This is a genomic window from Pseudoalteromonas sp. McH1-42 (assembly GCF_022347845.1).
Classification (GTDB): domain Bacteria; phylum Pseudomonadota; class Gammaproteobacteria; order Enterobacterales; family Alteromonadaceae; genus Pseudoalteromonas; species Pseudoalteromonas rubra_D.
Genome location: NZ_JAKRFU010000001.1, coordinates 57,672 through 288,357, shown reverse-complemented (window position 1 = coordinate 288,357; position 230,686 = coordinate 57,672). Strand labels below are relative to the sequence as shown.

At 46.0% G+C, this 230,686-nt stretch carries 179 protein-coding genes (2 of these 179 only partly in view); 108 read left to right on the top strand and 71 right to left on the bottom strand.

Going from position 1 to position 230,686, the window contains the following annotated elements; genetic code table 11:
• Positions 1 to 1,088 carry the final stretch of an NACHT domain-containing protein gene (locus tag MHN31_RS01115; protein WP_239443211.1) on the top strand. The gene continues 1,441 nt to the left of window position 1, outside the view, so 1,088 of the gene's 2,529 nt are visible here — the last part of the coding sequence; its start codon lies off the left edge, out of view; its stop codon occupies positions 1,086 to 1,088.
• Between the two features lie 10 nt (positions 1,089 to 1,098).
• Here the strand turns inward: MHN31_RS01115 and MHN31_RS01110 are convergent, their stop codons facing one another.
• The gene (locus tag MHN31_RS01110; RefSeq protein WP_239443210.1) at positions 1,099 to 4,266 is read right to left on the bottom strand and encodes a DEAD/DEAH box helicase; all 3,168 of its coding nucleotides are present in this window, start codon (positions 4,264 to 4,266) and stop codon (positions 1,099 to 1,101) included.
• A 274-nt stretch (positions 4,267 to 4,540) separates the two neighbouring features.
• Between MHN31_RS01110 and MHN31_RS01105 the strand changes: the two genes are divergently transcribed.
• The 5 genes from MHN31_RS01105 to MHN31_RS01085 all read left to right on the top strand — a co-directional run bounded on the left by MHN31_RS01105 (position 4,541) and on the right by MHN31_RS01085 (position 9,395).
• The gene (locus MHN31_RS01105; protein ID WP_239443209.1) at positions 4,541 to 4,789 is read left to right on the top strand and encodes a hypothetical protein; all 249 of its coding nucleotides are present in this window, start codon (positions 4,541 to 4,543) and stop codon (positions 4,787 to 4,789) included.
• Positions 4,790 to 5,566: 777 nt separating this feature from the next.
• The gene (locus tag MHN31_RS01100; protein ID WP_239443208.1) at positions 5,567 to 6,799 is read left to right on the top strand and encodes a hypothetical protein; all 1,233 of its coding nucleotides are present in this window, start codon (positions 5,567 to 5,569) and stop codon (positions 6,797 to 6,799) included.
• Positions 6,800 to 6,806: 7 nt separating this feature from the next.
• Positions 6,807 to 7,070: a hypothetical protein gene (locus MHN31_RS01095; protein ID WP_239443207.1), complete on the top strand. Its 264-nt coding sequence runs from the start codon at positions 6,807 to 6,809 to the stop codon at positions 7,068 to 7,070.
• Positions 7,071 to 7,452: 382 nt separating this feature from the next.
• Positions 7,453 to 8,217: a transporter substrate-binding domain-containing protein gene (locus MHN31_RS01090; RefSeq protein ID WP_239443206.1), complete on the top strand. Its 765-nt coding sequence runs from the start codon at positions 7,453 to 7,455 to the stop codon at positions 8,215 to 8,217.
• A 74-nt stretch (positions 8,218 to 8,291) separates the two neighbouring features.
• Positions 8,292 to 9,395, top strand: coding sequence for a DUF4124 domain-containing protein (locus tag MHN31_RS01085; protein ID WP_239443205.1), 1,104 nt, complete (start codon positions 8,292 to 8,294; stop codon positions 9,393 to 9,395).
• A 322-nt stretch (positions 9,396 to 9,717) separates the two neighbouring features.
• Here the strand turns inward: MHN31_RS01085 and MHN31_RS01080 are convergent, their stop codons facing one another.
• Positions 9,718 to 10,146 (bottom strand): hypothetical protein, encoded by a 429-nt coding sequence (locus MHN31_RS01080; RefSeq protein ID WP_010380912.1) that lies wholly within the window; start codon positions 10,144 to 10,146, stop codon positions 9,718 to 9,720.
• 840 nt (positions 10,147 to 10,986) lie between these two features.
• Positions 10,987 to 11,121: a hypothetical protein gene (locus MHN31_RS24135; protein WP_275446704.1), complete on the bottom strand. Its 135-nt coding sequence runs from the start codon at positions 11,119 to 11,121 to the stop codon at positions 10,987 to 10,989.
• A 241-nt stretch (positions 11,122 to 11,362) separates the two neighbouring features.
• On the opposite strand from MHN31_RS24135, the gene MHN31_RS01075 reads away from it, so the two are divergent.
• The 6 genes from MHN31_RS01075 (at position 11,363) to MHN31_RS01050 (ending at position 18,493) form a co-directional block, all read left to right on the top strand.
• Positions 11,363 to 12,004: a TetR/AcrR family transcriptional regulator gene (locus MHN31_RS01075; RefSeq protein WP_239443204.1), complete on the top strand. Its 642-nt coding sequence runs from the start codon at positions 11,363 to 11,365 to the stop codon at positions 12,002 to 12,004.
• On the top strand, positions 11,994 to 13,310 hold the full coding sequence (locus MHN31_RS01070) for a hypothetical protein (protein WP_125557258.1): 1,317 nt from the start codon (positions 11,994 to 11,996) through the stop codon (positions 13,308 to 13,310). The genes MHN31_RS01075 and MHN31_RS01070 overlap by 11 nt, the downstream gene beginning before the upstream one ends.
• On the top strand, positions 13,307 to 16,423 hold the full coding sequence (locus MHN31_RS01065; protein WP_239443203.1) for an efflux RND transporter permease subunit: 3,117 nt from the start codon (positions 13,307 to 13,309) through the stop codon (positions 16,421 to 16,423). Before MHN31_RS01070 ends, MHN31_RS01065 begins: the two co-directional genes overlap by 4 nt.
• A gap of 319 nt (positions 16,424 to 16,742) precedes the next feature.
• Entirely contained in the window at positions 16,743 to 17,132 is a 390-nt protein-coding gene (locus tag MHN31_RS01060) for a VOC family protein (RefSeq protein WP_125557254.1), read from the top strand.
• Positions 17,133 to 17,217: 85 nt separating this feature from the next.
• On the top strand, positions 17,218 to 18,225 hold the full coding sequence (gene ltaE / locus MHN31_RS01055; RefSeq protein ID WP_239443202.1) for a low-specificity L-threonine aldolase: 1,008 nt from the start codon (positions 17,218 to 17,220) through the stop codon (positions 18,223 to 18,225).
• Between the two features lie 94 nt (positions 18,226 to 18,319).
• The gene (locus MHN31_RS01050; RefSeq protein ID WP_157576946.1) at positions 18,320 to 18,493 is read left to right on the top strand and encodes a hypothetical protein; all 174 of its coding nucleotides are present in this window, start codon (positions 18,320 to 18,322) and stop codon (positions 18,491 to 18,493) included.
• Positions 18,494 to 18,572: 79 nt separating this feature from the next.
• On the opposite strand, the gene MHN31_RS01045 is transcribed toward MHN31_RS01050, so the two are convergent.
• Positions 18,573 to 20,195 (bottom strand): esterase-like activity of phytase family protein, encoded by a 1,623-nt coding sequence (locus tag MHN31_RS01045; protein ID WP_239443201.1) that lies wholly within the window; start codon positions 20,193 to 20,195, stop codon positions 18,573 to 18,575.
• 241 nt (positions 20,196 to 20,436) lie between these two features.
• On the opposite strand from MHN31_RS01045, the gene MHN31_RS01040 reads away from it, so the two are divergent.
• The 3 genes from MHN31_RS01040 to MHN31_RS01030 all read left to right on the top strand — a co-directional run bounded on the left by MHN31_RS01040 (position 20,437) and on the right by MHN31_RS01030 (position 24,145).
• Positions 20,437 to 21,129 (top strand): aspartate/glutamate racemase family protein, encoded by a 693-nt coding sequence (locus MHN31_RS01040; RefSeq protein WP_194867115.1) that lies wholly within the window; start codon positions 20,437 to 20,439, stop codon positions 21,127 to 21,129.
• A gap of 96 nt (positions 21,130 to 21,225) precedes the next feature.
• Complete coding sequence (locus MHN31_RS01035; protein WP_239443200.1) at positions 21,226 to 22,134, top strand: phytanoyl-CoA dioxygenase family protein; 909 nt, start codon at positions 21,226 to 21,228, stop codon at positions 22,132 to 22,134.
• 319 nt (positions 22,135 to 22,453) lie between these two features.
• On the top strand, positions 22,454 to 24,145 hold the full coding sequence (locus tag MHN31_RS01030) for a hemolysin D (protein WP_239443199.1): 1,692 nt from the start codon (positions 22,454 to 22,456) through the stop codon (positions 24,143 to 24,145).
• Positions 24,146 to 24,261: 116 nt separating this feature from the next.
• Here MHN31_RS01030 and MHN31_RS01025 read toward each other — a convergent pair whose 3' ends face one another.
• Complete coding sequence (locus tag MHN31_RS01025; RefSeq protein ID WP_239443198.1) at positions 24,262 to 25,221, bottom strand: hypothetical protein; 960 nt, start codon at positions 25,219 to 25,221, stop codon at positions 24,262 to 24,264.
• 844 nt (positions 25,222 to 26,065) lie between these two features.
• Between MHN31_RS01025 and lanKC the strand changes: the two genes are divergently transcribed.
• The 4 genes from lanKC (at position 26,066) to MHN31_RS01005 (ending at position 33,678) form a co-directional block, all read left to right on the top strand.
• Positions 26,066 to 28,789 carry a class III lanthionine synthetase LanKC gene (gene lanKC / locus MHN31_RS01020; protein ID WP_239443197.1) on the top strand — a complete coding sequence of 908 codons (2,724 nt, stop codon included), beginning with the start codon at positions 26,066 to 26,068 and terminating at the stop codon, positions 28,787 to 28,789.
• Positions 28,786 to 29,676 (top strand): hypothetical protein, encoded by an 891-nt coding sequence (locus MHN31_RS01015; protein ID WP_239443196.1) that lies wholly within the window; start codon positions 28,786 to 28,788, stop codon positions 29,674 to 29,676. The genes lanKC and MHN31_RS01015 overlap by 4 nt, the downstream gene beginning before the upstream one ends.
• Complete coding sequence (locus MHN31_RS01010; RefSeq protein WP_239443195.1) at positions 29,673 to 31,505, top strand: alpha/beta fold hydrolase; 1,833 nt, start codon at positions 29,673 to 29,675, stop codon at positions 31,503 to 31,505. The genes MHN31_RS01015 and MHN31_RS01010 overlap by 4 nt, the downstream gene beginning before the upstream one ends.
• A 64-nt stretch (positions 31,506 to 31,569) precedes the next feature.
• Positions 31,570 to 33,678 (top strand): ABC transporter ATP-binding protein/permease, encoded by a 2,109-nt coding sequence (locus MHN31_RS01005; protein ID WP_239443194.1) that lies wholly within the window; start codon positions 31,570 to 31,572, stop codon positions 33,676 to 33,678.
• Between the two features lie 51 nt (positions 33,679 to 33,729).
• Here the strand turns inward: MHN31_RS01005 and MHN31_RS01000 are convergent, their stop codons facing one another.
• Positions 33,730 to 34,104: a DUF6072 family protein gene (locus tag MHN31_RS01000; RefSeq protein ID WP_125557233.1), complete on the bottom strand. Its 375-nt coding sequence runs from the start codon at positions 34,102 to 34,104 to the stop codon at positions 33,730 to 33,732.
• Positions 34,105 to 34,322: 218 nt separating this feature from the next.
• Between MHN31_RS01000 and MHN31_RS00995 the strand changes: the two genes are divergently transcribed.
• Positions 34,323 to 34,694 carry a DUF6559 family protein gene (locus MHN31_RS00995; RefSeq protein WP_125557231.1) on the top strand — a complete coding sequence of 124 codons (372 nt, stop codon included), beginning with the start codon at positions 34,323 to 34,325 and terminating at the stop codon, positions 34,692 to 34,694.
• Positions 34,695 to 34,772: 78 nt separating this feature from the next.
• Here the strand turns inward: MHN31_RS00995 and MHN31_RS00990 are convergent, their stop codons facing one another.
• Positions 34,773 to 34,964, bottom strand: coding sequence for a hypothetical protein (locus MHN31_RS00990; RefSeq protein ID WP_125557229.1), 192 nt, complete (start codon positions 34,962 to 34,964; stop codon positions 34,773 to 34,775).
• Between the two features lie 130 nt (positions 34,965 to 35,094).
• A complete protein-coding gene (locus MHN31_RS00985) occupies positions 35,095 to 37,371 on the bottom strand; it encodes a TonB-dependent receptor (protein WP_194867219.1) in 2,277 nt (758 codons plus the stop codon).
• Between the two features lie 341 nt (positions 37,372 to 37,712).
• Between MHN31_RS00985 and MHN31_RS00980 the strand changes: the two genes are divergently transcribed.
• From MHN31_RS00980 to MHN31_RS00970, 3 genes are all read left to right on the top strand, one after another.
• Positions 37,713 to 38,717 carry a substrate-binding domain-containing protein gene (locus MHN31_RS00980; protein ID WP_125557227.1) on the top strand — a complete coding sequence of 335 codons (1,005 nt, stop codon included), beginning with the start codon at positions 37,713 to 37,715 and terminating at the stop codon, positions 38,715 to 38,717.
• 164 nt (positions 38,718 to 38,881) lie between these two features.
• Entirely contained in the window at positions 38,882 to 40,117 is a 1,236-nt protein-coding gene (locus tag MHN31_RS00975; protein WP_125557225.1) for an MFS transporter, read from the top strand.
• 9 nt (positions 40,118 to 40,126) lie between these two features.
• Complete coding sequence (locus MHN31_RS00970; RefSeq protein ID WP_239443193.1) at positions 40,127 to 41,608, top strand: alpha,alpha-trehalase; 1,482 nt, start codon at positions 40,127 to 40,129, stop codon at positions 41,606 to 41,608.
• Between the two features lie 237 nt (positions 41,609 to 41,845).
• Here the strand turns inward: MHN31_RS00970 and MHN31_RS00965 are convergent, their stop codons facing one another.
• On the bottom strand, positions 41,846 to 42,118 hold the full coding sequence (locus MHN31_RS00965) for a hypothetical protein (protein ID WP_138537958.1): 273 nt from the start codon (positions 42,116 to 42,118) through the stop codon (positions 41,846 to 41,848).
• 141 nt (positions 42,119 to 42,259) lie between these two features.
• On the opposite strand from MHN31_RS00965, the gene MHN31_RS00960 reads away from it, so the two are divergent.
• The 5 genes from MHN31_RS00960 to MHN31_RS00940 all read left to right on the top strand — a co-directional run bounded on the left by MHN31_RS00960 (position 42,260) and on the right by MHN31_RS00940 (position 49,428).
• Complete coding sequence (locus MHN31_RS00960) at positions 42,260 to 43,333, top strand: hypothetical protein (RefSeq protein ID WP_239443192.1); 1,074 nt, start codon at positions 42,260 to 42,262, stop codon at positions 43,331 to 43,333.
• A 180-nt stretch (positions 43,334 to 43,513) separates the two neighbouring features.
• The gene (locus tag MHN31_RS00955; protein ID WP_138537956.1) at positions 43,514 to 44,503 is read left to right on the top strand and encodes a hypothetical protein; all 990 of its coding nucleotides are present in this window, start codon (positions 43,514 to 43,516) and stop codon (positions 44,501 to 44,503) included.
• A gap of 13 nt (positions 44,504 to 44,516) precedes the next feature.
• The gene (locus MHN31_RS00950) at positions 44,517 to 45,293 is read left to right on the top strand and encodes a nuclease-related domain-containing protein (protein WP_125557215.1); all 777 of its coding nucleotides are present in this window, start codon (positions 44,517 to 44,519) and stop codon (positions 45,291 to 45,293) included.
• A 285-nt stretch (positions 45,294 to 45,578) separates the two neighbouring features.
• The gene (locus MHN31_RS00945) at positions 45,579 to 46,469 is read left to right on the top strand and encodes a cation diffusion facilitator family transporter (protein WP_125557213.1); all 891 of its coding nucleotides are present in this window, start codon (positions 45,579 to 45,581) and stop codon (positions 46,467 to 46,469) included.
• Between the two features lie 196 nt (positions 46,470 to 46,665).
• Positions 46,666 to 49,428, top strand: coding sequence for an ATP-binding protein (locus MHN31_RS00940; RefSeq protein WP_239443191.1), 2,763 nt, complete (start codon positions 46,666 to 46,668; stop codon positions 49,426 to 49,428).
• 5 nt (positions 49,429 to 49,433) lie between these two features.
• Here MHN31_RS00940 and MHN31_RS00935 read toward each other — a convergent pair whose 3' ends face one another.
• A complete protein-coding gene (locus MHN31_RS00935) occupies positions 49,434 to 53,930 on the bottom strand; it encodes an EAL domain-containing protein (protein ID WP_239443190.1) in 4,497 nt (1,498 codons plus the stop codon).
• 331 nt (positions 53,931 to 54,261) lie between these two features.
• Between MHN31_RS00935 and MHN31_RS00930 the strand changes: the two genes are divergently transcribed.
• Positions 54,262 to 54,456, top strand: a complete 195-nt coding sequence (locus MHN31_RS00930; RefSeq protein ID WP_010380974.1) for a (2Fe-2S)-binding protein — start codon at positions 54,262 to 54,264, stop codon at positions 54,454 to 54,456.
• 59 nt (positions 54,457 to 54,515) lie between these two features.
• Here MHN31_RS00930 and bfr (MHN31_RS00925) read toward each other — a convergent pair whose 3' ends face one another.
• Both bfr (MHN31_RS00925) and bfr (MHN31_RS00920) read right to left on the bottom strand, forming a co-directional pair.
• Positions 54,516 to 54,980 (bottom strand): bacterioferritin, encoded by a 465-nt coding sequence (gene bfr / locus MHN31_RS00925; protein ID WP_138537953.1) that lies wholly within the window; start codon positions 54,978 to 54,980, stop codon positions 54,516 to 54,518.
• 9 nt (positions 54,981 to 54,989) lie between these two features.
• The gene (gene bfr, locus MHN31_RS00920) at positions 54,990 to 55,460 is read right to left on the bottom strand and encodes a bacterioferritin (RefSeq protein ID WP_239443189.1); all 471 of its coding nucleotides are present in this window, start codon (positions 55,458 to 55,460) and stop codon (positions 54,990 to 54,992) included.
• Between the two features lie 356 nt (positions 55,461 to 55,816).
• On the opposite strand from bfr (MHN31_RS00920), the gene MHN31_RS00915 reads away from it, so the two are divergent.
• The 4 genes from MHN31_RS00915 to MHN31_RS00900 all read left to right on the top strand — a co-directional run bounded on the left by MHN31_RS00915 (position 55,817) and on the right by MHN31_RS00900 (position 59,215).
• A complete protein-coding gene (locus MHN31_RS00915; RefSeq protein ID WP_239443188.1) occupies positions 55,817 to 57,175 on the top strand; it encodes an AlkA N-terminal domain-containing protein in 1,359 nt (452 codons plus the stop codon).
• Between the two features lie 26 nt (positions 57,176 to 57,201).
• Positions 57,202 to 57,666 carry a methylated-DNA--[protein]-cysteine S-methyltransferase gene (locus MHN31_RS00910; protein WP_239443187.1) on the top strand — a complete coding sequence of 155 codons (465 nt, stop codon included), beginning with the start codon at positions 57,202 to 57,204 and terminating at the stop codon, positions 57,664 to 57,666.
• 88 nt (positions 57,667 to 57,754) lie between these two features.
• Entirely contained in the window at positions 57,755 to 58,570 is an 816-nt protein-coding gene (locus tag MHN31_RS00905) for a hypothetical protein (protein ID WP_239443186.1), read from the top strand.
• A 63-nt stretch (positions 58,571 to 58,633) separates the two neighbouring features.
• Positions 58,634 to 59,215: a thymidine kinase gene (locus tag MHN31_RS00900; RefSeq protein WP_010380985.1), complete on the top strand. Its 582-nt coding sequence runs from the start codon at positions 58,634 to 58,636 to the stop codon at positions 59,213 to 59,215.
• Positions 59,216 to 59,227: 12 nt separating this feature from the next.
• Here MHN31_RS00900 and rlmF read toward each other — a convergent pair whose 3' ends face one another.
• Complete coding sequence (gene rlmF, locus MHN31_RS00895; RefSeq protein WP_239443185.1) at positions 59,228 to 60,094, bottom strand: 23S rRNA (adenine(1618)-N(6))-methyltransferase RlmF; 867 nt, start codon at positions 60,092 to 60,094, stop codon at positions 59,228 to 59,230.
• Positions 60,095 to 60,246: 152 nt separating this feature from the next.
• Here rlmF and MHN31_RS00890 point away from each other — a divergent pair, with 152 nt between their 5' ends.
• A complete protein-coding gene (locus MHN31_RS00890; RefSeq protein WP_239443184.1) occupies positions 60,247 to 61,152 on the top strand; it encodes an alpha/beta hydrolase in 906 nt (301 codons plus the stop codon).
• Here MHN31_RS00890 and MHN31_RS00885 read toward each other — a convergent pair whose 3' ends face one another.
• Entirely contained in the window at positions 61,153 to 62,598 is a 1,446-nt protein-coding gene (locus MHN31_RS00885) for a sulfotransferase (RefSeq protein ID WP_239443183.1), read from the bottom strand.
• Positions 62,599 to 62,690: 92 nt separating this feature from the next.
• On the bottom strand, positions 62,691 to 65,351 hold the full coding sequence (locus MHN31_RS00880; RefSeq protein WP_239443182.1) for a TonB-dependent receptor: 2,661 nt from the start codon (positions 65,349 to 65,351) through the stop codon (positions 62,691 to 62,693).
• Between the two features lie 445 nt (positions 65,352 to 65,796).
• Between MHN31_RS00880 and MHN31_RS00875 the strand changes: the two genes are divergently transcribed.
• The 8 genes from MHN31_RS00875 (at position 65,797) to MHN31_RS00840 (ending at position 79,751) form a co-directional block, all read left to right on the top strand.
• Entirely contained in the window at positions 65,797 to 66,177 is a 381-nt protein-coding gene (locus MHN31_RS00875; RefSeq protein WP_138537946.1) for a hypothetical protein, read from the top strand.
• 114 nt (positions 66,178 to 66,291) lie between these two features.
• Positions 66,292 to 67,659 (top strand): leucyl aminopeptidase family protein, encoded by a 1,368-nt coding sequence (locus tag MHN31_RS00870; protein WP_194867135.1) that lies wholly within the window; start codon positions 66,292 to 66,294, stop codon positions 67,657 to 67,659.
• Positions 67,660 to 67,811: 152 nt separating this feature from the next.
• The gene (locus MHN31_RS00865) at positions 67,812 to 68,927 is read left to right on the top strand and encodes a histidine kinase (RefSeq protein ID WP_239443337.1); all 1,116 of its coding nucleotides are present in this window, start codon (positions 67,812 to 67,814) and stop codon (positions 68,925 to 68,927) included.
• A complete protein-coding gene (locus MHN31_RS00860) occupies positions 68,924 to 69,763 on the top strand; it encodes a LytTR family DNA-binding domain-containing protein (protein WP_239443181.1) in 840 nt (279 codons plus the stop codon). The genes MHN31_RS00865 and MHN31_RS00860 overlap by 4 nt, the downstream gene beginning before the upstream one ends.
• 440 nt (positions 69,764 to 70,203) lie before the next feature.
• Complete coding sequence (locus MHN31_RS00855; RefSeq protein WP_239443180.1) at positions 70,204 to 72,864, top strand: glycoside hydrolase family 16 protein; 2,661 nt, start codon at positions 70,204 to 70,206, stop codon at positions 72,862 to 72,864.
• A 62-nt stretch (positions 72,865 to 72,926) separates the two neighbouring features.
• Positions 72,927 to 75,884 (top strand): TonB-dependent receptor, encoded by a 2,958-nt coding sequence (locus MHN31_RS00850; RefSeq protein WP_239443179.1) that lies wholly within the window; start codon positions 72,927 to 72,929, stop codon positions 75,882 to 75,884.
• A 71-nt stretch (positions 75,885 to 75,955) separates the two neighbouring features.
• Positions 75,956 to 77,203 (top strand): sugar MFS transporter, encoded by a 1,248-nt coding sequence (locus MHN31_RS00845; protein ID WP_239443178.1) that lies wholly within the window; start codon positions 75,956 to 75,958, stop codon positions 77,201 to 77,203.
• 49 nt (positions 77,204 to 77,252) lie between these two features.
• A complete protein-coding gene (locus tag MHN31_RS00840; protein ID WP_343224649.1) occupies positions 77,253 to 79,751 on the top strand; it encodes an exo 1,3/1,4-beta-D-glucan glucohydrolase in 2,499 nt (832 codons plus the stop codon).
• Between the two features lie 58 nt (positions 79,752 to 79,809).
• On the opposite strand, the gene MHN31_RS00835 is transcribed toward MHN31_RS00840, so the two are convergent.
• Together MHN31_RS00835 and MHN31_RS00830 are read right to left on the bottom strand one after the other, a co-directional pair.
• The gene (locus MHN31_RS00835) at positions 79,810 to 81,282 is read right to left on the bottom strand and encodes an aminoacyl-histidine dipeptidase (protein WP_239443177.1); all 1,473 of its coding nucleotides are present in this window, start codon (positions 81,280 to 81,282) and stop codon (positions 79,810 to 79,812) included.
• 172 nt (positions 81,283 to 81,454) lie between these two features.
• A complete protein-coding gene (locus tag MHN31_RS00830) occupies positions 81,455 to 82,522 on the bottom strand; it encodes a ketoacyl-ACP synthase III (protein WP_125557175.1) in 1,068 nt (355 codons plus the stop codon).
• Between the two features lie 142 nt (positions 82,523 to 82,664).
• Here MHN31_RS00830 and MHN31_RS00825 point away from each other — a divergent pair, with 142 nt between their 5' ends.
• The 11 genes from MHN31_RS00825 to MHN31_RS00775 all read left to right on the top strand — a co-directional run bounded on the left by MHN31_RS00825 (position 82,665) and on the right by MHN31_RS00775 (position 95,754).
• Entirely contained in the window at positions 82,665 to 83,060 is a 396-nt protein-coding gene (locus MHN31_RS00825) for a DUF4440 domain-containing protein (protein ID WP_125557173.1), read from the top strand.
• Between the two features lie 75 nt (positions 83,061 to 83,135).
• Entirely contained in the window at positions 83,136 to 84,008 is an 873-nt protein-coding gene (locus MHN31_RS00820; protein ID WP_125557171.1) for a mechanosensitive ion channel domain-containing protein, read from the top strand.
• Between the two features lie 58 nt (positions 84,009 to 84,066).
• Entirely contained in the window at positions 84,067 to 85,308 is a 1,242-nt protein-coding gene (locus MHN31_RS00815) for a sensor histidine kinase (protein WP_239443176.1), read from the top strand.
• 3 nt (positions 85,309 to 85,311) lie between these two features.
• Positions 85,312 to 85,833, top strand: a complete 522-nt coding sequence (locus tag MHN31_RS00810) for a response regulator (protein WP_239443175.1) — start codon at positions 85,312 to 85,314, stop codon at positions 85,831 to 85,833.
• Positions 85,834 to 85,909: 76 nt separating this feature from the next.
• On the top strand, positions 85,910 to 86,314 hold the full coding sequence (locus MHN31_RS00805; RefSeq protein ID WP_125557165.1) for a DUF1761 domain-containing protein: 405 nt from the start codon (positions 85,910 to 85,912) through the stop codon (positions 86,312 to 86,314).
• Between the two features lie 215 nt (positions 86,315 to 86,529).
• Complete coding sequence (locus MHN31_RS00800; RefSeq protein WP_125557163.1) at positions 86,530 to 86,790, top strand: hypothetical protein; 261 nt, start codon at positions 86,530 to 86,532, stop codon at positions 86,788 to 86,790.
• Between the two features lie 276 nt (positions 86,791 to 87,066).
• A complete protein-coding gene (locus MHN31_RS00795) occupies positions 87,067 to 89,058 on the top strand; it encodes a TonB-dependent receptor (RefSeq protein ID WP_239443174.1) in 1,992 nt (663 codons plus the stop codon).
• 178 nt (positions 89,059 to 89,236) lie between these two features.
• A complete protein-coding gene (locus MHN31_RS00790; protein ID WP_125557159.1) occupies positions 89,237 to 89,737 on the top strand; it encodes a hypothetical protein in 501 nt (166 codons plus the stop codon).
• Between the two features lie 360 nt (positions 89,738 to 90,097).
• On the top strand, positions 90,098 to 92,287 hold the full coding sequence (locus MHN31_RS00785; RefSeq protein WP_239443173.1) for a pre-peptidase C-terminal domain-containing protein: 2,190 nt from the start codon (positions 90,098 to 90,100) through the stop codon (positions 92,285 to 92,287).
• Positions 92,288 to 92,353: 66 nt separating this feature from the next.
• Entirely contained in the window at positions 92,354 to 94,225 is a 1,872-nt protein-coding gene (locus tag MHN31_RS00780; RefSeq protein WP_239443172.1) for a M28 family metallopeptidase, read from the top strand.
• A 77-nt stretch (positions 94,226 to 94,302) separates the two neighbouring features.
• Positions 94,303 to 95,754, top strand: a complete 1,452-nt coding sequence (locus MHN31_RS00775; protein WP_138537933.1) for a DASS family sodium-coupled anion symporter — start codon at positions 94,303 to 94,305, stop codon at positions 95,752 to 95,754.
• Between the two features lie 104 nt (positions 95,755 to 95,858).
• Here MHN31_RS00775 and MHN31_RS00770 read toward each other — a convergent pair whose 3' ends face one another.
• The 3 genes from MHN31_RS00770 to MHN31_RS00760 all read right to left on the bottom strand — a co-directional run bounded on the left by MHN31_RS00770 (position 95,859) and on the right by MHN31_RS00760 (position 98,935).
• Positions 95,859 to 97,637, bottom strand: a complete 1,779-nt coding sequence (locus MHN31_RS00770; protein WP_239443171.1) for a hypothetical protein — start codon at positions 97,635 to 97,637, stop codon at positions 95,859 to 95,861.
• A gap of 9 nt (positions 97,638 to 97,646) precedes the next feature.
• Complete coding sequence (locus MHN31_RS00765; RefSeq protein ID WP_239443170.1) at positions 97,647 to 97,886, bottom strand: hypothetical protein; 240 nt, start codon at positions 97,884 to 97,886, stop codon at positions 97,647 to 97,649.
• Between the two features lie 317 nt (positions 97,887 to 98,203).
• On the bottom strand, positions 98,204 to 98,935 hold the full coding sequence (locus MHN31_RS00760) for a tetratricopeptide repeat protein (protein WP_125557147.1): 732 nt from the start codon (positions 98,933 to 98,935) through the stop codon (positions 98,204 to 98,206).
• Positions 98,936 to 99,398: 463 nt separating this feature from the next.
• Here MHN31_RS00760 and ppc point away from each other — a divergent pair, with 463 nt between their 5' ends.
• The 3 genes from ppc to cdd all read left to right on the top strand — a co-directional run bounded on the left by ppc (position 99,399) and on the right by cdd (position 103,534).
• Positions 99,399 to 102,032 carry a phosphoenolpyruvate carboxylase gene (gene ppc / locus MHN31_RS00755; RefSeq protein WP_239443169.1) on the top strand — a complete coding sequence of 878 codons (2,634 nt, stop codon included), beginning with the start codon at positions 99,399 to 99,401 and terminating at the stop codon, positions 102,030 to 102,032.
• 182 nt (positions 102,033 to 102,214) lie between these two features.
• The gene (locus tag MHN31_RS00750) at positions 102,215 to 102,583 is read left to right on the top strand and encodes a hypothetical protein (RefSeq protein ID WP_010381034.1); all 369 of its coding nucleotides are present in this window, start codon (positions 102,215 to 102,217) and stop codon (positions 102,581 to 102,583) included.
• An 81-nt stretch (positions 102,584 to 102,664) separates the two neighbouring features.
• Positions 102,665 to 103,534, top strand: coding sequence for a cytidine deaminase (gene cdd / locus MHN31_RS00745; protein ID WP_125557143.1), 870 nt, complete (start codon positions 102,665 to 102,667; stop codon positions 103,532 to 103,534).
• On the opposite strand, the gene udp is transcribed toward cdd, so the two are convergent.
• Entirely contained in the window at positions 103,531 to 104,301 is a 771-nt protein-coding gene (udp, locus tag MHN31_RS00740; RefSeq protein WP_125557141.1) for a uridine phosphorylase, read from the bottom strand. The genes cdd and udp overlap by 4 nt on opposite strands.
• Before the next feature lie 318 nt (positions 104,302 to 104,619).
• On the opposite strand from udp, the gene MHN31_RS00735 reads away from it, so the two are divergent.
• The 3 genes from MHN31_RS00735 (at position 104,620) to MHN31_RS00725 (ending at position 107,649) form a co-directional block, all read left to right on the top strand.
• Complete coding sequence (locus tag MHN31_RS00735; RefSeq protein WP_125557139.1) at positions 104,620 to 105,399, top strand: DUF2189 domain-containing protein; 780 nt, start codon at positions 104,620 to 104,622, stop codon at positions 105,397 to 105,399.
• A 282-nt stretch (positions 105,400 to 105,681) separates the two neighbouring features.
• Positions 105,682 to 106,794 carry an arginase family protein gene (locus tag MHN31_RS00730; RefSeq protein ID WP_239443168.1) on the top strand — a complete coding sequence of 371 codons (1,113 nt, stop codon included), beginning with the start codon at positions 105,682 to 105,684 and terminating at the stop codon, positions 106,792 to 106,794.
• A gap of 156 nt (positions 106,795 to 106,950) precedes the next feature.
• Positions 106,951 to 107,649 (top strand): transporter substrate-binding domain-containing protein, encoded by a 699-nt coding sequence (locus MHN31_RS00725; RefSeq protein WP_125557135.1) that lies wholly within the window; start codon positions 106,951 to 106,953, stop codon positions 107,647 to 107,649.
• On the opposite strand, the gene MHN31_RS00720 is transcribed toward MHN31_RS00725, so the two are convergent.
• Together MHN31_RS00720 and MHN31_RS00715 are read right to left on the bottom strand one after the other, a co-directional pair.
• On the bottom strand, positions 107,646 to 107,894 hold the full coding sequence (locus MHN31_RS00720; RefSeq protein ID WP_125557132.1) for a VF530 family protein: 249 nt from the start codon (positions 107,892 to 107,894) through the stop codon (positions 107,646 to 107,648). The two genes, MHN31_RS00725 and MHN31_RS00720, sit on opposite strands and share 4 nt — an antisense overlap.
• A gap of 27 nt (positions 107,895 to 107,921) precedes the next feature.
• A complete protein-coding gene (locus tag MHN31_RS00715; RefSeq protein WP_010381046.1) occupies positions 107,922 to 108,206 on the bottom strand; it encodes a DUF1496 domain-containing protein in 285 nt (94 codons plus the stop codon).
• Between the two features lie 153 nt (positions 108,207 to 108,359).
• Here MHN31_RS00715 and MHN31_RS00710 point away from each other — a divergent pair, with 153 nt between their 5' ends.
• Positions 108,360 to 108,590 carry a TIGR02647 family protein gene (locus MHN31_RS00710; RefSeq protein WP_010381049.1) on the top strand — a complete coding sequence of 77 codons (231 nt, stop codon included), beginning with the start codon at positions 108,360 to 108,362 and terminating at the stop codon, positions 108,588 to 108,590.
• Positions 108,591 to 108,639: 49 nt separating this feature from the next.
• Here MHN31_RS00710 and maiA read toward each other — a convergent pair whose 3' ends face one another.
• Positions 108,640 to 109,269 carry a maleylacetoacetate isomerase gene (gene maiA, locus MHN31_RS00705; protein ID WP_239443167.1) on the bottom strand — a complete coding sequence of 210 codons (630 nt, stop codon included), beginning with the start codon at positions 109,267 to 109,269 and terminating at the stop codon, positions 108,640 to 108,642.
• A gap of 130 nt (positions 109,270 to 109,399) precedes the next feature.
• Positions 109,400 to 110,695, bottom strand: coding sequence for a homogentisate 1,2-dioxygenase (hmgA, locus tag MHN31_RS00700; protein WP_010381053.1), 1,296 nt, complete (start codon positions 110,693 to 110,695; stop codon positions 109,400 to 109,402).
• Between the two features lie 127 nt (positions 110,696 to 110,822).
• On the opposite strand from hmgA, the gene MHN31_RS00695 reads away from it, so the two are divergent.
• Entirely contained in the window at positions 110,823 to 111,254 is a 432-nt protein-coding gene (locus MHN31_RS00695) for a MarR family transcriptional regulator (protein ID WP_239443166.1), read from the top strand.
• A gap of 236 nt (positions 111,255 to 111,490) precedes the next feature.
• Here the strand turns inward: MHN31_RS00695 and MHN31_RS00690 are convergent, their stop codons facing one another.
• The gene (locus MHN31_RS00690) at positions 111,491 to 114,640 is read right to left on the bottom strand and encodes a TonB-dependent receptor (RefSeq protein WP_239443165.1); all 3,150 of its coding nucleotides are present in this window, start codon (positions 114,638 to 114,640) and stop codon (positions 111,491 to 111,493) included.
• A gap of 47 nt (positions 114,641 to 114,687) precedes the next feature.
• Positions 114,688 to 115,524 (bottom strand): S1/P1 nuclease, encoded by an 837-nt coding sequence (locus MHN31_RS00685; RefSeq protein ID WP_125557124.1) that lies wholly within the window; start codon positions 115,522 to 115,524, stop codon positions 114,688 to 114,690.
• Between the two features lie 395 nt (positions 115,525 to 115,919).
• Between MHN31_RS00685 and MHN31_RS00680 the strand changes: the two genes are divergently transcribed.
• Both MHN31_RS00680 and MHN31_RS00675 read left to right on the top strand, forming a co-directional pair.
• Positions 115,920 to 116,642: a PhnD/SsuA/transferrin family substrate-binding protein gene (locus MHN31_RS00680; RefSeq protein ID WP_228553170.1), complete on the top strand. Its 723-nt coding sequence runs from the start codon at positions 115,920 to 115,922 to the stop codon at positions 116,640 to 116,642.
• Complete coding sequence (locus tag MHN31_RS00675) at positions 116,632 to 117,552, top strand: hypothetical protein (RefSeq protein WP_239443164.1); 921 nt, start codon at positions 116,632 to 116,634, stop codon at positions 117,550 to 117,552. Before MHN31_RS00680 ends, MHN31_RS00675 begins: the two co-directional genes overlap by 11 nt.
• A gap of 44 nt (positions 117,553 to 117,596) precedes the next feature.
• Here MHN31_RS00675 and ushA read toward each other — a convergent pair whose 3' ends face one another.
• Both ushA and MHN31_RS00665 read right to left on the bottom strand, forming a co-directional pair.
• Positions 117,597 to 119,198, bottom strand: a complete 1,602-nt coding sequence (gene ushA / locus MHN31_RS00670; RefSeq protein WP_239443163.1) for a bifunctional UDP-sugar hydrolase/5'-nucleotidase UshA — start codon at positions 119,196 to 119,198, stop codon at positions 117,597 to 117,599.
• Positions 119,199 to 119,269: 71 nt separating this feature from the next.
• Positions 119,270 to 119,455 (bottom strand): hypothetical protein, encoded by a 186-nt coding sequence (locus tag MHN31_RS00665; RefSeq protein ID WP_021032937.1) that lies wholly within the window; start codon positions 119,453 to 119,455, stop codon positions 119,270 to 119,272.
• Positions 119,456 to 119,745: 290 nt separating this feature from the next.
• Between MHN31_RS00665 and MHN31_RS00660 the strand changes: the two genes are divergently transcribed.
• Positions 119,746 to 122,622 carry an insulinase family protein gene (locus MHN31_RS00660; RefSeq protein WP_239443162.1) on the top strand — a complete coding sequence of 959 codons (2,877 nt, stop codon included), beginning with the start codon at positions 119,746 to 119,748 and terminating at the stop codon, positions 122,620 to 122,622.
• Positions 122,623 to 122,676: 54 nt separating this feature from the next.
• Positions 122,677 to 123,195, top strand: coding sequence for a GNAT family N-acetyltransferase (locus MHN31_RS00655; RefSeq protein WP_125557116.1), 519 nt, complete (start codon positions 122,677 to 122,679; stop codon positions 123,193 to 123,195).
• On the opposite strand, the gene MHN31_RS00650 is transcribed toward MHN31_RS00655, so the two are convergent.
• The 4 genes from MHN31_RS00650 to MHN31_RS00635 are packed head-to-tail and all read right to left on the bottom strand — an operon-like array spanning position 123,176 to position 127,500.
• Positions 123,176 to 123,775, bottom strand: a complete 600-nt coding sequence (locus tag MHN31_RS00650) for an ABC-type transport auxiliary lipoprotein family protein (protein WP_239443161.1) — start codon at positions 123,773 to 123,775, stop codon at positions 123,176 to 123,178. The two genes, MHN31_RS00655 and MHN31_RS00650, sit on opposite strands and share 20 nt — an antisense overlap.
• The gene (gene pqiB, locus MHN31_RS00645) at positions 123,775 to 125,433 is read right to left on the bottom strand and encodes an intermembrane transport protein PqiB (protein ID WP_125557112.1); all 1,659 of its coding nucleotides are present in this window, start codon (positions 125,431 to 125,433) and stop codon (positions 123,775 to 123,777) included. Before pqiB ends, MHN31_RS00650 begins: the two co-directional genes overlap by 1 nt.
• On the bottom strand, positions 125,426 to 126,634 hold the full coding sequence (locus MHN31_RS00640) for a paraquat-inducible protein A (protein WP_326386122.1): 1,209 nt from the start codon (positions 126,632 to 126,634) through the stop codon (positions 125,426 to 125,428). Before MHN31_RS00640 ends, pqiB begins: the two co-directional genes overlap by 8 nt.
• A 59-nt stretch (positions 126,635 to 126,693) precedes the next feature.
• The gene (locus tag MHN31_RS00635) at positions 126,694 to 127,500 is read right to left on the bottom strand and encodes a thioesterase family protein (RefSeq protein WP_239443159.1); all 807 of its coding nucleotides are present in this window, start codon (positions 127,498 to 127,500) and stop codon (positions 126,694 to 126,696) included.
• Between the two features lie 196 nt (positions 127,501 to 127,696).
• Between MHN31_RS00635 and dnaK the strand changes: the two genes are divergently transcribed.
• From dnaK to MHN31_RS00605, 6 genes are all read left to right on the top strand, one after another.
• A complete protein-coding gene (gene dnaK / locus MHN31_RS00630; RefSeq protein WP_323744728.1) occupies positions 127,697 to 129,637 on the top strand; it encodes a molecular chaperone DnaK in 1,941 nt (646 codons plus the stop codon).
• Between the two features lie 229 nt (positions 129,638 to 129,866).
• Positions 129,867 to 130,997, top strand: coding sequence for a molecular chaperone DnaJ (dnaJ, locus tag MHN31_RS00625; protein WP_010381085.1), 1,131 nt, complete (start codon positions 129,867 to 129,869; stop codon positions 130,995 to 130,997).
• A gap of 584 nt (positions 130,998 to 131,581) precedes the next feature.
• On the top strand, positions 131,582 to 132,040 hold the full coding sequence (gene ybaK / locus MHN31_RS00620) for a Cys-tRNA(Pro) deacylase (protein ID WP_125557104.1): 459 nt from the start codon (positions 131,582 to 131,584) through the stop codon (positions 132,038 to 132,040).
• Between the two features lie 256 nt (positions 132,041 to 132,296).
• On the top strand, positions 132,297 to 134,549 hold the full coding sequence (locus tag MHN31_RS00615; RefSeq protein ID WP_125557102.1) for an acyl-CoA dehydrogenase: 2,253 nt from the start codon (positions 132,297 to 132,299) through the stop codon (positions 134,547 to 134,549).
• A 152-nt stretch (positions 134,550 to 134,701) separates the two neighbouring features.
• Entirely contained in the window at positions 134,702 to 135,655 is a 954-nt protein-coding gene (locus tag MHN31_RS00610; RefSeq protein ID WP_239443158.1) for an aminoglycoside phosphotransferase family protein, read from the top strand.
• A complete protein-coding gene (locus MHN31_RS00605) occupies positions 135,652 to 136,467 on the top strand; it encodes a DMT family transporter (RefSeq protein ID WP_239443157.1) in 816 nt (271 codons plus the stop codon). The genes MHN31_RS00610 and MHN31_RS00605 overlap by 4 nt, the downstream gene beginning before the upstream one ends.
• 69 nt (positions 136,468 to 136,536) lie before the next feature.
• Here MHN31_RS00605 and MHN31_RS00600 read toward each other — a convergent pair whose 3' ends face one another.
• On the bottom strand, positions 136,537 to 138,180 hold the full coding sequence (locus tag MHN31_RS00600; protein WP_125557096.1) for a S8 family serine peptidase: 1,644 nt from the start codon (positions 138,178 to 138,180) through the stop codon (positions 136,537 to 136,539).
• A gap of 189 nt (positions 138,181 to 138,369) precedes the next feature.
• Positions 138,370 to 139,419: an ABC transporter substrate-binding protein gene (locus MHN31_RS00595; protein ID WP_239443156.1), complete on the bottom strand. Its 1,050-nt coding sequence runs from the start codon at positions 139,417 to 139,419 to the stop codon at positions 138,370 to 138,372.
• An 81-nt stretch (positions 139,420 to 139,500) separates the two neighbouring features.
• Here MHN31_RS00595 and MHN31_RS00590 point away from each other — a divergent pair, with 81 nt between their 5' ends.
• The gene (locus tag MHN31_RS00590; RefSeq protein ID WP_239443155.1) at positions 139,501 to 139,896 is read left to right on the top strand and encodes a cytochrome b562; all 396 of its coding nucleotides are present in this window, start codon (positions 139,501 to 139,503) and stop codon (positions 139,894 to 139,896) included.
• 62 nt (positions 139,897 to 139,958) lie between these two features.
• Here the strand turns inward: MHN31_RS00590 and MHN31_RS00585 are convergent, their stop codons facing one another.
• Positions 139,959 to 141,806, bottom strand: coding sequence for a TonB-dependent receptor (locus MHN31_RS00585; protein ID WP_239443154.1), 1,848 nt, complete (start codon positions 141,804 to 141,806; stop codon positions 139,959 to 139,961).
• 261 nt (positions 141,807 to 142,067) lie between these two features.
• Here MHN31_RS00585 and MHN31_RS00580 point away from each other — a divergent pair, with 261 nt between their 5' ends.
• A complete protein-coding gene (locus MHN31_RS00580; protein WP_125557882.1) occupies positions 142,068 to 145,481 on the top strand; it encodes a rhombosortase-dependent cadherin domain-containing protein in 3,414 nt (1,137 codons plus the stop codon).
• Positions 145,482 to 145,702: 221 nt separating this feature from the next.
• Entirely contained in the window at positions 145,703 to 145,960 is a 258-nt protein-coding gene (locus MHN31_RS00575) for a hypothetical protein (protein ID WP_010381100.1), read from the top strand.
• Positions 145,961 to 146,007: 47 nt separating this feature from the next.
• Here the strand turns inward: MHN31_RS00575 and MHN31_RS00570 are convergent, their stop codons facing one another.
• On the bottom strand, positions 146,008 to 146,661 hold the full coding sequence (locus tag MHN31_RS00570) for a DUF6058 family natural product biosynthesis protein (protein ID WP_138538024.1): 654 nt from the start codon (positions 146,659 to 146,661) through the stop codon (positions 146,008 to 146,010).
• A 154-nt stretch (positions 146,662 to 146,815) separates the two neighbouring features.
• Between MHN31_RS00570 and dapA the strand changes: the two genes are divergently transcribed.
• Together dapA and MHN31_RS00560 are read left to right on the top strand one after the other, a co-directional pair.
• Positions 146,816 to 147,730, top strand: a complete 915-nt coding sequence (gene dapA, locus MHN31_RS00565; RefSeq protein WP_194867164.1) for a 4-hydroxy-tetrahydrodipicolinate synthase — start codon at positions 146,816 to 146,818, stop codon at positions 147,728 to 147,730.
• Positions 147,731 to 147,804: 74 nt separating this feature from the next.
• Complete coding sequence (locus MHN31_RS00560) at positions 147,805 to 149,103, top strand: DEAD/DEAH box helicase (RefSeq protein ID WP_239443153.1); 1,299 nt, start codon at positions 147,805 to 147,807, stop codon at positions 149,101 to 149,103.
• Positions 149,104 to 149,150: 47 nt separating this feature from the next.
• Here MHN31_RS00560 and MHN31_RS00555 read toward each other — a convergent pair whose 3' ends face one another.
• The 3 genes from MHN31_RS00555 to MHN31_RS00545 all read right to left on the bottom strand — a co-directional run bounded on the left by MHN31_RS00555 (position 149,151) and on the right by MHN31_RS00545 (position 151,940).
• Positions 149,151 to 149,786 (bottom strand): glutathione S-transferase family protein, encoded by a 636-nt coding sequence (locus tag MHN31_RS00555; protein ID WP_239443152.1) that lies wholly within the window; start codon positions 149,784 to 149,786, stop codon positions 149,151 to 149,153.
• Positions 149,787 to 149,930: 144 nt separating this feature from the next.
• Entirely contained in the window at positions 149,931 to 151,535 is a 1,605-nt protein-coding gene (locus MHN31_RS00550; RefSeq protein WP_010381107.1) for an AbgT family transporter, read from the bottom strand.
• 132 nt (positions 151,536 to 151,667) lie between these two features.
• A complete protein-coding gene (locus MHN31_RS00545) occupies positions 151,668 to 151,940 on the bottom strand; it encodes a DUF3081 domain-containing protein (protein ID WP_125557084.1) in 273 nt (90 codons plus the stop codon).
• A gap of 145 nt (positions 151,941 to 152,085) precedes the next feature.
• Between MHN31_RS00545 and MHN31_RS00540 the strand changes: the two genes are divergently transcribed.
• Entirely contained in the window at positions 152,086 to 153,027 is a 942-nt protein-coding gene (locus MHN31_RS00540) for a ribonuclease Z (RefSeq protein WP_194867166.1), read from the top strand.
• Here the strand turns inward: MHN31_RS00540 and MHN31_RS00535 are convergent.
• The 5 genes from MHN31_RS00535 to MHN31_RS00515 all read right to left on the bottom strand — a co-directional run bounded on the left by MHN31_RS00535 (position 153,013) and on the right by MHN31_RS00515 (position 158,652).
• Positions 153,013 to 154,311, bottom strand: a complete 1,299-nt coding sequence (locus tag MHN31_RS00535; protein ID WP_125557080.1) for a DUF2252 family protein — start codon at positions 154,309 to 154,311, stop codon at positions 153,013 to 153,015. The two genes, MHN31_RS00540 and MHN31_RS00535, sit on opposite strands and share 15 nt — an antisense overlap.
• Complete coding sequence (locus tag MHN31_RS00530; RefSeq protein WP_239443151.1) at positions 154,311 to 155,144, bottom strand: polyphosphate kinase; 834 nt, start codon at positions 155,142 to 155,144, stop codon at positions 154,311 to 154,313. Before MHN31_RS00530 ends, MHN31_RS00535 begins: the two co-directional genes overlap by 1 nt.
• Positions 155,145 to 155,444: 300 nt before the next feature.
• Positions 155,445 to 156,248: a DUF1338 domain-containing protein gene (locus MHN31_RS00525; RefSeq protein WP_125557078.1), complete on the bottom strand. Its 804-nt coding sequence runs from the start codon at positions 156,246 to 156,248 to the stop codon at positions 155,445 to 155,447.
• Between the two features lie 130 nt (positions 156,249 to 156,378).
• Positions 156,379 to 157,413, bottom strand: a complete 1,035-nt coding sequence (astA, locus tag MHN31_RS00520) for an arginine N-succinyltransferase (RefSeq protein ID WP_239443150.1) — start codon at positions 157,411 to 157,413, stop codon at positions 156,379 to 156,381.
• Positions 157,414 to 157,446: 33 nt separating this feature from the next.
• A complete protein-coding gene (locus tag MHN31_RS00515) occupies positions 157,447 to 158,652 on the bottom strand; it encodes an aspartate aminotransferase family protein (protein ID WP_125557074.1) in 1,206 nt (401 codons plus the stop codon).
• A gap of 178 nt (positions 158,653 to 158,830) precedes the next feature.
• Between MHN31_RS00515 and MHN31_RS00510 the strand changes: the two genes are divergently transcribed.
• Entirely contained in the window at positions 158,831 to 159,259 is a 429-nt protein-coding gene (locus tag MHN31_RS00510; RefSeq protein ID WP_239443149.1) for an Lrp/AsnC family transcriptional regulator, read from the top strand.
• A 15-nt stretch (positions 159,260 to 159,274) separates the two neighbouring features.
• On the opposite strand, the gene MHN31_RS00505 is transcribed toward MHN31_RS00510, so the two are convergent.
• On the bottom strand, positions 159,275 to 161,188 hold the full coding sequence (locus MHN31_RS00505; protein ID WP_125557072.1) for an EAL domain-containing protein: 1,914 nt from the start codon (positions 161,186 to 161,188) through the stop codon (positions 159,275 to 159,277).
• Between the two features lie 465 nt (positions 161,189 to 161,653).
• Here MHN31_RS00505 and MHN31_RS00500 point away from each other — a divergent pair, with 465 nt between their 5' ends.
• The 11 genes from MHN31_RS00500 (at position 161,654) to rluF (ending at position 178,357) form a co-directional block, all read left to right on the top strand.
• Positions 161,654 to 161,956 carry an isoamylase early set domain-containing protein gene (locus MHN31_RS00500; protein ID WP_010381125.1) on the top strand — a complete coding sequence of 101 codons (303 nt, stop codon included), beginning with the start codon at positions 161,654 to 161,656 and terminating at the stop codon, positions 161,954 to 161,956.
• Between the two features lie 4 nt (positions 161,957 to 161,960).
• Complete coding sequence (malQ, locus tag MHN31_RS00495; RefSeq protein WP_239443148.1) at positions 161,961 to 163,943, top strand: 4-alpha-glucanotransferase; 1,983 nt, start codon at positions 161,961 to 161,963, stop codon at positions 163,941 to 163,943.
• A complete protein-coding gene (gene glgB, locus MHN31_RS00490) occupies positions 163,940 to 166,174 on the top strand; it encodes a 1,4-alpha-glucan branching protein GlgB (protein ID WP_239443147.1) in 2,235 nt (744 codons plus the stop codon). Before malQ ends, glgB begins: the two co-directional genes overlap by 4 nt.
• Positions 166,168 to 168,267, top strand: a complete 2,100-nt coding sequence (gene glgX, locus MHN31_RS00485) for a glycogen debranching protein GlgX (protein WP_239443146.1) — start codon at positions 166,168 to 166,170, stop codon at positions 168,265 to 168,267. Before glgB ends, glgX begins: the two co-directional genes overlap by 7 nt.
• The gene (locus MHN31_RS00480; protein WP_239443145.1) at positions 168,260 to 170,743 is read left to right on the top strand and encodes a glycogen/starch/alpha-glucan phosphorylase; all 2,484 of its coding nucleotides are present in this window, start codon (positions 168,260 to 168,262) and stop codon (positions 170,741 to 170,743) included. The genes glgX and MHN31_RS00480 overlap by 8 nt, the downstream gene beginning before the upstream one ends.
• Before the next feature lie 32 nt (positions 170,744 to 170,775).
• Positions 170,776 to 172,074 carry a glucose-1-phosphate adenylyltransferase gene (gene glgC, locus MHN31_RS00475; RefSeq protein ID WP_125557062.1) on the top strand — a complete coding sequence of 433 codons (1,299 nt, stop codon included), beginning with the start codon at positions 170,776 to 170,778 and terminating at the stop codon, positions 172,072 to 172,074.
• A gap of 10 nt (positions 172,075 to 172,084) precedes the next feature.
• Positions 172,085 to 173,626 (top strand): glycogen/starch synthase, encoded by a 1,542-nt coding sequence (locus MHN31_RS00470; RefSeq protein ID WP_239443144.1) that lies wholly within the window; start codon positions 172,085 to 172,087, stop codon positions 173,624 to 173,626.
• Positions 173,627 to 173,783: 157 nt separating this feature from the next.
• Entirely contained in the window at positions 173,784 to 175,001 is a 1,218-nt protein-coding gene (locus MHN31_RS00465; RefSeq protein ID WP_125557057.1) for an HDOD domain-containing protein, read from the top strand.
• Positions 174,931 to 176,100, top strand: a complete 1,170-nt coding sequence (locus MHN31_RS00460; protein WP_239443143.1) for a DUF418 domain-containing protein — start codon at positions 174,931 to 174,933, stop codon at positions 176,098 to 176,100. Before MHN31_RS00465 ends, MHN31_RS00460 begins: the two co-directional genes overlap by 71 nt.
• 20 nt (positions 176,101 to 176,120) lie before the next feature.
• On the top strand, positions 176,121 to 177,227 hold the full coding sequence (locus MHN31_RS00455; protein WP_138537898.1) for an ABC transporter substrate-binding protein: 1,107 nt from the start codon (positions 176,121 to 176,123) through the stop codon (positions 177,225 to 177,227).
• 185 nt (positions 177,228 to 177,412) lie between these two features.
• Entirely contained in the window at positions 177,413 to 178,357 is a 945-nt protein-coding gene (gene rluF, locus MHN31_RS00450; RefSeq protein WP_125557051.1) for a 23S rRNA pseudouridine(2604) synthase RluF, read from the top strand.
• A gap of 32 nt (positions 178,358 to 178,389) precedes the next feature.
• Here the strand turns inward: rluF and MHN31_RS00445 are convergent, their stop codons facing one another.
• Both MHN31_RS00445 and MHN31_RS00440 read right to left on the bottom strand, forming a co-directional pair.
• Positions 178,390 to 181,443 (bottom strand): efflux RND transporter permease subunit, encoded by a 3,054-nt coding sequence (locus MHN31_RS00445; protein ID WP_239443142.1) that lies wholly within the window; start codon positions 181,441 to 181,443, stop codon positions 178,390 to 178,392.
• A 1-nt stretch (position 181,444) separates the two neighbouring features.
• On the bottom strand, positions 181,445 to 182,524 hold the full coding sequence (locus MHN31_RS00440) for an efflux RND transporter periplasmic adaptor subunit (protein WP_239443141.1): 1,080 nt from the start codon (positions 182,522 to 182,524) through the stop codon (positions 181,445 to 181,447).
• Positions 182,525 to 182,620: 96 nt separating this feature from the next.
• Here MHN31_RS00440 and MHN31_RS00435 point away from each other — a divergent pair, with 96 nt between their 5' ends.
• From MHN31_RS00435 to MHN31_RS00415, 5 genes are all read left to right on the top strand, one after another.
• A complete protein-coding gene (locus tag MHN31_RS00435; protein WP_125557045.1) occupies positions 182,621 to 183,517 on the top strand; it encodes a LysR family transcriptional regulator in 897 nt (298 codons plus the stop codon).
• Positions 183,501 to 183,818 (top strand): MGMT family protein, encoded by a 318-nt coding sequence (locus tag MHN31_RS00430; RefSeq protein WP_125557043.1) that lies wholly within the window; start codon positions 183,501 to 183,503, stop codon positions 183,816 to 183,818. Before MHN31_RS00435 ends, MHN31_RS00430 begins: the two co-directional genes overlap by 17 nt.
• 34 nt (positions 183,819 to 183,852) lie before the next feature.
• On the top strand, positions 183,853 to 184,824 hold the full coding sequence (locus MHN31_RS00425; RefSeq protein ID WP_138537894.1) for a DUF523 and DUF1722 domain-containing protein: 972 nt from the start codon (positions 183,853 to 183,855) through the stop codon (positions 184,822 to 184,824).
• The gene (gene phrB, locus MHN31_RS00420) at positions 184,824 to 186,203 is read left to right on the top strand and encodes a deoxyribodipyrimidine photo-lyase (RefSeq protein ID WP_239443140.1); all 1,380 of its coding nucleotides are present in this window, start codon (positions 184,824 to 184,826) and stop codon (positions 186,201 to 186,203) included. The genes MHN31_RS00425 and phrB overlap by 1 nt, the downstream gene beginning before the upstream one ends.
• Positions 186,204 to 186,434: 231 nt before the next feature.
• The gene (locus tag MHN31_RS00415; protein ID WP_010381157.1) at positions 186,435 to 186,710 is read left to right on the top strand and encodes an HU family DNA-binding protein; all 276 of its coding nucleotides are present in this window, start codon (positions 186,435 to 186,437) and stop codon (positions 186,708 to 186,710) included.
• 44 nt (positions 186,711 to 186,754) lie between these two features.
• Here MHN31_RS00415 and ilvN read toward each other — a convergent pair whose 3' ends face one another.
• Both ilvN and MHN31_RS00405 read right to left on the bottom strand, forming a co-directional pair.
• The gene (gene ilvN / locus MHN31_RS00410) at positions 186,755 to 187,252 is read right to left on the bottom strand and encodes an acetolactate synthase small subunit (protein ID WP_239443139.1); all 498 of its coding nucleotides are present in this window, start codon (positions 187,250 to 187,252) and stop codon (positions 186,755 to 186,757) included.
• Positions 187,252 to 188,973, bottom strand: a complete 1,722-nt coding sequence (locus tag MHN31_RS00405) for an acetolactate synthase 3 large subunit (protein WP_239443138.1) — start codon at positions 188,971 to 188,973, stop codon at positions 187,252 to 187,254. The genes ilvN and MHN31_RS00405 overlap by 1 nt, the downstream gene beginning before the upstream one ends.
• A 402-nt stretch (positions 188,974 to 189,375) precedes the next feature.
• Here MHN31_RS00405 and MHN31_RS00400 point away from each other — a divergent pair, with 402 nt between their 5' ends.
• Positions 189,376 to 192,324: an immune inhibitor A domain-containing protein gene (locus MHN31_RS00400; protein WP_239443137.1), complete on the top strand. Its 2,949-nt coding sequence runs from the start codon at positions 189,376 to 189,378 to the stop codon at positions 192,322 to 192,324.
• A 31-nt stretch (positions 192,325 to 192,355) separates the two neighbouring features.
• Here MHN31_RS00400 and MHN31_RS00395 read toward each other — a convergent pair whose 3' ends face one another.
• The 6 genes from MHN31_RS00395 to MHN31_RS00370 all read right to left on the bottom strand — a co-directional run bounded on the left by MHN31_RS00395 (position 192,356) and on the right by MHN31_RS00370 (position 199,430).
• On the bottom strand, positions 192,356 to 193,363 hold the full coding sequence (locus MHN31_RS00395) for an isocitrate dehydrogenase (RefSeq protein WP_125557031.1): 1,008 nt from the start codon (positions 193,361 to 193,363) through the stop codon (positions 192,356 to 192,358).
• 199 nt (positions 193,364 to 193,562) lie between these two features.
• On the bottom strand, positions 193,563 to 195,248 hold the full coding sequence (locus tag MHN31_RS00390; protein WP_239443136.1) for a hypothetical protein: 1,686 nt from the start codon (positions 195,246 to 195,248) through the stop codon (positions 193,563 to 193,565).
• Entirely contained in the window at positions 195,245 to 195,631 is a 387-nt protein-coding gene (locus tag MHN31_RS00385; RefSeq protein ID WP_021032825.1) for a DUF3192 domain-containing protein, read from the bottom strand. Before MHN31_RS00385 ends, MHN31_RS00390 begins: the two co-directional genes overlap by 4 nt.
• A 57-nt stretch (positions 195,632 to 195,688) precedes the next feature.
• On the bottom strand, positions 195,689 to 196,468 hold the full coding sequence (gene xni / locus MHN31_RS00380) for a flap endonuclease Xni (protein WP_138537889.1): 780 nt from the start codon (positions 196,466 to 196,468) through the stop codon (positions 195,689 to 195,691).
• A gap of 71 nt (positions 196,469 to 196,539) precedes the next feature.
• Complete coding sequence (gene ppnN / locus MHN31_RS00375) at positions 196,540 to 197,883, bottom strand: nucleotide 5'-monophosphate nucleosidase PpnN (protein ID WP_239443135.1); 1,344 nt, start codon at positions 197,881 to 197,883, stop codon at positions 196,540 to 196,542.
• 14 nt (positions 197,884 to 197,897) lie between these two features.
• Entirely contained in the window at positions 197,898 to 199,430 is a 1,533-nt protein-coding gene (locus tag MHN31_RS00370; RefSeq protein WP_125557023.1) for a GGDEF domain-containing protein, read from the bottom strand.
• A gap of 182 nt (positions 199,431 to 199,612) precedes the next feature.
• Between MHN31_RS00370 and MHN31_RS00365 the strand changes: the two genes are divergently transcribed.
• A complete protein-coding gene (locus MHN31_RS00365) occupies positions 199,613 to 201,388 on the top strand; it encodes a PDZ domain-containing protein (RefSeq protein ID WP_239443134.1) in 1,776 nt (591 codons plus the stop codon).
• 62 nt (positions 201,389 to 201,450) lie between these two features.
• On the opposite strand, the gene MHN31_RS00360 is transcribed toward MHN31_RS00365, so the two are convergent.
• The 10 genes from MHN31_RS00360 to hisG form a co-directional block, all read right to left on the bottom strand.
• On the bottom strand, positions 201,451 to 202,002 hold the full coding sequence (locus MHN31_RS00360) for a YkvA family protein (protein ID WP_010381172.1): 552 nt from the start codon (positions 202,000 to 202,002) through the stop codon (positions 201,451 to 201,453).
• 212 nt (positions 202,003 to 202,214) lie between these two features.
• A complete protein-coding gene (locus tag MHN31_RS00355; RefSeq protein ID WP_195879879.1) occupies positions 202,215 to 202,769 on the bottom strand; it encodes a hypothetical protein in 555 nt (184 codons plus the stop codon).
• Positions 202,770 to 202,805: 36 nt separating this feature from the next.
• Complete coding sequence (gene hisIE, locus MHN31_RS00350; protein WP_239443133.1) at positions 202,806 to 203,417, bottom strand: bifunctional phosphoribosyl-AMP cyclohydrolase/phosphoribosyl-ATP diphosphatase HisIE; 612 nt, start codon at positions 203,415 to 203,417, stop codon at positions 202,806 to 202,808.
• Complete coding sequence (gene hisF, locus MHN31_RS00345; protein ID WP_239443132.1) at positions 203,414 to 204,187, bottom strand: imidazole glycerol phosphate synthase subunit HisF; 774 nt, start codon at positions 204,185 to 204,187, stop codon at positions 203,414 to 203,416. The genes hisIE and hisF overlap by 4 nt, the downstream gene beginning before the upstream one ends.
• Entirely contained in the window at positions 204,169 to 204,903 is a 735-nt protein-coding gene (gene hisA, locus MHN31_RS00340; RefSeq protein WP_125557012.1) for a 1-(5-phosphoribosyl)-5-[(5-phosphoribosylamino)methylideneamino]imidazole-4-carboxamide isomerase, read from the bottom strand. The genes hisF and hisA overlap by 19 nt, the downstream gene beginning before the upstream one ends.
• Before the next feature lie 10 nt (positions 204,904 to 204,913).
• Positions 204,914 to 205,504 carry an imidazole glycerol phosphate synthase subunit HisH gene (gene hisH, locus MHN31_RS00335; protein WP_125557010.1) on the bottom strand — a complete coding sequence of 197 codons (591 nt, stop codon included), beginning with the start codon at positions 205,502 to 205,504 and terminating at the stop codon, positions 204,914 to 204,916.
• On the bottom strand, positions 205,501 to 206,562 hold the full coding sequence (gene hisB, locus MHN31_RS00330; protein WP_239443131.1) for a bifunctional histidinol-phosphatase/imidazoleglycerol-phosphate dehydratase HisB: 1,062 nt from the start codon (positions 206,560 to 206,562) through the stop codon (positions 205,501 to 205,503). Before hisB ends, hisH begins: the two co-directional genes overlap by 4 nt.
• 2 nt (positions 206,563 to 206,564) lie before the next feature.
• Complete coding sequence (gene hisC, locus MHN31_RS00325; RefSeq protein ID WP_239443130.1) at positions 206,565 to 207,623, bottom strand: histidinol-phosphate transaminase; 1,059 nt, start codon at positions 207,621 to 207,623, stop codon at positions 206,565 to 206,567.
• Complete coding sequence (hisD, locus tag MHN31_RS00320) at positions 207,620 to 208,912, bottom strand: histidinol dehydrogenase (protein WP_239443129.1); 1,293 nt, start codon at positions 208,910 to 208,912, stop codon at positions 207,620 to 207,622. The genes hisC and hisD overlap by 4 nt, the downstream gene beginning before the upstream one ends.
• A gap of 6 nt (positions 208,913 to 208,918) precedes the next feature.
• Positions 208,919 to 209,818, bottom strand: coding sequence for an ATP phosphoribosyltransferase (gene hisG / locus MHN31_RS00315; protein WP_239443128.1), 900 nt, complete (start codon positions 209,816 to 209,818; stop codon positions 208,919 to 208,921).
• Positions 209,819 to 210,166: 348 nt separating this feature from the next.
• On the opposite strand from hisG, the gene MHN31_RS00310 reads away from it, so the two are divergent.
• Entirely contained in the window at positions 210,167 to 210,394 is a 228-nt protein-coding gene (locus tag MHN31_RS00310) for a hypothetical protein (RefSeq protein WP_239443127.1), read from the top strand.
• Positions 210,395 to 210,444: 50 nt separating this feature from the next.
• Here MHN31_RS00310 and MHN31_RS00305 read toward each other — a convergent pair whose 3' ends face one another.
• Positions 210,445 to 210,891, bottom strand: a complete 447-nt coding sequence (locus MHN31_RS00305) for a 2OG-Fe(II) oxygenase (RefSeq protein WP_343224642.1) — start codon at positions 210,889 to 210,891, stop codon at positions 210,445 to 210,447.
• Positions 210,892 to 211,301: 410 nt separating this feature from the next.
• On the opposite strand from MHN31_RS00305, the gene MHN31_RS00300 reads away from it, so the two are divergent.
• From MHN31_RS00300 to MHN31_RS00265, 8 genes are all read left to right on the top strand, one after another.
• On the top strand, positions 211,302 to 211,532 hold the full coding sequence (locus MHN31_RS00300) for a DUF1289 domain-containing protein (protein WP_343224641.1): 231 nt from the start codon (positions 211,302 to 211,304) through the stop codon (positions 211,530 to 211,532).
• A 219-nt stretch (positions 211,533 to 211,751) separates the two neighbouring features.
• On the top strand, positions 211,752 to 212,735 hold the full coding sequence (locus MHN31_RS00295; RefSeq protein ID WP_239443125.1) for a Fic family protein: 984 nt from the start codon (positions 211,752 to 211,754) through the stop codon (positions 212,733 to 212,735).
• Positions 212,725 to 217,005 (top strand): RHS repeat-associated core domain-containing protein, encoded by a 4,281-nt coding sequence (locus MHN31_RS00290; protein ID WP_239443124.1) that lies wholly within the window; start codon positions 212,725 to 212,727, stop codon positions 217,003 to 217,005. Before MHN31_RS00295 ends, MHN31_RS00290 begins: the two co-directional genes overlap by 11 nt.
• A gap of 866 nt (positions 217,006 to 217,871) precedes the next feature.
• Entirely contained in the window at positions 217,872 to 218,297 is a 426-nt protein-coding gene (locus tag MHN31_RS00285) for a hypothetical protein (protein ID WP_239443123.1), read from the top strand.
• 545 nt (positions 218,298 to 218,842) lie between these two features.
• Positions 218,843 to 220,681 carry an ATP-dependent DNA helicase gene (locus MHN31_RS00280; RefSeq protein ID WP_228553190.1) on the top strand — a complete coding sequence of 613 codons (1,839 nt, stop codon included), beginning with the start codon at positions 218,843 to 218,845 and terminating at the stop codon, positions 220,679 to 220,681.
• On the top strand, positions 220,671 to 221,357 hold the full coding sequence (gene tsaB, locus MHN31_RS00275) for a tRNA (adenosine(37)-N6)-threonylcarbamoyltransferase complex dimerization subunit type 1 TsaB (protein WP_138539503.1): 687 nt from the start codon (positions 220,671 to 220,673) through the stop codon (positions 221,355 to 221,357). Before MHN31_RS00280 ends, tsaB begins: the two co-directional genes overlap by 11 nt.
• 47 nt (positions 221,358 to 221,404) lie before the next feature.
• Positions 221,405 to 221,692, top strand: a complete 288-nt coding sequence (locus MHN31_RS00270; RefSeq protein WP_125556984.1) for a hypothetical protein — start codon at positions 221,405 to 221,407, stop codon at positions 221,690 to 221,692.
• A 162-nt stretch (positions 221,693 to 221,854) separates the two neighbouring features.
• Positions 221,855 to 223,900: an EAL domain-containing protein gene (locus MHN31_RS00265; protein ID WP_239443122.1), complete on the top strand. Its 2,046-nt coding sequence runs from the start codon at positions 221,855 to 221,857 to the stop codon at positions 223,898 to 223,900.
• 42 nt (positions 223,901 to 223,942) lie between these two features.
• Here MHN31_RS00265 and MHN31_RS00260 read toward each other — a convergent pair whose 3' ends face one another.
• On the bottom strand, positions 223,943 to 225,244 hold the full coding sequence (locus MHN31_RS00260; protein ID WP_239443121.1) for an alkaline phosphatase: 1,302 nt from the start codon (positions 225,242 to 225,244) through the stop codon (positions 223,943 to 223,945).
• Positions 225,245 to 225,381: 137 nt separating this feature from the next.
• On the opposite strand from MHN31_RS00260, the gene MHN31_RS00255 reads away from it, so the two are divergent.
• The 3 genes from MHN31_RS00255 to rnd all read left to right on the top strand — a co-directional run bounded on the left by MHN31_RS00255 (position 225,382) and on the right by rnd (position 229,212).
• Positions 225,382 to 226,266, top strand: a complete 885-nt coding sequence (locus MHN31_RS00255; protein ID WP_239443120.1) for an alpha/beta hydrolase — start codon at positions 225,382 to 225,384, stop codon at positions 226,264 to 226,266.
• Between the two features lie 122 nt (positions 226,267 to 226,388).
• Positions 226,389 to 228,038, top strand: a complete 1,650-nt coding sequence (fadD, locus tag MHN31_RS00250) for a long-chain-fatty-acid--CoA ligase FadD (protein WP_125556976.1) — start codon at positions 226,389 to 226,391, stop codon at positions 228,036 to 228,038.
• Positions 228,039 to 228,078: 40 nt separating this feature from the next.
• Complete coding sequence (rnd, locus tag MHN31_RS00245) at positions 228,079 to 229,212, top strand: ribonuclease D (protein ID WP_239443119.1); 1,134 nt, start codon at positions 228,079 to 228,081, stop codon at positions 229,210 to 229,212.
• Positions 229,213 to 229,261: 49 nt separating this feature from the next.
• On the opposite strand, the gene minE is transcribed toward rnd, so the two are convergent.
• The 3 genes in view from minE to minC are tightly spaced (at most 5 nt apart) and all read right to left on the bottom strand, a layout consistent with a single transcriptional unit that may run on beyond the window.
• Entirely contained in the window at positions 229,262 to 229,525 is a 264-nt protein-coding gene (gene minE, locus MHN31_RS00240; protein ID WP_010381216.1) for a cell division topological specificity factor MinE, read from the bottom strand.
• 1 nt (position 229,526) lies between these two features.
• On the bottom strand, positions 229,527 to 230,336 hold the full coding sequence (minD, locus tag MHN31_RS00235) for a septum site-determining protein MinD (protein WP_125556972.1): 810 nt from the start codon (positions 230,334 to 230,336) through the stop codon (positions 229,527 to 229,529).
• Between the two features lie 5 nt (positions 230,337 to 230,341).
• Positions 230,342 to 230,686 carry the final stretch of a septum site-determining protein MinC gene (gene minC, locus MHN31_RS00230; protein WP_010381220.1) on the bottom strand. 357 nt of this gene lie beyond the right edge of the window, so only the last 345 of its 702 coding nucleotides appear in the window; the start codon falls outside the window, past its right edge — the gene reads right to left on this strand; the stop codon is at positions 230,342 to 230,344.

Sequence of the window (230,686 nt, the reverse complement as noted above, 5' to 3'; positions counted from 1 at the left end):
GTTCATTCGGGGAAGCGGATAAAGAGCGTTCACTAGCTAAACTAATATCCCGTTACCTTATTTCATTGGGTATTAGGAAAGGAGAGCTAGAATTAGAGGAAGTTTTAAAGAATCAGAAGGTAACTTTAATTCTTGATAGTATAGATGAAGCCTGTGTCACGTTCCCTTGGGTTATTGATTCTTTGATCGTGCTAGGTAAGCATGTCACTAATGGGCAGGTTATTACGTCTTCAAGAAAATCTATAGAAGATGTAAAAGAGCTCGGTTTTATGTCATTAACATTGTGTCCATTTGATGAGAGACAAAAAGAGCTGTTTTTCTCAAAGTGGTTTAATAGCAGTAACATGGCTAAAGAAGTAGTAAGGCACTTAAAGGAAAACCCCAAATTAAGTGAAGTTGTAACTAACCCATTGTCGGCAACAATCCTGGCAACCTTGAAGGAAAATAACATTCCCCTACCTTCAACTGAGTCGTCTTTATACCAAAAACGATTCGATCTATTGAGTGGGTTGTTCGACAGGTTTAAAGGTGTCAATCGTTCGAAATTCAGACCTGAACTTTTAATTGAGTCAGCTCAGTATTTGGCATTTGAGTTTCATATTAATAATCAACGTAAAATGTTAAAAGCAGATGCAGTTGTTACTTTATCTGAAAGTTCAATTAATTTCGGGTGTGATAGCCCAAAAGAGATTGTATTGGAGTTAATATCGCCATGTGAGATACTTCTACCAGAAGATAAGGGGATGTTGAGTTTTGGTCATTTAAGGTTCCAGGAGTACCTGAGTAGCATAGAGCTTGACAAAAGGAAGAGTTTACCTTTACACCGTATGCTTAAAAATAAATGGTGGCATGATGTTATATATTTATACTCACAGACATCTAGAGATATTAGTTGGCTTATAGATGATGCAATTTCAAATAACTATACATATGATGTCAGAGATTTATTTGAGCGAATTATTGAATTAAGAAAAGGTAAAGAAAAGGAAACACTTAATCAGCGAGTGGTTAGTGCTGTAGAGGTAGAAATGGATGAAAGGGGAATTTCCCAGAAATACGATGACTTCGATTATCTTTACGATGAGTGAAAACTCCTACTCACCCCACCGCTAATTTCCCTGCCTCATGCCAGATATCATTCGGCATGGGGTGGTGTAATTTCCAGGTGATATCCATAGGTTGGCTGCCTTGGTGCTGAACGTAGCTCACCTCGCCAAAATTGACAAACCCCATGGTTCTGCCGTTTTCGTCTTTGTTTTGTTCGCGAACAAATAAAAATAATCGTTTTCCTGTTTTTTTATGCTGGATATAACTCAGCCCCTTTCCGCGTTCCGGGCGGGCTGTGTTCTGGCTTTGCCAGTGGAAAAGGGTAGGGCTGATGGCGTAATCATTGTATAAAGTTGTGGGTGAGTAAACTTTTTCGCATTTATTTAGAGTAACAAACAAAATCTCAATATTCAGAGACTTGAATTCTTTCACGCCTTCGCGTGATGATGAGCGTTTTGCAAAGGTGTGCTCTCCCATGGCCGCGAAGATCTGTTCTCGAGTGTATCGGCTATGTAGCTGTAGTGCTTTGTTAGGCAAAGATGCCAGTGGCTGTTCTAAGTGTTCGACACGATTGATTAAAATAGATAATACGTCTTTTAGCTCAGCAGTTAGAACGGGATGATTTAGTGCTCTAAGGCTCGCGGCTACGGATTTCGAGTTTGCCTGATTTTGTGGTGTTTCCCAAAAGTTGTAAAACGTCATCATAGCCAAAGCATCCTTTGTTTTGCTATCAAACTGTTTGACTTGTGATACATCGAACTGGTTGTCGCACAAAGCATGCAGAAAGCTCAGATAGGTAAGTGAGTTACACACCAGTAGTTGCGTATTGATTGCACGGTTATAAGCTTTAATGAGTAATAGTTCACGCTCAACCAGTTGAGGTTGAGTCAGAATGTGCCATCGGCTTATGCCAGATTGTGTGGCCTTATAGGTATCCTCAAGCGTGACACTGGGATTAACCTGTAGAAAATTGGCCAGGGTTAAAGGCAGGTTGGTATCCTGCGCAAAGCGGTTAATTAGGGCTCTTAACCTGTTTAAGTTATTCTCCGCTTTACGAATATTATTGAGAATAACTTCTTTGCTTTGTTTTTGCAGCTCAATGCGACAACCCAGCGGCAAATGTGGAAAACCGTCTTTAATTTCATTGCCGATGGCGGTATTTGTTTTGCCAATCAGGCCCCTGAATTTGGTGGCGAAATCGTATTCTGGCCTGGCATTGCCGACAAAATCGAGCACGGTACAGCACTCTTTTTCATCATTGCTAAGCCGCAGGCCCCGACCTAGTTGTTGTAAGAACAATGTCAGGCTTTCGGTTGGACGTAAGAACAGCAATGTATCAATTTCTGGAATATCGACACCCTCGTTGAAAATGTCTACCACACACAAAATATTGATGTCGCCGCTGCGTAGGGCCGCTTGCATTTTGTGTCTTTCTTGGGTGTTATCGCTGGTTAACACATTTGCGCTGATGCCATTTAAATTGAATTGCTTTGCCATGAAATTGGCATGCGCTTTACTGACACAGAACGCCAGCGCTTTGATGTGATGCACGTTGACGAGAATATCCTGCATACTGGCGATAATTTTTCGCGCTCTTTGGTCGTTATGCGTGTATAGCTGTGTAAGCGCGGCTATATCGTAGCGTCCTTGTTTCCATGGAATAGTCCGTAAGTCAGTCTCATCATCAATAGCAAAGTAATGGAATGGACATAAGTGCCTTTGGTTGATCGCTTCTGGCAATCGTAATTCTGCCGCAATGACCCCATCAAAGTCGTTTAGGATATTTCCGCCATCCTGCCTTTCAGGTGTAGCTGTCAGGCCCAGTAGTATTTGAGGAGTAAAAAGCTCTAAAATATCTCGATAACTACGCGCTGCTATATGGTGTACTTCGTCTATTACCACGTAGTCAAAGTAATCGGCTGTCAGGTATAGGGAGTCAAGCTGGTTGTTGAGTGTTTGCACTGATGCAAAGAGCTGACGATAATGCTCTGGCTTATGGTTACCAACCCAAAGTTCTCCAAATTGGTTGTCCTTTAAAACGGCTCTGAAAGCGCTTCTGGCTTGTTTTAATATTTCTTCTCGATGTGCAACAAATAGCAATTTGGCATCTGGCTTGTCTTTGATAAATTGCTGGAAGTCGAAAGCGGAAATAAGTGTTTTACCTGTACCGGTTGCAGCGACTACCAGGTTTTTAGTGCGATTGTGGAGTGTTCGTTCAGCACTGAGTTTATCAAGTATGGTGCGTTGATGAGGTTTAGGGGCTAAGTCAAAATAATAGTGGCTGACATCTGAGACCTGATCTTTATCGTTTGATAAAGCTGCTTTGAGTTTCTGCTTACAGGTTTCCTGACCGGTGTATAACTCAAATTCATCTGATTCCCAGTAGGTTTCGAACGTACTGAGCGACTTTTTGATTATATGAGGGATTTCCTGACTCGTGATCTTTAAGTTCCACTCAAGCCCGTTTGATAGTGCGGAGTATGAGAGGTTGGAAGAGCCGATATAGCCTGTATGAAACCCGTTGTTACGCATGAATAAATAAGACTTGGCATGGAGCCTTTCATTGCGTGTGTTATAGCTGATTTTGACTTCGGTGTTTGGTAAACCTGCCAAAAAGTCAATGGCGCGTTGATCTGTAGCCCCCATGTATGAGGTGGTAATGACTTTTAGCTTTTTACCACTTTGAGTAAATTCGCGCAGCACCTCTTTGAATATGCGGATCCCTGTCCAACGGATAAATGAAACTAACCAGTATATTGTATCTGAGGACTGTATTTCTCGCTTTAGCTCGCTCTCCAAAGACAAGCCCGCATTAGCACCAGAGAACAACTCGCTTTGAGTAAGCCCGGTTTGAGGAAAGATGGTATCACTATATTGTGCCAGGTCAGCTGCTAAAGGGTTACGTTTATCGAACAAGGCTGTGAGTATTTTACCTTGTGTATTAACTAAGTTCTCTTCGATGCTTTGCGCTTCACTTAGCTGATCTTTAAGCCAAAAAACAAACTTGTTAGCGAGCTGGATCTGCTGTTCCAAACGGTTTTTTTCACCTGCTGGTATGCTGTCGATTGCAAGTTGCATGAGCTTTGACATAAAACGTGATAGCCAAATGGCTGCTTCATCACTTTCTAGTTGACGTTCGCCAACATAAAATCGTTCTCGATCAAGTTGTTGCTCTACTACCTGTGTGATTAGTTGTTCATAGATGCCAAACTGCTGCACGGGCTATCCTTATTGTTTTTATGTGCTTGAAACGTCTTTAGTTTAAATCCTTTGTGAAGATCATTAAAGCATTGAATACAGTTCACCCAAATTTTGGTAACTCCTTATTCACAATAATGAAGCAAAAAATCAATCAGTACATTTTATCATCAGGCTGGGTAATAAATTACTCGTTAATAAAACTCAAAAAGCAAGTAAAAGGATTAAGAAAAGAAAAAGCTGATTATTGCTGTTGCACTTAGCACGTGCGCTTTTTTCTGCGGCCAGATAAGTGGTGTTACATAACGCGGGTGTTTATGCCAACAGCTCAGTAAAGCTGGATGTATGGGCGACTGCTTACAATGCGTATGGTTATTGCCATATCAATGGGTTTGATGATGCGGTTCGTTTTACCACTAAGTGTGGTGAAGACGAGTCGACTTTTGCTCGCTATGCCGGTGGCACAAAGTGGGTTCAAAAAGACAGTGGCTCAAAAAACCGCTGTTATGAGCTAATTGAAACGGTTACTTGCACAGATAATTAAAACAGCCTGTTGGCGGCATCGTCCGCTGACTGGATTTAAGTGATTATTCTAAATTGAGCTTTTGGCTGCGTATGCGGCCTTTTTTTATTCTGCTCTTTACCTTCCCTGTTCTGGGAGGTATGTCTTATAAACCCCTCACTCAGATGTATCGAGTATTGCGACTCGTTTCGAATACAGGTCGCCTGGCTGACATGAATAGTGTGCCTATACGACCAAAATCTAATGCTGTCAGGCTTTTGCTTGTACCTTTAATGTGGTTACATTGTAATCGTCTGTAATTGCTTTTGCTGTGGATGATGTGCGACTGTAGTGCCTGCCAACGGCGTGGTACCCAATTTAATGTACTGACGATAAGCAGATTACAGGTCTGGTTTTGCGAATACGGGATTACTACGCACTTATTTTTGGCTGAATGACAGCGATGTCTTTGTGGTTGTGAGTTACACAAAGCTGAGCGTGTATGCTCACCGCTTATGCGATCTACGCCATAGGTATTTTTGACAAATCGGGTGTTTGTTGATTCCGGTCTCATGTGAACCATCTGGATATTCAGATGGCCTTTATAGCAATGCCAGGCTCCCTGTGTGGCATTGCTTTTTTTATGTCGTACTTTGTCGTGGTTATACAAGGCTAGCCATCTTTAACGCTGTATAAGTGCATACTTAATGAGCGAACAACCGGTTTTTTTGTATAACAGCTGTTATTTAATGGTTAATGCCTTTACCTTCGCGCTGCTGGGCGGTATAACACACTAAACTCATGCAAAAACAATTTTCTATGTCTATTCAGTTGATTAAAAAAGCTGTAAAAGCCTTTTCGGCAAATAGTGAGCTCCAGCCAGATATTCTTTACATTGAAGGATATTTAATGGGGCTGGGTGTTGCGTTGCAGCCCCCTTTGCCAAGTGAATGGCTTGAGCACTTATTTGGTCACTACACGCTTGAGCACGCTGAGCAATTAGAAGCCGTGATGGATTTTCATACCCTGTGCTTTCGCAGAATAGCGCGAGATGAAAATACCTTACCTAAGCAATGCGTAGTATCTAAAACGGATCCCGAGGATAGTCTGGGCAACAGCAAACCCTTGCCACTGTATTGCATGGGCATGTTGCGTGCGCTTACCTGGATAAATACCGAGCATATTAATGCCGAGCAGCGTCAGCAGTTACAGTGGCTGAAAGAAATTCTACGTGGTTTTACCAGCTATGAGCAGGCCCGACGAGAATTTGATGACGACAGCGGGGATTTTACCAAAGTGCTGTTAAAGCAACGCCGTATGATCCCAACGTATGTTGCCAATACCGCTTACGCCATGCGTTTTGCGGATGATATGGTGGAAGTGTTGGGTGAATATGGTATTACCGATGAAGAAATGCTTGAGCAAGCCCACGAAGTGTTTAACGACATGCTGGAAGAAGTTTTAGATCGCGACGACGAGGATGCCATTGCGGAGTTCGACAGTCTGGTTAAGCGGTTTGAAGAGAACATGATCACCCCTGATTATAGAACAGAAAACATGGGGGTTTTCTGGAAAATGCATGAGACACGGCCCTATATGATGCTGCGTGCTAAGCGCGCACATTTGAACCTGTGTTATGGCAATCCTGATAAAGCGGCTGAAGAGCTTCAGGATCTGCTTAAGCTGAATCCCAATGACAACCAGGGTAACAGGTATTTATTACTGAATTGTTTTATTGTTATGCAGGACTGGGCACAGCTAAGAGACTGTTTGGGTCAGTTTAGCGAGTACTCAACATTTACTCAGGCAGCACACGCTCTGATGTTATATGCCACAGAGGGAGATACCTCTCAAAGCCGCGAAGCCAAAAAGGCCCTAAAGGATCGTAACAGCCATTTTCAGATGATAGCGACCGGGCAGAAAAAGACGAAGACTTGTTTTGATACTTATGCACCCGGTAGTGAAGAAGAGGTCGATTATTATCTTGAGGCGGGCGGTAAAAAAGCCTGGCTGAGTGTAGAGGGAAGCTTATTCTGGCTGCGGCAGAAGTAACCGTCTGATGTTCTCTCCATTGATTACAGCGCTGGTCAATGTGTTTAAGCCACAGCCAAAGCGTTGGGCAGAGCAGCCTTTTGAGCATGTGGTGGTCACAGAGTTTTATAGTGCTCCTTGTGTAAAACGACCTTTGGAAACAGGCGATCCCCTACTCACAATGCATGAAGAGGGTATCTTTACCATAGGCCATGTGCAAAAAGCACCGAATCATTGTTTGAATAAGGCACGTAACTACGATTGGCGTGAAGATCCTATTAATCTGTCTTAGTTATTTTTGATTGGCATGGACAAGGTCCTGAGTGCGGGCACTGTCTAATCAAAGAGAACTTCACTGTCCCGTTTATTCGCCAGCTTTCCCTAATTAGCAGCTCACTACCATTCCATCGCTTTTGATAACCATCAGCGTATGACAACCTACTCATATTCAGCTGCTGAGCGGTCTGCAAGTAGTTCCCGTGTCGGAGCTCGGGGTGTGGATGGATCTGGTAATGAGATGACATCGGGAGGCGTTATTTTTGGCGTTAACTTGGTGGTAGAGTCATTCTTAGCCCCTGTACCTGATAATCTTAGTATTTGGCTTGAAGGGGGGATGAGTGAATTTATGCTAGACTCAAATTTGGGTTGAGTTATCGAAAAGGTTCGATTGTTGTATGCGTGAGCGCTGTAAGTCTCTGACTGGTATAGCCATCATTTCATATCTGTTGCTGGTTAGTCATGCTGCATTTTCTACAGAGTTAGTGGTAGGGTTTGGCCTGAGTCGTCCACCCTATGTGGATGAACGCAGTGGCTCAGGTATCAGTGTTGAGCTATTTAAACAGGCAGCAGAGCCTCTGGGCTGGCAATATAAAACGTTATTTGTATCCATTAAGCGGATGCAGCGTTTACTCGAACAGGGTGACATAGATGTTGCAGTTGAAATGTCTCGCGCCCAGCCTGGATTGTATTATTCCGTGCCTTTTATTTCTTACAGTAATTATGCTATTCACAGCCGCGATCCAGGATTCACTCTGACTTCAATGCAGGAGCTTGCCAGGCACAGTATTTGCGCGTGGCAAAATGCGTCAGAACACCTTGAACTCACTGAGATTGTGGCTGGCAAAGAGGATTACCTTGAGTATTCAAAGCAACGGGAGCAAGTGATTGAGTGGTTAAATGGCAAATGTGACGTGATCCTGATTGATGATACTTTACTGCGCTGGCATTTGTCTGAACTCAACCAGTCATCTTCGGTGCACATTAATAATCAGTGGGGGAAAGTGTTGTTACCCTTTGAGAATAATCCGCTCTGGTTTTATGTTGCGTTTACAGACAAACAGCTCAGAGACGAGTTTAATACCAGCCTCAAACAACTGGTTCAGACTGGTCGCTATCAGAAAATCAGAGAACACTGGGCGACCACGAAGAAAAACGAATAACACGGACTTAGCAGTCATAACTGCTACGCTATCAACCTTCTATCTTGATACTTCAGTCGCCAAGGAGGCGGACAATGAGAGACTGGAAATCGAACTTGGCACTTTCAGCGCTCGTTTTACTGGCGCTTTATCTTAATCGGGAAATAGTTGTTGAGCGTTTGGGGCTCGAACGGTTCATTGAACCGGATGCCTTAGAGCAGGAGCAACATAATACGGCCAGAGAGCAAAGCGCGAGCACCGCATCAGAGCAGATCGTTGAGCGGGAGGCGGACCATAACATATGTGGTGCGCCAATACAGTATCGTTGTAACAGCGCGTCGCAGGGTAAAGTGAAAATACAAAGTGCTAATGGCATCTATACCTGGCAGGATGATCGGGGTATTACGCACTTCAGTGACAGGCCTGCGCAACAAGGGGCGAGTGAATACCAGTTTAAATCGAACCATGCACTGGACTATTTTGACCTGGAACTGGATTATGGTGTCCTCGGGCAGGCGTTTCGCAACCGTCTGGAAGCCAGGTTAAACGCCGTCTTTCGTACTTATACGGGGATCATTGGCCTTGAAGCAATGCGCAAGGTGAAGCTGCGTATTGTGATTGCCAATAATCGCCGTGCTTATAAAAAAATGTTGGATGTTCTGGGCTCCAGTGCGGCAGGAAATCAGGGGATTTACAAAACCGCCCATAATATTGCCGTAGTTGAATTTCGTAGTGAGTCACAAGCCATGCGCACAGCCATTCATGAAGCGGTTCATGCAATTAATCAGGCGGTGCTTGGCAATACACCTCGCTGGTTTAACGAAGGCACTGCTGAATATTTTGAATATATCGAAACTTCTATGAATCTTAGCCAGTTAAAACCTAATGGAGCCTGGGTACGTAATGATTATTTGGTGGGAGGCTTGCTGCATCCAAATAGTCTGTTTGAAGCTGCTGGTTCATGGCAAGGTAAAGCGCAGAGCGTGATGTACAGAAGTAGCTGGGCATTTGTTTATTATCTGATGAGTTCTCAGCGCGGTCGCTCTCAGCTCAAACATTATATGCGTCTTGAGCAGGAAGACCCATGTGATCTGCTTGGGTTGACTCAGATCCAGTTTATCTTTGAAACCCGCGAAGGTCAGTTTGCTAACAGTTATGCTCAGGTAACGCAGCAAAAGTTAACTGCACATCGTTTTTAACACTGCAGCTTTAAAGTGCATATGCGAAAAAGGATCGGGTGGCATCGATTAGGTGTTAATCGGGTATTTGAAGCAAGGTGCCGGGGAGGCTGGAGAGGTTCTCAGGAGTCCATTGCAAGGACTGGATGGTTGAAGTGAGTAGGCACGCGGGCTCTGAGATTAGCGAGTGACACTTTTGTCCTCTGTATTGTTCACGCCATTCCAAGTTGGGGCATTGTAGCTGGACCTTCGGGTATCACTTTTTGCTGTTTTATTCTACTTGAGTAAAGCAAACTGCGTTAGGCATTGAAGGTTGTAACTTTGTTACCTGCCAGGCAGAACGTCAGAGCAACTCACTTCTAATTATTCGGGCGATGGAGGTCAGATCGGTCTGGCGTTGCATGGCCTCACTTTTGCTGATCCCTTTAATCGCCTCATAATCATCCAGAAAAAATGCACTATCGTATTTACTGGAACGACTACATTTGACATAAACCAGCACATAACAATATTGAAATATTTGGTCTAATGAACGAAAAAAGTCGATATCACTGGCGCTAATGTTTGGCTTTACCGTTTCGTTAAGGCGATTGAGATAAACATGCTTGATATATACTGAGCGGCCATTGCGAGAGTACTTGGCAATATCATGAACACCCTGATTAAACACGGTTTTAATTGTTACATCGCTCAATGGGACTAAGTTTGAAGTAAACATATCCGTGCCGGATTTATGAGCAGATGTAGCCCACGACTTAAATTGTTCAAACATGTCTTGGCTCCTTCAAGTTTTATTATTCAATAAGTTATCTGTACAAGCTGCAATTTCCTTTGGCCTTACCTTCATTCAGGTAAGTGCATGCACCTGTTGTTTTCATGTTAAATAATAGCTCAGGTTAATATTAATGTGTTCATTATTTTTAACTTATTTAACGGTAAAATTACTACCCATTTGGGTAGGGAAGCGAAGTGCGTAGTTCAGGTTAGCAAATTGTTTATTTTTTCTTGGCGGATTTCTGGTCAGTTGAGCGACGTTGTCAGGGAGTGAATCTAGCGGTTTTGGTCTGAACTTGTTATCCAGACGCTCTGAAAAAGCGGCAACGTTTTTATTGTGCTGGAGTTTTGCAAACAGGCAAAGAAACGGACTTCTTTATGCAAGCTGTTGTATATATTATGAATTTCATTATGGCCTCCGCGCCTTATGGCACTTTATATGTTGGTGTAACTACACACCTTAAACAACGAGTTTGGCAGCACAAAAGTAGGGTTGATCAAGGGTGCTTCACAGCCAGGTATTAGATCTTCAATCTTGTGTATTTTGAAACTTGCGAGTGTATCTCTTCTGCAATTAGACGTGAAAAGTTGCTCAAACGTTGGCGCTGAAGCTAGAAGGTAGACCTGATAGAAAGAACCAACCGGGACTGGCGAGATTTATACTCATCTATCTAGTTGTAATGAGAAGTGTACTTTTTGGGCGTTTATTTTTGCATGAAGCTGATGTAGCCACTTTCTACTTTTTCCTGCTCAGTTTTAGCTGTGTGTTTATAACTCGGGCTCGTTCTAATTTATTGACCTAGCCCTTTTCTCCGTCATCCCGTGCTCGACATGGGATCTACTCACCCACGATATCAATGGTTTGTTTTATACGGTTTGCCTTTAGTTCCGGGATGTTACTTCGGTAGTTGAGTGGTTTTTGAGTAGTTCCCGGATCGCAGGCCGGGGTGACGGCAGGGTTTTGTTGAAACATAAAGCACATGAAATACGTAGGTCGGCGTTGTTTGGTTATAAACACCTCAGTGTTGAAGGGGCTGGAGCAAAAAACGCGTATCTCACTTTGTTTGCTATTCATCAAAGCTGTGTGATTTGGAGAATTGTTTCTGTGGTCAAAATTTATCAGTGCCCTAGAATTGGTTTATTCATCAGGTGTTGAATTAATCGCCTTCTTTATGTTCGATTTCAGGATATGAGCAGGCGCAGACAGGAGCAATATGAAAACCCGAGGTCGTCCCGATAAAAACGATGAAGATGGCAGAGCACGTCTGGTGCTGGCCGCCCGGCGCTGTTTTACCACAGCACCTTATTCGCAGGTAACCACACGTATGCTGGCACAAGAGGCTGGTGTGGATGCGGCGCTGATCCGCTACTACTTTGAGAACAAAGAAGGTCTGTATAAGGCGATGTTTATGGAAGTCACTGGTGAAGTGATTGCCGGTATTGAGCAGGCCATTGACCAGGACAGAGCATTCGATGTGGAAGATGTCTTTCACATCTTTTATGACGTGATTAAACAGTCTCCATCATTTCCAATTTTGATGTTCAAAGAAATCGTGCTGGAGCAGGGCATTTGCCGCGAGTATCTGATAGACACGCTACAAAACAGTCGCAAGCCTTTTTTCTTTAGCATGCTGGCTCAGTTTAAGCAGCAGGGGCTGTTAAAAGAAGAGCTGGACGACAGGTTACTCATTTTAAACCTCATGGGTTTGTTGATTTTTCCCTGGTATATGCGTGAAGGCATGGCCAAAGCCATGGGCATAGAGTTTGACGATGAACAACTGGCAAAAATGGCAACCCATAATGCCAACATGTTTAAGTACGGGTGTTTTAAAGAGCGAGAGAAACATGAAGATTAACTGGCAACAAAGGCGCTGGTTGCTGATATTACCAGCTCTGGGCATTTTGATTTTAATCGCCCTGGCATCGGGCAAAAAATCACCTCAAAAACACAGCAATGGCACAGATGCATTATTGGTTGAGACCGCAGAGGTTAAAAATACCCCAATTGAACCCTATGTGACGGGGTTTGGGCGAGTGCGTCCTAAAGAGCGCTGGCAGGCGCTGTCGGAGGTCAGTGGCCGGGTTATTTATCGACATCCTAAATTGGAGAAGGGCAAGGCGCTTAAAGCCGGCACTGTGTTGCTAAAAATTGACCCGATAGACTATGAGCTTAAGCTGGCACAGGCCCGCTCCGATTTAAATTCAGCCAGGGCCGAATTGTCCCGTACCCAGCTTAATGATGAAAAGCTCGTTTTATCACTGCGTCTGGAAGAGCAGCGCCTGAGCGTGTTACAAAAAGAGCTCAAGCGCAAGCAAGGCCTGCTTAAATCAGGTTCAGTGTCAGTCTCTACGGTTGATGCCGAGCAGGCGAATGTCTGGGCTCAGGAACAAAAAGTGCTTGATGTTCGCAATGCCGTTGATCAGCATCCTGACAACATGGCGGTGGCAGAGGCAAAAGTGAAGCTGGCACAGGCCAGATTGAGTGAGGCAGAGCGAAAACTGGCAAAAACCACCATTATTTTACCTTTTGACGCGCGTATCGCTGAAGAAACGGTGGAAATGCAACAGGTGGTGGCCGAGCGTGAGAGCCTGGTGACAGCACACCGGACTGATCTGATGGAAATTCCCGTCCAGGTTGCACTGAGTGATATGCGTCACTTTGGCCAGTATCTGTCACCTCAGTTAATTGAAGGTGAATTCCCGGATGTACAAACCTGGGACCTGAACGCTGAGGCCAGCTTATATATTGGTAACAAGCAGTTTAGCTGGCAAGGCAAACTCACCAGCGTCGGTGAAAGTATCGACCCGCAGGGAAATACGGTCACTCTTATTGTTGATGTTGCGTTTGACTACAAAGCTTTTGAGCCGGGTAAACGACCGCCTTTGATCAGCGATATGTATGTACAGGTAAAAGTAAAAGGTGCTGCGCGACCTTTATTGTCGGTACCATCTGATGCGCTGCACGGTAGCAGGCTTTATCTGCTGGAAAACGGCAAACTGGTGATCCGCCATGTTGAAGTCGCATTTGAATCCAATGGCCGTACTGTGATCCGAAGCGGTGTCAGCGAAGGTGATGTAGTGGTGCTGAGTGATGTGATCCCGGCGGTCCCTGGCCGTGCACTGCGTACTCAAGCACAGGCGGATCAGGAGCAGGCGTTATGATTGCTTATTTTGCCCGCCACCCGACCGCGGCCAATCTGCTGATGCTGGCCATCATTGTGCTTGGGCTGAGTGCGCTTCCCCAGCTAAAACGAGAAACCTTTCCTGAAATTGCGCCCAGCCAGATTCAGGTCAGTGTGCCGTATCCGGGTGCTAACCCGGAAGAGTCTGAACTTGCTTTATGTGTGTCCCTGGAAGAGGCTATGGATGGGCTGAGCGACATAGAGCAGATCAGCTGTGAAGCGCGCGAAAGCATGGCCAAAATGGTTGTTGAGATACAAGAAGGCGGTGATATCACCCGGCTGATGTCGGATGTAAAAACCGAGGTCGATGCCATAGATACTTTTCCGGACAAGGCCGAAAGCCCGGTGATCAAAGAGCTTGGCCGGACGGAGTCACTCATTACCTTAGCCATCAGTGCGGACCTGCCGGCAGCAGAGCTTAAAGACTACGCTGAGTCGGTAAAGCGCAAACTCCAGAGATTGCCCGATATTTCTCTGGTTGAGATCCACGGCTTTTCAGACCGTCAGCTCAGAGTTGAACTGTCTTTGTCACTACTACGCCAGTATGGGTTGTCGATAAACGATGTGGTTAATCATATTGAAAGACAAAACATTAAACTGCCCGCTGGTAACTTAGAAACCAAAGGCAAAACGCTGCAAATTCGCTTTGATCAGCAAGGGGTGACAGCCAAAGAGCTCGGCGAGTTGGTGATCGCCAGTACTCAGTCAGGTGGGCAGTTAAAGCTTAAAGACCTAGGGCAAGTTATAGAGCGCTTTGAACTGGACGAAGCGAAAGTTGAGTTCAATGGCAAACCCGCCGCGTTGCTTAAAATCAAGAAAACCAAAGCGCAGGATGCACTTGATTTGGTGGAGCAGGTTTATCAGTTTGTTGAACGGGAACGACAGCAAATTCCGGCTGGGATCGAAATGGCACTGACCTCAGATCAGGCCAAAATTGTCTCGGACCGTTTAGCCATGCTCAGTACCAATTCATGGCAGGGCTTTTTACTGGTGTTTGCCGTGATGTGGCTGTTCTTTACCTGGCGCTATTCATTCTGGGTGTCGATGGGGCTGCCTATTTCTTTTCTCGGCGCATTTTGGTTGATGACAGTGCTCGGGGTCAGCATCAACATGATCTCTATGGTTGGTATGTTGATGGCCATCGGAATACTGATGGATGATGCGATCGTAATTGCTGAAAGCATTGCCAGTCATGTAGAACGAGGTGAAGACATTGATGAGGGCGTTATTAAAGGCGTTAAGCAGGTCGCGCCGGGTGTTTTGTCTTCCTTTTTAACTACGGCCTCGGTGTTCGTCGGCTTGGCATTTATTGCGGGTGATATTGGTCAGATCATGAAAGTGTTCCCACAGATGTTACTGGCGGTATTGGTTGTGAGCCTGGTTGAGGCTTTCCTTATTCTGCCTAATCACTTGTTGCATTCTTTACACAACAAGCAGGATGAAACGGCATCAGGATTCAAAATGCGCTTCAATCAACGCTTTGAGCGTTTTCGCACTGAGGTGCTGGTGGAATGGGTTGAGCGTGCCGTAACTTATCGCTATGCCGCGGTCGGTGCGGTGCTGGCTGTGTTTTTTCTGAGCATTTCATTGATGGCGGGTGGGTTTTTGAAGTTTAAGGCATTTCCTGAGTTGGAGGGAGACATTCTTGAAATGCGACTGCTGATGCCCCAGGGCACGCCACTGTATGAAACGGAGCAGCTGGTTACCCGTGCAGTGCATGAACTGAACGAATTAAACCAGGAGTATACACCTGCGCAGCCACACCAGCAGGCGTTGGTCCAAAACGTCATTGTTGAGTACAACAGTAACCAGGATGCCGGTGAAGAGGGAACACATGTTGCTACCGTGCGTGCTGATTTGCTTACGGCCGAAACCCGAAGCACCAGCCTGCTTGAGTTACAGGACCGCTGGCGCGATGCGGTTGGCGAGATCCCCGGCGCGTTGGCACTGGCATTTAAGCAGCCAGCTGTGGGCCCAGCCGGGCGCGCGATAGAAATCCGATTATATGGTGATGATCTTGCTATGTTATCGAGCGCGTCATTTGCTATTCAGCAGGCACTGGCCGAATATGACGGTGTGCAGAACCTGATGGATGACCTGCGTCCGGGCAAAGAAGAGTGGATGGTGCGCCTTTTGCCCGGAGCAATGTCGCTGGGCGTGGACGGCGCAACCATAGCTAATCAGCTGAGAACCGCTTTTTTTGGTCAAAAAGCCGATGAGTTTCAGCGCGGCGATGAAACCATCGAGCTGGATGTACGACTCAGAAAAGAAGATAAATCGTCCTGGTGGCAGTTACAGAATTACCCCATCACCCTCGCTGACGGCAGACAACTGCCATTATCGGCCGTCGCGGAGCTTATTCCGGCGCGAGGCTATGCCCGCATTAATCGGGTAGATGGTCAGCGGTCAGTCACCATTATTGGTGATGTGGATGCTGCGATTGCCAATACCGGAGAGATCATTGCGGCAGTCGACAAAGCTGTGGTTGCCCCTTTACTGATTGAATATCCTTCGTTATCTGTGAGTTACGAAGGCGAAGTGAAAGAGGGTGGCAGCACAGGGTCGTCAATTGGTAAAAAGTTTCTGATGGGGCTGGTAGGGGTTTTTATTATTCTGAGTTTTCAGTTCAGAAGTTATATGGAGCCTGTGATGGTTATGCTGGCGATCCCCCTGGCGCTGATCGGGGCACTCTGGGGACATGTATTGCTGGGATATGACTTTACCATTCCAAGTATGATGGGGTTTGTCTCGCTGGCCGGTATTGTGGTGAATGACTCCATCTTGCTGGTGACTTATATCAAGGAACATCAAAAGCAGGGGCTGGATGCGCATCAGGCTGCGGTGCAGGCGGCGAGGGAACGTTTTCGGGCGGTGTTTATTACCACAGCGACGACCGTTGCGGGTATGTTACCATTGCTGCTTGAAACCAGCTTGCAGGCTCAGATCTTACAGCCTCTGGTGGTGAGTTTGCTGTTTGGTATTGCAGCGTCGTCTTTTCTGGTGTTGTTTATCTTACCGTGTCTGTATGTGATCCTCGAAGACAGAGGTCTGGCGGCACAACATCACCTGACTGAGTCACAGGCTAAGGCTTAGGCTCACCAGACGCCCCTGAAATGATGATTTTGGGGTGCCTGGCAATAGAGTTTCCTCATGTGGCTGATAGACAGAACCTGTCAGCCATCTTTTCATTTCGCATCTTTAATACAGGTACCTCTCTACCTCCGTCATTCAGTGCTAAATTCGGGATCGTTGACAGGGATGAAAATCAGCCCCTATTTCGGCATGGTGCTGATTATGTATTGCCCTCTTTCAAAAGTTTATATCAAAGTATTGACCTAAAGTTATGTTGAGGTTCTATTCTCGGTTTTCTTTCAGCGTGATATCGCGTTGTGACGACCAAAAAGGAGAGAACATGAATTTAAATCAGGTAACGATGAGCGTCCATAATATGCAGCAGGCCGTCGAGTTTTATCTTAAACTGGGCTTTACCCAAATAGTCGATACGCCCCACTATGCTCGTTTTGTTTGCCCCGAAGGAGAGGCGACTTTCTCATTGTCTCTGTGTGAGGACGATATTCTTCACAATACTACGATTTATTTTGAGCACGAAGCGCTTGAGGATTGGATTGCGATGATAGAATCGCGCGGCATCAGTTTATTACAAGCACCAACCGACGAGTCTTACCTATGGCGTGAAGCCATAGTGGCTGATCCGTCCGGTAACAAAATCAAATTATACTGGGCTGGTGAGAATCGACTTAACCCGCCCTGGCGGGTTGAAAAGCGTTATGTGGGTGAGTAACACAAGTCGCCGTGTCTTGCTTGTGTAAAAGCAAAAAATGTTTTTTACTGGCGGTTCAATATCGCCGTAAACAGGAAGAACAACAATGATAGATTTCAGGTCCGATACCGTTACCAAACCGTGTAAATCCATGCTTCAGGCTATGGTTGAGGCAGGAGTAGGCGATGATGTCTACGGGGATGACCCTACGGTTAACTATTTGGAACAGTTTGCGGCGCAGCGTCATGGGTTTGAGGCGGCGGTGTTTGTCAGCTCAGGCACTCAGGCTAATTTACTGGCGATACTGGCGCATTGTGAGCGCGGAGATGAGTATTTATGCGGGCAAAGCGCACATAACTATCGGTATGAAGCTGGTGGCGCGGCAGTGCTGGGCTCGGTTCAGCCGCAGCCTGTGGAGAATGAACCCGACGGCAGCCTGGATTTGCAAAAGATGGCCACTTATATCAAGCCCGATGACTTTCACTTTGCCCGCACCAGGCTGTTGAGCCTGGAAAATACCATTGGCGGCAAGGTGCTAAGTTTGGACTATTTAGCTCAGGCTCGTGCATTTTGCGATCAGCACAGTTTGCAGCTACATCTTGATGGTGCCCGGGTCTATAACGCGGCAGTCGCACTGGAAGTCGATATTCGGGCTATTGCAGCGCATTTTGATTCTATGACAATTTGCTTGTCTAAAGGTTTGGGCGCGCCCATTGGTTCTTTGCTTTTGGGCAGCAAGGCACTGATTAACAAGGCAAGACGGCTGAGAAAAATGCTCGGTGGCGGCATGCGTCAGGCAGGGATTCTGGCGGCTGCTGGCCAGTATGCGCTGGAAAACAACGTCGAGCGCTTGCGTGAAGATCATGACAATGCGCGCTATCTTGCACAGCGTCTTAATGAAGTGAACGGATTTGATGCGTCTGCTTACCCGGTTCAAACTAACCTGGTGTATGTGGATGTTGGCAGAGAGGTTGATATTCAGCTGATGGCCAAGAACTTGCTCGAACAGGGGATCCAGATCACACCTGGCTATCAGGGGATGAGACTGGTCACTCACCTGGGGGTCAGTCGCTCAGATATCGATACGCTGATAAACGCGCTTAAAGCACAGTAATCATTAACGTAATAAATATATTTTTTTCAATTTGTTGACATGCTCAGGTTTGCTGTGTTCATAATTGAGTTTTCTCTATATAAGGAACATTGTAATGAAACTGAAATTAAGCAAAAGAAAACTCAAAGGCCTGACGGCGGATACCAAGGCGTTACCAGGAGCAATGACGCCTAAGGTTGCCGGCGGCTGGTGGTATACGCAAAATGCGATTCAGTGCTTACCCGAGCTAACCGATGTGCAAAAGGGCTGTCCGACTTACGATTTCTAACTGCCTGGGTGACGTCGACATTTGTAAAATCAGCAAAGCCAGGTTTTATCCTGGCTTTGCTATAAGGCCAGCTTACGCCTTATTTCGAGAGCGAGAGCCCTTCAAATAAGTACAGGCGATTACCATCCACTTGTGTTTTGCCGGCATCGAGGTATTTCTGCTCAAGCATGCCATTAGTGGACCAGGTGGCAAAGTCGTCATCGTTCAGTACACCCAGTCTGGAGTTATCAATTAACCACATACCTTCAAGTTTATCGTGCGGATAGCTAATCTGCTCAACCAGATCGAGCACCAGAGATTTGCTCACAGGCACGATCCCTGCGCCGTTTAAAGCTTCCCAGCCTTGTTCCAGGACGACCTCTTCCAGGGTCTTGCCGTTCATCACTAACCCGAGCTGTTCATCCTGCATCAGCTGTGGTGAGGAGTCGATTTCTTCCAGATTAGTGGCATCGTTCAGGTTGATTTTATAAATGCGCTTCATCGCGTCTGGCGTCGTGTTATAAAATGCACCATCGCGTTCAATGACCAGAAACTCTGACGCTGACAGGGCGACGATCCCTGAATTTGAGTTCTGATTTTTTTCCTGCTTATATAAGTATTGTCCTACCGCTTTGGTTTCCAGATTAACCGTCACAATACGAACAATATCCAGGTCTTTCACGGCTTTTGACGGGTTATATAAAGTCGATTGCATCACACCGATCAGGGTTTTTTCGTCCGGTGTAATGGCCAGGCCTTCCATGCCCCGGTTTGCACGTCGATTAGCAAACTCAGCAGGCAAGTGCAGCGCTACGCGGTCATCTTCAGCGAATGCATTGATACGGGATAGTTCAACACCATTGGCATCGTAATGAACGATATGTGGGCCATATTCATCACTGATCCAGAAACTGCCATCCTTTAGGGCAACAAGACCTTCGCCATCCAGCCCATAGTCGTCAAGTTTGAGCGGGTTATTCTGTGCATCATAAGGTTGTGTGTTATCAACCAAAATGGGTGCGCCGTCTGCATCGTAAGGGGTTTCACCTGTCCCGCCGAGATCTGAACTGTTTGGCAGGCCTGTGATTGGCGTGCCATCGGGACGTTTGAGCAAGATCTCTTTTAGTTTAATTATCTGGCCATTATTTTGTAGCTCAAATAAGCCGATACGGGGCGTGTAGTTTGGGGTCGGAAACTTTTTACCTTTGCCGTAGTCACCTGTGTAGGTGGCATTGGGGCCACGATCGGTCAGTGCATAGAATTGGGTATTATTGGTGGGGTGAGCAACCATGTCTGAACCATATCCGCCGTTGCGTACTTCAAAGGTACTGCCTGCAATATCACCATTTTGCAGGTCGCTGCGCATTGCTGTATAAGGCAGTGGCGACCCCTGATTTGTCATCGGGGAGGGTTGGCATACATAGTTGGTTTGGCTGATCTCAGACTCGCTCAGCGCGCCATCACTATCCTTATCGATACCTGATTGCAGCGCAACGCCACCAAAATAGCAGTATTCATTGCCCATCGTTAAGCTTGCCTGGTTCACCAGGCTGATCAGCCCGTCAGCACCATCAGAGCCTTTGTTGCCTGTTTGCCCAGCATTGCCGTTTAGACCATCTGTGCCATTGGTTCCTGCCTGGCCGTCTTTCCCGTCATCGCCATCACAGGCTGTCAGAGCGAATACCACAGATAATGCCAGCAGACTTTTTGTACCACATTTCATTGTTTGATCCTTTCTAATTATTGTGGCCAGAGCACGCAATACAGAGGTGGCGAGCTCTGGCTGATTAAGCATGAAAACTGCGAGGACTAATCTAAACGGGTACAATAACGAAATGATGACACCGTCTGTTGGTTGTTGTCGTCTGTTTGAATATGCTGATTAAGGTAATAAAAAAGCTGCAATTTATCCGCTACTTGTGAGAGTCTGAGGTAACAAGTATGAGAACAACAGGACAGACAAAATGAAGACAATCGGCCTGATAGGTGGCATGAGTTGGGAGTCAACTGTGAGCTATTACTCCTTATTGAATGAAGGAGTCAAAGCTCAGCTGGGAGGATTGCACTCTGCGAAAATCGTTTTGGTTAGTGTTGATTTTGCTGAGGTTGAAGCGCAGCAGCACAGAGGGGATTGGCAAGCTGCTGCCGACTTGCTGGCAACTGCAGCGCAATCTGTTGAAGCGGCGGGCGCGGAGTTTGTGCTGATCTGCACTAATACCATGCATAAAGTGGCAGACGAAGTACAACAGGCCATCAGTATTCCACTTTTGCACATTGCGGATGCGACTGGTCGGGTGCTGGTGCGGGACAAGGTCAAAAAAGTGGGGCTGCTCGGGACTCGATTTACGATGCAGGAAGCCTTTTACCGAACCCGTCTGGAGAAAAAGTTTGGCCTTGAAGTGTGTGTCCCCAACGAGTCTGATCAGCAAAAGGTACATGATGTGATTTATCAGGAGTTATGTCTGGGTAAAGTACTGGATAAATCTCGTGAAGATTATTTACGGATCATTGCTTCATTGAAGGCGTCAGGGGCCGAGGCGGTGATACTGGGGTGCACCGAAATAGCTTTACTTATTCGTGACTCAGATACGGACATACCGGTTTATGATACGACGCGCATCCATGTACAGTCCGCTTTGGAAGCGTCGTTAGAATAACGCTGGGAGCCATGTCGCGTAACTAAGCGTAATTGCTATTTTTACCATATTGAGCCAAGCTAACTTGTTGGTTATTAATATAGAAAGAGTTTGGTTATGCTATCAATAGAAAAGGAAAAGCTGAGCTTTTACGAGCAAAATGGGTTTGTGCGCTTTGAACAGGCATTGTCGCAAAATTTGTTAGCGCGTCTGAGAGACTTATCGGTCAGGTTGGAAGACTCGGCAAAGGCTGACCTGGCAAAAGGCGCGCTGCGCAATCAGTATTTTTTATCTACGGAGTCGGACGAACCTAAGCTGTTTCGTTACAATGATCTGCTGTTTGACGACCCTGAACTGGTACTGGAACTGCTGGCCAGCCCAACAATGATGGCCATCTGCGAAAAGATGGTGGGGTTAGGCTGTGTGCCTATGCAGCTTGATTTGGTTTACAAGTATCCGCATCCACATCCCCATATTGCCTGGCATCATGGCGCGCCACACCCGCGTAACTACCCTTATTTAAATGTAGGTGTGTATCTGGACGATGCCGATCTGGATGATGGCTGCTTAAGATATGTGCCTGATACTCAGCATAAGGTGTTAGATATTTATGAGCTGTCCAGTCAGCACGGCTGGGATATTCCGGGTGTTGTGCAGCAACCAGCCAAAGCGGGTGATATTTTGGTACAGGATATGATGATATTGCACAGCTCTGAGCCAAAAAGAAGTGAAGGCCCGCGCCGCACAATTTACATTGAACTGCGGCCGGTTGAGGGTATAGCCGAAAGTGCTATGCAAACAGCGCAATGGGCCGAACTCAGAAAACAATGGATGGCCCATGTGATCAAGGCGGCAGATCCTCAGGACGTGCCCGCAGGCTGGCTGGAATACTATGGTGAACCAGAGTATGACTTGTCAACTTTGGTCACTATGATTGAAGAGAAGCGCGAATCACCTATCCCCGCTGTCTGGTCGCATCGAAATGTTGAACACCCGGATTACCCCACACCGGCAGATTTACGCTAACACAACGCACTCGAAACTGACCACTGAGTAAGGTGGAAAGGGAACTATGTTTCCCTTTTCTTACTTTGCTGTTGCCTTTTTAGCTAACCCCCAGCTGAACTTTGTTACCTCCGGCACCATGGTGTTTAGCCAGTTCATAAATGTTAAGCACTTGGTTCTTGTAAGACCGTTTTCTGTTGAATTTATATACTAACCAAACCGGGGTTGCTCATTTAACATTCTAAATTACTTAATTTTTATGAATTTTTTATGCTTTTATTAAAGATTTCATATTTCAATTATGTGACAATGCTGATGCAAAATTAGTTAAGGAGTAATTATGAAGTTAAAACATCTTGCCTGTGTTGTTGCAGTGGCAGCAAATACTCAAGTCAGCGCATTTACCCAGTTAGGCGGCAGCGGCGTTATGCCCATTGGTCACGAGTGGCTCACCAGAACCTCCGCCCTTGAGCTGTTGTCACAAGACACTAAGGTAGAAGATGCGAATGATCCCCGCCTGAGCTGGGGTCAGGGCCTCGCGAAATCAACGGAACTGAATATTGCTCAAACGGAAGTGGCTAAAATTCTCGCTAACCGTCGTAATGACAACACCTACTACTCTGAATATGATGCAATTTTCGCGGCCATTGTCGGTGAGCGCTGGGTTGATATCGCCGGTTTTAACGTCACCAATGCCAGCATAGATCCGACCGGCCCAAATTGTTTTAACGCCGTGGCTCAGGAGCCTGCCGACTTACAGCAGGATCACTTTATGCGTCGTTATGATGATGTAGGGGGCGCAGGTGGTGTGGATGCGGCTAAGCGCGGACAGGCACGTTTTATTGATCACTTTGTTAATGCTGCCATGGCGCAAAGTAAGCAGATCAAGGTGTGGGATGGTGGCGGTTACGCCAGTGCTGTCACCGTAGACCATAACTATTTCCTGTTTGGCCGTGCCGTGCATCTGTTCCAGGACTCATTCAGTCCGGAGCACACCGTACGCCTGCCTGAGGATAACTATGAAACAGTCTGGCAGGTAAAGGCTTATTTATGTTCTGAAGGTGCTGAGCAGCATACCCACGCAACGGGCGATGCAATTAGCTATGAAAGTGGCGATGTGATCTGGCATCCGGGCACACGCACAGATGGCAGCTGGGAGGGTTACCGTCCCAGCAACATGAAACCGGTTGCACTGGTGGCGCTGGAAGCGAGTAAAGATCTGTGGGCTGCGTTTATTCGCACTATGGCAACTCCGGTTGAGCAAAGAGAAAGCTATGCACGAGCACAGGCACAAATGCTGGTTAACGCCTGGCTATCTTTCGATGAAACGGCCATGCGTCAATGGTATGACGATGAAAGCCGCCGTGATCACACGTATGTGTTGGCACCTGGTGAATCTGGCAAGGGCAAGAGTCTGGAGCAATGTATGGCCGAGCTGAATGTTGGCACGGTTAGTCAGCTAGAGCGTGTTGCCCAGTTAGACGAAGAGCGTCGTCAGTGTCTGTATAATGTTGAAGCCGTCGAAGGTTACGAAGACCTAAACGATCCACTGATGGATATGCCGTATAACTGGAAATGGAAGTCACCATTTTGGAAAACTGCTCCTGATGGCTGGACAGCGCCAGATTTACCAGCAGATGCTGGCCAGGCGATGATCCTGAAAAGCGCCGAAACTGGGCTTGCTGTATCGAGTGAGTCAGGGTTAGAAAATAACGCAAGACTAAAAGCCAGTGGTGCACACCCTTTGGCATTTGTGGGTGTAACAGGTAAAGATCAGCAAGTGTATTTTCGAAGTCGATACAATGCTGAATTGTTCCTCAGCTACAGCGCTTCTTTCAGTGGTTACGTAAAATTGTGGGATTCTGCCGAGGATTCTGGGTTCTCGTTGATAGATCAGGGCGGTGTATGGAATCTCAAGAACACGCGTTGGGATCAGTACGTCTGGCTCGACACCAGCTCACAACAGTTACACCTAAATCGTTATGGCAAAGCGAATAATAATAACGCGAAATGGACGATTGAATATCAATAAGGTCTGAGTGTGAGTGCCTGAAGGCCAGGCACTCTGGCAGGCTGTGATAACACCAAAGGTAGCTGGGTCGCGAGTCCTTTTGGCTTTCGTGTATTCAGCAACCTGCTTGCCTCACGTTAAGGCTCAGCTTTTTCATTGATTGACATGGCAGCTTGTGCGCAAATATCGTCAATGATGTTATCCGTATAAATGATATTTGGATAGAGCTTAGGGGTTGTATGTTGGGCTATGAGTGATGGCAGCTGTGCATTGGCTTTATTAGCGGCGTTGCGGATTGACTCTGCGTCACCGGAGAGCAGGCAGGCAACAACTTCTTCAGCGCCCTGTGTCAGCGTCCATGACAGTAAAAAGTACCCCGACTGGCTTCTGACAGATTCCATTTTGGCAAATTGATCGTTTACCATTTTGGTAAAATCACTGGTATCGGCATATTCGTTGTATACCTTGAAGTTGGCATAAGGATAGAAGCCTTTCCCCAGGTAAGTTCCGAGGTCGACGTTATCTGGTTCAACGATCACGATGACTTTGGCTTTGCCATCTCCAATCATGCTATTTAATGTAGACTGACAGAAATTCTCATCCGGGCTGGTGATGTAAAGTGCCTGGAGTTGTGCCAACGCCTCAAATAAGCCATTCCACTGAGTTTGCGTAAATGAAGGATAATTTTCATTACCACTGTCGGTGTCCATATCGTGAGACAGGTTTAAAATAACCAGCTCTGCATGTTGTTCCGTAAACGCGTTTATCTCGTTAACAATGTTCTCAATCGATTGCCCTCTGGATCCTTGCATTGAGTCACCATACAGGGGAATTGATATTTTTGAATAATGCCCGGTGTAATAGTCACCACTGCCAATGATAGGGCGAATGTCGAAGTATCTGGCACCAAGTGCCAATTGTTGACCCACGTTATAAGTTTGCGTCTGGGTATTACATTGATTAGAGCCAACTGTGCCATCCTGGATCAGGCTCATTCCAGAGTCATGTGAACCAGTAATACAAATGTCGACAAGCTTGCGATTGCCAATCAAGGGGAGGCTATTTTGCATCCAGTCGGACGCATTAAAATCGTTCATTACATTTATTCCTTTATCTTTGCGTATTTATTGTATACGCATTTAAAATTCAGGTTGAACCACACCTTAGAGAGGTGGTGCTATAGAAAATATGCAAGCAAAACCTCACTAACTAACTTGAGTGTGGTAATTTAATTTGGTGGATATGTTTATGTCTAAACCCTCCTTTGTATTTAGTTTGTTTTCTTGTTCCTAATTTTTGAATTTGTCTCTGTATGAATACTTGTTCGCAGTATCAAGCTAAATCTAATCAACTTTAGGAGAAAATCCGGTGTTTTCCATTACACCTTATTACACCTGGTTTTACTTGAATGAGAACGTGCTTTTTTAACAAGTTTTGGACTGTTTTTTGTTTGTAGTCGTTGGTTGTCAAGTTATTGATAATAAATTGACTTCTCTCTTTGCTTGAGTGTTAGTGAAAGATTTTTTAAGTTTTCTTTAATGTTTTTTGTTTTTTAACTGGCGAGTGTTAAATGAGAAGCTATATTAATTAACGCTAGGTTATTAACTAGCACCACTAAACCTAAGTTTAAATAAAGTTAATAAGGAATGTAATCATGAAAAAAGTAATCGAACTTCAGAAAATCAATGCAGATGCAGGTACTTGTCACCCTTCACAAATCAGTGTTTGGTAAGTTCTGCTATTAGATAAAAGCCAACCAAGTCTGAGCGCAGTTTCTAATGTATTACTTTGCTTTATAAGCTGCGTTTAATATTGGTTGCTTTGCTCTATTATGTACAGCAAGGCTTCTGAAGAAGCTTTGTTGTACGTCTGGTGTGGTTTGGTTTTTTAATTCCATAGCCATGGTATTTATTTTTATCGATTTTTTATTTAAGGAAGAATATGGGTGATGCAATAGATAAGCGGATATCTGTAAGCGACCTGCCGCACTTTTTATTTGGTCAATCAAAGTTCTTTACTAAGGTGCAGTCTTATGAAGTCAAAGATAAAAGTTACCTTAGTATCGCTGAAGGAATATTAGGAGATAGCTGGGAAATCAGGCGAAGAGAGGCCTGGTATGTTGCTAAACCTCATTCAGTTGAACTACCCAGGCACGGATTTAAGATCCATATTTCATTGATATCCAGCCTTACCCCAGAGGCACTCGAGAATATTCTTCCTGTTCTGGCCGAGTTTGGCGTGGCATTTAAATTTTTGGTTGATGCCCATGTCCAGGATTTCTTTAATTCACAAGCTTGTAATAAGGTGTCATCCGGTAAGTTTTTAACTGCCTATCCAGCCAGTCAAGTTGAGTTTGAGGCCGTTATAGAGGCGCTTTTCACTGTGACGGAAGCGTACTATGGACCTTATATCTTAAGCGATCGTGCCTATAAAGAGAGCCGCTGTGTGTTCTATCGCTATGGCACCTTTACTGGTAATAAAGAATGCGATGTGACTGGTGCTTCGAAACCTGTTGTCATTAATGAGTTGACAGGAGAGACTGATCTTCGTTTACCTTATTTCCGTCTGCCCGAAGGGATAACGGATCCATTTCCTTGTCCTGAAGATGAATCAGAATCTGAGTTGCTTAATCAACGCTATGAAGTCGTCGATGCGTTAGCGAGTCACTCCAGCAAAGGTGGGGTATATCTTGCCAGGGACAAAAAGTCTGGTTTGACAGTCGTTATAAAAGAGGCGCGTCCTCATATTAATCGCAGCCTATTAAATGAGCACGACGCAATTTCCGGCTTGAACCACGAAGCCCATATTTTGCGACGACTTGAACACACAGGTGTGACGCCTAAAGTCGTCGAGGTGTTCAAAGAGTGGCAGCATCAGTTTTTAGTGCTGGAACATATCCCCTTTGAAACCCTCAATTATAGAGATTGGGAAAATCACAACATTTTGATAAATGATCAAGGTGAGCAGGCGCTACAGCTCTGCCAGCGCTATTTCTTATTATTAGCTAATATTATCAAAGCGGTTGAGCTGGTTCACCAGACAGGCGTTATCATTGGTGATATTGCGCCGCAAAATATCCTGATACACCCAGAGACGTTAGAGGTTAAGTTGATTGACTTGGAGGGGGCATATGATCAACTTAACGAACAATTTTACGCCAGGATAACCAGTCGTGGTTTTTCCGAATACGATAAAAACAAACGCAGAAAACCCACCGTGGATGAGGACTGGCAAGCTGTGAGTGCATTGTGTGTTCATTTGTTGCATCCGGTGTGTCCACTTTTTGCCTTAAACCCGGCGATCAAGAACACATATTTAAGCGCGTTGGTTAAAAGCCATGGTTTACCTGAGTGCATGTCAGAGGTTGCTATGCTGCTACAGGCTGCGCAAGTTGACAAAGTGAAACAAGTGATAGCCACTGCGTTGGGGCAATTAACGGTGCCAGCCGCTCAGACAGGCTTATTTGAACGAAAAAGTCTGAATCTGGATGAGGGCGAGTGTAAGCAATTATTGAAAAAGATGGCCGATGGCCTGGCCCATTTTATAGATAACCCAGTTGGAGAAAGCACTTTTCCTGTCGACTATCGGGCCTTGAACAGCCACCCCTATAGCGTATCTTATGGCCAGTTTGGGATTTTTTACTATCTCAGAAAGTACACAAATATCGTAGCCGAACCTTTAATGCAAAAAGCCATTGTTGAGCTCATGGCTCTGAATATGGCAAACATGCCTCCGGGCTTATACTCGGGTCTGTCTGGCATTGCCTGGGTGATGTATGAGTGCGGGTATCAGTCAGATGCGACCTTTTTAATGAAGCAGGTACTGAAAAACGACCTGCGTCATGATGCCTGTGATTTGTTTTACGGTGCGGCAGGTTGGGGATTAGCGTGCTTACAATTTTACAGCAAAACTCAACAGCCCGAGTTTTTGCAGGGTGCAAAAGAGGCTGCAGAGATAATCACCAATCAGCTAAACGAGCATCAGGGCACCTTGTATTACAAAAATCTGGACGGTCAGCCATATTCCGGTCTGCTCCATGGTAATGCCGGTATAGCACTGTTCTTTTTACGCTTGTACCAGGTTACGCAAAATCAGGAAGACTTACGCCTCGCTACACGTTGTCTGCAGTTTGAAATTGACAGAGGAGAGCGAATTAATAACGAACTGGTCTGGCGCAAAAACTACAATGAAAAAACCACTTATCCATACTTGCAGTTTGGCTCGGTTGGTGTGGGTTGTGTGTTGTTACGTTTTTACAGTGTAACTCGGGAGGTAAAATACCTCGCGCTTGCACAAGAGATTGCACAGGCAACCCAAGGCAAGTTTTGTATCTATCCAGGCGCTTTTGTTGGCATGAGCGGCATAGGTACATTCTTTCTGGATTTATATCGGGTAACCAAAGATGCGCAGTATCTCAGGGAGGCGAACTCAATTGCTTACAGAGTGAGTTTGTATCAGTGTGCAGCAGGAGAAGGGGTTGCGTTCCCGGGTGATAAACTGGCCGGACTCACCACAGATTATGCAACCGGAACGGTTGGCGTCGGCTTTTTCTTGTCTCGTTTACTGAATGATGGACAAGGAAGAGAGCTATTTCTTGACCCCGACTTTTCAGGTCTGGAGACCTGCGAACAGGCAGCAAAAGCGCAACTGGACTCGATGGAATGATGCTTAATAATTTTATTAATGTCAGTCAGCAGGGTGGCTCGTCAGAGTTTGAACATATGGTGAGTGCATTGGATAGTGCATTTGATTTTACGCATACTGAAGCGTCTCAGGACTTTACCGGAGGGGCATTTGTCCAACTGTATGACTTGACAAAGGGCTTTTATCAAACGCATTTTGAGCATATTTATCAGCACTATGTCCCATTGTACTTTTCTCTTTGGAAACTGAGAGTCAAAGATACGATAGGGCTGGAGAATATGCATCAGGATGGTGGTATTCATTACTTCGCGAGCAATGGGTATCAATCGAGAATGATCACGCTCTGGACTGCACTGCACAAAGATCCTATGCCGAGTTTATCAGCAAGTGATTTGGGTTTATTTGTGGTTGATAGTGAAAACCCGAGCCACTTTACACTCTATGAGCGACTGGCACAGACTAACACGCATTATTATCGCAGTGCTCCCGGTCTGTTGCGGGATATCAGGCAGATTGGCAATTCATCGGTTTGTTATGATGAACACACACTTGAGCGGCAAGTGTACGATTATGTGAATGGGACAACAATACAGTTTAATAGTCATCTGTTGCATGGGACGAATAGCATTGCTGAGCAGGCACATCTAAGTCGCAAAGAATATGACTGTTTCAGAGCCGCTTTGACCAGTGTCTGGATCCATCGGGATGATTTTAATCATGCGATTTTGAATATGCATCTGGAGGACTATGCGCAATTATACCTTGCCGGAATTGAGCCACAATACTGGGCTAAAATTAAGTGTCAACAGGCGCACTTATGCAACAAGGAGATTGGACGCATAGAGACGATTACTCAGTTGGCTCGTCATCATCTGAGTAACCCGACTTCCCTGGAGGCTGGCTTATGATCCCGCTGAGCGTTGATATCTCCGATGCATCTCACTTTCATGAAAACACCACTTTAACTGGCTTATCTTGCTCATATGATGGTCGTTACTTTTTGCTGAGTTCAGATCAATCTGGTTGTGCGAATGTATATCGGGTCGCCACTGAGGCCAACAGAATTGAGCAACTAACCCACTTCGCGACTCAACCGACGTTTGCCATTAGTTATTTCCCCAGGGATAGCCGATTTTTATACCGCCAGGATCAGTGTGGAGATGAACTTGATCATATTTGGGTCCATGAACCAGACGGGCAGCGTCGGGATTTAACACCCGGTGACGGTCTTAAAGCCAGCTTTTTACAGTGGAATGACAGCGGTGAGCAATTTTGGCTGTTGCACAACCAGCGAGACGCCAGTGTTTATGATGTCTACTGCTATTGTGCGGCTGATTATACAAACCAGCGTGTCTTTACCAATTGTGATCAGGTTAACGTCTGTGATATCAGCCGGGATGGGGTGTGGCTGGCGTGTGAAAAAGAATTAAACAGCAGAGCAAATCAGTTAGTGTTTTATCGCTTAGACACATCGAAAGGTAAGCGTTGTGAATACCAGCCCGGTTATTGGGTGGGTAAAAACGATATGCAGGCGCGACACATGATAATGAGCTTTGCCCCGGATAGCCAAAGTGTGTTCTATACAAGCGATCTAGATTGTGAACATAAGAATGTGTGGGTGTTAGATTTGGTGACGGGAAAAACCGCCGAATTGCTACGGCTTGGCTGGGATGTGACCGCATTTTATTTTTCGCCTTCGGGGCGTTATCAAATCTGTGAAGTGAACCGGGATGCTAAAACCTGCCTCCAGGTTACAGATACCAATACACAGAAGCCCTACTTTTTATCAAACGAGGAAGACGCCGCAACTGGGTTGTGTTTTTCGCCCGATGAAAGCCGGATTGGTTATTACACCGAGAGCTGTATTTGTCCTGCCAATTTGCATATTCACCACATTGGTGGGAGCAATAATCGGCTAATTCAGGCGCAAAACCCTAAGCTGCCTCAGCAACGTCTTGTGCGGGCTGAAGTCGTTCATTATCGCAGTTTTGATGGGCTATCTATTCCTGCGTTGTTGTATCGTCCCAGTGAAGCAAGTGCTGATAATCCTGTTGCGGCCATGCTCTGGATACACGGAGGACCTGGAGATCAATCACAGCAAAAATTCGATCCTGTGATTCAACATTTGGTGAGTAATGGTTATGCGGTGTTGGCTGTGAATCATAGGGGGTCAACGGGCTACGGGAAAACCTTTTTCCATATGGCAGACAGGCAACACGGTGATGTTGATTTAGAAGATTGCCTTTATGCCAAACACTATCTTGGTGATCTTGATTGGGTGGATGGTCAGCGCATTGGCATTATGGGCTGCAGTTATGGCGGTTTTCTGGCTCTGGCGGCATTAACATTCAAGCCGGATATATTTGCACTGGCGATTAATATCTTTGGTGTGACAAATTGGTTGCGCACCTTAAATAGTATACCTCCCTGGATGGGGGGAGTTCGCAAGCGAATTTATGATGTTATGGGAGATCCTGCCCAGGATCATCAGCGCCTTAAGCAGGTGTCACCTTTGTTTCATGCTTCGCAAATTTGTCGTCCTCTGTTGGTAGTACAGGGAAAAAATGACCAAAGAGTATTACAGATTGAGAGTGATGAAATTGTGCAGGCTGTGAAGCGCAATGGTGTGCCAGTGGAGTATTTGTTGTTTGAAGATGAAGGGCACGGGTTTAATCGCAGAGCAAACCTCATTGCAGCATCCAATCACTATCTTAATTTTCTTAATCAGTATTTGTAGCGACGAATTCGCAGTCGTCGAGACGTGTATATATACAACTTAACTCAACCCAATTTGGATGGATATGACCACTTTACTATTAACTGACCATCACATTTATCCCAGGTCAACCTTGCCCGGGCGCGAGCGTTGGCATATTGAGGGTCTATTGAACCAGCCACTGCTTGCTAAGCATCTGAGTAGTTATTTGAATAAGCAGGCCGGAATGGTGCAAGTGACGGCCAATCCTCTGACAGGCAGAGTTTTATTGTTGTTTGATCCGTCTTGTTGGCAAACGAAAACAATACGGAAACTACTAAAGCAAGCATTTCAGTACAGTCAAAAACAAACCGGTTGCGCAGAGAGTCATAGTACCCCACGTCACAAAGGGCTGGCTGGATTCAAACAAAGGCTTAATGAAAACCACTTGTACAGCTTAGTTCAACGGATTGAAGATGAGCAATGTCGGGCATTGAGGCACACGGCAATAAGAGCCAGTACCATCAACTCATTTTTTAAGATCCTGTCGCCCATTATGACAGGTTTGATGATCTCAAGTGTGCTATCACCGATTGCAGTACTAACAAAATTGGGGTTATCGCAAGGGGCTCAACTGGCATTCTTTACCGGTGCATTTGGGCTGTCTAAAGGTGCTGAGTCGATCACTGCACATCATAAAAATAAACATTGGAGCAAGTATTCCAATGAAATAGATAAAAAGATGAGTGAGCAGGTCTTTGCACACATACAGTCCTTACCTATGCCGTATTTAGACAGTCAAAGCCCTGACAAACTGCAGCATTTAGTTAGCCATGATGTGGATATTATAAAACGGTTTCTTAATTACACACCGGCTGAATTTACAGACAAAGCCACAACTATGTTGTTCAGTTCTGTGATTATACTTGCTATCTCTCCGGTGGCCTTCGCGCTTTGTTTACTTCCGGTACCATTTATCACCAGATTGAATAAACGTCATCAGGCAAGTATTCGGGAGCAGGCAAACAAAACAGGCGATCTGACAGACAGCCACAGGAAAGTGCTATCGAATAATCTGAATGGCCTGTCTACAGTTAAGAGCTTTACAGCTGAACACATTGAGTATGAGCGGTTTTGCAGTGCTAAAGATGCGGCCAGCGAACACACTGTCAGGCTTGATAGGGAAAACTCCTATTACTCCAGTATGAACGAGTTGATCTTTGTTATGGGGATTATGGGGCCGGTCGTCTATGGTTGTATGAACGTGTTGCGTGGTGGTATCGGTACTACCGAGTTTATGGTTCAGATTGGCATTGCCCCTAGCATATTAAATTCTGCGACCGGGCTGGAATATGGGAAATCTCTTTACAGAGATGCCCATGCTGCGGCGGCTCGTCTGGATGCAGTATTGAATATAGCACCTGAAGTGATTTCACGGGACGGCCAGCAACAGCTTACAGCTGGGGTTGGCAGCATAGCATTTAGCGATATACATTTTGGTTATTCGCAGCATAAGGTGATTAAAGGGGTTTCTTTTGAGGTTAAAGCTAACAAGAAAGTGGCGTTTGTTGGGCCAACCGGATCGGGTAAAAGCACATTGATCAAGCTTTTATTAGGCTTTTACCAGGCTCAGCAGGGTCAAATTTATATCGATGGTAAGAATATAGAGCAGGTAAGTTTAAAAAGTTTGAGGCAGTCAATCGCATTGGTAAGCCAGGAGCCATTTTTATTTAACGGCACCATCTATGACAACCTGGTTTATGGTCGACCCTCCGCAACTTTTGAAGAAGTCGTTGCGGCTTGTAAGATAGCGCAAGCTTATGAATTTATTGATGCTCACCCCGATGGCTTCAACGCTCAGATAGGCGAAAGAGGACACAAGTTGTCTGGTGGTCAACGCCAGCGGCTTTCCATTGCGCGAGCGGTGTTAAAAAATGCCGCAATACTGGTTTTAGACGAGGCCACGTCGGCGGTTGATAATAAAACAGAAGCTGCAATAAGGCAGGCTGTTGATTTAATATCACATACTTGTACTGTGATTATTATCGCTCATCGTTTATCGAGTATTCGGTATGTTGATACGATTTACCACATTAAAGAGGGAGAGATCAGTGAAGCCGGGACACATGAGCAGCTACTGGCAAGAAATGGCGATTATGCTGCATTGTGGCAATTACAAATTTCTGAACAAAAGAATGCACCTGCGATGAGGTAATGGGTAAACCAATGATTGATTGCTCTTTCCTGACGATTTAAAGGACCGTACTTAAGAAGACTTTTTCTCGTGATAGATATCTTCTACATCTTCAATAACACTTTCAATTACTTGTTCAATGGGTTGGCCTTTATCCAGTGCCTGTGACACGTCTTCTCGCAGACTTTGGTCGCCTGCGCCTTTCTTGGTGGTAAACTGGGTGAACAAGCTTTGCCCGGTTTTACTTAAGCAATAGGAGTTTGCTGCAACGAACAGCATTCCGGCCGGGCCCAGTGCTAATTTAGCCGCAAGCCCTGCGCCTACATGCGCCAGACCCAGTTTGCCTTTGCCCTGGGCCAGCAGGCTGACACCGGGAGTTAACAGGGCTTCGCCTGCCAGGCATGCTGTATCTTTTGCTATTTCTTTGTTGGTCCGTTTGACGCTCATTTTGATTATCCTTTCTAACGCATTGACTATTAAGTGTAATCATACTTTGCAAAAAATCCAGGCCAGGCGATGCGTATCATTTCTTTGGTGCACTTTTAACGTCTGATGATTGACGATATGCTGGGTTTTAAGAGTCAGGGATCAGGTAACGGGAGCGCGGTATCGTGATATTTCTCTGATACTCTGACCATAATAGGAACATTCAAAGGAGTACATAGATGTTTTCATTCTGGCAAAAGAAAAATTCGGTTAAATCTATTGCACGCCAGCTGCCTGTGCGATTGGTTGAATCCTACACCAGACAAGAATATTACTCTGTTGAACAGGTCGCTGAAGTGTTTAGTCAGGTTTTTAGTCATGACCATAATCAGGCCTATGCTTATGCAATGTTTTGTTCTCAGGCTGATTTTGACGCACTCCAGACTGGTCTGAGCTATGCTGAATTGCGAGCGGATGTGGGCAGGCATTGTTTTCACGACTGGCCTAGGTTTAATTTTGAGTCATTGCTTGTATATGCTGGCAGCACATACAGTGATAGTGGTTTTAGTGTCGGCGCAGAGGGCGGTGGCGGAGATGGTGGCTGTGGTTAGCTATCTGTTCACATTGATTCGAGAAAACAGGCTCTGCCAAAGACTGTGTATGGCAGGCCTTGTTTTGGATACTCTGAATTAAAAATACAAATATGAGTCGCAGTGACACTGCGGGTCATCTTTTAGCTCATCAATGTGTACTTCAACTTTGCTTTGCGAGCGCGCATCGTAAATTAATACCATGCTGTGTTGCCTGTCTACACTCAGTACTTCGACCGGGTGTTTATGATACTCCACCCATTCTCCGTCACGGACGTCTTCAATATTCATGATATTTCCCCCATTTGTTAGTGAAACGGCGCAAAGAGTCATCATCATATTGTTGTATTAATGAGTTTAGTGATAAAAATAAAAAAGCCCAAGCAAAGTGCCCGGGCTGTCTTATTTTCAGGGAGTGTAGTTAGAAACTGTAGCTGACGCTGAGCTTCACACTACGTGGCATAATGTAGCGGCCATTGGGGGCGTCGGCATTACGCGGATCGCCTTCGGTGATACCTTGTTCATCGGTGAGGTTATCCACTGATACCATCAGTTTTACCTGCTCCGTTGGCTCCAGGGTGAAGCCCAGATCAAACTTCTCGTAGCCATCCAGTACTACTGTGTTCTCATTATTACCAAAACGGTCGTCAACGGCTGAAATTGTGCCGTATACCGTGGCAAACATATCGCCGAGTTCAAACTCGTAACTCGGCGTTACCCTTACCTGCCAGCCAGGCTGACGTTGTGCTTCGTTGCCGATATTGTCCGGGCTTTCTGTGATTTCAGTTTTTTGCCAGGTGGCATTCATATTGACGCTAAAACCAGAGCTATGATTGAAGTTATAATCAACCTCAATACCCATAGCTTCATTGGTCAGGATTTCAGCCGGGTCGCCAGGCTTGCGCACGAAGGTATCGCCTTGCACTTCGTTGGCAAAGAGTGTGGCGAATAAATCGCTGCTTTCACCCATGTATTTGTAGCCAATCTCGGCTTGGGTTACTTCTTTGATCAGGCGTTCACCGCCTTGATAAGCGCCATAGTTGTCGCGGAAATCGTCGAAGTAAGGCATTTTGTAGCCTTTATTCATACGTGCGAACACGCCGCTTTGGTCATCCAGTTTAAAGTCGGCACCCAGAGTCCAGGACGTTTTGCGCTCGTCGTACGTGACAAACTTGTCGATGGTGCCATCCAGGCCTTCATCAACGGAATAGTCTACTTCGTGTTTTTCACTACGCAGGCCGAGATCTAAGGTCAGCGCATCGGTTGCGCGATAGCTATGTGTGGTGTAAAACGCCAATGTGGTTGCATCACCGGTACTGTTGATATCGTAATTAAAGCCACAGCCGTCTTCGCTGTTATTACACTCGATGCCGGTGAGCATTTCACCGCCTGCGGCGAGCACGTGATAGGCGGAATTACCCAGGCTCCACCAGTCTTTTGCTGAGGTAGTGGCTGTATAAACACCAAAGGCACTGTTAACCGACGAGAACTCTTTGCTAATGGCTAAGTCATTGGTAAAAGCCTCAATTTCTTTGAGTACGACCCAGCGGCCATAGTTTTGTACCATGGTATCACCGTCGTAAACTGTACCGGTGACTGAGCCTGTTGCACTGACGCCATCGTCAGCTACACTCGCCAGGGTTGTCGCTGCGCCATCAGGCACCAAACCATAGGTGTTTGCGTCACCGTTGGTCAGGCTAAAACGGTCAATTAACTGCCAGCCGTTAGGTAATTCGAGTTTCAGACTACCGCCTGAGATATGGCCTTTCCAGCCCCGGCCTTCACCTAAATCAACTTCCATATCCTGGCCTGCAACATGGATCACGGCCTGACGATTTAAGGTGCCTAATTGCGTAAAGCCAGCGTCGACACCGTCTACATTAAGTGGGGTTGGCAGGTACCAGGCACCAGTGTCGTCTGTTTGGCGGGTATAGACATTGAACTCACCATTATCAAATTCTTTGGTCAGGTTAATGGTGAACTGGTGGCCCTTTTCAGAGGTGAAGCCTGCATCGCGGATCCCGGAAGAGCGTTTTGCATAGCCACCAATCATGTAATAGAAGTCGTCGCTCAGTTCACCGCTTAGTACGCCGTCGATGCGCTGTAAGCCATAATCTGAAGTGGTATATTTAACAGTGCCTTCGGTCTCTTCTGAGCCACGCTTTAGATGAAAGTTGGTCGTCAAACCTGGTTGACCGTTTGAAACCACCGGGTTAGGACCGCCGCGAAGGCCTTCCATACGGGCAATGGTCTCATCTAGACGGAAAATTGAAGAGTTTTCCAGGAACGACAAAGTGGGAGCAGGGTAAATAGGTGAACCTTGCAGGCTAACGGTCAGGAATGGCGCATCTCCGCCGCCCGGAAAACCCCGGACAAAAACGTTGGCACCCGATTCACCGCCTGAGCTCTCTACCCAGATACCAGGTACAGATTTAAGTAAATCTGCGGTGCTCTTTGGCGCCAAACGTTCAATTTGGATCGCATCTACGTTGGTTACCGCGAAACTGGCATCCAGTTTACGAATACCAGCGCCGCCCGGAGTACCGGATACAATGATGGTTTCTACTTTTTTGTCTTGCTTAGTGGCTTGTTGCTCAGCCTGTGCAGCGCCCGATACGGCCATGGCTGCGGCCACCGCGGATGCGATTAAAGAGTATTTATTGCCTAGGTTCACAGGAACTGCCCCCTTGGTTGTCATATGTGTTGTCTGTGTCTGCACAGCTTTGGCTGTGCTCATTGCTATTGTTATGCGCCGCTCTGTCGTGCTCATAATGGCTCTTTCGAACTTATCAGCGCTCAGGTTGCACGCGGCGTCATTTTAAAATAGAACGTTATGCAAACGTTTGCAATAGCCGGTTTGCAACTTTTTTAGCACTTGATGGCAAACCTGTAACTGGACCGATGAGTGAAAAATCAAAAAGAGAAAAGGTAAGACAGGTTAGCAAACGCTGCGCTATAATGCGGTTAATGGGCATTGATATTGCCTTTAAAATTAATATATTCAACTCGTTACAATGGTTCTTTGGTGGTGCGTTATACATGCAGTCAAAAAAAATGAAACTCGCGGATCTGGCAAAATTAGCTGGCGTATCTACGTCAACCGCATCCCGTGCACTGAATAACAATCCGCTTATCAAGGAAGAAACCCGTAAAAAACTGCAGGCGCTGGCCAAAAAGCACAATTTCAGTCTGAATGCCGCTGCCAGCCGATTACGATTGCAAAAAACCAATGTGATAGCGGTACTGATTAACTTCGACGCTGAGACCGAGCAGTCCATCGATGACCCGTTTTTGCTCAAAGTGGTGAGCGATATTAATCTGGCGGTTAATCGCCAGGGGTATGAACTACTGCTCTCTAATTCTTACATGGCAGGTGATGACTGGCACGGTTATTTTATCGATGGTCGTCGGGCCGATGGGGTGATTGTGGTTGGCCAGGGTAAACAGCAGGCGCGTATTGAACGTGCAGCCAGTGCCGGCACGCCGCTGGTGGTATGGGGAGACCCCAAGACGGAGGGGGACTACCCGATTGTCGGGAGTGACAACTACCTGGCCGGTTGCATGGCAACCCAGCATTTACTGGAGCAGGGCGCTCGTCGCTTGCTGTTTATGGGTGATCCGGCGCATGCCGAGCTGGCTGAGCGGTATCGGGGCTTTTGCGAGCAGGTGAGTAAAGAGCCACAGGCAAGCGCTTCTTTATTGAAAATCGACATCACCAGCCAGGCCGCCTATGAGATTATCAATCAGACTTTATTGAGAGAAGGGCTAAGCTTTGATGGTATCTTTGCATGTAGTGATATGGTGGCTCTGGGGGCAATGAAGGCGCTCAAAGAGCGTTATGTCAGTATTCCAAACGACGTTCGTATGGTGGGATTTGATGATATTGCAATGGCGGACATTAGCTCGCCATCGCTGACCTCTATACAGCAGAACACCCGCCTGGCCGGGCAGGTACTGGTTGATAAACTTTTAGCGCAATTGAAAGGTGACAAGCCTGATTCCACGCAGCTTGACGTGGAACTGGTTGTGCGTCAATCGAGCTAAGTCTCATCGCGAAGGTTGGAATTAGTGCCGTGATATTTGCCGCTACGCGTGTCCGGGCTCTGTAAACAAACCGCACAATTTTTTAATTTTAAAATTGCAAACGATTGCAAAAATAAATGGTCGCGGCTAGACTGACTGTTATTGAATGGTTACAGAGTATCCTTATGAAGCACACCAGAGTCGTGCTGGCCATGGCGGCCTGCTACTTTTTGTTTGCGATCTTACTCAACAGTGTTGGCACTGTGATATTACAGGCGATTAATTCCTTTGCTGTATCGAAAGCGCAGGCTGCCAGCCTTGAGGGTTTTAAAGACATTCCCATCGCCATCGTGTCTTTTCTTGTTGCCTCGTTTATCCCGCGTATTGGATATCGGCTGGCGTTGCTGGGCGCGTTATTCCTGGTTGCAGTCATGTGCCTGCTGACACCCATGCTTGGGGCTTTCTGGGCGCTAAAAGCTTTGTTTGCCAGTGTCGGTTGTGCGTTTGCGATCGTTAAAGTCACTGTTTACGCCCTCATAGGCCAGGTTACCGAAGATGCGAAGGGGCATTCAAGCTTACTTAACACCATTGAAGGCTTGTTTATGGTTGGGGTGCTGAGTGGGTATTGGATCTTCGCGGCATTTATTGGTGAGCAGGCTGATTCCCTGGCCTGGCTAAATGTCTATTATTTGCTGGGCGCACTAACGCTGGTAACGGCATTGTTGGTTGCCAGTGCTCCGATGAAAAAGCCACACTTCAGTGAAGAGCAGCCGCTAAAAGACGAGTTCGTCGGTATGCTAAAACTGGCTTATCAGCCTTTGGTGCTGGTGTTTGTGTTGTCTGCATTTTTATATGTGCTGATTGAGCAAGGCGTAGGTACCTGGTTGCCAACGTTCAATAACCAGGTGCTGAATCTGCCAGTGGATATTGCGGTTCAGTTAACCAGTATCTTCGCCGCCAGCCTGGCAATAGGTCGTCTGTTAGCAGGTCAGTTACTTAAGCATATTCACTGGTACAGCTTACTGAATGCCTGCCTGATTGGCATGGCAGCACTGGTGCTACTGACACTCCCTATGACTGAAAACCTGCAACCTAAACAAGTAAACAGCCTGTTTGATGCGCCGTTGGCTGCTTATTTAATGCCTTTGATTGGACTGATGATGGCGCCGATTTATCCGGTGATTAACTCGGTAATGTTGAGCAGTCTGGATGAGAGACAGCACGCACCTATGACAGGCCTGATTGTCGTGTTCTCTGCACTGGGAGGAACCACAGGCTCACTGATCACAGGGTTTGTATTTGAATATATTGGTGGTCAACAGGCGTTTTACCTCTCTTTGATCCCCATGTGCGGCATTGCCATTACGTTATTTTTGTTTAAGCGACGCGCTCAGGCACAGGCCAGCGCTTGCGCACTTTAGGAGTTGTTGATGCAGTTTGAACAATCAAACTTGTTTAAAGCGGTGCAAACGCAGGGCATTTTTTCTGACAGCAAACAGTTTGCGGATGCGATCCCTAAAACTAGCTGGCAACAGGCTTGCGCATTATACGATCAAGAATCGCCACAGGACTTAGCCGCTTTTGTAGCCCGGCACTTTGAATTTGCACCGCAGCCTGAGCTCGCTACGCTGAGCGCAACGTCGGTCAAAGACTACATTAACCAGCTTTGGGGGCGCCTTGAACGCGCACCGCAAACAGGTAACGCCTCTTCATTGTTGGATTTGCCAGCCAGCTATACTGTACCTGGTGGGCGTTTTAATGAAATTTATTACTGGGATAGCTATTTTACCGCGCTGGGCCTGCTTGACGCCGGTCACACTGAACAAGTGTCAAATATGCTTGATAACTTTGTGAGCCTGATAACGCGTATTGGCCACGTTCCAAACGGCAACCGCAGTTATTACACCAGCCGTTCTCAGCCCCCTGTAACAGCACTGATGGTATCTTTGCTATGGCAGACGCATCACCAGGATCAGGCATGGTTGAGCAAAGTGACTGATGCACTGCAAAAAGAACATGCGTTCTGGATGGCGGATAGCGAAAAACTGAATGATGAGCTGACTGAAAGCCGGCGTGTTGTACGTATGCCCTGTGGTGGCGTAATGAACCGTTTCTGGGATGACAGCGCGGAGCCGCGTCCTGAGTCCTATAAAGAAGACATTGAGGCTGCCAGCATGCTGGAGCCAGAACATCGTGCAGTCTTTTATCGAAATATTCGTGCGGCCTGTGAGTCAGGGTGGGATTTCAGTAGTCGCTGGCTGGATGATCCTGCGCAGTTGTGCAGCATTAATACGGTACAACGTATCCCTGTTGACTTAAATGCTTTATTGCAGCAGCTCGAATGGCAGCTCAGTGAATGCTACGCCGCGCTTGGAGATAGTCAGCAAAGTGCGCATTACCTGAATCTTGTTCAGCAGCGAAAACGCCTGATCCAGGCCTATTTATGGGACAAAGAGCAGGGTTGGTTTATGGATTATCACATTGCTTTGCAAACGCGCAGTCAGGTGATGTCTTTGGCCGGTGTAGTGCCTATGTTTCTTAGCCTGGCAAGCCAGTTCCAGGCTGAAGCTATGGTTCAGCGCCTGGAACAAGATTTTCTTCGAGCGGGTGGGTTAGTGACTACTCTCACTGACACGGCACAGCAGTGGGATAGTCCAAATGGCTGGGCGCCTTTACAGTGGTTTGCTGTTAAGGGGATGCTGAATTATGGTTATAGTAAACTGGCTATCAGTGTCGCCAGACGTTGGTTAGTTATGCTGGAGCGTGACTTTGAACAGCGAGGCTGTTTACTCGAAAAATACAATGTGGTTGAGCCAGGTGTGCGTGCCGGAGGGGGTGAGTATACGGTGCAGCAAGGGTTTGGCTGGACGAATGGGGTAACCAGTCGCTTGTATCAATTGTTGGAAGAGTAGAGGCCTCGTCGAGTAGGTGAGGGCCGGTAACGATGTTAGTTAATATCGCTATATGATGGCCCAAATGAATGTGAGAGCTGCTAAAGTCCAGTAGCCCTCACATTTTTAATTCATCGAAGCGTCAATCGTGGTACGGGTGATACAAACGCATTGATATGCTCATAGAGCCAACAGACACCATCAGAGATGCCAACTTAACCTCTTACATTGACCACCTTTCGAAGCGCGACTGGTCACTCAATCCATAAAAGCAACACGTACGATAATGGCGCCAATTACGATAACAAATAACACCAGCTCCAGCTTATAAACGACGGAACGTGTCTCCCTTTGTGCCTTGTTTTTGGCTATGTCCTTTTTTATATTGGTACCTTCTGGGTGCCTTTTCTCATAGGCCTGGTTTGCTTTCTCAGCGAATTTTTTGCGCTTGTCAGGACTGAGCGCTTTATTTAATGCCGCGCCATGGTCTGAAACATGACCTTTGGCCGCGCGTTTTGGTGGACTAGGCATAGTGGCCTCCCCAACGAACCCCTTACGTTAAGTATAGCGCCAGATAGAGAAGACTGGCAGCATACTCCGCTGCCAGGGGAAATAAGAGACGCTGCCTAATGAACCAGTTCACGGCAAGCAGGTCAAAAGGTATACATTTGGGTGATATTTGTACATTACACTCTATTACATGAAAAACAGGCGGTGGTTCTGGTGACTCAATCGGCAAAACATCTCTTGATAGGTTTAGTTTTAATGGCTGTGATGGGGTTAGCCGGATGTGATGCGCCAATTCAAAATAGTGAAACTCAAATCGTCAGCTTGCAACAAAACGCGGTTCAGGGCCAGTTTTCAGTAGATGGCAACTTTGCCATTTTACACAATCCGGGTGACAAACTTGCGGTATACCATATCAATACTCAGACCCTTTTATTTGCTGTGGCTGACCCCTTTAGCGGGCTCGATAATGCCAAGGGTAAAATATTGGCGTTTAGTCTCAGTGAAGACAATAAGCGACTAGCAATAGGTTACCGAAAATCGGTGGAGCTATGGGATGTTGAACACGGGCTGCAATTGGGGTCAGTTGCGGTACACCCTTCGTCTGAGCTGGCAAAGGTATCGGCATTACGCTTATATAGTCGTCCCAATCTGTTATTAGCAGGGTTAAACGACGGCACCGTTAACTTACTGGATTTGGACAATCAGTTAGTAAAAACGGCGAGGTTCCATGACAGCAAAATAATGCATGTGGCGATGAGTGGGCAAGGCCAAAGTATACTGAGCGCTGGGCACGATGGCCTGGTCCTGTTATATGATGCCCGCACTATGATGACAAAGCGGCGTTTTGATTTTGGCCGCCGAATTACCAGCATCGCGCACAGTACGGATCAGACCCAGCTGTTTGCTTCCGATGCACTCAATGAACAGCGTATTTTCTCCGTATACTCAGATGCCGAATATGACGTTAATTTACACTACCCAGAGCGTTTCAGGTGGTTTAGAGCGGCTGCGTTTAGTTCAGATCTGCGTTATTTGGCAACGGGATCGACAAAAGCCTGGTGGACTTTGTGGGATGCGCAAAGCGGTCAGGAAATTGGCGCTTATGCTATTCAGGCTCAGAGTCGCGATGCCACTGTGCTTGATATGCATACTAATTCTCAAGGTGAACTGCTCACGCTCAGTAGTGACGGTTTTGTTGAGTTGTGGCAGATCAGTACCTTACTAAATCGTGAGTGAGGGCTGGTGTGGTTCTTGCTGGCGATAGCTCAGGTGTGGTGTTATCGAGATGTAATAGAAACAGGAACGGGTTTCTTCTACCCTCTGTCTTGTTAAACTTGGTATACGTTTTCAGGTGTACTTTTTACTCTCAGTTAATACACGTATAATGGCGGTTTTAGTGGTGTCACGAGTAGAGTTATGTGGTTAAAGGTAATGCTGGCGGCATTGTGTGTGATAATGTTGAGCGCATGCAATGAGGAAATCCAGCTAAGTCAGGGTAATGTTGGCAGACTGAATGACAGTGGCATTGCGATAGGCCATTTCTCAAAAGACGGGACTAAGCTCGTCACATTTGACAATCAAAAACAAATTCAGGTTTGGGATGTAGCCACACAACAGGTCGAGTTTTCAGTGCCCAAAGAAAAGACGCCTGAGTTTGTTCGAGATATAGCGCTGTCTGAAGATTTGAAGATGCTAGTGATTGCCAGTGAGTCAGAATTGGCTTTTTGGTCACTGAGTAAAGGTAAGCTAGTGACCAAAGTTGCATTTGGTGGAGTAACACCTGGTGCAGTGATCACGGCTATGGCCATATCGCCTAAAAATGATAAGGCCATCGTGGCGATGGCGGATGGCACCATCAATATGGCCGATTTACATACTCAGATAAACAACCGATTTGCGCCGCACTCGCGACCGGTTCAGCATGTGTTTTGGGATGATAAGGGCGAACTCTTTGTGACCGGCGCTCAGGATGGCAAACTGGCACTGTGGAAATTTGGCTCGGCAGAACCTATTTTTATGAAAGAGTTTGATCATCGGGTGACCAGTGTTGCAGTGCGGGATGACTTCTCTGCCTTGTTTGCGTCTGATGCTTTGAATGAGCAGGTTGTTACATCCCTGACCGATGGACAGAGTATCAGTGAGCTACAGTATATGTCGCGTTTTAAAGTATTTCGTAAAGCGCTGTTTATTAAGGGGAGTGAGCTGCTCGCAACGTCTTCGTCAAAATCGCATTTGACCATCTGGAATGCGAAAAATGGCGAGGAGCTGGGTACCTGGCAAATTAACTTTGTTCATGATGGGGCGACCATAGTGGATATGTATGCGGCGGATAGAGATACCCTCCTGACATTAAGTAGTGACGGTATTTTAGAAGCCTGGACGCTTAACGCATTAGCTCAACGCTAAAAAAGGTGGCGGTATGGTTAGATGGATTTTGGTTTGCGTGTTTATCGTCAGCACTCATGTGTTGAGTGCAGAGCCAACTTCTGGCAACGAGCCAGATAAAGGTGCTGATGTACAGATAACCAATGCCGCGTCGCACCAGGCGGATGTTCTGACTAAGGTACAACCTGATGTGCAATCTCAACCAGAGTTCACCGCGTTTAATCTGATTGCGTTGTGCTTTTTGGTTTATCTTATATGGACTGCTGCGCGTTACATTTATATGCGCAAACGTGAAGCCAATAAAGCACAGGCTGATAAGCTGAAATGGCAGGTTTACCGCAGCTTAACGACATCGCTGGACGCAAAACACTATACCATTCTCACTCGTCATTTGTATCCGGAACAGCTCGAAGCTTTGTCCTTGGATTGTGTTGTGTTGTCTCCATTTGGCATTTTTGTTGTGGTGGTGGTTGAGCAAAGTGGGTTGATTGCTGTTGAAACAGACAGTCAGGTTTGGCCTTGTCGGCATAAGAACAAGACTCACTACCTGGCAAATCCGCTCACGGCAGCGGCACAACGCGCCTCGACACTGGCTGGTGTGTTGAATACGCCATTTGGTGTACGTTGGTTAGCGGTGTTTCCTGATGACGCAGAGTTTAGCCCAACCCGGCCGACAGATTGCTGTAAGGTTAGTGAAGTTTCTCTGGATATACTCAGGTATACCCGGTGTCAGTTTAGCCATGAGCAAGTAAGTTTGTTTGAGCAGGCTGTTTTAAGCTATGGGCAAGGCCATAAGCGATTGAGTGCCTGAATAAAATCTTGCGTCAGCCCTTCTGATGGAGGTTAATCTAAGTCAATAGACTGGCTACTCACTGCCTTCAATACATTTTATTTTGATTATATTTCGCACGATCAGTGTCATTTACTAAATTTTGGACCTATTTTCGCCGAGATTTGTAGACGTAGGATACGCTATTGAAATAATCAGATTGATATTACTACTGACATTTTTGATGCGCGGCCGTTGAAATCAGGGTACAATTGCGACTCTTTATCATTTCCCCAGCTGTATTTTATAAGGCATTAAACCGCTCGAATGACCGATCTGACAACACACCAAGCGTCTCGTAATCGACTCCTTATCGCCCTTGCGCTCACATGTACCTTTATGATTATTCAGGTTGTAGGTGCCTATTATGCCAATTCATTGGCTGTGCTAGCCGATGCCGGGCATTTATTTGTGCATAATAGCTCTTTGCTCATTGCGTTAATCGCCTCGTCTGTTGCAATCAAGTTGGCAAAAACCTACAGCGACGGATATAAAAAGGCAGAGTACACTGGCGGTCTGTTTAATGGACTGCTGTATTTATCTATTGCTGCAATTATCTTGCTTGAAGGCGGTGAGCGGCTAGGACATCATGCCGAGGGGCATGACCTTAATGTGAACGCCTTCGCGATGTCGAGTATTGCAGCAGTCGGGTTCTTGTTTCATGGTGCCTCAGCATGGGTGTTATACAAGGGGCGTAAAGATAGCATCAATGTTTATGCGGTTTTTCTGCACTCTTTTTTTGATTTGCTTTCTACTATTTCTACCTTTGTTGCGGGTGTACTGATCCACCTGACTAACTGGCAGGTTATTGATATTGCCTCGAGCATGCTTATATCTGTGTTTGTGTTGTTCACCGGGGTTAAAGTGATCTATACCTGTATTCAGGGTCTTACGGAAAAAGCACAAATGCTTCCGGCTGTCGAAAAACTGGAACAGCTGATCCTGTCGACTGAACACGTTGAGAGTGTTCACAACATTACTGTCACTATGCTGGACAATCAGTTAACCGTTGGGGCGCATATTGTGCTTAAACATCATTGCACGATTGAAATGCACGATGAAGCGTGTCGCCTCGAAGTAGAACGTGCTTTGATGAACACCTATGCCGTTAAACAATGCGTTTTGCAAATAGAAAGCCACGATTGTCCGGATCACTAAACTTGGCAAAAGTCAGTTTTTCCTTTACTTTTTAACAGTATCAGTAAAAAAATTGCAAGCTAATCAAAATGAGCAACACAGGTTTTTGTGTTGTAGGTGATAACTTGTATAGCTGATCGAAACTCAGGGCCTGCGTAGTACTCATAAGGTGAGGTGCAGGTTCCTGTAGGTGTTAAGTTCAAGAGGAGCCTGAGTATTGTTCGGGAAAATAACAGCATTACCTAAGATCGCGATTGCGGTTGTGCTCGGGTTGTTAGGTGGCTTTGCTAACCTTCTGCCCCTATGGTTCCTGGATAGTTCCGAGTTTCTGCTTGGTCAGCTGTTCGTTATTCTTGCATTGATGTCGCTGGGCTGGCGCTATGCTTTATTGTGTGTCGCAATTGGTGCGGCCTTTATATTTTACCGCTGGGGACACTGTTGGCCATCTACGGTGTTTTTGTTAGAAATTGCCTGGCTACAGATCTTTTGTGTCAGACCTAACAAACCTTTATTTATGCGGGGCCTGGCATTTTGGGTGCTGTTTGGGATTCCATTACTCTTCCTGTTCGGTAAGTTTGCCCTTGACCTCAACTTACTGGTTATTATGACGGCGCTGGCCAAGTACTTCATTAATGCGGCTATATGCCTGGTTATTGTCGACTTACTGTCATTATTTTTATTCAAACAATTGTGGCAGGCGAAGCCACTGTATCGCATTTTGAATTACATGATCAGTCACCTCATTATTCTGGTGGTGCTGGTGACAACGATTATGCTGACCAATAGCCACTATGAACGTATAGAATATGAGGTGAGAGCGCAGCTGAGTGATGTTGCGAACACAACGGCGCAGCGGATAGACAGCTTTCTTGGTAATCATCGCCGTGCTTTGGCAGATGCTGCGCACAATATTGAAGCCGGGTTGGATCAACAGCATACAATCACACGTCTGGTCGAGTCCTATCCGAATATCCGCACTGCCATCACCGCGGATGAATCCGGGCTGGTTACACACTTTTACCCCGATACGCTTAGGACCAGCCTTGCTGGCGAAGTGCCGGCAGTATCCGATCGTCAGTATTTTATTCAGGCACCGTATTATCCCAATGGGTTTGTGTCGGGCATTTTTCGGGGTAGGGGGTTTGGTGATGATTCGATTGTCGCTATTTCTGCCCCCATCTATGAGAGAGGGAACTTTGCCGGGATTGTGGAAGGGTCCGTATTTTTTAATACATTTGAGCAATTTATTCCTCGTATTTTGTCGCACCTGGGACACTTGATGATCCTGGATAGCGAAAATAAAGTGGTATTTAGCTCCCTGAAATCTGACTTTAATACGCTCGATGAACTGGACGAAGCGACGTTAAATTCGCTGACCAATGATGATTTGAATCTGTATGTTGGTAAGACGGAAGAGGTGTTTTACCGTCGTGGTGTGCGTTCTGAGGAGTTTAGCTGGCAGGTCATCAGTCTGGTGGAGCGCAAGTATGTCAATATGGCGGTTGCATCGGCCTGGGGACAGTCTTTTTTCCTGGCTCTGTTTATTATTGCACTGAGCAGCGTTTTGGTTAGCAAATTAACCCGTATGCTGATCAACCCAATGCATGATCTTAGTAGTCGGCTGAACGGGTTTGACCCGGCCAGTCGTAATGATGATTTGTCTCCTCGCGAAGAAGCAACCTTTCTTGAAGTGATTACGTTGCAGCAGCAATTTACCCAGCTGGCGTTTAAGTTGTCTATGAGCTTCAAAAAGTTGCAAAAAGCCAATCAGGAAAATCAGTCGCTTAATGCTCAGCTCACCAACTTTAATGCCCAATTAGAGAGCCAGGTGCAGGAGAAAACTGAAGAGCTAATTGATGCACTCGACAGGGCCAATAAAGCGAGTTCAGCAAAAAGTTTGTTTTTGGCCAATATGAGTCATGAAATACGCACACCGCTCAATGGGATAATTGGCATGACCGCAGATATGCAGCGGCACACCCATGACACAGAGGTTGCTGAGTCTTTGCAGATCATTTATCAGTCTGCGCATAACCTGCTGCTGATCCTGAACGATATTCTTGATTACTCCAAAATTGAAGCTGGCGCCCTGGAGCTGGACAGGCACGATGTTGCCTTTCGTAAGATGTTACATTCGCTGACCACGTCCTTTTGCAAAACTGGCGTGAAGGCTGGAGTGACATTTAGCTATGAGGTTAACGACTCTATTCCAGAGTACCTCAAGCTGGATGAGTTGAGGGTGACGCAAATCATTAACAACTTGCTCAGTAATGCAGGCAAGTTCACTGAGCAGGGTAGTATTAAGCTCAGTGCCTGTTACGTCAACGAAGCCTTGCATATTGATATCTCTGACACCGGGGTAGGGATTGCGAAAGAGAAACAGAAGCAGCTATTCGGAGAGTTTATTCAGGCTGATGTTTCCACAACACGTAAATATGGTGGCACAGGGCTAGGCCTGACAATATGTAAACGCCTGGCTGAGGCAATGGGGGGGACAATTAGTTTAGAAAGTGAGGCCGGCAGAGGCAGCACGTTTACCGTGATTTTGCCTGCCAGTCCGGGTGAAGCGCAGCAAGACGAAAAACAGCATGTCAGTGCACCGGATCTGATTGGTGTGAATGTGTTACTGGTTGAAGACAACCCAATCAACCAGATCGTAGCGGCAAAATTGATGGAACATACAGGCTGCAATTTGACTAAAGCAAATGACGGCCTGGATGCGCTGTCTGTCTTAGAGGGTAACCATATGCCCGTTATCCTGATGGATTGTCAGATGCCGAATATGGATGGATTTGATTGCACTCGTCGGATCCGGCAAAACCCTGACCTATACGGTACACCTTATATCATTGCCATCACAGCCAATGCCTTCAATGAGGACAAAGTGAAATGTTTGCAGGTAGGGATGGATGACTTTGTTTCTAAGCCCATTGAGCCTGATGCCCTGTATCAATGCCTGGCTCGATGGCGTAGCGCATAACTACGTCAGCTCACGTTGGCCACATCAGGCGGGTATTGCTCAAACAAGCCCGCAGCGCTAAGAGGTTTAGAAAAATAATATCCCTGCATGTATTCGCAGCCGAGATCCCGAAGGAAACTAAGCTGCTGGGCGGTTTCCACCCCTTCGGCGATGCATGCCATGTTGAGGTTTTGCGCCAGCATATAGATGGTCTTTACGATGGAACGATTATGAGGGTGAGTTTCCAGTGTGCGGATAAAACTCTGGTCAATCTTGATAATGTCGATAGGAAAGTGACTTAGGTACGTGAGCGAAGAGTAGCCCGTGCCAAAATCGTCCAGCAGTAATGTAAAGCCAAATTTTTTAAGCTGTGCCAGTGTTTTACTGGCTTTATGCCGGTCTGCCAGAAAGCTGGTTTCTGTGATTTCCAGTTTAAGCTGATGATTGCTTAAGCCAAATTCCGCCACAATACTGTCCAAAGAGGCGGCCAGGTTATCACGCATAATATGTTGAGGTGAGAGATTCAATGACAAATAAAATGAGGCCTGCTGGTGGAAAAATGGCGTAAGTTCCTCAAGAGCTTTACGTAAGGCCTGCGTTGTCATTTGCTCAATTAAGCCGACTTCTTCAGCAATCGGAATAAACTCTGCAGGTGATACAGGCTTTGACCCCAACTGCCAGCGCATTAACAACTCCACACCTGTCAAAGTGTGGTTTGTGGTGTTCACAATAGGCTGATAGTGATTGTAAAACTGATCGTCTGCTACCGCTTCCTTGAGCGCCGCTTCTAAGCTGAGCTTTCTGCTCAGGTGCGCATTCATTTCGCTGGTAAAAAACTTAAAGTTGTTTCTGCCGCTTTGTTTGGCATGCAGCATTGCGATATCCGCATTTCGCAACAGGCCTTCTGCTGTTTGCTCGTCAAATGGAAAAATCGCGACACCCACGCTGGCAGAGATGCTCATAGAGATACCATCTATTTCGTATTTATTGCACAACGACGTGATCATATGTTGCACCAACTCTGTGACCTGGGCGACGTCTTCGAAAGTTTTTATCAGAACAATGAACTCATCGCCACTCTGACGACCCAGGATACAGTGCGCGTTTAAGGTGCTATTTATCCTTTTCGTAACGGCAATCAGGAGTTGGTCCCCTGCAGAGTGGCCATAGGCGTCATTAATTGGCTTGAATTTGTCTAGATCAATAAACAACAACGCGCACCCGGAATTGCTTTTAGTTGCATTATAAATTGCAAATTCAATGTGTTGCAGCATTAGGTTGCGATTAGGTAAATCGGTCAGGGCGTCAAAGTTTGCGAGATAACGTAACTCACTTTGTGCTTGTTTTTGCTGAGATAAGTCGGAACCAACGATGACTAAAAACTCTATTTCACCCTGTTCATCTGTAATGGCATTGATACTGAGTTGAACTGCACTTTGGCGCTGATCATCAAATGTCACATCAATTTCTAGTTTTATGTTCTCTTTAGGTTGGATGTTACGCAGTGCGTTCAGTAATTTTATCAGCTGTTGTCGCCCAAGTCGTTTTTTGAGTTCGCTGAGTGTCAGTTGTTTTTGAGGCTCATATCGGTCCAATCCAAGAGATGATGATAAACTTTGGTTGACAGACAAAAGCTGTAAGCTGCTGTCGAGGATTAATAACCAGTCCTGGATCTGAGATAGGGCCTGGGCGAACATAGCAGCGTTCAATTGGTTTGCTTTTTGCTCGGTAATGTTACTGTAGATACCAGATGCCTTTAGTGGTTCACCTTTGGCATCCCATTCGCTGACCTTGGCAATATCGTGATACCAGAGCCAGCCTTGTTGTTTGGAATAAATTCGATACGTGATAGAGAGCTGGCTGTCGGGTGAGGCAATAAAGCGTGCCCATTGGCGTTGTACCATTTCCTGATCTTGTGGGTGAACTTTGTTGAAAAATGCGTTCAAGCTGAGCTGTTTACTTTGGCTGGCGTCCTGAACATTGCCCAGTAAGGTGATTTGCTGAGTCTGCATATCCATGCTCCACAGCCCGCTTTGTGTTTTGGTAAGCGCCAAGTCGGTCTGGGCTTTTGCGTGAACTAACTGGTCATAGGTCTGACGCAGAGCAAGTTGCTTGACCTGGTGTCTGCGATAGAGCACAGTCAATATTCCTGCAATCAGCAACAGGTAACTGCTGATTGCTAACGGTGTATTCCACCAGGCATGTTTGACCTCAAAATGTAGCTGGCTCTGGATGCGTTTTTCAGTGTCACCAGGTCGGAACTCCGACAGTGTCAGGGTGTATTTTCCAGGCTTCAAGGTATTAAAAAATAAATAGTTATTTTTAACATCTTTGACCTCCAGGGTCGTGGGCCCTAACAGGTGAGCTGTGACAAAATTACGACGCACATTAAAAATGTTGAATTGGCTAAACTCAAAGCGAAAGCCCATGTCGTCATATTCAAACTGTAAAGTCTGCGTGTCGAGTTGTTCGGGTGAGACAAGTATGGGCCTGGACATCAGCTGCACACCGGAGAAGGCGAGTTGCTCTGTTTCTACTGGCAGCGTAAAGGCATTTGGGTCGAACTTTATTGCGCCGTTGGGCGTGCCAAACAGCATTTCTCCTGAGTGCAGAGGCTGACTGGCCCCGAGATTAAACTCATTGGTAACCAGCCCATTACGATGATCATAGTGATCGAGCTGTAGCGTTTCTAAATTCAGTTTATAGAGGCCATTTTGGCTACTTATCCAAAGTTGGTTGTGCAGGTCACGCTCCAGTTCGTAAAGAGTGTTGGTGCCAAGCCCCTGCTCCTCTGTGATATGTACTATGGGCTGGAAACTGTGTGTGTCGAGTGCAATTAGGCCCATTGTGTTGGTTGCCAGCCAAAGTCGGCCCTGGCCATCCTTCATCCAGTCATTTACGATAGGGTAGGCGTTATCAGGGGCGGCGTCTGCCTGCCACAAAGTATTGACCTGGTGGCTGAGACGATCGTAACTCACTAGCGCGTTGGCGGTGCTGAATAACACTTCATTGGGCTTTTCTGGTCTGCCAGGCAGAAATAACAGGGCTTGCAAGTCATCTATCTGTGCTTCCAACTCACTTAATGTGGTAATCGTTTGTAAGGCAATATCATAAAGGAAAATATTATGGTGCGTATGGAACAAGAGTGTACGCTGATCTACAAGCATAGAGCCGACTAAGTGGTCTTCTCCTGTCATTGCAACGTTTGCGTTGGTGACTTTGAGCTCAGAGGCTTGCCCGGTTGTTATGTCAAACTGTTTAAGTCCGGCTCTGGTATCAAGCAGGAGCATATTGTCTGTCAGGTAGGGGGAGCTATAGATGTTGTAGACAGCGTGGCTGCCATATGCCGGTTTGTGGCTTTGGTTACGAAAATAACTTTGTTGAAGGGTTGCCTGCTGGCCGTCGGAAAAGAGATGTAACCCATCATCGCTGCCAAGCCAAAGTGTGCCATCGTTTTTCTGGTGCACGGCCCAGATATTGTTATTGAAGTTATTGTTATGGGAGGCGAGTAGTTTAAATCGGTACGCTGAAGTTGGCCAAATAAATGCCCCATTATTATTAGAGCCCATCCATAGGTTTGCATGCTTGTCTAATAACATGACAGGGATGGTATTTTGCGGTGTCAAATAGCGGCTTTCGCTGAATGAAAACAGCTTACTGGCGCTATGATTACGGCGGTCGAGCAGATATAGACCTGAATCTGTGGCCAGGTATTCTCCATATGGCCCGATTTCATGTGCCCAGATATTGAGTTGTGGAACAAGTTCATAAGCCTGCTGGTCTATTAGCTGGCTGGCATCACCTGGAATGACAAACAAGCCTTCCACTGTGCCCACCAGCAGCCCCAACGCCTGGTCCTGTTTGAGCAGTTTTACATTGTTATTGAGCGCAGACTTGGCTACTGAGCCCTGGTGGTTCAGTAAGCTGAGTTGCTCATTTTTGAATTGAAACAGTCCAGACTCTGAACCAATGAGCAAAGTATCATGCCACGCCAGCATAGTACGAACATAGGCGTTATGTGGCAGGGTGAGCAAACGTTCCGACGCAAGTGTCTGCGTATCGACGCGATACAAGGCGTTTTCAATTGCAATCACGTATTGATCTTGATACTGCACAATGGCATTCACCGCGGCATCTGGCGCTATGCCCTGACGTCCTCCCTGGTCAAACAATTTCACCAGCGATAAAGTACGGGTGTTTAGCAGAAACGCGCCTGATTGTACTGTTGATATAAATAATTGATCATTGTCTAACAGTTGGAGCAGTAAAATGTCACTGCCTGAGAACAGTGCCTGCCCCTTGAAGGGACTAAATTGGTTACCGTCATGTCGATTTAAGCCCTGATGGGTCGCGATCCATATATATCCCTGCTTGTCCTGAACCAGCGCGGTGACACTCGACTGAGAAAGCCCTTCCTGCGTCGACAAGCGGCTGATCTGATTTGCATAATAAGGATCTGCAATCACCAAGTGGTGATATATCAATAAAAAAGACAATAAAGCTGCTTGTAGCCAGTTGTTCATTCACACGTTCCCAGGCGCACAACAGTGAACAGTCCTTTTACGCTTTTGTGCTGTCATATTCGCTGAGGCATACATTGCTCAGATTATGCTAATTATACCAAGTTATGGGCTGAGCTGAACGAGAATTCGTAAAAATGCCTCAGCTGGCAAATTTTTGGGTAAAAAAGCACTGGTTTAGATAAAACCTAAACCGTTGAACTAAAAGGTGTATCAAAAACACAATCAATGCAACTACGAATTATTCTCATTATTTCTGTTTTTGTTGTTGATAACCATTTTTGTTTAGATTAAACTTATCCGCAGTTAAGGTTATTGAGAATGGTTTTCAGTTATGTATATCTGCATTTGCCACGGTGTGACGGACAAAAAAATCGCCGAATCTATTGATGATGGCGCAAGGTCTATGCGCGATTTGAGCAAAGAGTTAGGTGTGGGATCTCAGTGTGGTAAGTGTTGTAACTGCGCTAAGAAGATACTGAACGAAAAACTAATTGATATCGTAGATGTGACAGAGCAAGTAGCTTAATCAATTTTTTCGTTCAAACCAGTTTCTCAAAAAAAGGGCTTCAAAGCCCTTTTTTAGTATTACATTTGCGTCTGCAGGTAGTTTTCGATACCGGTGACTTTGATAAGGTGTTGCTGGGTCTCCAGCCAGTCAATTTGCTCTTCCTGCTCATTGAGGATATTGTCCAACGCCTCACGACTAATGTAGTCCTGTTTTTCTTCACACAATGCGATAGCGTCAACCAGATCCCCTAATGATGCTTGCTCAAATGCCATATTAGCCGCAATCATTTCTTCGCTGTTTTCACCAATTTTGAGTCGACCCAGGTCCTGGAGGTTAGGCAAGCCTTCCAGAAACAGAATACGCTCAATCAGGCGATCTGCATTCTTCATTTTTTGGATAGATGTTTTGTAATCCGCTTTGTCCAGTTGCGAAAAACCAAAATCTTTAAACATACGGGCATGCAAGAAATATTGGTTAATGCCTACCAGCTCGTTTGCAAGGACGGTGTTCAGTGCCGTTATTACCGCTTTATCGCCTTTCATAATGATTCCTTATGCCAGCTGAGATTGCAGATAGTTTTGGATACCGATTTTTTCGATAAGACCGATTTGCTGTTCTAGCCAGTAAACATGGTCTTCTTCGGTATCAAACAGCAGCTTTTCGAGGACTGCACGCGATTGGTAGTCCTGCTCCTGTTCGCAGATCTTGATGGCCTGTTTAACGCTTTCTACCACTTCCAGCTCCAGCTTAAGATCATTTTCCATCATAGATTTTACGTCGCTACCTATGAGCAGATCGCGGCGTTTAGTCATGTTAGGGACACCTTCAAGGAACAAGATACGCTTGATTAACCAGTCTGCGTGTGTGGTTTCTTCTTCCATTTCGTGATTAAGACGCTCATAAAGTTTGTTCAAACCCCAGTCGTCATACATGCGGGAATGAATAAAGTACTGATCAATGGCTGCGAGCTCATTAGCCAGTAGTGCGTTAAATGCATCAATTACCTGTTGCTTGCCTTGCATAAGTGTCACCTCAATTCGTTCTAAATTGACGCCAGTGTACGTGTATATAATTTCATGTCAATAAAAAATCTATATAAATCAACATATTAACAACTGATTATTATTCTCATTTCAGTTCAGTTTTTGGACTTTAAATAGCAATCAGGTGCAATAGCCCAGAGGACTGGTCATGCCATAGTGAGATTTCGGTATAGGACAGGTAGATTTTCTAACGGGCTATCCCTACTCATGTGACGTCAATGCGCGCATAATAGAGGTATAACCTGCGGGTATTTTTTTATTGGGTTCCGAATATGGCCAGTACCTTTGTACGACTGGTTTTACACTGAGTCTGAGTCTCATAGAAGAGTTGATGTATGCTTTCTTCAGAAGTTTGTGCCAGGGCACGAAAAAGCCGGGATGCACGGTTTGATGGTTTATTTTATGTTGCGGTGAAGAGCACGGGTATTTATTGTCGCCCGATATGTCCGGCGCCAGCGGCAAAAGAGCACAATGTGCAGTATTACCAGCATGCGCATTGCGCGGCACAGGCCGGTTTTAGACCTTGTATTCGTTGTCGACCAGACAGTGCGCCTGGTAGCTATGCCTGGCTGGGTACTCAAACCACTGCGGTCAGAGCGAAAAGATTGATTGATGGTGGTTTTCTGGGCAGTGCAAGTGTGACTCAGCTAGCCGAAAAATTGGGGATCACGACACGATACCTGACCAAACTGTTTCAACAATATTATGGTATAGCGCCAAAAAAATATGCGCTGTTTAAACAGTGTGACTTGGCAAAGCAGCTGTTGCAGCAAACAGCCTTACCGGTTACTCAGGTCGCGTATGCTTGCGGGTTTAACTCTCAGCGTCGCTTTAACGACGCATTTAGCCGGCTCTACCAGATTACGCCATCGAGCTTACGTCGCGGTGCTGAGGTTAGTCAGCAGATTGAATTAATGATGGCCTTTCGTCCCCCTTACAATTGGCAGGCGATGTGCGAATTTTTAGCGCATCGTTTGGTAACGCCTCTGGAGTGGTTAGATGACACATCTTACGGACGTAATTTTAGATTGGGCGATTATCAAGGTTGCTTTACGGCGCATTATGAGGAGGCGCAGAACCGCTTCAGAGCAACGATTGAGATTAGCGATCTTAAAGGGTTACCTCAGGTGGTGAATAATATCCGCCGGGTATTAGATTTAGATGCGGATTCCGTATTTATCAATGCGCACTTACAGCAACATTGTAGCGACATTGTGCTTCAGGACGGGCTGAGATTACCCGGGATTTGGACACCTTTTGAAGCGGGAATACGCGCTGTTTTAGGGCAGCAAATTAGTGTTACGGCTGCCAGGAACCTAATGATCCAGTTAGTTGAACAGCTGGGAGAAAAGCAGAAAAATGGCACGTATCAATTTCCCTCAGCAAACGTTATTGCGTCATCTGAACTGGCGTTTTTTAAAATGCCTGAACGCCGTAAGCAAGCAATCATTGCCCTGGCGCAGCATCATGTGGACGATCCCGATTGCACACCGGAATCCTGGCTGGCAATTAAAGGAATCGGCCCCTGGACTGTGGATTACGCGAGTATGCGGGGTCTGAGTGCGCCGGATATTTATCTGGGAGGAGACCTTGGAGTGCAAAAAGCCATTGATAAGGTCGGGCAGATAGATGAGCCTGGCTGTGCCCCATTTAGAAGCTATCTGACTTTTCAGCTATGGCAGCAAATAAAATAACGACACGTTTATTCAGGGAGTAACTTATGACTATTCAATCCTGTCTGGCCAGTCCGGTTGGCGATATTACTTTACAGGCAACTGATAAGGGGCTGAGTTATGTTGGCTTTGCGCCTAAATCTGTGTACTCAGAAGGTACCAATGGGCACCTTAAGCGCGCTTGCACTCAATTAACCGAATATTTTGCCGGGCAACGGAGTGAGTTTGATGTTGCTCTGGACACTCAGGGCACGCCTTTTCAGCAAGCTGTGTGGCAACTTCTGCGACAAATCCCTTATGGCGAAACAAATACTTATGGTTGGATGGCAGCCAGGCTGGACAATCCGAAAGCAGTCCGGGCCGTTGGGGCTGCCAATGGCAAAAACCCAATCAGCATTATCGTACCGTGCCACCGAATTATTGGTGCAAGCGGCAAGTTGACGGGATATGCCGGGGGATTGGAACGTAAATCCTGGCTTTTAGCTCACGAAGGGATAAAAATTACCCAGTAATGTATGCTGTTCATAGCCAAGCTCTAAGGTGAGTTATATACTAAAAGAAAGCCCGACCTAAAGTCCTGTTTTAATGCGATTGACTGTAATGTCGTTGATATTTTTGTTTGTTTGCTGTCAGGCTGCTGCGAAAGTATCCATCAGACTGTGTTACGAAGATAAACATATTCCGCCATTTTTCCTGGGTAACGGGTTTGACGTGCCGCAGAAAAACCCAGGCGCAACGATTGAGATACTTAGACACCTTGAAACCCAGGTTGATGACGTGCAATTTAAGTTTGTTCGCAAACCCTGGCAACGATGTCTGTACGAGATCAAGCGCAATCGTGTTGATGCCGTAATTGCCAGTTACCGACAAGCGCGTCAGGCCTTTTTGTCTTATCCACTTAATGAGGATGGATCCCCAGACACACTGAGCTCTATCAGCCGACTCGGTACTTGTCTGGTCGGCATGACACAACTAAAAACGGCGATTCACGAACGTAGTTACCCCATCAATCTGGCTGTGCCAAGAGGGTATTCAGTTGCCGATTCAGTAGGGAGTGATAAATACACTATCCTGAACACAGACTCACAAAGTGATGCTTTTGAGTTAGTGCTCAAGGGCAAGGTACATGGCACATTTGGTTTGTGCCAGGTCGATGGTAAAGCGGTCGAAGCCTTTCCTTATCGACGACAGCTTGCTGCGGTTTATCCGCCACTGGATATCAGCTTTGGTTACCTGACGTTTTCGAAGCGATTTAAAGCGCTGCATGCGCCAACAGCAAAAGCCTTATGGTCTTCTTTAAGCACCTCAGAGCTGCACCATATCTACATTGCGTACATTAATCGTCAAAGTTATCCAGGTGATACCCAGGACAGCAGTCGGAGCCCCATAAAAGTGCCATGGCAGGTATTTGACTAAGCTGGCTTAATTGTCTGAGTTTGGGTAGACTATCGCGAATTTTTTAGCGGCAGATACGAGCATATGGCGCAACTTTATTTTTATTATTCGGCGATGAACGCCGGAAAATCTACCACATTATTGCAATCTGCATTTAATTATCGTGAGCGGGGTATGAATCCGTTTATCCTGACCGCTGCGCTTGATGACCGTGCCGGCGTTGGCAAGGTCGCCTCTCGTATCGGGCTTGAAGCGGATGCACATACTTACGAGCCAGCAACGGATCTGTTGCACCTAATCAACCAGTCGCATGATAAGCAAGCGTTGGATTGTATTTTGGTCGACGAAAGCCAGTTTTTGAATAAACAGCAAGTCTCTCAGCTAACCGATGTGGTTGATCTGCTCGGGATCCCGGTCTTGTGCTACGGGCTCAGAACCGATTTCCGGGGAGAGCTGTTCGAAGGTGCTCAGTATTTGCTGGCCTGGGCGGACAAACTGATCGAATTGAAAACGGTCTGCCATTGTGGCCGCAAGGCGAATCATGTTCTGCGACTGGATGCGGCTGGAAATGCAATTGCTGATGGCGCCCAGGTTGAAATTGGCGGAAATGACCGTTATGTGTCGGTCTGCAGAAAGCACTATAAGGCTGAACTCAATAGACTTTGAGCTCAGCCTTAGTTAAAAACGCCAGGCGATAAAGCGGCTGACCTTTTGACCCTGTTGCATATCAATGACTTTTACTTCACTTGCTTTGACGGCTTGCAGGGCTTTTTTCAAAGCCGGCAGGTTATCCTTTTTCGATACAAGTGAAGTGAACCAGCCAATTTGATCTGCAAAGTCCTGACTTTCGTGGACCATGGATTTAATGAACGCCAGTTCACCGCCCGGACACCATAGTTCGGGTGCATGGCCACCAAAATTCAACTGCCCGGATTTTTGAGCTTTGCCCAGGTTGCGCCATTTTCTTGCTGTTCCCGCTTGAGCTGCCTGTTCACTTTCATGGAAAGGCGGATTACACATCGTCAGATGGTAGCTTTCTTTTGCACCAATGATACCGTGGAAAATGGCCTGCTGATTTTTTTGCTGCTTTATTTTAATCCCCAGTCCATTCGCTTTCGCGATGGTTTGTGCCACCGAAACGGCCATAGGGTTGATGTCAGAACCAGTAAACTGCCAGCCATATTCAGCTTGACCGATCAGCGGGTAAATCAGGTTTGCACCCGTGCCAATGTCGAGACAGCGGATCTGCTTCCCCGTTGGGATTTCGCCCTGATTGTCATCGGCCAGTAAATCTGCCAGCGCATGAATATAATCAGCCCGGCCTGGTACAGGTGGGCACAAAAAAGGTTCTGGCAGTTGCCAGAGTTTGACCCCATAGTCGCTGGCAAGCAGTGCCTGATTTAATGCAACCACTGCATTGCGATCGCTAAAGTCTATGGTGTTGTCACCATGCGGGTTGTTGCGCAGGTGTTGCGTGAGTGCCGGATTGACCCGGCATAGACGGGCGAAGTCATAGCCCTGTTGGTGTTTATTTCTGGGGTGCATTAAATGATTGTTTTCTTACTTCATTGATACACCATTATATCGAAATTATGTGTTTTGCGCTGCCTCTTTCCCTGCAAAGACCGAATGAGCCCGCTTGCGATGTTAAAATGTCGCTGGTACGATGAGTTTAAAAAATGACGTAACAATCTGACATGATCATACAAAACTCGCTTTATGTGCCAGTTGGGGAAGGGTATCAGCTGCATCTTCGCCATATTTATCAGAAACAGAAAATGGGCCCTGCAGTGCTGCTTATCCATGGTGCAGTTGAAAATGGCAAGATCTTTTATACTCAGAGCAATAAAGGCCTTGCCCCCTTTCTGGCCGAACAGGGCTATCAGTGTTTTGTGGCGGATTTACGAGGCAGAGGGGGAAGTAAACCTGCCATCAGCAAAGGGGATAAACACGGTCAGACGGAATCAATTGTCGAAGATATTCCCGCAATTCTGGCGCACATCACGGCAATGACTGGTAAACGGCCTCAGTTCTGGGTAGCGCATTCCTGGGGTGGGGTGTTATTGAATAGTGTTCTGGCCAGGTTTCCTGAAGAGATTGAACATATCAATGCATGTGTTTACTTTGGCACAAAAAGGAGCCTCTATAATCGACACCCAGAAAAGCTGCTAAAGGCTAATGTGATCTGGTATACGCTCGCATTTTGGCAGGTGAGGAAGCATGGCTACTTGCCTGCTCGTCAGCTTAAATGGGGTTCTGATAATGAAACGCGTAAATCTCATGCACAGAGTGTGCAGTGGGCGAAACGCCGACCTTGGGTAGACAGCGATGACGGCTTTGATTACGCTGCGGCATTAAAAGACACGGCACTGCCACCGACTTTACATATCGCGGGGGTCAAAGACAAAGCACTGGCACAGCCGATAGACATCAGGCAATTTATGGCTGAGTCGGGCACAGGCATTATGGAAATCACTGTGTATGGTCGGCGCTATGGTCATCAGCATGATTACGATCATATCAATATGCTAACGCACAGCGCTGCGCGTCACGACCAGTTTTCCGATCTACTGGCCTGGTTCGAACGTTACGGACAGATCTGATCAATGCGAGTCGGGCAGGGCCAGTTCTTTTTGCATCTGTACTTCGAACTTTTTCCAGTTCACCAGGGGCGCCGTATTCAGTGGCTTGCGCACCTGAGCTTTACTCAGGGTTGACACTACCTTGTGGCTTTTATAGAACTCCATACATTCAGGCTCGTACTTTTGATACATAAAGTTAAGTGCCTTGCGGATCTCTCGCTCAGGTTCCTCAAGCAACTTTTCGTAGCTCATTGTGTGGATATTGCGTGGTAGCATCGTCTTAAAGTGCGTCATTACGTTATCGGTCAAATCGCTATATAACTGATACTCTTGTAAAGAGCAGAAGTAAGGCTCATCTTCAGCAAAGTGATTGCTATACACTGACCAGGCATTTGGCATAAAGTCCCGGGTCATGTGGATAAAACGGGCATCTGGGAACATTTTGTAGATCAGGCCAACATTCTGGAAATTGGCAGGCAACTTGTTGATCACGGCTTCTTCGGCAACTCGATGGCGTTTTATTTCATCAACGTATAAATTACGGCAGTGGTCGAGCATCGAGGTACTTAGTGTTTTGGTGCAATCCGGAAAGGGCGCTTCGTTGCGCATGCTCAGATAAGGCACAATATCGTCACTAATTACCGTACTTTCCCCCATAGAACCCACTTGAGAGTGCTGGATCAGCATTTGCTCCAGCAAAGTGGAGCCTGTGCGAGGCAGGCCAACGATAAAGACTGGGGTAAAAGTGGCTCTGACTTTGTCTGGCGGCTTTGAAAAAAATGCCTCATCAAAACTGCTTTTTAAATACTCAAAAAAGGGCTGCATGGCTGAGGTGTGAAAGTCACAGAGCGCATGTTGTGCCGCATTGGCTTGCTGGTAATGTGCGAAAGCTGCATCAATATCTGCCAGCTTTTCATAGGCATGTGCTTTAGCGTAATGAACCACAATGTGTATCCTGGGGTTATCCAGGTCTGCATCGAGTGTATCGAGCAGTGCTAAATACTCGGTTAGTTTTTCGCCTTCAGTGAGCTTGATCAACTCGTGGAGCATAAAAACAGTAATGGCGGAATGAGGGCATGATAAGCCAGCATCAAACACATTTCGTGCATTGTCGATAAATCCATAGTCGAGATAAAACTGCCCTAAATGATAGTGAGCCTGGGCGTTATGCCTGGCAACGCTCAGGGTGTATTCAAGTACTGTCTTTGCGTCAACGGGTGAGCCAACCGCGACAAACGCATCAGCCAGCGCATAGAGCGGGTCGAGCATTTTAGGCAAGTGTTCGCAGGCGCGTTTCAGATAGTAGATAGCGTTATCGTATTGTTCGAGCCGCATACAGATCCTGCCAAGACCAAACAGGGCCTTGCCGTTTTTTGGATTCTGTTTAAGCACTTGTTTGAACATAAATTCGGCTTCGCGAAGCCGGTTTTCTTCGAGTAATTCAGAGGCTCTTTCTAGCAGTAACATGTGGTTATAAATAGTTTTTTATACATGATAGAAATAAAAAGGGGAAATAGCTATAGCTACTTCCCCCTTTGTTTCTGGGTTACAGTAAGTCGTTAAAAGGTGTATGTTGCTTTTACGTAGTAGAAGCCACCGTTAATGCCAAATGGAGACGTTTCGTAGTAGATACCGCCCCAAGTGTTTGACGGCGTAAGCTCTGTGTTGCCATCTTCCAGGAAGTCGACCACTTTCTCAGCATCCTGGTCGAAGATGTTGTTAGCACCGACCGTCAGGCTGATATTTTCAGTTGCAAAGTAAGTCAACTCGGCATCGAATGTGAATGTTGGGTCAGCCATGATAGCGGTAGCATCATAGTCGACGTGTACACCCTGATATTCGCCATAGTAGTTGTAGCGCAGGAAGCCTGAGAATTCTTCCCATTGTTGCGTCCAGGTATAGGTTGCTCGGTGCTGTGGCAAGTCTTTCTCAAGACGGGCTACCTTGAAATCACCTGTGATGACAGAAAACTCGTCAACTTCAGTTTCATTCCAGTTATACGCAGCACTGAAAGTGGCAAAGCCGCCTAGCAGGTCCATAGAGTAGTTAGCAACAACGTCAACACCCTGAGTTGTGGTATCGAAGTCATTGGTAAAGAAGGATACCTGCGCAATGCTGTCGACGTTAGGTACACCATCTGCTTTCAAAGCTTCTTTTTGTGCCTGGGTCAAATCAATCTTATTCGATTGACTCAGACGGTCTTCTACCTGAATGTTGTAGTAGTCAATCGTCAGGAACCAGTCACCTGATTGATAAACACCACCGAATGTGTAACTTTGCGACTCTTCAGGCTGAAGCTCGGTACCGCCCAGGATCTGGGAAACTGGGTTAGTAGGTGGCAGCAGCGCCGAGTCAACCAATACACCACTACTTAGGTTGGTTTGTACGTTACTCACATTTGCCTGGCCGACTGTTGGAGCACGGAAGCCTGAGCTGACAGAGCCACGTAATGCAATGTCTTCGGTAACATGATATTGCCAGGTTACTTTGTAATTGGTGGTTGAGCCAAACGAGTCATAATCTTCGAAGCGCAGTGCCCAACCCATTAAAAACTCTTCAGTGAATGGTGTTTCGATATCGATGTAAGCTGCGTAGTTACGACGCGAGAACTCCCCCCCAGCTGAAGGCTGGAAGCCTGGAAAACCATTCGAACCGATACCAAACCCTTGGGTCGTTAACGGCCCCGCGATGAATGAGGCTTCATCACCCGGGATCACTTCAAACGTTTCTTCGTGCCATTCAAAACCAACCGCGACGTTAACATCGTAGGCCAGGTCAAAATCATACCCTTTAGAGAAGTCGGCGTTAAAATTCTTCTCAAGCTGAATGTACTTACCCGGGCTAAACTCCATTGGCGTGTCCGGACCCAACGACGCGTTGACCGTGTTAGTAATAAAGTAGCGTGATTCATTGCGGCCAACCGAGCCACTGAAATCGTAGTAGGCGCCTTTTAGGAAGCCATCAGTGAATTCCCCTTTGGTACCAATGGTCAAAGAAGTATCAGTAATGTTGCCACCAAAGAACGGCGTAAAGCCTGCTGGCAGGATGTTGTTAAATGCAAAACAGTTGGCAGCTGCAAGTGAATCTAGAGCAGCTTGATCCGGCAGACCATTGGCCTGGATTTCAACCACTGGGCAATTCAGCTGTTGGTCATAGCCATCCAACGAACCAACTAGTATCGTTGGGTTTGCTGCATCCCAGGCTGCTTGTTGCGCTTCGTCTGTCAGGTGGCGTCGTGCAGGGGCACCGTCGACATTACGGACCACACCGCCGTATACACCCGGACGCGTTGTTGGATTACGATAATAGAACCCGCCTTTTACATCGCGTTCAGAGTAGTTACCAAACATGTAAAACTGAGAATCGTTGGTCAGTTCAAGACCGACATTACCAAACAGTGTGATGTCGTCTTTGATTTCTGGTGCACCCCAAACCTGAGCCGGGTCTCTAACACCTTGTAAACCCGCATCTATAAATGCTTGCGCGTCAGGGCGTTGAACACTACGACTGGTTGGATCGGCTTCTTTGTATTGGAAGCTTAGGTTAGCAAAACCTTGGTCAGTAAAGGGCAGACCTATGTTACCTTCGATGGTTGTTGTGTCGCCGTCGCCTTCATAATATTGGCCTTGCTTGACGGAAACACTGCCACCTTCAGAGGCATCCTTAAGTACAAAGTTCAATACACCGGCAATGGCGTCTGAACCATATTGTGCCGCAGCACCATCACGCAGTACTTCCACTTGTTTGAGTGCAATGCTGGGGATGACGGAAATATCCGGACCCTGAGCACCATCATTAATCCCACCGCCCAGGAAGGCGATAACGGAAGAGCGGTGACGGCGTTTACCGTTGAGTAAGATTAAAGTTGAGTCTGCTGGCAGGCCACGCAGGTTTGCTGGACGTACCAGGCTGGCTGCGTCACTGATAGGGTTGGCGTGAACGTTGAGAGAAGGAACGGACCCTTTCAACAATTCCAGCATGTCATCGCCACCGGCCTTGCTTATCTCGTCGCCACCGATGATATCGATAGGCACGGGAGAATCACCAACCGAGCGAGGTGCAGCACGTGAGCCCACCACCGCGATTTTTTCTATTTTTTTGTTTTCGGCACCAGCATCGGCCTCTTCTGCCTGTACGCTGGTTACCGCCAACCCCATTGTTGCTGTTGACGCTAATGCAAATTTAATCGCACGACTTAGCGCGTTTGTCTGTAGTTTCATCCTGTTTCCCCAGTTATTATATGTTGTCATTTCTTACAATATACACAAGTTGCACATCTCACATTAACTTAATGTGTACTAGTTATTAAAGATAATTGCAAATATGTTCACTGCACCTTTAAAGGTAGCAGTGAATTTTACTAGGTCAAATTTTTCAATAACTTTTTGTTTGTGGTACAAAAAATAATCTTTTTTGGGGGTTTTTAAGGTACATTTCAGCATGAAAGATGTTCACCAAAATGTCATTATTGTGCACTCTGGCGGGTTTTTTTGTCGAGATGTTTAAAATGTGAACTGTTGTATTCTTCATCTAACTCGCTCATATGTTATTGCCAAGCGGGTATTCGACTAACTGGTTAGGGACTGTTGATCAGACTTACGTATGCTAACGTCTCGTTTTTATTTCTGCTAATATTGGGGATACTAAGATTTCCCAAGAATGTTAATGCGATTAATTAAAGTAGTTCACAAAGCACCCATTCGAGTTGCAAGGATCAGTAAGAAGCGTCAACAAATAAAGCTCCGACGTGCTTTGGTTGGTTTGAAAATAGCATTGGCTCAGGAAAAGCAAGAAACCCGTGAGATGTTGGACATATACAAGCGATACCCTCAGGGCGGAGTGTCTAAGCAAGAGTTGGCGGCGGCAAATCATCAGTTTTTTGATATTTTGAAGGGCCTGGGCCTTGGGGTATTTGCTTTATTACCTTTTGCGCCTATTACCATTCCGCTGATTGTTAAGCTCGGCCAGTGGTTAGGGGTTGATGTGCTACCCAGCTCATTCTCATTAGGTAAAAAGCCTAAAAACTCCAACAAATCAGCCGATTAAGAGTCAGCAGATAACTGTTCCTAGTTTATTACTGTGCTTTGTGCATCCAGTGAGTGAAATATTTTTCCCACCTTGGTATTCTCTTGTCAGGTTTATGTAATTCAAGAGGCACGTATGAGTAATTTACTTGTTCACTCATCACAAGGAATACCGGTACATTTCATAAAGGAAGACCAGCTTAGCGAATGGCTAGAGGAAAATGCGCCACAAGCCAAGAGCATCACGCTGGCCACCAGACAGAAAGCACAAAAAACGTTATTGATCCCAGACGTTCAAAGCGGCGACATTCAGGCCGTACTCAGTCTGGTCGATTCACTGGATGATATGTGGCTGGCTGGTGATTTACCTGCTCAGTTACCGCAAGGCACCTATCAGCTGCAGGGTGATGAGGCATTTGTTGAACAGGCTGCGCTTGGTTACCTGCTAGGTGCATACACATTTGATGCATACAAGAAAGCATCTGCACCGAGCGCGAAGCTGGCGATTGAATCAGAGACTATGTTGAAAAAATTGCAGGATCAAGCTGATGCCATCTACTTGGTCAGAGATTTGGTCAACACGCCAGCGGCGGACATGATGCCGCAACACATGGCTGAAATTTGCACAGAGATGGCGGCGCAATTTGGTGCACAGTTTACTCAAATCGTCGGTGATGAATTACTGGAACATAACTATCCAACGATTCATATGGTTGGCAGAGCAAGTGAAAACAAGCCACGCCTGCTAGATTTGAGCTGGGGTGATGAACACGCTCCCAAGCTGACTTTGGTCGGTAAAGGTGTCTGTTTTGACTCGGGTGGCTTAGATCTCAAACCAGCTTCCGGCATGCGCAACATGAAAAAAGACATGGGTGGTGCTGCTCACGTGTTGGGTCTTGCTCATATGATTATGGCGGCTGGATTGCCTGTTCGTCTGCGGGTATTGATCCCGGCAGTTGAGAATGCTGTGTCGCGCAATGCATTTCGTCCGGGTGATGTGATCCAGACGCGTAAGGGTCTGACAGTTGAAATTGACAACACGGATGCCGAAGGTCGTCTGGTATTGTGTGACGCACTGGCAGAAGCACAGGCAGATGGTCCTGATCTGTTGATTGATTTCGCCACTTTGACGGGTGCATGCCGGATAGCGCTGGGAACTGAGTTGCCGGGCTTCTATAGCACAGATCAGGAAGTGGCCAATGGTATGATTGCTCAAGGTAATGCGCTTCAGGATCCAATCTGGCAACTGCCTTTGTTCGATCAATATAAGGCTCTGTTTAAGAGCGACGTTGCAGATATGGCAAACTGTGGTTCTACGCCATTTGGTGGTTCAATCACCGCTGCATTGTATCTGAAAGAGTTTGTAGAACCTGAACAGACTCCTTGGGTGCACTTTGATGTGATGGCGTGGAACATACGCGCCTTGCCGGGCCGACCTGTTGGTGGCGAAGGGCTTGGCCTCAGAGCGACGTTTGCGTATCTTGAGCAGCGTTACGCGTCGTAATTTGCTCTGACAAATGTCAAATTGATGAGAGGGCCATTATGGCCCTTTTTTCGTGTTTCTAAATAGGGAAATCTGACGGGCTCGGTTGCTATAATTTTAAAAAGTCTTAGAGTATCGGAGGTTAGGCCTTTATTCTGAGTACCATTTTGTCTGTGTTTTCACCTCAACAATCTGAACTGGCACCGCTTGAACCTGAATCATCAGCATTGCCACATTTGTCGAAACAGTTTTGGAGCTTGCAAATTGCCGGGTGGCTCGGCTATACGGCTGTGGTGTTTCTGGCAATCATTCAGCCTCAGTTTGACGCGCCCGGTTTTAACCTGGCCGGGCAGATCATAAACCTGGGGGTCGAAAGCCTTAGCGGCTTTATGCTCTCCCTGTTGCAGTGGCTCTTTATTCGCAAAATCATTCATCAGCCTTTGCAGCGCACCCTAGTTATCAGTTTTCTCTTTGCAGCCTTGCTGGGACTCATTTATAACATCATTAAGCTCGCCAGCTATAAAGTTATCGTCCATGATCAACGCTGGAACGAGGCCTGGACCATGCTGGAGTTTGGTGGCTGGCTGCTGTTCTCTTTGACCACTATGTTCGTCTGGACTTCGATATTTTTTATCATGCTGTATAACAGTCGATTACAGAAAGAGCATGAACGTTTGTTAAGAGCGCAGACCCAGGCAAAGGATGCACAGCTACAGATGCTGCGTTATCAGCTTAATCCGCACTTTATGTTTAATACGATGAATGCTATCTCAACGCTGATCCTGAAACAGGATAACGACACGGCATCAGAAATGCTCGATAAGCTGTGTGACTTTTTCCGTCACTCACTTGAGGCCACGCAAGGCAGCAGGATCCCGTTAAAAGAAGAAATTCAGTTGATTGAATTGTATCTGGCGATAGAAAAAGTCCGTTTTGGACACCGCCTGTCGGTGCGCTATGAGATTGAACCGCAAACGCTGAGGGCATTGGTGCCGAACATGCTATGCCAGCCTGTAGTTGAGAATGCCATTAAGTATGCTATTGAGCCAAGTAAACAGGGAGGAGAGGTTACCATCTCGGCAAAGCAGCATTTACAGCAACTCATTATAGAAATTTCAGACTGCGGCACTGGCTCGGATGAGGGCGCCGATAAAGGGTTTGGCATAGGACTAAACAATGCTAAAACCAGACTGGATGTGATGTATAACGGTGATTTCACTGTGTCTTTGAATAAAAATACAGCCGGAGGTAATACCGTGACCTTAGTGCTACCATACGAGGTTGAATGACCATGACAAAACCACTGAGCGCCATCATAGTGGACGATGAACCCCTTGCGCTGGAGGGGCTGAGTCTCAGGCTGGCTAAAATCCCTGAAATAGAAGTGATTGGTCAGGCCGAAAATGGCGATGATGCGATCCGTTTGTGCCATGAATTGAGTCCGGACGTGCTGTTTTTGGACTTACAGTTGCCCGGGCTTAATGGCATTGAAGTGGTTCAGGCGATACAGGCCGATGTTTTGCCTATGGTGGTTTTTGTCAGTGCTTACAGTGATTACGCCCTCGAAGCCTTTGAGCTTAATGCCATTGACTATGTTTTGAAGCCCGCGAACCTGGGTCGGTTGCAAAAAACGGTGACCCGGATCCTGGAGCGTCGACAGCCTCGTCAGGCCGAGCAGGAAAAATACCGCCTGTTACAGGCATTGACTAAAACTTCCGGGTTGGATGTGGCTGAGTTAGAATCCTGGCTGGAAACAGACAGCCCGTTGCCGGCTATGCAGAACAGGGAACTGGTTATTAAAAACAGTGATAATGAGCAGGTCTTTGTTCCGATGGACACAATCCGCTGGATTGATGCTGCCGGCGATTACATGTGCGTGCACACTGAGTCAGAAACTCATGTCCTGCGCATTACCATGAAAAAGTTACAGACTTTGCTGGATGAAACCCTGTTTGCCCGGATCCACAAGTCGACCATAGTTAACTTGAGTTATGTCATTGCGATTAAACCCATGCGAAATAACGAGAGTCTGGTGACGCTTAAAGGCCAGGTTGAACTCAAAGTAAGTCGCAACTATAGTCAGGCATTACATCAATTTGTTGCTAAAAAGAAAACGTTGAGCTAGTTGCTTCGCGTTAGTACAAGCAAGAAATATCAGTGGGGCGCCAGAAGTATTACCCCTTCTGGTGCAACGACTATATGGTTTGGTGCAATATGTATGTACCCGATACCCTCCAAAAGCCAAGAAAAACAAAAGGCTAACCTTTCATCTTATTTTTGTATCGTCTTGTCGTGCACTATTGTGGCCCACGTTCTTGTGTCGCAACAGTCGCTCGTGATGGCGCGTTTCCATTGTAACATTCAGGTTAATTTAACAGGATAGCCTCAGGAGCAGACCGAATTGGTCTCCGATTCGCTGCTCATTCTTTGTAGTACGGACATTGCAACTGGCTGCACCTGGGTGCGATTGATTGCAAATAACAACTACAGCGGCTCTGTGCCAGACTGTAAAAAGAACAGGTCCGCGCTACACAACAATCGGTTCGATTAGTTGGAACACACATTATGATAAAAGTTGCAAAATCCTTCACCAGTCTTGGTGTCTTGCTTGCGATAGCCGGTTTAACTGGCTGTGGCGGCGACGCTAAAACCAACACTGATCTGAGCAAAACGGATCCTCAGACACCGGTCTCTGACTGGCAACTCGTCTGGCAAGATGAGTTTGATGAGACACAAATCAATACTCAAAACTGGACGCACGAAGTGAACTGCCTGGGTGGCGGAAATGAAGAACGTCAATGCTACACCGATGAATCGGTCAATTCGTATGTCAGCGATGGGACATTGAAAATAGTTGCGCTTCGCGCTGCGGATGATGCTCAAAAGCCCTATACATCTGCGCGCCTTATTACAAAACACAAAGCGGATTTTAAGTATGGCCGCTTTGAAATGCGGGCGAAACTTCCCAGCGGGCAGGGCAGCTGGCCGGCATTTTGGATGCTGCCAACCGATGAAGTCTATGGTGGCTGGCCTAAATCAGGCGAGATTGACATAGTTGAAGCGGTGAACCTCAAAGCACAAGATGCGGATGGCATGCCTGAGGCCCATGTCTACGGGACCTTACATTATGGCAAGGATTGGCCTGACAACGTTCACTCTGGTAAAGCGCATAGCTTACCGGATGGTGTGAACCCGGCCGATGACTTTCATACCTATGCGGTAGAATGGCAAGAGGGAGAGATACGCTGGTATGTTGATGATTATCTTTATGCCACGCAGCGACAGTCTGAGCCCCTGTATGACAGTAACGGCAACGTATTTAGTCTGAAACACCGGGGGTGGTTTGCCGAGTATCATGATCAGGGCAGCGGTGAGCTGGTAACACACTGGGACAGTGCACCGTTTGATCAAAATTTTTATCTTATCCTGAACCTGGCTGTTGGTGGCAATTGGCCTGAAGCGGTTAATGAAACGGGCGTCGATGCTGATGCCTTTGCAAACGGGCAAACCTTTGAAGTGGATTATGTCCGGGTCTATCAATGTCAGCAAAACCCGCAAACAGGCAAAGGCTGCGAAACGATCCGCGCCGGATGGGATTCACTGGATGATGCACTGGTTGAAGGTAAAGCGCCCAGCCCACCGCCGCCTGCGACTTCAGGGGATAGTCTGCAAATCTTTGACGGTGAGCTCAATAAAGACTGGCCGGCATGGGATTGTTGTGGCGGCAGCGTTCCTGCTTTAGTCGAAGATGACACTGCTGGCATGGCGGTCGAATTTAGCGTGGGCAGTGAGCCTACGGTCAATGGGTTTATTTCTCGAGATCCGATGGCGTCTGATGCTGGTGGTAGTCCCAGCCCGTTCGATGCCTCTTCGTTGATTGAGTCCGGCGTTGTGCGTTTCGATTTGAAAGTGACTTCTGCGCCCGCGAATACAGAGGCGCCCTGGATGTTAAAAATAGAAAGCGCAAACGGAGAAAAAGCAGTTGAACTTGCGTTGTCTGAAAGCGCAGAAGGGGTAATGCCAGCGGTTGGGCAATGGCAAACCTTCACGTTCTCGTTACAGATGTTGGCTGAGCAGGGGCTGGATATCAGTAGTATTGATGCATTGCTTATTTTCCCGGCGTGGGGCAGTGGCGAAGGCGCAGTTTATCGCGTCACAGATGTTGCGATTGTGACACCAGACACAGCCACTGCATTGGTGGTGTTTGAAGAGAGCGAAAATCCTGCCTGGCCAATGTGGGATTGCTGTGGCGGTTCTTTACCTACGGTTGAGCTGGACGATGATACGCACGGCAATGTTGCAGAGTTTGTGATCGGTGATACAGCAACGGTGATGGGGTTTATTTCCCGACAAGAGTTTATTTCAACCGAAGGGGTTAGCGCGGCACCATTTGATGCCTCCTCTATCCTGTCCAACGGCGTGATTGAGTTTGATATGAAGGTGGTGAGTGCACCACAAGACGCCACTGCAGCCTGGTTCTTCAAAGCTGAATCAGTGGGCGCGGAAAGTGCTGCTGAACTGACCCTGGATAAGAGTATCCAGCAAACAGCTCCCGAGGTTGGCCAGTGGCAAACCTATACATTTACTTTAACGGACCTGGTGGCAGCAGGCCTGGACATCAGTGCGATTGACGTCTTAATGGTTTTTCCCAGCTGGGGCCAGGGGGCTGGCGCAGTATACCGCATAGATAACGTGAAAATTTACGATCCGAATCAGGCGGATGACTTTGTTGGTGAAGTGCTATTTGCCGATGACGTTAAAGCCAAATGGTCGCTGTGGGATTGTTGTGGTGGCTCTACCCCTACGCTTGAAAATGATGATATGACTCAGGGCATGGTAGCGGAATTTAAAGTTGGCGCCGAGCCTACTGTGATGGGGCTGTTTGCTGAAGACGGCCATTATCTTGATGCATCACCCTATCTGGAAAAGGGCTCGGTTCAGTTTGATCTTAAAGTAGTGACAGCGCCCAATGATAGCAGTGCGTCCTGGAAGTTTAAGATAGAAGCGCTGGATGCCAGTTTTGCACTGGAGCTTAATCTGACCGACAGTCTGGAGGCTGTGGCGCCTCAGGTTGGCCAGTGGCAGACCTATACTTTCCCACTTCAGACACTGCAGGATGGTGGGGTGAATGTTAGCGGCATTGACATCATCATGGTTTACCCAGCCTGGGGGCAGGGTGAAGGAGCTGTATACCGGCTCGATAATGTGATGATCACAGCGCAATAAAACCAAACCGATGGCGTGGCATTGCCACGCCCAGACAGCGAAAATTATTCAAGCAGGTCATTATGAATACAGTAAATTATAAACTCTCACATGTCGCGATTCTGATCGGTGCGGTGCTTGGTACTTCAATGGTACAGGCTGAGGAAACTGAGCCGCAGGTTGCTGAGGAAACGCCCGAAGTCATAGAAATTCGTGGCATCAAGGGCAGTTTGATCCGCTCTATGAACGTCAAACGAGATATGTCTGGCGTGGTGGATGCGATTTCAGCAGAAGAAATGGGTAAATTTCCCGACACCAACCTGGCAGAGTCTTTACAGCGCATTACCGGTGTGGCAGTGAGTCGCAGCAATGGTGAAGGTAGTCAGATCACCGTACGTGGCTTCGGCCCGGACTTTAATCTGGTAACACTCAATGGCAGACAAATGCCAGGAACGGGTAATAGCCGTTCTTATAATTTTGAAAACCTGTCATCCGATGGGGTTTCGGCGCTCGAAGTTTATAAAACAGCGCGCGCTGACAATCCGACAGGCGGGTTAGGTGCGACGGTGAATATTGTTACTGCTCGCCCTCTCGACAGTGGTGCTGAGAAAATGTCGTTTTCAGCGAAAGCAATCCACGATTCTTCAAATGTCGCAGGCGATGACGTTACGCCAGAGATCTCAGCCTTGTACTCCAATGCATTTTTGGATGACACCGTCGGGTTTGGCTTTACCATTAACCACCATCGCCGCGATTTTCAACAGCAAAGTGCCAATATCCAGGGGTGGCAGGCGAATGTCGATTTACCAACTAACCTTGAAGCAGACAGCGTCACAGACAATCGCCCTGTAAACGATCAAGGTGTGCCCGCAGGTGATTATTTTTTCCCTCGGGATATGAACTATCAAATAAGTGATTTACAGCGCGAGCGAACCAACGGTCAGGTTGTTTTCCAGTATGCGCCCACTGATGACATTGTAATGACGCTTGATTATACCGGGACTAAGTCTGTTACCGGTAAGAATGCGATTTCCTGGGGTATGTGGAACGACTACGGCGGTAATATCAACGGCTATGAACTGGATGAGAACGGCACCGTTGTGTATGCCGATATCAGCGGTAACGACGGGTCTTTCAGCGCCTCACGTTCAACTACTGAAGTGAAAGAGCGCTCAGTTGGTTTTAATATTCAATGGCAAGCCAGTGATGCTCTGAGTCTGAGCCTGGACTATCACGATTCTCAAAGCGAAACCGACAATGGTGCAGACGCCGGCCTGGGTAGTGAAGGCACGCTGGTACTGGGCTCAGATCAGTTAACGACCAAGCGCTACGATTTTCGCAGCGGTGAGATCCCGCACGCTGAAATTCTGTGGCGAAATGGCACCAATGAGCTGGCAGCCAGTGAAATCGACTCTCACTTTAGTCAGTTTGTACACTCTCCGGGCAAAGCAACCGTCGAACAGTTACAGCTCGATGGTGTCTGGGAAAATCTGAGTGACCGTTGGGCTCTGGTGAACATAAAATTTGGTGTGGCTCGCACAGAGCAGGAAATGAGCGGATCGAATGCCTGGAGTGGCTTGATAGGTGGGTTCCTGTTTAATCCTGCCTGGCCGGAATTATTCCCCGATGGCATGTTTACCCAACATGATACCAGTGACTTTTTAAATGCATTTGATGGTGGCGGCAGTGCGTTACAGCCACACTATTACTATACCTTTGACTTCGATGAGGTTGCCGCTCGCTCTGAAGCCTTTTTGACCAATGAATTACTCGGTGGCAATGATTATTTTGCGACTACGGCGTATCACGACATGGGGACCTTATCGCGAGAAAGCGTGACGGAGGAAACCAGCAGTATTTACTTGTCAAGTTTTTGGGAATTTGAGGTTGCCAATTATCCGGTACAGATAAACGCAGGTGTTCGCTACGAGCAAACCGATGTGACCAGCAACACCTTCCAGCCTACGCCTACTGCTGTCTGGTGGAAAGGCGGTAGTGAGTGGCATACCCAGTATTTACCTGATGGCGATGCCTTCTTTACCGTGGAAGGCGAACATGATGTGGTTCTGCCTATGGTGGACTTACGCGTGGATGTGACTGATGAGCTGGTTGCCCGAATGTCCTGGGGCAAAACCATTTCGCGGGCACCACTGGGAGATCTGGTTGGCGGGCGGAGTCTGTCAAATAGCCCTAAAATTGGCTCTCGCAATGCCAGCGAAGGCAATACCAACTTACAACCATTTGAGTCGACTAACTTTGACCTCAGCCTCGAGTATTATTACGCCGAGGGCAGTTACTCAGCCATTGGTTACTTCGATAAGTCGGTGAAAAACTTCATTGGCAGTCAGATAAACTCAACGACTGTTGAAGGCTTTAACGACATCTATCAGGGACCCAGATGGTTGCAAGCCGTTGCCGATATTGAAAGCCGGGGTGAGCAAGCCACGAATGATGCCATTTTTGCCCAGATGCAGGCCAATGGCGCAACCCTCAATGAGCAGGGGTATATTACGCCAAACGCCGATGACCCTTTGATAGTGTGGGATTTTACACGGCCATTCAATGCGCCCGATACCAAGTCAGTTGATGGCTTTGAAGTGGCTGTGCAGCACCTGTTCGGCGAAACCGGATTTGGCGTCGGGGTGAACGCGACATTTGTAAATGGTGATGTGGAGTTCGATGTTGCCAGTCTGGAGCAACAAACCCCGCTTACCGGGCTCAGTGACTCGGCAAACTTTCAGGTGTTTTATGAGCTTGAAGGACTGTCTGTGAAGCTGACATATGCCTGGCGTGATGAGTACCTGATCGGAGTCGGCCAGGATCAGGGATCTTCCGACAACCCGCCGCAATTTGCCAAGGCCTTTGGTCAATGGGATATGAGCGTCAACTACGATATGACAGAGCAGCTGACGGTGTTCTTCGAGGGCGTGAACCTCAATGATGAAACCGAGCAAGGCTTTGGTCGTTATGAGCGTCAATTCCTGTTCGCCCGCCAATACGGCCCCAGGTATGCACTGGGCTTCCGATATAAGTTTAATTAATTCTAAACCCGCTCTGGTTTTTGCGTTAAGCAGGACCAGAGCCTGCTGGTAATATTTTTTGGAAATTCGTTATGGCTAGTTCATCCGTGATACTGGATACCAAGCATGAGTCGCAATCCGCTCAGGCGCACAGATTTGCGCTGTTTACGCTGACGACTCTGTTTTTTATGTGGGGCTTTATTACCTGCTTAAATGACATTTTAATCCCTTATCTCAAAGGGGCTTTCGATTTAACTTATACACAGGCTATGTTGGTGCAGTTTTGCTTCTTCGGTGCCTATTTTATCGTTTCTGTGCCAGCCGGTATGTTGGTTGGCAGGATTGGCTTCAAAAAAGGCATCATCACTGGCCTGAGTGTCGCAAGCATTGGGTGTTTGTTGTTTTATCCGGCCGCTGAGCTCGGTGTTTATGGGTTATTTTTAGGCGCGTTGTTTGTATTGGCCTCTGGTATTACCGTGTTACAGGTTTCCGCCAACCCTTTTGTAAGTGCGCTCGGGCCTGCCAGGACAGCTTCGTCGCGCCTGACTATGACACAGGCATTTAATTCGCTTGGCACTACGGTTGCGCCATTTTTTGGTGCCTTGCTTATTTTCTCAGGCAGCAGCGAGCCGGCACATGCTGATGCTTCTGCGGTGCAATTTCCTTATCTGATGATAGCGGCCACCCTTGCGATACTGGCCATTGTCTTTGCCTTTATCAAACTGCCATCACTGGGTGTACAGTCGCAAGGTGCACCGTCATTAAAAAAAGCACTGCAATATAAACACCTTAAGCTTGGGGCCGTGGCGATTTTTCTCTATGTCGGGGCAGAAGTGGCGATTGGCAGTTTTTTAGTGAATTTCTTACACGATCCTCGTATTGCCGGCCTTAATGAAGCACAGGCAGCACAGCTTATCGCCTATTACTGGGGCGGGGCTATGGTCGGACGTTTCATTGGTGCACTGGTGATGCAAAAAATTGCAGCAGGTAAAGTGCTGGCATTTAATGCAGTCATGGTCATTGCACTGTTGTGCGTCGCTGTCGTGACCGAAGGCCGTGTGGCGATGTGGTCTGTATTGGCCGTCGGCCTGTTCAATTCAATTATGTTTCCAACCATTTTCAGCCTGGCAATCGACAAGCTGGGCGAGAGCGCCAGCCATGGTGCTGGCGTGTTATGTCTTGCGATTGTGGGCGGTGCCATTATTCCTTTGCTACAGGGGATGTTAGCTGATGCATCTGGCGTACAGTTGTCGTTCCTGCTACCGGCATTGTGTTATGTATTTATCGGTTATTTTGGGCTCAAAGGACACCGACCTGTATTGCTACCTACGGAGAAGTAAAGTGAAGAAAACAACAAGCAAGATTTCACTCAGCGTACTAGCTGCCGGTATCTTAACCGCATGTGGCGCCGGGCAGCCCTCGCCGGAAGTTAAGCAAGGGCTTGATATCTGGCCCAAAATTTACTCTGAGGTAGCCCAAGACCCTGAAATTGAGCGTCAGGTTTCGGTACTACTTAGCAAGATGACGTTGGAGCAGAAAGTGGCGCAGATGATCCAGCCGGAGATCCGTGACATTACGGTAGCAGATATGCGGCGCTACGGGTTTGGCTCTTATCTCAATGGCGGCGGAGCATTTCCCGGGAACAACAAGCATGCCAGTGTTAAAGACTGGGTTGATCTGGCGGAAGCTATGTATCAGGCATCCGTAGATGACTCATTAGATGGTATTGATATTCCTACTATGTGGGGGACCGATGCGGTCCATGGTCACAACAACGTGATCGGGGCAACCTTGTTTCCTCATAACATTGGGCTGGGGGCGGCCAACAATCCCAAACTGATTGAACAAATTGCCCAGGCAACGGCAAAAGAAGTGATGGCCACGGGCATTGATTGGGTCTTCGCGCCCACAGTGGCAACAGTACGTGATGATCGCTGGGGTCGCACTTATGAAGGCTATTCGGAAGACCCCGAGATAGTGAAAGCATACGCCGCAGCCATTGTGCATGGCTTGCAGGGGCATGCCAGCGAGGACTTTTTGGGCGATGACCGGGTCATCAGTACCGTGAAGCATTTCTTGGGTGATGGCGGCACCGTGAAAGGCGACGATCAGGGTAACAATGTCGACTCTGAGCAGGCGCTGTTTGATATTCATGCTCAGGGTTATGTGGGCGGTCTCACGGCAGGAGCACAATCGGTGATGGCCTCGTTTAACAGCTGGCAGGGCGAGAAGATACACGGACATCAATATCTGCTGACCGACGTGCTGAAAAACAAAATGGGGTTTGATGGTTTTGTGGTGGGCGACTGGAATGGTCATGGGCAAATACCCGGTTGCAGTAATGACAATTGCCCTCAGGCTGTGAATGCGGGCCTGGACGTCTACATGGTGCCTACCGATGCCTGGAAACCTCTGCTTGAGAACACCATTGCACAGGTCAGAGCGGACATCATTCCTATGTCGCGCATAGATGATGCTGTCAGTCGTATTTTGCGGGTGAAGCTTCGCGCAGGCTTGTTTGATAAGCCCAGCCCGGCACAGCGTCCACATGCTAACAATACACAATTGATAGGTCACGAAGCACACCGGGATATTGCGCGCCAGGCGGTGCGTGAGTCATTGGTTTTGCTTAAAAACAATCAACAGTTATTACCGCTTGCACCCAATCAGCGCATTTTGATAGCCGGTGATGCTGCCAACAACATTGGTAAACAATCAGGGGGCTGGACTATCACCTGGCAGGGTACCAATAATCAGAACTCGGATTTTCCAGGTGGTCAGTCTATATACGACGGATTTGCCCGGCAGATAACCCAGGCGGGAGGTCAGGTTGAGCTCAGCGAAAATGGCCAGTATGAAATCAAGCCTGACGTAGCCATTGTGGTATTTGGTGAAGAGCCATATGCCGAAGGGCATGGTGATCGGGAAACCTTGATTTATCAGCATGGTAATAAGCGAGACCTGGCTCTGTTAAAGTCACTGAAAGCGCAAGGTATCCCTGTGGTCTCTGTGTTTATCAGTGGCAGGCCTATGTGGGTTAACCCGGAGCTCAACGCCAGTGATGCCTTTGTGGCCGCCTGGCTGCCTGGCTCGCAGGGCGAAGCCGTTGCCGATGTTTTGCTAAAAAACAGCGAGGGCAAGATACAGTATGATTTCACTGGTCGTCTGTCTTTCTCCTGGCCAGCCCATCCAAGTAAGCCGGTTAATCGTTTCGACCAGGATTATGCGCCTTTGCTGCCTTACGGTTTTGGTTTGAGTTATGGCATGTCCTCAACGCTGAGCAACAGTTTACCTGAGGAGACAGGTGCCGCGCTGAATACCTCAGATGTGTATGAGGTTTTCAACGGTAAAACTCAGCAACCCTGGCAGTTGAGGCTGTTCTCAGGTAAGCAAAATCTTGCTGTCACCGCAAGCAGTATGACGCTGTCTAGTCTGAGTTACAGAACCATAGATAAGGAAATCCAGGAAGATGCCTTTCGGCTTGACTGGCAGGGCATGAAAGCAGGTGTTCAGTTTGTCAGTGGCAATGGTTTCAGAGAAGATCTGGCTCGTTACCAGGCTGGGGGTGGTGTGCTCAGTATGACCGTAAAACGTGGTAACACGGTTGCAGACCAGGCATTTGTTGGTATGCACTGTGAAAGTGAAGGAGATATGCCAGGAAGCTGTCGGGCTCAGGTTGATATTGGCGCTGAGCTGAACAAGCTGGCAGCACAGCAGTGGCAAGTGCTGAGTATAGACTTACAATGCTTTGCCAGCCAGGGCGTGAAGTTTGATCAAATGGTGATGCCATTTGAACTGTCTGCCACTGGCAGTATGAGCTTGTCGTTTAGTGATATCAGTATAATGCCGGCAGGTGATAAGCAGGCTACACTCCAATGTCAGGATTAAAACTTGGCTTAACATGGTTCAGGCACCGTAAGGTGCCTGAACCAATCATTGAGCGATATTAGTCGCGCTCAGGAATATTCTGCAGCAATGCCTGCATTTGTTGCCAGTACAAGCCAACCGATGCAATATGCACTTTTTCGTCAGGCGAGTGTGGGAACTTGATGGTTGGACCGAAAGAAATCATATCCATGTCAGGGTAAGGTTCTTTGAACAAGCCACATTCGAGTCCCGCGTGGATCACCATGATATCTGGTTTGTTACCATAAATCCCTTCGTACATATCTCGGAAAATGTGCACTAAATCTGAGTCCGGGTCTGGTTTCCAGCCAGGATATGCACCTGAAAACTCAATCTCTGCGCCAGCCAGGCTTGCCAGTGAGCTCAGTGTGCCTTCGACATCTGTGCGACCTGAATCAATTAAAGAGCGGATCAGGCAAAGCACTTCTACTTTGTCGGCTTGTGTGGTGATCACACCCAGGTTAAGTGACGTTTCAACCACGCCCTGAATATCATCACTCATGCGTACAACACCATTCGGGCAGGCATTGAGCAGCGCAAGCAGGCTGTGTTTAGACTGTTCTGACATTGCATCAAGCGTGCTGTCTGTGTCGTTTACTGCAAACGTCAAGTTGGTTTCAATTGCACCTAGCTCATTGCTCAGAACAGCTTCAAACTCACTCAGGCGCTGTTCAAGTACACTGCGCTGCGCAGGTGAGATGGCGATAGTTGCATACGCTTCTCGCGGAATAGCATTACGTAGTGAACCGCCTTTAAAGGCCACCAGGCTAAAGTCCACTCCACTTAGGTGATGTTTTAATGCACGCGCTAAAAGCTTATTTGCGTTACCCCGCCCGGTATGGATATCAACGCCAGAGTGGCCGCCTTTTAGGCCTTTTAAACTGATCTCTACAAGCTGATGGTCTGCTGCTACAGCTTGACGCGCAATATTGACTGTCATGCTGGCATCTACGCCACCGGCACAACCCATGTAAATCTCACCTTCCTGCTCAGAATCGGTATTGAGCAGAATGTCGCCTTCCAGCCAGCCTGCTTGCAGACCAAACGCACCAGACATTCCGGCTTCTTCATCTACTGTCAGTAACACTTCCAGTGGACCATGCGGGATGTCAGAAGACGCCAATACTGCAAGACAAGACGCCATACCCATGCCATTGTCAGCACCTAAGGTAGTGCCCTGGGCTGTGACCCATTCACCATCTATGTAAGGGCGAATTGGATCTTTGGTAAAGTCGTGATCTGTATCGTCATTTTTCTGCGGCACCATATCGATATGTGCTTGAAGCACAACCGGTTTACGATTCTCCATGCCTGGCGTGGCTGGCTTTTTGATAAATACATTGCCCGTTTCATCGCGACGAACAGCCAGGTCTTGTGACTTTGCCCAGTCAACAATAAAGGTCGCTAATGCTTCTTCGTGTTTTGACGGGTGTGGGATTGAGCAGATCTGATCAAAGAATTGCCATACGATCTGAGGCGCCAAATTGGCGATGTCGGAATGAGGTTTAAACACCGGGTTCCCCTTATTTGAGCTATTGTCTTCCAGCCTGAACGTTTGGCAGTTCAGTGGTGCTGGGAAGTGGGTAAAAAGTGGGGGCAGTTTACCACTCGTAGGTGTTTAGGGTCGAGTAGATAAGGCCAATTCAGTGTGAATGCTAAACTGGCCCTGTAAAGGGATTAGCCCTTTACTGTTGGCATGCCTTGACGGCATCCGCTATTAACTCCACACCTGACTGTTCACAGGCTGGCAGTGTTTCTTCGCTGTGCGCCAAAGGCGTGACCCGCTCGCCCCATTTTATGTAGCTGGCAGCCCAGGTCAGGCCTGCACCAAAGGCGGCTGACATGATGTTTGCGTGTGGTTTAACTAACCCTTGTTCCACTGCTTCACACAAGGCAATGGCAATGGTTGCTGCAGAGGTATTACCGTACTTGTCGATATTGACCATCACTTTATCATCTGCAATATCGAGTTTTTTCTGGATTGCCTGAATGATCCGCAGGTTTGCCTGGTGTGGAACCAGCACATCTATATCAGACAGGGATAAATTTGCCTGTGCCAATACATCATCGCACGCAACGCTCATGCCAGTGACCGCTCGTTTGAAAATCTCTCGCCCTTCGAAAGATAAGTCTGATGGGCCTGCTGGTTCATAGCGGGTCAGATCTGTGCCGTAATTCGCAATGTGTAAAATGCCACGATCTTCACTGTCACACCCGGTTTTAGTGCCAAGCAGTCCACAGGGCTCATCGCTGGCTTCAAGAATAACCGCGCCAGCGCCGTCACCAAATAGCACTGCACTGTCGCGTTTTGCCCAGTTTACGTACCAGGTCATACGCTCAGCTGCCACAACCACAGCGCGTTTGATCATACCAGCCTGGATCTGCGCAGTGGCATTTTGTAGTGCGTACAGAAAGCCTGAGCAGGCCGCATTGGTATCGCAGGCAGCTGCACCCACGGCACCAATGTTTTTTTGCACCAAAGATGCGGTATTGGCCACCATAGTGGAAGGTGTGCAGGTTGCCAGCAGGACGAGATCTATGTCCTCGCCTTTAAGGCCAGCGCAGGCTAACGCCTGTTTACTTGCAACCGTTGCTAACTCTGCGGTACTCACATGGCTGACACGGCGAGATTTAATGCCCGTTCGGGTGCTGATCCATTCGTCATTAGTGTCAACAATGTTGCTTAGTTCGTCATTACTAATAGAGGCGGGGGGAATTGCTTTTCCCCATCCTGTTATTTTGGCGTACTTCATTTTATCTCTTATTCAAATCCGACCAGTAGGCTAAGGCATAGTATATCGTAAACCGCTTTACGTTACATCCAATTATCCCTTGTCGAAATCGGCTAATTGACTAGACTGATAAAAGATGATGGCGTTAATTGCTTGGTTTATAATGCAAAAAATTAAATTTGATACGCTGGATATGCTCATAAACCTGGAGCGCGAGTTACTCGATCCCGCCGTGCGAGAAAATCCGCAGCGACTGGCTCAGCTGTTGGATGAAGATTTTTATGAAATTTCGGCTAACGGGTTGATGTTTAATAAATCTCACGTACTGGCCAGGTTGCCTAGGGAGAAAGTCCCGCAGTTTTATAATCAGGACTTTCAGGGCCAGATGCTCGCCGAAAACCTGGCCCAGATCACCTATCATGCTGCTTATCGTCGAAATGCCTATTCTAATTTGAATTATTCCGTCAGAATGTCGATCTGGCGCTACAAGGGAGCGAATTGGCAATTAATGTTCCACCAGGGAACACCTTGTCCGGAATTTAAGCTCAAATATGAATAAATGCCACCGTGCGCCTTAATTTAACCCACTAAGCTCGCCGGCGCTGTGTCGTTCGAGTACAGACAGAGGTATATAGTGTATTACCTGGATAAACTGAGCGAATGGTTGAACTTTTCACTGTTCACTTACGCTGAGCATTCTTTTACAGTCGGGAAGCTATTGCTTGTTCCGCTGCTGTTGATATTAGGGATCTGGCTGACCCGTTATCTGGTTGGTAAATTAACCAATCGCCTCAGAGCTGGCAATACCGACCCGAATATGGTGCATCTGGTGCAAAGACTGTGCTACGTCCTGGCCATTGCCATTACGGTGATCACTATCCTGGATGTGATCAATGTGCCTATTACGGCTTTTGCCTTTTTGTCAGGTGCGATTGCCATAGGGTTCGGGTTTGGGGCTCAGAACATCATCAACAATTTTATCAGTGGTTGGATCCTGATGTGGGAAAAGCCCATTCGTATTGGTGATTTTCTTGAAGTGGAGGGGACCAAAGGGATCGTTGAAAAAATCAACACGCGTTCAACTCGTTTACGCCGGGTGGATGGGGTACATATGCTGATCCCCAATAGTAAATTACTGGAAAACACGGTTATCAACTGGACTTTGGTTGATAAACTTATGCGTACATCGGTGCGTGTAGGAGTGGCGTATGGCTCGCCTGCAAAACAGGTGGCAGCCTTGATCCTGCAGGCAACCGAAGAGCAGCCTGAAATACTGAACGATCCTAAGCCCCAGGTTACATTTGAAGACTTTGGTGACAACGCGCTGATATTTGAAGTCAATTTCTGGCTCAATTCTACCGTCGAAGGTGGGCTAAGGCAGGCGAGAAGTAAAGTGCGCTTTCGCCTTGATGAGTTATTTGCCGAGCATAATATTGTGGTGGCCTTTCCACAGCGTGATGTGCATATCGACGGTCAACTGGCCATCGTCAGGCAACCTAAGCGTTAAGAAGTCTTCAGGCACACCTGGTGTCTGCGTATTTATTGAGTGTAAAACGTAAAATATCATGTTAATTAATTTCTCGCCTAACTCGGCGCTTGGCCAGTTATTGCTGCTGCGCTCCATCGCCATTGTACTACAGCTGGTGCTGGTGCTCATTTCGTTGTGGTTTTTAGATAAAAATTTACCAGAGCAACCTATTTTTACAGTTATTGCGCTGGAGTCTGTATTTCAACTGGCGAGTATTTATGCTTATCGCAAAGTGAGTGATGTATCACCAGGGGCTATGGTGATGCAGCTGGTGGCTGATATTTTATTTTTAACCGTTCTGTTGTCTTTTCTCGGAGGAGCCAGTAACGCGTTTGTCTCTTTGCTGTTGTTACCTTGCATCATTGCAGCGGTTACGGTGCCACCAAAGTTTGTAGTGTTTATTTCTGGTGCCGCCTTAGCTGCGTATGGGTATTTGTATACGGTTGTTCCGATGCACCATCACGGTATGCATATGGGCCAGCACTTGCTTGGCATGCTGGTGAATTTTGTATTCATGGTTATTGTGATAGTGACGATAGTGACCTTTCTGGCTAGTCGTATCCAGCAACGAGAACTGGCGCTGGCTAAAAGCAGAGAAAAGCAATTGCAACAGGAGCAGGTGCTCGCATTAGGTAGTGCTGCTGCTCAGGTAACCCATCAACTGGCCACACCCATCGCGCATTTGAGTTTGTTGTATGAAGAGTTAAGCGAGGATTTTCCGCAGCATCCGGCTGTGCTGGATATGCAGGCTCCTTTGGCGCAGTGTAAGACACAGTTAGATGGTTTCAGGGCTCAAACCGAGCTACTTAAGCCGCATGCCCAGGTTAACAGCCAGGCATTTACAATGCTCTGGCAGCAGCTTCACGAACTACTGACGCTGCAATTTCCTGAGCAGATCATCACTTGTCAGTTACCCGAACAGTCATTTTCAGTCAGTGGTGATCCTATGCTAATCCCGGCGTTGTTTAACCTGTTTGTGAACGCGGCGAAGGCCAATGAGAAGTGCTCTGCGCTCAGCCTGGAAGTCAGTGTGAGCTTGTCAGAACAGGCCTCAGCTGGCAGTGATCGTACATGGTCTTTGTCGATCCGAGATCACGGTCCCGGCATTGCAATGGACAAACTGGCTTTGATAGGTAAGTCAGTGGTCGACAGTTCATCTGGTTTGGGCATGGCGCTGCTGCTTTCTCATGCTACAATCGAGCGACTTGAGGGGACCTTACACTTGTCTAACCATCAGACTCAGGGTGCCGTATCTGTGGTGACTTTACCTGTAGTATAAATTATGAAGTTATTGATTATTGAGGATGACGTACCATTTGCCACAACGCTTTCGCGCAGAATGACTAAGCTGAATTTTGAATGTCAGTGTGTACATGATGAGCTGGATATTACGGCTCAGTGTCAGACATTTATGCCGCAGTATGTGTTGTTGGATATGAAGTTAACAGCGAGCTCCGGCTTGCAGCATATCGCATTGATCCGGGGCATCGTCCCGGACGCAAAAATTGTACTTCTGACTGGGTTTGCAAGTATCGCGACGGCCGTTGAGGCAATTAAGCTGGGTGCCGATGAATACCTAACCAAGCCTGCGGACACTCAGTTGATAGCCAAAACTCTTTTGGGTACACAAGCTATAATGACTGAAACCACAGACACGACCATGTCACCGGAACGGCTTGAATGGGAACACATACAGCAAACCCTGAAATCTAATGATGGCAACATTTCTGAAACAGCAAGACAACTGAATATGCACCGACGGACATTGCAAAGAAAACTTCAGAAACGCCCGGTACTTAAATAATCCATGCACAGTCTGGTTTGCTCTTCCAAAGGTTATTAACTAAATTGAAATTAGTGAAATAATCGAGGTAAGTGCTGTGGCTGTGTTTGATGTAGACGTGGTTGCCGTTGTGATTGCGGCAATCTCCTCCTTTGCTTTAGGGGGAATATGGTACTCACCGTTACTATTTCATAAACCCTGGCTGGAAGAAGCAGGTCTTACTGAATTGGATATTCAAAATGCCGACCATAAACTAGTGTTTAGTGGCGCGATGTTTTTATCCATACTGGCTGCACTGTTAATGGCTGCGCTGCTGGGTAAAAGCCCCGCTATTATAGACGGAGTGTTGCTGGGCTTAGCCGTTGGAGTGTGCTTTGTCGCCAGTACCTTGGGTACCAGTTATTTGTTTGAACAACGCCCTCTGAAGTTATTTCTTATCAATGCGGGTTACCATACCGCTCAATTTTGTCTGATAGGGTTCGTACTTGCCATACTGAGCTAATAATGGACTATCTTACCTGGATGTCATGACACTGTCACAGATAGAGGTCAATCTGCCCGGTGCAGTGGTCTCGTGGAAGCGGACAAATATCCTGTTATATGCTGGATTAGCGCCGTATCATAGAAAAGTTTGTGCTGTTTCAAAGACTGAAAATCACCCTACCCATGGATCCGGGCCAGCGTGTTTGGGTGAGCCTATTTTATATGGACAAAAACATGATAGACATATTATTTGACATCATTGGTATGACGGGTACTTTCCTGGTGGTTGGTGCGTTCTTTTTACTCCAGTTGGACAAAGTAAGCCCCGACGGTATTAAGTACAATATGATGAACCTCAGTGGTGCCATTTTGCTGCTTATCAGTCTTTGCTATAACTTCAATCTGGCTAGTTTTGTCATCGAGTTATTCTGGATAGTGGCCTCTTTAATTGGACTGTACAAGTACTTTAAAAAACGCAAACTTACGACAGCCTAATTTAACGGTAGGGCGGCGCATCCAGGATGTGCTGCTCAACAAAGTACAGAAAATAAATCACTCTATTTTTTGTTATTTATGCAACATTTATTCATATTCAACTATCTTTACTCGCGCTTTATTACTAACATTTCTCATTAACTTACTAAAATATCACAAAAAACTTGCGAACTGTCCCTGTCTGCGTAATATTAAAATTGAAATAAAAAATCGCTGTTTGATTTTTATGTTACATGACAACTGTTTAGCCGTAATTGTGTCGTTGAGCGAATGAGTATGATAAAAAGTCTGCTACCTGTAAGTTTAATCTTGCTCAGTTTACCTTTAAGTGCCCGTCAGGAAGCGTTGTTCGAGCTGTCGTTTGAAGAGCTGATGGACGTGACGGTTGAGCTTGCGAGCAAAACGGCTGAAACCGCCCAGTCCGTCCCATCCAGCGTTACCTCATTTTCTCAACAACAAATCACTTTACTTGGCATTCGTAACGTCTATGAACTGATGAACTTTGTGCCAGGGTTTCAGTCAACCCGTGGAGACTGGGTAGGCAGTGTGCCCAAAGAGCATGCCAGAGGCGTTTATCTCGACAATGGTAATATTCTGGTGATGTTAAATGGCCAGCGGCTCAATGATTCGTCGTTTGGTAAAGCGTCTGTTTATGCCCCTTTTATTCCCGTGGATGTGGTCGAAAAAGTCGAGTTTATTCGCGGGCCTGGTTCAGCCCTGTATGGCAGTAACGCGTTTTTGGGGGTAATGAATATCGTAACGCGTCAGTCTGCACGTCAGATACAGCTTGGTGCAGGCCTGCACCAAAGCAGACATGCCTCGTTCAATTACAGTCATAACTCTGATACCGAGCGGCACTTTCATGCCAATATCAGTGCTTTTGCAACGGATGGGGAAACCTATCATGCCCAACAAGCCCGTGACCCGCAATCGAGTCTTTTTGTGGAATTTGGTGGTCAATGGGGGGCATTTAGCGGGTCGCTCCACCTGACCAGAACGACGTTAGATGAGTTTATGAATTTGTCCAGTTACAGTGAATACAACTTTCATACCAGCCGTAACATTGGAGCAAAACTAAATCACCGGGCCAGATTATCGGACAAACTAGACAGTGATTTAACGTTGAGTTTTATCCGCCATGACATAGACAGTGCCGGACTGATAGCAACAGCAGAAGAGTTGGGTCTCCAGCAGGACTTTTTTAATGGACCAAAATGGCGCTCTGAAGATTTGACGCTGAACTGGGATTTGGCCTACCAGCATAGCACTGAGCTGGCGCTAAACTGGGGGCTGGAGTACTCATTAGAGGAGCAGTCCAGGGCTGGTACTTACACATCGCACTTTGACCCAGTCAGCGGGCAAATAATTCTTGAAGATCAATACTATTTGGGTGGTATCAAGCCGCTTAACGAGTTTGCAGCGTTCGATAGCCTGAAGCAGGATTTTGACTCCTACGCCACTTATGTACAGCTGAAATACGCGTTGGATGATCAACTGACATTATTTACCGGGCTGCGTTTTGACGAGTTTATCGACATAGACAGCAAGTTGTCTCCGCGCATTGCAACCATTTATCAGTTTAATCCACAGCATGCATTTAAGCTGCAATACGGAGAGTCATTTCGGATCCCGGTGAGTAATGAGCTTAATTCTAATGATGATATTACTCAGGGTAATGCGCAGCTTAAGTCAGAAAATATTAAAACGACTGAACTCGTTTGGCATATGGCATACACACGCTGGCAACTCGATCTGGTGTTATTTGAAAACCAGCTGGATGATTTTATCATTCTGGAGCCGGTTGATATGGCACAAAGCCGGTTCACGTTTAATAACGCCTACTCTACGAACATGCAAGGGCTCGAGGTCAGTGCTTCATTTGAGTTAAGTGATGCCAGCTGGTTCAAATTAAACTATACCCAGCATTTTGACGATCCATTCAGTGCCAGCTACAAGCGTTTTGGATCGTGGCAGTTACACCATAAGTTTGGTAGTTGGCAGATTGGGCTCAATGGGGTGTGGCGATCTCAGGTTAAAGTATTCCCTGTGTTTATACCGGATGATCCTGATTTCCAACATTATGATCAGGAAGCACACTGGTTGATAGGAGGCACTATTACCTGGCACTTTGCTGCGAATAAGCAGCTCAGGATTAAGGCACAAAACTTGTTTGATAAACAAACGAGTGCATTCGACCCCAGAGTGTTCGACGGCCGAGTGCCACAATCCGGACAGCAGCTATCACTAGAATACTCATATTCGTTCTAATTAGTTAACGGCAATCACTGCGGTTTGTGGCGCGATGATCTGCTTTGGCTGTTTACTCTTTGGCAGCCGTACTTTGCGTTTCACTAAGAGAGTTAATTATAAAGGTCTGATTATACTATGCATAATTGCATAACCCTCATATAATAGCGGTATCGTTCACTTTTTATATGCTACTGAAATGAAACTATTTATCTTTGCATTGTTAGTTACTCTGTTGAGTGCCTGTTCGTCTGTGCCTCCTAAACCAGTTATAAAATCGGAGATGCCAAGTGTCTCTTATCAGGGAAGAGGCGCAGCTGCTGGGCCTATGTTGATGGGGGCGTTGGGCCCTGCCGGCATCGCGGTTGGATTCGCTATTGACGTTGGAATAGGTAAGGACATAGCGACTGCTATGGAAGAATCAAAAGATCAGGGGTTCCAGCTAATAACAACTCGTATTGCAGAGCAATATCCGGATGTCTCTTCTGCCACTCTGTTGAAAGTGGATTTTCATGCCCAGCGCGGAGACGACGAGCTCGCTTATGCTACCGTTGAGCTATTGCTGGTAACCGCCGAGGGAGAGCAATCAGTATGTCTTCAAACAGAACCCGGGAATTTACCGGAGTTAAAGGAAACTCCAATTAGCTGGTCACTGATTGCCACAGCAATTACAGCCCGCCAAGCATGCTCAAGTGACTAGCATCTGATCAAGATACCACGGTCAAAAAACGTTTTGTTATAGTATAACAACCTTGTGTTGGCAACCTTAAGGTACATTTATAAAGCACTGATATTAGCTCGCGTGTAACAAAATTCTTACACTTAGTGCATGCTAAACTCAAATTTGTGTCAGAAGGTTGCCTTTAACTAGATGTAAATAAAGCTAACTTTTAATTTTAAAAAGGTGTAAATTTCAGAATAACTAAAAGTTAATAAAAGTTTATTTTTTTAGCTTTATCACTAGTCTCTATGTTGCGCACTCGTTAAATGTGCGTTTTGCACTGTGGATAGCAATATCCCGGTTGCACATAAAACAACAAGTAATCATGGAGCAAATCAAGTGAAACTATCAAAAATAGCTTTGGCAACAGCTGCCGGTCTGGTACTGGTGTCAGGCACTGCAAATGCAGCTCAAAAGCGCTTCCTCAACACACATAATACCATTTCTGCGATGCTGGAATCTGCGGCACCGGCTGTTTTGTCGGCACAACCAGAGCAGCTCATTGGGCTTGATGCAGGCAGCACACTGGTTGAGCTGAAGTCATACCCTCATGCGAATGGTGCGGTTACGACACGTTACCAACAAATGTACAAAGGCTTGCCGGTTATCGGAGACACAGTCAGCCTGACCTATAACAACGCAGGCGCATTAAAGCGCGCACATGGTGCTGCTGTTTATGAGATTGCGGCTGATTTGAATACCGTCACGCCAAAAATGTCTATGCAGGCAATGCAAAGCCAACTGGAAGCTCAGTTTTCGGCACAACAAAATGGCGAAGAAATCGCGCTGGCTAAGCATAATGAAACCAGCCGACTAGGGATCTGGCTTGATGACCAGTCTCAGGCCAGACTGGTCTACGAGGTGACCTATGTGACCTATGGCAATTCGCCCTCACGACCTTACAAAATTATTGATGCCAACAGTGGCGAGTTGTTGATGGAGTTTGACAACATCCAGCATGCGAACGCAACCGGACCGGGTGGCAACCAAAAAACAGGTCGTTATCAGTATGGTACTGACTATGGTCATTTGGATGTGTCTCAGTCGGGCAACACCTGTACGATGAATAATGCAAACGTTAAGACCATTAACCTCAATCATGGTAGTAGCGGGTCTACGGCGCACAGTTTTACCTGTCCGGAGAATACAGTTAAGGAAATTAACGGCGCCTATTCTCCGTTAAATGATGCACACTATTTTGGTAATGTCGTTTTCAATATGTACAACGACTGGTTAGGTACAGCGCCGTTAACTTTCCAGCTTAAAATGCGTGTTCATTATGGTAATAACTACGAAAACGCGTTTTGGGATGGCAGTGCGATGACATTTGGTGATGGCCAGAATCGCTTCTATCCATTGGTTAGCCTGGACGTGTCGGCACACGAAGTCAGTCATGGTTTTACTGAGCAAAACTCCGGCCTTGTTTATCGTTACAAATCAGGTGGCCTGAATGAAGCTTTTTCTGATATGGCAGGTGAGGCCGCTGAGTTCTACATGAAAGGCAGTAATGACTGGATGGTCGGTGAAGAGATCTTTAAATCCACAGGTGCACTGCGCTATATGGATGACCCCACTAAAGATGGAAACTCTATTGGCCATCAGTCAGATTATACTTCCAGTATGGATGTGCATCACAGCTCAGGTGTATTTAACAAAGCGTTCTATACTTTGGCGAATAAAGCAGGCTGGGATACTAAGAAAGCTTTCATCGTGATGGCGAAAGCAAACCAATTATACTGGACGGCCAGCACTGACTGGGATACCGCAGGTAACGGCGTTATGGACGCTGCTTGTGACCTGGGCTATAACCATGATGATGTTAAAGATGCGCTTGCAGTTGTGGGCGTAACTTCTCAGCTAAGCCCGGGTAGTTCATGTGGCACTACTGAACCACCCCAGGATGAGCTGCTAACCAATGGTGTTGCTCGCACCGGGATCAGCGGTTCGTCTAAAGCTCAAAGCTTCTTCCGTTTAGAAGTTCCGGCTGATGCGACGAATCTGTCGTTTGTGACTTCTGGCGGTACTGGTGACGCAGATCTTTATGTTAAGTTTGGCAGCCGTCCTTCGTTGCAAACTTATGACTGCAATAGTACCACGTCCAGCAGTAATGAAACCTGTAACATCAGCAATGTTCAGGCTGGGACCTATTATGTGATGGTCGAAGCGTGGAATGCGATTTCTGGTGTGTCTCTGACTGGCTCATACACCTCGGGTGGTACAGGTACGCCCCCAATTGACCGAACAGAGAGTAATGTTAGTGTTGGATCGGGACAATGGCAACGCTTTACGCAAGACTTAAGTGCCGGCTATTCGAACCTGACAGTAACTATCTCTGGTGGTTCAGGTGATGCTGATCTGTATGTCAACTATGGTAGCCAATCCACCACATCCACCTATCAATGCCGCCCTTACCGCAACGGCAATAGTGAGACTTGTACTTTTACTAACCCTCAAGCGGGAACCTGGCACATTGACTTACGTGGCTACTCTGCAGCCAGTGGTGTCACTGTGAATATTCAGGCTAACTAATCATCGATTAAGGGAGCATATCGCTCCCTTTTTTTTGTTCAATCACATTAATTAAGGGGTGTTGCGATGATAGTTCAACGACCCGTTCGTGTGCTGAGCTTATTAATGGCCGCGAACTTTACACTTTTCTCAGGCGGTGCAGCATTTGCTAGTGTACCGTTAGAGCCCGAAAGAGCTTGGATCACACTAGATACCATGGCCGGGCAACATTATCAGTTACAAAACCTGCTGACAGGTAAATACGTTAACGCACAGGTGAGTGCAATCCCAGGTGTTAGCATAGCGCAGCTTGATGAGATAGAGCATGGTGAACTCAGTCATTTTATGCATGAAAACTACCACCGCTGTGGTGGGTTTGTTGCCCATGAATCGAAAGCTGACGCCGAGGCGTATCTGTCCCAACTGAGTCAGGCACATACTAGCCAACCATTGCAGACGTACACCATAGATAACCCAGCTATGGTTAACGCTATGATAGGAGAGGTGAGCACCACGAGCCTGGATAGCACAGTAGCGAATCTTACTGCGTTCCATAACCGTTATTATACGCAGCAAAGTGGAGTAGATGCGGCTCAGTGGATTAAACAAAACTGGCAATCAATCACACAGTCTCGCAGTGACATCAGTGTAGATTTTTATAACCATAGCTGGTCTCAATCGTCGGTTGTTGTGACGATAGCCGGAGCCGAGAATGCCAGTGAAATCGTCGTTATTGGTGGACACCTCGACTCTATCAATCAGTCTAGTCCTACGACGGGTAGAGCACCAGGTGCAGATGATAATGCATCTGGAATTGCCGTGTTAACAGAAGCGCTTAAAGCTCTGGTCGCAGCGGATTACAAACCCCAACGGACGATTCAGATCATGGGCTTTGCGGCTGAAGAAGTGGGCCTGAGAGGCTCTAAAGCCATTGCACAAGATTACAAGTCTCAGGGTAAAAATGTGGTCGGCATGGTGCAGTTTGACATGACCGGAAATAATGGCAGTACGCAGGACATCACCATGATTACGGATTACACCAACAGTGGTCAGAATCAGTTTTTGTCGCAGCTGCTTGACGCCTATTTACCCAATTTAAGTTATGGCTATGATCAGTGTGGTTACGGCTGTTCAGATCATGCTTCCTGGTATCAACAGGGGTTTGCAGCCTCTATGCCTTTCGAATCCCGGATGTCTGAAATCAACAGAAAAATACACACCAGCAATGACACTTCGTTTGATGCTACACATGCCAGTAAATTTGCCAAACTGGCGGTCGCTTATCTGGCTGAAATGGGTAAAAACGCCGGTTCTACTCCACCGCCTGATCCTGGCAAGTTACAAAATGGTGTGCCAAAAACGGGTATTAGCGGCATAGCTAAGTCTCAGCATGATTTTTCTCTGGCTGTACCTGCTGGTAGCAGTAACCTGACTTTTAAAACATCAGGCGGCACGGGAGATGCAGATCTGTATGTTAAGTACGGCTCTAAGCCAACACTGCAAAGCTATGACTGTAAAAGCACTACGTCGAGCAGCAATGAAACCTGCACCATTAGTAACGTCAGTGAAGGGACTTATTATGTCATGGTTGAAGCCTGGAATGAGATTCAGAATGTCTCTTTGGTAGGCGAGTATCAACAAGGTGGGACCACGCCAGCTCCCATCAATCGTACCGAATCTAACTTATCAGTGGCGCAGGGCGGCTGGGTTAACTTTTCTCAATCTCTGGGCAATGGGTATCAGTCTTTGACCGTGACATTGTCGGGCGGAGTGGGGGATGGTGACCTGTATGTTAAATATGGCTCAGAGGTTGGGGACAATAGCTACGATTGTCGTCCTTATAAAAGCGGCAATGCAGAAACCTGTACTTTCAATGCACCTGGCGCTGGTAACTGGTTTATCGGTATAAAAGGTTACCAAAGTGCCAGTGGAATGACGTTGTCCATATCGGCACAGTAGACAGATTTTCCATACTCTGTACTTATTTTACTGGCATAATACGCCCAGAGTGTTAAATCCAGGTAAAAATATAAGTAATGGATAATTTGAAGAAGTCAAAACTCTGGACCGACAGGCTATGTCTGCTGCTCGGTCCGGCATTTATGCTGCTGACGTGTTTGACAGCAGCCCCTGAAGGGATGAGTGTTGAAGCCTGGCGTACTGCCGGACTTGCGCTATGGCTGGGGATCTGGTGGGTCAGTGAGGTTGTGCCCATACCGGCAACTTCTCTGGTGCCTTTGCTTGTGGTGCCTTTGGCGGGAATAAACGACATTAAATCTGCTTCGAGTTTATACGCACACCCGCTGATCTTTTTGTTCCTTGGCGGCTTTTTGATCTCTATTGCAATGGAAAGATGGCAGCTACACAAACGTATTGCCTTGCATACCATGTTACGCAGTGGAAACAATCCTAAGACTCAGATCCTGGCAATGATGCTGGTCAGCGGGTTTCTATCTATGTGGATCAACAATACAGCGACCACTTTAATGATGCTGCCAATTGCCTTGTCAGTGATTCATGTACTGAAGGATAACCAATCTCAGGATAATAACTATGGTATTGCCCTGTTGCTGGCGATTGCCTATAGCGCGAGTCTGGGCGGAGTAGGGACCATTATTGGCACCGCTCCCAACGCGTTGATGGTCGCATATCTGTGGGAAAACTATCAGATAAAAATTGGTTTCGCGCAATGGATGGTGATGGCTGTTCCATTCACATTTGGTATGATTTTATTGTGCTGGGTGTGGTTGACGCGTTTTGCGTTTAAAGTGCAAAAAACCAATAATGACACAGATTTGACGCAAATTTTTACCAAGCAATTAGGTGAATTAGGTCGCATGAGCCTGGCCGAAAAAAATGTGCTGCTTGTTTTTGTTTTTGCCGCAGTTAGCTGGATCAGCCGACCTTACCTGGCAAGCTGGACAGGTCTGGACATTACCGACACGGGAATTGCTATGGCGGCTGCGCTTTTGCTATTTGTTCTGCCAGCAAAGAGTGGCAGTGATACTCGCCTAATGGACTGGCAAGCCGCGCAGCAAGTACCCTGGGGGATCTTATTGTTGTTTGGTGGCGGTTTAACACTGGCGTCCCAGATTAAAGGCTCGGGGCTGGCTGAGTACATTGCCAACATGCTGGCCGGCGCCAGTGCAATACCTTTGGTGCTGGGTGTATTGGCTGTTGCTGCGCTCATTACCTTTTTAACGGAGCTGACCAGTAACACGGCTACGGCTGCGGGTTTTTTACCTTTACTTGGTCCTGTCGCTGAGCAAATTGCCGGCACACCGCTCATCTGGGTAATACCTGCTGCTATGGCGGCAAGTTGTGCCTTTATGATGCCAGTGGCAACACCGCCAAACGCCATTGTGTTTGGATCCGGAGAGATAAAAATCCGTGATATGATCAAGGCAGGCTTTGTTATGAACCTGTTTGCGATTGTGGTGATCACAACATTGACTATGCTGGTGGGCAGCCGGCTGTTTGGCTATTAGACTTGGTGATATTTTCTAAAATTGATAAAAAACAAGCCGCAAATACGGCTTGTTTTTCGCTATTGAACCGCCTTGATTGAAAGCAGATACTATATGTAATCGTGTTATCGAACAGGTAAAGTCATAGTGCCAGTTTTAATCGTCTTATCGCCCTTAAGCTGTAGCTTGTAGGTAAATGAAACTTCGTTGGTGGTATCGGCTGTATTGTCATTCAAGGCAACATTAGTCCATACCCGAATATAGTTACCGTTTGCCAGAGTTGTACCGGCTTTAATTTCAGTGTAATGATAGGTATAGCTAATGTGCTCGTTGTTCGCGAGTTGATGTGTACGCACAACTTCCACTGCATTCCAGGTTACCATCTCACCATTTTCAATGATGGACATATCTCTGTTGTGCTCATACTCTTCCCCATCTCTGGTATAGCCTGTAAGCTGAATACCAAAGTACTCTACATTACTGAAGTTAATCGGCAAATACAAATCGACACTGCTGTATGGTCTATAGTGTTGACTCTCTTCAACAGCTGAATTCTTAGTGAGAATAAGCTGGTCATTTTCGAGATAGTTGTTGTTATCAGCTACAATTGATTCGGGCTCGAAATCACTGCCAGAATGGACCAATGTAAATCCAGGTCTGTAATAAATATTTTCTGTTTTGCCTGATGCCAGGTTTTGTATTTCTGACAGTTCTATTGAATATGAACTACCAACGTCGAGAGTAGTTTCTGGTGTAATTCTCAAGCGGGTGTTATTTAAGTCTGTTGATGTATTTGCAGCAACAGTTATTGGTTTTGCATCAACCGTCGTGATGCCGTTTTCACTGCTGATTGCTATATCTTGATTCTTTTTGAGTTTAATAGAACTGGCTTCAACTGCGACTGGCACGTTAAAGTACAATTCAGCATAATCTTCTGCTGTGTGCATGGCTTTGCTTTGAACTAGCACAACGCTCGTTTCCTCAACAAGGCTGTCAAACACTTTCACAACCAGGTTAAGCGTGTTGTCTACCAGGTCTACAGTGATATCGGAGCCATTGGCATTGATTCTATAAGACTCGTTATGTTCGTTTAAGTCGGAAATATGCACAGTAGCGCTGCTGAAAGCGACATCACCTCTAACAAAACCAGGGATTTGGAGTGTTAAATCACCAAAGTACTTTGCATCCAGTTCATATTGTCCGGTGTCAGCGTTCAGCGTGGCAAATTGTGCACCCATGTCGTTGCCCTGTGCCACAACACGGTCCACTTCAATTACATTGCCATTTCTATCCAACACTGTTAATGCCAATGTATAGGCTTGTTGCTCGACTGGCTCTAAGTGGAAAGTATCTGTGTCCCTAACGTTGTCGGCTGAAACCAATATCATAGAATCTGCGTCAGTGTCGTAACTCGTGAACTCTGGCCGGTAATCCGCAATTTTATCTTCGTTGATGTCTGCCTGGTAGTACAGTGCGGATGGTAAATCTTTCGCCAAAGAGATCTGATATACACCTTTATCTTCATTGAACACCGCTTTTTGGCCATATTCCTTGGTCATTCGTTCCAGGTAGGCGTCGCGTGGAATCGACTGGCTTTGTATACCTTCATCAACAACTATGTCTGCGGACCAAATTGAAAGCGCCTTTAGAATATCACCTGTACCTGACTCAAGAACGGTAAACTCTTTTGTGTAACCTGCTGAAACTTCAAGGTCAAGTAAATCATAGGTGGTTTCTCGGGTGATAGATGAAGATGGCGTGTTGACTGCGAAGTATCGAGTTAAAAATGCTTCCTTCGCGCTGGAAACCTTAACGAGTACTTCAGTATTGGCTGGCAGTTTTGTAATGGAAAATTGTCCCTGCTCATTTACAGTACTTGAATCACGCCACTGTCCTTCTACCAAAACACTAATTTAAGCATCACTGGCTGACACACCTTCAGAAACGCTGACGATTCTACCTGTTATTGTAATCGGTGCTTGAGTAGTTTCATGTTGCTGCTTAGTAATATCAAGCTGTTCCTGAATGATTGAATTCTGTTGTTCAAGTTGCTCAACCAGCTTTTGATTGTCATCGTTGTCCTCAACTTCAAGACATCCTGTGAGTACGAAGCAGGTAGCAATACTAAGAGCGACTTTAGAATACTTAAACATCTATATGTCCTTTTATATTTTATAAGTTATCAAAATGTCCCTATATCGGGGATGGGCGATTAAATCATATCGGGTGGCAGAAATCTTCACTGGACAACATAAAATAAAAGAATTATTTAAATTTAACAGCCTGTTATCTAAATTCAGATGATCTATTTTCCTAGTGCTTTAATGTTCACATTGTGTGATAGTTGGATCTAAATTTTGAGTACTGACTGGTATGGTATTTGAGGAGGTAATCACTTGGTGAATAGACTAAGGGATGAATGGCAATCCGTGCAACGGTGAATGAGTGACACGGATTGCTTTAGGGCAGATCAGTCTTCTGTAATTTGCGACCCTGCTATATAGGTTCCAGCCTGGATTTTGTGATAAATGGTATCAGCTATCTCTTGTGCATCCTCTCGCTGTGAGCGAGACATGCTTTTTTCATCCAGCCTGCGACTGGTTGAAGCTGGGCGGTAGCCATTATACTCTGCCAGTGTGTTCCAGATGTAGGATCGCTGAATGTTCTTTTCTCCACCGAGTCCCTGATAATACAAAAGCGCAAGATTGAACATGGCTAGTGTATAGTTATTAGCGGCGGCACGTTCGTACCAGAACTTAGCCTGGTTATAATCTTGTGTTACTCCATCCCCGTTGGCGTGCATCACGCCGAGGTTAAACTGCGCGGCGGGCATGTTTTTTCTGGCTGCTGCCATAAACAGGTCGACAGCTTTTTGCTTGTCGATTTTTACGCCTTTACCTTGCTCATACATGACAGCCAATGAAAACATGGCGTCGGCACTGCCAAGTTTAACCGCCTGCTGCATAAGCTCAGCCGCTTTATGTGGATTTCTCGGTACACCATATCCACCCTCATACATCTTGGCTAGCTCGTAGATACCTGGTGCGTATCCCATATCAGCAAGATATCTGAATTCTTTGAGAGCAACATCAAATTGTCCGGCATTGGCTGCTGCAATACCTTCTTCGAGCCCGGCTTGTGCAGCGGGCGTATTGGCGAGCAGGCCGACAAAGGCCAGTGCGTAAGTAAGTTTTTGCCACATGAGCGTTCTCCTTCATAACCGATGTTGTAAATCACCAGACCTGAGTGCAGAGTATAGCAGTCTGGGTTGCGCCGGTGCTAGCTAGTAGTAATGCCAAGTGAATAGTATAAGCGATTGAAGCAGAATAAAAAAAGCCCTTTCGGGCTTTTCTGATACATATCAACCGTCACTGATATGAGCAATGTAGCAAGTAAATGAGTACGTTTACCAACTCCCCCTGTGAAAAGTCGTTGGCATATCAACGTTAATGAAGCCGGAAACGGAGAATCGAGCAACGAGGTGTTTAGGACTTCATTGAGAATGATTATCACTTGAGAATGTTTATATGTCAAACAATAAATGATAATTAATTGCATTTGTGGCTTTTATAACTTTTTGCCTCTGTCTGTCATCAAAGTATCTTTTCTTTTTCTTTGTATAGTCAGTATATTGGAGTGAGTGAAAATTGTTCAGGGAGCAAGTTATGCAACAGCAATACACAGAATTGAAAAGAAACGTGAGTCTGCTTGGCGAGCTGTTAGGCACCACTATCGCCCATTCCCAGGGAGCGGAGGTACTCGAAAAAGTTGAGTTGATCCGACACCTGGCGAAATCGTCACGCGGTGGTGATGTACAGGCGAGAGAAACGTTAATTGAAACCCTGCAGTCCTTGCCTGATGAAGAGCTACTGCCTGTATGTCGGGCATTTAGCCATTTCCTTAACCTGGCAAACGTTGCAGAGCAGCAACACACCATTTCTGACTCAGGATGCCCACAAGGTCCATTTGAGACTCTGCAAACCACCTTGTCTGAAATCACGAGAAAAGTAAATCAGGGTGAGACAGAACAGCATAAAGTTGCTGAAGTAATTGAAAATTTATCTATTGAACTGGTACTTACGGCACACCCAACGGAAGTAACCCGTCGCACTTTGATCAGTAAGCATGTTGAGCTGAGTGATTGTCTGTCTGAGCTGGCTGCATGTCAGGATAGCAGCTTGTGTCGGAATGAAGTCATCGCGCGGATCGAGCAGCTGATCTGCCAGGCATGGCATACCAATGAAATCAGGAACAAGCGTCCAACCCCTCTTGAAGAAGCAAAATGGGGCTTTGCTGTTATTGAAAATAGCCTGTGGGATGCGGTGCCTAAATTTACCCGCACACTCACTCAGCTTGCTGAAGGTCAACTTGGTATCACGCTCCCGGAAGAATATGCACCGATTAGTCTGGCTTCCTGGATGGGGGGAGACAGAGACGGTAATCCCAATGTGACTGCCCAAGTGACTCAAAGCGTGCTTGATCATGGACGCTGGATGGCGCTGGATCTGTATTATCGTGATTTGGATGTGCTGAGTGCTGAACTTTCTATGGCGCCGGCGAATGACGAATTAAAAAAACTGACCGGGGACCATCCGGAACCATATAGGGCGTTACTCAAACAACTCAAAGCTGATATTAATGAGACGATATTGTCGCTGGAGCACAAGATCAAACATAAACCCAGTTCGTATCAGGATAAGGTCCGCTCAAAAGAACAACTGATGACGCCGCTAAATGCCTGTTATCGCTCGCTGACCGAGTGTGGAATGGAAGTGGTGGCCAATGGTATGTTGCTGGATGTCATGCACAGATTAAGATGCTTTGGTGTACAGCTGTGTAAATTGGACATTCGTCAGGACTCAGGCAGGCACTGTGATGTGCTCTCTGAAGTAACACGCTATTTGGGCGTGGGAGATTACGGACAATGGTCTGAGCAGGACAAGCAGGCGTTTCTGTTGTCTGAGTTATCGTCGCGGCGCCCATTGTTACCAAAGCACTGGCAACCCAGCGAGGAAGTACAAGAAGTGCTTGATACTTTTGCTGTTATTGCCAACCAGGATAGAGCCGCTTTGGGGATCTATATTATCTCTATGGCCAAAGAAGCATCCGATGTACTGGCTGTTGAACTGTTACTTCAGGAAAGCGGGTGTCAGTTTAAGCTGCCTGTAGCACCACTTTTTGAAACACTGGATGACCTGAATAATGCACAGAAGGTGATGCAGCAGTTATTCGACTCAAGCTGGTATAAAGGACATGTGGGCCAGCAGCAGTATGTCATGATTGGATATTCCGATTCTGCCAAAGATGCGGGCATGATGGCTGCTGGCTGGGCACAGTATCTTGCGATGGAACAGCTCATTGAAGTAGGCGAGCAATACCAGGTTGAGATGCATCTGTTCCATGGCCGAGGCGGTACCATTGGACGGGGTGGGGCGCCTGCTGCACAGGCGCTGCGTTCACAGCCTCCAGGTTCACTGAGTCATGGCTTACGTGTGACGGAGCAAGGAGAGATGATCCGTTTCAAATTTGGCCTGACACCCGTCGCCATTCAAAGCTTGTCTCTGTACGCCAGTGCGATTATAGAAAATAACCTTTGTCCGCCGCCACAACCTAAGTCTGACTGGCGCGATGCCATGGCTCTGCTGAGTGAGCACTCTTGTAATCAATATCGGGATTTTGTTCGCGGGAATGCAGACTTTGTATCTTATTTCAGGGCTGCGACGCCTGAAATTGAGTTGGCGAAGTTACCTTTGGGTTCTCGTCCGGCTAAACGTAAACCTCAAGGTGGGATAGAAAGTCTTCGTGCCATTCCCTGGATCTTTGCCTGGAGTCAGAATCGCTTAATGTTACCAGCCTGGCTTGGTGCTTTGGCTGGCATACAAAGTGTCGTGAAGGCGCATGGTGAGGCACTGCTAGGTGAGATGAGTGAGCAGTGGCCATTTTTTAGAACACGTCTCGAGATGCTTGAGATGGTATTTTGTAAAACAGATCTCTGGCTAAGCGAATACTACGATGAGCGCCTGGTGCCGGCGCAATTGCGCCCACTCGGGGAGTCTTTGCGCAAGGAGCTGACTGAGGCTACGCTATTTATTGAAAAGTATGCGCCAAAAGGTTCGCTACTATCAGCACAACCTTGGATCCGTGAATCAATTGAATTACGAAATCCGTATACCGATCCACTTAATGTGCTTCAGGTTGAGTTACTTAAACGGACCCGGGACAAAGATAATCAGGACTTAGACAGTGCATTGATGATCACTATGATGGGTATTGCGGCTGGACTAAGAAATACGGGTTAATTTAATTTGCTGCAATAGCAGTTTTATCCCCTCATAACAAAAACCAATCCTATAGGGTTGGTTTTTTCATTTTATCTAGTTTTTTATGGTTGTTTTGTTGACATCAATTCTTAATTAACTAGAATCCCCTGCTACCTTGTAAACGCGCTTAACACGAATTAAGGCAATAGTCAGAGGCTGAAATGTCAACGCTTTCAACCAGTATCACATATGATGAAACCACAACCCTGATCATGATGACCCTTAGAGGGAAAGCAGGGGTAGACGATGTTGTTAATGCCTACAGGGCGGCGAACAATTATGCTTCTAAACACCAGAGTAGTAAGTTGTTGGTGGATGTTTCTGAGTTGGAGCACCGGTTTGCAGCAATAGATGTGGTTAATATCATGCCAAAAGTCGCACATCAGGTGAAAAATATGCAGATTGCCAGAGTGGTGGGTATTGAAGGGTTTATGCATGATTTGTTCTTGCAAAAGGTTCAGCGATTTGGCATTAACGCTGAGAATTTTGAGTGCTTCAAAAGTGCTAAGGAATGGTTGAGTAAAAGCTGATTCAGGCGTAAACTGGTCTGCCATGAAACAAGCGCAAAACAGCGCTGTACAGGCGCAAGCCTGTGCGAATAATAACGATATATGGCAGATACTGACAACAAGCTAATTCCTTCCGTACTGGAAGCGTGTAAAACCGCCAACGGCGTACTAAATTCAGAACTTCAAACTCATATTCAGGCCTTATTGGGTTGCAGTAAAGCTCAGTTAGGGCAGGCGTTGTTGCCATATGCAGCAAGCTTTGCTCAGGCCCCTATCTCTTCTTTTCTGGTCGGTGCAGTGGCATACGATAAGCACAGTGATCACTATTTTCTGGGTGCTAATCTGGAGTTTTCGCACCGGGCGTTGTCTTTGGTGGTGCATGCCGAGCAAGCTGCTATTAACAACGCGTGGCTGAATGGCGCTAAGGAAATTACCAGCTTGGATATTACGGCTGCTCCTTGTGGTTACTGTCGCCAGTTTATGAATGAACTAAGTAATGCAAAACAGCTGAAAATCACTCTTCCAACAGGGGAGACGACGTTAACGCAGCTGCTGCCGGGAGACTTTGGGCCCACAGATTTAGGCAATCAGGAATCACTATTTGACAGTGCTCCGGTAGCAATTAATAAGGTGGATGAGCTATCCGATACGCTGGTCAGTCACCTTAGCCAGGTTTATGCACCGTACACCAAAAACATAGCAGCGGCTGAGTTGGTGATGAAAAACGGCAAGCGTTTTTATGGTCGCTATGTCGAAAATGCAGCATACAGCCCAAGTTTATCACCGATGCAAAGTGCGCTGAGCCAGTTGGCTATGAGCGGTGAAATACTAGCTGAGGCTAAGCTGGAGCGGGCGACTTTGGTAGAAACAAAAGGAAGAGAAAACCAGCGTGCGGTGACAGAAGCTGTAATAAGCAGCTTTAACGAAACGCTAAAGCTACATTATTATCTAATAGAGTCAAAGCAGGTTTAAGCCTGCTTTGCTTTTTCCAGTACCAGTTCAGCGGCTTTGATGACAACAGAGACCGCATTTTTTTCAACCATCTGATGATCGACGTTCGGGATTTCCTGACGGGTACGGTTAACCAACACGCCTGCAACACAGGCTGCTTTTAGTCCCAGCGCAGCACACATAGTAAACAGGGTAGCTGATTCCATCTCATAGTTCATTACATTGAGCTTTTGCCACTCTTCGCATGAGCCCTGAAATGCTTTTGGTACGTATCCTGAGAAGGTATCATATCGTTCCTGACCCGGATAGAAAGTATCACTCGAAGCAGTAATGCCCGTGTGATAGGTGACGCCCATGTGTTCACAAGCCTCGACCATGGCCGCGGTACAGTGGAAGTCAGACACAGCCGGGTAGGCAAGTGGGGCGAAGTGCTGGCTGGCACCATCAAGGCGCACAGAAGCTGTGCTGACCAGAATATCACCTTCGTTAATATGTGGCTGGATAGCGCCAGTGGTGCCAATACGAAGGAAGGTATTTACACCCAGTTGAGCGAGCTCTTCAATAGCAATCGAAGTAGAGGGCCCACCAATGCCGGTTGAGCAAATCACGATGGATTGGCCGTTGATATCGCCAAGATAAACATGAAACTCTCGGGTTTGAGCCAAACATTTGGGGTTGTCGAGTTGCGAAGCAATACGCTCTGAACGTTTAGGGTCGCCAGGTACGATAGCCAGTGTTGCACCGTTGAGATCTGCTTTCGAAAGACCCAGGTGAAATACCTTTTCCATATATAAACCTTGTATAGTTCTAAAGCCCAATGGTCAATTTTACCTGCATTTAAGTACAGGACGAATGTCCTTATGTTGGCCTTTGAGCATGACAAATGTATTTTTTACTTTAAATCCTATAAATGCTCAGGATAAATCGCCAATTCAAGGTGTAATGGCATCTTAAACAATAGGTTGCTCACTAGTATTATACAAAGATATTAACGCGAAACAGCGCCGTTTGTAACCTTAGGTATCATTCAAATTAACCAATTGCTTGCAACATTGTCGACTGTCTTCTAAACCTTAATAAGGAGAAGCAAATGGGGAATACCTACAATGCCTACAACACAATCGATAGACAAGCACACCGAGTTTGCCCGCTGTTTTGAAAGCAACAAGTTAAGCCCCTTTGTGGCTTTTCACTGGCTCGCATTGGCGTTCAAAGACATCGCTAGGGCTCCTTTACTCAGTCTTATATATGGACTGGTTTTCACAACAATACCAGCTGCGATTATGTGGCTTGCATTTGAAGTTGATTCACACCTTGTGATCTTACCCGCTGCCGTTGCATTTGCATTGATTGGCCCCGCATTTGCCGCAGGTCTTTACGATGTTGCCTGGGAGCTGGAAAAAGGCCATAAGCCTACGCTCGGTCATAGTCTTAAATCTATGTTCAGAAACCCAGCAGGAGAATGGGGATTCGCCATTTTACTGATGGTGATAATGATTGTCTGGATGCGTCTGGCAGCGCTCATTCATGCGCTTTATCCCAATGTGCCAAACCCCAACTTTGAGCAATTATCGGCATTCCTTGGGTTGGGAACCTTGGTAGGGGGCATATTGGTTGTGACTGTGTTTGCCATTTCTGCGTTCACACCACAGATAATGATGGAGCGCCGTGTCGACATTATGACTGCCGTGGTTTCGTCAATCCACGCAGTGAGATCTAATGCTGCAGCGATGATTGTATGGGGCGCGACAATTGGTGTTTTGGTTATCGTAGGCTTCTTAACGGGCACGGCCGGGTTTATCGTGATAATGCCGTTACTCGCCTATGCAAGTTGGCATGGATACATTGCAACGATAAAAACCAAAAAACCCAGAAAATACGAATAAGCAAACACTTAGCCTGCATATTCAACCGCTTTGGCAAACTTCGGTGGTGCCAGGGCGGTTGACTTATCTCCCAGCCATGTTATACCGACACCAGCACAGTATATTTTAGCGTTTTAAAGTCCACTTTATATTCGTAACTCATTGAAAGCTTTGGCTTTGATGTTTTTGTTGTGAAAGGTGTTTGATATATTTGGGGAATTTTCCCTGTCTATTCAGTGAACCTGACAATAAATCCGTGAGTAACGGCGTGGCATGTTTATGCAGTTGACTGAGGAGGTCTCAATGAGTGATAGCAAAGCAAAATTTCATCAGAAAATAGAAAACTGTCTGTGTCCGCCAGGAGATGGCGTGTTTACCGTTAACACGGCAAAAGAAAGAAAAGCGGCGTTACGCGAAAAACTCTACGGGCAGACTGAAAACATTGAGCCTCTGTGGAAAGCGTCATTAAATGCACTGGGTGAAAGTGAGCACAAAGCCGCCATTTTGGGGATCAGCTCTGACTGTGGCGGTGGTATCCTGAGAGGCGCGAACTGGGGTCCGTTATTCCTTCGCTCAACATTGCTGACACAACAGCCACAAGTGAGTGCGTTTGACTTAGGTGACGTGCGTGTTATCCCTCACCTACTACATGATAAGTACCTGAATGAAGGGACAATCAGCAACTGCCAAAAGGCGCTCTATCATGACGAAAATAGCGAATACCATGTATCGCCTTTGTCTATTACAGAGGATGTTTGTGATGGCTTTTATGCTAATTATCCTGACAAAGGCATTTTTGGTATCGGCGGTGACCACTCAATTAGCTATCCACTTACCAAAGCTTACCTTAAGGCGAAACGTGAGCAGGGTAAACGCACTGCGATTATCCACTTTGATGCACACACTGACCTGCTGGTAGAGCGATTGGGTATTGATCTTTGCTTTGGCTCATGGTGTACACATATATTGGAGTTTTTGCCAGCTCCGCACCATTTGATCCAGTTTGGGATCCGTTCAAGCGGCAAGAGCAAACAGCATTGGGAGTCAACATTCGGTGTTAAGCAGCACTGGGCCAATGAGATCCGTGAACAAGGCGCTGAGGCCATTGTGGAGCAGGTGATTAAGCAGCTCAAAGAAGACAAGGTTGACGAGCTGTACGTGAGTTTTGACATTGATGCGTTGGATGAGCAGTTTGCTGCGGCAACGGGTACACCAGAATCAGGCGGTATGACGCCAGATGAAGCAATGACAATACTGACGGCTCTGAGCAAAGAGTTTCCTATCACAGGTGCTGATATGATGGAGATTGCTCCATTTACGGATAGCTCGCTGGCAGGATTATCGAGCTCAGAAACGACGCTTCGTGAAGGCGCTAAGCTATCAGCTTTCCTGATTGACGCCATCAACAAAGGCTAATCACATGCACAAAGAGGGCGGCAGGCCCTCTTTGTGGCCGCATATCATGCGCATTTATGCTATCTCATCAAAAATTTACCTACTTTTATATTCACAGTATCCGAATATTTTCCTATATTAAAAATTGCATTCTGAATCGATCATAAGGAGCGATGCTTGGTACGCTGGTTTGTTTATTTGTGGCTGGCCTTAGGTAATGCAAGCGTATCCGCTTATACACTGACTCTGGTAACTGAGAACTTTGCACATTTTCAATATGTGAACGGAGAGGGGGAGCTGACGGGTCATGCTGCTGAGAAAGTGACTTCTGTGCTTAATGAGGCGCAGATAGATTATCGTATCTCTGTTGATAACTGGAGTAGTTCCTACAACAGTGCTAAACGCGATCCGAATACTTGCATTTTTTCAATTGCTAAAAGTGAGCAACGTAACGCCTTATTTAACTGGGTGTTTCCCATTGGTGCTTTTACGACCTCATTTTATGCCTTGAAGACCGCAAACATCAGTATCGACTCTCTCGATCAAGCCAGACAGTATAAAATTGCTGTGATACGCGACAACTTTAGCCATCAGTATCTTAAAAGTCAGGGGTTTGTAGAAGGCCAACAACTGCTATTGATCCAATCTTTTGATCGAGTATTTCAGCTCCTCGCGACGCGCCGGAACATTGTTGACCTGGTCATTTTGAGTGATGCGCAATTTGAGCATAAGAGCAAGAGTGAACCTATGAGCAGTGAACTCGAGCCGGTTATGACAATAGATAACATGAACACTCAGCTTTATTTCGCGTGTAATAAGAAAGTACCAGCACGGATAATCAGCCGTATTCAGGCAGCATACAAGCGCTTATACTAGGGCTTTTTAGCCTCAGGCCAGCTGAAGCCATGAAACGTATCCAAATACAGCGCCTCCACCTTGTCTCTTGCCCATGGCGTTTTGCGCAGAAACTTCAGGCTTGACTTCACAGATGGGTCCTTTTTGAAACAATTGATATCCACCGCTTCTGCCATGGCTTCCCAACCAAGTTGCTCAACCAGGCGTTCTACGATGTCCTGAAGTTTGACCCCATGCAAAGGGTTATTGGGTTGTGATCCACTCATACTGCTTTGTTCGCTTAATTAAAACGGCTAGTGTACCCTGATTTTACCTTTCATTTCTACTCTGATTGGTTCGCCCTTGTCGTCCAGCTTAAGCCATATCAACGGGCTTTGCGGCTGGTTTTTATAGCGGTGAGTACAGACATACAACATTTCGGCTTGTTTGATTACCGCGCCTTCAGTATAACGAAGATCCTGATACCAACACACCGCCTGTAACTGCTCGAGGTAGAGATTCGTCTCGTTGCCATAGGCTACACCTTTGAGTGGAATCAATAAAATTGTAAATAAAAAGCAAATTAGCTTATTTTTCATGGCATAACTCCAAGTTCGAGCTAAATTTAAGGGGGTAAAGCTAATGTACTATACACCTTAGCTATTGGTAATGTGCTGACACACCTTTTTTGGTCTGTCAGTTGTTGTAATACATGCAGAAGTCGGGCCTATTTTATGGTCTCAGGAGGGAATATGGCATTTGATGAAAAACTAATGGCTGAGCTGGAACTACTGGTGAAATTTCCACGTAGTAGTTTGCATCAGGGGATAAAAATACACAAAAATGCAGATCAGGATATTCTATCGGCAGCCGAGCGGTTATATGCCAAAGGGGTGATTGATCAGCCTGATGGGGGTTATCTAACAGATCTCGGGCACGATTTGTTGGTGCATTTAGACCAGGTGCACAGTGCACTTAAATAGTTGGACCGGCGGTATCAGGAGCGTATTCTCAACGCTCCTGAGGCCGTTTTTACTGAGGGGCGTCGGCTTGGTTTTCCGGTGCTGCATCTTTAAATGCCGGCAATGTGTTACAGCGTTCGTAGATACGCGCAATTTTAGGGAAATCATTCATATCGACTTTGAAGCGCAGCGCATTATAAACCTGAGGTACCAGGCAAACATCAGCAAGCGATGGCTTATCACCGAAACAAAACAGGCTGTCGCCTAGCATCACTTCTAACTTTTTGAACCCTTCAATTACCCAATGGCGATACCAGGTGTTTTTTTGCTCATCTGATACGGATAGCTCGTTACTCAGGTATTTTAGTACTCTGAGGTTGTCGATCGGATGAATATCGCAAGCAATAGCGTAACAGAAGTTGCGCACTTGTGCTTTTTCCCAGGCATCAGCAGGCAGTAACGGAGCCGCTTCATAAGTTTCTTCCAGCCATTCCAGAATAGCCAATGACTGAGCCAGTACGCCCTGATCTGTTTCCAGTGCAGGCAGTAGCCCCTGATTATTTCTACTCAGATAGTCAGTTCCTTGTTGTTCTGACTTTAGCAGGTTAACCGGTACTAATTCATGATCCAGGTCTTTCAGGTTGAGTGCAATTCGCACACGATATGCGGCAGAAGAGCGAAAATAAGTATACAGTTTCATGTTTGTTCCTTTTGTTCACGACGTTGGCTCTGCTATAAAATAGCCTGCTCATTATTGAGGTCGAATAAAATACGATGAAAAGCGGGCATTGAGCCCGCTTAATCTGTCATATGTTATTTACCAATTTATTTTATGCACCTTTGTAGTACTTTTTGATGCCTTTCCAGCAATCAAGGTAATTTGGCTGGCGCTCTTTGCCTTCCAGTGCGTACTTGGTCGGAGAAATGACGTAACGCGATTCAAACATGAAGGCCAGAGTATTTTCATAACGTTGTGGCTCAAGTTCCGCATTCGACGCTTTTTCGAAAACATCAGCCTCAGGACCATGCGGTGACATACAGTTATGCAAGCTCATGCCTCCAGGTACAAAACCATGCTCTTTTGCATCATAAACACCTTCAATCAGACCCATAAACTCACTCATGATATTGCGGTGATAGTAAGGTGGGCGGAATGTATCTTCTGCAACCATCCAGCGTGGCGGGAAGATAACAAAGTCGACGTTTGCTACACCAGGTGTACCAGAGGGTGAAGTCAGTACTGTAAAAATTGACGGATCCGGGTGGTCGAAACTGACGGTGTTCATCACGTTAAAGCGGGCCAGATCATATTTGTAAGGGGCACTGTTACCAGTCCAGGCAACAACATCTAACGGAGAATGTCCGATATCACAGCGGAACAGGTTACCATTGAACTTTGCGACGAGCTCGAAATCGCCCTCTAAGTCTTCGAAAGAGGCAACCGGATACAGGAAATCACGTTCGTTAGTATAGCCATTGGCACCAACTGGGCCACGCTCAGGTAAAATGTAAGGATTACCGTAGTTTTCGCAGATGTAACCACGAACCTGTTCGCTCAGTAGTTCAACGCGGAACTTAATTCCGCGCGGGATCACGGCAATTTCCCCCGGCTTAATTGCCAGCTTGCCACACTCAGTGTGAAGCACCAGCTCACCAAGCTGAGGCACAAACAGCAGCTCGCCGTCTGCATTGTAAAAATAACGGCCTTCCATAGAAGCGTTGGCAACGTAGACATGGATTCCTATACCGGCTTGACCGTTCGCACTACCGTTAGCTGCCATAGTCACTAAGCCATCGACAAAGTCTGTTTTTTCAGCTGGAACTTCAACCGGATTCCAGCGTAACATAGTTGGCGGTGTCGGGACTTCTGTGATCGGTGCTGTACGTAACAGACCATTATCCATAGCCTGATAATCACCCTGTACAACTGAAGGGCGAATTCGGTAAAACCAGTTTCTGCGATTTTCCGCGCGTGGTGCTGTGAAAGCAGTGGTGTTGTACTGCTCAGCATATAAATCATATTTTACTTTTTGTGGTGAAAACTGACCGACTGGCAGGGCACCAGGCAGGGCTTCAGTTTCAAATTCATTACCAAAACCACTCATGTACTCGAATTCTGCACTCATTTTGCATAGACTCCGTTGATGTTTTTTGTAAAGATACTCTCATGTGAGAGTATTTTCAATCTTTGGCCAATATTGATGTGTAAATTTTTATGTACAGGATTTGGGCCGGTGTACCAGGAGCTTGATAGTGGCATTTGATATTAATGAATTTCTTCCTTATCGCATGGTTCGGCTGGCGAATGCCATGAGTGAGGCCTTTTCCGAAGTATATGAGCAAGCAGGTTTGACTGTGCCTCAGTGGCGGGTACTGGTTCATTTGGCTCAGCATCCGGGTGCGACAGCTAAACAGCTATGCGATCTGGCAAGTATGGATAAATCAACGGTGTCGCGTGCTATTAAACAGCTACAGCAACAGAGTATGTTGCTGGCGCAGCAAAGTGAGACAGACAAACGTGCGACAGAAATGCACCTGACCCCGCAGGGGCTAGCGTTATACGAAACTTTAACGCCGGAAGCGCTGGCTTGGGAAAGCAAGTTACTAAGTGAATTAAATCCAGAAGAAAAGCAGGCTCTGTTAGTAATGATGCAAAAGCTGGAAGGGCACTTTCTCACCCGTTAAACCTGAGGTATCAATTCACATTCAGCATCAATGAATTGAAGAGGCTGAACTCTCCATTAAATGAGTTACAGAGCGCTTTTTTGGGCCTCATAGGTGATATGGGTTTACTAATTGTTGTGTCACTCTGGCTTTGTTTGAATATATTAAGCGCAAGCGATTTGCTAATTACAGAATTAGAACGAAAAAAGGTCAACCGAAGTTGACCTTTGAGATTATCTAATTACGTGTTTTAGATATTAGAAAGTGTACTTAACGCCTACACGCATTTCCCAAAGAGATGCATCTTTTTGGATGGTAGGTGAGATAGCGCCACCGTTGAAGTTAGAGTAAACGTACTTGCCGTCTACCATCTTAGCATCAACAACACGGTTACCTACGAAGCCACCTTTGTACATGGTGCCCCAATCGTCGTTAAGTAGGTTTGTCAGGTTATCAATGACGAAGAATACTTCACCTTTGTGACCTTCCATGAAACCAGGTAGTTCCTGAGTCACTTTGAAGTCAACTTTTGTCATCCACTTAGCGTTCTGTGAGTTACGGCTAAGAATAGTGCCACGCTCCAGACCTTCAGCAGCGATGAAGTCGTTGAACTCTTTCAGCTCTTCAGCAGTCATGTCGTAGCTTACGTTAGGATCGTTTTCCAGTGGAACGTACAACAGCTGTCGACCATCAGATGAGTTGCTATCGCCCCAGATGCCATCACTTTCGTTGAATGTGAAGCTGTACGGTTGACCTTCACTGATTTGACCGAATAAGTTGAACTTAGTCGCATAACCATCGAAGAACTCATGCTTGTAGCCTAACTGCAAAGTAAAGCGGTGCGGTACTTCATAATCAGAAGTTGCGAGCTCTGGGCTCCAAGGGTTAGTAAGCGCGATGTTACCATAGTTAGAAGATGCCGTTGAGCTGGTCATTGGTGTGATGTCTTTAGCGTCTGTGTAAGCATACGACAGGGTGAAGTTAATACCGTTTTCGTAGCGCTTTGCAACAGACAATGACATGACTTGTGACTCACCATCTGGACCAGAAACGTTAGTCAATAAATAGTCACGTCCACGAGGGTTGTTAGGGTCACGCTCAACCATGATTGGACGGCCATCAAAGGTCGTTTCACCTGATAGCTTGTAACCGATATGACGGACAATTGCTGAGTCTTTCTTCTCAGTATACAACCAGTCAGCACTGATGACGTACTCGTTTTCTGTGGTATACGTTGCACCTAGAGAAATCTTCCATTCAGAAGGGATTTTGAAGTTAGGAGCTGTTGCGTCTACAGAACCTTTGCCGTCTTCAACTTTTGTTGCTGCAACTTTGTCGAATAGCTCTTTAGGTACGTCAAAACCAGGTGTGCCGCCATCAAAGTTAGTCATCTCATTGGCAAATAAGTCATAATAACCTATGCCTCTTTCCTCATTTTGTCTGTGGCTGGTAAATACCTGTGTAGCACCATCACTAGAATATGAGTTTGACAACCATACATTCGGGTTACCACCTGAGTAAAGACCGATACCACCACGTACTTCTAGAGCATCATCAACATACCAGTTGAAACCTACACGCGGTTGCAACAGGTCTACACCATCCATGTTAGTGGTGTTAGAGAAGCCATAAATGCTTTCATAATGTGCATTTGGAGTCGGCGTGTCGTCACTGGTGTATCTGTCGTAACGAAGACCATAAGTCAATGTTGCATCGATATCAGAGAAGCTATACTCGTCCTGAATGTAGAAGGTGTGCTGCTGGTAAGAGAAGTTAGCTGCCACATCGTTAGGATCGTTCGTTGTTGCTGCATTGTTATAGTAAACTTGCTGCGCTAAGCCCTTTTCGAAGTTTTCGATAGAGTCGAAGCGGAACTCACCCTGTACGTGCTGCATGAACAGGTTGAATACGTTCAGATCTTCATACTCGTAACCCGCAGTAATAGTGTGTTGGTCAAGGTAGTATGTACCTGCCAGTTTTACCGTGAAGTTATCCCAGTCAAGGTCATTCGCCTGACGAGAGTCATCAGGACCGATGTAAACTTTACCACCGTCAGCAGCAGTAACCTGGAACTCACCAAAGCCACTTGCAGCATCTAGAGATTGTTGACGCGCGTCAAGGTCTGCTTTACCAACACGGATTTCAGTTGAGAACTCATCATTCCAGTCTGAGTAGATTGAAGTTACGATTGAGGTAAATTCTGCACCACGCTCATAGAAGTGGTTGCTCAGAGACAGTTCACGGCTACCAGAATCAGATTGAGAAAGTGCAAAGCCGTCATTGTAGTTGTAAACAATGTTTGCACGGTGAGAATCGTTGATGTTCCAGTCAAGCTTTACTAGTAGCTTTTCATCTTCAACTGGCATGCTTGGCACCATAGTACCTGGGTCGTAGTTATAGACATTTTTGGTGATGTCGATAATACGGCTCAAGTCAGCTTGGCTAACTGTCGAACCAAGTGGGTCGTAGCTAAACTGTTGAACACCTTCAAGCTTTTCATAAGATGTGAAAAGGAAAAGTTTATCTTTCAGGATTGGTAAACCAACGTTGAAGCCGTAACGCTTCTCATCGTAATCGCCATTATCGTATTCTTTATCTTTAGACTTATCACCCTTCATTGAATCGCTGGTGTAGTCGTAGAATACGCCGCCGTGGATTTCATTTGAACCAGTCTTAGTTACAGCATTGATGTTACACGACGTGAAACCACCATACTGAACGTCGAAAGGTGCAAGTTCAACAGCAACCTGCTCGATTGAGTCAAACGAGAATGGTGCGCGAATTGTTGGGTAACCATTTGCGTTAAGACCGAAGTTGTCGTTCATGCGAACGCCGTCCAGAGTCAAAGCATTGAAACGTGGGTTACCACCACCACACTGAATCGCGCCGCGTGTTTCATCAACGTATACACGTGGGTCTGCACGAACAATGTCTTTCAGATCACGGTTGATAGCCGGTGCTTCTTGTAGGTCTTCCAGCGTAAACGTTGCAGCAGGGCCAGTGCCACCAGCCATTTGGCTGATAGGACGACCAGTAACAACGATTTGCTCCATGCTTGATTCAGGCTGAAGCTGAACATTTACAGGGTAGTCAGAGCCCAGAGAAAGGTAAACATTCTCAAGCAGCTGATCTTCATATTTGTTTGAATCAACGATAATTTGGTAAGGACCACCAACGCGCAGACCCTTGGCACTGAAGTAACCTGCATCGTTAACACTTGTGACTTTTGTAGAGCCAGTAGGTAAGTGCATGATCGTGATAGTTGTACCTACGGCAGGGTTGCCGTTAGGGCCAACAATCTGACCTTTAACAGATGAAGAGGTTTCGTTAGCGAATGCAGCACCACTAGCGCCAATACCTGCAATGACTGCAAGCGATAGGGCCGTTTTGCGTAGTTGCGTTTTCATTATGTTGTTTCCCGTGTTATAGGTTTATTAAATAATAATCGTCAAGTTCACTTAACTGCTTTCAATGCAGTTTCGAGTGGCCTTGAATTTTTGTCAAAAATTTGGTTTAGCAATCCTGCCAGTCTAATCCCACCGTGAAGAAGCCGAGACTTTACAACAGGGGTGTACCTGTAAATATACCCCCAGCTGATGTCAGTTTCATTGCTGTCATAAATCTTTTCAGCTATTTGATTTGACTCCAAAAGCCAGTCAGCAGGGCGGCTGTCTAACATGTGAGCGATTTTCTGCTTGTCACGCGTAATAATAAAGTCGCTTAGCTCGCGATATGACAGAGACTGATGCTCAATGAGTTTAGTATCGAATACGGAGTGTAGATTAGTTTCTTCTTTAAAAAAGGTCACTTTAATTAAGTTACCACCGCGATCTTCTTTGCGACCGGCATGAAATGGTTGATGAGCATCGCCTACCAGATGCACCAGGAACTTTAAGGCAAACTGCTTGTCTTCTTTTGAGGCTTTGTTATTTTTTAGTGTGGTTACGGCGTAATTGATGCCATCGAGAATATGCTCAACCTGATGTTTGTGCTCAATCGCTTTGTTGTGCTGAGCCATTTTGCTGGGCTCTTTAATATTGATGTAATGCCACTTGCCAGATTGTTTTTTCCAAAACGTATTCGGGTTAGCACGCATTTCGTCTGCCCAGGTAGATACCTCGGCCAAAGAATCTTCAGATAACAGGGCTTTTACTGCTTTTTCTGTCGCAGGGGTGAGGTGCTGTTGGGCTAACTCACCTACTACTCTGTGGCCATTCATGCCCCAAGACCAGGCACTGGTGCTTATAAGCAGCGCAGATAACGCTAAACCCTTAATAGAAGCTCGTAACATCAAAATCTCTCATTACCTAAAATGGGTATTGTTTACTCATTTGGAATGCGGCCAATTGTCCGGATTTTTCAGAAAAAGAAAAGGACTCAATGAGATTCATAATTTCTTGTTAATAAAGTAGTAAAAACAAATGCTTATATCTTTTTAGTAAGATTACCTATTGCAATGAGTAATAAAAATTGATCTAATATAGGGGCGCGCAATAAAAGAAATATGATGTTTTGAAATATAATCACTCTCTAAGCAATAAAACAACTATTGTTACAGTTTTGTTTCTCTCAGTCTGGTGCTGTTGGTTACTTGCTAGTAACCTCACGGCCAGACCCATTGGTGAGTTACCAAAACTGGTTGAAAGTAGCGTCTCATGTAAAACACGTTCCAGCAGTAACCAAGCCGTGTTCAGGGTACATGTACCCGTAGAACCATTGGCCCGCAGGCTGGCGCCTGCCTTGTGTCTGAATGAAGTGGTGGCCAAACAATATGGCCACGTCGAAGTGCGCTATAGTGGTGAGCTGGCTGAGCAAATTGACTATATCGCGAAGGGGCTTGCTGATCTGACGTTGTCAAAAGACAATGTTATGGCCGCGCTGAAAGCACAATCGACCTACAATTATATGCCAGTCGTGGGTTACCCTACCTACACAGCCTTTTTTATCTCAAATCGGGAAAAGCCGAGATTAGACAAAGCCTATTTTTTAGATAAAAAAATTGGCTTGCTCGATTATCCCACCAGTCGTTCCGGCCACATTATTCCTAAACAGATGTTTAAACGGCTTGAACTGGATATGCGTGTTCTGGATATCCAGTACGTCAGCTCCCATCAGGTACTGAGAGAAAAGCTGTCATCTGGCGAGCTGGACATTATCGCCACCTACTGGCAAGAAAGCGACGAAAGCCGCTTTTCTGCTAATTACATTACACCGATTGGAGAAAATATTAGTGGTAGCCGTTGGTACATGAAAATGGATGTCGACAACACGGATTTGGCTTGTGCGTTACAGAATTTATTACAAGAAGTAGCCAAAAACAATGGCTCAAGTTACTTTGACGAATTAGATTTGTACTGGCAATGCAACAAATTACCTGTTTATTTTATTGGAGAAAAAAATGAGTCGTAAAACGGGTATGCTTGCGTTTGCTATATATAGTGTCATTTTTACGGTGATTTTTGCTTTTGCACACGAGCACGCAATTCGACACGCTATCGAGCAAGATTTAGATAGTATTAAGTTAAGAGTGGCGCTGGATAAGAACAGGCTTCCTATTGCGGTCCCACACCTGAATTACGCCGGTGACGCAACCCGGGTGCAGGCGTACATTGATGCGCTCAACGGCAACTTACAAAAGAAAACCAGTCGAATCCGGATAGAGAGTATTGCCAGTAGTGATGGAGAGTTGAAAGAAGGCCAGCTGTTACTTTCAGGCGCAGATGGCGATACGGCTATCGGCTATCAGGCTAATACCAGCCATAACTATTGGTTGTACATCATTCCCATTTTAATCGCATTGTTAAACCTGGCTTTTTATAAATCCGTATCAAATAAAAGAGAGCAGGCTAAGCGGCAAAAAGCAACAACAGTGACGGCTAAACCTCAACCACAGCACCTGGTTGTGGATTTATACTCAAAGACCTTATGTCTTAGTGGAGACAAAGCGTGTCAGGTTCAGTTGGCCAACAAGCCCTTGTGTTTTTATCTTGCGTTACTGGAGTTTTGTTTACATAACCCGAAAGTATCGTTGAACCAGAATAAAGAGTTGCCAGATGAGCTATTGGATATTGCTGATAAGTACTTTCATCGCTTAGTCGCGTTGGGACATACTATCAGGAAGCGTCCTAACTTTTCGAACAGTCTGGAGAAAACTCTTAGTGAAATACGTGCTGCACTGGATGAGTTACTGACACACCAACCCGATCTCAGGTTAAAGCTTTACCCGCCTAAAGCACATGGCGAAGGTTCACGTTCTAAGTTGCATAGCTATGGGCTAAAGGCATTGGGAGCCAATGACGTTGAAGTTATTGGTAAGTAGCACGTTGGGGTATGTATTTAGTATACCCCAACATTTTTTAATGACTATAAAGACGAGCGCTTGATCGGAGTATGACGTTCAATATAGTCTTTCAGGACCTGAGCATCTGTGCTGTCTGTCGCTGTGAATCCTGGTTGGTCAGTTAACACTGGGTAGCCATCGCCCCCGGCAGCATTATAGCTATTGATACTCATACGATAGGTCTTGTCTGGTTCAACGCGCTGTCCCTGGATTTTTACGTTCGCCAGTTCACCATTGAGTAAATCGAATTCGATACCGTGATATTGCAAATAGGCGCCTGAGTCTGGCGGAAAGCGACTAACCACTGACAAATAGTCGAGGAGCTGTTCGCCACGCCAATCGATATAAGCAATTCGGTTTCCGAATGGGTGCACGGTAAGAATATCTTTATAGCTTATTTCGCCTGCTTTAATACTGGCGCGTATACCGCCACCACTGATAAAGCCAAAGTCTGCTCCAACGGCCGCCATTTGCGCTTTGATAACTAAATCTCCCAATGGACTTTGTTTAAAGCGAACCGTGCTTCTGCGTCCATCCAGAAAGGCATCAACTTCACCAACAGCCCCTGAGATTTTGCTTTCACCTGTTTTCTGGAATGGTGCAAGGAAAGCTTTTAATTCAGGATCGTGTTCGATGTATTTAGTAGCCCATTGTCCCTGGGCGTTTTTAAGATTAACCGGCAACAACTCGTAACTTTGTAGTGTTTTTTTGCCGTCTGAAATTTTGAATACCGCTTTACCGACATATTTTCCCCATTCATGAGCTTGCATTATCCAGATACCGTTTTGTTGATCTGGTTTACACGCTTTCCCAGGTACGAAATTATTGTCTTCAGTACCATTTTCGTCGATACATACGGGCTCCTGTGAATGACCACCGATGATCATATCGAGCGTGCCTTCAGGCACGTTGCGGGCAAGCGTTACGTCACCTGGTGCGTTAATTCCAAAAGATGCGTCGTGGTAATGGCCCATGTGGGTTACTGCAATGGTTACATCAGGATTGTATTGCGATTTGATCTGCTGAGATAGCTGGGCAGTGATAGGCGCAGGATCTACAAAATCTAAGCCCCCAACAAACTCTGGATTAGCAATTTTTACCGTATCAACGGTCGTCAATCCAATAATTGCGATCTTAAGACCTTGCTTCTCAATAACAGTATAAGGCTGATAGGCGTGCTCGCCATTGTGCTTATGTAATATATTAGCTGACAGGAGCGGGAAGTTGGCCCAGGCAATTTGTTTATCAAGCACATCCAGCGGATTGTCAAACTCATGGTTTCCGATGGCCATAGCATCATAGCCTAGCCGGCTCATGCCTTTGAAGTCAGGTTCGGCATGTTGTAAATCGGACTCAGGCACACCAGTATTTATATCACCGCCAGACAGTAATACGACACTGTGGCCTTGCGCATGGGCTTTCGCTCTGAGTTGGTCAAGCAGGGTTTTCCTGGCTGCCATACCATACTCACCATCTTCATTGTGCCAAAAACGGCCATGGTGATCATTGGTGTGTAACACAGTGAGGTAGCGGATCGTATTATCTGTTGACGGATTAGTTGACTGTTGTGTCGAATAGCACGCTGTCAGCGATAGTGCCAGCAGCGACGGAATGATAAAGCGCATAAATTTACTTCAGTGGGGACTAAAACTATGCGCTCTAGTTTAAACTAAAAGCTCTAAGTAAATATAGCTGATTATTGAACTTTTGACTTCATTCTTGAGTCACATACCGCATTGTGCCTGCGAGTAAGTTCATCTTTGGCTAACGCCTGTTTGGCATGGCCGGTTGCGACCATCCAGTTCAGAAAGCTCGCTGGTAATTTGCAGTATGGTTCTCCGCTGTGTAGCCCAAAATCGCAGATCGGTTGATTTATTTCCATTGTGTGCCCCTGATGATCTGTAGTTGTCATTATATTTTGCTCCTAATGTTATCAAATGGATAAACTAATGTGATAAAAAATTCTTTTAAGTTTTGTGATTATTATTACTAATCGGCATAAGAAGGCCTAACGGGTGAGTCCGAGCGCTTGAAAGATAGGTGTATTGGGCCTGTAAGTGGCTAAAATATATGGCGGAGATTGAATTGTATCGGGGTTAAATGGTAGCGTTTGAGTATCGATAATAGCCTTGGATTCACCAGGCTGAAATAGTGTATTGAGATGGATAGTTAATGAAAAAAACGATGTTAGTGGCCAGTATCACGCTGGCTTTGTTGTCCGGGTGTGTGGCAACGCATAACGGAGCGGGAAATACCTCAGCTGCACCTTTAGCTAAGGAACTGGTTGTCAGCCCGAATGACAATCGACAGTATAAGACGCTTACTCTATCAAATGGCATAGAAGTCATTCTCGTTTCAGACCCTGAAGTTGAAAAGTCAGCAGCGGCGTTAAGTGTCGGCGTTGGTTTACTTCATGATCCTATGTCACAGCAAGGGATGGCCCACTACCTGGAACATATGCTTTTTCTGGGCACTGACCGTTTTCCCGATACACAGGGTTACAAAGACTTTATGAGTCGTAATGGCGGGTCTCACAACGCTTATACCTGGTTAGACATCACTAACTATATGTTCAAGGTAAATAATCAGGCCTATGATGAAGCACTCGACCGCTTTTCTGATTTTTTTAAAGCACCCAAGCTTTACCCTGAGTATACCGACAAAGAGAAGAATGCAGTTAACGCCGAATGGTCAATGCGCCGTGAATTGGACTTCTTTGGTCAATATAAACTGTCACGTAGTATGATGGGCTCGCATCCGGCGAATCGCTTTTTGATTGGAAACCTGGAAACCTTAGGCGACAAGCCTGGCAGTAATCTGCATCAGGAAACCGTTGCTTTTTATAACAAGTATTATTCTTCAAATATCATGAAGTTGGCGATGATATCTAATTTACCTTTGTCTGATATGACTAAAAAAGCGCAGCGATATTTTGCTACGATTGAAGACAAGCAAATAGAAAAGCCACAAGTAGACGCTGAGCTGGATTTTTTGAAGCTAGGAAAGAAGCGTATTCATTATGTGCCTAATGAAGATGTTAAGACGCTGAAGCTGGACTTTACCATCGCCAACAATCGCGAAGAATTTGCGTTTAAGCCAAATTATTTCGTGACGTATCTGCTTAGTAATGAAATGCAAGGCAGTCCGGCGCAGGTGCTTAAACAAAAAGGGTGGATCTCTGAACTCACAGCCAATGCTACGCCAGATTTGTACGGTAACTTCGGCGCTTTAAGCGTAGATATCCAGTTGACCGATCAAGGCATGCAACAACGTGAGCAAATTGTCGCGACTGTCATGCAATATATTGCATTGATCAAAGAGCAGGGAATCGACGGCAAGTACTTTAATGAGATCAGAACTTCTCTTGCCAATCAGTTTCGTTTCTTAGAGCGGGGTGATGAATTTGATTACGTTTCTGATCTTGCCGATAGTATGCAAAAATATCCGTTGAACCATGCTATTAATGCACCTTACCACTTTGCTGATTTTAACGAGCAAGCCGTTAAAAGTGTTTTGGAACAACTGAATCCACAACAGCTAAGGGTTTGGTATATCAGCAAACAAGAACCAAATGACCAAAAACTACATTTTTATGATGGTCGTTATCAGATTACCGATATCACAGAGCAAGAAATTGCATCTTGGCAAGGTGAGCCAGCGCCAGAGTTGTCACTCCCAAGTATAAATCGTTTGCTTCCTGAGCAATTTGATATCGTTACGCAGTCAGAAAGTTCGGATACAGTCGATAAAATATATCAGGACAGCACGGTCGCAGTTTGGCAAAAGACCAGCGAAAAATACAGCGAGCAACCAAAGGGTCGCTTATTGGTTCATATTAACTCTCCACTGACGTTAGACAGTATACAGGTTCGGGTTGCCGCAGCACTCTGGGCCGACCTATACGCAATCGAAAAAGCAAAATTGCAAACAGAGGCATCAATTGCGGGTATGGGGATGCGCATGAGCGTGAACAACGGCTTATTGCTCACCTTATCAGGGTTTACAGATAAGCAGGGGATGTTGTTGTCTCAGTCACTGGAAGGGTTAAAAGTGCAACCAACGGCTAAGCAACTTGAGCAAGCCGTCGATCGATTTGTCCGGAATATTCAAAATCAACGCCAGCAATTTCCGTTCTATCAGGCATTCGGTCGTTATCAATCCCTTGTCCGCACAGGCAACTTCGATGAAGCTCGACTAATTGATACGGCCTCTAAGATGACCACAGATGTATTTAGTCAGGCTCAAAATGATATTTTGAATCATCACACCGTGCGCATTTTTGGGTATGGTAACTACGACAAACAGTTCCTCGCGGAGGTAGTGAAGCAAGTGAAGGGGGCGCTCTCAAAGCCTGTTGAGCGCAATGACTATGTCCGAGCTGATTTTCTAAAACCACAAGCCGGTGAAGCACTGGTTTGGCAGCAAGACAGTGAGACGGCAGACGTCGCCATTGTTGACATGTTTGTTCATCCGGAACCTGGGTATGCACAAAAAGCAGCGGCCCAGATCCTTAAATCGCATTTGAGCAGCCATTTATTTAATGCTTTACGAACCGAGGAGCAGCTGGCCTATGCTGTAGGCGCAGTGGCTCAAAGTATTGATGAACACTCGGCGTTTGGCTTTTATATTCAGACGCCTGTATTGGATGTGCAGTCAATGCAAGCACGGTTTGACCGTTATCGGCAGGAATATGCACTGGCATTGAAAGAGCTCAATGAAGAAACCTTTGCACAGCTCAAGCAGGCTGCGCTCTTGTCTTTGAAGCAGGTGCCAAAGAATTTGGCAGAAGAATCTCAGCCAATTCTGATAGACTGGTATCGTGATAATCTGACATTTGACTCCAAAGCAAAGCTTATCGCTGCGACAGAAGAGGTGACACTGGCTGATATCCAGTCTTACTACCAGCAAAGTATGCTCAATACTGAAGCATCAAGAATCAATGTGCAGATCCGTGGTAAGAAGTTTGCTGATAAACCATTCGCGACATTACCAAATGAAGTGAAGCTCGACTCTATGGCTGAGCTCTATAAGAAGGCGCGTTTTGAATAAACGGCCATAACGTTTGCGGGACAAGTTGTCCCGCTTTCTCGAGGATCCACTGTTATGTCAGACATAGTAACGCGCACACAGCGGCTAATTATCCGCAGGGCTCAAATTGCAGACGCGGAGTTGATTTTTGAACTGCTTAACCAGCAGAGCTTTATCGATAATGTTGCGGATAAACAGATCCGAACCATGTCCGATGCGCAAAAGTATATTGAAAGCGCCTTTTTTACACCATATGACTTGGCAGCGCCAAGTCCCTATATTGTCGCGCTAAATGACGGAACTGCAATTGGTATTTGTGGTCTCTATCAGCGGCCCTATCTGGAGTTTCCGGACCTGGGATACGCTTTTCTCGACCGGTATTGTGGCAAAGGGTATGCTTTTGAAGCAGCAGAGGCATTACTGTCATTTGTTAGTAATTGTGGTAAGTATAAGGCACTCGGAGCCATCACAACCCCTGAAAATACGTCGAGTAACAAGCTATTAGCGAAGCTTAATTTTGTTCTGGTTGGTAGCTTTGAGCTTGTGCCAGGGATGGCGCAGACTAACTTATACGTTAATCTGCTGGGGAGATAATATCACTTGACCCGATATCCGTGTGTAATTGTGCCATCAAAAGTTGCCAGTTGGCCTGATGGGCGCTTATCAGAGCTGAGAAGCCGTCTTGTGAGAGCACTGATTGGTAGTCAAAATGTTTAACACGGATCAGCTTGGTACCATTATCTGTTATTTGATAAAGGTGCCACGCACCTTTTAAAATCGCGCCTTGCTGGTAATGACCTGCCAGATCTGAGACTTCAATTAGCAACTTGAAATCCCCAGTATTGAATTCACTGGCATGGGCAGAGAGTACGGGCGATAAGCCTTTATTTTCAAGATATTTGAGTGTTTCTTTGGTCAGTATTAGCTTCGGGTGTTCTGCCCAATAATGATAATTGGCAATGTGAACAGTATGTGCTGAAGTATACTGGACAAGTGCTTGCTGGTCGGCAACCCCAACAATATTTACCTCATCGACGTATACTCTGGATGCACTAATGCCAGTGCTTGGTTTTGTGTCGAACGCTGAATCAAATCGGTAATACTGATACTGAGCTGGGTCTGATCCCGCACAGCTGGTCAGCACGACTGACAGTAGCGCAATAACTGCTTTCATTAGCGCTGCTTCCTGGGTTCAGGATCTGCCAAAGTCTCTTTGTCGAACAGAAGCATATTAGGTTGTTCATTAAGCCCTTTCGACACAGGCTTGAGCGAGTTACTAAGGCTTTCAAGTTCTTGCAGAGTATCTGTCAGTTGCTCGACCATACCTGAGCCTTTCTGGTAGTTGTTTAGTGTTTGCTCAAATTGTTTGAGGCTGGCAGTGAGTTGGGCCAGCGTTCCCTGTAATTGTGTTAGATTTTTTTCCACTTTTTCAGATACTTTCGTTGTGTTGAAACTATTAACCAGTGCCTGCGTTTCTTCTGCCAATGCTGTGAACGCCTGCATCGTTTGTTGTGCTTCATTGAGCGAGTTATCCAGCGGCAGTTTGTTGAGTTTGTTCAACAAAGCCATGACTTGCTCTGATAAAGCTGTAAATCCACTCGGTACACTCGGCAACACCGGGTACGCGAAATTCATCCCTAAGCTGGTCGGAGGGGTTGAATTGTAAAAATCTAGCTCTATATATACCGCACCTGTTAAAATATTACCACTTTTTAGTGATGCTCTTAGGCCATTTTTAATCCATTGTTCTATATTTTCCTGCCAATATTGTTTGGCTTTGGCATCGACTTCATAAATGCGTCCGTACTCAATTTTGATAAGTACAGGAATAGACGTGTTGCCCTGTTGAAAGTAAAGTGGCTGTCCATTTTGCTCGAGCCTTGCTGGGACTTGCTCAACGGTCCCGATACGCATACCCCGATACTCAACCGGTGCACCGGGTTTTAATCCCCGAATTGATTGTTCAAATTCAACCAAATAGTGATCAAACAAGTCAAAGCGACGCTCCAATGCAACCGCGAAATTTTGATGCAGCGTAAATGCTCTGCCTTCCTGAGCAACCTCTGTGCCGTCCTGCCCGGGTGGATAATCTACAGATATTCCACCTTTAATCATCTTTGCGAGTGAACCTGTATTGAGGTTAATGCCCTCACTAGTCAGCGAAAGCTCTACCCCTGAATTGATCCAGAAAATCGCATTATGAGTGATTAGGCGGTCGTAGGGAGAGTGAATGAACACCCCGTACTCCATTTGTAAAGAGTCGGTATTAAACACTGAGCTCTCAATCTGCCCCACATGATAATTACGGAAAAAGATCCCGGTGCCCACATCCAGCACTTCGCCACTGGTTGAGCTGAGCTGGAAACGCACACCTTCAATGTCTGTCGAGATAAGAGCTGGCTGCTCCTGGAGCGTATATAGACTGGTGCGCTGCTTACTTTCTCCCGGCAGCAACTCGATATATACACCAGATAATAAGGTGTTAAGTCCGCTTATTCCAGATTGATCAATACGTGGTTTCACTATCCAAAACTTAGCGTCTTCTGTCAGCAAATTATCATAATGCTTTTCGATACGCACAGTGGCAACAACGGCTTTCTGCTCTACTTGCAGACGAAGTGATTCAACCACACCAACTTTAACACTGCGGACTCTTATCTCCGTCTTGCCAGCAATGATACCATCGGCACTTTTCATCTTGATGTAAATTTGATGGCCTTTGTTTTGTTGATGCTGATAAAGCATCCAGCCCGTTATCAAAACAGCCAGCAAGGGGACTACCCAGATAACGGAAAGCCTGGGCTTGGGCTCGATATGCGCTTCTTTATTCATGTTTATTTAAAGAGTCCCAAAGTAAACGAGGGTCAAAATTGTTCACAGCAAAGATTTGGCAAATAACCATGGCGGTAAAAAAGACGATGCCTGGCTGTGGCTCCACGCTCAGTACAGTACCAAGCTGTACGAGAGAAACCAAGAGGATCACGACGAAAACGTCTATCATTGACCATTTACCAACCGCTTCTAGGGCCCGGTAGAATTTAGCTGCCACTTTTGGGTTAGTCGGGTAGCTAACGCGGTAGAGTAAATAGAACAATGTACCTGCCTTTATCAGTGGTATACAGATACTTGCTATGAAAATCACAATAGCGATTGGATATGAGCCATTTTTCCAAAGTACCTCTACACCACCATAAATGGTTGCCGGTGTATGTAATCCCAGATTGATCGTGTCCATAATTGGAAAGGATAAGGCTGGTACCATAAATATCAGCGAAGTAATCATCCAGGCTGCGCTACGCGCGACAGAATTGTCTTTACGGTAACGTAATTTTGCCATGCAGCGCGGGCAGTGAGCACTGCGACTGATCTGCTGACAGACATGGCATTGTTTGAGGCTTTGTGTACTAGCACGCTTGGCACAATGCTCAATTGAAGGGGTAAAATGTGCTTGCTGAAGTTGCCAGAGTTGATGTTGGCTCAATAAAGACAAAGTCTCAATAAAACATAATACGAATAGAATATACGCCCAAAAACCAAGTCCAACTTCAATCTCTGCGAACGCAGTAAGCTTAAATGCACTAATTAATACAGCAACCAAAAAGATATCGGCCAAATTGAGTGGCCTTAGCGCCATAATAAATTTTGCAATGACTCGGGCATTATGTGGGTTCATTTTTTGCCATAAAGGCGTATGCACCAAAAGAATAAGCGTGCTGGCAATGAATGGTAAAATAACGATGCTGGTGCTCAGCAGCACCGCAAGGAACACACTATAGTGTTCGGCAAGCTGCATGATCGCTGCCATTAAGCTAATGGTTTGCTTTAGGCCATGTTGCGCATAGGAAATAAAATGTGGTTGCAGGCTTAATAACAGAAAGATAACTGAGGAAAGACTAAATGCAGCTATCCATTGTGCGTAGTTGCGCTGGGTGGTTGCCAGTACATTACCGCAATGCGGGCAAACAGCCCTTTGCTGTTCGCCCAGATCTTGAATGGACACTAAAAAATCACAATGCTGACAGGCGACTATCACAGTTTAACCAATACTTATGTTAACTCCTACATATAGTGTGAGTGACTTAGTGGCTTTAATCAACTGTCAAATACCGCTACCGTCTGTCTGCTCAATGCCAGTAACTTTCCATCTTGTGAGAATAACTTAGCATCTTCTATGGCATAGCCATGTTCTGCCTGATGCGTAACAGCCTCCATTGCGAACCATTCAGTGCCCGGTAATTCAACATCATCTAAGAACTCAACGTACCAGGACATACTGCTTGCGGGTGTTGGGCCTTTGCATAGTTGCAGCAGAGTCGGAGGCCAGGCATCTGCAAGTGCAAGTAGGTGGAGTACAGACAAATGCGGCTGTGCAGGCGCTTTGAATTTCATCCAACCACCTATATGACTGGAACTGGCATTACTAAACGGCAAGGCACCTTGTTGCAGATTCAGATCGATGTGTTGAATAAAAGCCGGCATTACACCTTCAATATATGGCAGCGTTTGTTTGTCATTAATTTCTTTCAGTGTACTTACGTCTTGTGCACGGACTGTGATAGCAGATGTGCGCGGTTTGCCAAAGCAGGCGAGTGCAACAAGGCAAACCTGGTCATTCTGAGTAATGGTGGTTTGCATCTGAGTTGCATTCTTACCGGCACGCAATAGCTGAGTATTGAGTTCAAATGGCGTTTCGCTCAAAAGTGGGCCGACAAAATTGCAATTGAAAGAAAGCAGACGTCTATTTTGATCGTCAAGTTGATTTAACATGCTTTGTAACATCAAAGCAGCTGAAAGGCCGCCAAATACGGTTCTACCTTGTCCCCAGCTTGCAGGTAATGATGGAAGTTGCGCCTGAGCGTGTTTTAGCTCAGGCAGGGAGATGAGTTGGTCAAATGTCATTGCATTTACTTTTGATTGGTCTTTAGTGTCTCTTATCTGGTCATACCAGAAGTTAAAAGTCAAATTCCGCTGATTTTTGATGAAAAAAACGGCATGGCAAAAAAATTTCAAAAAAAACCACTTTTTTTTTGTTGAGACGCTTGAATTACAAATTGCCGCCCCTATTTATCAAGTCATCTAACAGAACAACGAATTTTTGAAGTCGGAGAAGATTCACATGGGTAAAATTATTGGAATCGATTTAGGTACTACTAACTCTTGCGTAGCGGTACTTGATGGTGATAAGACACGCGTTATCGAAAACGCTGAAGGGGATCGCACAACGCCATCGGTTATTGCATTTACCGAAGAGGGCGAAACGTTAGTAGGTCAACCGGCAAAACGTCAGGCTGTGACTAACCCTCAAAACACATTGTATGCAATCAAGCGTCTGATTGGCCGTCGTTTTGAAGATGAAGAAGTTCAGCGTGACATCAGCATTATGCCATTTAAGATTGCTAAAGCAGACAACGGTGATGCCTGGGTTGAAGTACGTGGCGAAAAGCGTGCTGCACCTCAGATCTCTGCTGAAGTCCTGAAAAAGATGAAAAAGACAGCCGAGGATTTCCTTGGTGAAGAAGTAACAGAAGCCGTTATTACTGTTCCTGCATACTTCAACGATTCACAGCGTCAAGCGACAAAAGACGCAGGTCGTATTGCTGGTCTGGACGTAAAACGTATTATCAACGAGCCAACAGCTGCGGCACTTGCCTACGGTATGGACAAGAAACAAGGCGACAATGTTGTTGCAGTTTATGACCTGGGCGGTGGTACATTCGACATTTCGATCATCGAAATCGACGAAGTAGAAGGTGAGCACACGTTTGAAGTACTGGCTACTAATGGTGATACACACCTTGGTGGTGAAGACTTCGATAACCGTGTAATCAACTACCTGGTTGCTGAATTCAAGAAAGACCAGGGCATTGACCTGAAAACTGATCCGCTGGCAATGCAGCGTGTGAAGGAAGCTGCAGAAAAAGCGAAAATCGAGCTTTCATCTGCACAGCAAACTGAGGTAAACCTGCCTTACGTAACTGCTGACGCAACAGGTCCTAAGCACATGAACGTGAAGTTGACTCGTGCAAAACTTGAGTCTCTGGTTGAAGACCTGGTTGCACAGTCTATCGAGCCGCTAAAGCGTGCACTCGCTGATGCAGATCTGTCTGTAAGCGACGTAAATGATATCATCCTGGTGGGTGGTCAGACACGTATGCCACTAGTGCAGAAGCAAGTAGCAGAGTTCTTTGGCAAAGAGCCTCGTAAGGACGTAAACCCTGATGAAGCGGTAGCGGTTGGTGCTGCGGTTCAAGGTGGTGTACTTGCCGGTGACGTGAAAGACGTACTTCTGCTTGACGTTTGTCCTCTGTCTCTGGGTATTGAGACTATGGGTCAAGTCATGACTGCGCTTATTGAGAAAAACACGACTATTCCTACTAAAAAGTCTCAAACTTTCTCAACAGCAGAAGACAATCAGTCTGCGGTAACAATTCATGTACTGCAAGGTGAGCGTAAGCGTTCAAGCGACAATAAGTCTCTTGGCCAGTTCAACCTTGAAGGTATTCGCCCTGCACAGCGCGGTGTACCTCAGATTGAAGTAACCTTTGACGTTGACGCGGATGGTATCTTGCATGTATCTGCGAAAGACAAAGACACAGGTAAAGAGCAGAAGATTACTATTCAGGCATCTTCAGGTCTGAGCGACGATGAAATTGAAAACATGGTTCGTGATGCCGAAGCGAATGCTGAAGAAGACAAGAAGTTCGAAGAGCTAGTTGGCGCTCGTAACCAGGCTGATGCTATGGTTCACGCAACTCGCAAGCAAGTTGAAGAAGCTGGTGATGATTTACCTGCTGACGATAAAACAGCCATCGAAGCCGCACTGTCTGAGCTGGAAACAGCCATTAAGGGTGAAAGCAAAGAAGAAATCGATGCTAAGACTCAGGCACTTGCAGAAAAGTCTCAGAAGCTGATGGAAATTGCTCAGGCGAAAGCTCAGGCGCAACAAGCTGGCGGTGACGCAGGTGCGCAGCAAGCAAACAAGGCTGACGACGATGTAGTAGATGCCGAGTTTGAAGAAGTGAAAGACGACAAGTAATTGTTGACTTATCAGTGCCCACAGGCTTAGCCTGCGGTGCTAAACAGGGCCTGTTTATCCTTCAAGTTCTAACGAATGGCAGAGGTAAGCAGGCTCTGACGTATTTAAATTTAGGCGATAAGTAGATTGTGAACGGAGCTGGCAAGTCTCGTAAGCTGCGCAATCAAACAAGTATTCGCCAGGCGGTCATCACAATGGCTGATCGCTCAGTAAGAATTGTGTGAGAACTATGTCAAAACAAGACTATTACGACGTTCTTGGGGTATCAAAAGACGCCGGTGAACGTGACATTAAAAAGGCCTATAAACGACTTGCAATGAAGTATCACCCAGACAGAACTGCTGGCGATGCTGAATTGGAAGCAAAGTTTAAGGAAGTAAAAGAAGCCTACGAAGTCTTATCAGATAGTCAAAAACGCCAGATGTATGATCAATACGGCCATGCAGCCTTTGAACAAAACGGTGGTGCAGGCCATGGTGGATTTGGCGGCGGTGCTGATTTTGGTGATATTTTCGGGGACGTATTCGGTGATATTTTTGGTGGCGGAAGACGTCAGTCACGCCAGCAGCGCGGTGCAGATCTGCGATATAGTTTAGATCTGAGCCTGGAAGATGCAGTACGCGGCAAAGAAGTCGAAATCCAGGTTCCGACTTGGGTCTCTTGCAAACCTTGTGATGGCAGTGGCGCAAAGTCTGGGTCTAAACCAAAAACATGTCCTACCTGTCATGGTGCCGGTCAGGTCCAGATGAGACAAGGTTTCTTTGCCGTTCAGCAAACTTGTCCTACCTGTCAGGGAAGCGGACAGGTTATTTCGGATCCATGTGATAGCTGTCATGGTCAGGGCCGCGTGGAGAAAACCAAAACATTGTCAGTTAAAATCCCTGCGGGTGTTGATACGGGCGATCGTATCAGGTTGTCCGGAGAAGGTGAGGCTGGCATGCACGGTGCACCTGCAGGTGACTTGTATGTTCAGGTGAGCGTGAGAGAACACCCCATCTTTGTTCGGGATGGTAACAATCTTTACTGTGAAGTACCGATTAGTTATACCACAGCGGCGTTGGGCGGTGAGATTGAAGTTCCGACTCTGGATGGTCGTGCAAACCTTAAAGTACCTTCAGAGAGCCAGACTGGTAAGATGTTCCGTATGCGCGGTAAAGGCGTGAAGTCGGTACGCAGTGGTGCTGTGGGCGACTTAATTTGTAAAGTCGTGATCGAAACGCCTGTCAATCTTAATGAGAGACAAAAAGAGTTGCTTAAAGAGCTTGAAGAGAGCATGGGCAGTGATGCAGGAAAAAATCGTCCGAAGGCGCAAGGCTTCTTTGACGGCGTAAAGAAGTTCTTTGATGACCTGACGAAATAATGTCAGAGGTTTACCTCTGAGCTGACAGGCATATCAGAAAAACAAAACGGCGCTTTATGGCGCCGTTTTCTCTCAGTTTAACAGCATGAGATAATCCATATCTCCAGTACACTTACAAGCCAGTACTGTTCGACTGTGTCCTGTTAAAAGAAGCCCATCGGTACAGCCTAGTCGCTTACACTTGGACGCACAGGCCACACTGCTTTCCCAAAAATAATATTCGTTGGTTAAGAAAGACAAAGCAAAGTAGCTAACCGCACATACGGCTGCGATACGAACAAGACCTTTGTTCATAACGACTCTCCCGCGCAATAATACAGTGCGTATAGAGTTAATAAGACTTTAGTCTAATTTGGCGTTTTGTCTACCTTAAGATAGGGCTAAAAGTAACCTGCGGAGGATTATGTCTGACTGAAGCGACTAAACTTGTATCAGCAGCTTAACAAAACTTGAGTTGGTACTGAAGTTTATGGCAAAAAGGTCGCAATTTTCTCGTCATAATGTGCTCGACTATTCTTCCTAACGCAGACTGCTGTTGGTGAGGTACTATAGAATTTTTATGATAAGGGGCAGGAAACACTTATATGACACCCGCTATTCAGTTACTTAACAAGCATAAGATCAGCTTTGAGGTGCTTAAGTTCGAGCACGATCCGGGTATCACGGAGTTTGCACACGAAGCGACTCAGGCATTGGCGCTGGAGCCGCATAAAGTGTTTAAAACGCTGGTTATCAGTGTCGATGGCAGGTTAAGTGTTGCTGTCACACCTGCTACTCAAATGGTTGACCTAAAAGCGTTTGCTAAAAGCTGCAAAGGCAAAAAAGCACAACTTGCAACGCAACAACAAGCCGAGAATGCGACAGGGTACCAACTGGGCGGTATCAGCCCCTTTGCACACAAAAAACGCTTGCCAGTGATTTTGCACAACTCTGCACTCAACTATGACACGATCTATGTTAGTGGGGGACGACGAGGTTTAGAGCTGGCGCTTAGTCCGACAGCACTTAAAACGCTGTGCTTAGCCCAGGTTGCTGATTTTTAAGCCATCTACTCTTATCTTACCTTTGACTGCTTTCTAATGAACAAAATAGTGTTTTTCTTCTCCCTCTTTTTTTGAATAAAAAACAGTCAGAGGGCTGGTTTCAGCGAACACTTGTAAGCTATTAATTATTTAGAATTTTTTTAAACAACTCAGACCTTTCAGTAAAAAAGCCGTTAAAAAATAGCATAGAGTAATTGATCTAAACGGAATTTTATGCCGTAATGTAACTATATCAATCTGGTCGGATGAGTTTATTATGAGTTTAAGAACACAATTAAGAAAAATATTGCCAAGCATTTCGGTGACTGAACAAGAAGCACTCGATGCGGGTGATGTATGGCTTGAAGGCTCAATCTATCGCGGGAAACCAGACTTTGACGCATTGCGTGCGGTGCCGGAAGCCAAATTAAACAGCGAAGAGCAAGCGTTTTTGGACGGTCCCGTGCAAGAATTAATGGCGATGATCGATGATTCTGTGATCCAGAACGAGAAGCATTTGCCAGAGCACATTTTAGAATTTTTGAAAAAAGAGCGCTTCTTCTCTTTGATTATTCCTAAAGAGTATGGTGGCAGAGAGTTTAGCCCGTATGCGAACTCAACCATTGTAGGCACCATAGCGACAAAATCGTCTGCGGTTGCCGTTACTGTCATGGTTCCAAACTCTTTGGGGCCTGGTGAGTTGCTAATGCATTACGGAACCAAAGAGCAGCAGGCACATTATCTGCCTCGGCTTGCTAATGGTACTGATATTCCTTGTTTCGCATTGACCAGCCCTGAGGCAGGTTCTGACGCCGGTGGCATTCCGGATCAGGGTATTGTCACTAAAGGCCAATATAACGGTGAAGAAGTGCTTGGTCTGGAAATAACCTGGGACAAACGTTACATCACACTCGCGCCTATCGCCACAGTACTGGGGTTAGCATTTAAAGTACTAGATCCGCAAGGCTTACTCGGTGGCAAAGAGTCTTTGGGAATAACCTGTGCGTTGATCCCCAAATCGCATCCGGGTGTTGAGCTGGGCAACCGCCACGATCCAATGGGTATCCGTTTCTACAACGGTACTACGCGCGGCGAAAAAGTGTTTATCCCAATGGACTTCATTATCGGTGGTCAGCAAAATATTGGTCGCGGATGGCAGATGTTAGTTAGCTGTCTGGGTGCTGGGCGTGGTATTTCTTTGCCAGCGCTGGGCGTTTCTACCAGTCAGGTTGCGTTGAAGTCGGCGTCAGAGTATGCGGCGGTACGTGAGCAATTCGGGCTGGCAATCGGTCAGTTTGAGGGGATCCAGGAAAAGCTTGCGGACATCGCTGGCAAAACTTATCTTCAAGAAGCGATGCGTGTACTGACAACGGAAGGTCTGGGTATGGGTCTGAAGCCGTCAGTGGTAACTGCTATTGCCAAATACCACATGACAGAAACGGGTCGGGATGTTTTGGATTCAGCCATGGATATTTTGGCCGGTAAGGCCATACAGAATGGTCCGCAAAATACGCTGGCCAGTGGTTATGTCGCACAGCCTATCGCGATTACCGTAGAAGGAGCCAACATCCTTACTCGAAACCTAATGATTTTCGGTCAAGGGGTTATGCGTTGTCACCCTTATCTGCAATCAATGGTTGAGGCAATCCACAGTGAAGAAGCGGATGCAGACAAAACCTTTAACAAGATATTGCGTAAGACAGTAGGGTATAGTGTTGCGAATAGTTTACGAGCATTCAAGCTAGGGCTACTGCCATTTACAGCGAGTAGTAACTCGAGTTTGCCAGAAGTACAGGCATACGAAAAAGCGGCACAGCGTTTGTCAGCCAAGCTGGCTGTGTATGCCGATTTCTCTTTGCTGGTTCTGGGTGGCAAGCTTAAGCAAGCTGAAATGCTATCTGCTCGTCTGGGTGACGTAATGAGCTACCTATATGCTGCCATGGCTTCTATCAAGTATTACGAGCAGAAAGTAGCAGTGACAGACCGTGAGGCTGCTGCACCATATTTCCATTATGCAACACGTTACGCTTTGGTCGAAGCCGAGCAGGCACTGCATAAGTTCCTGGATAACTTTCCGGCACCTGGTACACGAAAGTTCATGCGGGTGCTGACTATGCAGTTCGGTCATTCTATGCCGCGTATCAACGACGACATGATACGTGAACTGGCAACGGCTGCGCAATTGGATACCGCATTTAAGGCTCAGTTAACGCATTTAGTTAAGCCGCAAGCTGGTGACGGCCACGACATTAACGAGCAGGCTTATAAGGCTAAAATTGCATGCCTGGACCTGTTGAGTAAAGTGAAGCGAGCACTCAAAAAGCGTGAGATCAAAGCTGGGGTTCGTTTTTACGAAACACTGGACAATGCATTGATAGCCAAAGTCATTAATGAAACAGAGTACGCTCAGTTGATTGATTATAATCGTAAGCGTGAAAAAGCCATTCGGGTTGATGAGTTTGATTTTGACCTAAACTTGATTGACGAAGCTGATTCATCAAGTGTAGTAAAATCGGCGGTAAATCAATAAATTAATTTATTAGTTTGTCTCTTTCAAGCCCCGTTTATTCGGGGCTTTTTTGTGACTGCGCAGCGGCACTGTGTCTGGGGAGAGCAGGGCAGACGTGTTACACTGTTTATGAAAGTTAACGGGTAAACGTCACAAGAATCTCAAGGAACGCCATGTCAACCTCCGCACTTGTCTCGCATGTTATGACCATGCTTCCTGACACACAGCAAGCCCAGGCATTATGGAGTGGCTGTGGTTACATTCATAAATTTACTTATCAGGGTGAGTTGCTCGTTGCCAAAGTGGCCACTGTACCAGCACAACTGGCGCATCGCCATATTACCCAGAGCGCCCATTCTTTGCGTCGAAAATATCAATCTTATGAGAAGGAATTGAACTTCTATCGACACACAGCGCAGCATTATATCGCAGTTTGCGCATTGCCTGAGGTTAAAGCGTTGGCACATCAGAACGAGGTTTTTATTCTGGTGCTTAGTGATTTTGAAGCGCAGGGGTATCACAATATAACCGCTGCGTCTCGTGTCCATCTTGATCACATGCTTACTTGGCTCGCACGCTTTCATGCGGTTGGGCTTGTCGACCCTGATATACTGGCAGGGGTTGCGCGAGGAAACTACTGGCATCTGGACACGCGTCCGGATGAATTCGAACGTATGGTTTCCGGCAAGCTTAAAAATAATGCACAAGTAATCAACCAAAGGTTGCTTGATTGTCCTTATCAAACTTTAATTCATGGCGATGCGAAGCTAGCCAACTTTGCTTTTAGCTCAAAGCAGGCATTGGGTTATGACTTTCAGCATGTTGGTCTGGGAGTTGGGGTAGCTGATGTAATGTTACTCTTGACCAGTTTATACAGTGGCCGAGAGCTCGAAATGCAATCACTGGCGAGTTTGGATAGCTATTTTGAGCAATTAGGCCGTGCTTTGTCCGGGGTTTGGTCGACCGAGCAAATTGCCGAACTAGAGAAAAGCTGGCGGGCGTTATGGCCATATGTCTGGGCTGATTTCCGACGCTTTTTAATGGGCTGGAAGCCCGATCATCAAAAACTGACCGCTTACATGTTTTCTCAGAGCGAATTATGCCTTGCGCAACTTGGTGAGGCATGATGCTGAGTGCGTTAATAAGTGCAATTTGCTGGGCCTGTTTTGACTTTTTACGAAAGCAACTGGCTCAGCAGGTCAGTGCACCTTTGATGTCAGTGATCTTCAGTTTGCTGGTACTGCCTGGCTACCTCATTTACTGGGGTTGGTTGCAAGCACCTTTACCAGAAGTCGAGTACTTCGTTCCGGGTACGATAAGTGGTTTGCTCGCGGCGATTGGGAGTGTGTGTTTTATTCGTGGTTTGGCAGTTGGCAAAATTGCTGTGATGTTACCGCTGCTCTCTGTAACACCTGTCGTGTCTGGTGCGTTTGCTTGGATTTGGTTGGGTGAACCGCTCGTTGAGGCTCAGGTTCTGGCCTTAGGTGCAATTACACTTGGTTCTTTCATACTGCAAGGTGGCAGGTTTGCGATCCGTGAACCGGGCGCCGGGTATGTCCTGATAACAGCCTTGTGTTGGGGAATGTGCATCGTGTTCGATAAACAGGCCCTGCAACATGCTGAGGTGAGTTTTCATTTGATTTTTCTTACTGCTTCTGTGGCGTTAATCAATGGGATGATTTTCAGACCTGAGTTAGGTGCTGGCGTGTTATTGAAGTATAAATGGCAATGGGGAGGAGCTGCATTAGTCTTTGCCTTTGCTGTGTTGTGTCAGTTGGTGGCTTTGCAACAGCTACAGCCAGGCGTGATGGAGGCAATTAAACGTGCTATTGGTATCACCAGCGCAGCATTGCTCGGGGTGTACTTCTATAAGGAAACACTGAGGCACTATCAATGGTTAAGTATCGCCGTGATTTTGGTGGGCACGTTCTCTTTGTAATTGAGGAGCAAGCTATTTTGCTTGCTCCAGGAGCGACAACCTCATCCATGAGCGCTGCCTTTTATTGATTTACTTACATTGTGCGCCTTTGCGCCATACATTGCTGAAAATGTCAGGGCGTGCACCTAGTGACCACCAGGTTGCCTGATATTCGTAGCCGCTGTACGATACTTTGTCGCCAGTGTTATAGTAAGTTCCGGCATTCCACGCCTCAACGCCACTACAACCACCGCCGTTACTACCGTCAGTTACTGTTACATTCAGGCTCTTCGACGCGGTCTTATTGTTCGCGCCTTTAACCGTCAATGTGACGTTGTAAGTACCTGCTTGTGCGTAAGTATGGCTTGGGCTGGTTTGTGTGCTGGAGTTACCATCACCAAAGCTCCAGCTGTAAGTTCCAGCGCTTGATTTGTTGCTAAATTGAACACTCAGGCCGTTTGATGTCGCGTTGAAATCCGCAACCAAAACTGGCTGACCGCCACATCCCGCATTTACCAGGTAATCATAGGCGGCTTTAGCCTGTACGATACCGTGACCGTAGTAGTTGTCACGTCCGGCAGAACCTTTGTCTTTGGCTGTTGCATTAAGCGCCGAGCGGATTTGGTCCGCGCTACACTGAGGGAAGTTACTCCATACCAGTGCTGCTACGCCTGATACGTGTGGTGTAGCCATTGAAGTACCACTGATGCTCTTGTAGCCTTGGTCATTCCACGTTGAATTTACGCTCACGCCTGGGCCTGCAATTTCTACCTGGCTGTTATATTGTGAGAAAGACGCAACGCGCTCAGAGCTGTCGACGGCTGCGACCGAGACGACTGCATCATATGATGCTGGATAGCTAAATGAGCTGTTTGAACCGTTACCTGCAGCCGCAATATGTAGCATGCCGCGCTGTGCACTTGATGCGAAAGCATTACGCTCAGCAGTCGAGCTGCCGCTGCCGCCTAAGCTCATGCTGGTAACATTTGCACCTGCTGCTTCACACTGCTCAATCGCTTTGATTAGGTCAGAGCCATATGCCCAGCGACCTTGGTCATTGAAGACCTTAACGATATGTAAACCAAGCTGACCTGATGGGTTAACACCTACCACACCCTGTCCATTGCCGCCAAGCGCAGCAATAGTACCGGCTACGTGCGTACCGTGGCCGTTGCCGTCCTGATACCAGTTACCTGTATTATATGAACCGTGACCGTCATTGCCAGTCACACCTGTATTTGGCAGATCTGGGTGGCCACGTGTATAACCTGTGTCCATGATACAGACTTTTTTGTTACCCGCACTGCTGTCACTTACCTGGTTCGCCTGAACCATGGTGATACCATATGGGACAGATTCAGCAAGTGGAACTATAGAGCCCTCAGTGACCTGTGGCAGATAACGCTTAGGGTCAACTTCAATTGACGCAACGTTACCGCTCGCTTCAAGAGCTGATAATTGCTCTGGAGTTAGCTCCATGACCACCGCATTTACGCTTGTCAATGTCTCAATTGCTTCGGCGTTGGCTTGTGTAGCTATGCTAGCAAGACCTTGTGCTTTGAATTGAGCAAGTTCGGCACCAGATACACGCAATGGAAGCGTGTTGGCTACTGCAGAATCTTTAACAGTGACAATGACACGTTGTGTTTCAGACGCCTGTGCTGTGCCGAGTGCTGCTGTGACACCCAATGCTAGCAAAGAGTATTTTACGCTTGTTAGAACTTTGGTTTTCATAAGTTTACCTATATTACATGTTGTTAACCCTTATAACTAAAACAGGGAATGCTAGCGCTGTCAATAATGAAAAAATGAGGAAAATTTTGCTGAGGAAATTTTATACTTTTTGTGGATGGTTCGTAGATTGAAATTTGTTGCAAATGCAACTTGTGTGGCATTTTATTTTTTATATTTCGAATAAAAAAATTAAAATTTTAATTGCTGATTCAGTGTCTTAATATTGTAACTTTGACCACCAGTGGTGAACTGTTTAAAGTCAATGTCATTCAAATCAGCACTGTGTATAGCGCGATACAAAGGGCTAAATTTTTCTGAATATGGCCTAAAGATTGCAATTTTTTGCTCTCCAATAGCGCTAATCTTGCGGTCATGGAATTTTCTAATCTCTGTTAACAAGTAGCCGCCTAATAATACATGCCCACCCAGTGACACATCGATGACGTTTTCATGACCTAAATCCCAATTTATGCCCCCAACCTTAACATTCTCTCTCATATTGAGCTCAGATGCAGCCCGCGCAGCGCCGCGAGCAATGGCATCATTTGCACACCAGATAAGGCGGGTATCTGGAAACCGTTGCAGCAGCCCAAATGCCAGCTCGTAGGCGTTTTGTTCAGACCATTGTGCATCAATACGCTCAACCAGGTTTACTCCATAAGTACGATTAGTGTAGCCAAGCAAGCCTTGTTCGCGTTCAATTGCAGCATTTGTGGCAACATCACCCAGTAAAGCAAGCATTACGTAGCGCTCGCTTGATTGCTTTGTTCTGTCGGGTAAAGCGTCATGGAGCAGTTTGGCTAGCAGTCGACCTGCCTGATAGTTGTCAGGTGTAACGGAACCAAGTACGCCAATGCCTTTGGCTGCGATGCGCTTTAGTGCCAGTTTATCCGGGCTATTCAGTAAAAATGCGACGCGTTTATGCTCACCTGGTACGGTAAGCAGTGCGTCCGTAATAACGCCTTTTTCATCAACGAGAATAAGATAGTCGGTTTTACCACTGAGTGCGTCCTGTGCGAGTTTCTTCATATGAATATGATTCCTCTCGGCGTACAACGTCCTGAGTTCTATATCCAAATCTTGTGCTGCCGCTTCCATGATTCTTGTGACATTTTGCCAGAATGCGCCAGTTGGATTGGTGTGTTTATGGCCTGGATTGACGAAAGTCACAGTGATTGTTTGTGCACAGGAGGAAAAAGCCACGAACAGTAGCACAACAGACATAATTAACACTTTCATTGTGCACCTCGATGCCAGTGCGACAGTTTGTTTGCCGCGCTTTTACTTATATACTAGCCCATTCTTGATTAAGGGGGAAAAATGAAGCTGTTGATAATCTTTCTTTGTTCTGCGCTTTTTGTGCCGTCAGTCGTGGCACAGCAAAGTCAGGATTTGAATCAGACGATGAAGAATATGGGACATGCTTACAAGCAGGCGATGGAGGCTCAGCAAGCGGAAGAGGTCAACAAGCATCTCGAAACTATGCTGCTTTTGATCCAACAAAGTAAGCAGCACAATTTCAAAGCTGATGTAAAAGAGCAATCCCTTCAGGGACTGGATAAGGTGTCAAATGTTATCCAGACGGCGCAAGGGTTGCTGGCTCAGGCGAAAATGCAACAAGCCAAAGATTTACTCAGACAGATTGACGGGTTGCGAAAGGAGTATCACGAATTGCATGAGCCACCTGGGTTCTGGGAATTATTATTCGGGAAGTAACCCTGAGTAGGGGCGCTTTCAGGAGGTAGGGGAAGTGCCAATATCGGCCACTTCCCACTTAGTTAAATCTGCCAACTGATATCAAATTTAACAGTACGCTCGGCATGAAATGGCGCATCTTCGTCCGCGGTTGTTCTATGAAGGCGGTTGAAGAGGTTTAGCACACCAGCACGCAGTGTCCAGCTTTCATCTATGTACCAATTTAGGTTCAGATCTAAGACCAAGCTTTTGTCCAGTTCGGCTTCACCTGACCCTGGCTGATTTTTTGCCAGTTGATAGGTTAACGCGGGCTTAAACTCGAATGAGTCCCATGCATACTGACCGGATATACTCAGTTTGCGAGGTGCGATATCTGACAGGTAATCACCTTTATCACTCTTTCCTTTTTGATGTGTGTATCCCAGCGTATATGACAGTGTGTCGTTAACTTCGACTTGAGTTAATATTTCCGCCCCCGAAATACTGGCCTGATCCAGATTGAGATAGGTTCTGTCTCCTGACTCCAGCTTTATTCGTTCTATATAATCGTCCAGGCGGGTATGAAAGAGGTTCAGGGTTGTCTTGGCAATTTTGTGGTCGTGGCGATAACTCAACTCAAGCCCCTGGCTGGTTTCAGGGTCAAGTTGCGGGTTACCAATTGTATTCCCTCTGGGAGTGATGCCGTTAAAGTAAAGCTCTGTCAGCGTCGGGAAACGAAATGCGTTGGCATAATTGAGCGACACGCTGTGTGATTGCCACTTTCTGGTTACGCCCAGGCTATGGCTTAGGTGATTATCAGACTTACTGACACCGAAGTTATTGGTAGCAAAGTGATCAAATCGTGCACCAAAGTCTACTCGCCAGCTTTGCTCATCCCAGATACCGTTGATAAACGCCGCGATGTTGTCTTGTTGGCCGTCCAACAAAGTGTTTGTTGTTATATCGTCAGTGGCTTTGAGACTGGTTTCCTGATCTGTAATTGAAACTCCCCGTCTGGCAGTCCAGTCGAGGCCTGCTCTAATTGGCAGCTCGTGCCAGTCAAACTCGTGATATAGGTTCGCGCCGAGAGTATGAGATTGGTATGAGGTCAGATTGTGCCGTTTGCCTATGCGAAGCACATCGCTATCCCAGTTTTGGTAGTGATGGAACACATTGACCAGCCACTGTTTTGATTTCACAGAGACTTGTGCCAAACTATGCAGATCTTCCGGATACATGGCAATCTGGCTGTCAGGATAGGCTACACCATTTTTCCCAACGTCTTTGCTGACGGAGGGCAACCAGGACATATTCAGCTCAATGTCTTCTGTTAGCGCATGACGATATCTGAAGCTGGATGAAAATTGCTCATAGCCATTATTGAGCTCGTCGCCATTGGGAGCATGGCTTCGCTCTTTTTTTCTGTATGCGAAGGCCAGGTTGTAGTTTTCTTTACCCGTAATGGCCAGAATACGGCGGCCATTACCTGTATCTTCATAGCCCAGCTCTAGTGTATCTTGCTCGCCCTGAACAGAGTTCATAGCGATAACACCGCCAATTGCTTCTGATCCATATAGCATGGCTGCCGGGCCTTTTTGCACACTAGCAAGTTGCAGCAAGCCCGGATCAATAAACGAAGCTGAGTTACCAGCGCGACGGTCGGTCAGGAGGACTATACCATTCACCTCAGTTCTGACTCGCCAGCGGCTTAGACCCCTAATACTATAGCTCTGATAAAGTCCACCCTGGCCATTCAGGGACACCCCCGGAACCTGGACTACCCAATCTGCAATAGTGTTGCTTGCTCCATGCAAATCCTCCTTGCTGACATGAGAAATGTTAATGTTTGTAAATGGCTCTGATGCAAGTAAATTTTTACCGCCTATTACTTCAATGGTTTCAATGGCGCTGCCTTGCGCTGCGATCGTAGATAAAAGTAAAACCTGGATCATGTACTGCTAACCCTAAATTGACTGCTTTGACTCGTTAAGAAATCATTCATATTTGATGAAATTCTGTTATTGTTACAATCAAATGTACCCTTAATTGATAACGGGGTTAAGTTAAATGCGGTGAAATCACATTGTTTGTAACTTTCTACATTTGTGCTTAACTTTATTGACGTTTTGGGGTGTAAACGGTACAACGCTAAACTGACGTATCTGTTTACTTACAATCAATTAAAACTATAACTACTCTTACAAGGGAAAAATATGAAACTCTTACATCCTGTGAGCCTGGCTGTTGCAATTGCACTGGGTGGTGCCAGCTATCTGGCGTATCAAAATGCGCAACCAAGTATCTACGAACAAAAAGCGGACTATCTGGCTGCCAAAGCGGAGAAAAAAGCCAACTCACCAAAACGCTATGACAAACCCAAAGAGGCACAAGAGTTTTATATTTCGCAGCGTTTGCCTAAAGGGGCTGAAACACTGCCTACTGAAAAGTATTCTAAAGCGTTAGAGCACATCAAAACGATGACGCGTTTCTCTTTGGCAGAAAACAGCGTTGTATTTGATTATGCACCACGTTTGAACTCGATAGATGGCGTGAATCGTGAACTGGGTGAATGGGAAGAGTTAGGACCAGGTAACATTGGTGGTCGTACTAGAACGTTGATTATCCACCCGACAGAGCATGACATCATGTATACAGCTGGTGTTGCAGGTGGTGTATGGAAAACGACAGATGCAGGTCAATCATGGCAGCCTCTAAGCGATTTGGCGACCAACCTTGCAGTAACTACGCTGACATTTGCGCCGAATGATCCAAATACAATCTATGCTGGAACGGGCGAAGGCTTCTTCAACGCTGACGCTATTCGTGGTGATGGTATTTTCAAATCGACTGATGGTGGTGCGACTTGGGAGCAGCTAGAGTCAACCGCAGGCAATGAGCTATTCCAGTATACCAACAAGATTGTCTTCAGCAAAAATGACCCTGCGACTTTATATGCTGCTACTCGTGGTGGTGTACAGCGCTCTACAGATAGTGGTGCAAGCTGGGAAACTGTGTTTGTGGCTGAAGCTGCCGCGGTAGGGTGTACTGATCTGACACTGGTTGATGGTGGCGACGCAGACGTGTTGGTTACTGCTTGTGGTTCATTCAGAACCGGTGGAATGCATCGCAGTGCTGATGGTGGTGATAGCTGGTCTTCAGTACTAGAGTTGCCGACTCAAGGCCGTTCAACGATTGCTGTTGCTCCTTCTGATAATAATATCATGTACGCGTTGCTTGCGAATGTCGGCGACCATGGTATGGAAGCGGTTTACAAATCCGAAGACATGGGTTTGACGTGGAATGCGACTGTGACGCGTGATTCTGCAGATACCTACAGCAAATTATTGCTTAGTAATACAGTTTACGGCTTGTTCCCGCAGTGTGGATATGGACCAGATCCTCAATTTTACAACCAGGGTTGGTACGACAATATCATCGCTGTAGATCCATCTAATCCAGACGTAGTGTGGACCGGCGGTATCGATCTATTCCGTTCAGATGATGGTGGACAGTCGTTTGTACCAGCCAGTATCTGGTGGTACGACATGGATCACCCTCTCTATGCACACGCTGACCAACACACACTGGTATTCCACCCAGCATATGATGGCGTTAACAACACAACTATGTTTGTGGGTAACGATGGTGGTATTCAGCGCACAGATAATGCCCTAGATGCGCGCTATGACCTTGCTCAGATCTGTGGTGCGGAAGGTGCGGCTGGCCCTGAAGGCAAAGTGAATTGGACAACGCTTAACAATGGTTATGCGGTTACGCAATTTTATCATGGCACGGTAATGCCTGATGGCACTGCGTACTTTGGCGGTACTCAGGATAATGGTACTTTGCTTGGTAACGACGGCGGCTTCAACGAGTGGCGCGAAATTTCCGGTGGCGACGGTGGTTGGACTGCAGTTGACCCGACAAATCCAAACGTTCTGTTCTCAGAATTCACAGGCTTGTCTATTCAGAAGTCGCTCGATGGTGGTGCGACTTTCAACAGAGCTACTAACGGTATCACTGGTGACGGCTTCCCATTCATTACACGCTTTGAAATGGCGCCTTCTAACCCTCAAGTTCTGTGGATAGGTGGTAACCAACTTTGGCGTACAACCAATCAAGCTGAAAGCTGGACAGCAGGCAGCCCTGTATTAGACAGTGCAGTATATGCGATCGGTATCGCTCCACAGGATGAGAATATTGTAGCTGCAGGTACACGCGAAGGTTACATCTACATCAACTACGCTGCAGGTGAAGCAGATGCAGAGCAAGCTTGGCATAGTTTCAAAATAGGTGAAGAAGGTGAGCGTGCGACGATCAGCGCCATCGCGTTCGACCCAACAGATGCTCAGATTGCATATGCAACCGTATCTACGTTTGATCAGGCACATGTGTGGAAAACCACAGATGGCGGTAAGAACTGGATGCCTATTGATAAAAATATTCCAAACGTTCCTGCTACCTCTGTTGCTGTTGATCCAAACAATGCACAACGCGTTATTATCGGTACTGATTTAGGGGTGTTTATCTCTATTGACGGTGGTGAAAACTGGTTTGCAGATGGTTCAGGCCTGGCTAACACCAACATCGCTAAAGTCGCGTTCCACAATAATGAAGTGTTTGCTTTCACTCACGGTCGCAGCGCATATAAAGTTGCCCTGGCGAGTTTTGGTGACGTAGAGCTGAGCACGCAAGAGGATACTGAGTTAAACGTTGCCTCAGCGCTGGTAAGTCGTTTCACAGACAACGCGTTTGTAACGGTTGAGATCACTGAAACGCCTGACTCTGGTATCTTAATGATGGATGGTCAATTACTTGATACTGGTTCTGTTGTTGAGGGAGATGACGTTGCTAAAGTTGTCTATATGCCAAACGCAGATTTCAACGGTGAAGACCACTTTAAGGTAGCAGGTAAAACACAAGGTTCAGATGCTGCTGAAGAGGTCGTTGTTGACTTAACCATTGAAGCTGTGAACGATGCACCAGTATTCGAAGCGATAGAGGACATTCGCTTGACGCTAGGTGAGCAGTTTACTATGGACTTCAATGGCAAGGTATCGGATTCCGATAGTGAAACTATTAAGTTGACTATGGAGTCACAAGTGCCTGGGTTTATATTCAAAGATGGTGTACTAAGTGGCCAGGCTGAAGAAGTGTTTAGTGGCGACGTAGTACTGACAGCATCAGATGGTGAAGTAGAAACAACAACTAGCTTTGTGGTTGATATTGCTGACCGTGCCCCGGTGATTGAGCAGCAGCAGAGATTCGAGGTATTCGAAAATACTCCTGTTGGTACAGTGATTGGACAGCTGGCATTCAGTGACCCGGACGCAGATGTTTCACCAGTGGTAGCATTCCATGTATATGGCGATGATTCGTTCAATATCGATGCTGAGGGTAACATTACCGTTGCCAGAGAACTGGATTTTGAATATCAGGAACTTGTTGTACTCGGTGTGCAGGCTGAAGACAAATACGGTAACCTGTCTAAACACACAACTGTTAATGTGAAAATTAAAGATTTACGTGGTAATGATGATGATAACGATGACGGCGATGCCGGTTCGTTCTCATGGCTAGCATTACTGAGCTTGCCGTTGGCAATGCTTCGCAGAAGACGTAAATAAGTAAAACTTGACGTGAAAAAGGCGGGTCAGCTAATGCTGGCTCGCCTTTTTTATTGATATCAAGTGCCTCACAGTTGGGGTTATCGAGACAATACTCTGCAATTTGAATTACTTTTTATAATAAATTGTTGATAGATTGAGCGAACGATCTATAAAGCACTGGATATTCCAAACTAGGCTGATATAACTATCAATGGATTGAGAAACAGGAATTCGTCACGATGGACAAAACACAACAATTGGATAACGGCGTCATCGCTGAACTACAAAATAAAGATCATTCAGAACAATTAAAGCAGCTGGACAACCTAAGTTGCACCCATGGCGATATTATCGAGCTACTGGCACAATATCTTGCCTTGAGTGAACAAGACGACGATAGTCAATTTGATGCCTGGTATGACGCACTTTGTCAGGATCAGCTAACGGTATTGAAGACGTTTGAAATCTTTAGAGCCCACTATGAGCAGGCTCATTAGATAGAGGTGCCCTGATTGCGGTTAGCGCCTGGGGTGAGCATGCTGGATTACCGAATAGATAAATCGTATTTAGCGATCAGGCTCTCAATGTATTTGTAACGAATGGACATGGGCTTCTCATGCTCCATGTGATGACTCAGCGCGCGATTTAAGAGCTTGAGTGCTCCTAGCAGTTCAGTTCTGTGTTCAGCCGGGATATGTGCGGCAGTGCGCTCTTCGGTGAGTGCGTCGACCAATGCCCGGCCTAAGTCAATGTAAACAACTTCTTCAACCAGACCATTTTGGCTGATAACACCGTATTTGCTGCACAGAAATTGTTGCCAGCTTTGTTGCACGTGCTCTGGTAAGTCTTCATTAAAGCGACTGTCCTGACTTATCAGCCCCTGTTGTGCACACTTGGTGAGAGTTTGAATATACTTTTGCTGAAACAGCTCATATGCATGTGTAGATTGCTCAACTTGATGTTTAAGTAATAGCTGGCCCCATTGCTCTGCGCCTCTTGGATAGTATTCTGTGTGCTCAACACATTCATAGAGACCAAGGTACGAGCTACACTTTATTTGATTTTCCAGACTGTAGCTGGCATTGGGGAAAATGCAGGTTTCCTGCCAATGAACTAGTTGTTCAGCAGTAATCCGAAGCGTACTGCAAAGCTCTTCTGCACTGAAAAAATGTGTATTCAAATGGTGAGTCAGGCGCATAAATAAAATAACTGGTTTTATATACAGTGGTTTTATTTTGGCTGAATTGATTAGGTTAGGCAAGCTGTTTTGTAAATTTTCCATTTTCCCCCTCGGATCTGAGGGGCATTTATGATAAAACTTAGCGCCAAATAATGAATTAAACGATATCCGTATGCGCAACATAGAAACGATAAAAAAAGCCAGTTTAATTACTGCAATTAAAACTCCTTACGATTCACAAGGTGAAATTGACCTTGCATGCTTTGACAAACTTGTAGCAGCTCAGATTGCAGCGGGTGTTGATGGAATTGTCGTTGGCGGCACGACTGGTGAAGGACAGTTAATGAATTGGGAAGAGCATTTGATGCTGATTGCCCATAGTGTTAATAAGTTCTCTGACAAGTTGGTGATTGTCGGTAATACCGGCAGCAACAATACGCGTGAAGCCGTTAAAGCAACCGAGTATGGTTTCGCCTCAGGGATGGATGCCGCATTACAGATCAACCCTTATTATGGTCGTACTTCTGAGGCAGGGCTGACAGAACACTTTGCGCGTTTACTCGATATTGGTCCGGCGTTTATTTATAACGTTCCTGGTCGCACAGGACAGGATCTGACTCCTGAGTTAATAGAGCCCCTTGCTAAGCATGCGAATTTTGTTGGGATGAAAGAATGTGCAGGACATGAACGGATCGCACATTACGAGCAAAAGGGGATTGCTTGCTGGTCGGGTAATGATGATCAGGCACATGACAGTCGTCACCAGCACCGGTCACATGGCGTGATTTCAGTCACGTCAAACCTTGTACCGCAGCTGTTCCGCACGCTGATTGATAGCCCAAATGAAACACTGAACACTCAGCTGCAGCCATTGATGAGTTGGTTGTTTTGTGAGCCTAATCCGATTGCTATCAATACTGCGCTCGCCATGACTGGGGCAGCGATGCCTGTTTTTCGTCTGCCTTATGTGCCATTGAGTGAAACCCAGCAAAGGCAAGGGATGGAATTGATCAACCAGCTGGATACTGAAATGGTGGTTGGCGGCAGCGCTGATGTTATCAATCCTGTTGATGTGAAACTATATTAACCCTACACAGGTGACACTAAGCCTGTAAATAGCGTATAATCTGCGGCCCTTCATTATGGTCGCAGGTTTTTGCTATGAATTTTAAGTCTTTCAGTTTTCCCGATGCCTTGTTACAGGCGCTTGATGAATTAAATTTCCATACCCTGACACCGATACAACAAGCGGCTATTCCGGTTGTTCGTCGCGGCCATGACGTACTGGCCACGGCTCAAACCGGCACAGGTAAAACCGCAGCGTTTGCACTGCCTGTGATCCACCGTTTGCTAGAAGGGGAGTCTTTGGACTCTGCACGGGCCCTTATCCTCGCTCCGACACGTGAATTGGCCGAGCAAATCGCCAACAACTGTCAGGCTTTCTGTCAATATACTTCGCTGACTGTTCAGGCCGTATATGGTGGTGTGAATATTGAAGGGCAGACACAACGTTTATCTCAGGGGGTCGATATCCTGGTTGCAACACCAGGGCGTTTACTGGATCTAATCCGTCTTGGTGCCGTGAGTCTGGCGCAGGTTAAATATCTGGTATTGGATGAAGCAGACCGCATGCTGGATATGGGCTTCGTTGCGGACATGCAAAAAGTCATCGACATGGCTAGTGAAGAGCGGCAGTTATTGCTTTTCTCTGCTACTTTCCCTACAGCTGTTAAACAATTTGCAAAGCAAGTACTTCGCGAGCCTAAATTGGTGCAGGCTGCGAAAGAAAACACCACGGCAGAAACGGTCAGGCATGTTGTCTATCCGGTTGAGCAGAAGCGTAAGCAGGAGCTACTTTCGGAACTAATTGGTAAGAAAAACTGGCTGCAAGTACTGGTCTTTGTGAACATGAAAGATGATGCTGATCAGCTGGTTAAAGAATTGGAACTGGACGGTATCAGTGCCACTGTGTGTCATGGTGATAAAAGTCAGGGAGCACGTCGCCGGGCATTACGTGAGTTTAAGGAAGGAAAAGTAAGAGTCTTAGTGGCTACTGAGGTAGCGGCTCGCGGCATCGATATAGATGGACTGCCTCGCGTAATTAATTTTGATTTACCATACCTTGCTGAAGACTATGTGCACCGAATTGGTCGAACCGGTCGCGCTGGAAATTCCGGTCAGGCGATCTCTTTTGTTGCACGAGAAGAAGAGCAGACCCTGATCCATATTGAAACTTTGATTGGGCAAAAAATACAGCGTTATTACTTGCCGGGTTACGAAGTTGCTAGTCGCGAAAATCTAATTGAAAATCTCGCCAGGAAGCCGTCTCACCAACGTCGTAAAGCGCGAACTAACCGCCCGAGCAATCAGGCCAGTGGTGAAGCTCGAGCCAAAAATCGCTCCAAAATCAGTAATGTGCGTCAGAGACTGAAAGGCGCTCAGCTGAAGTTACAGAAGTAATGTCTCGCGTCAGGTCTGGTTAATAAACCAGACCTGACGATGCATGCTTAGCGATACATCCCCAATTCCGTCCCTTCCTTCTTACAAACGGCCTCAATGGCAGGGTGCCTTGAAATACCACTTAAGTAACGACCCAGATGCTCGAACTGAAGTGGCGGTTTAGCTAGTTCGTCCGCCCAGATACAAAGCATAAATAAATAGCAGTCACAGACTGTGAATTGTTCACCCACCATATAGGTTTTGTTTGCCAGGTGTCTGTCGAGTAAAGTCAGCATATCCTGAACACGAGACTGCTGAGTTCTGACAATATCGTCGTACATCAGTGCACTTTGCGTGTGACGTTCAGGGTAAAAATAGATCATCAGCTCAGCCTGTACTGTTGTGGTTAAGTACATCAGCCATTGATAAAACTCTGCTTTTTGTTTTGCTTCGGTAGGAATTAAATGACCTTCCGGATGTTTTTCACAGAGGTAAAGGCAAATAGCGGCACTTTCGAACAATACAAACTCGTCATCAACCAATGTTGGGATCCGTCCGGTGGGGTTGAGACGTAAATATTGCGCAGATCTTTGCACATTTTTTTTTCGGTCGACAAGTTCTAGCTGATACGGGACCTGGAGGGCTTCGAGAACAAAATGGGGTGCTAAACTCGCATTGCGTGGATAGTAGAACAGTGTATACATGGTTAGCCTTAAATAGTTTATGTCGTAGGTTTAAAACTCCTTTTCGGCGATTCCTATAGGACTGTAGGACAGCATCGACTATTAAACAAATAGAACCTTGCACATTCGCCAAAAAAAATGCCAGCTTGCGCTGGCATAAATTTGTTAGGGCTGATAATAAATCGGAGAGTTTGGCCCGACTGGCAAGCCGAAACCAAATACCCAGATATAGAAAAGTGCAACCCAACCGATAAAGAAACACATACTGTAAGGCAGCATAGTCGCGACCAGAGTGCCTATTCCCATATCCTTTTTATATTTAGTAGCCACGGCCAGTATCAAACCAAAATAGCTCATCATTGGCGTGATCAGGTTTGTTACTGAGTCACCAATACGGTAGGCGGCCTGGATGGTTTCAGGTGCATAACCAACTAACATAAGCATTGGTACGAAGATTGGTGCGGTCACTGCCCATTGTGCTGAAGAAGACCCAAGGCTTAGGTTCACAACGGCACACATCAAAATAAACAGTACAAAGACTTCCGGGCCGGTGAGGTTTAACGCCTGCAGCATAGCTGCGCCATTAATCGCCAGAATCGTGCCCAGGTTTGTCCACTTAAAGAAAGCAACAAATTGAGCAGCAAAAAATACAAGTACAATATACATGCCCATTGAGCTCATGCTTTTACTCATAGCATCAATTACGTCACGATCATTACGCATGGTACCGACTACTCGTCCATAGACAAAGCCAGGAATTGCAAATGTTACAAAAATAAAGACCACGATGCCTTTTAGGAAAGGTGAACCGGCGACAGCACCTGTTTCCGGATGACGTAGAATGCCATTTTCTGGCACTATGGTTAGCGCCAGTAAGGCAGATACAACCAACAAAGCGACGCCAGCCCATTTCAGGCCAGATTTTTCTGTTGCAGTCAGGTGCTCGATATTATTGCTGGACAAATCAATACTGGCCTCGTCAGGGTTGTATTTACCAAGACGCGGCTCAACAATCGCTTCTGTCACCCAGGTACCTACGATAGCAATCAGGAATACAGAGATCATCATGAAATACCAGTTTGCTTCCGGGCCAACCTGGTAAGTTGGATCTATCATCTGTGCAGCAGGAGTTGTGATCCCTGCAAGCAGTGGATCTATGGTGCCCAACAGTAAGTTTGCGCTGTAACCACCAGAAACCCCGGCAAATGCAGCTGCGAGACCGGCTAGCGGGTGGCGACCAAGGCTATGGAAGATCATGGCGGCAAGTGGGATTAAAACAACATAACCCAGCTCCGATGCGGTATTGGAGAGAATGGCGGCAAACACGACCATGAAAGTGACTAAACGCTTGGATGCGCCCATTACCATGCCACGCATAGCAGCAGAAAGCATACCTGAATGCTCGGCAACACTCACACCTAATAATGCAACCAGTACTGTGCCCAATGGCGCAAATCCAGTGAAATTGGTAACTAGGCCAGTGACGATACGCTGTAGACCTTCTGCACTCATCAGGCTAACGACCTCAATCACCCCATCTGGTGCTCTACCTTTAGCGCCCTCGGGGCGTGGGTCTATGGCACTGAGGCCCATCCAGTCGGCGATGCCACTAAATATAACAATGGCGACACAGAACATGGCAAACAGGGTAATAGGGTGGGGCAACATGTTACCCAGGAACTCAACCGTCGCTAAAAAGCGGTTAAACAGGCCGCCTTGTTTTTGCTGTGGGTTGGATTGATCAGCTGACGTCTCTACAGCCTTCGACATAGCAAATTTCTCAATTATAAAAAATGCCGTTACTCTACCACCAATCGGGCATTTGTTTTATAGCTACGCGTTAATTTTGAAAAATTCTGAGACAAAATGAGTAAAACTGCCATTTGTACCGACAAATACAGGTTACTCTTTAGACTCATTAGCCATTTGATAGATAAAGTTAAGTTTGTTGATAAAATCTTCTTTGTTTTTTTCGTGCTGGTAATCGAGGTGATAGGTATTGTGAAACCCAAACCTGAGTAGCAGCGCACTGCCTTCTAAATATATTGTGTAACCATCCGGGTCTGAGTATGCTCGGATCCCTTCGAACAATTTGCCGTTCTCATCGGCATCGCCGTGTTGTTGGATGTATTCGTAAACGGCCAGGATTTGGCGACTGTCTAAATCGTTTTTCATCTTACGCTCCTGTTGTGTGCATTGGCGTGCAAGTAAACTCAAACCAAGTTTGACTGACCGGTTAATATGAAGTCAACCGAACTAGTTTCACTCTAACTTAAGCTGTGGCAGGATCAATGCCTAAGCTCATATTTTTGGAGTAGTTTTGCAATTACATTTTTTAGGGACCTCGTCAGGCAGCCCGAGCCAGAGCAGAAATGTCTCTGCAACAGGCGTCAGTTTTGAGAAAACCAAGTCCTGGTTGCTGGTGGATTGTGGTGAAGCCACTCAGCACCAACTTCTAAAATCGACCTTGTCTCCTTATCATTTGAGTGTGATTTGTATTAGTCACCTCCATGGTGACCATTGCTATGGCTTGCCGGGGTTACTGGCGTCGATGGCCATGTCAGGCAGGGTTGAACCTGTTTGCCTTATTGCACCGCAGGCCGTTATCCAGTTTGTCATGTCGACGCTGACACTTACCCAGGTCACACTGCCGTTTGACTTACATACGATGGCAATAGAGCAAAGCGATCATTCCATTACTGTCGGTTTTTGCCATATCGAAATCATTCCCCTTAAGCACCGGGTACCGAGTTTTGGTTTTAAGATTAAAGAAACCCTGATCCCTCGAAAACTTCGGGTTAAACAATTGCAGCTCGAAGGTGTAGCGAGTGGGGCGCACTATAACTTGTTACAAAAAGGCGAGGACGTGATTTATAAAGGCCGACATTTGTCCGCTGCGTCGTATGCGTTTCCTAGTTGGCGTCCAAGGGTCGTGATTATTTGTGGTGATAACGAAAAGCCCACTTTATTGTCACCCTATTGCGGCGACATCGATATGCTGGTTCACGAGGCAACATTTACTCACCCAGACCTTATGAGAGTTGGCACACACACCGGCCACAGTGACGCCAAGCGTGTTGCGTTGTTTGCCCAACAACACAATATACCTGCTTTGACACTTACCCATTTCAGTGTTCGTTATCATGGTGAAGGGATGCTCGACGACGTAGAGCATGAAGCCAGAGCACATTATCAGGGGACGCTGCGTCTGGCTGATGACTTTTTGGTTGTGACTATGCCAAAGCAATTACTTTCTGAGTGAGCAAAATAGTCCCCAGTCTTGTTCTACCTGATTGGCATAGAGGTTTGCTGCGTTAAGTAGCTCGGCTTTGGCCACGGGTAAAATATCAGCGACGACTTGCTGAAACATCAATGAGCGACGATCGCCACGCATATGTGCGTAAGCCAGTGCTGTAGCGCAGGCTTCAGCATATTGGCTTAAGCCGTTTCTCTGTGCTGCGCGTTTGCCAAGCACAATATGCTCGGGATCAATGCCAACACGTGCATGATGGCGAGAGCGCACCAGCCAGTGAGTACCTTGCCACAGAGCATCGTCCAAAACCAGGTCAGGCCGACGTTGCATCTTGCGTTGACAGTTAACGGTCAGGTGAGCGTGATTAAGCCGGTTTGTTGGACTTAGATCGGTGTAATAGTGCAATGGTGCGGCAAGTTGTTGCTGTTTGACTTCGACAATATGATACAACTCTGCCGATGAGCAAAATTTAGGGCCTACGAGCAGGTAATAACGTTTTAAGTTGTTTGACCCTGTTCCGGCGTCCAGGCGTTCAACGCAGTCGATAATCTCATCGTCGACATAAGGCCGGAAATATTCGAGCAGTGTAGTGCGAAAATCTTCATGTAGCCGTGAAAACTTTTCATCGGCTTCCTTAAATCTGAGCGGAGGATTGTTTAAGTCAACCTCTTTCGCCAGGCTGCTTTTGAGGTTGAAGGCTGCGCCTCCAACCAGACGCTGTAAGCCTTTTTGCCAGCGTTTATGTAAAATGTGCTCCTGACTGAACTCAGTGAGTGCGCTTTGATTATTGTTTTCCCCGCGCAACGACGCTTCACAGGTGGCCACATAGCTGTCGATGAAGGTGTGCTGGGCCTGAAGCACTTGCGCTTTATCTGCCAGGGGTTTTTGTCTGAGCTTTAGGTCTTCGCTTGTGCTCTGTAGCAGGGCGCCTTCTTGCTGGGCCAGAGGTAAGCTGACAAGAAATCGAAACAAGTCCCAAACTGCATGGCCAACACAGGCGTCATCAAAGTCGTTAGGTGAAAAAACCAATGTTTCGCCATGTGAACCTTCTTCACTTAAAAAGCCAAAATTACTGGCGTGGCAATCACCGAGCACATTGGTGAGGGGAAGTTCAAAAAGGGACTGAGGCAATGCAATGACGTCATTTGCCATATCCCGGTACATCAACGGAGCACTGCCGCGGAAAAAGCGAAATGCGCTGGCGGCCATCTTGCTGTGCTTGGGCAACGCCATGTTAGGGTGAGTGCCATCATGCTGGTCAAAGTACTGACCGAGTACATCTGCTCTTTCCATTAGTCCTTCCTCTTGTGTTTGATACCTAAATGCTCTTTTGCCAGTCTGACTACATTCGGGTCTACCGGTGGGGGAGTTGTATCTACCCCTTCACTAAGTGTTTTTACAAGCGTTTTCAATACTTCCACTCGGGTATACCATTTATGTTCTCCGAGTACCAGATGCCAAGGGGCCTGTTGGGTGTCGGTTTGGGCAAACATGTCATCTATGGCTTGCTCATAATCGTCACGCCTGTTGCGGTTGCGAATATCTTCTTCAGTTAGTTTCCAGCGTTTGTAAGGATTATTGAGACGTTCTTCAAAGCGCTTAAGCTGTTCTTCGGCGCTGATATGCAAGAACAACTTAACGACTTTTACCTTGTCGTCATAGAGAAGGCGCTCAAATTCATTAATTTCCTGATAGGCGCGTTGCCATTCATTCCGGGTGGCAAACGCTTCAATGCGTTCGACTAATACCCGGCCGTAGTAGGAGCGATCAAAAATGGTCAGGGTGCCTGCTTTTGGCAGTTTATTGTAAAAACGATAGAGATAATGTTTACTTTGTTCTTCTGGTTTTGGCGCGCTGATGGGAAATACTTGATAACCTCTTGGATCAAGTCGTTCGGTAATGCGACGAATTGCGCCGCCTTTTCCGGCTGCGTCCCAGCCTTCGAACACGATCAATGCGCGGCGACCCTGATGGTAATAGGCTTGTTGTACATGTAATAGCTCATTTTGCCAGTACTTTAGCGCTCGTCGATACGCTTTCTTGTCATCCAATGCCGGATGTTCCATGGGGGATCTGACCGACATCTGGCGATTTAGCAGCACACTTAACTTAGGTTCAATATTCACAGCTGTACCTCATTGGCAGTTTCACTGTCATGACCGCAATACGTTGTCAGCTACACAACATCTACGCTAGCTTACATAAATGACAGTTTCGTTAAGGTTGTAGGACGATAGCTAAAAACGTAGTCTGAAATGCGTGCCTGGACAACCTGAGTATTACTGCATACTGACATAGTTTTTAATGCGTGGGATTGATCTGACAGAGGAAATAGCTTGTTCAGATAATAAGTAAGGCAGTCGAACGACTCAGGCAAAAAAAAAGCAGTCGAACGACTGCTTTGACAAGTTACTGTGATAGCTCGCTTAACGCGCGTTAGTACTTTCAAAAATCTTGTCAGCTGATGCTGCAACAAAGCCTGTGTAGATCTCGCCATCTGGTTTATTGTAGCGCAGGGCAAATTCATAAAAACAGCTTGGGATGCTGAATTCACCGTCGCTGAAAGCAACCGCATGCTGGTCAGCAAGCGTAGAAGATTGCTCAAGTAACACTTCTGGTGAACCTTTGATTTCGCCACCTGATGCGTTCAATTCAAATTTGGCATCTTTCAGAGCCTGGTTAACGGCCTCGATGGTTTCAAAGTTAGCCAGGTGATTGATGCTCACCGTGAAGTGGTTTGCACGGTAGCCCCAGGCTGCCATCCATGCTGCATATTCAGACTCAGCCAAAAGTTGTTTGTAGGTTTCATGGCTAACTTGCCAATGCGTGCCTGAATATAGGAAGTTTTCAGCGCTAACTGCTTGCTCATCGATTTGTTCGACCAGCTCGTTAACGATAGCTTGCAGCTCAGGTGAACACTTTTCTACCAGAAGCTCAGAAATGAATACTTTTGGTTTAGTCGGATCGCTGTGCTCAAAGTGTTTGGCGTATAACTTTTTGGCTTCGAAGTGATATTCACCGCATTCTGTATAGCCCACCGCTTTGAAATGCGCAGCCAGCTTTTCCAGACCAATTTTCTCATGGTTAAAGGTACGCAGAGCAATGTGGTCGTTGATCACATCATCTTGTTGCGTAGAGCCAAGTAGTTCATGGACCTTTACGGCTGATGGAGTAACTTCAAGGTAGTTATTCCATAGTTTTTCAAATAAGCTATCTACATTGTTGTGCATAATGACAATCCTTAAAAAGGCGGCTTAGCCGCGTTAAATATTACGACTAAGCACGACGCAATTGTTTAATTCGGTTGGAACATCAGGTTAGTGCAAAATGTGTTTTACTGCCCTGACGCTCGAAAGTATTTCACAGTAAGAATCCGCTGATCTCTTCACCGTCGACAATCTTCAGTGCAGATGCAATGTCGGCAGTGATCCTGAATGAGCTGCTTTCAGCACACCAGCTGACGCGAGTATCAAAGGTGGCGCGAAAATCTGCTAAACGACAATTGGATATTGACCAGGTTTCACCATTCACGGTGTCTAATTCACCTGACTCCACAATTTGTGCTTTGCCACGTTTGGTTTCTCGTACTGTTTTAATGTTATGTAATCTGGACTCGACGGTAGGGCCAGCATCAAACAGGTCTACGTAGCCCCGATGTTCAAAGCCTTCTTTTTCCAGCAGGCGCAGGGCAGGCTTAGTTTTCTCGTGTACCTGACCGATGACAGCTTGCGCTTTTTTGCTAAGCAAGTTGGCATAAATTGGGTATTTAGGCATCAGTTCACTGATGAATACTTTGTCTCCTAGTCCAACCAGGTGGTCCGCTTGCGGGAATTCGATGCTGAAGAAATGTTCCTGTAGCCATTGCCAGAAAGGAGAGTGTCCATCTTCATCGCTGACACCACGCATCTCTGCAATCACCGTATCGCTGAAACGGTCGGCATGTAATGCCATAAAGTTAAAACGAGAGCGAGATAAAAAACGACCAGCAAGACCCTGACGAAACGCTTCCCTGAGGAAAAGCGTACAGATCTCGGATGCACCAGTATAATCATTACACATACTCAGAATATCTACTGTGTTGTAAACATTCAGAGTGCGTGAATGGTGGACTGTTTTGCCCAAATGATAGTGGTACAAAGGTGTTTGCATACCAACCGCGGCTTCTATCGCAGTTGTGCCCAGGATCTCACCTGTGTCACTGTCTTCAAGGACAAATAAATAGCCTTCGTCCTGCGGTTGCTTAACTGTTTTATCAAAGCTCTGCTCTGAGCGTGCAATTTTACTGCTCAGCAAATCATCGTCTACCGGCAGCGACGTGAATCCATGACCAGATTCAATCGCAATGGTTTTCAAAGCTGCAAAGTCTTTGTTTGAAATGGGTCTGAGTACTTGCATAATTTGAACAGGGCGCAGGGGCGCCCTTCATAATTAACCGTTTACAACATCCGCTACAGCCAGCTCAAAGCGAGCCAGACCAGCCTGGATATCTTCATCCGGGATTACCAAAGAAGGTGTGAAGCGAACAACATTGGTACCTGCAACCAGTGCCATCAAGCCATGTTTACCGCTGGCAACCAGGAAGTCACGGGCACGGCCGTTAAATTTGTCATTCAACACAGCGCCAAGCAACAAACCTTTACCGCGTACTTCGCTAAATACATTGTATTTTTCATTAATGGCAGCCAAACCATCGCGGAATAGTTGTTCTTTACGCTTTACATCAGACAGCAGCTGCACGTCGTTGACTGTGTCAAATGCTGCTTCTGCAACAGCACATGCCAACGGGTTGCCGCCATACGTTGAGCCATGAGTACCAATTTTCAGGTGCTTAGCGATTTCCTTTGTTGTTAGCATTGCGCCAATTGGGAAACCACCACCTAGTGCTTTGGCTGTGGTCAGGATATCTGGAGTGACGTTAAGACCCTGGTAGGCATAAAGATCACCTGTGCGTCCAACACCCGTTTGTACTTCGTCAAAGATCAACAACGCGTTGTGCTTGTCACACAGCTCACGGACACCTTGAATAAACTCGCTCGTTGGTGGGATAATACCGCCTTCACCTTGCAGCGGTTCCATCATAACCGCACAAGTCTTATCAGAGATAAGCTTAGCGAAGGTCTCAAGATCGTTGTAATCAACGTGTGTAACATCTTGCGGCTTAGGACCGAAACCATCTGAGTATGCTGCCTGGCCACCTACGGTGACAGTAAAGAAGGTACGACCATGGAAGCCTTTGTTGAAGGCGATGATTTGTGTCTTTTCTTCTGAGTAATTATCAATGGCCCAGCGACGTGCCAGCTTCAATGCTGCTTCGTTTGCTTCGGCCCCTGAGTTTGCAAAGTAAACTTGCTCACCAAAGGTTGCGTCAGTGAGTTTTTTCGCCAGGCGAAGGGCTGGTTCGTTAGTCATAACGTTAGACAGGTGCCAAATTTTCTCACCTTGCTCTTTCAACGCGTTGACGAGTGCGGGGTGACAATGACCAAGGCAGTTTACGGCGATACCCCCAGCGAAATCGATGTACTCGTCGCCTTTTTGGTCCCAAACACGTGAACCCTTACCTTTAACTGGGATTACTTCAGACGGATTGTAGTTAGGTACCATTACTTCGTTAAACAGTTCGCGATTCACTTGCATGACGACTTCCTCTTTAAAAAACTTTACATCTCAGGGTTGAATTAAGCGCTCATCTGCAACAGACAAACTCGCTTTCCCCGCTTTTTTGTCATTATTACGCGTTGTGTTGTCAATTTGCAGTGCAAAAATAAATAAAATGATTAAAATAACAGTCAAAATGACGATTTAAGTTTTCACAATGATCCATTCACAAGACGAACGTTTACTTTCTGAGCTGAGGAAAAATGCCCGTGCCAGCATCTCAGAGCTCGCACGGATTCTGGATATGTCCAGAACCACAGTGCAAAGTCGATTGCAAAAACTAGAGCTTAGTGGTGTTATTCAGGGTTACAGTGTTGAACTGGGCAGGCAGTATCAGGAATCTCAGGTTGCGGCCCATGTCTCTATTAAGGTCCGCCAAAAGTTGACTGCGCAAACAAATAATGCGCTGAAGCAAATTAACAACATTTCAGCTTTATATGCCATCAGTGGTGAATACGACATGATTGCAGAAGTTGAGGCGCAAAGCCTGGAGCAACTCAGTCAGTTGCTCGATGACATAGGGAACCTTGAAGGCGTTGAGCGGACAACGTCGTCGGTGATTTTAGAGACTAAGTTTAAGCGCTGAGGGGAGCCCACATCGTTAGCTGGACTCCGGCAGCCATACGCTAGTACCGGTGGATGCAATGTGGTTCATATTGCTTTTCAGTACTTTGTTGCCGACGCGACTGGAGGTTTCCGGGCGGCTGACCAGGTATCCTTGTACGCAGCGGATCCCCATTTGCTTGACCAACTCAAATTGGTCGACCTGTTCAACACCCTCAGCCACAATTTTAAGGTCAAGTTGTGCACCCAGCTCACTGATTGAATTAAGGATCTTGTAGTATTTAGGGTTGTCTTTGGCTTGTGAAATAAACAGTTTGTCAATTTTAATTACGTCTATTGGCAGATCTGCAAGCGTGCTGAGTGAACTAAATCCGGTGCCAAAGTCATCGATAGCAATAGTCACACCGGCAGAGCGACAACGCTCGAGCTGAGCAATGATCTCATTACTGGCGGTTATGAGTGTTGATTCGGTGATTTCAAGCATCAAAGAAGTGGGTGGTAAGCCTGTTTTTTCTAACGCAGCCATTACCCAATCAAAAATAGCACGATGCTTGAGTTGAATCCCAGAGACGTTTACTGAAATTCTCACTCGTTTCATACCTGCATTGTGCCAGGCGGACATTTGCCGGCAAGATTCTAGCAGAATCCAGTCTCCCAGATCCAAAATCAGGTTGGATTCTTCCGCAATGGGAATAAACTCAGACGGCGGGATCAGGCCTTCAATGGGGTGGTGCCATCTGGCGAGCGCTTCAAAGTAGTCAATGGAGCAATCTTCAACATGCACAATTGGTTGGAATGATAGATGAAAATTCTGAGAAGCAATGGCCAGACGTAATTCTTCCAGCAGGTAATGGTAGCGGCGGATTTTATTGCCCATTTCCGGGGAGTAAACGCGGAAAATTCCGCGACCATCTGTTTTGGCTCGGTACATAGCGACATCAGACATTTGTAGCAATGCATTCGGCGTCGCTGCACTGTCGGGGTATACGGCAATACCGATACTGGCGCTGATTTTTACAAGTTTATTGCCAAGGACAAAATCGCGTTCAATTTCCCCAAGTATGGTTTGCGCTACTTCAGTGCAAAAGCCCGTGTCTTTGAGTTCCGGGATAAAAATAGAAAACTCGTCTCCGCCGAGTCTGGACAGGTTTTGATCGAGCCCATGCACGGCATGCAGTGCTTGCAATTGGTATTGGCGTACAACCTGGCACAAACGCTCGGCAACCTGTATGAGTATTTCATCGCCAAAACTATGCCCGAATGAATCATTAACTTGCTTAAAACCATCCAGGTCGATAAACAACAGACCACATTTACTTTGCTGCTGTTCTGCCATGGCTAACTCGTTACTGATGTGTTCGATATAGGCATGGCGGTCTATCAGCTTTGTTAGTTTGTCCTGAAAGACATGGCTGTCGGTTTTAATTTTGATACGTTGAATATTACTTGCAATGGTATGAACAGCGTGGCTGATCTGAGCAACAGAGCCACCGATCGGCAAGGCTTTGTAATCAATTTCGAGGCCGCTAATTATGTCTTTGAGATCTCGGTCAATGTCTGTAAGTGCTTTAGCTCGGGCATGTTGTTGTCTTAACTCTCGCAGCCTGTTTAGTGTTAAGAGCAGCATCACCATAACAAGCAGCAGCAAGACTGGGGAAGAAAATACACGTTTCATGACCTGCTTTACGGGGGCTGAGGTAAATGCTGATTGATCGTGCTTCAGCAATACATGTGTTTCGTTTTTTACCAACAAAAACCGCTGATCAGCAAACAGGAAAGCATACCAGGGCGTATGTTCTGACTGGGAGTTGGTGGGTTGATTATATACCGCCATAGTGGTGCGACCAGTCTGGATGTCGACCACGTGTTTTGTAAACAGCAAGCTAACGACAATGCCAATCACAACAAAACAGACAATACAGGTTGCTATATTTTTAAAAACACTTTGCATGATTGAGCGTATCCACCTACCTAAAGAAATTCGTCCCTGCCAGGAGCATTAAGTATACTATAAATAAGCCCTAAGTATGACATGTTTTACACCTAATTGATGGTGGTTTCAATCGCAGCTCAGTGCCCGCATATATTCTAATAAATTAATACAGCTGTGGTGTGTTTAAGATCAAGTATCAATTAAATTCACTTTACACGAGAATAGTTCTCACCTAACTTTTTAACAAGTTTTGGCGCGTTTATTGCCCGTATACTAATATACAGGCAGTTGTGCCAGCTTTCTAAGTGAAAATCACCATATTAGTGCAAGGCTGGACTGTCACTGCACTGTAATGAAGCGTACACACTGTACGCAGACAATAAGCAATTATGCTTTGTAGTTTCACAGCAACCGTTAGTCTAGCTGTAACGGGCACGGCACTGTGGCAAGGATAAACAACCTAGCGGTTTTTTGGAGCCCACAATGTTAACTAAGCGTTTTTTCAAAACAAAAAACGAAGCAGAAGTCACGTTTGAAATCACTCATCCTGAAGCTATCAAGGTGGAACTCGTTGCAGAGTTTAACGATTGGCAGCCTTTAACGATGAAATTTAATAAAAAAGACAAACGATTTAAGCTAAAACACCGCTTACCAACAGGGCAAGAGTATCATTTCAGGTATTTGATCAATGGCGAGCATTGGGACAACGATGACCAGGCAGACGGCTATGTGCCTAATGGCTTTGGTACGCAAAACAGCGTCGTAGATACTCACAAGCTGGCTTAACGTAATGCAAGGGCTGGAGCAGCTATTTTACTTGCATGGAATAGGCTTTGATTACACCAAATATAATGGTGAACATGTTTATTTCGATCATGCAACTAGGGTCAACGCATTGCGTTGTTGTGGCATAAACACTGAGGATAGCTCGGATATCGCTGAGTTAAACTTTGCGCTGGATATTAAGTGTTGGCTTGACGTTGTTGGGGAAGTGCTGGTGGCTGATGCCCAGTCAGGGGGGTTCTCGCTAAAAATCCCCGAGTCAGCTCGAAATGCATCCGTAGTCATTCAGATACCTGAATTATCAATATATCACTGCTGCGCTTTGTCAGACGCTGAAGTTGTTGGGGATTATCGCTATAATGGTGAGACTTATTTCGATGTGAGAATCGAAATAGGGCAGCTGCCTGTTGGTTATTATAAAACGCAAATAGAAGGTCCGTTTGAGACTAAAACGACCGAGCTGTGGTCGGTCCCTGAGCGTTGCTATGCTATAGAGCATGAGCAGTCTAAGCGAATGGGTCTGTCGTTGCAGCTTTATACACTGCGGAGTTTACGTAATCATGGTGTAGGAGACTTCCGTGATCTATATCAACTACTCTGTAGCGCTGCAGCAAGGCACTGCGATTTTGTTTTACTGAACCCGCTACATTTACTGTTCGAATCTCAGCCCGAGCGTGCCAGCCCTTACAGTCCATCGCATCGTTGTTTGATTAATCCTTTGTATATTGCACTGGACTGGGCTGTTGAAATACTTAGCGAGAAATATCAAGTTAACGTGAGCAGTGTTTGCTGCCCGGCACCTTGCGATTCTCAGGCACAGTACATAGATTACAGTGCGGTGGCTGAAGTGAAATACGCCACACTGACCGAACTGTACAATGAATGCATCAGTGTGCCTGATATCGGGCAGGCGGTGCGAAAATTTAAAAGCGATAAAATACATGACCTGAATGTCAGCGCGCTGACCGAGCGTGAGTGGTTTGTGCAATGGCTGGCACATCAACAGCTTCAAGCCTGTCAGCAGCATGCTACCCAAGTGGGTATGGCTATTGGCCTGATTAATGATCTGGCGGTTGGCTGTGCTAAAGAAGGTTATGAATTTGCTGAAAATGAGTCACTCTTTGCTTACGGTGCAGATGTAGGCGCGCCGCCTGACCCTTGGGCTGTAACAGGCCAGAATTGGGGGTTACCTGCGCTCAACCCGATTAAAATAAAACAACAAAATTATGCTTACTTTCGTGCACTGGTGCGAAGCAACATGGCTTCGTTTGGCGCGCTTCGCATCGATCATGTCATGGCTATTCGACGGTTATGGTGGTGTTTTGAATCTCAGGGCAAACCAGACGGTTGTTATGTGTATTATCCCTTTGAGTACCTCTTAGCAATTTTAAAAATTGAGTCTCATCTGAATCAGGCCATGGTGATAGGAGAAGACCTGGGTATCGTGCCGCCTGAGGTGTCATCAGCTATGAGTGACGCGAATCTATACGGAAATATTTTGATGTATTTTGCCAAAGATCAGCAGGGTCATTTTAAGCCCTCTGAGCAGTATCGTGCTGACACGTTATTAATGGTTGCTAATCATGATGTGGCGCCGTTTAATGCCTGGTGGACGCATAATGATATTTTACTCAGAAAAGATTACCAGCTGTGCAGCGAACAAGAAGCCACACAAATGTCGATGGCTAGAGAAGACGACAAGGCTAAGTTATTGGCTTGGTTGGGGGCAAATGACATATCCGCTGCGCAGCAGGGTTCGGATGTTCACAGCATATATGGTGCAGTCCTCAAAAAACTCGCCGCCAGTCCTAGTAAGTTGCTTGCTGTCCAACTTGACGATCTTGAGCAACAACAATTGCCAGTGAATATTCCCGGCACCGATCGTGAGTACCCCAATTGGCGTCGTCGTCTGGCGACACCAGCTGAACAGACTTTAGAACAGAACAGTCATTTAATGGCTGAGATAAAAAGGATTAGAGAGCAGGCATGAATTCAGCAAGTAAATCGCCCATTGTAACCCTTGACTACGCAGCACAAATCTCGGCATTAGATGCCGGGTGTTTTCGTGACCCCTTCTCTTTTCTTGGCTTACACAGTACCGGGCAAGGCTCAATTATAAGGGTGTACATGCCTGGAGCTTTGGCCGTATCAGTAAATGATGGACGCCACACCACAGCCATGCAACGCATCGGGCAATCTGCTCTGTTTGTCGTTGAGTTTAGCCGCGACGTTTCGTCGGGGTATCACCTGACAGTTGAATTTATTGATACGGTGATTACAAGCCGAGACGCTTATGACTTCAGTAGTGCGCTGGATGAGTCCGCGATGTATTTATTTAATGAAGGTTCTCTAGAACATGGTTACCTTCATTTTGGTGCAAGGGGTATTACCCATCAGGGCTGTAATGGTACGCAATTTTGCGTTTGGGCACCCAATGCGCGTAGTGTTTCTGTCATTGGCGAGTTTAACCATTGGCAGCCTTCGCAGCACTTTATGCGTTTTCATCCTGCCAGTGGAGTGTGGGATCTCTTCATACCTCATCTCACAGGCGAGCAGGGATACAAATATGCCATCGTAGGAGTCGATGGTGAGGTGACTGAACGCGCAGACCCGTATGCTGTTAAGATGCAGCAAGCGCCCGGTACCGCAAGTGTAATTCAGCCTGCTCAGCCGTGTATGATATTGAGTGATGCAGATAAGGTACAACGCCGAAAGCGCAATGCCATTGATGCCCCGATTGCGATATATGAAGTACACCTTGGCTCCTGGAAACGCAGAGTAGAAGAGAATAACCGTTATCTGACTTATCGTGAGCTGGCTGACGACTTATTGCCTTACGTTAAGGAGCTTGGTTTTACGCATGTTCAGCTAATGCCTATTAGTGAATACCCATTTGATGGTTCATGGGGTTATCAGCCCGTAGGGCTTTTTGCGCCAACTAGCCGCTTCGGCAGCCTTGACGATTTTCGCTATTTTATCACTCAATGTACGGCGCTGGAGCTGGGAGTGTTGATTGATTGGGTGCCGGGCCACTTCCCATCGGATCCGCACGGTTTGCACCGATTTGACGGCACGCACTTATATGAACACGCAGATAGTCGTCAAGGTTATCATCCCGACTGGAACACTTTTATCTACAACTATGAACGTCCGGAAGTAAAAAGTTATTTGCTTTCTAATGCAAATTATTGGCTTGATGTCTTTAAGCTGGATGGCCTCAGAGTGGATGCTGTTGCTTCCATGTTGTATCTCGATTATTCGCGCAATGATGGCGAGTGGGTTCCTAATCAGTTTGGGGGCAGGGAAAACCTTGGAGCGATCGACTGCATTCAATCGGTCAACACCCGCAGCTATGGCAGGCATCCACATATCATGATGGTGGCTGAGGAGTCGACGGCCTGGCCTGGAGTCACTCAAGCTGTTGATCACAATGGATTAGGATTCGGCTTTAAATGGAACATGGGATGGATGAACGACAGTCTGAGCTATATGCAAAGAGACCCAATCCACAGGAAGTATCACCACCATGAAATGACCTTTTCTATGGCGTATGCGTACTCGGAAAATTACATTTTACCGCTTAGCCATGATGAAGTCGTACATGGCAAAGGGGCATTGCTGAGTAAAATGCCTGGTGACGATTGGCAGCAATTTGCTAACTTGCGGGCCTATTATGGCTTTATGTATGCTCACCCGGGCAAAAAACTGTTGTTTATGGGCAGCGAATTGGCACCCCGCACTGAATGGGATCATAACACGACACTGGACTGGTCATTGCTGGAATCATCCGCTCACCAGGGGATTTATCAGACCGTCAAATCGCTCAATCATTTATATAAAAACACCCCAGCTTTGTATGAGCTAGACAATTCGCCTTGTGGGTTTCAGTGGATAGATTGTCATAATGGTGACCAGTCAATTTTGAGTTTCGCGCGGTTCGGTAAATCCAGTGCTGATCTTGTCGTGGTAGTCAGTCACTTTACGCCGCAGGTGCTGCATAGTTATCGGATTGGTGTCCCCAAAAGTGGCATATATCAGGTGGTGTTTAACTCCGATGACAGTAGCCTGTATGGGAGTGGGACCACGCCAGTTGCGCATCAACAGCAAATGATACAAAGCAAGGCCATTGCCAGTCATGGCTTTGAACACAGTATTGAAATCACCATAGGCCCATTGAGCACTACCTATTTACAATATTTGAGTGCTGCTACGCCATGTTAACGTCGCACAGGGGCCAACCCTCTCCATTAGGTAGTACTTTGCATGAACAAGGGGTCAACTTTGCTGTGTATGCACCGGCGGCTACCCAGATGCAACTTTGCCTGTTTGATCAAAGTGGCCATAGTGAAATTGCTAAGGTCATTATGTACCGTCATGAGGGAGGGCTATGGTCTGTATTTGTTTCTCCGCTGCGTGCGGGAACATTATACGGCTATCGTGCAGATGGTGCTTATGTGCCTGAAAAGGGCCAGCTGTTTAATCAACATAAATTATTGTTAGACCCATATTGCAAAGATTTTCAGGGGGAGTTTACCTGGAGTGAGCGCCACTTTTGTCATTTGCCCGTTGGCACCCTTAACGAAAGTGACAATGCGGTAGATATGCCAAAATCCAGTGTCACAGACATTGCCCGATACGATGGTCAGAGACCAAATGTACCCTGGTCAAAAACCCTTATCTATGAATGTCATGTACGCGGAGCAACCAAGCATTGTGAGTTTGTGCCTAAGCCTTTGCGTGGCAAGTTCCTTGGCTTAAGTCACAGTAACTTTATTGCTCACCTTGCCAGTCTGGGGGTCACGACGGTGGAACTGCTGCCATGTCACGCCTTTATCTCTGAGCAGTTTTTAACGACTAAGGGGCTGAAGAACTACTGGGGCTACAACTCTTTAAGCTTTTTTGTGCCTCATAAAGCGTTTTTGGTAGAAGGACAGATCAGCGAGTTTCAGCAAATGGTTCGCGAGTTTCACCTTGCAGGCATTGAGGTGATCCTGGACGTTGTATACAACCACACAGCAGAAGGCGGGCTAGACGGACCAACCTTATCACTCAAAGGACTAAATAACACCGGGTATTATCGTATGGTGGGAGAGCAGGCCCATTATATCAACGATACCGGTTGTGGAAATACCCTTAACATCGATGATCCTTTTACGCTAAAGCTGGTTATGGATAGCTTAAGGTACTGGGTTGAATATATGGGGGTTGATGGATTTAGATTTGACTTGGCAACGATATTGGCCCGCACTGAGCACGGCTTTAATTCGCAGCATAGCTTCTTGCAGGCGGTCGCACAGGATCCTGTGCTGAGTAAACTTAAGTTAATTGCTGAACCCTGGGATGTTGGCCCGGGCGGCTATCAGTTAGGTGGCTTTCCTTCTCCATGGCGTGAATGGAATGATAAATATCGGGACACCGTGAGACGGTTCTGGCGCGGAGATGCTGGTACTCTGTCCGAACTAGCTAAACGTGTGCATGGCTCTCATGAGCTGTTTGAACATAACCAACGTGGGCCGCTTAATTCTGTTAATTTTATTACCAGCCATGACGGGTTTACGCTCGCTGATTGGGTGAGTTATGAACAAAAGCACAACTTTGCTAATGGTGAGGAGAACCGTGATGGTCACAGTGAGAATATCTCGTTTAATTGCGGAATAGAGGGCCAGACGGAACAAGCACACATATTGGCACTGAGACATCAAATTCAAAAAAGTGCTCTAATTACGCTCATGATGTCAAAAGGTGTACCGATGTTAGCCGCGGGCTCGGAGATCGCCCATTCTCAGCAAGGCAATAACAACGCATATTGTCAGGACAATGACATCAACTGGTTGAGTTGGCCGCGAAGTATCACGGAGCGCTTAACTCAGAATCGACGCATAAAGAAAGAATGGGATGATGATCAAGAAAGCGCCTTGTGTGCCTTGATAGCTCAGCTTCAGGAAATCAGATGTCATTACGCGATATTTCATCACCCGTTTTATATCCATACACAAGATGAAAGATTCAACATTAGCTGGTTCAACAAAGAGGCACGTCCAATGTCGGAAGGGGATTGGCATGACAGCAATAATAAAACGCTGATCTATATGTTGACGGATACGCTCAGAAAGCAAAATTTACTGGTGATATTACATGCCGGCAGTGACGATGTGGAGGCGAAATTACCGGCGATTCCAGGTGTTGTCTGGCAGCTGTCACTTAGCTCCGCACATCCCACAGAAAGCATTGAAAAAAGTCAACAGACTCAATCCCTGAGTGCACACAGTGCCTGGGTATATCAATCTCATAATGAGGATCTCAAGAATGACTAAGAAAACGTCAAATGTGTGTGTCGTAAAGCATTGGCAGGAAGCCCCAAAACTGGATGAAAGCACGCTGGCTGATGATTTGATGCGGCATTTTTACTATACCCTGGGACGTGACAAAGTTGGAGATTCAAAACATTATTTGTTTCAGGCGTTAGCGCTGACAGTCAGAGATAGGCTGGTAGCAAGATGTAGAGCAACTAACCAATACCTTGCCGACAACCAATGTAAACGTGCAGCGTACTTGTCATTGGAATTTTTGATGGGCAGAGCGTTAGGTAACGCGGTGTTGAGTCTGGATCTGGAGAAACAAACGCGCGAAGCGCTAAAAGAATATTGCACCGAATTTGAATATGTTGAGCAGGCAGAGCATGATGCCGGGCTGGGTAATGGTGGCCTGGGTCGTCTTGCCGCGTGTTTTTTGGATAGTTGCGCGACGCTGGCTCTCCCCGTTATTGGTTATGGGATCCGTTATGAGTACGGTATGTTCAACCAATCAATGGAGCAGGGGTTTCAAATGGAGCAGCCAGACAATTGGTTACGTGAAGGCCACCCTTGGGAAATGCCAGCACCAGAGCAAGCCAGAGTGATCAAGTTTTTTGGTCACGTTGAGGCACACCAGGATAAACAGGGTCGTACTCATCGTATGTGGGTGAATACTCAGGATGTGCTGGCGGTACCTTATGACGTGCCTATTCCGGGATATCGAAATGGAGTTGTGAACACCTTACGACTATGGAAATCGGAAGCGACGGATGAATTTAACTTAAAGGAATTCAATGCTGGGAGTTATTCCGAGGCGGTTGCCAAGAAAAACCTCGCCGAGCAGATCACTATGGTGCTGTACCCGAACGACAGCAGTGAAAATGGGAAAGAGCTTAGACTTAGACAGCAGTATTTCCTGTCGAGTGCCAGTTTACAGGATATCTTGCATCAGTGGGTTGAGCAATACGGCACTGATTTTAGTGAATTTTCCGACTTACATGTGTTCCAGCTTAATGATACCCATCCGAGTATTGCAGTCGCAGAGCTGATGAGGCTCCTGATTGATGAGTATGAACTCGAATGGGAGCAGGCATGGTCAATCACCAATTCAACCATGGCCTATACTAACCACACTCTGTTGCCGGAGGCATTAGAAAAGTGGTCTGTGTCCTTGTTTGCTCGTCTGTTACCCCGCCTGCTGGAGATTATTTATGAGATAAATGCGCGCTTTTTATCGGAAGTGGCACTGATGTGGCCTGGAGATATGGAAAAGCAGCGTGCGTTGTCACTTATAGAAGAAGGTGATCATCCGCAGATCCGCATGGCTTATCTGGCAATAGTAGGAAGCTTTTCAGTAAATGGTGTTGCTGCATTGCACACAGAGCTACTTAAATCTGGTTTATTTCACGATTTTTATCAGCTCTGGCCTGCAAAATTTAATAACAAAACGAACGGTGTAACGCCCAGACGTTGGCTTGCTTACTGTAACCCAGCGTTGGCTGAATTAATTACCAGCAAGATTGGTGAACAATGGCAGGCGGACTACGCTGAAATCAAGTCATTGCGTCGTTACTACGATAACAAAGCGTTCCAGAGTCAGTGGCAATCGGTTAAACAAAGTAATAAGGCAAAACTTGCTAAGTTGGTGCAGGAACGTTGCGATGTGGAATTTGACGCCAGCATGATGTTCGATGTGCAGGTTAAGCGCATTCATGAGTACAAACGCCAACTGCTGAATATTCTGCATGTGATTTCTTTATATGACCGCATTCGCCGTGGCGATACTCAAGGCATGGTGCCCCGCTGCGTGTTGTTTGGTGGTAAGGCTGCACCTGGCTATGCAATGGCTAAGTTGGTAATTAAGCTAATCAATAATGTTGCGAATGTCGTTAATAAAGATGCGAAGGCCAAATCACTTCTTCGAGTCGCATTTTTCCCAAATTATAATGTAACGGCCATGGAAACAATTTGCGCCGCGACGGACTTGTCACAGCAAATTTCAACGGCGGGCAAAGAAGCATCTGGCACCGGGAACATGAAGTTTATGATGAATGGTGCACTCACCATTGGCACCCTGGATGGCGCAAATATTGAAATTAGAGAACAGGTGGGGGCAGATAACTTTTTCTTGTTTGGTGCTACCGCACAACAAGCAGAGGAAGTGCGCCAGCACTATGACCCAAATGCCATCATTCAATCCAGTCAGGCACTAAGTAATACTATGGCGCTGTTGGAAAGTGGCCATTTCAACTTATTTGAACCCGGCATTTTCAACGACATCATTGCCGCGATCCGCAGCCCTCACGATCCCTGGTTGGTTGCACACGACTTTGACAGCTACCTGGATGCACAACAACGTGCAGCAGAAACCTATCAGGACCAGTCGCAGTGGCTGAGAATGAGCATACTTAACACGGCCGCTAGTGGCAGTTTTTCTAGCGATCGCACTATTCAACAATATTGTGACGATATTTGGCGCTTAACCCCAATGCAGTAGATCGTAGATAGACTTTTTAATGGAGATAATGAATGCCCAGTTATGCAAACCGTTATATTAGTAACCTGACCAGAGAAACTTATGCATTGATCCTGGCTGGTGGTCGTGGTAGTAGGCTGCATGAGCTGACCGACTGGAGAGCAAAGCCCGCGGTGTATTTTGGAGGCAAACACAGAATAATAGACTTTCCGTTATCAAATTGCATTAACTCGGGGATCCGCCGGGTTGGCATAGCGACACAGTATAAATCGCACTCTTTGATCCGCCATGTCAACCGCGCTTGGGGTCACTTTAAGAAAGAGCTGGGAGAGTCAGTTGAGATTTTACCGGCGTCTCAGCGTTATGGTGACGAGTGGTACTGCGGTACGGCGGATGCCGTATTCCAGAATATGGACATTATTCGTCACGAGCTGCCTAAATATGTGATGATTTTATCAGGCGACCATGTTTATAGAATGGATTACGGTGCTTTGTTGGCAAAGCATGTCGAAACCGGTGCCGATATGACCGTATGTTGCCTAGAAGTACCGTGTGAGGATGCTGCCAATACCTTTGGAGTGATGACAGTTGATGAGAACAAGCGAGTCCGACGTTTTGATGAAAAGCCGGCTTCGCCAAGTGAGATCCCGGGTAAACCTGGCGTCTGTTTAGCTTCAATGGGCAATTACGTGTTCAACACAGAGTTTCTGTTTGAGCAGCTAAAGAAAGACGCGGAGCGCGAAGGTTCAGGCAGAGATTTTGGTCATGATATCATTCCGGCCATTATCGAAGAGCATAATGTATTTGCATTTCCATTTCGTGATCCCAGCCACCCGGGTCAACCTTACTGGCGTGACGTGGGCACACTAGATTCGTTCTGGGAAGCGAATATGGAGCTGGTATCTCCGCAACCACAGCTTGATTTGTATGACCCGAGCTGGCCAATTTGGACGTATCAGGAGCAGTTACCACCAGCGAAGTTTATTTTTGATGACGACGAAAGGCGTGGTATGGCTGTGGATTCAACGGTATCTGGCGGCTGTATTATTTCTGGATCCAGAGTACGGAAATCTCTATTGTTTTCAAATGTTCATGTACATTCGTATTGTGAAATAGAAGGCGCAGTGGTTCTGCCAGGTGTGGTGATTGAGCGCCATTGTCGTATCAAAAATGCCATTATTGATCGCAGCTGTCACATACCGGAAGGCATGGAGATTGGTTATGATCAGGAGCAAGATAAAAGAAATGGCTTCAGAGTCTCTAAAAACGGCATAGTGCTGGTGACCCGTGATATGCTTGTTGCATTAGAAAAGCAACAGCTGTTGGCAGGTCAGAACCAGGAAACGGCGTAAAAGGACAATCATGCATGTAGTTATGGTGGCAGCGGAAAATGACCGCTTGCCGAGTTGTAAAGTTGGGGGTGTTGCGGATGTGATCCGTGACATTCCTTATGCATTGGCAGAGAAGCAAATTCGCTGTTCTGTTATCGTGCCAGATTATGGCCAGTTCGAACTCAATCGGGAGTTTGTTGCAGATATTGCAGTACCTTTTAAACAGCATTTAGAAACCGCGACACTCTGGCGGGTCGCAAGTGACTCAGGCGTGGAGCAATATGTTGTGTCACATTCGTTGTTCTCACAACATGGTGGAGCCATTTATTGTAATGATGGCGATCAGCCATTTGCAACTGATGCCAATAAGTTTGCACTATTCTGTGCCGCAGTCAGCGAGCTGCTTGAGCATGAGATGATAGGGCCGGTTGATGTGCTGCATCTACACGATTGGCATGCCGCTGTGGTGGCAGTCCTGAAAGCGTTCAGCCCTCGTTTTGTGAATTTAAAACAGATCAAAACTGTCTATACGGTGCATAATCTCGCTTTGCAGGGGATCCGGCCTTTTAAGCATGATGACTCCAGTCTGGAATCCTGGTTTCCAACTCTGAGCTATGATGGTAGTCGGATATGTGATCACATCTACCCCCATTGTTTTAATCCTATGCGCGCTGCAATAAACCTGGTAGATAAAGTACATTTGGTCTCACCAACCTATTGTCAGGAAGTACAGCTAAGCAGCGATCACGAAAGTGGCTTCTTTGGGGGAGAAGGGTTGGAGCATGATATGCAAGCTGCTGACAGAGCAGGTCGGCTGGCAGGTATTCTCAATGGGTGTATTTATTCTCAGGATACTGAACAGGGCGCAGAAATCTCGCTGAGCCACTACTGTGATTTGGCGGAGCAGGCGCTGCTTGTATGGATGTCCAAGCGATCAGAACTAATGCCTGCTCATTACATTGCTCACCAGCGTGTCATTCAGTGGCGTCAACATGGTCAATTTCGTCGCCCATTGGTCACCAGTGTTGGACGTTTAACGGATCAGAAGGCGCTTTTGCTCAGACAACCAAAAGAGGGTCAACTGATCCTGGATAAGGTGGCAGCCTTGATAAATGATTACGGCGGTGTATTGGTTATTCTGGGTTCAGGCGATCCGCATCTTGAGTATCTGTTTACTCAGGTCATGGCCCGTCACAGTAATGTTATGTATTTACAAGGATATGGACAAGCATTGGGCGATCATCTGTATGACCTCGGTGACTTGTTCCTGATGCCCAGTTCGTTTGAACCCTGCGGGATCAGTCAAATGTTGGCTATGCGTGCCGGGCAGCCTTGTCTTGCCCATCAGGTTGGTGGGCTAAAAGACACCATTGCACATGAAGAAACAGGCTTTCTGTTTGGTGGACGTAACCTGTCTGAGCAGGCAGAGCAGTTACTTGAAGGCTTAAAGCAGGCGCTCGATATACATAGGCATGAACCGCAAAGGTACCGTGATATTAAGGACAATGCAAAAGCGCAACGATTCAGTTGGGATACCATTGCCAGTCAATATATCGAAAAATTGTATGAGTAGGCGTTTGCCTGCTCGCTCTGCTATCGACTATTCTAATACATTAATGTTTTAGTTTGATTTTTTTTCTAATGAAATGGGGTTAAAATATTCCCCATTAAGACAAACTAATAAAACAAAAGTGCTATTAATTGAGCAGTAGATAGCTGGGAGCAGTGATTTGAAAGTGTTTGTGGCAAGGCAGGCCATCTTTAACAGGAAGAAACAGGTGGTTGCGTATGAATTGCTGTTTCGAGATGGTAAACAAAATTGCTTCCCCAACATTGCTGACGATGCCGCGACAGCGCGGCTCATCATGGACAACCAGCTCAATCTGGGCACTCGATATCTGACTTCTGGTAAAAAGGCACTTATCAATATCGGAGAAGAGTCGCTTAATCAAGAGCTCGCGCATTTTCTGCCCAGCAGTGATGTGATCCTGGAGTTGTTGGAGACGATCCCCCCGACAAAAGACAATTACGAACGAGTCAGGTCGCTGTTTCACAATAACTACCGATTGGCATTGGATGATTTCACCTACTCTAAAGACTGGGAGCCCTTTCTTAAACTGGTCCGCCTCATCAAGTTTGATTTGGTTGAAAGCCCACTGGATACAATCGGCCCGCTCGTTGAGCAATTGAAAACACGCAAAAACCTTAAATTATTGGCTGAAAAAGTAGAAACCGAAGAAGAGTTCGTCGAGGCAAAAAAGATGGGTTTCACCTTTTTCCAGGGTTACTTCTTTGCAAAGCCCACGATGATTTCTCAACAAGACATTGAAATAAACTATGCTATAGTCATGTTGATCTACGCAGAGGTATTGAAGCCACATATGAATCTGGGGCGGATTTCGGAGCTGTTTGCCCAGGACACGGCCCTGGCTTACAAGTTGTTGCGGTTGATCAACTCAGGGGTTTTTCCAATAAAGAGTCGCATTGAATCTCTCAAGCAGGCTTTGGTGTATCTGGGGAACGAACGTGTACTCAAGTTTGTGAACCTGATTATGACCGCTCATGTAGCAACGAATAAACCAACCGAGCTAACTCGTCTCAGCATCGTTCGTTCACGTTTTTGTGAGCTCATCGCACAGCAAATTGCGCCGGGCATAGCCGGTATGAGCTTTCTGGCCGGGTTGTTCTCCTTACTGGATGCTATTTTGGATAAGCCAATGGAGCTGTTAGTTGGCCGATTACCTTTTCCAGAGATGATCCATGATGCGCTGCTGGGTAAATCAAACACTTTGTATTATATCTTAAATGTAGTCAGGGCTTATGAAAGTGGCAGCTGGTGGGCATTACAGGAAGCCTGTGCGATGCTAAATATGGAAGATGAAAGCTTACCAGAGTTTCATGCATCTGCTGTTACCTGGGCTGACATGTATCGCGACCACGTTTATTAATGTGAGAAATCAATACCTTGATAGCCTGAGAGGGTTTGCATTACTGGGGCTGAGCCTGACAAACTTATTCTTTATGGCAAACTTTGCCTATGGTTATGTTCCTCCAGTTACACGCGACGGGATGGAATCTGCTTTGTCGCTTTTAACCACTGTGTTTGCCGACGGTCGTTTTCGAACGCTGTTTTGCCTGGTGTTTGGTGCAGCCTTAGTGATTCAGTATAAAGTGCAAAACAAGGGTGAAGATAATCTCTTTGTTATCAAATCCCGTTTATGTGTGCTGGGCTTGTTTGGTGTGCTACACGGTTACTTACTCTGGCCCGGAGACATTCTGCTGAATTATGCGTTGTCCGGGTTGCTGGCGCTAATGTGGCTGGATGCAAAAGATAGATTGCTAAGCGCGGCGCTACTGACAGTCCTTCCGGTTATTTTGCTGGTGATACTCAGCATCCTTGTCGGTGAACCTGGTTTTGACAGATCAAGTGCCGAGTATGCAACACTACTGAGCTCTTTGCCGGTAAGTTATGCCCAGTTGCTGAGCCAGAATATTAGTCATTTCAACATGATGATCATTCTTATCCCGTTGGCAACTTTGTGGAATACATTAGGTTTGATGCTGTTAGGGATGGAACTTTTTGAACGAGGTTGGTTTTCAGGGCAGCGTTTTGTCTCTGGTAAGGTGATGTGGACTTGGTGGTGGGGAAGTGTGCTTGCATCCTTGCTACTTTGGTCAAATAACGAAACCACTGTGGGGCACATGCTGGAAACATTGAACTGGTTGGCCGCAATACCTATGGCCTTATGTTATTTGGTGCTGTTACAAGCCATCCGCCAACTTTGGCCCAAGCTTAGCTTGGTATTTGCGATAGTGGGGCGTTATTCCCTGTCTTTGTACTTGCTACAATCAGTGGTTGGGATTTTGGTATTTCATTTTCTTTTTCCTGCGACCAGGGTGTCTTTTACTCGCGTCGAGTATTTTGGGTTTTTCCTGGCGCTGACCCTGGTTCAGGTGATTTTAGCTATACTGCTTGATAGGGCAAAGAAAACTGGCCCTGCTGAGTATTTATTGAAGCGTTGCGTGCGGCGCCTTAGTGATATGTAACATTTAAAAGGCTGTTTATTGTGAAGTTGTTGCAGTGTATTTTATTGAGCTGGGGGTTGTTTTTTGCCCCTTTGAGTTGGGCTAAGGCCGATTTTTCAGTACTTTTAGTGAACCCTTCTATTTCCGGTGAGCCGTTTTGGCAAAAAGTCGAATCTATTGCTCAGGCCGCCAGTAAGCAGCTTAATGTAAAACTGGACGTGATTTACGGTGATGGCAGTCGCTACATTCAGCTGGAAGAACTACAGAAATACCTAGAATATCGAGCAACACCTGATTTTGTTGTTTTGATGCTATACCCCGGCAATGCTGAGCAACATCTGGATTTGCTGGAAAAGTACGGAATACAGTACTTAACCTTAGAACAAACCATTAATGGGCCTGAGCAGGTGGAGGTTGGCAAACCCGGACAAAGATATAAAAATTGGTTGGGTGAGATCTACTTTGACAATTTCCGGGCAGGAGCGGACCTGGCTCAGGCTTTGACCGAGTCATTGCGCGAGAAAAGGCCTTCAGTTAAACCTCAGGCTCTTGCAATCAATGGTCATTATGGCAGCGAGTCGGATGCCCGAAATCAAGGCGCGCAGTCTTTTTTTGGCAGCCAGGGCGTTGCTTTGCAACAATCCATTTATGCAAGCTGGTCAAAAACCCAGGCGATGGAAAAAACGCAGCGTTTACTCAAACGTTACCCCAATACAAATATAATCTGGAGTGCATCAGATCTGATGGCGATGGGGGCACTAAGTGCGGTTAAGCAGCGCGGCGAGAAGGAGCAGACCTTCGTAGCCATAGGCGGATTTGACTGGCTCAACGACACGCTCAGGTTGATTGAAAAGGGCGAATTGCAGGCCTCGGTCGGTGGTCACTTCATCATGGGTGGGCTGGCTATTTTGTCTCTGTATGATAAGTTTCATGGCCATTCCTATTGGCAAACCAACCAATCGATTACTTATCCTCTCGTGGTCATTAATGAACACAATGTGCATCGCTACATATGGCTGGCCGAGAAAATTGACTGGACAGGCGTGGACTTCAGCGGGTTTAGCTTGCTTAACAATAAACAATCAAATTACTTGGTGTCTCCGACGTTTTTAGCCAAAGACAATGCCCCAGGCGTCATTGGCGACTGAGCAAGTTATAACGTTAGCTAAGTTAGAGCCGCCACTAGCTGATGAAATATTTCTACTGGCGATGAAATTTTGTTACCATGCGCCCCCCGTAACTGCCCGTTGGTCATGCAGCCCCGACTCTGAGCCCATGTGCCGGATATCGGACAGTATTGACTCATTGCACAGAAAAAGAAAAGTGCCCCTTTATGAATGAACCTAAGCGACTAAATAAATACATCAGCGAAACCGGGTTTTGTAGCCGCAGAGAGGCGGACACCCTGATCAGTGACGGCCGTGTCAGTGTTAATGGTCAGATTGCCGAAATGGGTCTGAAAGTCAGCGATGCAGACACCATTTTGGTTGATAATAAACCGCTCAAAGCCAAGCCGAAGCGGGTGTACATCGCTTACAATAAACCCGTTGGTGTGACCTGCACAACAGAGCGAAAAATAAAAAGCAATATTGTCAGTGCCATTCAGTATCCGGAGCGTATTTTTCCTATTGGCCGTTTGGACCGGCCTTCAGAAGGGCTGATCTTTTTGACCAATGAGGGCGATATCGTCAACAAAATATTGCGCGCTGGCAATAATCATGAAAAAGAATATGTGGTAACCGTCAATAAGCCTGTCACCGATGCGTTTATAAAGGGTATGCGCTCGGGCGTGCCAATTCTTGGCACTGTGACTAAAAAGTGTTTTGTCAAAAAGACCGGGGCCAGACAGTTTACCATTGTTTTAACTCAGGGGCTGAATCGTCAGATCCGACGTATGTGTGAATACTTTGATTTTGAAGTACAAACACTGAAGCGTGTGCGGATCATGAATGTGAACCTCAACGGTTTAAGACCTGGACAGTGGCGCCATCTGAGCGAGTCTGAAATGGCAGAGATTAATGCTTCAATTGAAGGTTCATCGAAGACCGAAGAGGCGTCTGTGGATACGTATAAACGTACGCAGCGTCACACTGCGAAACCGCGTCAAGATGGTGAAACAGCTAGCAGAGGGCAAAGCAGAAAGTCTGCGTCTGAGCAAAAGCGTAAGCGCTCAGGCAATTCACATGGTGATAATACAGCAAATCGTGATAGACCGAAAAGTCGCTCGGGCGCTAAGCCAAAAGGCAGGGTGAAAGGGACTTTGTCTCTCAAAAAATAACTAAAAAAAGGGCCGCTCACTGCGGCCCTTTTTTATTTTGGTGCGGTTACTTTGAAGAACAAACAGTAAATTACGGGAAGCACTATCAAAGTGAGCACGGTGGCAAAACCTAGGCCAAACATAATGGTGACTGCCATGGATTTAAAAAATACATCGAATAGGAGCGGGATCATACCTAAAATGGTTGTCACGGCCGCCATAGATACGGGCCGTACACGACTGACCCCGGAATCAAAAACCGCCTGATAGGGGGCTTTTCCGCTATCCAGTTCCAGGTTGATTTGATCCATCAAAACAATGCCATTTTTAATTAACATGCCAGACAGACTGAGCAGTCCCAGCAGTGCCATAAAGCTAAATGGTGCCTGAAATATGACCAGCCCCGCGGTTACGCCAATAATAGCCAGCGGCACAGTGCTCCAGATGACCAATGGTTTACGCACTGAGTTAAATAGCAACACTGTGATGATAAACATGGATAAGTATCCGAGCGGGAGTGAGCCAAAAATGGCCTTCTGAGCTTTACTGGACGACTCAAACTCACCACCCCACTGCATTTCGTAGCCTTGCGGTAACTCGATTGCTTCAATGTCGGCGCGGATCCGGGCAAACAGTTTAGCCGGTGTTTCATTACCAATCACATCATGATCTGCCATGACGGTAATTGTGCGTTTGCGATCCCGGCGCATGATCAGGCTGTCTTCCCAAATGACTTCAACGTCATCGAGGATCTGGCCCAGCGGCACATACACATTGAGTACAGGACTGAAAATTTGCAGGTCGACCAGATTTTCAACGTTGCGACGTTCAACCTCGGGTGCTCTGGCCACAATCGGTAGCATTTTAGTGCCATCCCGATATAAACCTACTGTGTTGCCCGACACACTTGTCAGCAACAGCTGGTCCAGGTCAGATTTACTGATCCCCAGTCGCCTTGCTTTTTGCTCATTAAAGACCGGCTCAAGTACTTTAGAACGTTGACGCCAGTTATCGCGAATATTAAATGCACCAGCGTCTTGTGCCAGGCGGTTTTTAGCTTGATCAGCCAGCCTGCGTAGTACCACAGGATCGGGACCAGAGAAACGCGCTTCGATTTTTGCATCTGTAGACGGGCCAATTTCCATGCGTTTGATTTTAAGCTTTCCATCCAGCTCGTTGTGGGCAGCAAACTCTCTTACTTTCGCTATCATAGTCGCAACAGCTTCTCTGTCGCTTACCCGAATGATCAGCTGACCATAGGATGCATATTGCTTTTCCGGGCTATATGTCAGCATAAATCGGGGCGCACCCTGACCTATGGTGGTGGTGATCTCCTCAACCAGCTCGTCGGATTGCAAAAATGCTTCCAGCTTTTCCAGATTATCTGCTGTACTTCGAATGTCAGCGCCCTGATAGTGCCAGTAATCGACATAAAACATGGGCGTATTGGAAGCAGGGAAGAACGATTGCTTTACTGACTTAAAGCCAACCATCGCACAGCCAAGGAGCGCTAGCATGGCGATGACGGTTGTCCAACGGAATCTCAGGCACACGCTGAGTAGCGCCTTGTAAGCGGTAAAAATCATACCCTGATAGGGGTCATCAGTCTCTTTACCTTGCTGAATTTCTTGTTTGAACAACATGTTGGCAAAGAAAGGTGTCAGGGTAATGGCGGTAACCCAGCTAAGTAGCAATGAGATTAGCAGTACCCAGAACAGCGAGCCGGCAAATTCTCCACTGGCATCTGAGCTCAGCCCAATTGGGGCGAAAGCGGTAATACCAATCACAGTTGCACCTAACAAAGGCCACTTGGTTTGCTCTACAATATTAACCGCTGCTTTTATCTTGCTTTGTCCACGTTTGAGGTTGATTAGGATCCCTTCTGTGACCACAATAGCGTTATCGACCAGCATACCCAGCGCGATGATCAAAGCGCCAAGTGATATACGTTGTAAGTCAATTGCGAACATCTTCATGAAAATGAAGGTGCCGAGCACTGTTAGAAGCAAGATACCGCCAATAAGAATGCCACTTTTAACACCCATAAAGATCAACAGCACGACAATGACGATGGCAACGGCTTCAAGCAAGCTGACAATAAATCCGTCTACGGACTTCTCCACTTCCATTGGCTGGTTGTAAACGGTGTGGACTGACATACCATGAGGGCGTTGATATTCCATTGACGTTAGGTGTTTCTCTATGGCCTTACCGATTTCTACCACATTAACACCAGAGCTGAAGGAAATACCCAGGAGCAAAGATTGATCGCGATTGTAACGGGTAATATGCGTTGGGATCTCAGCGTACTCGCGTTTTACGGTGGCAACGTCGCCTAAGTAGATCAACTCTTTGGCACCGGGCTTAGAGATCAGTAAGTCTTCGAGTTCAGAAACTTGACTAAACTCGCCTGTGGGGTGAATTCGGATAGATTCGTCTCCAACACGGATTTTACCCGCGTTAGACACGCTGTTTTGGGTCTGCAGCAGTGAAAAAATACGGTTGTGGGATATCCCCAATTGTGACAGCTTCTGACTTGAAATTTCAACAACCACCTGCGCTTGCTGTTCTCCTGCTATGGTTACTTTACTGACGCCATCCACCAGTACCAGTTCTCGTTTCAGGTAATCTACGTATTCTTTTAGCTCTTCATAAGAATAGCCATCGCCCGTTACCGCATATAACACGCCATATACGTCCGCAAAGTCATCCATTACTTTGGGCGTGAATACGCCAGGAGGCAGGTCTGGTTTTAAGTCGTTTATTTTACGTCTTAGCTCATCCCAAATTTGTTTCAGGTCTTCCTTTCGGTAAGTACTTTTCATCTCCACCGTGATCTGCGATTGGCCCGGTGATGAGATAGAGGTAACGTAATCCACATAAGGCAGGCTCTGGATGGCATTCTCTATGGGATAGGTGACTTCCTCCTCAACTTGCTGCGGTGATGCACCTGGATACACTGTGATCACCATGGCTTTTTTGAGTGTAAACTCCGGATCTTCCAGTTGCCCCAGGCCAAAGTACGAAACTGTGCCTGCTAAAAGCAACAGCAGTGCGAACATTGCACTGATCACCTTATTTTCAATAGACCATTTGGCAAGACTCATTTTACAGGCCTCGCTCTTTGGTCCATGGGCGTACTTTCAGGCCTTCCCTAAGGTGATGGACTCCGGCCGAGACAACGACCTCGCCAGGTTTTAATCCACTCTTGATTTCGAAACCTTGCTGGCGCAACTGACCAGGCTGGACAGCACGTTTAGACACCAGTTGGGTCTTAGGATCATATATCCAAACGTAATGGTTGCCTTTCGCTGCTTGCGTTTGATCGGAAAATACCGCTTCATTCGGTACTATGATTTCCGATGTGTTGTGGTTGGTGATCTTGCTGGGATCGACATAGACATGACCTGTCATCCCGGCGAGCAAATTAAAGTCCTCTGGGATGGGCAGTGAGAAGACAACCTTGTAGGTCAGCGTCGCAGGGTCGGCTTGCGTATCCCATTCTTTAATATTCAGCAGATAAGATTTATCCGGGTAACCATCAAAAATGACGGTTGGATGATATTCAAGATCTTTATTAACCCGAGCAACCAGTTTTTCAGGCACCTGGATGATCACGTCCATACGGTCTCGTGTCTCAAGGCGTAAAATATTCTGTTTTGCGACTATGTTTTCATAGTTTTTCACGAAAACTTTGGCAATCGTACCGTCGAATGGGGCTCTGAGCTCGCTATTTTCGAGGTTGGTTTGGGCTATTTTGAATGCTGACTCGGCAACTTGTTCGTTTGCTAGTGCCTGATCATATTCCGCTTTACTGGCAATCGATTTTTTATATAAAGACTCGATCCGATTAAGCTGGGCAACGGCGAGTTCAAACTGGGCTTTTCGCTGTTGATATTGAAGATCAAAGTCTTCCGGGTCGAGTTTTGCCAGAAGCTGCCCTTTTTGCACTTCCTGACCGGCCAAAACAGGAAACTCCATCAGTTCCCCATTAACCCGAAAAGCAAGATAAGAGCCCTGGTTTGCAACAACTTCCGCAGGAAAGCTGCGCAACAGACTGGCTTGAGGGTCAGACACGGTATGCAATTTAACCGGGCGAATGACCTGAGTTGCAGTGGTTTGCTGTGAGGCATCCTGACATGCGGATAATAACAACAAGGCTGGAAAAAAGAGTGCGAGTTTATTCACCAAAATTACTCCCTCAGACTAAAACTTAGTGCAGGATAATGAATTTGGGCATAAAATAAAAATTATTAAAACTTTGGTATAAAATAAATTTTATTTATGAAGTTGGCAGATATTCAGGTACTTGATGCCGTTGCAAATGCACAAAGTTTGAGCGAAGCGGCAAAACATTTATATAAGTCACAGCCCGCTGTTACGCAAGCGTTAAAACGCTTGTCTGATGAACTGGGGTTTGCGTTGGTTACGCGCGAGGATTATCGGATCCGACTTACCGAGCAGGGGAAGCGTTTTCATCAGCATGCTCAGAAGTTGCTGGAACACCATAATCATTTAAAGACCCTGGCGGATGAGTTTTCACAGGGCAATGAAGCAAAATTTCGCATTTGTTATGAACCTATGTGTCATCAGGAAACGTATAACGCCCAGATAAGTAGCACCTTTAAGCAATTTCCTTCTACTGAACTGGTGATCTCAAGCGGTAGACGTTTTGTCGCATTGGAGCAGGTAAACGCCGGCGCTGCCGACTTAGGAATTGGGCCCTGGTTTGATTTGTTTCATGCAACCGGTGAACTGGAATCCATCGCGATAGGCGAAACCAAGCTTGGTGTTGTGGCTAAGCGTGGGCTGTTGCCCAAGCGTATGTACTATGATGAATTGAGCCTATATCCTTGTCTGGCAATGGTTGAGAGTGGTTTCGACTTTGACAGTGAAAGGCTGGCGTATTCTCGTGGATTACACGTGATGAAACTGGATGATGTCAGTACCATTAAACTATTCTTATCCCAGGGAGTCGGATTCGCCCTTACCAGTCTCAATACGTGCAGGCAGGAGTTAGAAAGCGGCGAGCTGGAACGTATAGAGATAATAGACCGACAGCATGAATTCACAGCAGCAATTCACGCTTTTCGTCGACATCAGGGTCATTACGGGCCGGTTGCCAGACATTTGTGGCAACAGTTCACGGCATTAGGAGCGCAGTTTGCAAGAGGAAACTAAAGAGGAATTCAGAATCAGGGTATTTACACTGATAGGCGCAATTCCGGTTGGAAATGTCGCAACGTACGGGCAAATTGCCGGTCTGGCCGGTGCACCTAAGCATGCTCGGGCAGTTGGATACTTGTTAAAGCACTTACCGGCAGGGTCAAGTTTGCCGTGGCACAGAGTGATTAACAGTCAGGGAAAAATTTCTTTTCCGCCGGAGAGCAGTAAGTTTATCGAGCAAAGTCAACTATTACGCTCGGAAGGAGTGCAGGTACAGGGTGGCAAAATTGCCTTACGACAGTATCAATGGTGCTAAATCTATCCGTCATTTTTGAGTTATGGAGAGAGCAATGATAGAGCAAGCTTTTAACTTTAACAGCCCCATAAAAATAGGGATCAGCGCGTGTCTTGCTGGAGACAAAGTCCGTTTTGATTCAGGGCACAAACGTAGCAACTTTTGTATGGATGAATTGGCGCAGTACGTCGAGTATGTACGTTTTTGTCCAGAGGTGGCTATCGGGTTACCTATCCCAAGAAAGACGATCCGTCAGGTGAGAGTAGAGGATGTGATCAAAGTTGGTCCGGCGCACAGCGATGAAGACTATGCACCCGATTTAGCTGAATATGGGAAAAAGGTGTCTGAGGATCATGGTAATCAGTTGTCGGGTTATATCTTTTGCGCAAAAAGCCCGAGTTGTGGTATGGAGCGGGTTAAGATCTACAACGAAGCTGAGACAGGCAATACCTCTGAAGGTATAGGTATATTTGCCGAGCAGATCATGGCGCGCAACCCTTTATTACCTTGTGAGGAAAATGGCCGTCTGAATGATATGCATCTGAGAGAAAATTTTGTGATGCGGGTCTACGTATACAAGAGCTGGCAAGAACTGGTGGTTACCAATCCTGGCTTGCATGAATTGACTAATTTCCATGCCCGTCATAAGTACTTGCTGATGAGCCATAATTACGAGGCCTATCGTGACCTTGGCAGACTGCTTGCAGAGGGCAAAGGAGTCTCGCTTGATGAGCTCAGAAAGACATACATCAGTGGCCTGATGGAGGCATTGTCGAGCCCGGCAAGACGTAAGGACCAGGCTAACACATTATCGCACTTACAGGGGTATTTTAAGAAAGTACTGGGTAAGGTTGAGAAACAGGAGCTGTGCCGGGCGATTGATGACTACCGCATTGGTCAGGTTCCGCTACAGGTCCCACTTACCTTGTTGCGTCACCATTTGATCATGCACCCCAATGACTACCTGATGCAGCAAGTCTATTTTCACCCTTATCCTAACGAGCTTAAGCTGAGGTTCGCGATTTAATGTCTACATTGTTTTGGTTTCGGCGTGATTTGCGCGTTTTTGGCAACGAAGCGCTTATTGCTGCGGTTGAAAATGGTGCGCGCGATGCACTCTTTTTGGTGTGTGAGCAGCAATGGCAAGCGCACAATGCAGCACCTGTACAGGTTGATTTACTTAAGCGGCGGGTTATTTGGCTAGGGCATAAACTGGCTGAGTTGGGTGTGCGCCTGCACGTGCTAGATGCAGGTGATTTTACTCAAGTGCCCGCAGTGGTGTCTCAGTTTTGTCAGGTGAACGGCGTTGCGCAGGTTTACGCTAACCGTGAGTATGAAGTAAATGAACAAGACCGAGATAACGCGTGTCAGCAAGCCGGTGTGCAATTGCACTTATTTGATGGTGATTTGATTGCCCCACCGGGCAGTGTAACGACGGCCAGCAATGAGATGTACAAAGTGTTTACGCCGTTTAAAAAGGCCTGGCTTAAACAGTACGAGCAAAAGCACTTTTACCTGCCCGGCTGGCCTGAAATAAACGCAGCTCCATTTGAATGGGAAGCCCCAGAGTTACTTACAGGGGAGGGTGTTTCAGATAAATGGCCAGTTGATGACGAAACTCTGGTAAAAGTTGTACAGTCGTTTATTCAGGAAAAAATGGTCGATTACAAAGCTAATCGGGATTTTCCTGGTGTCAAAGGCACCTCTGGGCTTAGTCCTTACCTGGCATTAGGAATTGTGTCAGTGAAGCAGCTATTAGCAGAAAGTCAGCTCCATTTTCCCGAACTGTTGCAGATGACCAGTGCACCAGCGTTTAGCTGGATCAATGAATTGATTTGGCGCGAGTTTTACCGACATCTTATCTGCGCTTATCCAAAGTTATGCAAAGGGGTTAACTTTAACGAAAAGTATAATCACGTTGACTGGCGACAGGACGATGCCCACTTTAAAGCGTGGAGCGAGGGCAATACAGGTTACCCTATTGTCGACGCCGCAATGCGACAGCTTAACCAGACCGGGTGGATGCATAATCGTTTACGTATGATTGTAGCGAGCTTCTTAACCAAGCATTTGCTTATAGACTGGCGTAAGGGCGAGCATTACTTTATGAGCAAGCTGATTGATGGTGATCTGGCAAGCAACAATGGTGGCTGGCAATGGGCTGCCAGTACAGGGTGTGATGCACAGCCTTATTTTAGGATCTTTAACCCTATCAGCCAAAGTGAAAAGTTCGATCCGCAAGGAGATTTCATTCGTAAATTTGTGCCGGAGCTGAGCGAAGTGCCGGCAAAATCGATCCATTTCCCTCATGATTATATGCAGGCTTTTGGTATAAGTGGGTACATGAAACCGATAGTTGACCATAAAGCAGCACGGGAAAGAGCGCTTGCTGCGTTTAAGGTTTAACCTATTGCTTACTGTGATCCTCGGCTCAGGTCTGACGGGGCGTGAGGCGTAGTGCATGAAAAGTGAGCAAAAAGTGGGTGTTTTTGTGCCCGTTATGATTACATCCCCGTCAGATAAGGCGAATTAGCTTAAATATTTTAGTTAAAACGGGATTTTAGGCTTGCACAAAGAAAAAAAATGGATAACCATAGAATCCGCTTCGGCAAATTATAAAAACATAGGAATTATACAATGAATAAAGCTCAACTAGTTGAAAAGATGGCGGCTGACGCTGAGATCTCAAAAGCTGCAGCGACACGCGCGCTGGAAGCATTCACTGGTGCTGTAACTCAGTCTCTTAAAGATGGTAACTCAGTGGCACTGGTTGGTTTTGGCACTTTCTCTGTAAAAGAGCGTGCAGCGCGTACGGGTCGTAACCCGCAAACTGGCGCTGAAATCCAAATTCCAGCGGCAAATATCCCTTCTTTCAAAGCGGGTAAAGGCCTTAAAGATCAGGTTAATCCTTAATAGAAAAAGGGGCTTAAGCCCCTTTTTTAGCACTCTACATTCTATTATCCCTTGAGTGCTTTATCTCCTCTCCCTATTCCCACAGTACCAGAACGAACTACCTCAATAATATCGCTCTCATGCCTAAGCATATCCAGGAATGAAGCTATTTTATCGCTGCTACTGGCCAGCTGAACCGTATAACTGCGTTTACCCATATCTAGTATCATACCCCCAAATACGTCTGTAACGCGTGTTACAGAGGCCCTGGTTTGCTCGTTACCTGCAAATACTTTGACCAGTAATAGTTCTCTTTCAATATGACTTGAGTCTGTCAAGTCAATGACCTTAAGTACATCAACCAGCTTGTTTACTTGTTTGGTTATCTGTTCAACAACCCGGTCGTCGCCCTGAGTCGTAATGGTGATCCGCGATAGTGTTGTGTCGTCGGTTGTGCCCACTGTCAGACTGTCGATATTGTATGCGCGTTGAGAAAATAACCCCACTATGCGAGATAAAGCGCCAGGTTCGTTTTCCAGTAATATAGATAAAATTCTGCGCATTATGCTTTTACTCCCTTTTTCAGCCACATATCATCGATGGCACCTAGTTTGATTTGCATAGGATAAACGTGTTCATTTTCGTCTACGCGAATATCAAGGAACACCAACCTGTCAGTGATGGAAAATGCTCTTGCCAGTGCATCATCCAGTTCATCAGGATGATCTACTCGGATCCCTATGTGGCCATAGCTTTCGGCCAATGCCACAAAATCTGGCAAAGACTCCATATAAGAGCTGGAGTGGCGTCCACCATACATCATATCCTGCCACTGCCTGACCATGCCTAAAGAGCGGTTGTTCAAGGAGACTATTTTGACATTCAGGCCATACTGGAGGCAGGTGGAAAGTTCCTGAATGTTCATCTGAATTGACCCATCTCCTGTAACGCATACAACGTCAGCTTCAGGGTAGGCTACTTTTACGCCCATCGCAGCGGGCAGGCCAAAGCCCATGGTGCCGAGGCCACCTGAATTGATCCATTGCCTTGGGTTTTTAAACGGATAATATTGAGCAGCAAACATTTGATGCTGACCTACATCTGAACTGATATAGGCATTACCCTGGGTAACCTTGTAAAGCTTCTCTATGACCGTTTGCGGTTTAATCACGGTGTTCTGTGTATCATATGCTAAACAGCGCTGCTCACGCCATGCTGTGATTTGTTGCCACCACGATTCCTGAGCTGCCCGATCAATACGCAGGGCGCTTTTCTCTATCGCGCTTTGCAGTTGTGAAAGTACAGTTTCTAAACTTCCAACGACGGGAATGTGCGCCGGAATGGTTTTTGAGATTGAAGTCGGGTCAACATCGACATGGACTATGGTGGCATTTGGGCAAAACTTTTTGACGTTATTGGTTACCCGATCATCAAATCGTGCACCCAAAGCGAGGATTACGTCGGCATTGGCCATGGCTTTGTTGGCTTCCAAAGAGCCATGCATGCCCAGCATCCCCACAAAGTTTGGATGCGTGCCGCTGATCCCGCCCAGACCCATTAGAGTGTTTGTAATAGGCGCGTTTAGGGTTTCAACCAGCTCAGTTAATTGCTCAGATGTATTTGAAAGAATGATGCCGCCACCTGAATACACAACCAGCCGTTTGGCGCCCAGAATTGCATCTACCGCTTTTTTGATCTGGCGAGAATGCCCTTTAGAGCTGGGGTTGTAGGTACGCATATCAATTCGAGCGGGCATTTCATAGGCGTATTTAAGTTGTGGGTTCAGAATATCCTTGGGCAACTCAACGACGACAGGACCTGGTCTGCCAGAGCTTGCCAGATAGAAAGCTTTTGCCAGTACAGTCGGGATTTGTTGGGCATCACGGCAGTTAAAACTATGTTTAACAATTGGACGTGAGCAACCAACAATGTCTGTTTCCTGGAAAGCATCATCGCCAATTAAATTAGAAGGTACCTGGCCTGATAAGACAACCATAGGAATACTATCCATATAAGCCGTAGCAATACCTGTTACACAGTTTGTCGCCCCTGGGCCAGACGTAGCCAGCACGACTCCAGTCTTGCCTGTACTTCTGGCGTAGCCATCTGCCATATGCGTGGCTGCCTGTTCGTGTCTAACCAGGATATGCTCAATGTCATCTTGTGCAAACAGTGCATCATACAAATCCAGCACAGATCCGCCTGGGTAGCCAAATATATAGTCAACATCGAGCTCAGTCAGCGCCTTAACTACCAGCTCCGAGCCATTAAATTGCTCATTCATTACCTCATTCCTCAGCAAAATTTAAATTAAAGGCAAAAAAAAACCCCGCTGGTGCGGGGTCTGTGCAAACGTTCGCTCACAACGGCCCCGCCGGACTTATCACTAAGACCAGTACGAGTACCACAACTGTGAAGAATAGTGTTTGCATGTTTAATATCTGCGTAAAAGTTTAATCTGATGTTCTTTATTTAAAAGCCTAAACGCGGCAGTGTCAAGGCTCAAAAATAAACAAAGTGCATTATTATGCCTTTTTGGTGTTTTAAATATTGAAATGTAGTGTTTCATTGTGTTTATTTGTCATGGGGGTGAATAATTAATGCATTTTTGTGTGGTGGTGGGCAGTTAGAAATATCTTCTCTAACCTGCTACTATCGTGAGCACGATCACATCGGGTAAATCAGTATGAAATTCAGCCTTTTAGTTCTTTTTTTTATTGTTATTTCAGCGCCTGTGTCAGCATTACAGCTGGACCAGCAGCAACTGCGCTTCTGGCTCGAAAAGCGTGAAGGAAGAAGTTTTTCTGATTACGAAGCCAGACAAAAGATCTCAGACTATCTTATTGGATTTCAGAGCCCGGTTTTTCGTGTCCCGTTCAATGGCAAACAACCAAAACAGTCAGTGGCCCTGCGTGGTTATCAGGCGGCTTCTTCTGAGCCTTTACAAGGAGCAAAAATCCTGACAATTCTGATAGATTTTCCTGACCTGCCTAATGATGATAATCGTCTGGAGCTGGGTGACTCTGACATGTTTTATGCTCAGTATCCGAGTAGTCATTACCGGCAACTCATTTTCTCAAAGGAAGGTTTTAATGGACCTGGCGGCCAGACTCTAACTAGTGCCTATCAGTATTATCAGCAAGCCTCTGGAGAGAGCTTTGCACTGTCAGGAGAAGTTTTTGGCTGGGTCACGGCAACACAGAACGCAAGTTACTATGGACAAAGAGTGGGTGTCCAGCGTGACATCAGGGTAGCAGACTTGATTAAAGAAGCAGTTGAGTTGGCTGTGGAACGCTATGGTATTAACCTCAGTGACTATGATTTGACAGATCTGAGCGATCGTGATGGTGATGGCAATTTGAATGAACCTGATGGTGTTGTTGACCACATAATGGTATTTCATTCTAGCATTGGAGAGGAAGCGGGTGGAGGAGTGTTGGGCACTGACGCCATTTGGTCCCACCGCTTTGTAGTTGCACAAGACGGTTACACACCTGTGGCGGTCACAAACAGCGATGTACGTATTCTCAATTATACAATTAACCCGATTGATGCGAGCATGGGTGTAGTTGCACATGAATTTGGTCATGAACTCGGGTTAATAGATGAATATGACTTAAACAGTAGCGCAATTGGTGAACCGGTGGCGAATTGGTCGGTAATGTCCAGTGGTAACTGGTTAGGCTCACTACGTGGCTCACAACCTGTTTCATTCTCTCCTCGTAACCTGGAAAGGTTACAGCAAAAGTTTGGCGGTAATTGGGTTAATCAAACTCAGTTGCAACTCGCGCAATTAACCCAAGGCTATCAAGCCAATATTAGCCATATAGGCGAATATACGGGGGAAACCGATCAACTTAAAGTCATATTGCCAGCCAGATTAGAGTATGTTGGAGAACCTTTATCGGGACAATATCAGTATTATTCCGGACAGGGGAATGACAAATTAAACACAGCCAGCATGACGTTCTCTTTGCCGGCGTCAACAGACTTAACCCTCACAATGCAGGCTCGATTCGATATTGAGAGCGGCTTTGACTTCTTTCAGGTAAAAGCGAATCAAATCCCGCTTGTGGGGAATTATACCAAAATGCAGCACCCAATATATCCAACAGTCACCCATTATATTGATGGCCACAGTGGCCAAGTAACCGGTGGTGAGAATGGCAGCAAGGTGGCTGACCTAAGTTATTCGCTTGCAGCATACGCAGGTCAGACGGTGACTCTGGAGTTTCTCTATCAGACCGACAGTATTGAATATGGCTTTGGCCTGTTGTTGGATGATATCTCAGTCGTAGGTGATGAAAACACTGTTGTACTGGCAGATGCGGAGTTCTCAGAACAAATGTCTTTAAATGGATTTACCAGAATAGGTCGGTATCGCGAAGGGTTGGGGCAGGCTTATTATCTACAACTTAGGTCCCATCTTGGGATTGACGCTGGCCTGCAAGGCGCAAGCTATGCGCCAGGAGTACTCGTTTGGTACGCCAATGAGAATATTGAAAATAACTCCGTTTCTTTTCGCCCCGGAGAAGGCAAAATACTGGTCGTTGATAATGACCAGCAGATCATACCTGGTGCAAATGGCATTAGTCCGGCAGCCACCCGTATTCAGTTAAGAGATGCCACGCTGAGATTACAGGATCAACCTGCGGGGCTTGGCGACACTCAGTTGCAGGCTATTTATATGTTCAATGACAGCCAGGACTATAGCCATCCTCAGCAACCAGTTTCAGGAGTTGTTCTGCCTGAACATGGGGTAACAATCGAATTACTGGAAGTGAGCGAGCAGTATCAACAAGCACAACTACAATTAACAGCGGCCTCAGAGCCAAAGGTTATTGCCAGTGCAGAGGGGTTTAGGGCCAAGTTTTCAGTCTCTGGGTTAGCTTTGAGTACGTTAGATACATTTGAATGGCAATTTGGTGATGGTAATAGTAGTAAGTTTCTTACACCTGAGCATGAATATAGCAGTGAGGGTGTCTATACCGTCGTCTTTACCCGAACAAACGCCGCTGGTGAGGTGCAATCCGTTAATCAGCAAGTGACCATAGCGCCGCCGCTGGAGATCCTGGATACCAAGATTACAGACGACAATGGAAATATTACTGCCAGTGTGGCGTATCGTGGCGGGGTGTCACCGGTAGTAATCAGCTGGGACCTTGGTGATGGTACAAATTTAGATGGAGCCGAGATCCAGCACCAATATAATTTATCAGGGCGCTATCGGATAGTGGTGTCATTACAAGACGCTAATGGCAGCAAAGCAAGCAAATCAATAGACACAAGCGTTACCGTCCCCCTGGTAGGTGAGATTAACGTATCGCAAAACGGCTTAACAGCCAGCTACAATGCTTCAGTAAGCGGTGGGTCTGGCAATTATGCAGTGAGCTGGAAGTTTGGAGATGGTCACGAAGGGAGTGGTGGGGCTATCAGCCACACGTATCAGAGTGCAGGAAGTTACCAGGTGGCAGCGACAATAACGGATCTTGATGACGGTCAAGAGGTAAAAGTAACAGCAGATGTAACGCTCTCTGTTGCAACCAGCAATGATCAGGATGGTGGGGCAGGCAGTTTGTTATGGCTAAGTGTGTTGCTACTGTTAATGATTCAGATAAAAAAACGCCCTGCATGAGCAGGGCGTTGGTATTAAATGCGCGGATCGCTTAAAGGCGGTCGATAACAGCTTGTGTAAAGTCAGTTGTGCCGTGATTACCACCCAGGTCACGTGTTGTACGATCGCCAGATTTGATAACGTCAGCAACTGCATTGCGGATCTTATCAGCAGTTTCGCCCATATCGAGGTATTCAAGCATCTGAATAGAAGCCAGAATAACAGAGGTTGGGTTAGCCAGGTTTTTGCCCGCGATGTCTGGTGCACTGCCATGTACTGCTTCGAAAATTGCTGCGTTTTCACCAATGTTTGCACCCGGAGCCATGCCCAGACCGCCAACCAAGCCTGCGCACAGGTCAGAAATAATGTCACCAAACAGGTTTGTGGTTACTACAACATCAAACTCTTCTGGTGTCATGACCAGTTTCATACAGGTCGCATCAACGATCATTTCAGCTGACTCGATGTCAGGGAAGCGCTCACCTACTTCACGCGCAACTTTAAGGAACAAGCCTGAAGTTGATTTAAGGATGTTTGCTTTGTGAACTGCAGTAACTTTTTTACGGCCTTCACGTTGTGCCAGCTCATAAGCAAAGGTGACGATCTTTTCAGCGCCTTCACGGGTGATTTTAGACATTGCTTCGGCTTCGCTGCCATCTTCAGAAACAACCTGACCAAGTCCTGAATACATGCCCTGAGTGTTCTCACGTACTGTGATGATGTCGATGTCATCATAACGTGCTTTAGTGCCTTCAAATGATTTTACCGGGCGAACATTGGCATAAAGACCAAAGTGCTTACGCAGAGTTACGTTGATTGAAGTAAAGCCTTCACCCACTGGCGTAGTAAGCGGTCCCTTAAGCGTAATTTTATTGCGTTCAATGGCGTCTAACGTCTCAGGAGGCAGTAGCTCACCAGTTTTTTCCAGTGCTGCAAGTCCCGCGTCAACGTACTCGTAGTCGAATTCGCAGCCCGCTGCATTCAAAATTTCAATTGCCGAGTCGATGATGCTTGGACCGATGCCGTCGCCACGGATCACCGTGATAGTTTGCTTAGCCATTTATGTTTCCTTTATCAAAAGTAAAATCACTTCTCAGAATAGATCTAACTAGTTTAGTCGAGCTGTTCTGGTGATGTTGGTTCGCTTGAAAATTTAAGCGCGTTTTATAGCAATTTATTCATTTATATTCCAGTCAGGAATGAATAAATGGCATAAATACCATGAATAGTCGAAATGCATAATATTTATCGGGTAAATATTACTCAATTAAATTATATAAACCAAGTGATTGCAGGTGTGCTTCTAGGGCATTCAAATCAGGCCACTTGTGTTCTTTGGCTTGTTCATCTAGTAACTGACGTTGCCAGGCCGATGTTTCAAACTTGGCATCACAGATTTTCAACGTAAGCACCTTGACAGCGGCAAAGGTTAAAGACAGCCCCTTTAGTTTTGACTTTTTGTATAGTTCTGACTGCTCAAAGGCACGGTGAGCCTCACTGTTAGCAAAGTGAGTGTGAAAGTAGTGTTTGAACGCTTCTTCATCATACGCTGCAAAACCATATAGATACGCCAGAGAAACAGGTTGGGGGTTAGTGCTACATTCACTGGTATACACAAACCGCTTTATATCAACACTATGCTCCTTGAGCATAAATGCAATAGCTGCACTGACTGGAGACAAAATGTGCTCATAGTGATGACCATAGTTCTGCTGAACCAGTGCGGCCAGTACCTGAGCGAACAGCTGATACTTATGCCAGATGTCTTTCGCAAATGGATGCTTGAGTTGCACAATCAATTGCTCAACCAGCACTCTCTGGCATAACAGCGCCGCGGCATCGAGGCCAACCATAGTGAGACAATGACGTAGGTTGGCACCTTTCTGAGCTTCGCGGTTGTAAAGCCTGGCGGCTTGAGATAAAGCGGCCTCTATTTCTGGGAATGGCGCGATGGTTTTTTCTATTGCCCTGAAGCTGCTGAAGTTTTCACCGCCCAACTGCTCAACAACATGTAACGCCTCAGTCATTTGATCTGACGCAGTGGCAAGCGGCTGCGGTGAAATACGGGACCATACCCGGTATAGCAATTGTGAATCCGATACTTTAAATGCATGGTAGCGTTGCTTGTATCGTCTTTGTGTTTTGATTAAACGGGTGATCTTACCCGACTGTATAACAGCAAGGATTGCATGTTTGTCTTCTTCACAAAGTAACAGAGCCTGATTGTCATCGTGGCGCTGTATCGCGCCGGCAGGATAGGCTTCAAACTGGCGGGCAAGAAGCTGTAAGCTGGTTTGCACAAAAGAGTCGGTATTATTCAGGTACAGCTGTTTGATGATTGTTGGTAGCGAAGCGCGATGATTTTTTTTCATTAATGCAACAGCGGCCTGAGTTGCAATGGCAACCAACAGGGTCACGTTGTCATACAATGGTGTCGTACTTTTACGACTAATTGATAATTCATAGCCTGAGAGTCTCGCAAGGATCCGAGTGACCTGAGGTGACTTGAGCTGACCGGTGCTAAGAACTTTTACTGCTAATTGATGGCGCAGTCTGAGTTTTTTGGATTCGACTTGTGACAAAGGGTGATCTGCCGCTGCTTTGTCATATTCGCGGCTGGCACACAGCACACTGGCAAAGCTTGCCGACAAAAGTTCATGAATAATTTGCTCGGTATAACCGTGCGCATAACCAAGCATACATAGCAATATAGATTGTTTTACCAAAACGTTGGTTGAGTGCCGATAGGGTGTTGCAATAAAATGCAGGTGAGCGTGCAGAGCGTTTGGTGCCTGGCGGTAAAGGCGAGTATATTGCTCAGCTAACTGGGTCAGGGTCACATCAATGTGAGGCCAGCTGTCTTTATCGTAATATAGCGATAACACTGACTCAGATTGAGTCAGGAGTTTGTGAAGTTGCCTTGCGATGTCCTCATTGACCGTCATTCAAAAGCCTTGTCGTACGCTACGATTGCGCCAGCTCCCCAGAGCGTTAGTTTGCCATTTTCAAACAGCAAGCCAGTACATTCGTCTTGCGTGGTGATCCCATCTGGTTTTACCAGCTGCGTTCTGTAAAATACTATCTGCACCACTCGTTCACCTTCTGACTTTACATAGGTCAGGTCTGGGCTGCCGAGTGTTTCTAACACCTCATCGAGATCGACAATCATGTCGGGCTTTAGCTTGCTGATATAACGCTTATTAAAGGCTTCCCGGTCCTGCCAGATCATGGCTTGCGGGTCATCTTTATAGAAATTAATGACCAGGTACACTATGACCCCATATACGGCGAGGCCAAGAAAAACGTATTGTAAAACCTTTTTAATCATTGAAATACACCAAAAACTCCCAAACCTAGCGTAACGGAAGCGTTGCAACACAACAAGCTATTTGCGCTCAATAACCCGGAGTTGACTTAAATTAAAGCCGAGATTGATGTCAGTTTGTAGTGAAACGAGCGTTTTACTTAAAATAAAGTTATCTAAATCTTCTTCTAATTTGCGTCGCGTCGCAGGTGCAAGCGTCGGGGCGTTGAGCGCATGCTCAACCTGACCAAACTCTGAGATCAATTCTATGGCCGTTTTCTTTCCGATCCCTTTTACGCCTGGAATATCATTCGTCTTATCGCCCATTAACGCCCATAGTTCGGTTAACGCATGGTACGGCACCGAAAACTTCTCTAAAATCTCATTGTGCTCAGTGTAAGATTTTGAAAAATAGTTATATATTTCTATATTCTCTGAACTGAGAGGAAGAAAGCCTTTATCGGTAGACACAATAACAGACGGTACCTTGTTGTGGCTGGCCTTGCTTGCTAAGGTAGCAATGATGTCATCTGCTTCATCCTGTTCGGGAAAAAAAGCGGTAATACCACACTCCTGAAACCCCTCTGCAATCAGAGCAAGATGTTGTTTAAGTTGCTCCGGCATGGGTTTTCTGCTGTGCTTGTAATTTGCGTAGTAGTGATAGCGCCAGCTGCGTTCACCATCAAAAACGGCAATTGCATGGGTTGGCTCAATACGTCTGAGTAATTTTTTACAGGCGTTATGGACGCGCGCTTTGCACGATTGCATGATTTGCTGTTCACTCACGCCTTGTTGGTCGACGTCCACTGCATAAATTCGGCGGATTAGGTTTAGCGCATCTATAAGAAGTAATTTAGCCATGGGTGTTGTTATAGTGGTATTTCATCGAGGTTAAGAGAGCGGTAGGGTAAGGCCGTACCTTACCCTGTTAGTTAAGCTTTGATTTCATAGCAGGGCACATAGGCGCTGCCAGGTAATTTCATTCTGCCTTGGGCAACAAACGCACGTAATAGCTTGTCCATATCTGTCATCAAAGATGCATCGCCACTCAAGATATAAGGTCCTTGCTGTTTAATGGCCGTAATACCTTGCTCTTTGACATTTCCGGCCACAATACCAGAAAACGCTCTGCGTAAGTTGGCAGCCAGATCCTGCTTTGGCTGGTTCAGATGAAGGTCTAACTCTGCCATATTCTTGTGCGTTGGTTCAAACGGCTGCTGGAATTGGTCTTCAATTTTCAAAGTCCAGTTAAAATAGTATGCGTCGCCCTCTGTTTTGCGATATTCGCGGACTTTTTCCATACTTTTGCTTAGCTTCTGTGCAACCAACTCTGGTTGATCCACCAGCACTTCGAATTTACTCAATGCCTCTTTACCCAGTATTTTTTCGATAAAATCACATAATTCGTCAAAGTATGCTTTAGAAGAGCTTGGCCCGGTTAAAATAACAGGTAGCTGTTGTTTAGCGTTGTCAGGGTGTAGCAATATACCGAGCAAATACAGCAGTTCTTCAGCTGTTCCCGCACCACCAGGAAATATAATGATGGCGTGGGCACTTCGGATAAATGCTTCTAAACGCTTTTCAATATCCGGCAGGATAACTAGTTCGTTGACTATCGGGTTAGGCGGCTCTGCGGCAATAATACTGGGTTCAGTCAAACCGAGATAGCGGTTACTGGTGATCCGCTGTTTAGCATGTCCAATCGTTGCGCCCTTCATAGGGCCTTTCATCGCACCAGGTCCACACCCGGTGCATATATTTAAGCCTCGTAAGCCAAGTTGGTAACCTACTTCTTTGGTGTATTTGTATTCTTCTTCATTGATTGAGTGGCCACCCCAGCACACTATCATATTTGGGTCTGTATTAACCTCGAGTGCATCTGCATTTCGCAGAATGTCAAAAACCATGTGTGTAATGGCTCTTGGATCTGTGAGTTGCTCTTCATGGCGCTGATAGATGAACAGGATGTCGCGGATAACTGAAAAGATATGTTCATGTATCCCGGCAATAATTTTCCCGTCGACGAATGCTGATTTAGGCGGGTTTGTTAGTTCTATCTTTATCCCACGTTCTCGGGCGAGTAGCTTGATATCAAAATCTTGATACTTGTTATAAATTTCATAGCTTGAGTCGGTATGACTGCCTACATTAAGTACTGCTAATACACAATTTCTAAATAATCGGTATCTTTCTATGGTCGATGAGTGCTGAAGCAGGTCAACTTCCAGTTTTGAGAGTAAATTAAGTACACCTGTTGGGTTTAACTGTACATGCATAGGCAATCTCCTTGTTATTCACGCAAGCAAAGTTTGTCTCTGCCGCTGTTTTTGGCCTCATACAGAGCTTCATCGGCTCGATCAAAGGCGGTCAGTTTTGAATCACCTTCTTTAAGCTGGGTTGCTCCTAATGAGATAGTGATCCTCACTTCTTTGTCTTTAAAGCGAAATGGGATCGACTTAACGGTTGTGCGTATCTTTTCAAGCGGTGCGTAAGCCGCTTCTATTGGCATTCCCGGCATCAGGATAACAAACTCTTCACCACCGTAACGCGCAATGAAATCGGTCTTTCTGATGGATTTTTTAAGTGCTCTGGCGATAACCTGAAGCGTTTTATCTCCCGCACTGTGGCCGTATTTATCGTTAATTGATTTAAAGTGATCGACGTCCACAACAACCAAAGTAACGTCGTTGCCCTGGATCTCGAATAAATGGAACTCCTGGCTATAGCGGTCATCAAAAGCTGAGCGGTTGGGGAGCTTAGTCAGTCCGTCTAACAGGCTCTTGAATCTCTGTTCATTCAGTCGTTTTTTATAAGTGTTTACTTTGTTTTCAAGCACATTAATGCGGCTGTTAATGGCATCAAAGCTTTCCAGCAATGCTTGCTTATCGCGTCGTTCAATGTTCTCTCTTTCCACCAAGTCTTTGCTTATTTGGGCAAGCTCGTCATCGACTAAACCCTTAAGCTCAGAAATAGAGGACGCCTTTTGGGTGTTTTCAGTCAGGCGCTTTATCTTAGATTCGATGCGTTCGTTTAATGCATTGAGCTCTTTATTGATCGACTTGGAATGGCTAGTGGTGTCGACAATTGATTTATGCAACTCTTCCAGAGTTTGGTTTAACGAGACCAAAAAACCCTGGGCTGATTGTCTTTCCCGCGCGATTGACTTAGCAAAAATCCGGATCACCGCAATGGCGTTTTCAAGTAAAGAATCTATGCTCGAGTCTGTTGAAATACGTTGTTTTATCGCTTTTACTTCATCAGCTACATCGTCTTCAAACACCAACTCATTGGTCAGGCCCAATAATTCCGTTGCCAACTCCGGGTCATTGTGTTGTGTCGAGGTATCAATGTCATATTTAGCATCGAAGACTTGAAGGTAAAACTGCAGTAGCTTATCGAGCAAAGGCACGAATTCTGGGATAGCGTCAATATCACCCAACTCATTGTCCAGTAAGCCGCGCAGTTTCCTGCGGGTGTCTTCTGGCACACCACGCAGTTTTTGCAACTGCTTTCCTGCGGTTTGTATGTGGGTTACCAAATTGCGATGATTGGCAGAGTTGGTGCTATCAAGCTGCTTTAGTTGTGCACTGGTATTTTCAATGAGTGGGGCCAGATGTTCAAAGTCCATCCCCTTTGCCAACGCACTGCGATACTTTGCCAGCAAGTTATCGAGAGACACATCCTGTCCTTTACAACCAAGTGTCAGTTTGGATGCAAATTCTGACAGGGTATCTACCTGTTGCTTTCTCGCTTCTTCCAACGCCTTTCTAGCTTCAATCGCTTGTGATAGTTTTTTCTCTAATCGCGCAGTTTTATCAGTCACAGAAACCTAATATCTTTTGTTTTAACCTACTCATTAGCAAGTTTACATCAAATTACTGATAAATGTGGAAGATTTTAGGCTATAGATCCACCTATTTTGGCTGTTGACTCATCGTTTTTGATGGCCTGATATCAGACTTATTTGTTAGTTTTACACCCTAATAGTCATTTTATTGAATCATTATGAAAAAAATCTGTTCCGTGCTCATTGCGTTGAGTACCTTACCTGCCTTCGCAGACGTCGAATACACGCTGAAAATAACCCAGCCAGAGCATCACCTTGGTGAAGTCGAAGTTACTTTTCCCAAAAGTGCTCAGGCTCATATGGATATTAAGTTAGCGGACTGGCGGACAGGGCGGTATCAAATTCTAAATTTGGCTAATGGGATCCGTGCATTTGATGCGATTGATTCACAAGGCCGTGAACTGGAATGGCATAAGGTAGATAAAAGCACCTGGCGAGTACATCTTGACAGCCCGACACAAGTAACTGTGAATTATCAGGTATATGCAAATGAGCTCGGACTCAGGGCGAGGCATATTGATGACAGTCATGCGTTTGTTGATGCGTCCGGCTTTTTTATGTTCAGCGAGTCATTCCGTCATGAACCGGTGACCGTTGAGATGAAGGTACCGGACCAGTGGCGCTCTGTGTCGGGTATGGAGTTTGCGGGTAACAAGCATCGTTTTAAAGCTGCCAACTTTGATGTGCTGGTGGACTCGCCAATAGAATCGGGCATTAACCAGCTATACAAGTTCCGAGTAGATGGCCGCGAGTATGAGCTGGTTATATGGGGAGAGGGCAATTACGACGTTGACCTGATGCTCAGTGACCTGAAGAAGTTGGTGAAAACGGGTTCCTTGATCTGGCAGGACTATCCGTATGAGCGTTACGTTTTTATGGTGCATGCGACCAGTGGTGCGCGTGGCGCAACCGAGCATCTGAACTCTACTATTATTCAACGCCACAGAGATGCATTTGCCAAACGAGATGATTACATCGGCTTTATTTCGACTGCAGCACATGAGTTTATTCATACTTGGAATGTAAAAAACTACCGTCCGGACGGATTGGTACCTTACGACTACGTAAACCCAAATTACAGTGATTTACTCTGGCTGGCGGAAGGGTCTACCAGTTACCTCGAAGATTTCTTGCTGCTAAGCGCTGGGATCATCACCCATGAAGAGTATTATAAAGGGCTGACGAAGCGCATTAATCGTCACCTGAACACGCCTGGTAGAGAAATACAGAGCGTTGCTCAAACTAGCTTTGATAAGTGGATTAATCAGGGCGGCGACCATGGCAAAAACTTCAGTACTAATATTTATTCAGAAGGTGCTTTAATTTCCATGATGCTGGATATCAAGCTGCTGGATGACAGTGAAGGGAAGGTGAGTTACCGTGATGTTCACACCTTGCTGGCTAAGCGTCATGAATTACCCAAGTCATTTGACAGCCAGGATGTCATCAATATTCTTAATGAGATCAGTGGCCAGGATTATAGCGTATGGTGGAAACAAAATGTCGACACGCCATTTGTATTGGAAGTTGACGCGCTGTTCGAAAAAGTGGGGCTGACTTATCGTCACCCTGTTTCCAGTGAGGAAGTGGCAGGTTTTGATGGTCAGGTAGTATCTAAAGGTCAACTACTCGAATTGCAGCACGTTGCTAGAAATGGTAATGCCTGGCAGGCTGGCTTAACCAGTGGCGACAAGCTGGTGGCGTTTAATAATTACCAGGTACGAGATACATTAAAAAACACCTTGGCGTTGTTTGCGCCCGGGGAGAAAGTCACTGTTCATTTTATACGTCGTCACAAATTGATGTCGACAGAAATCACGTTCGATGCGGCACAATCGAAACCTAAGCAGGTTGCAGCGGTATTACAGCCAACACGGCGCCAACAGCAGCTATACTTAGCCTGGATGGGGGTACCGCACCCGAATGCACAGTAGTTAATATAGTTTGACTAGACACAAAAAGGGGAGCATGTGCTCCCTTTTTTGTTTAGGTATAGTTACATGATCCGAGAAAAGAAGCGTGACTTCTTAGTGTTTGAGCGATTACGGCGCATTGAAGAGCGAATTTGAGAACGAGTACCTGCTAACCAGCTTTCGCGGTCAACTTTAGCGGCGTCGCCTCGACGAGCTTCTTCTGTTGCACGGAAACCACAGAATTGGCGATAAGCGCTCAAATCCAAAGACAGTTCCTGTAAAACCAGCTCGATCATGATGGCATCGTCGATGTATCCAAGGACAGGCACATTGTCCGGGACTATGTCTTCAGGTTCGCTGAAGTAAGCCAGAGACAACATGATTTCGCGCTTTTCATCTTCGGGCATTTGCCATTCTTCGTCTTGTACTGCGTCAATTAGGGCAGCAAGTGACATCATACGCGTGCGCACAAACTCAGGTAGTTTTGATTTTTCCATGTTGTTGACCAAGTCTTTGGCCTTGCTGATGATTTCTTCGTCGCTTAAACCCTGGCTCTTTTCGATGGTTGCATGCATCATGCTACGAAAATGCGCCAAGTCGGCATCGGATAATTCAAAGTTGATTTCAATTGACACTGGGTTCTCCCTGAGGGTTTTGATTTTTATTGTGATGTCTGAAGTTAGGTGCTTATTACTAAGTTGTCAACTCACCTGAACTGCTAACAACACTATGCCACTTTAGGTACTAATAATTAAGAGCTGAGCAAAGTTTTATTAAAGAATGAGGCGTGTTTGTTGTCAAATTAGACAATATCTGGGCAGATGATAATCACCTGCCTGATGTATTGTTACCTGGAGATTTTTAACGCGACAACCCAGGGGGTTTCGTGGTCAAGGCCTTTACCGCGACTGAGTGTGATTTTTGCCTCAGAGGCGTTACTGGTATAATGCAGTGTATTATTTATTGCCGCTGTACTTTGCCATGATGTGCCCAGACAAGTACTTAACTGTTTTGCTACGTCATCAAATAATGTTGCAGCATCAGCCTCAATACTGAATGACTTAGTGCATTCGTAGGCGACGTTGCCGCTGTTGTACTGGTTTATTTGGCAGCTGTCGGTAATTAAATGCGCCTTTGGCTGCCATGCGCTCATTAAGGGGGAGTTGACTTTGCTGCCTTTTAACTGAGCAAAATCGTTCTGAGTGCCTTGTGTTAAAGCAAGTACTTTCTCACACTCGTTCATGGTGTCAACGCGTCGCTGAACGTCATCAGGAAGTTGCTGGCATGCAGCGAGTGAAAGTAGTGCGACAGGGAGAATGAGATGGCGATTGACCATGGCTATGTCCTTCATTTTAATTTTCGAGCCAGCTGAAACAAAAAGTGCATCAGCTGGCTTGAGCATACCATGAACTCATAACAGGTCGAGCAAAACTCAGCTTTATTTATGACGTTCGTTCAGTGTTTCTACAACCTGCTCAAGTGATAGGCCACTGCGTTGTAATAACACTATCAGGTGGTAGAGCAGATCAGCAGATTCATTGCGTAATTCATTCTGATCTTGTTTCATGGCAGCCAATGCCACTTCAACCCCTTCTTCACCGACTTTTTGACAGCTTCGGCTGAGATCTTTCGAGAACAAAGCTGCTGTGTAACTTTGCGCAGGGTCAGCGTCCTTTCGTTCGCAAATGACGCGTTCAAGCTCAGAAAGGAAAGCGATAGCGGGGCGGGCCTCATCAAAGCAGCTTTGTGTGCCCAGGTGGCATGTTGGCCCGGCAGGGTCAGCAAGCAACAGCAAGCTGTCGCGGTCGCAGTCGGTATACGCTGAAACCAGTTTTAGTACATTGCCGGACTCTTCTCCTTTGGTCCACAGGCGTTGTTTAGAGCGAGAATAAAAAGTGACCAGCTCTTTTTCAAATGTTGTACTGAGCGCTGACTGATCCATAAAGCCCTGCATCAGGATAACACCGCTTTGTGCGTCCTGAACAATGGCTGGAATAAGCGACATTTTGTCAAAGTCTAAAGAATTTAAGTTATCTGGAGTGAGTTTCATAGTCTGGTAGCTACCTTGTTATCCGCTAAGTATTGTTTAAGCGCTTTAATTTCAATAAGCTGCTTGTGAAAGACGCTGGCTGCCAGTGCCCCATCTACATTAGCCTGTTGAAAGACATCAACAAAATCCTGCATCGTTCCTGCACCACCAGATGCAATCAGAGGTACATCACATTGCTTGCGAATATTACTCAGCTGTTCAATGTCATAGCCTTTTCTGACACCATCCTGGTTCATACAATTCAGGACTATTTCTCCCGCACCAAGCTCCTGCACGCGTTGCACCCATTCACTGGTTTTATATCGAGTCTGGCTGGCACTGTTGGGATCGCCCGTCAATTGATAAACCAGATATTCTCCTGAATTTGCATCATAAAAGCTGTCTACACCAACCACTACACACTGCTTGCCAAACTCGTCATGTAGCTCCTTGATAAGCTCTGGCCTGGCGATTGCGGGGCTGTTAATGGAGACTTTATCCGCGCCTTGCTCTAGTACTTTAGCAGCATCTGCAACAGATTTAATGCCACCAGCAACGCAAAAAGGAATGTCGATGTGGCGTGCGATGTCTCGAACCCAGTTCACATCCAGTAAGCGCTTTTCAACGCTGGCACTGATCTCATAAAATACCAGTTCATCGGCGCCGGCCTGGCTATACAGTGTCGCAAGCTCCAGAATTTCACCGACTATTTCGTGCTGTTTGAATTTAACGCCTTTGACGACCTGGCCATTTTTTACATCGAGGCACGGAATTATGCGCTTTGATAGCATGCGATTGCCTCCTCAACAGTAAATGCACCATCAAGCAGAGATTTGCCTAAGATGATCCCACTCACGCCCAGTTCAATGAGTTGACGAATATCTTCAAGACTACTGACCCCACCAGATGCCTGAACTCTGACACTTGGACTATGAGCGACTATTTCTTGATAAAGCGTAAAAGACGGACCTGTCATCGTGCCATCTTTACTGATGTCCGTACATAGAAAGTCGTATACACCCAGCGCCAGGTAAAAATCAATGAGTTCAAACAGGCTCAACTGAGATTCTTCAAGCCAGCCGTGAGTCGCAACAGCCCATCCCGAAGCGCTACGTTTGACATCGAGTGCAATGACAAAACGTTCTGCACCAAACTCTTCAATCCAGGCTGCAACTTCTTCTTTACTGTCGACCGCCATGGAGCCAATGACAACTTGTTGCGCACCGGCTTTAAGCCATTGCTTTACATCATCATACCGGCGTATGCCGCCGCCTACCTGGTAAGGGGCGGATAACGCAGCAGTGGCCTGTTGGATCTGTTGCCATTGTTTCTTTTGTGGATCGCGGGCACCTTCCAGGTCCACAAGGTGAAGCTTAGCAGCGCCTGCGTCCTGGTATTCTTTTAAACGCCCAGCCAACTCGAAAGGGTAAAACTGTGCGGTGTCATACTTGCCCTGATACAGGCGTACAATTTGGTTTTGTAATACATCTAATGCAGGAATGATCATAGTCTTATCCTTATAATTGCCAGTTCAGGAAGTTATTGAGTAATTTAGCACCCACTTTGGCACTTTTTTCCGGGTGAAACTGCATGCCTGCATAGTTATCTTTGGCAACGACTGCAGAGAAGCGCGTACCATATTCACTTGCAACCAGGGTATTGGCATTGCAACTATGCGCAAAGCTATGCACAAAGTAGACTTGATCGTCCGGGGTGAGCCCTTGCGTTAATGGGTGTGTCTTGACCAAAGACAATGTATTCCAGCCCATATGAGGACTGGTTAATTGTCCGGTTTCAAGATGACGTACTGCCCCTGGAATACGGCCCAGGCACTCAACTTGGCCTTCTTCGGTTTGTTCGCAAAGTAGCTGCATGCCAAGGCAAATCCCCATTAGTGGCTTTTGGTAGTCAGCGATAGCCTGATCCCAGCCTTGCTCACGCAGGCGTTTCATTGCGACAGAGGCGTGTCCGACACCGGGTAAGACTGCACGCTCAAACTGCTCTAGTTGTGCCGGATCGCGGATCACTTCCGGGTTGACACCGAGCCGCTCAAAGGCAAATCGGACCGAGTTAATATTGGCACACCCTGTGTTGATAATGGCAATCATAAGCACCCCTTAGAGCTGGCGGTTTGCTGGCTGGTATCTTTTGCGATGGCCATGCGCAGCGCGCGTGCAAAGACCTTAAACAGGCCCTCGACCTGGTGGTGACAATTTCCTTCGCTCACTGACAGGATCAGGCTGATGTTGGCATTATCGGCGAGTGATTTAAAGAAATGCTCGACCATTTGTACATCCAGGTCGCCGACTTTTTCGCGGCTAAAGTCAGCATTTAACACGAATGAAGCTCGACCAGACAAGTCAAGCTGACACTCGGCTTTGCATTCATCCATTGGCAGCGCGAATCCGTAGCGCGCAATTTGCGATTTAGTGCCCAGTGCTTGTTTGAGTGCTTGTCCTAGCGCAATGCCGATGTCTTCTACCAGGTGGTGCTCATCGATGTGCAGATCACCACTTGCTGATATAGTCAGACCTATATTTGCGTGAGTGCGGATCTGATCCAACATGTGGTCAAAAAAGCCAAGGCCTGTACTGATAGAGCCGGTACTGTTTTGATCAAGATTAAGCGCCAGGTTGATCTGTGTTTCTTTGGTGTTGCGCTGCACCGCTGCCTGACGGTTCTGTGTCGTCAGACGGGTGACAATTTCTGGCCAGTTATCGTCGTATAGAATGCCTTCTATACACAGGTTGTTGGCCAGTTGAATGTCAGTTTGTCTGTCACCAATCACATAGGAGTTGGCCAAATCAACTTTGCCAGAGCGCATCAGATTGGTTAACAACCCTGTTTTAGGCTTTCGGCATTCACAGTTGTCTTCGTCAAAGTGCGGACAAATTAAAACCTCGTCGAAGCGGATCCCCTGACTGGTAAAAATCGCCATCATTTGATTGTGCGGCAGGGCGAAATCTTCCTCTGGAAAACTCTCTGTACCCAGTCCATCCTGATTTGAGACCATGACCAGCTTATAACCGGCAGCCTGAAGTGAGAGTAGGGCCGGGATGACGTTTGGCAGCAGTGCCAGCTTTTCCAGGCTGTCTACCTGCTTATCAGTAACCGGCTCCTCAATTAGGGTGCCGTCTCGGTCGATGAATAAATATGGAGTACTCATTGTTATTGTTCTGCCTGTGGTTGTGTCAGCCAGCGTCTGACTTGCTCTAATTCCTGCTCGCTACCAATTGAAATACGTAGCCAATTATTTTCCTCGAAGAGGGTAAAAGGACGCATGATCAAACCCGATTGCATTGCCTGGTCAATATCGCTTTTTTGACGAACCTGGACGGTGATGAAATTGCCTTCACCAATCATCACTTTGGCAATTTTGTCAGAGCCCCCAAGTAGTTCAGTGAGCTTTTCTTTGGCTTTATTTAGAATGCTCACCTGGCGACGCATCTGGGTAATTGCATCTGGGGTTAGTGCTTCTTGTGCGATTTGTGCGACAACTGCCGACACCGGATAAGGTGCGATAACCTTGCGAACAGGTGCAAGGACCTCCTGTGAGGCAAGCATAAAGCCGGTTCTGAGCCCGGCAAGGGCAAATGCTTTTGACAAGGTACGTAGTACCACCAGGTTATCGAAATCAGATAACAGACTCACGGCAGTTAACTGTTCGCGAAACTCAATATATGCTTCATCTACCACAACTAGTGCTCTATTTTTCAAAGCCGCCGCAATTGCAGCGATTTTATCTGTGCCTATTGTTGCGCCCGTCGGGTTATTGGGATTACAGATGAAAACCAGTTTTGCGTTGCCTACAGCGCCTGCAATCTCTGCGGCGCTACCTTGTTGCAGAAGGGTTTGTTCAAGTGCAGTAATGCCGACATTGTGTGTATCCGCCGTTACCTTATACATACCATAAGTGGGGAAGAATAAGGCAATAGAGTCCTGGCCCGGTGTGCAATAAGTGCGTACTAATAGCTCGATACCTTCATCAGCGCCGCGTGTCATTAACACTTGTTCCAGGCTCAGCCCACAATAGCTTGCATAAGCGTTGATCACGGCCACTGGCTGCGGGTCCGGATAACGGTTAAGCGCATCAAAGTTGAGGCTCACGCGTCGTGAATACGGACTTTCGTTGGCATTCAGCCAGGTTGTGCCGGTGAGCTTTTCACTCTTTGCCGAACTATATGCATTCAGCGCAGCAATGTTCTCTGGTAATTCAATTTGACTCATGCGTTATTCTCCAGCCTGATTTTTACAGCATTGGCGTGGGCATCCAGACCTTCGGCCTGCGCCAGGGGTAAGATGGCTTTGCTCAGTTTCTGTAAACCCCCTTTACTGATTGTCTGTTGCGTATAAGTACGATAAAAGTCGAGCAGGTTAAGGCTTGAGTAGCAACGACTGTAGCCATAAGTCGGTAACACATGGTTCGTGCCCGACGCATAATCACCCGCAGACTCAGGTGTATAATCTCCGACAAATACCGAGCCTGCATTTTTGACTAACGGTAAATAAGGCTCTGGTTCGCCGAGCTGCAAGATAAGGTGCTCAGGACCATACTCAGCACTCACCGCAAATGCTTGTTCCATATCAGCGACTAAAATCAGGGTACTGTTGTCCAATGCTTGTTTTGCGATATCGGCACGGCTGAGCTGAGATAGCTGTCGGTTCAGCTCGCCCTGTACTTCAATGATAAGTTTTTCACTGTTGCTGAGCAGGAGCACCTGTGAGTCGGGCCCGTGCTCAGCTTGTGATAACAGATCAGCTGCAACATAGGCTGGGTTCGCGCGTTCATCGGCGATAACCAACACCTCTGACGGACCTGCTGGCATATCAATCGCGAACCCGGGTAAAGACTGTGATAGCAATTGTTTGGCCATAGTGACAAACGCATTTCCAGGGCCAAACACTTTATCTACCTTTGGCACACTTGACGTGCCAAGTGCCATCGCCGCAACAGCTCCGGCACCACCGCTTTCGATGATTGTGCTTATCCCGCATTTTTTAGCCGCATACAAAATTGCCGGATCAATTTGTTGATCACCGTTGACCGGGGTACACAGTACAATAGTTTGTGCACCTGCCAGTTGCGCACACACACCTTGCATCAGCACAGAAGAGGGGAGTGGTGCGCTGCCTCCCGGCACGTATAAACCAACTGCGTCGATAGGCTGATACTTCAGCTCACAAATAACGCCAGGCTGTGTTTCGAGACGCTTCTCTGTTGGCACTTGCAATGCGTGAAATGCACGAATATTGCTGTATGCCTGATCGATTGCCTGCTTTAGTTCCGGCGAAATTGCATCTTCACTGGATTGTATTGCTTCAGCTGATACCAGCAACCTGGGCTGCGTGCGTTTATCGAACTTGCGGGCGTATTCAAGCAGTGCTTCATCCCCATTTAGTTCGACATCTGCAATGATTTCGGTTACCACTTGCTGAAGTTCGTCACTGATTGTTACTGCCGGACGGGCGAGTGCTGCCTGTTGCTGCGCCCGGTTAGCCTCATTCCAGATCAACATGCGTTGTTACTCCATCATTTTTTCGATTGGCATTACAAGAATGGAGTTAGCACCCAGGGATTTAAGCTCTTCCATGGTTTCCCAAAACAGTTTTTCACTGCTGACCATGTGCAGGGCAACATAGTCCTCGCTACCGGCGAGTGCTAACAGAGTTGGCTGACCTGTACCAGGGAGCAAAGCACAAATTTCATCCAGGCGCGCTTTTGGTGCGTGTAGCATGATGTATTTGCTTTCTTTAGCTTGCTTTACACCACGCAGGCGAGGCATGAGTTTGTTGATGAGCGACAGTTTGTCATCGTCATTAAGATTAGCGTTTTGGATCAGGCAGGCATTTGACTCCAAAATGGTGTCTCCCTGCATCAGGCCGTTAGCTTCCAGTGTGGCACCGGTAGAGACCAGGTCGCAAATGGCATCAGCCAGGCCCGCACGTGGTGCAACCTCAACAGATCCTGTTAGCATCACCACGCTGGCTTCAATCTGCTCTTTTTCCAGGTACTGCTTAAGAATTTCGGGATAGGTGGTAGCGATGCGTTTGCCATTGAACCAATCTTTGTCTTGCATGCCCAGTTCCTGAGGCCATGCCAATGCCAGGCGACAATAGCCAAAGTCGAGTTTTGCCAATTTAGTCACTTCGCTGGGTTGCTGGTTGCGCTGGCGCTCAGCCTGAGTTTCTACCAGCACGTTTTCACCGACAATACCTAAATCACAGACTCCGTCCATGACCAAACCCGGAATATCGTCATCACGGACCCTGAGTACATCGATTGGCATATTGGTTGAGTGGGCGATCAAACGTTGCTCACGCAGGTTCAGTTTAATCCCGAGTTGTTTAAGCAGTGACTGGCAGTCTTTGGAAAGTCGGCCAGATTTTTGAATGGCAATTCGTAAACGGTTGTTGGTGTTCATAATTTATTTCCTAAGTTTAAAAACTAAAAGCCCCGAGGGAACCTCAGGGCGAAAATAAATTATGTTGATTGCTTGTTCGCCGGAGGTTCCTTGAAGGAATAACCCACCAGCGAAATACCTGACAGGTTATCCCGGTGTATGATGGTGATGATGGATAGCTGTCAGTGTAAATGGCATGTCAAATTCTCTTACTGTTTGTATAAAACGTGATGCGCGTTGAGCGCTCAAAATGTATTTATAGATAAACACAGGTGACGAATTGCGCGCAAGTACTTTTTTGCATAAATTAAAGAATAAATTATAACTGTCGATAATAAAGGCATGAAATACCACATAAAGAGGTGGGTTATGGATGCATTTAAACCATTTCTGGCACCGATTGTCAGATTGCAAGTAAGCCATGATGGCCCGTTTAAAGTTGCAGGTGTGCTCGATAACCGGGCTGAAAAAATTAAACGTAAAAAGCACTTAGTTGAGATGGAACGGCAGAAGCATAAAGAAGAAGATGCACGCAATAAAGACGAAGATCAAAGTGAGATCGATGACGAAGAGCAACATTTGGATACCTGGGCCTAACAATATTTAAGGCCCGGTTAAGGTGTTTCCGCCGTGCTTAGAGCATGTTTTTATCTTGGAGGGTCAATTTTTCCTGCAAGGGAGGTATTTACCCTAAACCATCCCGCGACAGAATATGTGTCTCGGTTTGCCGGGAGCACTTCATGAGGAAACTCTTGACTTTGAAACAGCACCAGGGTGCCATGCAATGGAACCACCTTGATCCCCTCAAGGTCATTTTCGTCCCGATAGAGTACCATTTCTCCCCCATCTTCAGGGCCCCAGCCGGGGTTAAGATAAGTAACCAGTAACAGCACTCGGTTCGTTTCACCTTTAAATGCGTCGTAATGGCGTTTGTAATAACTGTCGCTAGCGTAATGGGCAAAATGATTTTCAAACGAAAACAGTCCCATGAATAGACGACGGTTCAGGAACTGTTGTAGCTGACTGGTCCAGTCCAGCCACCGCTGGCCGGGCTCAGACTCACCGTTTATCCAGCAAATTTCGTCTGTCCGCACAAAGTCATTGTGTAAAAAGTAATCGCCCGGCCTATGCCTGCTTGTTCATATTTCTGGGTACTTATGCTGTGCTGATAGGCCAGTAAATCGTCCACCAGATCGCAAGGTATCGCACCTGGGCGAATACTATAACCCTGGCTTATCAGATCATTGGCTACGAGTGAAAACAGTGTTTCATCTGTTGGAGAGTCGTCGTGTTTGGCACGAAGTTCGGCTTAAGCGGACAACCTGGTTTCCTATAATGGTCGTAGCAAATTTCAATAGAGTGTCATAAAGCGAAATAGAAGACAGTGTCTTAACTTCAATGGCTCTGGGCTCTTTGCTTGCTGCCTGCTTTGTTGCGCGCATCTTAACGATCTTTTGCTTGCTGGCAAGTAAAAGATCTCTGCCTGAGTATAAAGGGGTATAATATGTCGAAAATAGGGGGAATTGTTATGAGTGTGACTAAAAGGCCAGAGTTGACAAAAAGTGAGACGGAGATCGTTCCGTCACCATGTATTCGTCATTGCTGTCTTGACGATAATGATGTTTGTGTTGGCTGTTATCGCACTTTGAATGAGATTATGACGTGGCAGTCTTGCGATAATGAGCAGAAAAGAGCCGTTTTACGGGCCTGTGAAACAAGAAAACGCGCGAATTAGTATCGTATATTATACTGAGTTTAAATGCTTGAATTATTTGTTGCAAATGTGTTTACCCTATAATGTTTGTTAAGGTTTCTTGTTCTTTTCCGGCGGTTTGGTGAAGCTTATCTTGCAATGGTTTATATCTTTTCATTAGTTTGGTAAATTTATTCATAAAACAGGAACAAATATGATATAACATGGAGTTATATTTTAAGAATTTTTATTTTTTATAAGATGGACTTAATAAAAGGTGATATTTTAACTCGCTTGTTTGTACGTTATTTAGCCGGTGGTTCTAGCTTAAGGCAGACAAGAGGCGTGACGAGAGCGCAGATTGCGCTTTTTGAATCACAAGCAGGTTTTCGTAATCAGGCAGTACGTCAGCAAGCTCATTTAAATCGAGCTTTTAATCAGGCAGTTAGTCTTTTTATTAACCAGGGAGTTAGCTTAAGCTCTCTGTGCCGAGTCAATGCTGTTTTATTAAACGGTCAACCTGATGAATCAATAAGAAAGGTTGAGTGCAAGGTTTCAGCGCCAAATGGTGAACGCTTATACATCCCCCCATCACCAGACCGTTTACATAATTTAATAAACGAATATGTGAACGATGTTAAGTGTCAAGAATCTAGTTTATCCACTACAATAGTTAATTATTCAAGACTGGTTAATATTCACCCTTTCTACGATGCTAATGGTCGCACGGCGAGAGCCCTGGCTGTTGCTCAGTTGCATAAGGAGCCTATCCTTCTACTGAGCTTTTTATATCGCCTTTCTGCTGATAAAAACGACTACTTTAACGCGTTACATCAATATGATCTAACCACGAAGGAATATGTTGACTGTGATTATTGGACACGGGCACAGGCTTGGGCTGAGGCCACAGGCTCACAATGTCTGGATTTAATCGAAACTACAAATAGAAACCTGACCACTCCGTTTATCCTGATGCCGCAGGCGCAATCACACCTTTTAGTCATTCGATTTCTTTGGTTCCACCCTGTGGTTTTCTTACCAAGCCTTGCTAAAAAACTGAACATGAGAGTGGACTATCTTCAAAGCATTATAAAGTCGCTATGTGACAATAATGTATTAGTACCAAGGGCTATGCGATACCCTGAAGGCACAGTCGTCTTCGAATGCCCGCAAATACTCTCTACTTTTGAAAAAATTGATAAATTACTAAAAAACAATCTTCCAAGGAGAATTAATGAAGATTAGTGTCAAAAAGTCAGCGTTATATTTGGCGTTGTTCACGACAAACTTAACACTTACCACACACACCTATATAGATGAAGAGACATCAGAAGATGTTCAAACGCTAGAATGGGGCTGGGGTTTAAATTCTGCTGCGGCATATGAAACTGATGACTGTACGGATTGCACCGATGGAAACGGCGGTGGAGTCGGAGGCGGATTTGGCGGAGGCTTCGGCGGAGGCGGAAATGGTGGTGGTGGAAATAATGGCGGTGGAGGTTCGTGGCCTGAGTGTAAGCCATCGGATACAAATTACTGTGGAAGGGCTCGACAGCCTGAACCACGTGAACCTTTTGAGCTTGAACGCTTTTTAGATTTTGAACCAAGTAGTTATTATGATGATTATTCGGGTGACTCATCTGGTAATGCAGGTAATTCCACCAGAGAAGAAAACGAGTGTGGTACGGCAGGAAACCCTGTCAGATATCAGGATGGAGCTAAAGTCGAAGAGTTTATCGATTTCATCGGTGGTGGCACTAATCCAATTTCCATTTCAAGAACGTATGACAATAGTATAGGTGCAACAAGCTATTGGGAATCTGCTGCTGAAGCAAGTGCATTTGGACGTTACTGGCGTACGTTTCTAAACTTAAAACTATCTAGCTTTCGAGAGCCCGCCTACCTGATAAATACATATAGCTTTTTCAAAAGGCTTGACAATGGTAAATCCGTATATTTTTCGAGTGAAGATGGGGTTAATTACAAGCCGGGAGGAAGTTATAAAAAATTCCTTGAAGGTTCTAAATTCGTCAAAAAGTCAAATGGTGATTTTGAATTCACTTCAATTTATGGGAATAAAGAAGTTTATAATTCAAATGGTGAGTTGATCAAGTTCGAAGACGAAAGCGGTGCTGGCTATTATTTGAAGAGAACGCCAGGAAAAATAAAGATTGAGAGCACCAGTGGTAACTACATTACTCTTTTCTTAGACGGTAAAAGGGTCACAAAGCTGGTTGATCAACTTGGTCAGGAATATATCTATAGATACTATGATAATCAAAATGATGGAAACAAAGGTTATTCTCTAAAATCAGTAACATTCCCGGATGGAAACTCAGTAAGCTACACCTATGCTAATTCATCGACTGTAACTGGGAGATATAATTTCGCTGCTTTAACCGGTGTTTACTATAACTCAAAGCGTTATTCTTGGTTTGACTATGAAAAAGTAGATACAAAGTATAAAGCAACTTCTAGTTCTCATTATGGCGGAATAGACAAGCATACATTTGAATATAAGGAAAATGGTGTTGCTATTACGAACCCGCTTGGGCATAGGGTTGATTATAGTTTCGATAAGGGAAAAGAAAAAGAGAAAAAAAGCTTACCATCAACCTATTGTCCAGGTATGTCGTTAACCAAAACCTATGATAGCAATGGCTTTATTGATACGATAACTAACGAGAATGGTTATATTACTGATTTCGATTACAACGATGTTGGTGATGTTATCAAAAAAGTTGTCGCGAAAGGCACGTCTGAGCAGGAGGTATATGAGTATACATGGTTGTCAAACGGGAAGATTGCATCAGAGTCAGGACCCAGTTATAAAATAATTTACAAATATAATAATAAAGGAGAAGTATCAAGAAGAGAGAAGAGAGATCTCAACAATAGCATTATCCAGTATATGGATACGACTTATACTTATCATAGTAATAAACAGGTTAGTTCAATTAAGGTAGTGGCCAGTAAGCTGGGAGATTCCCCCACTTGGTACTATTATGATACAAAAGGCAACTTAACCCAAACAATAGAAAAAGGGTTAAGAACGACTTATTCGTCCTACGATACACTTGGCAGAGTTGGCAAGATAGCCTACCCAACTGGCTTGGTTGAGACATTTACTTATTATCCGCGAGGCGAAGTCAAGACTAAAGTTACTACGGATGGTCAGTCCCAAGCTAAGATTGAGTATAAATACAATGTGATGCAACAGGTCACACAGGAAAAACACTCAACTGGGCTAGTTATCGATTACACCTACGATCAGGCATTCAGACTAACAAAGATCCAGAAAAATAATGGTGATGTAGTCAGTTTTACGTTTGATAAAATGGGCAACGTTCTGTCTCAACAGTTTTATAAATCATCTAATACCAGCCAAAAGCATAGCCTTACGTCAGCAACTTATGATGAGCTCGGAAGAAAAATCACTGAGTCGCTAAATGGTAAATTATTAAGAGAGTATACTTATGATAATGTGGGTAACATACTATCCATAGAAGATGCTCAGGGTAATATTACCAGCTATACTTATGATGGGTTAAATCGGATTATTGCTGAGTCAGCCGCTGATGGTGGTGTCACTGAATATAATTATAGCGATGAAAAACTCCGATCTGTCAGGGATGCGCGCTATAACACAACTACCTATAGCCACAACTCTGATGGTACTGTAAAGAAAATACAAAGTCCCGATGCCGGCTCAACACACCTCTATTACTATGATAGCGGTATGTTGAAGCAAAAAACGGATGCTAAAGGTAACAAAATATATTATTACTATGACGACCATGGGAATCTAATTCGCTTAAGCTCCAACGGGACATCGCATCACTTTGAGTACCGCAACGGTTTACTATCCAAAACCACCGACCCATCAGGTTCTACCTCATTTGGTTACAATGGTGCAGGTAACCTGACGAGCCAAACTAATACGATAAACGGCGTAGGCTACAGAACAAGCAAAGATTATGACCAGTATGGCAGGCTTTCACAAATTACCTATCCAGGTGGGAACAAGGTTGTTTATGAGTATAACAAAGACAACACAGTAAATCGTGTACTAGTCAATACGAACGGTACGAATCGCACGCTGATTTCAAATATCTCTTACAACGCTACTGGTGCAAACACTGGGTTTTACTTTGGCAATGGCCTAAAGAGAACCTTAGCCCGAGACGGTGGCAACAGAATCTCCTCTATTAAAACGTCTGGGATTCAAGATTTGACATACGTCTTTGGCAAATCTGGATTGATTAGCAGTATTACCAATAAGAAGAATGCTGATGCTTCGCGTAACCTAGGTTACGACCGTGTAAGTCGATTAATTTCAGAGCAGCAGGGTACTAGCGGCATCGGCAGTACCTATACTTACGATGCAGTTGGCAACCGAAAGTCTGAATCATCTAGTGGAGAAAAATACTCTGGTTGGCTGGTATTGCACGGACCCATTTCAACAGTTATCCCGTTTATTAATCGAGCAGGGAAAGGGAGCGACACTCTTACCTACGCATCTCACAACAACCGCTTGAGTAAAGTTACTGGATCGGGGGGGACATTCTCGCTCAGTTATGATAGCAACGGTAATATTACTAATGATGGCAAACGTAGCTATACCTATAATAACTTCAATCGCCTTGTTGGTGTGTCCGGAGGTGTGCAATACAAATACAATGCCTTAGGCCTACGAGTGTCTAAGAAGCTAGGTAACACCGAGACCCACTTTATTTACAGCCGGAACGGGCAGTTAATGGCAGAGGGGACACAAAAGCAATACATTTATTTCAACGGTCAGGTTGTTGCCTATATCAACAATGACCAAGTCTATTACGTACACAACGATCACTTGGGCCGTCCTGAAGTACTAACTGATGCATCCAAACAGATAGTCTGGCAGGCTGAACTCTATGCATTCAACCGCAGTGTGATCCTGGATAGCGTCGGAGGCTTCAATATTGGTTTCCCTGGTCAATATTACGATGCTGAAAAAGACTCGTGGTATAATATTTTCAGGGACTACGATGCAAACTTAGGTAGATATCTTCAGTCAGATCCTATTGGTTTGGCGGGGGGAATGAACACTTATGCTTATGTTGGAGGTAATCCTCTCCATAAAGTAGATTCTCTTGGTTTGAGCCCCGAAGATGTGTCTAGAATATATCAAGCGTTTGACAATAAAGTGCAGAGTATGACTCAATCAGGGCAACGGACCAGTCCTGGAAGTTGGAACAACTTTAACCGAAGCTTAAGTGATATAAGCGGTGGCAAGCTTGGCAATGATTATAAAGGTTGCTATGAACAGGCTAATGCTATGATAAAGAAGCTTAGAGGTGGGAAATATGATGATAAATGGAAGTTTAAACTTACAGGGAGTGACTTATATTCATTCCAGCCAGGTTATACACTTCCAAACTTAGCTCATTGGTGGGTAACAGCAATATCAGACAATCCAAATGATCCTGTACTAACATTAGACCCGTGGAAAAATACCAAGCATCAAGGAGATTAGATTGAAAGTATTATACTTTTTTACTTTTGTCTTATTCTTTTTTGTTCAGTACCCAAGTGTAACTGAAGCTAGCAAAATCAGTTATGTGATTGTACTGCTGCTATTTTTCTTTGCTTTTTACTTTTTGATATTTTCAATTGGTAAAAAATATAAGGCGGTTTCTATAGCGGCTTGGGTGTTGATATTGATTATTATGCTTATTTCTTTATAAGTTATAATCTTTTAAAGTGAAGCGGTTTTATTTTTTATTCTGCTTCACTTTTATAATTTACAATGCCGGTTGGTTTGTGTGTTTTGAGTGAGGTTTTTTGGTTTCTTTATTAAATTCACTGAGTTTTCTTGAAGTTAATGATTTTCTTTCATTAATCATTGTTTTAGTTGATTTTACTTTTTTATTCGTTGAATATGAAATTCCAGTTGATCTGGTAGACTAGTTAGGTTTCTGAATTTTTCTTGATAGGTATCGTCGTCAGAGTAGTTAGATGCCTGTTCGAACCTTTTTGTTTTCTATGTTGTTGTATGATAAATCAAGCTTTTCTATAACATGCTAACTTACATATTATTTTTTCTATATAAAACCTCCCAGTGAGCCATTATCCAGTGCTTTGACGTTGTCTGCCAATTTGTACGTTATAGAAAATGTTCAATTGGATCGCCACTTTAATGGTTATCAGCTATGACCTTTAATTTGATATGGTCGAAGAAAAGTGTACAGTAGTTCAGGGTATAGGCAAAGGAAACCTCTCAGTTATCTGGTATAGATACTGTTGATAAAATTATTTTAACAGGCTTTCAAGCATTACAGCGCCGCTTTTTTTGAGAATAGCTAGTGATAAAAAGAAGTTTAAAGGGAGAGTTATTAAATAATGATTGAGCTTTTGAAGATACTTTTCTTGTCTAAGTTTGTGTTGTTAACACCTGAACCTATTCCTATTAATGGCCAGCATAAATTCAACTTAACAGAGTCTATTGACGCTTTAAATTACAATGCGAGGATTAATATTGATGTTACAGCAATGATTGATGAATTTTTAGGCGGGAATGTAATAGAAAAATTGGATGTTTTGTCTGAAAAATTTCCTAAAGACAGTGTTGTTGTTCACCTAATTGAAAGTAGTGCTGGAGATAAGATAACGCTAAGGAGTGTTGGGTATTCGACAAGTAACAATTCAATGGATTTATCATTTAAGTATCCTAAAAACGCTGAATTAGGAAAAAGTTATGACACTATCATTATTGAATCGAATGTCCCGCTAAAAGAAGTTGTAATAGGTTGGGCAAATTCTAAATGAAACTTATAGCGCTTAATATGTTCTTTTACCTGGAACTATATCTCAGTTAAAATTTCGGAATACTTATTACTTAAAGCCAGCAGTAGCTGGCTTTTTTTATGTTAAAACCATAGGGTTTATAACCTGAGATACTAAGCTTGCCTAGTGAAATTCTCCTTTCAAGGAATTAGGTCTTGCTCCAACCTATTGTAAAACTTGGCTATCTCACAGGCGAAAAGCCACCTAGGTCATAAAAGTGAATTGGCGCCGTATATTGACAGAACTCAACTATTCTAGGGCTATAGAGCCAGGTACCTCTTTTCTCGGAGTACGTGTAATGTGGTATAACATCACTCCAGGTGCACCAGAGAATACAGAACTTAAAGGATCTGACGGACCACGATACACAACCATGCCTACTTGCGCTTGCCCCTTATCCACCCTAAAATTGCCTCGCCCAGTCATTATGCAGTGCTTTAATTTTGTCTATCACTCAGTACTTTTCAGAAAACGGTCCCCTGGCTCACCATTTTAGCGGTTATCAGCCAAGACAACCTCAAATCGATATGGCCGAAGCCATAGATCAGGTGGTCAAAGAGGGTGGACAGTGTGTGGTGGAAGCGGGTACCGGGACAGGTAAGACATTTGCTTATCTGGTTCCTGCACTTCTGAACGATAAAAAGGTGATCATCTCAACCGGCTCAAAAGCTCTGCAGGAGCAGTTGTATCATAGAGATTTGCCGGAGCTACTTAAAGCGCTTGGCAAAGGCCGTAAGGTTGCTTTGTTAAAGGGTAGAGCGAATTATCTGTGTACTTATCGGCTGAATGAACATGTGGCCCATGTGCCAAGTGACGACCCCGATGTGATGCACCAGCTGGCCATGGTTGCTAAGTTTGCTACTGAAACACAAAGCGGCGACCTCGCAGACTGTGTGGGTATTGAAGAAGACGCCAAAGTACTGCCTTATGTTAACTCGACTGCGGACAACTGCTTAGGTAAGGATTGTCCGGATTTTGCCGACTGTTATATACGTAAAGCCCGATTAAAAGCGACGGAGGCCGATCTGGTTGTGATTAATCACCATTTGTTTTTTGCTGACATGTCGGTGAAAGAATCGGGGTTTGCAGAGTTAATGCCAACCGCAGATACCTACATTTTTGATGAGGCGCATCAGCTTGGTGAAATCGCATCTGATTACTTTGGTGAGTCAATCAGTACTAAACAGCTACAGGCGCTCATTAATGATTTAAGGTTGATTTACCGAAGTGACATTCCGGATATGTTGCAACTGGGCAAAACGCTGAATAAGTTGGAGACCAGTGTAGCCGATCTGCGACTTGTGTTTGGGGGGGATGGTGCAAGGGGAGACTGGCGAGAAAAGTTGCAGGACAAAGTGATCTGCGATGCGCTGCACAGGGTGATCAGTAATCTGGACTTTTTATATCAGGTGCTTAAGTTGTGCCTCGACCGGTCTGATAAGATAGAACATCCGCTGGAGCGGGTTTTGTCGTTTAAAGGACAACTCGACCGGGCCTTTGATGTTACTCAGTCGGGCTTTAGTTATTGGTTCGAAACCACCCGTCGTTTCCTGACAATTCATATCACGCCGTTGGATGTTTCTAATCGATTTAAAGACATGATGGCTAAAAGCGAAGCGAGCTTTGTGTTTACCTCTGCAACTTTATCGGTGGACAATAGCCTCGCGCACTTTAACGCCAGTTTGGGCCTGGCACCAGATCATCAGGCCATTGTCGACAGCCCGTTTGACTATGAATCGCAGGCCATGCTTTGTCTGCCCCGTTATCTGCCTGAAACCAAAGATGAAATGATGCCGCATGCGTTGGTTAAAATCGCTAAGCAAGTGATCAATGCAGCCCAGGGTCGTACGTTTTTGCTTTTTACCAGTTATCGAGTGATGCACTTGGTTTATGAAGGACTGAGTACTGCGACAGAATACCCGGTGTTTATGCAAGGGCAAGCATCAAAGCGGATTATTCTGGAGCAATTTGTCCGCCATGGTAATGCGGTTTTAATGGGCACCGCGTCTTTTTGGGAAGGGGTTGATGTACGTGGTGATACGCTGAGTTGTGTGCTTATAGACAAGCTGCCGTTTACTTCGCCGGATGATCCGTTATTGCAGGCTCGGATGAAAGACGCCCAATTGCAGGATAAGGAACCATTTGATGAAATTCAGCTGCCACTGGCTGTTATTGCGTTAAAGCAGGGGGTTGGGCGCCTGATCCGTGATAAGACAGACAAAGGTGTACTAATTATTTGCGATAATCGTCTGGTTACGCGAAAATACGGTGAAACCTTTATTAAAAGTTTGCCTCCCATGTCACGTACTCGCGATTTGGATAAGGCGTTGTCATTTTTAGAGAATATTGACCAGCATGAAATATAATTTGCTTGCCCTGGATGCTTCAACGGAAGCTCTGAGCCTGGCGTTGTCGTACAACGGCAACCTGTATCGCCACTTTGAAGAGTGCCCTCAGCAACATAGTCAGAAAATATTGCCTTTAGTCGAGCAACTGTTTACTGAAGCAGGTTGTCAGCTTAAAGATCTGGATGGTCTGGTATTTGGCCGTGGACCAGGCAGTTTTACTGGGGTACGTATCGGAGTCGCTGTTGCCCAAGGGTTAGCGTATTCCGGAAACTTGCAACTGGCAGGTGTTTCGACGCTTCAGGCAATGGCACAACAGGCATTTGCGCAAACCCAAGCAAAGCAGGTTTTGGTTGCGATTGACGCGCGTATGGGTGAGGTTTATCTTTGTCATTATACCCGTTCGGATAATAATCAGGCGATTGCCTTGGGTGAAGAAAGAGTGATCAAGCCTGAGCTTATTGACGGCGAATTTGAAGGCGTACTTGCAGTCGGCACTGGCTGGCAGACCTATTCGGATGTCGCTGAAAAGCTCGGGCTCGAAGTACATAACGATATTACGCTGCCGCATGCTGAATATATGTTAGATACCGGCATTGCGCAGTTTGAAGCCGGTAAGGTTGTTAATGCCGCAGACGCTCAGCCCCAGTATGTTAGGGATACTGTGACCTGGAAGAAGTTGCCCGGACGCGAGTAACGGGCTAATCTTATACTGGTGCATTGGGTTTTTGGTGATATAGACTGATGAAAATCAACCAGCTTGTTCAAAATCAGGATACTTATCAACTGAGACAGTCGGTTGTTAAACCTGCTGCGAGTGACACCCAAGCGCCAGTTCAGCAAGCTGCTAAACTCAAATACTCCGATGCGGGTGTCGCACTGGCCCAGCAGTATACTGATGACAAAAGAGATGTCATCTATGATCAGCCTAACTTTAAAACCAGTGTTGCTATACAATCCTATAGTGCGATTCAAAACCAAGAACGGCGAAGCGAAGTTCAGTCACTACTTGGAGTCAGCATTTACGCCTGACATTTTACCTAATCGGTTATAATTACTCTTTGTCTTAATAAGCGCCTCCCTGAGCCACGTCTTTCGGCTTGAATATTTTTCAGCAAAAATTTAGTCAATTCATTTGTTTTAATCTGCTTTTGGAGTAATGTTAAAAGAAAATAACAATTTATGGTCACGCGTTTGCTGAACAGATTTAACCAGTTTGCACTCAAGCTTTCTTCAAATACGGTTGTTTTGTCGTTGCGAGAAGGTTATATCGCGCTCATCCCATTTTTTATTGTTGCATCAGTAATTACTCTTCTAAACCAATGGCTTGGCGACGACCTGAGTAAATTAAAGTATCAAGCGCTTGGTGACTTTAATACGCTGGTATGGGGGATTTTTCCGTTACTTACGCTCATTTCTTTCAGTTACTATCTTTCTAAGAACCTTAAAATACACACCATTGCAGGACCTGTGTTAGTGCTGGCTTGTTTCACAGCGACGACAGGTTACATTGAGATCAGTCAGGGGGCGCTGAATATAGTGCACCGTAATGGCATGCTATATTCTCTGCTTATGCCGGTCCTGTGTTGTTACCTGCTGGCTTACATTGAGCGGATCCGCTGGCTCAGATTGGTGGGGATAAGCTCGATTAGTTTGTTTTTGCGTAAACACCTGAATTTGATTATTCCCTATATTCTCGTTACCGCGATTATTTTGTTAGTTATCCCGTTATTCGACCATTTTACCGGCCAGCTTCATAGTACCTTAAAGCTTCTCAATCCGACCTGGAGTGTGTTCGAGAAAATTTCGGCACAGCTTATTTTTTCTCACCTACTGTGGTTTATAGGTGTTCATGGAGATAACACATATCACTTATTAGTGTCGGGGGAGTTGACCGATTATCTGGTGTTACCTCAGCTTTCAAGTTACGACTTCTACACCTGCTTCGTCATTATAGGCGGAACGGGGTGTATCTGGGGCCTGATCATCGCGGCTATGCTGCTCAAAAATGCGCGTCACGAGCGGAGTATTGCAATGATAGCATCACCGCTCGCGTTATTTAACATCAGTGAGGTGATGCTCTACGCATTGCCTATTGTCTTTAATCCGTATCTGCTTATCCCATTTTTGCTTAGCCCTTTGTTGAACGCGCTGATCTCCTACGTGTGTATTTCAACTGGCGTTATTGCACTCGCACCGGCAATGGATATTCCCTGGTTTACGCCCGTGTTTATCAGTGGCTGGTTATTGACGCAAAGTATCAGTGGTGTCGTGCTCCAGGTCCTGCTGATCGCGCTTAATGCTGCGTTGTACTATCCATTCTTGAAATTTAACCGTGATCATAATTTGTCTGGTAAGGCGCTGGATGTACTGCTGAAGCGGTTCACGACTGGCAGATTGATAGAGGCGGGAGCAGAAAGTTCGTACACTCGCTCTCAACGCGAAGAGCAGATCAACGTACACAGTCTGAAAGAAGTCACAGATGCGCTAAATCGCGGTGAACTAATGTTATTTTATCAGCCAAAGATCAACCCCTACACAAAAGAAGTTGTTGGTTTTGAGGCTTTATTGAGGTTGAAAGAGACGGATGGACAGGTTCAGGGTCCTTGGTTCTTGGCAACCCTGGAGCAGCATTCGTTATTACATATCATAGATAACTTCGTCATAGACCAGCTAGAAGTAGACCTAGAACAGTTTGCCAGAGCTGGATTCAGGCCCAAAGTCAGTTTTAACATTTCGCCGCAAAATTTGTTAACGGGCGGGTACAAACGGATCGTGAAAGCGTTTGCGGATTACCCGGGTCAGGTTGAGGTGGAATTGCTTGAATCCAGTTACATCGAGGACTTTAATCGCACGGTTGATGTGGTTAATTTACTTCGTGAGCATCGGATTGCCTGTGCTATGGATGATTTTGGTACAGGGTATTCTTGTCTATCAGTGTTATCAAAACTTAATATAGACACCATTAAGCTAGATCGAAGTTTGCTGCCTGAGAGCTATAATTGTAAGTCTGTGTCTCTATATACGAACCTCTCTGAGATGATCGCTAAACTCGGTTTCCGGTTAGTCGCTGAAGGGGTAGAGACAAAAGAAGAGGAAAACCTGGTCAAACAGTCACAGGTAGACTGCGTGCAAGGGTTTTTATATTACAAAGCCATGCCAATAGATGATGCCTTGGGGCTGCTAAAGAACCAGGCTATCAGTAACAGACAAGAAACTGCAAACATTTCCGCACCCTGAGTAAGCGGAACGGCTGTGCCGATCCGCTTTGCAGTATACTTGTTATTTCTCTATATAAGAGATTAATTTTTCAGCAATTTGCGTGTTGTTGAGGGAGCCAATGAATGCATCACGTCCTTCACCGTAGGCGAATACTTGCACATCGATTGCGGTGTGCCCTTTGGTTGTCCAGCCTGTGTAGCTGGCATCATTAATGATGTTATTCGCTGCTTTATATAAGGCCTCTTTTGAGTCTTTTTTTGCAGTGATAAGTTTCTTTTTAGTTGCTTCGTCAAAGGGCAAACCGGTCAGCTGCGTCCAGGTCTCGGCCATTTGCTTTGGCTTGGCCTCTGAGAGTACGTTGGTGAGTTCTTTGACGGAGGCCTTCGTTTTTGCGACAACATCAGTCTTCCATTGATACACGCCATTGCTTCCCAGAGTAAGGCCGCCTGTAGAGTGATCAGCAGTGACAACTAATACCGTGTCTGGGTTTTTGTCGATATAGGCTTTAGCGGCAGTGATTGCGCCAGCGAAATCGTCCATCTCTTTCATTGCACAAGCAATATCGTTGGCGTGTCCGCACCAGTCGATTTGACTGCCCTCGATCATTACAAAAAAGCCTTTTTCGTTGTGATTGTGCAACAAATCCAGGGCTTTATTAGTCATTGTAGTCAGTCGCTTAGGCTCCTCACTGTCTATTGCATGAGGAAACGCAACCTCTGCGAATAAACCCAGTGCAGGAAGGCGGCTGAGCGAATCCAGCTCGCTGAACGCGTCTGCATACTGATATCCGGATTCTTTAAATTCAGTGATCAGGTTTCTGTCTTCACGAACAAAGTACTTGGTACCACCACCTAGCAATAAATCGACAGGTAACTTACCTGCGATTTTATTGTCGATGTAATCGTCAGCAATTTCGTCATAGTTGCGTCTTGACTCATTGTGCGCTGCGAAACTCGCTGGGGTGGCGTGGTTTATCTGGGATGTGGCCACAAGTGCGGTTGTCATCCCTCGCTCTTTTGCAATTTCCAGCATTGTTTTTAGCGATTGTTTATGTGTATCTACCGCAATTGCCCCATTGTAGCTTTTTTCTGCTGTACTGAGTGCTGTAGCGCCGGCTGCGCTATCCGTCACTACGGTATCGTCGTCTGGATAGGTATGCGCCATACCCACCAGGATAGAGTCAAATACAGTTGGTTCGACGACTTTGGTCGCTTTATCGTCCTGCATATAACGATAGGCTGTAGTGAAGGCTGGCCCCATGCCATCACCAATCATATAAATGATATTTTTTGGTGCAGCAAATACTGAGTTTGACAAGGTACAGCCCAGAGCAAACGCCAGAGCGCTAATGTTGCGTGTCATAGATGATCCTTAATGTTCCCGTGTTTTTGCTCGTCTTGGCAATGAGTCAACCATTGTCAGAACAGTGATTAGTACTTTGCACGCGAGCTATAATGCGTAGAATATTAATGTAATACGTTCAATAAGAATATGAATTTATGTTGATTACTAATAAAAACAAGATAAAACAAGGGCGAGTGGACGGGTTCGCGTATCAGGAAATGGGAGAGGGAGCGCAAGTTATCCTGATGCTGCATGGTTGGCAGGATAACAGCAACAGCTTTTTACCCCTATTGGATAACTTGCCAAACAGTGCGCTAGAGGCGTTTAAGTTTATTGCATTGGACTTTCCGGGTCATGGTTATTCGGACTGGAGAAGTGCCGATGCGCATTATTATTTTGTAGAATATGTTTATGATGTTTTAGCTTTTCTTCGTGCCAAGCACATAGAGCATTGTCACATCGTCGGGCATTCAATGGGAGCTTTGGTGGGCGGACTGTTCACCAGTCTATATGCTGAAAAAGTAAATACACTGACACTGATAGATGGTATTGGTCTATTATATCAAAGCGATAAGAATGCTAAGCAACAGTTGCTTGACGCCTTTGCTGCAAGGCAGGTAGTTGAACAATTTAATGAAACAACATTGCGTCTGTTTGCTGATAAACAAGCTATCATCAAAGCGCGGCTTAAAGTTAGCGATTTCAATGAAGAAATAGCTGCTATATTAATGGAGCGAAATATAGAAGAGCTTGAGGAGGGCGCACGCTTAACGACGGACCCTAAATTGAAGTTGCCTTCAACGACGCGTTTCTCACGTGCTCAGGCACAGTCGCTGTTGAAAGGTGTTAAAACGTCAACTTTGGCAATTATGGGTATGTCTGGATACGCACAAATGAAGCATAGCTTAGGGCAGTTTTCTGAATGCTTTGAAGCGTTTACATGTATCGAGGTAGCAGGTGGACACCATTGTCACATGGAAAATCCGGAGCAAGTGTTAGAACAGGTTTTAACACATATAAAACATCCCGACGTTTCCTGATTGTATATTTGTGTCAAATGTGGGACTATCTCAGCTTTAGAGTATTTACTCAATTGTTTGTGTACCTTAATTATATTAAGGTAAGACCAATATAAAAAATAACGAGAACACAGGAGCTAAGAGTGGAAAAAATCTGGTTAAAGCGCTACCCCGAAGGGATGCCGGAAACAATCGACCCAGAACACTACAACTCGCTGCTTGAATTATTCGACAAAAGTTTTAGAGAGTTTGCCCAGTTACCAGCATACAGTAACATGGGTAAAACAATGACTTACCAACAAGTTGATGAAGCTACCAAGGCAGTCGCCAGTTATATTCAAAACACCCTTAAATTAGGTAAAGGGGACAAAGTGGCGGTTATGATGCCAAACCTGCTACAAACACCCATAACCATTTTAGGCGTATTGAGAGCTGGTTGTACGGTCGTTAATGTAAACCCCTTGTACACAGTGAGGGAGCTCGAGCATCAGCTTAATGATTCAGAAGCGAAAGCAATCTTCATATTGGCAAACTTTGCACATACACTCGAAAAGGCACTTCCAACGACGGGTGTTAAACACATAGTTGTGACACAAATTGGTGATATGCTTGGTGGCGTCAAGAAGCATTTAGTCAACTTCGTGGTTAAAAAGCTTAAAAAAATGGTGCCAGATTATGACTTGCCTGATGCACAGCCTTTTGCACACGCCATAAGTGCAGACCCCGGGCAATATAAAGTACCTGAGGTGACACTGACAGATCTGGCATTTCTCCAGTACACGGGTGGTACAACAGGGGTTTCCAAAGGCGCAATGCTCACTCATGGCAACATGGTTGCGAATTTGGAGCAGGTTTCTGGCTGCCTTGATAAAGTACTTGATAAAGGCCGTGAAGTAGTTGTTACTGCGTTACCGCTGTATCATATTTTTGCACTTACAGCGAACTGCCTTACCTTTATGAAGTATGGTGGTCACAACCTGCTTATCACTAACCCAAGGGATATGCCTGGCTTTGTTAAAGAGCTATCAAAATATCCCTTTACGGTTATTACCGGCGTAAATACATTGTTCAACGGTTTACTAAACACACCCGGATTTTCAGAGTTGGACTTCTCAACACTGAAAGTGTCTCTTGGTGGTGGAATGGCCGTGCAGCGACCAGTTGCAGAGCGTTGGCAGAAAGTCACAAAAAGTAAACTTATGGAAGGCTATGGCCTGACAGAATGTGCGCCTTTGGTTACAATTTGCCCATGGGATATCGATGGCTATAACGGCTCAATCGGTTTGCCGGCGCCAAGTACAGACCTGAAAATTATTAATGATCAGGGTGAGGAGATGCCGTTGGGAGAGCCTGGAGAGCTTTGTGTTAAAGGGCCTCAGGTTATGGCTGGCTACTATAATCGTCCTGATGCAACAGCTGAATGTTTGCAGGATGGTTGGTTTGCAACTGGTGATATTGCTATTTACGATGAAGAAGGGTTCTTCTATATCGTAGATCGTAAAAAAGATATGATTTTGGTCTCTGGCTTTAATGTGTTCCCTAACGAGATAGAAGAAGTCGTTGCGATGCACGAAGGCGTGCTGGAAGTCGCTGCGGTTGGTGTACCGCATGAAGTGAGCGGTGAACAGGTAAAAGTTTTTGTTGTGAGAAAGGATCCATCTTTGACAGAAAAAGATATAATAAGTCATTGTCGCGACAAGCTAACCAATTATAAAGTCCCCAAATTGGTCGAATTCAGAGATGAATTGCCTAAGACCAATGTTGGCAAAATATTGCGTAGGGCATTAAAGTAAAAAGAAACCGGCGAAAGCCGGTTTTTTATAGGGAGTAAATGTGCAGTATCAATTTATCCAACACCAAACTGAGCTTGATGCTTTTACAGCAAAGCTATCAAATAGCAAAGTGCTTGCGATAGACACAGAGTTTATGCGTCGCAGAACTTTGTATCCTGAAATCGCTTTGATACAAGTTTATAACGGGGAGCATCTTGCTCTGATAGATCCATTAAGTGAGCTCGACTTTTCAGGGTTATGGCATTTACTTCGTGATGAGCAGATCGTAAAAGTACTTCACTCTCCCTCTGAAGACATCGAGGTGTTCCAGAAATTTGCTGGGTTTGTACCTGCGCCTTTATTTGATACACAGTTTGCATTGCAGTTGCTCGGAGAGGGTAATTGTGTGGGATTTGCCAATATGGTGAAAGCGATGTTGGATGTTGAACTGGATAAGAGTATGTCCAGAACCGACTGGCTCAAACGTCCTTTACAGGCAAGCCAGCTAGAGTATGCTGCAGCGGATGTATTTTATCTGTTACCCTGCTATGAGAGCCTTTGTCAAAAGGTTGCAGAGAAAGGTCTGTCAGATATCGTGATATCCGAGTCCCAATTGATCGCTCAAAAGCGCGCTTTCAGAACACCGGATGATTATCTTTACCTGAGTGTGAAAAATGTCTGGCAACTCAAACCTCGTGATTTGGCTGTATTACGTGAGCTTGCGAGTTGGAGACAAAACAAGGCTGAGAAGAAAAATCTGGCACTTAATTTTGTATTGAAAGAACAAAACATGGTTGAAATAGCAAAACGTCGACCAAGTTCATTGAATAGCCTACGCAATGTTCCAGGAGTGGAACAAATGGAAGTAAATCGTTCTGGCAAAGAAATTCTAGCGTGCATTGAAGCTGGTAAAGCAGTAGCGGAGGCCGAGTTGCCAAAACGGGTTCAGAGATTGATTGATTACCCTGGTTACAAAGGGGCGGCAAAGGAAATTAAACAATCGATAGCGGAAGTGGCTAAACAGCAGGGGATCCCGCTGGATGTGTTTGCATCTAAAAAGCAAATTAATCAGGTAATAGGGTGGAACTGGAAACTAGATGATGCGCAGAGAAATAAATTTATGAAGCCAGATTTGTTTTTGGGCTGGCGTCATAGTCAGTTAAAAGACGCACTTTCTAAATGGCAGGTTGAATAGCTTTAAGATACAAAAACGCCGCACATCGTGCGGCGTTTTTGTTTGGCTGTTACTTCTGTTCGTCATCCGGAAGCGTTACATTAAGCTCTAATACGGCCAAATCGTCTTCGTTTTGCTCAAACTGCACATTGACTGCATCGGAGTCAACTTTGACATACTTACGGATCACCTCGAGTATGTCCTGCTTTAACTGAGGCAGATAATCGGGGGTGCCACGCTTGGAGCGTTCATGGGCAACGATTATTTGTAGCCGCTCTTTAGCCAGCGAAGCGCTGGACTTTTTCTCGGATCGAAAATAATCAAGTAAAGACACATTAACCTCCAAAAATCCGCTTTAGCAGTCCTTTCTTTTCAACATTCAAAAATCTGAAGTCGATGATTTCACCTAACAAGCGATTAATCGCATCGCTATATGCCTGGCCTGCATCAGATTCTGTATCAAGGATCACAGGTTGTCCCGAGTTAGACGCATTTAACACAGCTTTGGATTCTGGGATCACGCCGAGTAAGTCTATTGCCAGGATTTCCTGAACATCTTCGACGGACAGCATGTCGCCGCTTTCTACACGCTCTGGATTATAACGCGTAAGCAGCAGATGTTCCTTCACGGGATCCAGACCATCTTCTGCGCGCTTTGATTTGCTTTGCAAAATTCCCAGAATACGGTCAGAGTCACGAACGGAAGAAACTTCCGGGTTGGTTGTTACGATTGCTTCGTCGGCAAAGTAGAGTGCCATCATTGCACCAGCTTCGATGCCAGCGGGTGAGTCGCAGATAATGAAATCAAAGTCTTCTGACATTTCTTTCAAAACACGTTCAACGCCTTCTTTTGTCAGCGCATCTTTATCGCGCGTTTGTGAGGCTGGTAAAATATAGAGTTTTTCAACGCGTTTATCTTTAATCAGTGCCTGATTAAGGTTTGCTTCACCATTAATGACGTTGACAAAATCATAAACGACACGGCGTTCGCAGCCCATGATGAGATCTAAGTTACGCAGGCCAATATCAAAGTCGATAATGGCTGTTTTGTATCCTTTAAGAGCAAGACCGGTGCCGATCGCTGCACTTGACGTGGTTTTACCTACACCACCTTTACCTGAAGTTACGACAATAATCTTTGCCATCTGAATTATCCTTTGACCAATGCTGTTAATTCTAATGATTCGTTATTTTGTGAAATCTGGCAGGCCTTGCCCCAGTGCTCACCCTGAAGAGAGTCACTGATCCAATAACTGCCGCCCACCGAAACAAGCTCTGCTTCAAGTTTCTGACAGTAGATACTCGCCTCATGATTTCCTTGCGCACCAGCGATAGCACGGCCTCTGAGCGTGCCATAGATGTGAATATTGCCATCGGCAATGACCTCTGCACCATGGCTGACTGCGCCTAGTACAATAAGGTCCCGGTCCTTCGCGTAAATTTGTTGCCCGGAGCGCACAGTGCCGTTAATGACCTGGGCTCCAAGATAAACTTC

Bases quoted from the DNA above. Each gene is read 5' to 3' on its own strand.
- MHN31_RS00500 (WP_010381125.1), top strand. From the start codon at position 161,654: ATGTTAACTAAGCGTTTTTTCAAAACAAAAAACGAAGCAGAAGTCACG.
- MHN31_RS00415 (WP_010381157.1), top strand. From the start codon at position 186,435: ATGAATAAAGCTCAACTAGTTGAAAAGATGGCGGCTGACGCTGAGATC.
- glgB (WP_239443147.1), top strand. From the start codon at position 163,940: ATGAATTCAGCAAGTAAATCGCCCATTGTAACCCTTGACTACGCAGCA.
- ltaE (WP_239443202.1), top strand. From the start codon at position 17,218: ATGATAGATTTCAGGTCCGATACCGTTACCAAACCGTGTAAATCCATG.
- MHN31_RS00590 (WP_239443155.1), top strand. From the start codon at position 139,501: ATGAAGCTGTTGATAATCTTTCTTTGTTCTGCGCTTTTTGTGCCGTCA.
- MHN31_RS00760 (WP_125557147.1), bottom strand. From the start codon at position 98,935: ATGTGGCAAAAACTTACTTACGCACTGGCCTTTGTCGGCCTGCTCGCC.
- phrB (WP_239443140.1), top strand. From the start codon at position 184,824: ATGTCTACATTGTTTTGGTTTCGGCGTGATTTGCGCGTTTTTGGCAAC.
- MHN31_RS24135 (WP_275446704.1), bottom strand. From the start codon at position 11,121: ATGTTTCAACAAAACCCTGCCGTCACCCCGGCCTGCGATCCGGGAACT.
- pqiB (WP_125557112.1), bottom strand. From the start codon at position 125,433: ATGAATAAAGAAGCGCATATCGAGCCCAAGCCCAGGCTTTCCGTTATC.
- MHN31_RS00955 (WP_138537956.1), top strand. From the start codon at position 43,514: ATGTGGTTAAAGGTAATGCTGGCGGCATTGTGTGTGATAATGTTGAGC.
- MHN31_RS00685 (WP_125557124.1), bottom strand. From the start codon at position 115,524: ATGTTACGAGCTTCTATTAAGGGTTTAGCGTTATCTGCGCTGCTTATA.
- ybaK (WP_125557104.1), top strand. From the start codon at position 131,582: ATGACACCCGCTATTCAGTTACTTAACAAGCATAAGATCAGCTTTGAG.
- dnaJ (WP_010381085.1), top strand. From the start codon at position 129,867: ATGTCAAAACAAGACTATTACGACGTTCTTGGGGTATCAAAAGACGCC.
- hmgA (WP_010381053.1), bottom strand. From the start codon at position 110,695: ATGAGTGCAGAATTCGAGTACATGAGTGGTTTTGGTAATGAATTTGAA.
- MHN31_RS00295 (WP_239443125.1), top strand. From the start codon at position 211,752: ATGGACTTAATAAAAGGTGATATTTTAACTCGCTTGTTTGTACGTTAT.
- MHN31_RS00730 (WP_239443168.1), top strand. From the start codon at position 105,682: ATGAGTGATAGCAAAGCAAAATTTCATCAGAAAATAGAAAACTGTCTG.
- MHN31_RS00615 (WP_125557102.1), top strand. From the start codon at position 132,297: ATGAGTTTAAGAACACAATTAAGAAAAATATTGCCAAGCATTTCGGTG.
- MHN31_RS00815 (WP_239443176.1), top strand. From the start codon at position 84,067: ATGTTAATTAATTTCTCGCCTAACTCGGCGCTTGGCCAGTTATTGCTG.
- MHN31_RS00285 (WP_239443123.1), top strand. From the start codon at position 217,872: ATGATTGAGCTTTTGAAGATACTTTTCTTGTCTAAGTTTGTGTTGTTA.
- MHN31_RS00915 (WP_239443188.1), top strand. From the start codon at position 55,817: ATGCTTTCTTCAGAAGTTTGTGCCAGGGCACGAAAAAGCCGGGATGCA.
- MHN31_RS00875 (WP_138537946.1), top strand. From the start codon at position 65,797: ATGCGATTAATTAAAGTAGTTCACAAAGCACCCATTCGAGTTGCAAGG.
- MHN31_RS00535 (WP_125557080.1), bottom strand. From the start codon at position 154,311: ATGGAAAGAGCAGATGTACTCGGTCAGTACTTTGACCAGCATGATGGC.
- MHN31_RS00425 (WP_138537894.1), top strand. From the start codon at position 183,853: ATGATAGAGCAAGCTTTTAACTTTAACAGCCCCATAAAAATAGGGATC.
- MHN31_RS00860 (WP_239443181.1), top strand. From the start codon at position 68,924: ATGACCATGACAAAACCACTGAGCGCCATCATAGTGGACGATGAACCC.
- MHN31_RS00980 (WP_125557227.1), top strand. From the start codon at position 37,713: ATGCAGTCAAAAAAAATGAAACTCGCGGATCTGGCAAAATTAGCTGGC.
- malQ (WP_239443148.1), top strand. From the start codon at position 161,961: ATGCAAGGGCTGGAGCAGCTATTTTACTTGCATGGAATAGGCTTTGAT.
- MHN31_RS01090 (WP_239443206.1), top strand. From the start codon at position 7,453: ATGCGTGAGCGCTGTAAGTCTCTGACTGGTATAGCCATCATTTCATAT.
- minD (WP_125556972.1), bottom strand. From the start codon at position 230,336: ATGGCAAAGATTATTGTCGTAACTTCAGGTAAAGGTGGTGTAGGTAAA.
- MHN31_RS01080 (WP_010380912.1), bottom strand. From the start codon at position 10,146: ATGTTTGAACAATTTAAGTCGTGGGCTACATCTGCTCATAAATCCGGC.
- MHN31_RS00390 (WP_239443136.1), bottom strand. From the start codon at position 195,248: ATGACGGTCAATGAGGACATCGCAAGGCAACTTCACAAACTCCTGACT.
- MHN31_RS00610 (WP_239443158.1), top strand. From the start codon at position 134,702: ATGTCAACCTCCGCACTTGTCTCGCATGTTATGACCATGCTTCCTGAC.
- MHN31_RS00930 (WP_010380974.1), top strand. From the start codon at position 54,262: ATGTATATCTGCATTTGCCACGGTGTGACGGACAAAAAAATCGCCGAA.
- tsaB (WP_138539503.1), top strand. From the start codon at position 220,671: ATGAAATATAATTTGCTTGCCCTGGATGCTTCAACGGAAGCTCTGAGC.
- MHN31_RS00780 (WP_239443172.1), top strand. From the start codon at position 92,354: ATGATAGTTCAACGACCCGTTCGTGTGCTGAGCTTATTAATGGCCGCG.
- MHN31_RS00260 (WP_239443121.1), bottom strand. From the start codon at position 225,244: ATGACACGCAACATTAGCGCTCTGGCGTTTGCTCTGGGCTGTACCTTG.
- hisG (WP_239443128.1), bottom strand. From the start codon at position 209,818: ATGAACACCAACAACCGTTTACGAATTGCCATTCAAAAATCTGGCCGA.
- MHN31_RS00595 (WP_239443156.1), bottom strand. From the start codon at position 139,419: ATGAAAGTGTTAATTATGTCTGTTGTGCTACTGTTCGTGGCTTTTTCC.
- MHN31_RS01065 (WP_239443203.1), top strand. From the start codon at position 13,307: ATGATTGCTTATTTTGCCCGCCACCCGACCGCGGCCAATCTGCTGATG.
- MHN31_RS00795 (WP_239443174.1), top strand. From the start codon at position 87,067: ATGATAAAAAGTCTGCTACCTGTAAGTTTAATCTTGCTCAGTTTACCT.
- MHN31_RS00570 (WP_138538024.1), bottom strand. From the start codon at position 146,661: ATGCGCCTGACTCACCATTTGAATACACATTTTTTCAGTGCAGAAGAG.
- MHN31_RS01070 (WP_125557258.1), top strand. From the start codon at position 11,994: ATGAAGATTAACTGGCAACAAAGGCGCTGGTTGCTGATATTACCAGCT.
- MHN31_RS00555 (WP_239443152.1), bottom strand. From the start codon at position 149,786: ATGTATACACTGTTCTACTATCCACGCAATGCGAGTTTAGCACCCCAT.
- MHN31_RS00890 (WP_239443184.1), top strand. From the start codon at position 60,247: ATGATCATACAAAACTCGCTTTATGTGCCAGTTGGGGAAGGGTATCAG.
- MHN31_RS00545 (WP_125557084.1), bottom strand. From the start codon at position 151,940: ATGAAAAACGATTTAGACAGTCGCCAAATCCTGGCCGTTTACGAATAC.
- hisA (WP_125557012.1), bottom strand. From the start codon at position 204,903: ATGATCATTCCTGCATTAGATGTATTACAAAACCAAATTGTACGCCTG.
- MHN31_RS00480 (WP_239443145.1), top strand. From the start codon at position 168,260: ATGACTAAGAAAACGTCAAATGTGTGTGTCGTAAAGCATTGGCAGGAA.
- MHN31_RS00650 (WP_239443161.1), bottom strand. From the start codon at position 123,775: ATGAAAGCAGTTATTGCGCTACTGTCAGTCGTGCTGACCAGCTGTGCG.
- MHN31_RS00900 (WP_010380985.1), top strand. From the start codon at position 58,634: ATGGCGCAACTTTATTTTTATTATTCGGCGATGAACGCCGGAAAATCT.
- MHN31_RS00290 (WP_239443124.1), top strand. From the start codon at position 212,725: ATGAAGATTAGTGTCAAAAAGTCAGCGTTATATTTGGCGTTGTTCACG.
- maiA (WP_239443167.1), bottom strand. From the start codon at position 109,269: ATGAAACTGTATACTTATTTTCGCTCTTCTGCCGCATATCGTGTGCGA.
- MHN31_RS01095 (WP_239443207.1), top strand. From the start codon at position 6,807: ATGTTCTCTCCATTGATTACAGCGCTGGTCAATGTGTTTAAGCCACAG.
- lanKC (WP_239443197.1), top strand. From the start codon at position 26,066: ATGGGTGATGCAATAGATAAGCGGATATCTGTAAGCGACCTGCCGCAC.
- MHN31_RS00470 (WP_239443144.1), top strand. From the start codon at position 172,085: ATGCATGTAGTTATGGTGGCAGCGGAAAATGACCGCTTGCCGAGTTGT.
- glgX (WP_239443146.1), top strand. From the start codon at position 166,168: ATGTTAACGTCGCACAGGGGCCAACCCTCTCCATTAGGTAGTACTTTG.
- MHN31_RS00790 (WP_125557159.1), top strand. From the start codon at position 89,237: ATGAAACTATTTATCTTTGCATTGTTAGTTACTCTGTTGAGTGCCTGT.
- MHN31_RS00800 (WP_125557163.1), top strand. From the start codon at position 86,530: ATGATAGACATATTATTTGACATCATTGGTATGACGGGTACTTTCCTG.
- hisD (WP_239443129.1), bottom strand. From the start codon at position 208,912: ATGTTGATCTGGAATGAGGCTAACCGGGCGCAGCAACAGGCAGCACTC.
- MHN31_RS00985 (WP_194867219.1), bottom strand. From the start codon at position 37,371: ATGACAACCAAGGGGGCAGTTCCTGTGAACCTAGGCAATAAATACTCT.
- MHN31_RS00270 (WP_125556984.1), top strand. From the start codon at position 221,405: ATGAAAATCAACCAGCTTGTTCAAAATCAGGATACTTATCAACTGAGA.
- MHN31_RS01010 (WP_239443195.1), top strand. From the start codon at position 29,673: ATGATCCCGCTGAGCGTTGATATCTCCGATGCATCTCACTTTCATGAA.
- MHN31_RS01035 (WP_239443200.1), top strand. From the start codon at position 21,226: ATGCTATCAATAGAAAAGGAAAAGCTGAGCTTTTACGAGCAAAATGGG.
- MHN31_RS01000 (WP_125557233.1), bottom strand. From the start codon at position 34,104: ATGAGCGTCAAACGGACCAACAAAGAAATAGCAAAAGATACAGCATGC.
- MHN31_RS00935 (WP_239443190.1), bottom strand. From the start codon at position 53,930: ATGAACAACTGGCTACAAGCAGCTTTATTGTCTTTTTTATTGATATAT.
- MHN31_RS00950 (WP_125557215.1), top strand. From the start codon at position 44,517: ATGGTTAGATGGATTTTGGTTTGCGTGTTTATCGTCAGCACTCATGTG.
- MHN31_RS00515 (WP_125557074.1), bottom strand. From the start codon at position 158,652: ATGCAAGTGAATCGCGAACTGTTTAACGAAGTAATGGTACCTAACTAC.
- hisB (WP_239443131.1), bottom strand. From the start codon at position 206,562: ATGAGTACTCCATATTTATTCATCGACCGAGACGGCACCCTAATTGAG.
- MHN31_RS00945 (WP_125557213.1), top strand. From the start codon at position 45,579: ATGACCGATCTGACAACACACCAAGCGTCTCGTAATCGACTCCTTATC.
- MHN31_RS01100 (WP_239443208.1), top strand. From the start codon at position 5,567: ATGTCTATTCAGTTGATTAAAAAAGCTGTAAAAGCCTTTTCGGCAAAT.
- MHN31_RS01005 (WP_239443194.1), top strand. From the start codon at position 31,570: ATGACCACTTTACTATTAACTGACCATCACATTTATCCCAGGTCAACC.
- MHN31_RS00720 (WP_125557132.1), bottom strand. From the start codon at position 107,894: ATGAGTGGATCACAACCCAATAACCCTTTGCATGGGGTCAAACTTCAG.
- MHN31_RS00445 (WP_239443142.1), bottom strand. From the start codon at position 181,443: ATGAGTCTTGCCAAATGGTCTATTGAAAATAAGGTGATCAGTGCAATG.
- MHN31_RS00765 (WP_239443170.1), bottom strand. From the start codon at position 97,886: ATGTTTAAGTATTCTAAAGTCGCTCTTAGTATTGCTACCTGCTTCGTA.
- MHN31_RS00665 (WP_021032937.1), bottom strand. From the start codon at position 119,455: ATGGAAATAAATCAACCGATCTGCGATTTTGGGCTACACAGCGGAGAA.
- rluF (WP_125557051.1), top strand. From the start codon at position 177,413: ATGAATGAACCTAAGCGACTAAATAAATACATCAGCGAAACCGGGTTT.
- dapA (WP_194867164.1), top strand. From the start codon at position 146,816: ATGCGCAACATAGAAACGATAAAAAAAGCCAGTTTAATTACTGCAATT.
- bfr (WP_138537953.1), bottom strand. From the start codon at position 54,980: ATGAAAGGCGATAAAGCGGTAATAACGGCACTGAACACCGTCCTTGCA.
- ilvN (WP_239443139.1), bottom strand. From the start codon at position 187,252: ATGCGCAGAATTTTATCTATATTACTGGAAAACGAACCTGGCGCTTTA.
- xni (WP_138537889.1), bottom strand. From the start codon at position 196,468: ATGGCTAAATTACTTCTTATAGATGCGCTAAACCTAATCCGCCGAATT.
- hisIE (WP_239443133.1), bottom strand. From the start codon at position 203,417: ATGAAACTCACTCCAGATAACTTAAATTCTTTAGACTTTGACAAAATG.
- MHN31_RS00830 (WP_125557175.1), bottom strand. From the start codon at position 82,522: ATGAAGTACGCCAAAATAACAGGATGGGGAAAAGCAATTCCCCCCGCC.
- MHN31_RS00810 (WP_239443175.1), top strand. From the start codon at position 85,312: ATGAAGTTATTGATTATTGAGGATGACGTACCATTTGCCACAACGCTT.
- MHN31_RS00355 (WP_195879879.1), bottom strand. From the start codon at position 202,769: ATGCTCAAGCCAGCTGATGCACTTTTTGTTTCAGCTGGCTCGAAAATT.
- MHN31_RS00580 (WP_125557882.1), top strand. From the start codon at position 142,068: ATGAAACTCTTACATCCTGTGAGCCTGGCTGTTGCAATTGCACTGGGT.
- MHN31_RS00750 (WP_010381034.1), top strand. From the start codon at position 102,215: ATGTCAACGCTTTCAACCAGTATCACATATGATGAAACCACAACCCTG.
- MHN31_RS00735 (WP_125557139.1), top strand. From the start codon at position 104,620: ATGCCTACAACACAATCGATAGACAAGCACACCGAGTTTGCCCGCTGT.
- MHN31_RS00505 (WP_125557072.1), bottom strand. From the start codon at position 161,188: ATGCAAAGTGTTTTTAAAAATATAGCAACCTGTATTGTCTGTTTTGTT.
- MHN31_RS00255 (WP_239443120.1), top strand. From the start codon at position 225,382: ATGTTGATTACTAATAAAAACAAGATAAAACAAGGGCGAGTGGACGGG.
- MHN31_RS00910 (WP_239443187.1), top strand. From the start codon at position 57,202: ATGACTATTCAATCCTGTCTGGCCAGTCCGGTTGGCGATATTACTTTA.
- MHN31_RS00560 (WP_239443153.1), top strand. From the start codon at position 147,805: ATGAATTTTAAGTCTTTCAGTTTTCCCGATGCCTTGTTACAGGCGCTT.
- MHN31_RS00850 (WP_239443179.1), top strand. From the start codon at position 72,927: ATGAATACAGTAAATTATAAACTCTCACATGTCGCGATTCTGATCGGT.
- MHN31_RS00655 (WP_125557116.1), top strand. From the start codon at position 122,677: ATGTCAGACATAGTAACGCGCACACAGCGGCTAATTATCCGCAGGGCT.
- MHN31_RS00885 (WP_239443183.1), bottom strand. From the start codon at position 62,598: ATGTTACTGCTAGAAAGAGCCTCTGAATTACTCGAAGAAAACCGGCTT.
- MHN31_RS00300 (WP_343224641.1), top strand. From the start codon at position 211,302: ATGTCGAAAATAGGGGGAATTGTTATGAGTGTGACTAAAAGGCCAGAG.
- hisC (WP_239443130.1), bottom strand. From the start codon at position 207,623: ATGAGTCAAATTGAATTACCAGAGAACATTGCTGCGCTGAATGCATAT.
- MHN31_RS00690 (WP_239443165.1), bottom strand. From the start codon at position 114,640: ATGAAAACGCAACTACGCAAAACGGCCCTATCGCTTGCAGTCATTGCA.
- MHN31_RS00280 (WP_228553190.1), top strand. From the start codon at position 218,843: ATGGCCGAAGCCATAGATCAGGTGGTCAAAGAGGGTGGACAGTGTGTG.
- MHN31_RS00975 (WP_125557225.1), top strand. From the start codon at position 38,882: ATGAAGCACACCAGAGTCGTGCTGGCCATGGCGGCCTGCTACTTTTTG.
- glgC (WP_125557062.1), top strand. From the start codon at position 170,776: ATGCCCAGTTATGCAAACCGTTATATTAGTAACCTGACCAGAGAAACT.
- MHN31_RS00990 (WP_125557229.1), bottom strand. From the start codon at position 34,964: ATGAATATTGAAGACGTCCGTGACGGAGAATGGGTGGAGTATCATAAA.
- MHN31_RS00825 (WP_125557173.1), top strand. From the start codon at position 82,665: ATGCAAAAAATTAAATTTGATACGCTGGATATGCTCATAAACCTGGAG.
- MHN31_RS01015 (WP_239443196.1), top strand. From the start codon at position 28,786: ATGATGCTTAATAATTTTATTAATGTCAGTCAGCAGGGTGGCTCGTCA.
- MHN31_RS00660 (WP_239443162.1), top strand. From the start codon at position 119,746: ATGAAAAAAACGATGTTAGTGGCCAGTATCACGCTGGCTTTGTTGTCC.
- MHN31_RS01050 (WP_157576946.1), top strand. From the start codon at position 18,320: ATGAAACTGAAATTAAGCAAAAGAAAACTCAAAGGCCTGACGGCGGAT.
- MHN31_RS00715 (WP_010381046.1), bottom strand. From the start codon at position 108,206: ATGAAAAATAAGCTAATTTGCTTTTTATTTACAATTTTATTGATTCCA.
- cdd (WP_125557143.1), top strand. From the start codon at position 102,665: ATGGCAGATACTGACAACAAGCTAATTCCTTCCGTACTGGAAGCGTGT.
- astA (WP_239443150.1), bottom strand. From the start codon at position 157,413: ATGCAAGTACTCAGACCCATTTCAAACAAAGACTTTGCAGCTTTGAAA.
- MHN31_RS01025 (WP_239443198.1), bottom strand. From the start codon at position 25,221: ATGAACGATTTTAATGCGTCCGACTGGATGCAAAATAGCCTCCCCTTG.
- MHN31_RS00525 (WP_125557078.1), bottom strand. From the start codon at position 156,248: ATGCACAACAATGTAGATAGCTTATTTGAAAAACTATGGAATAACTAC.
- MHN31_RS00575 (WP_010381100.1), top strand. From the start codon at position 145,703: ATGGACAAAACACAACAATTGGATAACGGCGTCATCGCTGAACTACAA.
- MHN31_RS00870 (WP_194867135.1), top strand. From the start codon at position 66,292: ATGAGTAATTTACTTGTTCACTCATCACAAGGAATACCGGTACATTTC.
- MHN31_RS00710 (WP_010381049.1), top strand. From the start codon at position 108,360: ATGGCATTTGATGAAAAACTAATGGCTGAGCTGGAACTACTGGTGAAA.
- bfr (WP_239443189.1), bottom strand. From the start codon at position 55,460: ATGCAAGGCAAGCAACAGGTAATTGATGCATTTAACGCACTACTGGCT.
- MHN31_RS00510 (WP_239443149.1), top strand. From the start codon at position 158,831: ATGATCCATTCACAAGACGAACGTTTACTTTCTGAGCTGAGGAAAAAT.
- MHN31_RS00605 (WP_239443157.1), top strand. From the start codon at position 135,652: ATGATGCTGAGTGCGTTAATAAGTGCAATTTGCTGGGCCTGTTTTGAC.
- MHN31_RS00855 (WP_239443180.1), top strand. From the start codon at position 70,204: ATGATAAAAGTTGCAAAATCCTTCACCAGTCTTGGTGTCTTGCTTGCG.
- MHN31_RS00905 (WP_239443186.1), top strand. From the start codon at position 57,755: ATGTCGTTGATATTTTTGTTTGTTTGCTGTCAGGCTGCTGCGAAAGTA.
- MHN31_RS00310 (WP_239443127.1), top strand. From the start codon at position 210,167: ATGGATGCATTTAAACCATTTCTGGCACCGATTGTCAGATTGCAAGTA.
- MHN31_RS01040 (WP_194867115.1), top strand. From the start codon at position 20,437: ATGAAGACAATCGGCCTGATAGGTGGCATGAGTTGGGAGTCAACTGTG.
- MHN31_RS00675 (WP_239443164.1), top strand. From the start codon at position 116,632: ATGAGTCGTAAAACGGGTATGCTTGCGTTTGCTATATATAGTGTCATT.
- MHN31_RS00365 (WP_239443134.1), top strand. From the start codon at position 199,613: ATGAAAAAAATCTGTTCCGTGCTCATTGCGTTGAGTACCTTACCTGCC.
- ppc (WP_239443169.1), top strand. From the start codon at position 99,399: ATGCAACAGCAATACACAGAATTGAAAAGAAACGTGAGTCTGCTTGGC.
- MHN31_RS01075 (WP_239443204.1), top strand. From the start codon at position 11,363: ATGAAAACCCGAGGTCGTCCCGATAAAAACGATGAAGATGGCAGAGCA.
- rlmF (WP_239443185.1), bottom strand. From the start codon at position 60,094: ATGCACCCCAGAAATAAACACCAACAGGGCTATGACTTCGCCCGTCTA.
- MHN31_RS00845 (WP_239443178.1), top strand. From the start codon at position 75,956: ATGGCTAGTTCATCCGTGATACTGGATACCAAGCATGAGTCGCAATCC.
- MHN31_RS00965 (WP_138537958.1), bottom strand. From the start codon at position 42,118: ATGCCTAGTCCACCAAAACGCGCGGCCAAAGGTCATGTTTCAGACCAT.
- MHN31_RS00385 (WP_021032825.1), bottom strand. From the start codon at position 195,631: ATGATTAAAAAGGTTTTACAATACGTTTTTCTTGGCCTCGCCGTATAT.
- MHN31_RS00995 (WP_125557231.1), top strand. From the start codon at position 34,323: ATGTTTTCATTCTGGCAAAAGAAAAATTCGGTTAAATCTATTGCACGC.
- MHN31_RS00460 (WP_239443143.1), top strand. From the start codon at position 174,931: ATGAAAGCTTACCAGAGTTTCATGCATCTGCTGTTACCTGGGCTGACA.
- MHN31_RS00880 (WP_239443182.1), bottom strand. From the start codon at position 65,351: ATGAAACTACAGACAAACGCGCTAAGTCGTGCGATTAAATTTGCATTA.
- MHN31_RS00970 (WP_239443193.1), top strand. From the start codon at position 40,127: ATGCAGTTTGAACAATCAAACTTGTTTAAAGCGGTGCAAACGCAGGGC.
- MHN31_RS01085 (WP_239443205.1), top strand. From the start codon at position 8,292: ATGAGAGACTGGAAATCGAACTTGGCACTTTCAGCGCTCGTTTTACTG.
- MHN31_RS00550 (WP_010381107.1), bottom strand. From the start codon at position 151,535: ATGTCGAAGGCTGTAGAGACGTCAGCTGATCAATCCAACCCACAGCAA.
- MHN31_RS01045 (WP_239443201.1), bottom strand. From the start codon at position 20,195: ATGAAATGTGGTACAAAAAGTCTGCTGGCATTATCTGTGGTATTCGCT.
- ppnN (WP_239443135.1), bottom strand. From the start codon at position 197,883: ATGCATGTACAGTTAAACCCAACAGGTGTACTTAATTTACTCTCAAAA.
- MHN31_RS00435 (WP_125557045.1), top strand. From the start codon at position 182,621: ATGAAGTTGGCAGATATTCAGGTACTTGATGCCGTTGCAAATGCACAA.
- MHN31_RS00635 (WP_239443159.1), bottom strand. From the start codon at position 127,500: ATGACATTTGACCAACTCATCTCCCTGCCTGAGCTAAAACACGCTCAG.
- ushA (WP_239443163.1), bottom strand. From the start codon at position 119,198: ATGCGCTTTATCATTCCGTCGCTGCTGGCACTATCGCTGACAGCGTGC.
- MHN31_RS00405 (WP_239443138.1), bottom strand. From the start codon at position 188,973: ATGAATGAGCAATTTAATGGCTCGGAGCTGGTAGTTAAGGCGCTGACT.
- MHN31_RS00775 (WP_138537933.1), top strand. From the start codon at position 94,303: ATGGATAATTTGAAGAAGTCAAAACTCTGGACCGACAGGCTATGTCTG.
- udp (WP_125557141.1), bottom strand. From the start codon at position 104,301: ATGGAAAAGGTATTTCACCTGGGTCTTTCGAAAGCAGATCTCAACGGT.
- MHN31_RS00585 (WP_239443154.1), bottom strand. From the start codon at position 141,806: ATGATCCAGGTTTTACTTTTATCTACGATCGCAGCGCAAGGCAGCGCC.
- hisH (WP_125557010.1), bottom strand. From the start codon at position 205,504: ATGATTGCCATTATCAACACAGGGTGTGCCAATATTAACTCGGTCCGA.
- MHN31_RS01060 (WP_125557254.1), top strand. From the start codon at position 16,743: ATGAATTTAAATCAGGTAACGATGAGCGTCCATAATATGCAGCAGGCC.
- MHN31_RS00400 (WP_239443137.1), top strand. From the start codon at position 189,376: ATGAAATTCAGCCTTTTAGTTCTTTTTTTTATTGTTATTTCAGCGCCT.
- MHN31_RS00395 (WP_125557031.1), bottom strand. From the start codon at position 193,363: ATGGCTAAGCAAACTATCACGGTGATCCGTGGCGACGGCATCGGTCCA.
- hisF (WP_239443132.1), bottom strand. From the start codon at position 204,187: ATGCTATCAAAGCGCATAATTCCGTGCCTCGATGTAAAAAATGGCCAG.
- MHN31_RS00600 (WP_125557096.1), bottom strand. From the start codon at position 138,180: ATGAAAACCAAAGTTCTAACAAGCGTAAAATACTCTTTGCTAGCATTG.
- MHN31_RS01030 (WP_239443199.1), top strand. From the start codon at position 22,454: ATGAAGTTAAAACATCTTGCCTGTGTTGTTGCAGTGGCAGCAAATACT.